This is a genomic window from Pseudomonas mosselii, assembly GCF_003205295.1.
Classification (GTDB): Bacteria; Pseudomonadota; Gammaproteobacteria; order Pseudomonadales; family Pseudomonadaceae; genus Aquipseudomonas; species Aquipseudomonas mosselii_B.
The window spans coordinates 113,638-280,234 of sequence record NZ_QJRP01000007.1 but is presented as its reverse complement, the minus strand read 5'-3'; the positions used below and the strand labels follow the sequence as shown (position 1 = coordinate 280,234).

Annotated in this window: 144 protein-coding genes, 6 tRNA genes and 4 pseudogenes (1 of these 154 cut by a window edge); 60 read left to right on the top strand and 94 right to left on the bottom strand. The window is 62.8% G+C overall.

Going from position 1 to position 166,597, the window contains the following annotated elements; all coding sequences use genetic code 11:
• A partial coding sequence (locus tag DMX06_RS10285) for an RHS repeat-associated core domain-containing protein (RefSeq protein ID WP_146232197.1) occupies nucleotides 1-3,236 on the top strand: 3,236 nt, incomplete at its 5' end.
• A 92-nt stretch (nucleotides 3,237-3,328) separates the two neighbouring features.
• Here the strand turns inward: DMX06_RS10285 and DMX06_RS10280 are convergent.
• From DMX06_RS10280 to DMX06_RS10260, 5 genes are all read right to left on the bottom strand, one after another.
• A tRNA-Gly gene (locus tag DMX06_RS10280) sits at nucleotides 3,329-3,404 on the bottom strand.
• A gap of 81 nt (nucleotides 3,405-3,485) precedes the next feature.
• Nucleotides 3,486-3,561: transfer RNA gene (locus DMX06_RS10275), tRNA-Gly, on the bottom strand.
• Nucleotides 3,562-3,566: 5 nt separating this feature from the next.
• Nucleotides 3,567-3,642: transfer RNA gene (locus DMX06_RS10270), tRNA-Glu, on the bottom strand.
• A gap of 92 nt (nucleotides 3,643-3,734) precedes the next feature.
• Nucleotides 3,735-3,810: transfer RNA gene (locus tag DMX06_RS10265), tRNA-Gly, on the bottom strand.
• A 4-nt stretch (nucleotides 3,811-3,814) separates the two neighbouring features.
• Nucleotides 3,815-3,890: transfer RNA gene (locus DMX06_RS10260), tRNA-Glu, on the bottom strand.
• A gap of 433 nt (nucleotides 3,891-4,323) precedes the next feature.
• Here DMX06_RS10260 and DMX06_RS10255 point away from each other — a divergent pair.
• Nucleotides 4,324-5,091 (top strand): hypothetical protein, encoded by a 768-nt coding sequence (locus DMX06_RS10255; protein ID WP_110736685.1) that lies wholly within the window; start codon nucleotides 4,324-4,326, stop codon nucleotides 5,089-5,091.
• Between the two features lie 171 nt (nucleotides 5,092-5,262).
• Here DMX06_RS10255 and DMX06_RS10250 read toward each other — a convergent pair whose 3' ends face one another.
• Nucleotides 5,263-5,745 carry a GAF domain-containing protein gene (locus DMX06_RS10250; protein WP_110736683.1) on the bottom strand — a complete coding sequence of 161 codons (483 nt, stop codon included), beginning with the start codon at nucleotides 5,743-5,745 and terminating at the stop codon, nucleotides 5,263-5,265.
• Nucleotides 5,746-6,633, bottom strand: a complete 888-nt coding sequence (locus tag DMX06_RS10245; RefSeq protein WP_110736681.1) for an ATP-binding protein — start codon at nucleotides 6,631-6,633, stop codon at nucleotides 5,746-5,748. It lies immediately after the preceding gene.
• A gap of 167 nt (nucleotides 6,634-6,800) precedes the next feature.
• Between DMX06_RS10245 and DMX06_RS10240 the strand changes: the two genes are divergently transcribed.
• Entirely contained in the window at nucleotides 6,801-9,155 is a 2,355-nt protein-coding gene (locus DMX06_RS10240) for a response regulator (RefSeq protein WP_110736679.1), read from the top strand.
• Here the strand turns inward: DMX06_RS10240 and DMX06_RS10235 are convergent.
• Both DMX06_RS10235 and msrB read right to left on the bottom strand, forming a co-directional pair.
• A complete protein-coding gene (locus tag DMX06_RS10235; RefSeq protein WP_069017516.1) occupies nucleotides 9,145-9,633 on the bottom strand; it encodes a glutathione peroxidase in 489 nt (162 codons plus the stop codon). The genes DMX06_RS10240 and DMX06_RS10235 overlap by 11 nt on opposite strands.
• 12 nt (nucleotides 9,634-9,645) lie before the next feature.
• Nucleotides 9,646-10,041, bottom strand: a complete 396-nt coding sequence (gene msrB, locus DMX06_RS10230; RefSeq protein WP_110736678.1) for a peptide-methionine (R)-S-oxide reductase MsrB — start codon at nucleotides 10,039-10,041, stop codon at nucleotides 9,646-9,648.
• 167 nt (nucleotides 10,042-10,208) lie between these two features.
• On the opposite strand from msrB, the gene DMX06_RS10225 reads away from it, so the two are divergent.
• Entirely contained in the window at nucleotides 10,209-11,420 is a 1,212-nt protein-coding gene (locus DMX06_RS10225; RefSeq protein ID WP_110736676.1) for a pyridoxal phosphate-dependent aminotransferase, read from the top strand.
• Nucleotides 11,421-11,674: 254 nt separating this feature from the next.
• A complete protein-coding gene (htpX, locus tag DMX06_RS10220) occupies nucleotides 11,675-12,562 on the top strand; it encodes a protease HtpX (RefSeq protein WP_038705666.1) in 888 nt (295 codons plus the stop codon).
• Between the two features lie 215 nt (nucleotides 12,563-12,777).
• Here the strand turns inward: htpX and DMX06_RS10215 are convergent, their stop codons facing one another.
• Entirely contained in the window at nucleotides 12,778-13,428 is a 651-nt protein-coding gene (locus tag DMX06_RS10215) for a thiopurine S-methyltransferase (RefSeq protein ID WP_110736675.1), read from the bottom strand.
• Nucleotides 13,429-13,529: 101 nt separating this feature from the next.
• Here DMX06_RS10215 and DMX06_RS10210 point away from each other — a divergent pair, with 101 nt between their 5' ends.
• Nucleotides 13,530-14,282, top strand: a complete 753-nt coding sequence (locus tag DMX06_RS10210; protein WP_110736673.1) for a DODA-type extradiol aromatic ring-opening family dioxygenase — start codon at nucleotides 13,530-13,532, stop codon at nucleotides 14,280-14,282.
• A gap of 121 nt (nucleotides 14,283-14,403) precedes the next feature.
• Here DMX06_RS10210 and DMX06_RS10205 read toward each other — a convergent pair.
• Nucleotides 14,404-16,114, bottom strand: a pseudogene (locus tag DMX06_RS10205) (DEAD/DEAH box helicase).
• A 402-nt stretch (nucleotides 16,115-16,516) separates the two neighbouring features.
• The gene (locus DMX06_RS10195; RefSeq protein WP_110736669.1) at nucleotides 16,517-17,272 is read right to left on the bottom strand and encodes a spermidine synthase; all 756 of its coding nucleotides are present in this window, start codon (nucleotides 17,270-17,272) and stop codon (nucleotides 16,517-16,519) included.
• A gap of 116 nt (nucleotides 17,273-17,388) precedes the next feature.
• Between DMX06_RS10195 and DMX06_RS10190 the strand changes: the two genes are divergently transcribed.
• Entirely contained in the window at nucleotides 17,389-18,735 is a 1,347-nt protein-coding gene (locus DMX06_RS10190; protein WP_110736667.1) for a class II 3-deoxy-7-phosphoheptulonate synthase, read from the top strand.
• Here DMX06_RS10190 and DMX06_RS10185 read toward each other — a convergent pair.
• Complete coding sequence (locus tag DMX06_RS10185; RefSeq protein ID WP_110736665.1) at nucleotides 18,716-19,984, bottom strand: winged helix-turn-helix domain-containing protein; 1,269 nt, start codon at nucleotides 19,982-19,984, stop codon at nucleotides 18,716-18,718. The two genes, DMX06_RS10190 and DMX06_RS10185, sit on opposite strands and share 20 nt — an antisense overlap.
• 108 nt (nucleotides 19,985-20,092) lie before the next feature.
• Complete coding sequence (locus DMX06_RS10180; RefSeq protein WP_028691731.1) at nucleotides 20,093-20,311, bottom strand: DUF1127 domain-containing protein; 219 nt, start codon at nucleotides 20,309-20,311, stop codon at nucleotides 20,093-20,095.
• Nucleotides 20,312-20,407: 96 nt separating this feature from the next.
• On the opposite strand from DMX06_RS10180, the gene DMX06_RS10175 reads away from it, so the two are divergent.
• Complete coding sequence (locus tag DMX06_RS10175) at nucleotides 20,408-21,259, top strand: LysR substrate-binding domain-containing protein (RefSeq protein WP_028691732.1); 852 nt, start codon at nucleotides 20,408-20,410, stop codon at nucleotides 21,257-21,259.
• A gap of 123 nt (nucleotides 21,260-21,382) precedes the next feature.
• Here DMX06_RS10175 and DMX06_RS10170 read toward each other — a convergent pair whose 3' ends face one another.
• Complete coding sequence (locus tag DMX06_RS10170; protein WP_110736664.1) at nucleotides 21,383-22,132, bottom strand: sulfite exporter TauE/SafE family protein; 750 nt, start codon at nucleotides 22,130-22,132, stop codon at nucleotides 21,383-21,385.
• A 117-nt stretch (nucleotides 22,133-22,249) separates the two neighbouring features.
• Between DMX06_RS10170 and DMX06_RS10165 the strand changes: the two genes are divergently transcribed.
• The 3 genes from DMX06_RS10165 to DMX06_RS10155 all read left to right on the top strand — a co-directional run bounded on the left by DMX06_RS10165 (nucleotide 22,250) and on the right by DMX06_RS10155 (nucleotide 24,276).
• Entirely contained in the window at nucleotides 22,250-23,206 is a 957-nt protein-coding gene (locus DMX06_RS10165) for a LysR family transcriptional regulator (protein WP_110736662.1), read from the top strand.
• 55 nt (nucleotides 23,207-23,261) lie between these two features.
• Nucleotides 23,262-23,717, top strand: a complete 456-nt coding sequence (locus tag DMX06_RS10160) for a MarR family winged helix-turn-helix transcriptional regulator (protein WP_110736660.1) — start codon at nucleotides 23,262-23,264, stop codon at nucleotides 23,715-23,717.
• A 130-nt stretch (nucleotides 23,718-23,847) separates the two neighbouring features.
• Complete coding sequence (locus DMX06_RS10155) at nucleotides 23,848-24,276, top strand: organic hydroperoxide resistance protein (RefSeq protein ID WP_023632623.1); 429 nt, start codon at nucleotides 23,848-23,850, stop codon at nucleotides 24,274-24,276.
• 428 nt (nucleotides 24,277-24,704) lie between these two features.
• Here DMX06_RS10155 and efp read toward each other — a convergent pair whose 3' ends face one another.
• Together efp and earP are read right to left on the bottom strand one after the other, a co-directional pair.
• Nucleotides 24,705-25,274, bottom strand: a complete 570-nt coding sequence (gene efp, locus DMX06_RS10150; protein WP_110736659.1) for an elongation factor P — start codon at nucleotides 25,272-25,274, stop codon at nucleotides 24,705-24,707.
• 48 nt (nucleotides 25,275-25,322) lie between these two features.
• Nucleotides 25,323-26,456: an elongation factor P maturation arginine rhamnosyltransferase EarP gene (gene earP, locus DMX06_RS10145; protein ID WP_110736657.1), complete on the bottom strand. Its 1,134-nt coding sequence runs from the start codon at nucleotides 26,454-26,456 to the stop codon at nucleotides 25,323-25,325.
• Nucleotides 26,457-26,589: 133 nt separating this feature from the next.
• Here earP and DMX06_RS10140 point away from each other — a divergent pair, with 133 nt between their 5' ends.
• Together DMX06_RS10140 and DMX06_RS10135 are read left to right on the top strand one after the other, a co-directional pair.
• Entirely contained in the window at nucleotides 26,590-26,988 is a 399-nt protein-coding gene (locus DMX06_RS10140) for a hypothetical protein (RefSeq protein ID WP_110736656.1), read from the top strand.
• A gap of 2 nt (nucleotides 26,989-26,990) precedes the next feature.
• Nucleotides 26,991-27,473, top strand: coding sequence for a GreA/GreB family elongation factor (locus tag DMX06_RS10135; protein ID WP_110736654.1), 483 nt, complete (start codon nucleotides 26,991-26,993; stop codon nucleotides 27,471-27,473).
• Between the two features lie 21 nt (nucleotides 27,474-27,494).
• Here DMX06_RS10135 and DMX06_RS10130 read toward each other — a convergent pair whose 3' ends face one another.
• Nucleotides 27,495-28,436, bottom strand: coding sequence for a LysR family transcriptional regulator (locus DMX06_RS10130; protein ID WP_110736653.1), 942 nt, complete (start codon nucleotides 28,434-28,436; stop codon nucleotides 27,495-27,497).
• A gap of 116 nt (nucleotides 28,437-28,552) precedes the next feature.
• Here DMX06_RS10130 and DMX06_RS10125 point away from each other — a divergent pair, with 116 nt between their 5' ends.
• A complete protein-coding gene (locus DMX06_RS10125) occupies nucleotides 28,553-29,302 on the top strand; it encodes a 3-oxoacyl-ACP reductase family protein (RefSeq protein WP_110736651.1) in 750 nt (249 codons plus the stop codon).
• Between the two features lie 220 nt (nucleotides 29,303-29,522).
• On the opposite strand, the gene DMX06_RS10120 is transcribed toward DMX06_RS10125, so the two are convergent.
• Nucleotides 29,523-30,401, bottom strand: coding sequence for a LysR family transcriptional regulator (locus DMX06_RS10120; protein ID WP_110736650.1), 879 nt, complete (start codon nucleotides 30,399-30,401; stop codon nucleotides 29,523-29,525).
• A 108-nt stretch (nucleotides 30,402-30,509) separates the two neighbouring features.
• On the opposite strand from DMX06_RS10120, the gene DMX06_RS10115 reads away from it, so the two are divergent.
• Complete coding sequence (locus DMX06_RS10115; RefSeq protein WP_110736648.1) at nucleotides 30,510-31,697, top strand: MFS transporter; 1,188 nt, start codon at nucleotides 30,510-30,512, stop codon at nucleotides 31,695-31,697.
• 179 nt (nucleotides 31,698-31,876) lie between these two features.
• On the opposite strand, the gene DMX06_RS10110 is transcribed toward DMX06_RS10115, so the two are convergent.
• From DMX06_RS10110 to DMX06_RS10090, 5 genes are read right to left on the bottom strand one after another with little or no spacing between them, the layout of a single operon-like run.
• On the bottom strand, nucleotides 31,877-33,229 hold the full coding sequence (locus tag DMX06_RS10110) for a TolC family outer membrane protein (RefSeq protein ID WP_110736646.1): 1,353 nt from the start codon (nucleotides 33,227-33,229) through the stop codon (nucleotides 31,877-31,879).
• Between the two features lie 10 nt (nucleotides 33,230-33,239).
• Nucleotides 33,240-34,532, bottom strand: coding sequence for an HlyD family type I secretion periplasmic adaptor subunit (locus tag DMX06_RS10105; RefSeq protein ID WP_110736644.1), 1,293 nt, complete (start codon nucleotides 34,530-34,532; stop codon nucleotides 33,240-33,242).
• Complete coding sequence (locus tag DMX06_RS10100) at nucleotides 34,529-36,250, bottom strand: type I secretion system permease/ATPase (RefSeq protein ID WP_110736642.1); 1,722 nt, start codon at nucleotides 36,248-36,250, stop codon at nucleotides 34,529-34,531. The genes DMX06_RS10105 and DMX06_RS10100 overlap by 4 nt, the downstream gene beginning before the upstream one ends.
• Nucleotides 36,251-36,294: 44 nt before the next feature.
• Nucleotides 36,295-36,672, bottom strand: a complete 378-nt coding sequence (locus DMX06_RS10095; RefSeq protein ID WP_110736641.1) for an AprI/Inh family metalloprotease inhibitor — start codon at nucleotides 36,670-36,672, stop codon at nucleotides 36,295-36,297.
• 53 nt (nucleotides 36,673-36,725) lie between these two features.
• Nucleotides 36,726-38,183 (bottom strand): serralysin family metalloprotease, encoded by a 1,458-nt coding sequence (locus DMX06_RS10090; RefSeq protein ID WP_110736639.1) that lies wholly within the window; start codon nucleotides 38,181-38,183, stop codon nucleotides 36,726-36,728.
• 441 nt (nucleotides 38,184-38,624) lie between these two features.
• Here DMX06_RS10090 and DMX06_RS10085 point away from each other — a divergent pair, with 441 nt between their 5' ends.
• Both DMX06_RS10085 and DMX06_RS10080 read left to right on the top strand, forming a co-directional pair.
• Nucleotides 38,625-39,002, top strand: a complete 378-nt coding sequence (locus tag DMX06_RS10085) for a hypothetical protein (protein WP_110736637.1) — start codon at nucleotides 38,625-38,627, stop codon at nucleotides 39,000-39,002.
• 276 nt (nucleotides 39,003-39,278) lie between these two features.
• Nucleotides 39,279-41,426 carry a TonB-dependent siderophore receptor gene (locus DMX06_RS10080; protein ID WP_110736635.1) on the top strand — a complete coding sequence of 716 codons (2,148 nt, stop codon included), beginning with the start codon at nucleotides 39,279-39,281 and terminating at the stop codon, nucleotides 41,424-41,426.
• A gap of 132 nt (nucleotides 41,427-41,558) precedes the next feature.
• On the opposite strand, the gene DMX06_RS10075 is transcribed toward DMX06_RS10080, so the two are convergent.
• Nucleotides 41,559-41,648: transfer RNA gene (locus tag DMX06_RS10075), tRNA-Ser, on the bottom strand.
• 290 nt (nucleotides 41,649-41,938) lie between these two features.
• Between DMX06_RS10075 and DMX06_RS10070 the strand changes: the two genes are divergently transcribed.
• The 3 genes from DMX06_RS10070 (at nucleotide 41,939) to DMX06_RS10060 (ending at nucleotide 44,737) form a co-directional block, all read left to right on the top strand.
• Nucleotides 41,939-42,628, top strand: coding sequence for a crotonase/enoyl-CoA hydratase family protein (locus DMX06_RS10070; RefSeq protein WP_110736633.1), 690 nt, complete (start codon nucleotides 41,939-41,941; stop codon nucleotides 42,626-42,628).
• 342 nt (nucleotides 42,629-42,970) lie between these two features.
• Nucleotides 42,971-43,690, top strand: coding sequence for a lysophospholipid acyltransferase family protein (locus DMX06_RS10065; protein WP_110736632.1), 720 nt, complete (start codon nucleotides 42,971-42,973; stop codon nucleotides 43,688-43,690).
• A gap of 75 nt (nucleotides 43,691-43,765) precedes the next feature.
• Nucleotides 43,766-44,737, top strand: coding sequence for a magnesium and cobalt transport protein CorA (locus tag DMX06_RS10060; protein ID WP_110736630.1), 972 nt, complete (start codon nucleotides 43,766-43,768; stop codon nucleotides 44,735-44,737).
• A 42-nt stretch (nucleotides 44,738-44,779) separates the two neighbouring features.
• Here DMX06_RS10060 and DMX06_RS10055 read toward each other — a convergent pair whose 3' ends face one another.
• Complete coding sequence (locus DMX06_RS10055; RefSeq protein ID WP_110736629.1) at nucleotides 44,780-45,505, bottom strand: amidotransferase; 726 nt, start codon at nucleotides 45,503-45,505, stop codon at nucleotides 44,780-44,782.
• Between the two features lie 528 nt (nucleotides 45,506-46,033).
• Here DMX06_RS10055 and DMX06_RS10050 point away from each other — a divergent pair.
• Entirely contained in the window at nucleotides 46,034-46,837 is an 804-nt protein-coding gene (locus DMX06_RS10050) for a c-type cytochrome (protein WP_110736627.1), read from the top strand.
• Between the two features lie 14 nt (nucleotides 46,838-46,851).
• Here the strand turns inward: DMX06_RS10050 and DMX06_RS10045 are convergent, their stop codons facing one another.
• From DMX06_RS10045 to DMX06_RS10030, 4 genes are all read right to left on the bottom strand, one after another.
• The gene (locus DMX06_RS10045; RefSeq protein ID WP_110736626.1) at nucleotides 46,852-47,184 is read right to left on the bottom strand and encodes a ribonuclease E inhibitor RraB; all 333 of its coding nucleotides are present in this window, start codon (nucleotides 47,182-47,184) and stop codon (nucleotides 46,852-46,854) included.
• 185 nt (nucleotides 47,185-47,369) lie between these two features.
• Nucleotides 47,370-47,606, bottom strand: a complete 237-nt coding sequence (locus DMX06_RS10040; RefSeq protein ID WP_110736624.1) for a hypothetical protein — start codon at nucleotides 47,604-47,606, stop codon at nucleotides 47,370-47,372.
• 144 nt (nucleotides 47,607-47,750) lie between these two features.
• Nucleotides 47,751-49,826: an LTA synthase family protein gene (locus DMX06_RS10035; RefSeq protein WP_110736623.1), complete on the bottom strand. Its 2,076-nt coding sequence runs from the start codon at nucleotides 49,824-49,826 to the stop codon at nucleotides 47,751-47,753.
• 186 nt (nucleotides 49,827-50,012) lie between these two features.
• The gene (locus DMX06_RS10030) at nucleotides 50,013-50,204 is read right to left on the bottom strand and encodes a PLDc N-terminal domain-containing protein (RefSeq protein WP_023629733.1); all 192 of its coding nucleotides are present in this window, start codon (nucleotides 50,202-50,204) and stop codon (nucleotides 50,013-50,015) included.
• A 126-nt stretch (nucleotides 50,205-50,330) separates the two neighbouring features.
• Here DMX06_RS10030 and DMX06_RS10025 point away from each other — a divergent pair, with 126 nt between their 5' ends.
• Nucleotides 50,331-51,269 (top strand): ZIP family metal transporter, encoded by a 939-nt coding sequence (locus DMX06_RS10025; RefSeq protein ID WP_181427805.1) that lies wholly within the window; start codon nucleotides 50,331-50,333, stop codon nucleotides 51,267-51,269.
• A 113-nt stretch (nucleotides 51,270-51,382) separates the two neighbouring features.
• Here DMX06_RS10025 and DMX06_RS10020 read toward each other — a convergent pair whose 3' ends face one another.
• Nucleotides 51,383-51,913: a hypothetical protein gene (locus DMX06_RS10020; RefSeq protein ID WP_110736620.1), complete on the bottom strand. Its 531-nt coding sequence runs from the start codon at nucleotides 51,911-51,913 to the stop codon at nucleotides 51,383-51,385.
• 60 nt (nucleotides 51,914-51,973) lie between these two features.
• Complete coding sequence (locus tag DMX06_RS10015) at nucleotides 51,974-52,495, bottom strand: ankyrin repeat domain-containing protein (RefSeq protein WP_110736618.1); 522 nt, start codon at nucleotides 52,493-52,495, stop codon at nucleotides 51,974-51,976.
• 268 nt (nucleotides 52,496-52,763) lie between these two features.
• Between DMX06_RS10015 and DMX06_RS10010 the strand changes: the two genes are divergently transcribed.
• Entirely contained in the window at nucleotides 52,764-53,036 is a 273-nt protein-coding gene (locus tag DMX06_RS10010) for a DUF3509 domain-containing protein (protein WP_028691763.1), read from the top strand.
• Nucleotides 53,037-53,054: 18 nt separating this feature from the next.
• Here the strand turns inward: DMX06_RS10010 and DMX06_RS10005 are convergent, their stop codons facing one another.
• The 3 genes from DMX06_RS10005 to aroC all read right to left on the bottom strand — a co-directional run bounded on the left by DMX06_RS10005 (nucleotide 53,055) and on the right by aroC (nucleotide 55,962).
• Entirely contained in the window at nucleotides 53,055-53,591 is a 537-nt protein-coding gene (locus tag DMX06_RS10005) for an oxidase (RefSeq protein WP_110736617.1), read from the bottom strand.
• Nucleotides 53,591-54,745, bottom strand: coding sequence for an MFS transporter (locus tag DMX06_RS10000; protein ID WP_110736615.1), 1,155 nt, complete (start codon nucleotides 54,743-54,745; stop codon nucleotides 53,591-53,593). The genes DMX06_RS10005 and DMX06_RS10000 overlap by 1 nt, the downstream gene beginning before the upstream one ends.
• A 125-nt stretch (nucleotides 54,746-54,870) precedes the next feature.
• Entirely contained in the window at nucleotides 54,871-55,962 is a 1,092-nt protein-coding gene (aroC, locus tag DMX06_RS09995; RefSeq protein ID WP_110736613.1) for a chorismate synthase, read from the bottom strand.
• 276 nt (nucleotides 55,963-56,238) lie between these two features.
• Here aroC and DMX06_RS09990 point away from each other — a divergent pair, with 276 nt between their 5' ends.
• Together DMX06_RS09990 and DMX06_RS09985 are read left to right on the top strand one after the other, a co-directional pair.
• A complete protein-coding gene (locus DMX06_RS09990; protein ID WP_110736611.1) occupies nucleotides 56,239-57,198 on the top strand; it encodes an alpha/beta hydrolase in 960 nt (319 codons plus the stop codon).
• A 130-nt stretch (nucleotides 57,199-57,328) separates the two neighbouring features.
• Nucleotides 57,329-58,111 (top strand): hypothetical protein, encoded by a 783-nt coding sequence (locus DMX06_RS09985; RefSeq protein WP_110736609.1) that lies wholly within the window; start codon nucleotides 57,329-57,331, stop codon nucleotides 58,109-58,111.
• A 166-nt stretch (nucleotides 58,112-58,277) separates the two neighbouring features.
• Here the strand turns inward: DMX06_RS09985 and prmB are convergent, their stop codons facing one another.
• Complete coding sequence (gene prmB / locus DMX06_RS09980; protein WP_110736607.1) at nucleotides 58,278-59,186, bottom strand: 50S ribosomal protein L3 N(5)-glutamine methyltransferase; 909 nt, start codon at nucleotides 59,184-59,186, stop codon at nucleotides 58,278-58,280.
• 179 nt (nucleotides 59,187-59,365) lie between these two features.
• Here prmB and DMX06_RS09975 point away from each other — a divergent pair, with 179 nt between their 5' ends.
• From DMX06_RS09975 to DMX06_RS09955, 5 genes are all read left to right on the top strand, one after another.
• Entirely contained in the window at nucleotides 59,366-59,956 is a 591-nt protein-coding gene (locus DMX06_RS09975) for a cysteine hydrolase family protein (RefSeq protein WP_028691770.1), read from the top strand.
• Between the two features lie 88 nt (nucleotides 59,957-60,044).
• The gene (locus DMX06_RS09970; RefSeq protein WP_050704636.1) at nucleotides 60,045-60,365 is read left to right on the top strand and encodes a hypothetical protein; all 321 of its coding nucleotides are present in this window, start codon (nucleotides 60,045-60,047) and stop codon (nucleotides 60,363-60,365) included.
• Nucleotides 60,366-60,571: 206 nt separating this feature from the next.
• The gene (locus tag DMX06_RS09965; protein ID WP_110736605.1) at nucleotides 60,572-61,132 is read left to right on the top strand and encodes a Smr/MutS family protein; all 561 of its coding nucleotides are present in this window, start codon (nucleotides 60,572-60,574) and stop codon (nucleotides 61,130-61,132) included.
• A 69-nt stretch (nucleotides 61,133-61,201) separates the two neighbouring features.
• A complete protein-coding gene (gene folE / locus DMX06_RS09960) occupies nucleotides 61,202-61,747 on the top strand; it encodes a GTP cyclohydrolase I FolE (RefSeq protein WP_110736603.1) in 546 nt (181 codons plus the stop codon).
• Nucleotides 61,748-61,805: 58 nt separating this feature from the next.
• Entirely contained in the window at nucleotides 61,806-62,177 is a 372-nt protein-coding gene (locus DMX06_RS09955; protein ID WP_110736602.1) for a glutathione S-transferase N-terminal domain-containing protein, read from the top strand.
• Between the two features lie 151 nt (nucleotides 62,178-62,328).
• Here the strand turns inward: DMX06_RS09955 and DMX06_RS09950 are convergent, their stop codons facing one another.
• Nucleotides 62,329-62,931, bottom strand: coding sequence for a glutathione S-transferase family protein (locus DMX06_RS09950; protein ID WP_110736600.1), 603 nt, complete (start codon nucleotides 62,929-62,931; stop codon nucleotides 62,329-62,331).
• Nucleotides 62,932-63,075: 144 nt separating this feature from the next.
• On the opposite strand from DMX06_RS09950, the gene DMX06_RS09945 reads away from it, so the two are divergent.
• Nucleotides 63,076-64,266, top strand: a complete 1,191-nt coding sequence (locus tag DMX06_RS09945) for a benzoate/H(+) symporter BenE family transporter (protein WP_110736599.1) — start codon at nucleotides 63,076-63,078, stop codon at nucleotides 64,264-64,266.
• A 141-nt stretch (nucleotides 64,267-64,407) separates the two neighbouring features.
• Here the strand turns inward: DMX06_RS09945 and DMX06_RS26785 are convergent, their stop codons facing one another.
• The 3 genes and pseudogenes from DMX06_RS26785 to DMX06_RS09935 form a co-directional block, all read right to left on the bottom strand.
• Nucleotides 64,408-65,112, bottom strand: a complete 705-nt coding sequence (locus tag DMX06_RS26785) for a methyl-accepting chemotaxis protein (protein ID WP_375538091.1) — start codon at nucleotides 65,110-65,112, stop codon at nucleotides 64,408-64,410.
• Nucleotides 65,113-65,313: 201 nt separating this feature from the next.
• A pseudogene (locus tag DMX06_RS26780) lies at nucleotides 65,314-65,493 on the bottom strand (hypothetical protein); the annotation flags it as partial.
• A gap of 968 nt (nucleotides 65,494-66,461) precedes the next feature.
• Nucleotides 66,462-67,859 carry an aminotransferase-like domain-containing protein gene (locus DMX06_RS09935; RefSeq protein ID WP_110736595.1) on the bottom strand — a complete coding sequence of 466 codons (1,398 nt, stop codon included), beginning with the start codon at nucleotides 67,857-67,859 and terminating at the stop codon, nucleotides 66,462-66,464.
• A gap of 122 nt (nucleotides 67,860-67,981) precedes the next feature.
• Between DMX06_RS09935 and DMX06_RS09930 the strand changes: the two genes are divergently transcribed.
• A complete protein-coding gene (locus tag DMX06_RS09930; protein WP_110736594.1) occupies nucleotides 67,982-69,163 on the top strand; it encodes an MFS transporter in 1,182 nt (393 codons plus the stop codon).
• On the opposite strand, the gene DMX06_RS09925 is transcribed toward DMX06_RS09930, so the two are convergent.
• Nucleotides 69,114-69,875: an SDR family oxidoreductase gene (locus tag DMX06_RS09925; protein WP_110736592.1), complete on the bottom strand. Its 762-nt coding sequence runs from the start codon at nucleotides 69,873-69,875 to the stop codon at nucleotides 69,114-69,116. The two genes, DMX06_RS09930 and DMX06_RS09925, sit on opposite strands and share 50 nt — an antisense overlap.
• A 176-nt stretch (nucleotides 69,876-70,051) precedes the next feature.
• Between DMX06_RS09925 and DMX06_RS09920 the strand changes: the two genes are divergently transcribed.
• The gene (locus tag DMX06_RS09920; protein WP_110736590.1) at nucleotides 70,052-71,053 is read left to right on the top strand and encodes an NADP-dependent oxidoreductase; all 1,002 of its coding nucleotides are present in this window, start codon (nucleotides 70,052-70,054) and stop codon (nucleotides 71,051-71,053) included.
• 72 nt (nucleotides 71,054-71,125) lie between these two features.
• On the opposite strand, the gene pyrF is transcribed toward DMX06_RS09920, so the two are convergent.
• A complete protein-coding gene (gene pyrF / locus DMX06_RS09915) occupies nucleotides 71,126-71,827 on the bottom strand; it encodes an orotidine-5'-phosphate decarboxylase (protein ID WP_069017485.1) in 702 nt (233 codons plus the stop codon).
• 182 nt (nucleotides 71,828-72,009) lie between these two features.
• Here pyrF and DMX06_RS09910 point away from each other — a divergent pair, with 182 nt between their 5' ends.
• Entirely contained in the window at nucleotides 72,010-72,177 is a 168-nt protein-coding gene (locus DMX06_RS09910) for a DUF2897 family protein (protein WP_065414470.1), read from the top strand.
• A gap of 52 nt (nucleotides 72,178-72,229) precedes the next feature.
• Here the strand turns inward: DMX06_RS09910 and DMX06_RS09905 are convergent, their stop codons facing one another.
• From DMX06_RS09905 to gmd, 6 genes are all read right to left on the bottom strand, one after another.
• Nucleotides 72,230-72,565, bottom strand: a complete 336-nt coding sequence (locus DMX06_RS09905) for a ComEA family DNA-binding protein (RefSeq protein WP_110736703.1) — start codon at nucleotides 72,563-72,565, stop codon at nucleotides 72,230-72,232.
• Between the two features lie 357 nt (nucleotides 72,566-72,922).
• A complete protein-coding gene (locus DMX06_RS09900) occupies nucleotides 72,923-73,705 on the bottom strand; it encodes a hypothetical protein (protein ID WP_110736588.1) in 783 nt (260 codons plus the stop codon).
• A 389-nt stretch (nucleotides 73,706-74,094) separates the two neighbouring features.
• Complete coding sequence (locus DMX06_RS09895; RefSeq protein ID WP_110736587.1) at nucleotides 74,095-75,210, bottom strand: glycosyltransferase family 4 protein; 1,116 nt, start codon at nucleotides 75,208-75,210, stop codon at nucleotides 74,095-74,097.
• A complete protein-coding gene (locus DMX06_RS09890; protein ID WP_110736585.1) occupies nucleotides 75,207-76,352 on the bottom strand; it encodes a glycosyltransferase family 4 protein in 1,146 nt (381 codons plus the stop codon). Before DMX06_RS09890 ends, DMX06_RS09895 begins: the two co-directional genes overlap by 4 nt.
• Nucleotides 76,349-77,245 carry a GDP-mannose 4,6-dehydratase gene (locus DMX06_RS09885; RefSeq protein WP_110736583.1) on the bottom strand — a complete coding sequence of 299 codons (897 nt, stop codon included), beginning with the start codon at nucleotides 77,243-77,245 and terminating at the stop codon, nucleotides 76,349-76,351. Before DMX06_RS09885 ends, DMX06_RS09890 begins: the two co-directional genes overlap by 4 nt.
• Nucleotides 77,245-78,276 (bottom strand): GDP-mannose 4,6-dehydratase, encoded by a 1,032-nt coding sequence (gene gmd, locus DMX06_RS09880; RefSeq protein WP_110736582.1) that lies wholly within the window; start codon nucleotides 78,274-78,276, stop codon nucleotides 77,245-77,247. Before gmd ends, DMX06_RS09885 begins: the two co-directional genes overlap by 1 nt.
• A 782-nt stretch (nucleotides 78,277-79,058) precedes the next feature.
• Here gmd and DMX06_RS09875 point away from each other — a divergent pair.
• The 13 genes from DMX06_RS09875 (at nucleotide 79,059) to DMX06_RS09815 (ending at nucleotide 97,003) form a co-directional block, all read left to right on the top strand.
• The gene (locus DMX06_RS09875; RefSeq protein WP_110736580.1) at nucleotides 79,059-80,048 is read left to right on the top strand and encodes an FAD-binding oxidoreductase; all 990 of its coding nucleotides are present in this window, start codon (nucleotides 79,059-79,061) and stop codon (nucleotides 80,046-80,048) included.
• A 12-nt stretch (nucleotides 80,049-80,060) separates the two neighbouring features.
• Nucleotides 80,061-80,834, top strand: coding sequence for a glucose-1-phosphate cytidylyltransferase (rfbF, locus tag DMX06_RS09870; protein ID WP_110736578.1), 774 nt, complete (start codon nucleotides 80,061-80,063; stop codon nucleotides 80,832-80,834).
• Between the two features lie 7 nt (nucleotides 80,835-80,841).
• Nucleotides 80,842-81,927, top strand: a complete 1,086-nt coding sequence (rfbG, locus tag DMX06_RS09865; protein ID WP_110736701.1) for a CDP-glucose 4,6-dehydratase — start codon at nucleotides 80,842-80,844, stop codon at nucleotides 81,925-81,927.
• Nucleotides 81,928-81,956: 29 nt separating this feature from the next.
• Complete coding sequence (rfbH, locus tag DMX06_RS09860; RefSeq protein ID WP_110736576.1) at nucleotides 81,957-83,270, top strand: lipopolysaccharide biosynthesis protein RfbH; 1,314 nt, start codon at nucleotides 81,957-81,959, stop codon at nucleotides 83,268-83,270.
• Nucleotides 83,271-83,273: 3 nt separating this feature from the next.
• On the top strand, nucleotides 83,274-84,983 hold the full coding sequence (locus DMX06_RS09855; protein ID WP_110736574.1) for a thiamine pyrophosphate-binding protein: 1,710 nt from the start codon (nucleotides 83,274-83,276) through the stop codon (nucleotides 84,981-84,983).
• Nucleotides 84,980-85,915, top strand: a complete 936-nt coding sequence (locus tag DMX06_RS09850) for an NAD-dependent epimerase/dehydratase family protein (protein WP_110736572.1) — start codon at nucleotides 84,980-84,982, stop codon at nucleotides 85,913-85,915. Before DMX06_RS09855 ends, DMX06_RS09850 begins: the two co-directional genes overlap by 4 nt.
• Complete coding sequence (locus DMX06_RS09845) at nucleotides 85,902-86,306, top strand: GtrA family protein (protein ID WP_110736569.1); 405 nt, start codon at nucleotides 85,902-85,904, stop codon at nucleotides 86,304-86,306. Before DMX06_RS09850 ends, DMX06_RS09845 begins: the two co-directional genes overlap by 14 nt.
• Nucleotides 86,299-87,231, top strand: a complete 933-nt coding sequence (locus DMX06_RS09840) for a glycosyltransferase family 2 protein (RefSeq protein ID WP_110736567.1) — start codon at nucleotides 86,299-86,301, stop codon at nucleotides 87,229-87,231. The genes DMX06_RS09845 and DMX06_RS09840 overlap by 8 nt, the downstream gene beginning before the upstream one ends.
• A 17-nt stretch (nucleotides 87,232-87,248) precedes the next feature.
• Nucleotides 87,249-89,549 (top strand): DUF7024 domain-containing protein, encoded by a 2,301-nt coding sequence (locus DMX06_RS09835; RefSeq protein WP_258378820.1) that lies wholly within the window; start codon nucleotides 87,249-87,251, stop codon nucleotides 89,547-89,549.
• A 311-nt stretch (nucleotides 89,550-89,860) separates the two neighbouring features.
• Nucleotides 89,861-90,655 carry an ABC transporter permease gene (locus tag DMX06_RS09830; RefSeq protein WP_110736561.1) on the top strand — a complete coding sequence of 265 codons (795 nt, stop codon included), beginning with the start codon at nucleotides 89,861-89,863 and terminating at the stop codon, nucleotides 90,653-90,655.
• Complete coding sequence (locus DMX06_RS09825; protein ID WP_110736559.1) at nucleotides 90,652-91,869, top strand: ABC transporter ATP-binding protein; 1,218 nt, start codon at nucleotides 90,652-90,654, stop codon at nucleotides 91,867-91,869. The genes DMX06_RS09830 and DMX06_RS09825 overlap by 4 nt, the downstream gene beginning before the upstream one ends.
• Nucleotides 91,866-93,281, top strand: a complete 1,416-nt coding sequence (locus tag DMX06_RS09820; protein ID WP_110736557.1) for a class I SAM-dependent methyltransferase — start codon at nucleotides 91,866-91,868, stop codon at nucleotides 93,279-93,281. The genes DMX06_RS09825 and DMX06_RS09820 overlap by 4 nt, the downstream gene beginning before the upstream one ends.
• On the top strand, nucleotides 93,281-97,003 hold the full coding sequence (locus tag DMX06_RS09815) for a glycosyltransferase (RefSeq protein WP_110736555.1): 3,723 nt from the start codon (nucleotides 93,281-93,283) through the stop codon (nucleotides 97,001-97,003). Before DMX06_RS09820 ends, DMX06_RS09815 begins: the two co-directional genes overlap by 1 nt.
• Nucleotides 97,004-97,078: 75 nt before the next feature.
• On the opposite strand, the gene DMX06_RS09810 is transcribed toward DMX06_RS09815, so the two are convergent.
• From DMX06_RS09810 to mtnA, 25 genes and pseudogenes are all read right to left on the bottom strand, one after another.
• Nucleotides 97,079-98,440 (bottom strand): phosphomannomutase, encoded by a 1,362-nt coding sequence (locus DMX06_RS09810; RefSeq protein ID WP_110736553.1) that lies wholly within the window; start codon nucleotides 98,438-98,440, stop codon nucleotides 97,079-97,081.
• Between the two features lie 121 nt (nucleotides 98,441-98,561).
• Nucleotides 98,562-100,004: a mannose-1-phosphate guanylyltransferase/mannose-6-phosphate isomerase gene (locus tag DMX06_RS09805; protein WP_110736551.1), complete on the bottom strand. Its 1,443-nt coding sequence runs from the start codon at nucleotides 100,002-100,004 to the stop codon at nucleotides 98,562-98,564.
• A gap of 1,081 nt (nucleotides 100,005-101,085) precedes the next feature.
• On the bottom strand, nucleotides 101,086-101,610 hold the full coding sequence (locus DMX06_RS09800) for a GNAT family N-acetyltransferase (RefSeq protein ID WP_110736697.1): 525 nt from the start codon (nucleotides 101,608-101,610) through the stop codon (nucleotides 101,086-101,088).
• Between the two features lie 16 nt (nucleotides 101,611-101,626).
• Nucleotides 101,627-102,017: pseudogene (locus DMX06_RS26295) on the bottom strand (sugar nucleotide-binding protein); the annotation flags it as partial.
• A gap of 54 nt (nucleotides 102,018-102,071) precedes the next feature.
• On the bottom strand, nucleotides 102,072-104,069 hold the full coding sequence (locus tag DMX06_RS09790; protein ID WP_110736547.1) for a polysaccharide biosynthesis protein: 1,998 nt from the start codon (nucleotides 104,067-104,069) through the stop codon (nucleotides 102,072-102,074).
• 47 nt (nucleotides 104,070-104,116) lie between these two features.
• Complete coding sequence (locus DMX06_RS09785; protein ID WP_110736545.1) at nucleotides 104,117-105,139, bottom strand: MraY family glycosyltransferase; 1,023 nt, start codon at nucleotides 105,137-105,139, stop codon at nucleotides 104,117-104,119.
• Nucleotides 105,136-106,104, bottom strand: a complete 969-nt coding sequence (locus DMX06_RS09780) for a UDP-glucose 4-epimerase family protein (RefSeq protein ID WP_110736542.1) — start codon at nucleotides 106,102-106,104, stop codon at nucleotides 105,136-105,138. The genes DMX06_RS09785 and DMX06_RS09780 overlap by 4 nt, the downstream gene beginning before the upstream one ends.
• Entirely contained in the window at nucleotides 106,101-107,057 is a 957-nt protein-coding gene (locus DMX06_RS09775) for a glycosyltransferase (RefSeq protein ID WP_258378819.1), read from the bottom strand. The genes DMX06_RS09780 and DMX06_RS09775 overlap by 4 nt, the downstream gene beginning before the upstream one ends.
• Nucleotides 107,058-107,136: 79 nt before the next feature.
• Nucleotides 107,137-108,087, bottom strand: coding sequence for a glycosyltransferase family 2 protein (locus DMX06_RS09770; RefSeq protein ID WP_110736537.1), 951 nt, complete (start codon nucleotides 108,085-108,087; stop codon nucleotides 107,137-107,139).
• Between the two features lies 1 nt (nucleotide 108,088).
• On the bottom strand, nucleotides 108,089-109,147 hold the full coding sequence (locus DMX06_RS09765; protein WP_110736535.1) for a glycosyltransferase family 4 protein: 1,059 nt from the start codon (nucleotides 109,145-109,147) through the stop codon (nucleotides 108,089-108,091).
• A gap of 15 nt (nucleotides 109,148-109,162) precedes the next feature.
• Nucleotides 109,163-110,443, bottom strand: a complete 1,281-nt coding sequence (locus DMX06_RS09760; RefSeq protein WP_110736533.1) for an O-antigen translocase — start codon at nucleotides 110,441-110,443, stop codon at nucleotides 109,163-109,165.
• The gene (locus DMX06_RS09755) at nucleotides 110,443-111,558 is read right to left on the bottom strand and encodes a DegT/DnrJ/EryC1/StrS family aminotransferase (protein ID WP_110736531.1); all 1,116 of its coding nucleotides are present in this window, start codon (nucleotides 111,556-111,558) and stop codon (nucleotides 110,443-110,445) included. The genes DMX06_RS09760 and DMX06_RS09755 overlap by 1 nt, the downstream gene beginning before the upstream one ends.
• On the bottom strand, nucleotides 111,555-112,019 hold the full coding sequence (locus DMX06_RS09750) for an acyltransferase (protein WP_110736530.1): 465 nt from the start codon (nucleotides 112,017-112,019) through the stop codon (nucleotides 111,555-111,557). Before DMX06_RS09750 ends, DMX06_RS09755 begins: the two co-directional genes overlap by 4 nt.
• Complete coding sequence (locus tag DMX06_RS26535; protein WP_258378826.1) at nucleotides 112,012-112,443, bottom strand: sugar 3,4-ketoisomerase; 432 nt, start codon at nucleotides 112,441-112,443, stop codon at nucleotides 112,012-112,014. The genes DMX06_RS09750 and DMX06_RS26535 overlap by 8 nt, the downstream gene beginning before the upstream one ends.
• A gap of 6 nt (nucleotides 112,444-112,449) precedes the next feature.
• A pseudogene (gene rfbC / locus DMX06_RS26530) lies at nucleotides 112,450-112,992 on the bottom strand (dTDP-4-dehydrorhamnose 3,5-epimerase); the annotation flags it as partial.
• A gap of 275 nt (nucleotides 112,993-113,267) precedes the next feature.
• The gene (locus tag DMX06_RS09740; RefSeq protein WP_110736526.1) at nucleotides 113,268-114,692 is read right to left on the bottom strand and encodes an MBL fold metallo-hydrolase RNA specificity domain-containing protein; all 1,425 of its coding nucleotides are present in this window, start codon (nucleotides 114,690-114,692) and stop codon (nucleotides 113,268-113,270) included.
• A gap of 100 nt (nucleotides 114,693-114,792) precedes the next feature.
• Nucleotides 114,793-115,056, bottom strand: a complete 264-nt coding sequence (locus tag DMX06_RS09735; protein ID WP_110736525.1) for a lipopolysaccharide assembly protein LapA domain-containing protein — start codon at nucleotides 115,054-115,056, stop codon at nucleotides 114,793-114,795.
• Nucleotides 115,057-115,072: 16 nt separating this feature from the next.
• Nucleotides 115,073-115,369 (bottom strand): integration host factor subunit beta, encoded by a 297-nt coding sequence (gene ihfB / locus DMX06_RS09730; protein WP_110736524.1) that lies wholly within the window; start codon nucleotides 115,367-115,369, stop codon nucleotides 115,073-115,075.
• 307 nt (nucleotides 115,370-115,676) lie between these two features.
• On the bottom strand, nucleotides 115,677-117,353 hold the full coding sequence (gene rpsA / locus DMX06_RS09725) for a 30S ribosomal protein S1 (RefSeq protein WP_046856619.1): 1,677 nt from the start codon (nucleotides 117,351-117,353) through the stop codon (nucleotides 115,677-115,679).
• 123 nt (nucleotides 117,354-117,476) lie between these two features.
• Nucleotides 117,477-118,163, bottom strand: a complete 687-nt coding sequence (gene cmk / locus DMX06_RS09720) for a (d)CMP kinase (RefSeq protein WP_028690823.1) — start codon at nucleotides 118,161-118,163, stop codon at nucleotides 117,477-117,479.
• Nucleotides 118,160-120,367: a bifunctional prephenate dehydrogenase/3-phosphoshikimate 1-carboxyvinyltransferase gene (locus DMX06_RS09715; RefSeq protein WP_258378825.1), complete on the bottom strand. Its 2,208-nt coding sequence runs from the start codon at nucleotides 120,365-120,367 to the stop codon at nucleotides 118,160-118,162. The genes cmk and DMX06_RS09715 overlap by 4 nt, the downstream gene beginning before the upstream one ends.
• A 211-nt stretch (nucleotides 120,368-120,578) precedes the next feature.
• Nucleotides 120,579-121,673 carry a prephenate dehydratase gene (pheA, locus tag DMX06_RS09710; RefSeq protein ID WP_110736520.1) on the bottom strand — a complete coding sequence of 365 codons (1,095 nt, stop codon included), beginning with the start codon at nucleotides 121,671-121,673 and terminating at the stop codon, nucleotides 120,579-120,581.
• A complete protein-coding gene (gene serC, locus DMX06_RS09705) occupies nucleotides 121,673-122,758 on the bottom strand; it encodes a 3-phosphoserine/phosphohydroxythreonine transaminase (RefSeq protein WP_110736519.1) in 1,086 nt (361 codons plus the stop codon). Before serC ends, pheA begins: the two co-directional genes overlap by 1 nt.
• A 231-nt stretch (nucleotides 122,759-122,989) precedes the next feature.
• On the bottom strand, nucleotides 122,990-125,752 hold the full coding sequence (gene gyrA / locus DMX06_RS09695; protein ID WP_110736518.1) for a DNA gyrase subunit A: 2,763 nt from the start codon (nucleotides 125,750-125,752) through the stop codon (nucleotides 122,990-122,992).
• Nucleotides 125,753-126,000: 248 nt separating this feature from the next.
• A complete protein-coding gene (gene mtnA / locus DMX06_RS09690; RefSeq protein ID WP_110736516.1) occupies nucleotides 126,001-127,077 on the bottom strand; it encodes an S-methyl-5-thioribose-1-phosphate isomerase in 1,077 nt (358 codons plus the stop codon).
• Nucleotides 127,078-127,188: 111 nt separating this feature from the next.
• Here mtnA and DMX06_RS09685 point away from each other — a divergent pair, with 111 nt between their 5' ends.
• The 4 genes from DMX06_RS09685 (at nucleotide 127,189) to DMX06_RS09670 (ending at nucleotide 130,838) form a co-directional block, all read left to right on the top strand.
• A complete protein-coding gene (locus DMX06_RS09685; RefSeq protein ID WP_110736514.1) occupies nucleotides 127,189-128,514 on the top strand; it encodes a TRZ/ATZ family hydrolase in 1,326 nt (441 codons plus the stop codon).
• A gap of 63 nt (nucleotides 128,515-128,577) precedes the next feature.
• Nucleotides 128,578-129,276 carry a bifunctional 2-polyprenyl-6-hydroxyphenol methylase/3-demethylubiquinol 3-O-methyltransferase UbiG gene (gene ubiG / locus DMX06_RS09680; RefSeq protein WP_050704607.1) on the top strand — a complete coding sequence of 233 codons (699 nt, stop codon included), beginning with the start codon at nucleotides 128,578-128,580 and terminating at the stop codon, nucleotides 129,274-129,276.
• 2 nt (nucleotides 129,277-129,278) lie between these two features.
• Nucleotides 129,279-129,950: an N-acetylmuramic acid 6-phosphate phosphatase MupP gene (mupP, locus tag DMX06_RS09675; RefSeq protein WP_102684341.1), complete on the top strand. Its 672-nt coding sequence runs from the start codon at nucleotides 129,279-129,281 to the stop codon at nucleotides 129,948-129,950.
• Nucleotides 129,951-130,097: 147 nt separating this feature from the next.
• On the top strand, nucleotides 130,098-130,838 hold the full coding sequence (locus DMX06_RS09670; protein WP_110736512.1) for a YciK family oxidoreductase: 741 nt from the start codon (nucleotides 130,098-130,100) through the stop codon (nucleotides 130,836-130,838).
• 57 nt (nucleotides 130,839-130,895) lie between these two features.
• On the opposite strand, the gene DMX06_RS09665 is transcribed toward DMX06_RS09670, so the two are convergent.
• From DMX06_RS09665 to DMX06_RS09635, 7 genes are all read right to left on the bottom strand, one after another.
• Nucleotides 130,896-131,681 carry a TenA family transcriptional regulator gene (locus DMX06_RS09665; protein ID WP_046856627.1) on the bottom strand — a complete coding sequence of 262 codons (786 nt, stop codon included), beginning with the start codon at nucleotides 131,679-131,681 and terminating at the stop codon, nucleotides 130,896-130,898.
• A gap of 38 nt (nucleotides 131,682-131,719) precedes the next feature.
• A complete protein-coding gene (locus tag DMX06_RS09660; RefSeq protein ID WP_110736510.1) occupies nucleotides 131,720-134,176 on the bottom strand; it encodes an EAL domain-containing protein in 2,457 nt (818 codons plus the stop codon).
• A 233-nt stretch (nucleotides 134,177-134,409) separates the two neighbouring features.
• Nucleotides 134,410-136,242, bottom strand: coding sequence for an ABC transporter ATP-binding protein (locus tag DMX06_RS09655; protein WP_110736508.1), 1,833 nt, complete (start codon nucleotides 136,240-136,242; stop codon nucleotides 134,410-134,412).
• Entirely contained in the window at nucleotides 136,235-136,867 is a 633-nt protein-coding gene (locus DMX06_RS09650; protein ID WP_110736506.1) for a DsbA family protein, read from the bottom strand. The genes DMX06_RS09655 and DMX06_RS09650 overlap by 8 nt, the downstream gene beginning before the upstream one ends.
• 3 nt (nucleotides 136,868-136,870) lie before the next feature.
• A complete protein-coding gene (gene trhO / locus DMX06_RS09645; protein WP_110736504.1) occupies nucleotides 136,871-137,803 on the bottom strand; it encodes an oxygen-dependent tRNA uridine(34) hydroxylase TrhO in 933 nt (310 codons plus the stop codon).
• A 204-nt stretch (nucleotides 137,804-138,007) separates the two neighbouring features.
• Complete coding sequence (locus DMX06_RS09640) at nucleotides 138,008-138,304, bottom strand: BolA family protein (RefSeq protein ID WP_110736502.1); 297 nt, start codon at nucleotides 138,302-138,304, stop codon at nucleotides 138,008-138,010.
• Between the two features lie 10 nt (nucleotides 138,305-138,314).
• Nucleotides 138,315-138,839 (bottom strand): DUF2059 domain-containing protein, encoded by a 525-nt coding sequence (locus tag DMX06_RS09635; RefSeq protein WP_050704598.1) that lies wholly within the window; start codon nucleotides 138,837-138,839, stop codon nucleotides 138,315-138,317.
• Between the two features lie 153 nt (nucleotides 138,840-138,992).
• Between DMX06_RS09635 and DMX06_RS09630 the strand changes: the two genes are divergently transcribed.
• Complete coding sequence (locus DMX06_RS09630) at nucleotides 138,993-140,387, top strand: class II fumarate hydratase (protein ID WP_110736500.1); 1,395 nt, start codon at nucleotides 138,993-138,995, stop codon at nucleotides 140,385-140,387.
• A gap of 139 nt (nucleotides 140,388-140,526) precedes the next feature.
• On the opposite strand, the gene DMX06_RS09625 is transcribed toward DMX06_RS09630, so the two are convergent.
• Both DMX06_RS09625 and pap read right to left on the bottom strand, forming a co-directional pair.
• A complete protein-coding gene (locus tag DMX06_RS09625; protein ID WP_110736498.1) occupies nucleotides 140,527-141,477 on the bottom strand; it encodes a DMT family transporter in 951 nt (316 codons plus the stop codon).
• Between the two features lie 245 nt (nucleotides 141,478-141,722).
• Complete coding sequence (gene pap / locus DMX06_RS09620) at nucleotides 141,723-143,210, bottom strand: polyphosphate:AMP phosphotransferase (protein WP_110736496.1); 1,488 nt, start codon at nucleotides 143,208-143,210, stop codon at nucleotides 141,723-141,725.
• Nucleotides 143,211-143,345: 135 nt separating this feature from the next.
• Between pap and mnmC the strand changes: the two genes are divergently transcribed.
• The 5 genes from mnmC (at nucleotide 143,346) to DMX06_RS09595 (ending at nucleotide 150,690) form a co-directional block, all read left to right on the top strand.
• The gene (gene mnmC, locus DMX06_RS09615) at nucleotides 143,346-145,316 is read left to right on the top strand and encodes a bifunctional tRNA (5-methylaminomethyl-2-thiouridine)(34)-methyltransferase MnmD/FAD-dependent 5-carboxymethylaminomethyl-2-thiouridine(34) oxidoreductase MnmC (protein WP_110736494.1); all 1,971 of its coding nucleotides are present in this window, start codon (nucleotides 143,346-143,348) and stop codon (nucleotides 145,314-145,316) included.
• Nucleotides 145,317-145,482: 166 nt separating this feature from the next.
• Nucleotides 145,483-147,270: an N-acetylglutaminylglutamine amidotransferase gene (locus DMX06_RS09610; protein ID WP_110736492.1), complete on the top strand. Its 1,788-nt coding sequence runs from the start codon at nucleotides 145,483-145,485 to the stop codon at nucleotides 147,268-147,270.
• Nucleotides 147,271-147,273: 3 nt separating this feature from the next.
• Nucleotides 147,274-149,019 (top strand): N-acetylglutaminylglutamine synthetase, encoded by a 1,746-nt coding sequence (gene ngg, locus DMX06_RS09605; RefSeq protein WP_110736491.1) that lies wholly within the window; start codon nucleotides 147,274-147,276, stop codon nucleotides 149,017-149,019.
• Between the two features lie 181 nt (nucleotides 149,020-149,200).
• Nucleotides 149,201-150,385 carry an osmoprotectant NAGGN system M42 family peptidase gene (locus tag DMX06_RS09600; protein WP_110736489.1) on the top strand — a complete coding sequence of 395 codons (1,185 nt, stop codon included), beginning with the start codon at nucleotides 149,201-149,203 and terminating at the stop codon, nucleotides 150,383-150,385.
• Between the two features lie 77 nt (nucleotides 150,386-150,462).
• Nucleotides 150,463-150,690, top strand: coding sequence for a YheU family protein (locus tag DMX06_RS09595; RefSeq protein WP_110736487.1), 228 nt, complete (start codon nucleotides 150,463-150,465; stop codon nucleotides 150,688-150,690).
• Nucleotides 150,691-150,697: 7 nt separating this feature from the next.
• Here the strand turns inward: DMX06_RS09595 and csrA are convergent, their stop codons facing one another.
• Nucleotides 150,698-150,883, bottom strand: coding sequence for a carbon storage regulator CsrA (gene csrA / locus DMX06_RS09590; RefSeq protein ID WP_110736485.1), 186 nt, complete (start codon nucleotides 150,881-150,883; stop codon nucleotides 150,698-150,700).
• Between the two features lie 124 nt (nucleotides 150,884-151,007).
• Complete coding sequence (locus tag DMX06_RS09585; protein ID WP_110736484.1) at nucleotides 151,008-151,823, bottom strand: SDR family oxidoreductase; 816 nt, start codon at nucleotides 151,821-151,823, stop codon at nucleotides 151,008-151,010.
• Nucleotides 151,824-152,026: 203 nt separating this feature from the next.
• Between DMX06_RS09585 and DMX06_RS09580 the strand changes: the two genes are divergently transcribed.
• Entirely contained in the window at nucleotides 152,027-152,179 is a 153-nt protein-coding gene (locus DMX06_RS09580; RefSeq protein ID WP_110736482.1) for a DUF3309 family protein, read from the top strand.
• 206 nt (nucleotides 152,180-152,385) lie between these two features.
• On the opposite strand, the gene DMX06_RS09575 is transcribed toward DMX06_RS09580, so the two are convergent.
• The 9 genes from DMX06_RS09575 to DMX06_RS09535 all read right to left on the bottom strand — a co-directional run bounded on the left by DMX06_RS09575 (nucleotide 152,386) and on the right by DMX06_RS09535 (nucleotide 163,616).
• On the bottom strand, nucleotides 152,386-154,476 hold the full coding sequence (locus tag DMX06_RS09575) for a response regulator (RefSeq protein WP_146232194.1): 2,091 nt from the start codon (nucleotides 154,474-154,476) through the stop codon (nucleotides 152,386-152,388).
• A gap of 4 nt (nucleotides 154,477-154,480) precedes the next feature.
• A complete protein-coding gene (locus DMX06_RS09570) occupies nucleotides 154,481-155,107 on the bottom strand; it encodes a response regulator transcription factor (RefSeq protein ID WP_110736695.1) in 627 nt (208 codons plus the stop codon).
• Between the two features lie 14 nt (nucleotides 155,108-155,121).
• A complete protein-coding gene (locus tag DMX06_RS09565) occupies nucleotides 155,122-155,856 on the bottom strand; it encodes a molecular chaperone (protein WP_110736479.1) in 735 nt (244 codons plus the stop codon).
• A gap of 121 nt (nucleotides 155,857-155,977) precedes the next feature.
• Nucleotides 155,978-157,183, bottom strand: coding sequence for a hypothetical protein (locus DMX06_RS26290; protein WP_181427804.1), 1,206 nt, complete (start codon nucleotides 157,181-157,183; stop codon nucleotides 155,978-155,980).
• An 80-nt stretch (nucleotides 157,184-157,263) separates the two neighbouring features.
• Nucleotides 157,264-159,669: a TcfC E-set like domain-containing protein gene (locus DMX06_RS09555; protein WP_258378824.1), complete on the bottom strand. Its 2,406-nt coding sequence runs from the start codon at nucleotides 159,667-159,669 to the stop codon at nucleotides 157,264-157,266.
• Between the two features lie 183 nt (nucleotides 159,670-159,852).
• The gene (locus tag DMX06_RS09550; RefSeq protein WP_110736476.1) at nucleotides 159,853-160,338 is read right to left on the bottom strand and encodes a CS1 type fimbrial major subunit; all 486 of its coding nucleotides are present in this window, start codon (nucleotides 160,336-160,338) and stop codon (nucleotides 159,853-159,855) included.
• 197 nt (nucleotides 160,339-160,535) lie between these two features.
• Entirely contained in the window at nucleotides 160,536-162,200 is a 1,665-nt protein-coding gene (locus DMX06_RS09545; RefSeq protein WP_050704587.1) for a cation acetate symporter, read from the bottom strand.
• Nucleotides 162,197-162,508, bottom strand: coding sequence for a DUF485 domain-containing protein (locus DMX06_RS09540; RefSeq protein ID WP_110736475.1), 312 nt, complete (start codon nucleotides 162,506-162,508; stop codon nucleotides 162,197-162,199). The genes DMX06_RS09545 and DMX06_RS09540 overlap by 4 nt, the downstream gene beginning before the upstream one ends.
• Before the next feature lie 247 nt (nucleotides 162,509-162,755).
• The gene (locus tag DMX06_RS09535; RefSeq protein ID WP_110736473.1) at nucleotides 162,756-163,616 is read right to left on the bottom strand and encodes a glycine betaine ABC transporter substrate-binding protein; all 861 of its coding nucleotides are present in this window, start codon (nucleotides 163,614-163,616) and stop codon (nucleotides 162,756-162,758) included.
• Between the two features lie 217 nt (nucleotides 163,617-163,833).
• Here DMX06_RS09535 and DMX06_RS09530 point away from each other — a divergent pair, with 217 nt between their 5' ends.
• On the top strand, nucleotides 163,834-165,387 hold the full coding sequence (locus tag DMX06_RS09530) for a glycoside hydrolase family 17 protein (protein ID WP_110736471.1): 1,554 nt from the start codon (nucleotides 163,834-163,836) through the stop codon (nucleotides 165,385-165,387).
• A 91-nt stretch (nucleotides 165,388-165,478) separates the two neighbouring features.
• Here the strand turns inward: DMX06_RS09530 and DMX06_RS09525 are convergent, their stop codons facing one another.
• A complete protein-coding gene (locus DMX06_RS09525; RefSeq protein WP_110736469.1) occupies nucleotides 165,479-165,847 on the bottom strand; it encodes a hypothetical protein in 369 nt (122 codons plus the stop codon).
• Between the two features lie 212 nt (nucleotides 165,848-166,059).
• Between DMX06_RS09525 and DMX06_RS09520 the strand changes: the two genes are divergently transcribed.
• Nucleotides 166,060-166,597: the start of a serine/threonine protein kinase gene (locus tag DMX06_RS09520; RefSeq protein WP_110736467.1), read on the top strand. Its footprint extends 761 nt past the window's final position; 538 of the gene's 1,299 nt are visible here — the first part of the coding sequence; it begins with the start codon at nucleotides 166,060-166,062; its stop codon lies beyond the right edge, outside the window.

The window sequence follows — 166,597 nt, the reverse complement described above, 5'->3', positions numbered from 1 at the left end:
CACCGGCGGAGCTCCCTGCGCATGTCAAGGCGCTTCAAGGCAGAGTCACGCCCCTGCGCCGCACGCTGCTCGCCAACGAGCCGGTCCTGACGACCTTCCAGACCGTGACCGGGTGGGACCACAAGGACGGCGGCAGCCCGGAAGAGTCGCGACAGAAGACCCTGACCCTGACCCATTCGCTGCTCACCGGCGAGCCGGTACTGTTCGAAGACAACAACGGCGTGCGCATTCTCACCCAGTACGATGAGCTACGCCGGGTAACAGACGAGATCGTCGCTCCGGATGACGAAGCCCTTAAAGCGACACGCCATTACGACTACACGCTCTGCAGTGCAAACAGCACTGAAACCAAGCAAATCATGACCAACGTGCGCGGTGTCATCACCACCACCTACGTGGATGGCCTGGGCAGGCCGGTACGCGAATGCCGCAGCCACATTGACGAGAACAAACTGAGCGAATCGATGGAAACCGTTTCCATCACCTACAACACCTTCGGCCAGAAGGTGAGCGAGACGTTGACCGACTACCTCCCGCAGATGCCAACAGTCGACAACCCCACCCCGCCGCCAATAGCCTTGCCCTTGACACGCACCTTCGCCTACAACAACTGGGGCGAAGAATGCTGCGTGACAGGCGCCGATGGTGTACAGCAACACAAGTTCATCGAGCCTACCGGCAGCCCCGACTACAGAGGCCGTGTTGAAAACGCCTGGCGCCAAGGCTCGGGTAGCGCGCCCCGGGTCAGCGGCAAGACGCAAACCTGGTTGAATGCCTTCGACAAACCCATAAAAACCCAGCGTCTGCTGGCGAACGGGAGGCCCTATGCCGAGCAGAACTACGAGTACGACGGGCTGGGCAACTGCAGGGTGCAAACCGACGAACGCACCCACGCCACACGTTTCGATTTCGACCCTTGGGATCGCGTGACCCAAACGACATTGGCCGACGGCACACAGGTGACACGTGACTACGCCGAACATACCCACAAAGAGCTTCCCATTGCGATACGCACCAGCAAATCCGGCGTTTTGAACCGTTCACTCGGCAGCCAGGCATTCGATGGCCTCGATCGCCTGGGAAGCAAAACGACAGGCAACCGAACGGAGAAGCTTTTCTATCCGGCTGGCGCGACACACCCCGCCAGGCACTTGTCGGCGAAAGGCGACGAAATCAGCTTTGACTATAACCCCCAGCTGACAGACTCCCCGACGCTCACCAAGGCTCCCGAAGGCGACGCCGAGTTCAGGTTCAACAAAGCCAGCGCACGCCTGGAGAAGGCCATCAACCAACACGGCGTGCGCACCTATGAGTACGACTGGAACAACCGCGCCACCCTGGAACGCTGGAGCGATGACCGGGACAATCCGCTCTACACGATCCGCCAGGGCATATCGCTACACGGCCGCCTGTGCTGGCAAAAAGCCGATAATGGCCCCGACAGCACGTTCAGCTATGACGAACATGGCCGTCCGAAAAAGACCACCCAGGGCAACCTGGAATCGAATTTTCACTATGACACGCTCGGGCAGGTGGAGCGCGTAGAGCTGGTGGACTTGCAAACCCAGGAAAAGCTCACCACCACCTTCACCTATGACGATCAAGGTCGAGAAAAGAAGCGCACCTTCATACGCGGCGCCCAACCGGAACGCTCAATCACGCAGGAATGGGCCCAGGGCAACCTGCTTGAGCTGCGCCATCTGGAGGAAGGCACAACCAGCCTTCTGAAAGAGGCGTTCACCTACGATGAGCGTGGCCGCCTCCTGACGCACCTGTGCTCGGGCCGTGACCTGCCGAGAAATGAGCAGGACCAGGAATACATCGCACAGGCATTCACTTACGACGAACTGGACAACATTCTTTCGCGCACGACCACGCTCAAGGATCAGGCAGAACACACCGCTACCTTCAAGTACGAGGAGGAGGACCCCTGCCAACTGAGCCGGATAGTCTACTCACCCGCCAGGCCCGACACGCCCGCCCGGTTCGACTATGACACCAATGGCTGCCAGCTCAACGACGAGAAAGGCCGGTCGATGAACTACGACAGCGAAAAGCGCCTGCTGCAAGTAAGCAAAACAGCGAAAAGCGCAGGCGGCACCTATCACTATGACGCCCACGGCCACCTGATACGCACGAAACAGGGCCAGGGCACCGACGACACCTTGCTGTACTTCGAGAAAAACCGCCTGCGCCTGGCCATCCATGGCGAGACCCAGACACACCTGCTGCATGCCGGGGACCTTCCACTGGGCCAACAGCAAGCAGGCGATGCCGCCGCGACTCGCATGTTCAGCTGCACTGCCAGTGGTAGCGTGATTGCCGACAGCCCGGAATCTACCACCCGCCACCCTGGCTACAGTGCCTACGGCCAACGCTTCGGCGCCTTGGCCAGCCTGCTGGGCTTCAACGGCGAGTACCTTGACCCCGACAGTGGCTGGTACCTGCTCGGCCGTGGTCACCGTGCCTACAATCCGGAACTGATGCGCTTCCATGCCCCGGATACGCTGAGCCCCTTTGGCAATGGCGGTATCAACTGCTACGCCTATTGCCAGGGCAACCCCATCACCTTCAGCGACCCGACGGGGAGAGCCTCCCGCGGCCTGGCGGAGCGCGGAGAACGGGGGCTCGCCGGCCGGGGAGAAAGGGGACTGGAACTTACACCTGAGCAAATATGGATCCGCCAACAACAAGACAGGGGCAATGGCGTATGGATAGCCCTGGGCATAGGAATTCTATTCACGGCACTGTCCATAGTTGCGACCATCTTGACGCTCGGCGCGACGGCAGGCGCGATAGCAGTATCTGTTACAGCAACAGCAGCCAGCGCCGGGGCGATAGCTGGCACCACAGCGGCGGCAGGGATCGCTGCGGGTGTATCTGCGGCGGTAGCTTCATCTGGGCTGGTCACAGCCGCAGTCATGGCAGCGGCGCCTCAAGTCGTGATGGCCGGCATGTCCGTGGCGGGGACGATTGCCCAGACTGTATCCTTCGGGATAGAAACGGCTGCCAACTTCAGCCAGGACCCCAGTTTGGCCAAGGCGGCGATGGTGGCCGGTTACGTATCCATGGGCCTGGCGCTCTCGGACAACGTCACTGGCATGGCTATCCAACGCATGGGGCGGGCCCCGAACACAACGGCTGCAGATCCGACATATTTCCAACCCAAGTTCTCGATCCCCAGGCCCTCGAGCCAGCGCTCGCCTAGCCAGAGTGCTTCCAACATCAGGATGTAGCTTTTAGTTGAATGTGTTTGACAACAACCAGGTAGGGTAAAAACTCACAGACGAAAAAAAACGCCACTTCAAACGAAGTGGCGTTTTCAATTTGGAGCGGGAAACGAGACTCGAACTCGCGACCCCGACCTTGGCAAGGTCGTGCTCTACCAACTGAGCTATTCCCGCAGGGTGAAGCTTTACCGCATGTGGCGTGAAGCGCCTCGACGACCTTCACCACCTGCACCGCCGAAAACGATGCGTTGAAACTGGAGCGGGAAACGAGACTCGAACTCGCGACCCCGACCTTGGCAAGGTCGTGCTCTACCAACTGAGCTATTCCCGCAAATATGGCGTCCCCTAGGGGACTCGAACCCCTGTTACCGCCGTGAAAGGGCGGTGTCCTAGGCCACTAGACGAAGGGGACTAAGCCGACGCTTTTCAGCGCACCAGAACATGAACCTCACGATTCAGCCTGGATTTTCTTTTCCTGCCCTGCCGAAGCAGTGCCGGAGAAACTGGAGCGGGAAACGAGACTCGAACTCGCGACCCCGACCTTGGCAAGGTCGTGCTCTACCAACTGAGCTATTCCCGCAATGTGGCGTCCCCTAGGGGACTCGAACCCCTGTTACCGCCGTGAAAGGGCGGTGTCCTAGGCCACTAGACGAAGGGGACACGCTGCTCGCATTACCTATTAAAGTACTGCTTGCTTTCACTCCCTGCCGCGTTTCGCTGTGTGCTTTACGCTGCAAGTGGCGCGCATTCTATGGATGCCTTGGAAGGTCGTCAACCCCTTTGTAGAAATTTATTTAAATCAATGACTTCCCGTCGTCATGGGCGGTGGTGCAGGATGCGTCCGGGGATTGGCGTTGCTTTTCTGACGTTGGCTCGGCAAGCTCGTAGCGATGTGCCACTATCTGTAGGTTTTGGATTACGGGCCGATAGATAGAGGCAAGGCTTGAGGGCCTGATCGCAGGGCAAACCCGCTCCCACGAATGCTTCACGGATTCAAGGACGCGCAGGACTGTCCGCCAGGCTGCACTGTTCGCTTTCGGGCGGACTTACTACACTCTCGATAGATGCAAAACTTCTTCATGAGGCGTTAACGGTGACACCACTTCTGATCACCCTGCTTATCGTTGCGGGTATCGCGCTGCTGATCGTGATCGGCTACCTCAACAATGTGGTCGAGAACGGCAAGCTCGAGCGTGCACGGCTCAAGGTCGAGCTGGCCGACCGCCTGCGCCGCTGCGGCGAAATCACCGAAACCTTCCCCGGGCAGTTCATGACGCCCGCGCTCAAGCTGCTGCTGACCCGCCTGGAACTGAACCTCAACCAGCGCCAGTTGGCCCTGGACAAGCACAGTGGCGACCTCAAGGCGCGCATCGCCGAGCTGGAAGGGCTGATCGCCCAGGGCGAGAGGATTCCGGTCAGCAACCCGCCCTCGCCGATCCACACCGAGGTCAAGGCCAAGGATGTGCGCTTTTTGCTGGAGCTGCTGCACAACCAGATCGTGCGCGCCACCCAGGAAGGCTTCCTGGCGACCAACGAAGGCAAGTACTGGGTCAAGGAGATCCGCCATATCCTGGTGTTGCTGCATATCGAGTTCTTCAACAACCTCGGCCAGCAGGCCCTGCAGCAGAACCAGCCAGGGCAGGCGCGCCTGGCGTTCGAGCGCGGCGTGCAGTACCTGCGCAAGCAACCTGAGCCCAAGCAGTATGAAGAGCAGCTGACTTACCTTGAGAAACTGCTGAACCGGGCCAATGCCCAGGTGCTGGACCAGATGGAGCCGGCGGAGAACGACCAGAACGCGCTGACCCAAGGGCTCAAGACCGACGAGGATGAGACCTGGAAGAAGAAGGTGATCTACGACTGATTGGTTGCCTGACGGATCCTGGGGGCGCTTTGCGCCCCTTTCGCGACACAAGGCCGCTCCTACAGGGGATCGCGGTCGCCTGTAGGAGCGGCCTTGTGTCGCGAAAGGGCTGCGAAGCAGCACCCAGCGATCTTGATGCAGAAAGGGGCCTTCGCAGGCCCCTTCTTCATTTCAGCAATCGGTCAACTCGAGGAACACCTCGACCAACCGCTCCAGCCCCGCCTGGTCGGCCTCGCCGAAGCGCGCCAGCTTCGGGCTGTCCAGGTCGAGCACACCGATCAGCCTGCCCGCCTTGACCAAGGGAATCACCAGCTCGCTGTTGGACGCGCTGTCACAGGCGATATGCCCGGGAAACGCATGCACATCCTCGACCCGCTGGGTCGTGCGGGTGGCCGCCGCGGCGCCACACACGCCCCGGCTGAACGGGATGCGCACGCAGGCCACCTGGCCCTGGAACGGGCCGAGCACCAGTTCTTCGTTGCGGTTGATGTAGAAGCCCGCCCAGTTCAGGTCGTCCACCTGGTTGTACAAAAAGGCCGAGAACTGCGCGGCGTTGGCGATGAAGTCGCGCTCGTCGGCGAACAGCGCCTGCACTTGCGCGGCCAGCAGGTCGTAGCCGTCGAGACCTTGGCCACTGGCGTTGAGGTCGATCATTTATTTCTGCTCCAGCAATTGCAGCCCGACCCAGTAGCGGGCGAACTGATAGGCACAACGGCCATTACGGTTGCCGCGGCCGGTGGCCCAGCGCACGGCGAGGATGTCGAGCGCTTCGCTGCGCTGCCACTGCAGCCCGGCCGGGCGCGCCAGCTGACCGATCCAGTGCTCGACCACATTGAGAAAATGCTCCTGGCTGAACGGGTAGAACGACAGCCACAGGCCGAAGCGGTCGGACAGGGCGATCTTGTCCTCCACCGCTTCGTTGGGGTGCAGCTCGCCGTCGACCATCTTCCAGTTCTCGTTGTCGCTCTGCTTCTCCGGCACCAGGTGGCGGCGGTTGGAGGTGGCGTACAGCAGCACGTTGTCCGGGGCCTGCTCCAGCGAGCCGTCGAGCACGCTCTTGAGCACCCGGTAGTCGCCCTCCCCGGCTTCGAACGACAGGTCGTCGCAGAACAGGATGAAGCGTTGTTCAAGTTTTTGCAGTTGCTCGACCACCCGCGGCAGGTCGGCCAGGTGGTCGCGCTCGATTTCGATCAGGCGCAGGCCCTGGCTCGCATGCTCGGCCAGCAGGGCGCGCACCAGCGACGACTTGCCGGTGCCGCGCGAGCCCCACAGCAGGGCGTGGTTGGCCGGCATGCCGTTGATGAACTGGTGGGTGTTGCGGCCCAGCTGCTCACGCTGCTGGTCAACGCCGATCAGGTCGGACAGGCGGATGTCGAGGCTGACTTCGAGGGGCATCAGGTAGCCGCTGCGGCCGTCGCGCTGCCAGCGGGCGGCCAGGGTGCGGGTCCAGTCGATGTCCGGGCGCGGGGCCGGCAGCAGGGGTTCGAGGCGGGCGAGGACGGATTCTGCGCGGTCAAGGAAAGCGGTAAGGCGGGGGTCCATGAGGGCTCCTGCAAATCAGGTTTCGGTACCGTGCCGGCCCCTTCGCGGGTAAACCCGCTCCCACAGCAGGCAGTGGACCCTGTGGGAGCGGGTTTACCCGCGAAGGGGCCGGCACGGACAAAAGCTGAATGTTCGACAGACCCGCCAGCAGCCAGGGCTGATCGGCTATGCTTGCGCAGCGCACGGAGCAAGTAACCGGCTTGGGACCCATGGATATCAAGTTCACCAATCGCCTGTCATACAAGCAAGCCCGGTTGACAGTCCTGGTCGGCTTCATCCTGGGAACATTGCTCAGTCTCATCCAGATCGGCATCGATTATGCCAGCGAAGACGCGTCCATCAACCGTGAAATTCAGGCGCTGCTGAAGATCAGCCACGACACGGCCTCGCGCATCGCCTACAACATCGACACGGAGCTGGCCCAGGAGCTGACCGGCGGCCTGTTGAAATCGCCGGCGCTGATCCGCGCGCGGCTGATCGACAACAACGACACGGTGCTGGCCGATGTGCAGCGTCCCAGCATGGAAAGCCGCTACCGAGCGCTGTCGGACTTCCTGTTCGGCGAGCAGCGCCAGTTCCAGGACCGGCTGTTCCTCGCCCACATGCCCGATGAATACCTCGGCACCCTTTATCTGGATGTCGACACCTACACCTTCGGCGGGCGCTTCCTCGATCGCGCCGGGGTCACCCTGGTCAATGGCTTCGCCCGCAGCCTGGTGCTCACCGGCATCCTCCTGGGGCTGTTCTACTTGATGCTGACCAAGCCGCTGGTGACGGTGATCGGCGCGCTCAGCGGCAACGATGCGCGCACGCCCAGGCAGAACCGCGTGGACTGCCCCAAGGGTCACGAGAACGACGAGATCGGCGTGCTGGTGCGGGTCGCCAACCAGCAGTTCGTCAGCATGGCCACCGAGATCCAGCAGCGGCGCACGGCCGAGAACCGCCTGACCCAGTACCTCAACGAGCTGGAAGATATCGTTTCGGCCCGCACTACCGAGCTCAAGGCCAGCAACAGCCGGCTGAGCCTGTCCAACCAGGAGCTGGACGAGGCGCGCCAGCGTGCCCTGGACATGGCCCAGGCCCGCGCCGCCTTCCTGGCCAACATGAGCCACGAGATCCGCACCCCGCTCAACGGCATGCTGGGCATGATCGCCCTGGCCCTGGACAGCGGCCTGGCGCCCGAACAGCGCCAGCAGTTGTCGATCGCCCACGACTCGGGCAAGGTGCTGGTGGAGCTGCTCAACGATATCCTCGACCTGTCCAAGTTCGACGCCGGCCAGCTGGAGCTCGAGCGCATTCCGTTCGACCTCGGCGCCATGGTCGAGGACACCGCCAACCTGCTGTCGCAGAACGCCGCGCCCAGCGTCGAGCTGACCTGCCTGGTCGCCCCGGACTTCCCCAGCACGGTGCTGGGCGACCCGACCCGGGTGCGGCAGATCGTCAGCAACCTGTTGTCCAACGCCCTCAAGTTCACCCGCTTCGGCCGCGTCGATGTGCGCCTTTGCAGCATCGTCGGCGGCATCCGCCTGGAGGTGAGCGACACCGGCATCGGCATCCCCGAGGAGGCCCAGGCGCGGATCTTCCAGCCGTTCACCCAGGCCGGCGCCGGCATCACCCGCCAGTACGGCGGCACCGGCCTGGGCCTGGCCCTGACCCGCAACCTGTGCAAGGCCATGCAGGGACATCTGCATATCCATTCCGAAACCGGTTTCGGCAGCCGCTTCAGCGCCGACCTGCCACTACCGGCGCACACCGAGGCGATCCCGCCGGCACCGTTGAGCGGGCGGGTGGTGGCCCTGGGCAACCCCGGCAGCGGCCTGGCCGAGCTGCTGGAGGGGCTGCTGCCACGCTGGGGGCTGGAATACGCGCGCCACGAGAGCGCCCGCGAACTGGCCGGCGCGGCGGTCGACCTGCTGATCACCGACGACCTGGACCATGTGCTCGACCTGCGCCCAGACATCGAGGCGCCGATCCTGCTGGTGACCGCCTACGGCAACTTCCTGCCCACCGAGCAGGCCGAGCAACTGGCGCCCCTGCAGCAACTGGCCCGGCCCCTGGCGCGCAATGCCCTGTACCAGACCCTGCGCCGCACCCTGCAGGGCGAGCCCAACACGCCGCTACCCCACGAAGTGCCGGCCTCCCGGGAGCTGCGGGCGCGCATCCTGCTGGTGGAGGACAACCCGGTGAACCAGCTGGTGGCCAAGGGCATGCTGGGCAAGCTCGGCTGCCAGGTGCAGGTGGCAGCCCACGGCCAGGAGGCCCTGGACTATCTGGAACGGGACAGCTACGACCTGGTGCTGATGGACTGCAACATGCCGGTGATGGATGGCTACGAGGCCAGCCGGCGCATCCGCCAGAGCAGCCGCTGGCCGGAGCTGCCGATCGTCGCGCTGACCGCCAACGCCATGCCCGAGGAGCGCGAGCGCTGCCGCGCCGCGGGCATGAACGACTACCTGGCCAAGCCGTTCCGCCGCGAGGAACTGCTGGCGCTGATCGAGCACTGGGTGCCGGTCAGCGGTTGAGCAGCGGCTCGATCGCCGACTTCAGCGCCTCGGGCTTGGTGGTCGGGGCAAAGCGGCTGACCTTGCCGGTGCGCGGATCGACCAGGAACTTGGTGAAGTTCCACTTGATCTTCTGTGTGCCCAGCACGCCCGGCGCGCGACGCTTGAGCTCGGCAAACAGCGGGTGGGCGCCGGGGCCGTTGACCTCGATCTTGCGAAACAGCGGGAAACTCACGCCGAAGTTGAGCTCGCAGAACTGCGCGATCTCGCGGGCGTCGCCCGGCTCCTGTTTACCGAACTGGTTGCAGGGAAAGCCCAGCACCACCAGGCCCTGGTCGCGGTAGTCCTGCCACAGGCGTTCGAGGCCCTTGTACTGCGGGGTGAAACCGCACTGGCTGGCGGTGTTGACCACCAGCAGCGCCTTGCCGGCGAAGTCGCCCAGCACTTTCTGTTCGCCACCGAGGGTGACGCAAGGGATGTCCAGCAGTGCATCGGCCATGTTCGCTCTCCGTCAATCGCGTGGCTTGAGGTCCAGGCACACCGAGTTGATGCAGTAGCGTAGCCCGGTCGGCGGCGGGCCGTCGGGAAATACATGGCCCAGGTGGGCGTCGCACTGGGCGCAGGTGACTTCGGTACGGATCATGCCGTGGGAGGTGTCGCGGATCTCGATCATCGCGGCCTCCTCGATCGGCTCATAGAAGCTCGGCCAGCCGCAGCCGGAATCGAACTTGGCCTTGGCGTCGAACAGCGGCAGGTCGCAGCAGATGCAGTGGTAGATACCGTCGCGGCGCTCGCTGTTGTACTTGCCGCTGAACGGCCGCTCGGTGCCCTTGAGCCGGCACACCTGGTACTGGGCCGGATCGAGCATGGCGCGCCATTCGTCCAGGGTTTTGTCGATCTTTTGCATGGTGGGACCTCGGCAGGCTGAATTTCACCTCGCACCGGCTTTTCCCTGGCGCGGGTGGCACGTATATTAGTTGGCTTCGTGTGCAAGACAGCAAGTCTGGCACCCGCTTCCCGCCCTTTCAAACCTTTCGCAAGAGGGCGGCGCGTATTCTCACTCGGGATCTCATCATGCAGTTCAGCAAATCGAACAAGCTCGCCAATGTCTGCTACGACATTCGCGGCCCAGTGCTCAAGCACGCCAAACGCCTGGAAGAGGAAGGCCACCGCATCCTCAAGCTGAACATCGGCAACCCGGCGCCGTTTGGTTTCGAGGCGCCGGACGAGATCCTCCAGGACGTGATCCGCAACCTGCCCACCGCCCAGGGCTACAGCGACTCCAAAGGCCTGTTCAGCGCGCGCAAGGCGGTGATGCAGTATTGCCAGCAGAAGGACATCGAAGGCGTCACCATCGAGGACATCTACCTGGGCAACGGCGTGTCCGAGCTAATCGTGATGTCGATGCAGGCGCTGCTCAACAACGGCGACGAGGTGCTGATTCCGGCCCCCGACTACCCGCTGTGGACCGCCGCGGTGAGCCTGGCCGGCGGCAAGCCGGTGCACTACCTGTGCGACGAGCAGGCCGACTGGTTCCCGGACCTGGACGACATCAAGGCCAAGATCACCCCGAACACCAAGGCCCTGGTGATCATCAACCCGAACAACCCGACCGGCGCTGTGTACTCCAAGGAGCTGCTGCTGGGCATGCTGGAGCTGGCGCGCCAGCACAACCTGGTGGTGTTCTCCGACGAGATCTACGACAAGATCCTCTACGACGAGGCCGTGCACATCAGCACCGCGTCGCTGGCCCCGGACCTGCTGTGCCTGACCTTCAACGGCCTGTCCAAGTCGTACCGGGTGGCGGGTTTCCGCTCCGGCTGGCTGATCATCTCCGGGCCCAAGCACCACGCCCAGAGCTACATCGAAGGCATCGACATGCTGGCCAACATGCGCCTGTGCGCCAACGTGCCGGCCCAGCACGCGATCCAGACCGCCCTGGGCGGCTACCAGAGCATCAACGACCTGGTACTGCCGCCGGGGCGCCTGCTGGAGCAGCGCAACCGCACCTACGAGCTGCTCAATGCCATCCCCGGAGTGAGCTGCGTCAAGCCGATGGGCGCGCTGTACGCGTTCCCGAAGATCGATCCGAAGGTCTGCCCGATCTTCAACGACGAGAAATTCGTGCTCGACCTGCTGCTGTCGGAAAAGCTGCTGATCGTCCAGGGCACGGCGTTCAACTGGCCATGGCCGGACCACTTCCGAGTGGTGACGCTGCCGCGGGTGGATGATCTGGAACAGGCCATTGGCCGGATCGGCAATTTCCTGCGCACTTATTCGCAATGATTGATGGCCTTTTCGCGGGTAAACCCGCTCCCACAGGTTCGGCGCCGAACCTGTGGGAGCGGGTTTACCCGCGAAGGGGTTGACCCGATCCCTCTTACATCCTGCAACGCTCTATCCCACGGTACGCCCGGCATCCTCTGCCATACTCCTCGCGTACACAGTTTGAAATAGTCGCCCGGTTGAATAGCCGCGCCCTCCCCCTTATATACCCCGCAGTACGCAACGAACTTATCCGTCAGGAGAACGTAACAACCATGATGCGCATTCTGTTGTTTGTAGCCACCAACCTCGCGGTGGTGCTGGTTGCAAGCATTACCCTGAGCCTGTTCGGCTTCAACGGGTTCATGGCGGCCAACGGGGTTGACCTCAACCTTGGGCAGCTGCTGGTCTTCTGCGCCGTGTTCGGTTTCGCTGGCTCGCTCGTCTCGCTGTTCATCTCCAAGTGGATGGCGAAGATGACCACCGGCACCCAGATCATCACCCAGCCCCGCACCCGTCACGAACAGTGGCTGCTGCAGACCGTCGAGGAACTGTCCCGCGAGGCCGGCATCAAGATGCCCGAGGTGGGTATCTTCCCGGCCTACGAGGCCAACGCCTTCGCCACCGGCTGGAACCGCAACGACGCGCTGGTCGCCGTTTCCCAGGGCCTGCTTGAGCGTTTCTCGCCCGACGAGGTGCGTGCGGTACTGGCCCACGAGATCGGCCACGTGGCCAATGGCGACATGGTCACCATGGCGCTGGTGCAGGGCGTGGTGAACACCTTCGTGATGTTCTTCGCCCGCATCATCGGCAATTTCGTCGACCGGGTTATCTTCAAGAACGAAGAAGGCCACGGCATCGCCTACTTCATCGCGACCATCGTCGCCGAGCTGGTCCTGGGCATCCTCGCCAGTATCATCGTCATGTGGTACTCACGTCGCCGCGAGTTCCGCGCCGACGAAGCCGGTGCCCACCTGGCCGGTACCGGTGCGATGATCGGCGCGCTGCAGCGCCTGCGCTCGGAACAGGGCCTGCCGGTGCACATGCCCGACACCATGAAGGCCTTCGGCATCAATGGCGGCCTCAAGCATGGCCTGGCCGGCCTGCTGATGAGCCACCCGCCGCTGGAAGACCGCATCGACGCCCTGCGCCGTCGCGGTTGATACAGGCAGCAACAAGAAAGGGCGACCTAGGTCGCCCTTTCTATTTGCTATTTGCCATGTCGCCTTCCCCTGTGGGAGCGGCCTTGTGTCGCGAAAGGGGCGCGCAGCGGCCCCAGATTCTGAGTCACCATCGAAATTGCCGGGGCTGCTGCGCAGCCCTTTCGCGACACAAGGCCGCTCCCACAGGGGACAGTTCCCAGCGCGACACTGCCAGCTCAGCGTCGTAGCCGATAGACTCGCTCAACCAGGCTTTCAACACCGGCCTTCAAAAACTTCGGACTCTCGTCCAGAATCTCCCGCGCCTCCACCTCATCGACCCGCCACCCGGCAAACCCAGCCCGCACTTCGGCGTCCGGCACCGAGAACGGTGGCCCGTCGATCAATCCCTGGTCGTAATCCAGGGTCACCAACAGCCCCCGACAGGCCGCCGACAACTGCTCACCCAACAACGCCATGTAGCGCTCGCGCATCACCACCGGCAAGGCGATCAACGCCGCCCGGTCATATACCCCCGCGCAATCCGCCAGATCCTCGGCGCGCAGGGCAAACACATCCCCGCACCACAACTCCACCTCGTCGCTGCGCCACACCTCGAAGGCACCGTGCCGAGAAATTTGCGCCACCAAGCCATGTTCGGTGAAGAAGTCCGCCACCGCCCTGCGCGACAGCTCCACCCCCAGCACCCGATAGCCCTGGGCGGCCAGCCAGAGCAGGTCCAGGCTCTTGCCACACAGCGGCACCAGCACCCGTGCGCCCTGGGCCAGCCCCAACGTCGGCCAGTGCGCCTGCAGGTACGGGTTCACCTGGGGTTGGTGAAAGCCGATCTGGTTGTCCGCCCACCGTTTGTGCCAGAACGCTGGCTCCATGATTCCTCCCGGTTTTTCGATAAAAGCCTGTGAAAACTTATATTGGATCTCGATCGAAGGCTGATCGAAGATGGCTGCATCTTACCTGCCAGGACTCCGCCATGCTGCCCAGCCTGTTCATCTCCCACGGATCGCCCATGCTCGCCCTGCAACCCGGCGCCAGCGGCCCGGCCCTGGCCACGCTGGCCCGTGCCCTGCCCCGGCCGAAGGCGATCGTGGTGGTGTCGGCGCACTGGGAGAGCCGCGAGCTGTTGGTGATGGGCAACGCCCAGCCGCCGACTTGGCATGACTTCCACGGCTTTCCACCGGCGCTGTACGCCGTGCAATACCCCGCGCCCGGCGCGCCGGAGTTGGCCCAGCAGGTCGCCGAGCGCCTGGGCGCGCGGCTGGACCCGCAACGGCCCTTCGACCATGGTGCCTGGGTGCCGCTGTCGCTGATGTATCCCGAGGCAGATATTCCGGTGGTTCAGGTGTCGCTGCCCAGCCAGGCCGGTCCTGATCTGCAACTGAAGGTTGGCCGGGCGCTGTCGGCACTGCGCGAAGAAGGCATCCTGCTGGTCGGCTCGGGCAGCATCACCCACAACCTGGGCGAACTGGACTGGCATGCCGGGCCGGATGCGGTCGAGCCCTGGGCGCTGGCGTTTCGTGACTGGGTGGTGGAGCGGTTGAACGCTGGGGATGAGGCGGCGCTGGTGGATTATCGGCGGCAGGCGCCGTTTGCGCTGCGTAACCATCCCAGTGATGAACATCTGTTGCCGTTGTTCTTTGCCATGGGGGCTGGTGGGCGGTGTGGGGTCGTGTACCAGGGGTTTACGCTGGGGGCGTTGGGGATGGATATCTATCGGTTCGACTGACGGGCCTCTTCGCGGGTAAACCCGCTCCCACAAGTACAGCGCGATACCCGCGAAGAGGCCGGGACAGGCAAAAAAAATCCCCGACCAAAAGGCCGGGGATTTTTTTATTGCAGCGTCAGGATCAGTCTTCGCGGTAGCGGCGCAGCTTCAACTGCTTGCCGGCAACACGGGTATCCTTGAGCTTGGTCAGCAGGCGCTCGAGGCCGTCTTCCGGCAGCTCGACCAGGCTGAAGCTGTCACGCACCTGGATACGACCGATGGCATCACGCGCCAGGCCACCCTCGTTGAGGATCGCGCCCAGCAGGTTCTTGGCGGCGATGCCATCACGGGCACCCAGGGCGGTACGGCAACGCACGCGGCCTTCGGCCAGCGGCATCGGCGCACGGCGCTCGCGCTCGCCACGGTCCGGACGCTCGCCACGCTCGGTGCGCTCACCACGCTCACGCGGGGCGTAGGTCGGTACCAGCGGTTGCTCGCGCTCCACCGAAGCCAGGTCCAGCGCCTGGCCGTTGGTGGCCTTGCGCAGCAGGGCCGAGGCCAGGGCACGGGCACTGCAGCCCAGGTCGGCGGTCAGGCGGTCGAACAGCTCGCCGTGGCTGGCCTCGGACTCGGCCACCAGCGGCGCCAGGCTCTTGGTCAGCTTCTTGATGCGCGCATCCAGCACGGCTTGCGGGTTAGGCAGGCGGGCTTCGGCGACTTTCTGACCGGTGACACGCTCGATCACCTGCAGCATGCGGCGCTCACGCGGAGTGACCAGCAGCAGCGCACGGCCATCGCGACCGGCACGGCCGGTACGGCCGATACGGTGCACGTAGGACTCCGGATCGTACGGCATGTCGACGTTGAACACGTGGGTGATGCGCGGTACGTCCAGGCCACGGGCAGCGACGTCGGTGGCGACGACGATGTCCAGGCGGCCATCCTTGAGCGAGTCGATCACGCGCTCACGCTGGTTCTGGGCGATGTCGCCGTTCAGCGCGGCAGCCTTGTAGCCTTTGGCTTCCAAGGCGGCGGCCAGGTCCAGGGTGGCTTGCTTGGTGCGCACGAAGGCGATCAGCGCATCGAACTCTTCCACTTCCAGCAGGCGCAGCACGGCCGGGATCTTCTGGTCGGCGTGGACCATCAGGTGGGCCTGCTCGATCGCGGTCACGGTCTGGGTCTTGCTCTGGATCTTGACGTGCTTCGGCTCGCGCAGGTGGCGCTCGGCGATGGCACGGATCGAGGCCGGCAGGGTGGCGGAGAACAGCACGGTCTGGCGGGTGGCAGGGATGGCGTCGAAGATCACTTCGAGGTCATCCATGAAGCCCAGCTTGAGCATCTCGTCGGCTTCGTCGAGTACCAGGTACTGGACGGTGGACAGGACTTTCTCGTCGCGGCGCAGGTGGTCGCACAGGCGGCCCGGGGTGGCGACGACGATCTGTGCGCCATTGCGAATGGCACGCAGCTGTGGGCCCATCGGGGCACCACCGTACACGGCCACCACGTTAACGCCCGGCATCTGCTTGGCGTAGGTTTCGAAAGCGGTGGCTACTTGCAGCGCCAACTCACGGGTTGGCGCCAGGATCAGGGCTTGCGGTTCGCGCTTGCTCACGTCGATCTTGTTGAGGATCGGCAGGGCGAAGGCAGCGGTCTTGCCGGTGCCAGTCTGCGCCTGGCCGATCATGTCGTGACCGGCGAGGATGATCGGGATCGACTGTTGCTGGATGGCCGACGGCTCTTCATAGCCGGTGGCCAGGACGGCAGCAACGATGTTCGGATTGAGTTCGAGAGCGGCGAATCCGCCGGTTTCCTGGGTCATGGGTCTGCCTCTAGGTGCATCCGCAAAGACCCATGCTCCAAAGCTGCACATGCCTTGAAAGACCAGTCGGTCACCCAGGCAGCTTTGGCGGCGGGGATTTGCGAAAACGATTGAAATAGGAACGTCTTGGGAAGGTCCGCCTAGCGGACGCGCAGCCGAAGCTGGATTCGGAGGATTTGCACCACCTGATTTTGAGGTCCGCTAAAAGACCGGCGCGTACTATACCCGAAATAGCCGTGAATTGTGAGAAATATTTCGACACTGATAGCCCACATTGGATCCAGGCTGAATCGTTTCCATGTAGGAGCGGCCTTGTGTCGCGAAAGGGCCGCAAAGCGGCCCCGGCGATCTTGTGTCGGGCACATATCCCGGGGCCGCGCTGCGGCCCTTTCGCGGCACAAGGCCGCTCCTACAGGGATCGCGCTAGGCGGCTACATTATGTCGCCGGGCGGATTTCCTTGATCAGGTACTCCAGCGAATACCCCAGCTGCGGCGCCAGCGCGGCAGCCCGTGCCCGCACGGCATCGATATCCAGCGTTTGCTCCAGGTCCGCCGGCACCAGCAGGATCACGTTACCCTCCTTCACCGGCAGCTCCCAGTAATGGCGATGGTACAAACCACGCAACAAGGCGGCGCCCAGCGGCTTGCCGTCGTCCCCTGCCCACTGGTTGATCACCAGCCAGCCATCGGGGTTCAACTGCTTCTGGCAGTTTTCCAGGAAGCCCCAGGCCAGGTGGCCGACGCCGGGGCCATAGTCGGTATAAAGGTCGACGAACAGCAGGTCGGCCTTTTCCGCGCTGGACAGCAGCTCGAGGGCGTCGCCCACCCGTACATACAGCCGCGGGTCGTCGTCCAGGCCCATGTACTCCATGGCCAGGCGCGGCACGTCGGGGCGCAGCTCGATGGCCTCGACATCCTCCAGCGGCAGGAACTTCAGGCACGCCTGGGTCAGGGTGCCGGCGCCGAGGCCGAGGAACAGCGCGCTCTCCGGCTGCCCGTGGCACAGCGCGCCGACCAGCATGGCGCGGGTGTAGTCGTACTCCAGCCAGCTCGGATCGGCGGTGAAGGTGCAGCTCTGCTCGATGGCGTCGCCGAACTCGAGGAAGCGATAATCATCCACCTCGTACACGCTGATGACGCCAAAGGCGTCCTCGACCCGTGCCAGCAGCCGCTCTTCCCGCTCCGTTGCCATCCTTACCACCTGCCCGCGCAAAACGTGCATTGTCCGCCAATGCCGGTGGTGCAACAAGCACACCGGGGCGTACCATGGCTGGCAGGCCTTAACGACACTTATGGATAGAGCTTGCGATGACCCGACAATGGACCCCTGACAGCTGGCGCACCCTGCCGATCCAGCAGCAACCGATCTACCCCGACGCCGCGCACCTGCTGAAGGTGGAGCAGACCCTGGCCAGCTACCCGCCACTGGTGTTCGCCGGCGAAGCCCGTGAGCTGCGCCGGCAGTTCGCCGAAGTGACCCAGGGCCGGGCGTTCCTGCTGCAGGGCGGCGACTGCGCCGAGAGCTTCGCCGAATTCTCCGCGGCGAAGATCCGTGACACCTTCAAGGTGCTGCTGCAGATGGCCATTGTCATGACCTTCGCCGCCGGCTGCCCGGTGGTCAAGGTCGGGCGCATGGCCGGCCAGTTCGCCAAGCCGCGCTCGGCCAACGACGAGACCATCGGCGACATTACCCTGCCCGCCTACCGTGGCGACATCGTCAACGGCATCGGCTTCGACGAAAAGAGCCGCGTCCCTGACCCCGAGCGCCTGCTGCAGGCCTACCACCAGGCCACCGCCAGCCTTAACCTGCTGCGCGCCTTCGCCCAGGGCGGCTTCGCCGACCTGCACCAGGTGCACAAGTGGAACCTGGACTTCATCGCCAACTCGGCGCTGGCCGACAAGTATCACCAGTTGGCCAACCGCATCGACGAGACCCTGGCCTTCATGCGCGCCTGCGGCCTGGATACCGCGCCGCAACTGCGCGAGACCAGCTTCTTCACCGCCCACGAGGCGTTGCTGCTCAACTACGAAGAAGCCTTCGTGCGCAGCGACAGCCTGACCGGCGACTATTACGACTGCTCCGCGCACATGCTGTGGATCGGCGACCGCACCCGCCAGCTCGACGGCGCCCATGTCGAGTTCCTGCGCGGCGTGCATAACCCGATCGGGGTCAAGGTCGGCCCGAGCATGAACCCCGAGGAGCTGATCCGCCTGATCGACGTGCTCAACCCGGACAACGACCCGGGCCGCCTGAACCTGATCGTGCGCATGGGCGCCGGCAAGGTCGGCGACCACCTGCCGGGGCTGATCCGCACCGTGCAGCGCGAGGGCCGCCAGGTGCTGTGGAGCTCCGACCCGATGCATGGCAACACCATCAAGGCCAGCAGCGGCTACAAGACCCGCGATTTCGCGCAGATCCTCGACGAGGTCAAGCAGTTCTTCCAGGTGCACCAGGCCGAGGGCAGCCACGCCGGCGGCATCCATATCGAGATGACCGGGCAGAACGTCACCGAGTGCATCGGCGGCGCCCGGCCGATCACCGAAGATGCCCTGTCAGACCGCTACCACACCCACTGCGACCCGCGGATGAACGCCGACCAGTCGCTGGAGCTGGCGTTCCTGATCGCCGAAACCCTCAAGCAGGTACGCCGCTGAGCAACGCCTGACGCAGCCGGCTGCCCTCGGCGCGGGGGCAGTTGAGCTGCACCCGCGCCAGGCCCAGCCAATTGGCCAGCTTCTGCAGGCTGAGCGCCAAGGCCTGGTAGCCCTCCTCGTTCAGCCCCAACGCCTCTTCGTGCACCGCATGCACCGCCAGGCGCCCGTGGGCGCGCTCGGCACGCAGGTCCAGGCGGGCGGCAATGCGCCCGTCGTGCAGGAACGGCAGCACGTAGTAGCCGTACACCCGCTTGTGCGCCGGGGTGTAGATCTCCAGGCGGTAGCGGAAATCGAACAGGCGCTCGGTACGCTCGCGCGCCCAGACCAGCGAATCGAACGGCGAGAGCAAGGCGCTGGCTTCGATGCGCCGGGGAATCCGTGGCATGCCCGCGACATAGGCCGATTGTTTCCAGCCCTGCACGGTGCAGGCCTGCAGGCGCCCGTCCTCGACCAATACGGCCAGGGCGGCCTTGCTCTGCTGCGGCGAGAGGCGAAAGTAATCGCGCAGGTCCTGTTCGGTGGCCACGCCCAGGGCACCGGCGGCGTGCAGCAGCAAGCCCTGGTGCGCTTCGGCCTCACTGGGCCGGGCCTGCTCGAGGATGGCCACCGGCAGCACCCGCTCGGGCAGGTCGTACAGACGCTCGAAACCTCGACGCCCGGCCACGGTGACCTCGCCGGCGGCGAACAGCCATTCCAGCGCGTGCTTTTCTTCGCTCCAGTCCCACCAGGGGCCGGCGCGCTCCTCGCGGGTGGACAGGCTGCCCGCGCACAGCGCGCCCTGGTCGCGCACCGCCGCCAGTACCCGCTCGATCACCTCGCGCCGCTCGCGGCCGAACGCGGCCAGTTGCCGGTAGATGCCCTTGCCGTCGGCGGCGTGAGCCATGCGCCAGCGCATCAGCGGGTACAGCGCCAGCGGCAGCAGCGACGCTTCATGGCCCCAGTATTCGAACAACCGGCGCTGGCGACGCTGACCCCAGGCGAGCTGGTCCAGCAGGTCGTGCGGGTAGTCGCCCAGGCGCGAGAACAGCGGCAGGTAGTGGGAGCGCACCAGGGCATTGACCGAGTCGATCTGTACCACGCCCAGGCGCTGGAACATGCGGTTGAGGCTGGCGAGGGTCGCCGGGCTGCCGGGGGACTTGCCGAAGCCCTGGGCGGACAGGGCCAGGCGGCGGGCCTGGTGGATAGACAGTTCGAGGGGCAATGGAGGTACCTCACAGTGGCTCTGCAACTCATTCTGTGTCTGCACCATAGCATTCGCGGGTAAACCCGCTCCCACAGGGTTAGCGTTGACCTGGGAACAACGGCGAACCTGTGGGAGCGGGTTTACCCGCGAAGAGGCCAGCAAAGCCTTCACGGCCTATTTACGCAACGGGTCCTCCCAGAAATGTCGGTCGGCCTCCTGCTGGATATCCGCCCGCGACAACCCCAGGTCGTGCAGCGTGGCATCGCTCAGGCGCGCCAGTTCGTCGCGCTGGCGGTGCAGCTCGTACCAGCGCAGCAGCCGCCCGCCGGCATCGTGCAACAGGTGGCCGAGGGTAGACCCAGGCTGGTGAGCAACGTTGAAATGACCTTTCATCTTGACGCCCTCCTTGTGGATGGCTCCAGTCTCGTCCCAGGCCTAAGATCAATCCAACGAATGTTTCTGATGCCATGCATCTCGGAGATTGATGCCATGTCCCAGTATCAGAGTCTCGACGCGGACGTGCTGCGCACCTTCGTCGCCATCGCCGAGCAAGGCGGCTTCACCCGCGCCGGCGAGGTGGTCAACCGCACCCAGTCGGCGGTGAGCATGCAAATGAAGCGCCTGGAAGAGGACATCCTGCAGCGCCAGCTGTTCGAGCGCGACGGCCGCCAGGTGCGCCTCACCGCCGAGGGCCAGGTCCTGCTGGGCTATGCCCGGCGCATCCTCAAGCTGCACGGCGAGGTGTTCAACACCCTGCGCATGCCGCACATGGTCGGCGTGGTGCGCATCGGCACCCCGGACGACTACGCCATGCGCTACCTGCCGGGCATCCTCACTCGCTTCGCCCAGGCGTATCCGCTGATTCATGTCGAGGTGCACTGCGACTCGTCCAAGCAACTGATGCTGCGCCAGGACCTGGACCTGACCATCGTCACCCGCGAGCCGGGCAACGAGGTCGGCCAACTGCTGCGCCAGGAGCGCCTGGTATGGGCCGCGGCCAAGGGTTTCTGCCCCCACGAGCAGCGGCCGATGCCACTGGCACTGTTCAACACCGACTGCTTCTGCCGCGCCTGGACCTGCAACGCCCTGGAGCGCCAGGGCATCGAGTACCGCATCGCCTACACCAGCCCAAGCTTGGCGGCGATCTTCGCCATCGTGCATGCCGGGCTGGCGGTGACCGCGCAGCTGCAGAGCCTTATCGGCGGCGACCTGCGCATCCTCGGCGCGGACGACGGCCTGCCGCAGCTGCACATGGCCAATGTGATGCTGCTGCGCAACGACCAGCAGCATTCGCCGATCACCGACTGCATGGCCGAGTACATCGTCGAAGGGTTCAAATGAAGGGTGGGATCCGGGGGCCGCTTTGCGGCCCTTTCGCGACACAAGGCCGCTCCCACAGAAGTACGCGATCTTCTGTGGGAGCGGCCTTGTGTCGCGAAAGGGCTGCGCAGCAGCCCCTACATACTAAAGCTCGAACCCAAGCATCACCGCACACACCACCAAAAACCCGCAGAACAGCGTGCGTAACACCTTCTCCGGCAACGCATGGGCCAGCTTCACCCCCCAGCTGATGCTCAGCAACCCACCCACGGCCAGCGGAACGCCGATGCTCCAGTCGACACTCTGGTGCACCCCGTAGGTCAACAGCGTCACCATGGTGCTCGGCGCCGCCAATGCCAGCGACAGCCCCTGGGCCACCACCTGGGTAGTGCCGAACACCGAGGTCAGGATCGGCGTGGCCACCACCGCCCCGCCCACGCCGAACAACCCGCCCATGGTCCCGGCGAAGCTGCCCAGCACGCCCAGCCAAGGCCACGGATAACGCAGCTGGTTGCTCGGCGGACGCACCGGCAGGAACATCCGCGCCACGTTCCAGACCGCCAGCGCCACCAGGAATCCGACGAAGTACAGGCGCATCGACTGGGCATCGATGCCCACCGCCCAGATCGACCCCAGCCAGGCGAACACGAAGCTGCACAGCGACAACGGCACGGCGTGGCGCAGCTCGATGCGGTTACGCTGGTGATAACGCCACAGCGCCAGCAGCACGTTGGGCACCACCATCACCAGGGCGGTGCCCTGGGCCAACTGCTGGTCAAGGCCGAACAGCACGCCCAGCGCCGGAATGGCGATCAACCCGCCGCCGATGCCGAACAGCCCACCCAAGGTGCCGAGCGCGGCCCCCAGCACGATATACATCACCCACTCGATCATCAGCGCCTCGTCCGCCTGCTTTCAGAGAATGAGGGCATGCTAGCCAGTCGCGGCTGGCGGGGAAACGCACAGCAGCGCACAATGGCTTTGCGCATTTCGCACAAGCACCGAGCCACCATGAGCCCCGACATCCTCACCGAACAACTCAGCCTGTTCCTCGACGTGCTGGAAACCGGCAGTTTCTCCGCCGCCGCCCGGCGCCACCCGTTGACGCCCTCGGCCGTGGCGCGGCGCATCGACAACCTGGAGAGCGCGGTGGGCAGCCGCCTGTTTTCGCGCAGTACCCACGCCGTGCGCCCGACGCCGGCCGGCAACGCCTTCGCCGAACGGGCCCGGCGCATCATCGAGGAACTGCGCCTGGCGCGCGCCGAGGCGGTGTCGTTGAGCAACGCCCCGGAAGGCTTGATCCGCATCGACGCCCCGGCCGCCTTCGGCCGCCGACACCTGGCCCCGGCCATCGCCGACTTCCTGGTGGCCTACCCCGGGCTCGACGTGCAGCTGCGCCTGATCGACAGCTTCGTCGACCTGCATGGCAGCCACCTGGGCGAAGTGGACCTGGTGCTGCGCGCCGGCCCCCTGGCCGACACCCGCCTGGTGGCCACGCCCCTGGCCTACATGGTGCGCATCGCCTGTGCCAGCCCCGCGTACCTGGCCAGCCGCGGGGTGCCGGCCTGCCCCAGCGAACTGCCCGGGCACGACGGCCTCGACTGGGACGGGCTGGCCCCGCCGTTCGCCTGGCGTTTCGCGGTCGACGGCCAGACCCGCCTGTACCGTCCGGCGCGCATGCGCATGGCCGCCAACAACGCCGAGACACTGCTGTTCGGCGCCTTGGCCGGCTTGGGCGTCGCCCACCTGCCGACCTGGCTGATCAGCGACTACCTGCTGCGCGGCGAACTGGTCCCGCTGTTCTGCGACAACGGCCTGCCGGAACCTGAGACCAGCGGCATCTATGCCCTGCGTCTGGAACATGAAACGAACTCTCGCAGCCGCTTGCTGCTCGAATTTCTCAAGAGCCGTTTCAGCCCGGTGCCGCCCTGGGACCTGGCGCTGAGAAGCGAGCTGCGCTGGCAATGAGCGCGCAAAGCTTTGGCGTGCTAGATTTTAACCCTTACCGATTCCAAGGACCTGCATGAACGCCGACACCCAAGCCCCCTGCGACGCGCTGCTGCTGGACAACCAGGTCTGCTTCGCCCTGCACTCGACCTCGTTGCTGATGACCAAGGTCTACAAGCCCCTGCTGCAGGCGCTGGGCCTGACCTACCCGCAGTACCTGGCCATGCTGGTCCTGTGGGAACAGGACGGCCTGACCGTGGGCGAGATCAGCCAGCGCCTGCTCACCGACCCCGGTTCGCTGACGCCGCTGCTCAAGCGCCTTGAGAGCGAAGGCCTGCTCAAGCGCAGCCGCAGCCGCGAGGACGAACGGGTGGTGCTGGTGCAACTGACCGACAAAGGGCGCACCTTGCAGGCCGAGGCCCGGCGCGTGCCGCAGTGCATCCTGCAGGCCAGCGGCCACAGCGCCGAGCAGCTGCGCAAGCTGCAGGCCGACCTGCTTGCCCTGCGTGCGCAGCTGCAAGAAAACCTCTGACGTCTAAGCTGTGAGATGGCCGTTCGGATGAATGGCCGAACATTTAACTTGCGCACTAAATAATTGCGCGCTAATTTAAGCTCATACCCACTCAGCGCCGACGGCGCACAGCACCCAAGCGAGGCTCAAGATGCAAAAGGTCACTCCGCTGTACATCGCAGAAGCCACTTCCACCGGTGGTCGTGATGGCAAATCCCGCTCCAGCGACGGCAAGCTGGAAGTCAAGCTGAGCACCCCCAAGGAGCTGGGCGGCGCAGGCGGTGACGGTACCAACCCCGAGCAGATGTTCGCCGCCGGCTACTCGGCCTGCTTCATCGGCGCGCTGAAATTCGTCGCCGGTCAGGAGAAAAAGGCCCTGCCGGCGGATGCGTCGATCACCGCCAAGGTCGGCATCGGCCAGATCCCGGGCGGTTTCGGCCTGGACATCGACCTGCACATCAACCTGCCGGGCCTGGCCCAGGCCGACGCCGAAGGGCTGGTGGAGAAGGCGCACAAGGTCTGCCCGTACTCCAACGCCACCCGCGGCAATGTGGATGTGCGGTTGCATGTGACGGTGTGATACGCGATCGATGTGTAGGAGATCACCCAGCCCGTCGGGCTGCGCTGTCGCGCAGGGAACTGTCCCCCTGTGGGAGCGGCCTTGCGTCGCGAAAGGGCTGCGTAGCAGCCCCAGGTTCTCAGTGTTGATGCAAAGATCGCCGGGGCCGCTCTGCGGCCCTTTCGCGACGCAAGGCCGCTCCCACAGGGCCTAGATAAATCAATAAGTTACGGTTTGTTCCATGAGAGCAGCCTCGTGCCGCGAAAGGACCGCAAAGCGGCCCCGGAATGCACGAGGGCAGCTTCTTAGGTTTGCCTGAATCATGGTCGGGGGCGCTTCGCGCCCCTTTCGCGACACAAGGCCGCTCCCACAGGGCACACCCTATGCCTGAAATCAGGCACAAAAAAACCCGGCCTCGGCCGGGTTTTTCGTGCTCATTGCAAGAAGGATTACTTCTTGGAACGGCCCTTGAAGCTGTTGTCGCGAGTGTCGATGTCGATCCACTCGTCGATCTGGATGAAGTCGGCAACCGAGATCTCGGTACCGTTCTTCAGCTTGGCAGGCTTCATGACCTTGCCCGAGGTGTCGCCACGTGCGGCGTTCTCGGTGTAGACAACCTGGCGGCTGATGGTGGTCGGCAGTTCTACCGATACCAGGCGGCCTTCGAAGAACACGGCTTCGCAGACGTCTTCCATGCCTTCTTCGATGTACGGCAGAACGGCGTCGATGTCTTCGGCGTTCAGTTCGTACATGGTGTAGTCGGAGGTGTCCATGAAGGTGTACGAGTCACCGCTGATGAACGACAGGGTCGCTTCTTTGCGATCCAGGATCACGTCGTCCAGCTTGTCGTCCGCACCGTATACGGTTTCGGTCTTGTAGCCGGTCAGCAGGTTCTTCAGCTTGGTCTTCATGATCGCGCTGTTACGGCCCGACTTGGTGAACTCAGCTTTCTGGACCAGCCACGGGTCGTTGTCGATACGCAGTACGGTACCGGGTTTCAGCTCTTTACCAGTTTTCATTACGAAGTATCCGAATCTGGATGGATTTATAAAAATCGAGGCCGCGTATCATAGCGAATTTCGGTAAAACTGTACCAGCCTCGTGGCAAGGTCCGGCCGAGCGGCCTGCGCGGCCTGCCACTGGCGGGCGTGTTCGCGCACCTCGTCCCAATGCGGCTGCAGTGCCAGCCAGGCCTGGCCCATCGGGCGATCCATGTTCCAGGCACGCCACAGTTCGCTCAGCGCCTGCCCGGCGGCGGCCGACAGGCCTTGGCGATAAAGGGCGAGGAAGGCCTCGAGCTTTTCCCAATGGGCGTTCTCTTCCTGGATGTAGATGTGCCAGAGCATCGGCATGCCGGCCCATTGCGCACGCACGAAGGAGTCCTCGCCGCGCACGGCGTTGAAATCGCAGCTCCACAGCAGCCGGTCATAGTCGTCCTGGCTGACGAAAGGCAGCACCTGCACGGTCAAGGCTCCGCGCCGATGCTGCGCGCCCACGGGCAGGCCCGCCTCGCCCAGCCAGTTGCCGAGGTCCCCCAGGATGCGCCCCTGCGGCACCAGCAGGTGGGTGGAATGCGTATCGGCGGCCAGCACATCGAGCCAGTCGCCCAGTTGCGGGTTCTCGTAGGCGAACAGCGAGATCAGCCGCGCCCCTTCCCGGGGCTGCACGCCCAGCCTTGCAAGGAAATCCGCCCGCTCGCCGGGCGTCTGCCGGAACGCCTGGCAACGCGGCAGCAAGGTGGCTTCACGCAGCAACCCACCGGTATTCTCGGTGAAACCCGGGAAGAAGAAGAACTTGCGCAGCCCATTGGCCTGGGGCGAAGGCAAGCCATGGCAACCCTCCACCCAGTCTTCGGCGCTGAGGTAGTCCAGGTTCAGCCACAAGGGCGGCGTGGGCTGTTGGCTCATGGCCTGGACATAGCCGTCCGGCAGTTGGCAGGCAAAAGCGCCCACCACCACCTCGGCTGGCTCCGCACCTTGCCACGCGACCGGCCAGTGGCGTACCTCGACCCCTTGCTGCCACTGCTGCCCAGCCTGGCCGTCGGCTTCCGGACACAGGCGCACGAAGGCCTGCAGGTCGTCCACCCACAGGCGCACCGCCAGGTCGTGCTCGGCCACCAGCTGGCGCGCCAGGCGCCAGGTGACGCCGATGTCGCCATAGTTGTCGACGACCGTGCAGAAGATGTCCCAGGTGGTTTTCATCGCCACGTTCCGTTACCTGCGAAAAAAGACCGCGGATTTTGCGGATATTTGCCCGTCAGCAAAAGCGCGGCGCTGAAAAAACCTGTCGCGCCATGCGAGAATGGTCCCTCGAACCGCCTGCCAGGAGGCCGCCATGCCCCGCCCCCGCGAATTGAAGATCACCCTCAGACCCGTGCAACTGGTGCTGTGCGTCGCCCTGGGTCTGTGGCTCGGCGCCGTGGCCATCGCCTTGAGCCTGTGGCTGGCCCTGCGCCTGTGGCCGGCACAGGTGCAGCCACTGGTCGAGGCCGCCGTCCCCGCCGTGGTCCAGCCTGCGCCTGCCGCCGCGCCAGCACAACCGGCCGACGCCCAGGCGCAGATGTTCGAGCACTACAAGGACATCCTGCACAAGCAGGAACTGCAACAGGCCGCCGAGGCCGCCCAGGGCAATCCGCGCAACCTCAACAGCCCCAAGTGCCAGTTCTGGCTGCAGCAGAACCGCACCGCGCCGACCGACAAGAGCCAGGCCAACGTGCTGGAGTTCTGCTACTGACCATGGACAAGGCCAGCCTGCTGCAATGCATCATCGCCACCCTCGAGCTCGACATGAAGGTGCTGCGCCGCGCCGCCCAGACCGCCTACGAGGCCGCCACCGCCGAAGAGAACATCGCCGAGAACAAGTACGACACCCTGGGGCTTGAGGCATCGTACCTGGCCACCGGGCAGGCGCGGCGCACGGCCGAGATCCGCCAGGCGTTGCTGACCTACCAGCAGTGGGTGCTGCGCGATTACGACCCGGCGCGGGGGATACAGATCGGTTGCCTGGTGACCCTGGAAGATGAGGCGGGCCAGCGGCGCCGGCTGTTCCTCGGGCCGGAAGGGGCCGGGCTGAAGGTTGGCGAGGGAGATGGGCTGGTGACGGTGATCACGCCACGCGCGCCGCTGGGGCAGCAACTGCTCGGCAAGCGGGTGGATGAGGAAGTAAGCCTGGTGGTGGCTGGGGTGGCGCAGGTGCAGTTCATCATCGATATCGCCTGAGCAAGCGCCATCGCGAGGCCATCAATGGCTCTGCAACGCATCGAACCGCCCCGCCAGCCCCTGCTCGGCGAACTGCTCCATCACGAAATCGATGAAGGCCCGGGTCTTGCCCGGCAACAGCTTGCGCTCGGCGTAGTACAGGCTGATATGCCCATCGTCGACGTACCAGTCCGGTAGCACCCGACTCAGGCGCCCGGCGGTCAGATAGGGCAAGGCGAACGGCAGGCTGACCAGGGCGATGCCCAGCCCTTGCTCGGCCACCGCGCAGGCGGCGTCCGAATCGCTCATGGTCAGGCGCTGGGGCAGTTGCAGCGGCTGCTGCTCCTGCCAGCGGCTGGTCAGCGGCCAGCTGCGCACCCGGCCGGTCTGCGGCGAGCGGATAAGGATGCCGGCGCACGCCTGCAACTGCTCCGGGCGGCTCAGTGGTCCGTGCTGTTGCAGGTAGCCCGGCGAAGCCACCAGCACCCGGTGCGCCGGGGTCAGCTTGCGCGCCACCACCCCTGGCGGCAGTTCGAAGCCGCCACCGATGGCGGCGTCGAAGCCCTGGCCGATCAGGTCGACCTGGCGGTTGTCGAAATGCCAGTCCGCCGTCACCGCCGGATAGCGGGCCAGGAACTCGCCCAGCAACGGCAACACATACAGGCGCCCGAACACCGTGCCCATGCTGACCCGCAGCACGCCCGACGGATGCCCTTCGCAATTGGCGAGGTTGGACACGGCGTACTGGATGGTGCGAAAGCTCTCGCTCACCTCGGCCAGAAAGCGCTGACCGGCCTCGGTCAGGGTCAACTTGCGCGTGCTGCGAAGGAACAGCCGCACGCCGAGCCGCGCCTCGAGCTGGGCGACGTTCTTGCCGACCGCCGCCGGGGTGAGCGACAGGCGCCTGGCCGCCTCGGCAAAGCTGCCGACTTCGGCGCTGCGGATAAAGCACTCCAGGCTGCTGAAGGATTCCACCACGGCCATTATCAACTCCTGGTTTATTCTGAGTAACTCGATTGCCATCTTATCAACAGGTAATCGAGCGCGGATACTGCGTCCATCCCAAGGCATCCGGCCTTGCTTCACTGCAGGAGATCAGCATGTCCCAAGCACTTCCCCTCACCGGCAAGGTGGCCCTGGTCCAGGGCGGTTCACGCGGTATCGGCGCAGCCATCGTCCGGCGCTTGGCCCGCGACGGCGCCAAGGTCGCCTTCACCTACGTCAGCTCCAGCGCCAGCGCCGAGGCCCTGGCCGGTGAAATCAACAACGCCGGCGGCCAGGCCCTGGCCCTGCGCGCCGACAGCGCCGATATCCAGGCCGTGCAACAGGCCGTCGCCGACACCGCCAAGGCCTTCGGCGGCCTCGATATCCTGGTCAACAACGCCGGCGTGCTGGCGGTGGCGCCGGTGGCCGAGTTCGACCTGGCCGACTTCGACCGCCTGCTGGCGATCAACGTGCGCAGCGTGTTCGTGGCCACCCAGGCGGCGGTGAAGCACATGGGCAAGGGTGGACGGATCATCAACATCGGCAGTACCAACGCCGAGCGCATGCCATTCGCCGGCGGCGCGCCCTATGCCATGAGCAAATCGGCGCTGGTCGGCCTGACCAAGGGCCTGGCCCGGGACCTGGGGCCGCAGGGGATCACCGTCAACAATGTGCAGCCGGGGCCGGTGGACACCGACATGAACCCGGCCAGCGGCGAGTTCGCCGAGAGCCTGATTCCGTTGATGGCCATCGGGCGCTACGGGCAGGCGGACGAGATCGCCAGTTTCGTGGCTTACCTGGCGGGACCTGAAGCGGGGTACATCACCGGGGCGAGCCTGCTTGCCGATGGTGGGTTTGCGGCCTGAGGTGGCATTCCCCTGTAGGAGATCGCCCAGCCATTCGGGCTGCGCTGTCACGCAGGGAACCGTCTCCTGTGGGAGCGGCCTTGCCGAGGCGTCGGACCGGTCGGAAAGGGCTGCAAAGCAGCCCCAGGACCTCAGCGTTGATGCATAGATTGCCGGGGCCGCTTTGCGGCCCTTTCCGACCGGTCCGACGCCTCGGCAAGGCCGCTCCTACAGGGGAGCATCAGGTCGGCGGGAGGCTCTGTTCCATGACGTCGAGGAACGCCCGCGCCGCAGGTGTGGGGCTCGGCGACCAGACCGCATACAAATGCCGCACCGGCGCATCCACCAGCGGCACCATGGCCACTCGCTGAAAGCCCCGGGCAATGCGCTCGGGCACCAACCCCAGCGCCATCCCGCGCTGGACGAACTTCTCCACCAGGCGAATATGGCCGATTTCGAATTGCACCCGATGCCGCACCCCCGCCGCCTGGAACGCCTCGTCGGTCTGCCGGCGCGCCCCGGTGCCCTCGGGAAAGTCCACCAGCACCTCGTCGGCCAGATCGGCCAGGGCCAGTTGCGCCCTGCCCTCCAGCCGATGGCCGGGCGGCAGCACCGCCACCAGCTCCTCCCGCGCCAGCAGGCGATGCTGCACGCCGTGCAGCGCCTCGCCCTGCCACAGGCCGATGAAGCCCACGTCCAGGCGCCGTTCGCAGACGTCCGCCATCAGCAATTCGCTCTTGGCCGTCAACCAGCGCACATCCACCTGCGGATAACGCTCATGGAACACCGCCAGCAGGTCGACCAGGTCCAGCGCTGTGAGCGAGCTGATCTCGCCGATCGACAGGCGCCCACGCACCTGCCCACAGGCGGCGGCGACATCCTCGGCCACCCGCCGCGCCGCCGCCACCGCCGGCCGGGCGCTGAGCACGAAGGCCTCGCCCGCCGGGGTCAGGCGCACCCGCCGCGAACTGCGCTCGAACAGGCTCACCCCCAGCTGTGCCTCCAGCCGCGCCACCTGGTGGCTGAGGGCCGACTGCACCACATGGCAGCGCTCGGCGGCACGGGTGAAACTGCCGGTGTCGGCCACGGCCAGGGCGTATTCGAGCTGCTTGAGGTTCATCGATCTATCTGCTTTCAAGATGGATAAGTTGAAAACTATACATTGGTGTCATGCCAGACACTTCCTGATACTTGTCGCCACACAACCTTGCCTGCAACGAGACTGCCCATGAACACCCCGACTCTCGGCCGCGCCCTGATCCTGCTGATGGCCACCGCCACCGGCCTGGCCGTGGCCAGCAACTACTACGCCCAACCGCTGCTGCACAGCATCGCCCATCAGTTCGGCCTGAGCACCGCCAGCGCCGGCACCATCGTCATCGCCGCCCAGCTCAGCTACGGTGCCGGCCTGCTGTTGCTGGCGCCGCTGGGCGACCTGTTCGAGCAGCGCCGACTGATCGTCACCATGGTGCTGATCGCCACCGCCGGGCTGCTGATCAGCGCCTGCGCGCCAAGCCTGCCGTGGCTGCTGTTCGGCACAGCGCTGACCGGGCTGTTCTCGGTGGTGGCCCAGGTACTGGTGCCCATGGCCGCCGCCCTCAGCGCCCCGGAGCAACGCGGCCGCGCCGTAGGCACGCTGATGAGCGGGTTGTTGCTGGGCATCCTGCTGGCGCGCACCGCCGCCGGTTTCATGGCCGAGCTGGGTGGCTGGCGCAGCATCTACGTGCTGGCGGCGGCGCTGATGGCGATCAGCGCCCTCGCTCTTTACCGCAGCCTGCCGCGGCACCACAGCCACGCAGGGCTCAAGTACCCGGCGCTGATCGGCTCGGTGTTTCGCCTGTTCGCCGAGGAGCCGGTACTGCGTCTGCGCTCGCTGCTGGGGTTGCTGGCCTTCAGCCTGTTCGCGCTGTTCTGGACGCCGCTGGCGTTCCTGCTGAGCAATGCGCCCTATCACTATTCCGACGCGGTGATCGGCCTGTTTGGCCTGGCCGGGGCGGTTGGCGCGCTGGCGGCAAACTGGGCCGGGCGCCTGGCTGATCGAGGCAAGGGGCCGCTGGGCACCACCGTGGGGCTGGTGGCGCTGCTGCTATCGTGGGTACCGCTGGGGTTCGCGCAGAGCTCGCTGGTGGCGTTGCTGGTGGGGGTGCTGCTGCTCGACCTGGCAGTGCAGCTGGTGCACGTGAGCAACCAGAACGCGGTGATCGTGCTGCGGCCGGAGGCGCGTACGCGGCTCAATGCCGGGTATATCACCTGTTACTTCATTGGCGGGGCGCTGGGGTCGTTGCTGGGGACGCAGCTGTTCGAGGTGCATGGGTGGAACGGGATCGTGGTGGCCGGGCTGGTGATCGGGGCGCTGGCGCTGGTGGTGTGGGGGTTGGCGGAGCGCAAGCGCGGGAAGCTGGTCGTGGCAGCCTGAATGCCCAGACATCCCCCTGTGGGAGCGGCCTTGTGTCGCGAAAGGGCCGCGTAGCGGCCCCGGCGATATCAGCTTGATGCACGAATCCTGGGGCCGCTTTGCGGCCCTTTCCGACCGGTCCGACGCCTCGGCAAGGCCGCTCCCACAGGGGGATTTGTGCATGGCCTGGAGCCTTGGGCTCAGCCTGACTTGCCCTCGATGAACGCTTCATCAACCCGCGCCAGTTGCGTCTCGCTCAACACCCCGGCCTGGTAATGCAGCTTGATCCACGCCAACAGGTAGTCGTAACGCGCCTGGGCCAGGTCGCGGCGGGTGGTGGCCAGTTGCTGCTCGGCGTTGAGCACGTCCAGATTGACCCGCTCGCCACCCTGCACGCTCTTGCGGGTGGACACCACCAGCGCCTCGGCTGCCACCAGCGCCCGCTCGTAGGCGCGCAGGCGGCTGGCGCCGGACTCGCAGGCGTTGTACTGCCTGCGCAGCTCGATCAACGCGCTGCGGGTGTTGCCGTCGAGCTCGTACTCGGCCTGCTCCAGATGCCGGCTGGCCTGGCGGGTCGAGGCCAGCACGCCGCCCCCGGCGAAGATCGGCACGCTGACTTCGATGCCCACGGTGTTGGTGTCGTAGCGCTGGTTGTAGGTGTTGCCGCTGTCCGACTCCTGGCGCCGCGAAGTGGCGAACGCGGTGACCTTGGGCAGGTGCCCGGCACGGTTGCGCTCGACTTCGTAACGCGCCACTTCCAGCGCCTGGCGTGATGAGGCCAGTTGCGGGTTGTTGGCCAGGGCCCGCTCTTGCCAGGCCTCGTAGCCGCTGGGGTCGACCACCGGCAGGGCGAAGCCCAGGCGCAGCGGCGCCAGGTCCTCGACCCGCACCGCCGGCTCGCCGATCAACGCGCCCAGCTCGCGCAGCGCGGCATCCTGCTCGTTGCGCGCCTTGATCTCCTCGGCATCGGCCAGCTCGTAACGGGCCTGGGCTTCGAGGATATCGGTGCGGGTGCCTTCGCCAGCGTCGAACAGGCGCTGGTTCTGCTGGAACTGCTGGCGGTAGGCCTGCTTGCTGGCCACGCTGATGGCGATCTGGTCCTGGGCGAACAGCGCCTGGGTGTAGCTGGTCATCACCCGCACCAGCAACTGCTGGCTCTGGTCGCGGAAGCTTTCGTCGGCGAACAACGCCTGGGCCACACCCTTGCGGTAGCTCGAATACGCCTCGTAGTCGAACAGCGGCTGCTGGAGGATGAAGGTCGAGCCCATGCTGTTGTAGTTGCGGTCTTCCTTTTGCCGCCGCGAATCCCCCAGGTAGCGCACCTCGGAGTCGTTGCGCCCCTTGTTGTAGCTGTACGAGATGTTCGGCAGCAGGCCGGCGCGGCCGATGGCCCGGTATTCCTGGCCAGCCTCGCGGGCCTTGAAGGCGGCGAGGTACGTCGGGTCGCGGCGCAGGGCCTGCTCGTACACCTGGAACGGCCCCATGCCGGCCAGGGCGATGGTCGGCAGCCAGGCGCAGGCCAGTAGCAGCCCGGTCAGTGGGAACTTCTTCACTGGGCGGTCCTTATTGTTCGGTCAAGGCGGTACCTGCACGGTCGAGCAGGGGTTTGAACAGGTAGTTGAGCAGCGAGCGCTCGCCGGTGCGCACGAACAGCTCGGCGGGCATGCCCGGGCGGATCGCCAGCCCCTCGAGACGCGCCAGCGCTTCTTCGCTGACGGTGCTGCGCAGCACGTAGTACGGCTGGCCGCTGCGCTCATCGATCAACTGGTCGGCCGAGACCAGCGCCACTTCTCCGGTCACCCGTGGCGTGCGGTTCTGGTTGAAGGCGGTGAACAGGATATCCACCGGCAGTTGCGGCGCCACCTTGTCCACCAGGTTCACCGGCAGGCGCCCTTCCACTTCCAGCGCGGTGCCCTGGGGCACGATTTCCAGCAGGGTGTCGCCTGCCCGCACCACGGCGCCCTCGGTATGTACGCCGAGGTTGACCGCCACGCCGTCGGCCGGCGCCAGGATCTCGCTGTGCTGCAACTCGAAGCGCGCGGAATTGAGCTGCTGCTCCAGGGTCGCTGCCTTGACCTGGGCGTCGGCCAGCTGGGTGCGCACCTCCTTCTGGTACTCCTCGCGGCGCTGTTGCAGGTTGAGCCGGGACTCGACGATCACCTGCTCCAGGCGCGCGCTCTCGCCGGCGTTCTGCGCCAGGTCGCGCTGCACCTGCGACAACTGGCGCTGGTACTCGAGCACGCGGTTACGCGGGATGTAGCCGTCGCCGGCCAGCGGGCGCAGGCTGTCGAGCTGCTCGCGCAGCGAATCGGCCTGGGCCTGCAGGTCGCTGCGCGCGCGGCGCATGCCGGTCAGCTGGGCCTGGGAGCCGTCGATGCTGGCGGCCAGGGCGCCCTGCTCGCGAGCCTGGGCCTGGCGGCGGCTGTCGAACAGCTGGCGCTGGCCTTCGACAATCAGTGCCAGGCGGGCGTCGGAATCTTCCAGCAACTCAGCGGGAAAGTGCACCTGCCCCAGGTTGTCGCGCTCGCTCTGCCAGCGCGCCAGGGCGGCGCGGGTCATGCGGTACTGCGCCTGCAGCGCATCGACATCGGCCTGCACCTGGGTGCGGTCGAGGCGGAACAGCGGCTCGCCCTGGCGTACCTGCTGGCCTTCGCTGACCAGAATGCGGCTGACCACGCCGGCGGCCATCGACTGCACCGCCTTGCGCTTGCCCGATACCACCACGGTGCCCTGCACCGGCACGCCCTGGTCGAGCGGGGCGAGGCTGGCCCAGGCCATGAAACCGCCGAAACCGACCAGGGTCAGCAACCACCCCAGGCGAACATGGAAACGTGCATCACGGGTGTGCTGGCTCATGCGCCACCTCCGGCTTGCAGCGGGCGTTGCGCCGGGGCCTGGCCCATGGCGTGGAGGATGTCGCGGGCCGGGCCGAAGCCCTGCATGCGCCCTTCGTTCATCACCAGCAGCTTGTCGGCCTGGGCCAGCGCCGCGCTGCGGTGGGTCACCAGCACCACGGTGCGGCCCTGGGCCTTGAGCTGGACGATGGCGTTGGCCAGCGCGGCCTCACCGTGGCTGTCGAGGTTGGAGTTGGGCTCGTCGAGCACGATCAGCCGGGCATCGCCGTACAGGGCGCGGGCCAGGGCGATGCGCTGCTTCTGGCCACCGGAGAGGTCGACGCCCTCCTCGCCCAGGCGCGTGTCGTAGCCTTGGGGCAGGCGCAGGATCAAATCATGCACGCCGGCCAGCCGGGCCGCCTCGACCACCTTGATGCCGTCCAGCTCGCCGAAGCGGGCGATGTTCTCGGCAATGCTGCCGCGCAGCAGTTCGATGTTCTGCGGCAGGTAGCCGATGTGCGGGCCCAGGGCATCGCGGTCCCATTGGCTGAGCTCGGCGCCGTCGAGGCGCACATGGCCACTGATGGTCGGCCACACGCCGACCAGCACCTTGGCCAGGGTCGACTTGCCCGAGCCCGAAGCGCCCAGCACGCCGAGCAATTCACCCGGCGCCAGGGCGAAGTTCACCTGCTGCAGGGTGGCCAGGTTGCGCCCGGGCGGGCCGGCGCTGACCTGCTCCACCGCCAGTTGCCCGGTAGGCACCGGCAGCGGCATCGGCGTCGGCGGCTCGGGGTGCTCGCGCAGCAGGACGTCCAGGCGCTGGTAGGCCAGCTGCGCGCCGCTCCACTGCTTCCATACCGCGATCAGCTGGTCGATCGGGGCGAGTACCCGGCCCATCAGGATGGAGCCGGCGATCATCATGCCCGGGGTCATCTGCCCCTCGATCACCAGCAGCGCGCCCAGCCCCAGCACCAGCGATTGCAGGCACAGGCGCAGGCCCTTGCTGGTGGCGGTGATCACCGCCGACGTATCGCTGGCCTTGTTCTGCAGGTCGAGGAAGCGTCCGTGCAAGGTGTACCAGCGCTGGCGCAGGGCGCCGAGCATGCCCATGGCCTGGATGCTTTCGGCGCTTTGCAGCTGGCTGCCGGCCAGTTGCGTGGATTGCTGCTGGAAGCCACTGGCCTCGGCCAGGGTGGCGTGGGTGAGGCGTTCGTTGAGGATCGCCAGGGCGATCAGCATTAGCGCGCCGACCGTGGCCATCACCCCCAGCCAGACGTTGAAGGCGAAGATCACCGCCAGGTAGATGGGAAACCAGGGCGCATCGAAGAAGGCGAACAGCGCGGGGCCGGTGATGAACTGGCGCAGCTGGGTCAGATCGCCCAGGGCCTGCCCGGCGGCGCCGTCGCGCTGGCGCAAGTTGCGCTCGAAGGCGGCGCGGTAGACCTTCAAGTTGAAACTTTTCTCCAACTGGTTGCCCACGCGGATGACAATGAAACTGCGGACTGCTTCAAGCCCGCCTATATAAACGAAGAAGCCGACCACCATCAGGGTAAGCACCCACAAAGTTGTGGTGCTCTGCGAACTCAGTACACGGTCGTACACTTGAAGCATATAAATTGACGGCACCAGCATGAGCAAGTTGATCAATGCCGTGAAACAGCCCACGCTGATCAAGGTTGACTTATGTTCGCCGAGTGCCGCCCACAAAGGCGCCCCGGGCTTTTGGCTCGGTAGTTTCATGTTTCGCCCTGGCTCGCCTGGAACTTTTTAGTTCCAGGTGGGAATTATTTGTCGAGGCGCTCGAGCACCAGTTGCTTGCCATCCGGAGTGGTCCAGGCGTAGCGCTGGGCGCCTTCGCGGCTGAAATGCACCACGCTGCTGCCATCACCGCCCACCAGGGCCAGGGTGTCGGGGGTCACCAGCCAGCTGCCGGGGCGCAGGCCTATCAGCTCTTTGGCACACTCCAGGTCACCTTCGATTTCGCCTTCCGCGGCACCAAGACGCAGGTCGCAGGCCTGCGCTTGCTGCTGTTCGGGGTAAAGCTGCCAACGGCCGGCCAGTTGCGCGGCGTTGGGGAGTAACAGGCTGCTCGCCATGACTACCTCGGTCATCGACATCATGGGGATCGCGGCCAGCGCGATCGTTCTCAGGTTTGCTTTCATTGGTTCGCCTCACCGGCAAAAGGGGCGACGCGCAAGCGCCGCCCCCTGTTGCATCAGACCACGATGTCGGTGACAGCGGCCTGGCCAACGGTGGTCACCAGGAAGTCAGCCGAGCTGTTTCCGGTGAAGTCGATGGACAGGCTGCCCAGGTTGGTGGCCTGGTCGTAGGTCAGCAGCGCCTCGCCGGCATGACCGGTAAAGGCGTTGACGAACTGCAGCGGCAGCTTGTTCACGGCGAACGCGGAGATCGCCGACAGGTCGATCTTGTCCACACCCGAGGTGAAGTCCATGATGCGATCCGGCGCCGCCTTGGTGGAGTCGCTGACGGCCGCGAACACGAAGGTGTCCGAACCGGTGCCGCCCCACAGCTGGTCGGCACCGCCACCGCCGTAGATGATGTCGTTGCCGGCACCACCCTTGAGCACGTTGGCCAGCGCATTGCCGATCAGCAGGTCGTTGCCCGAGCCGCCGAAGGCGTTTTCGATGGTCACGCCCTTGGCGATGGAGACGTTGCCGACCATGCCGCCGACGTCGGAGAACGACGCTTCGTTGAGGTTGATCTTCTGGTTCTGGGTGAACCCGGAGAAGTCGAAGGTGTCGTTGCCGCCACCGTCCCACACCGAGAACACCAGCTTCGACGAGGCCGAGGTGGCCGAGTAGAAGTCGCGATCAGCGGTGGAGTTGAAGCCGTAGGTGGTGTCGTTGGCACGGGTGGCGTAGTTGGCGCCGTAGAGCTTCTGGATCGCCAGGATGTCGTCCATCAGCGGGGCCGAGGCGTAGTACTGACCGCCGCCCTTGATGAAGTTCTGGCCGTTGTTGCTCTCGCTCCAGTAGCTCATGATGCTGTAGCCACGGGTGTCCTGGGCGTAGTCGGCATCACGGTAGGTCGGGTTGCCCTCGCCGGCGTTGTAGTCGCCAGGGTGGGACAGGCCCAGTACGTGACCGATCTCGTGGGTCAGGGTCTGACGACCGTAGTTGCCGGTGCCCGGGTTGATGTTGACCTGGTAGCCGCTGTTGATCAGGTACCAGGATTCACCCTTGTGCGAGCCCGGGCCGTCGAACGGCAGGTAGGCGAATGCCGCGCCGCCGTTGCTGGCGCTGAAGTTGCCGTAGGTCATGTGGCCATCGCCACCCGATGCCGCCTCGGTGAAGGTGACCTTGGCCACGTCAGCCCAGGACTGCATGGACAGCTTGGCCTGTTGCTTCTGCAGGTCGCTGAACTGGCTGAAGGTGCCCAGTCCGCGGCTGTAGAAGTCCGACGGTGCCTTGGTCAGGAAGGTGTAGGTGAGGCTGATCGTGCCGTCCTTGTTCAGGTCTTTCCAGGAAGCGCCGTCACGCAGGATGTGATCGGCGGCCTGGTCGGCCGTGAAGGACTTCTTGCCATTGATGTTCGCGCCGCCGCGGTCGTACTGGTGGGCAAAGCTGTCGATCAGGCCGAAGGACGAACTTGGCCCCTTCGGTTGCAGTGCGGAAACGGCGGAAACAATGGCGTTTTCTTTGACTTTCGACATGCAGATTACTTCCTTGTGTACAAAAAAGCAGTTGATGTCCGACAGGGTTCTCCCACCGGGCGAGAACTTCCTGTCACTCGCCTTTATGAGGCGCAAAAAAACTGACACACATTGAAACTTGATGTCCAGCGTTTTTTGGCGTCATTTTTTCGTTTTCGAAAATTAAACTGCGCCGCACTAATTTGCGCAAACTGCGATGGATCAACGGCGCCAGCGATAAGCATTAGTTCCAGTCATGCACCGTGACAGTTATAGACAACGGTTCGAAGTTTACTTTCGAAAATGCGACTTTCACTTGTTGAGCGCCACCGCTCGCTCGTCTATGCGCTTTACTGCGCGACAACCCGCCACACGACCCTCCGTCGCCTGCTCGTTGACTTGCCGGCGTGGCAAGCGCTCAGTAGGCGTTGGTCAACGACCCCTTCCTGACAGGACGACGCAATGACAAGACTCACGGTGCAATCCGGCGATTTCTTGCAAGGTGAAGGCGAGTATCGCAATGGAGCGCTCACACTCAAGACCCCGCGCAGCCCCTCGCCCGGCGAGCGCATTTCGCTGGCACGGGTCAAGGACCTGAAGCTGGCCAACCTCGAATCGACCCGCAGCCTCGGTGGCGCCCTGGGCTGGGGCGTGGCCGGAGCCCTGGTGGCCGGCCCGGTCGGCCTGCTGGCTGGCCTGCTGCTGGGCGGCAAGGAGGAGGAAGTCACCTTCCTCGCCACCTTCAAGGATGGCCGCAAGCTGCTGGCCATCACCGACGGCAAGACCTGGTCGAAGATCGACGACAACTGGCGCCGGCACCAGCGGCCGGCCGCGGCCTGAATCGCGCTGCGCCTCATTCGTCTTGACTGCACTGGCGTCATCGCCGGCAAGCCGACTCCCACAGGAAAAGCGCACGCCCGCAGGCTGATGCGCAACGCGTGGGAGCGGGCTTGACCCGCGATAGCGCCAGCATCGCAATCGCCGGGCAAGCACGCTCCCGCCTCCCCATGCTCCGCCCCCTGAAAGATTGCCCGGCAGCCTGCTACCATGGCGCCCTTTTGCCTGCCCGACAGCTGCCGAGCGATAACGGCGCGTCCACTTTTCAAGGAGCCTTGCATGACCCCGCTTCGCCCCCGCCTGCCCCTTGGCCTGCTCGGCCTGGGCCTGGCCCTGCACAGTGGCCAGGGCCTGGCCGAGGACAGCGTGACCCTCGCGCCGGTGCGCATCTCCGAGGTTCAGGACGACACCGGCTACCAGGTACGCGAAGCCCAGGTCGGCGGCCTGCACAGCGCGCCGCTGCTCGACACCCCGGCCTCGGTCAGCGTGTTCAGCCGCCAGCTGCTGGACGACCGCCAGGTGCGCAAGCTGAGCGAAGTGCTGCAAAGCGATGCCTCGGTCGGCGAAAGCTACGCGCCGATCGGCTACTACGAGAACTTCAACGTGCGCGGCTTTGAGCTCAACGCCGCCAGCAGCTACCGGATCAATGGCCAGACCATCGCCGGCGAACAGAACGTGGCGCTGGAGAACAAGCAGCAGGTGGAGCTGCTCAAGGGGCTGTCGGGATTGCAGAGCGGCGTGTCGGAACCCGGCGGCCTGGTCAACTACGTGACCAAGCGCGCCGAGGACGTGCGCTCGGTGACGGTCTCGACCAATGAGCAGGGCGAACGCTACCTGGCCACCGACCTGGGTGGCTGGTTCGGCGCCGAGCAACAGTTCGGCCTGCGGGTGAACCTGGCCCACGAGGACATCCGTTCCTATGTCGACCACGCTGACGGCAAGCGGGATTTCGCCTCCGTGGCGCTCGACTGGCAGATCAACCCGAATGCCGTGCTGGAGCTGGACGCCGAATACCAGCATCGCGAGCAGTATTCGGTACCGGGCTATCAACTGCTCGGCGGCAAGCAGCTGCCCCACAGCGTCGACCCCAAGGACCACTTGGCCTGGCAGTCCTGGGCCAAACCGGTACAGAACGACTCGCTGAACCTGGGCGGGCGCTTCAAGTACCAGTTCAACGACAACTGGAACGGCACCCTGAGCGCCTCGCGCAGCAAGGTGGTGATCGATGACTACAGTGCGTTTGCCTGGGGCAGCAACGGGGGCTGGTCCTCGCATTTCAGCCCTGAGGGCAACTACGACATCTACGATTTCCGCAGCCCCGACGACACCCGCCGCATCGACGAGGCCCAAGCCATGCTCGACGGGCGTTTCGACGCCCTTGGCGTGGGCCACGAACTGACCCTGGGCAGCAGCGCCCAGCGCCGTACGCTCGATCAGCGTCCCAGCTTCAACGAGCTGCTTGATCCGCTACGCCCCGGCAATATATACACCGGCATCCCCGCGCTGGATCCTTCCGACAAACCGCTTGGCCATAGCGAGCGCCGCCTCGACAGCCGCCAGTACGGCCTGTTCTTCAGCGACCGCATCACCTTCAATGAGCACTGGCAGACGGTGATCGGCGCCCGGGAAGTACGTCTGGATGAAAAAACCTGGGACCAGGACGGTGTCGCCAAGCGGCATACCCAGCAGTACCAGTTGCTGCCCAATGCGGCACTGATCTACAAGCCGCAGTCCGATACCACGCTCTACGCCAGTTATTCGAAAGGCCTTTCCGCAGGCGGCACTGCGCCCTGGTTCGCCAGCAACGCCGCCGAGATCCTCGCCCCCACCCTGTCGCGCCAGCTCGAAGTCGGCATCAAGCGCGACTGGCAGGGCATGAGCTTCAGCGCGGCGCTGTTCCAGATCCGCCAGGCCTACCAATATGCCCGCCCTGATGGAACCGCTGCGCCGGCCTACGTGCAGTCGGGCCAGCAGAAGAACACCGGCCTCGAACTCGGTGCCAGCGGCTGGGTGACCTCCAACCTGCAGATCCAGGCCAGCGCCGCGGCGATCCGCGCCCGCGTGCAGAACAGCGACACCGACGCCTACGAAGGCCACCAGGCGATCAACGTCCCGCGCCTGCGCGCGGCGCTGCAGGCCGACTACGCCCTGCCCGTGCCCGGCCTGGCCCTGCTCGGCGGCGCCCGCTACAGCGCCAGCAAGTACGCCAGCCACACCGGCGACGCCGAAGTCGGCGGCTATACCGTGTTCGATGTCGGCAGCCGCTACCGCACGACCATCGGCGGCTACGACACCGTGCTGCGCCTGACCGTGGACAACGTCTTCGACAAGCGCTACTGGCGCGACGTGGGCGACTATCTGGGCGACAACTACCTGTTCCAGGGGGCGCCACGCACGGCACGGCTGTCGGCTTCCGTCAGCTTCTGACAGCGCCATCGCGGGGCAAGCCCGCTCCCACGCCAAAGGGAGCGGGCTTGCCCCGCGATCAGGGCTTCAACAAAAACGCGAGACAAACAAAAAGCCCCCGAACCTTTCGATTCGGGGGCTTCTCGTAGAATGTGGCGGTGAAGAAGGGATTTGAACCCTTGATACGATTTCTCGTATACACACTTTCCAGGCGTGCTCCTTCGACCACTCGGACACTTCACCGTTTTCTCTTCAAGCTATTCAGCCTGTCGAGGCGCGCTAATTTAGTAGAAGCCTTTTCCTTTGGCAAGCATTTTTTTCAGAATTTTCATGCGCTTAAGCCAATCGACCGAAAAACCGGGGCAATCAGGGCAATGCTGCCATTGTGCCCAGCGCTTTTCCCGCCCCTGGCGCCGCTACCCCGATGCTACAGGGCACAAGGACGCAGCGCTGACTGACCAGTCAGTCTTGGCGCTTTACCTGGCCGGTGCCGCTGGGTAACGTCATCGCCACGCCATCCAAAGGACTCTGCCATGAGCGAGCTGATTACCTACCATGCCGAAGACGGCATCGCCACCCTGACCCTGAACAACGGCAAGGTCAACGCCATCTCCCCGGATGTCATCAAAGCCTTCAACGCCGCGCTCGATCGCGCCGTCGAGGACCGTGCGGTGGTGATCATCACCGGCCAGCCGGGCATCCTCTCCGGCGGCTACGACCTCAAGGTGATGACCGCCGGCCCCAAGGAGGCCGTCGGCCTGGTCACCGCCGGCTCCACCCTGGCCCGCCGCCTGCTGTCGCACCCCTTCCCGGTGATCGTCGCCTGCCCCGGCAATGCCGTGGCCAAGGGCGCCTTCCTGCTGCTGTCGGGTGACTACCGCATCGGGGTCGAAGGGCCCTTCAAGATTTGCCTGAACGAAGTGCAGATCGGCATGACCATGCACCACGCCGGTATCGAGTTGGCCCGCGACCGCCTGGGCCGCGCGGCCTTCCAGCGCTCGGTGAACAACGCCGAGGTGTTCGATCCGCAGGGCGCCCGTGAAGCCGGCTTCCTCGACAAGGTGGTGCCCGCCGAACAGTTGCAGGAAACCGCCCTGGCTGCAGCCCGCGAGCTGAAGAAGCTGAACATGCTGGCGCACAAGAACACCAAGCTGAAAGTGCGCAAGGCGCTGCTGGAAGCACTGGACGAGGCGATCCTGGCGGACCAGAACCACCTGGGCTGATCTGAACAGCTGATGCAAGACCTGTGGGAGCAACAGTCTTGCTGGGATTTATCAACTGGCGTGATCTCTGTAGGAGCGGCCTTGCGTCGCGAAAGGGCCGCAAAGCGGCCCCGGCGATCTTTGCAACAACGCTGAAATCCTGGGGCTGCTGTGCAGCCCTTTCGCGACACAAGGCCGCTCCTACAGGTTGGCGTAGTACCTGAAGGCTGCGGTGGATCCACCAACGTATTCGCGGGTAAACCCGCTCCCACAGATGCCCTGCCGACAAGCGGCACTGCAACGTTTGCCCCTGACAGTGCACATCCGTACACTGCGCCGCGACTGTCCGGTGTGAGTCGTACCATGCTTTATATGCTTCGCATGCTCCTGTTGGCGCTGCACTTCCTGCTCGTGGGTGTCGTCGGCCTGGTGATCGGCCTGCTGCGCCCGTTCAACCCCGACAACAGCCGCCTGTTCGCCCGCCTGTACAGCGTGCCGGCCGCCTGGCTCATGCGCATCAAGGTCAAGGCCGAGGTCGGCCCGCTCTGGGACCAGCCTCCCGGCTGCGTGATCATCGCCAACCACCAGTCCAACTATGACCTGTTCATCCTCGGCCAGGTCGTGCCGCGCCGCACCGTGGCCATCGGCAAGAAGAGCCTGGGCTGGATCCCGCTGTTCGGCCAGCTGTTCTGGCTGGGCGGCAATGTGCTGATCGACCGCAAGAATGCCTACCAGGCGCGCAAGGCCATGCAGACCACCACCCGGACCCTGCGCGACGACACCTCGATCTGGATTTTCCCCGAAGGCACGCGTAACCCCGGCGAGCAGTTGCTGGCGTTCAAGAAAGGCGCTTTCCACATGGCCATCGAGGCCGGCGTGCCGATCGTGCCGGTGTGCGTCAGCCGCTACACCCAGCGCCTGGGCCTGAACAGCTGGCGCCAACGCACCGTAGTGATTCGCTCGCTGGCCCCGATCGCCACCGCGGGCCTGACCCAGCAGGACCTGCCCGCACTGATCGAGCAATGCCGCAGCCAGATGCAGCATTGCATTGACCATATGGAAAGCGAAGTCACCGCCCCCTGACCTGCGTACGGACTTGCCCCGTGCCGCTACACAGCCCAAGCTGTGTAGCGTGTTCAATCGGATAAGCGGACAACCATGGGTCGAGTCGTCGCATCGGCGGTGTACAGCGCCGGCAGGAAGGTCACCAATATCAGCCTCGACGAGGGCGCGGAGTGGGCGCGCAAGCCCGGACACTTCGTCTGGATCGGCCTGGAAGAGCCCAACGCCGAGGAACTGGCCAACCTGCAGCGCCAGTTCGGCCTGCACGAGCTGGCCATCGAGGACGCCCTGGAGAAACACAGCCGGCCGAAGCTCGAGACCTTCGGCGACGCGCTGTTCATCGTCACCTACTCCCCGGTGCGCCATGAGGGAAAACTCGAATTCATCGAGACCCATATCTTCGCCGGCAACGGTTACATCATCACCTGCCGCAACGGCCACTCGAAGTCCTACGCCCTGGTACGCCAACGCTGCGAGGCGCGTCCGCTGCTGCTTGAGCATGGCGAGGACTTCGTGCTCTACGCCCTGCTGGATTTCGTCACCGAGAACTACCAGCCGGTGAGCGAGGCCATTCATGGCGAGATCGAGGAACTGGAACAGAGTGTGCTGAGCAACTCGCTCAAGGAAGAGGACATCCAGCGCCTGCACAGCCTGCGCCGCGACATCCTGCGCCTGCGCCGCTACGTGGCGCCGATGGTGGAGGTCAGCGAGGAGCTGCAGCGCCTGAGCTTCCCGTTCATCGACAAGAACATGCGCCCGTACTTTCGCGACGTGCAGATCCATGTCACACGGCAGATGGAAGACCTGTCCGGGATCCGCGACATTGCCAGCCAGACCATCGAGATCGGCATGCTGCTGGAGTCGTCACGGCAAAGCATCACCCAGCGCAAGTTCGCGGCCTGGGCGGCGATCCTGGCGTTTCCCACGGCGGTCGCCGGGATCTACGGGATGAACTTCGAGAACATGCCGGAGCTGGCATGGCGCTACGGTTACTTCGGGGTGCTGGGGGTCATCGCCCTGGGCTGTTCGGGGTTGTATTACAGCTTCAAGCGTTCGGGCTGGTTGTAACGCCAATCGCGGGCGAGCCCGCGATTGGGGTCGATGCGGATCTCAGTTCGCGCGGCTGCCGGGCTGCTGGACGAAACGCAGCATCCACTCTCCCACCAGATCCCCCTGGTGCTCGGTGGCCAGGCTGGCCACCGCTTTCTCATAGACTTCATTACCCAGCGACGCCTGCCGCGCATCTAGCAGTGCCCGGGAGTAGTCATGGACGAACTCCGGGTGCCCCTGGAAGCACAGCACCTGGTCACGGATGTGGTAGGCGGCGTTCGGGCAGAAGTCACTGGAGGCGATCACCGTGGCCCCTTCGGGCAGCTCGGTGACCTGGTCCTGGTGGCTGATCAACAAGGTCAGCTCGGACACCTGCGGGTCCATCCACGGCGCATGGGCCGCCAGGCTGTAGCGGTGAACACCCACGCCCCAGCCCTTGTCGGCGCGCTCGGCCTTGCCGCCGAGGGTCAGCGCCAGCAGCTGGTGACCGAAGCACACGCCCAACAGCTTCTCGCCACGTTCGTAGAGCTTGAGCAGGTAGGCCTTGAGCGTCTGGATCCACGGATCGTCGCCGAACGAGTCGGCCTTGCTGCCGGTCACCAGGTACGCATCGAAGCGTTCGCCGTCCGGGGGGTAGTCGCCGTTCATCACGTTGTACACATCGAATTCGGCCGCGATCGGCTGACGCGAGAACAGCTGCTCGAACATCCTGCCGTAGCCCTGATACTGCGCGATCAACTCCGCTCGCAGGACATCGGTCTCAAGGATGCAGATGCGTAACGACATAGGGGTAGTCCTGAACGACATGTGGGTGGGAATTGCTGTAGAGACTGACGCGAAAGGGCCGTACAAGCAAGTAGGATGTCCGGACGAACGGTAGGCCCTGTAACCCTTGGTAACCCCTGCCGCGCACTCGTCTAGCCTGAGCGTGCCAGCGGGGTGGCCAGTGGCCTTAAAGCCATGAGGAATCGACATGAAAAATCTTAGAACAAAGGGTTCTGAAACAGGGATGACGCGGGCCCTACTGTTGGTTGTATATCCAGATGTACGCGGCAAGCAGGAACGGCGTGCCATCACGCCGCTGCGATCGACCCGACGCTAGACAAGGAAGCCAAGGGCTATTCAGGAATAACAACAAGAAGGCGGTCCGCCATGTTCAGACAATCCAAGGTACGCCAAGCCGGCCTCATACTCTTCGCCACGACGCTGCTGCTGATCCTGCCGAACCTCACCCGGTTGTTCGGCTGAACGCGGCGGTGGCCTTTTCCGATCGCGCGTGGGTAATCTGCCGACCTTGATGGTTGGAGATCGCCCATGCGCCTGTGTCTTGCCCTGCTCTGCCTGCTGCTCGCCCCGACATTGTCGGCGGCGCAGCTGAACCTCGAACTGGGTGACGATAGCCGGCACTGGACAAGCGAACGACTGCTCGCCCATCCGCAGGCACGGGACATCACCATCGAACAGGACGTGGCCTACAAGCGCACCATGCATTACCGCGTCGTGCCCCTGGCCGCGCTACTGAAGGGCGTGGGTCCGACCGATCACCTGCAGGCCGTGGCCCTCGATGGCTTCGCCGCCGAGATGCCCGCCGGCCCGCTGTTGCAGGCGGGCCCGGCGCAGGCCTGGCTGGCCATCGAAGATCCCGCCCACCCTTGGCCCGCGCTGGGCCTGGGCAAGCCAGGCGCCGGGCCCTTCTACCTGGTGTGGACCCAACCGCAGGCCAGCGGCATCCGCCCGGAACAATGGCCGTTCCAGATCGCCAGCATCCGCTGCCTGCCACCGGTCGAAACGCGCTTCCCCGCCCTGCTGCCCGACCCGGACCTGGCCAAGGACGACCCGGTGCGCCAGGGTTTTGCCCTGTTCCAGCAGAACTGCCTGGCCTGTCATCGCCTCAATGGCGCCGGCGACGCGCACCTGGGCCCGGACCTGAACCTGCCGCACAACCCCACCGAGTACTTCCAGCCGGCATTCCTGCGCCAGTACATTCGCGACCCGCAGAGCCTGCGGCACTGGCCGCAGGCGAAGATGCCCGGGTTTTCCACCCAGGTGCTGGGTGAACCGGAGCTCGATGCCTTGCTGGCGTACCTGAACCATATGGCAGGGCGCAAGGTGCACTGACGCCGTCGCGAAGCCTAGGCGATCGGCCTTTCCTGCTTGACGCCCCAGCCTTCGACTTCGCCGCCATAGGGCGACACGACCTGCTCGAAAGCCTGTTCAAAGGCGCCGATCCCGCCGTGGGTGGCATACATCACCTTGCTCAACTCCAGGTGCCAGGCGCCGTCGTCGCGCTCGCTCACCTGGGCGTTGAGCGATTCGCCGCGAAACTGCCCCGCCGCCCGACGCGCACCGGACTCGCTGGGAAACACGGCATAGAACTCGATGGGGTGGATGCGGGTGAAATCGAAACCGCCAGCTTTCATCTGGCGCAGGACACTGCTGCTGATGTCGTCGTTCTGGCTGCTCATGAAACGTCCTCCTGCAAAGCAATGGATAGACTTTCCGTGCACAACGCACCTGCCTGGCACACAAGGAATGCCTGACAATACGAGCGGATTGCAAGACGCGATGAAAACGGCAACGGCCCGCAGAGAAGGCCGGCGCCTGACTTGAGCGTAGCGCCTGCGACAGCGCTACGCCAGATATCCCCGGTTCAGGGCGCTTCGCGAATGGTGGTGATGGTCACGCCGCTCTGTTCCTTGAGCCAGCGCGCCGTGGGGGAAAAGCTGCGGTCCTGGAAGTCGTTGAGGTCCAGTTCGTCCATGAGCGGGAACAGGCGCGAACGGATGGCGCGTGCGGCATCTTCCTCGCTGGGACGCTGCTCGGCATTGAGCAACAGCGTCTGCGGCTCGCCTTTCTGGTCTGCAAAGCTGACTTCCCATGCTTTCATCGATCAGCCCTCGCTGGCACAACGGTGAATGGAACGGCGTACTCACTTGACCATGGTGCAGGGATGAATGTTCAGCCGCATACATGAAACCGCATGAAAAAAGCCCGCCGGTTCAGGGCGGGCTTGATGAGGCAGGCGGCGGCCTTACTTCGGCGTGCCGTGGACGACACCGGCGGTGTTGTCCAGCAGGCTCTTGGTCGCAGTCTGGATGTAGGCCTCGAGCTTCTTGAGCATTTCCGGCTGGTCGGGGCTTTCGATCAGTTCGGCCTTGAACTCGCGGCCCAGCTGGTAGCGGTACATCCGCGGGGTCATGTCCTTGGACTCGATGAGGATGCGGTCGCCCTGCACCAGGCCGACGATCTGCTCGCTGCCCGACGGTTTGATCATGCCCACGCCCTGGTCGCCCTCAGGCAGGTTGAGCAGGTCGCGGCCCCAGCACTGGTGACGGGCATGACCACCGAGACGGCCCATGATGGTCGGCACGATGTCGACCTGGGTACCCACGGTGTGATTGACCGCGCCGAACTTCTCCTGGATACCCGGGGCGATCAGCAGCAACGGCACGTTGAAGCGGCCCAGGTCCAGCTCGGTGACCTGCTGGTGGTTGCCGAAGCCATGGTCGCCGACGATAACAAACAGGGTGTCCTTGAAGTACGGCTCCTTGCGGGCCTTCTCGAAGAACTGGCCCAGCGCCCAGTCGGAATAGCGCATGGCGGTCAGGTGTTCGTCCAGGCGCCCTTGCCCGGTGACCTTCTCCACCGGCAGGTCCTTGGGCAAGGCGTACGGCGTGTGGTTGGAGAGGGTCTGCAGCAGCGCGTAGATCGGCTTCTTGCCATCGTGCCTGGCCAGCTCTTCGTTGCCGCGATTGAACATGTCCTGGTCGGACACGCCCCAGGTCGGGTCGGAGAACACCGGATCGACGAAGTCGTTGCGGCCGATGAAGGTTGTCATGCCCTGGTTGCCGAAGAACCCGGACTGGTTGTCCCAGGCGAAGTCGCCGTTGTAGACGTAGACATCGTCATAGTCGCGGGCACTGAGCAGCGCCGGCAGGCCGGACAGCTTGTGGCCGCCTTCCGGGGTCTGCATCAGGTACTCGAAGCCCGGCAGGTTGGGGAAGCAGGCCATGGTGGCGAACATGCCCTGGTGGGTATGGGTGCCATTGGAGAAGAAGCGGTCGAACAGCAGGCCTTCCTTGGCCAGCTTGTCGAAGTACGGGGTGATGTTGTTCGGGCTGCCCAGGGCGCCCACCGAGTGACCGGCGAAGCTTTCCATGAGGATGACCACTACGTTCTTGACCGCCAGGGTGTTCTTCTCCGGCGGCAGGAAATCGCGGCGGACCGGCGCCTCGTCGGCATCGACCAGGGTATCGTTGGCGGTCAGCAGTTGCTCGCGCACGGTCTGGGTGGCCAGCGGCTGGTCGAGTACCGGCTTCCAGATATTGGCGCGGTCCTCGCCGAAGCGGCTCTTGGCGGCGTCGATCAGGGTCAGCGTGCCGTTCAGGCCCAGCTGGTTGACGAAGTTCGAGTCGGTGGTGAAGGCATCGCCCCAGCGCATCGGTGGGCCCTGGCGCAGGGTGCCGCGGGCGGCGACCACGGCCACCAGCAGGACCACCATGAACAGCGCCAGGCGGCCGTACCAGGGCGCCAGCGTACGGCTGCCCACGGCCCGGACGCTGCCATTGCCCCGGGTCAGTCGATCGATGCCCTTGAACAACAGGCTCAGCAGCCAGGTGCCGACCAGCCAGGCCAGCAGGTAGCGGACCACCGGGAAACCGTACCAGAGCATGCTCATGACGGTCTTGGGGTCTTCCTTGATGTACTGGAACACCAGGCCGTTCAGGCGCTGGTGGAACTCGCGGTAGAAGTCCATCTCCATCAGGCCGAGGAACATCACCAGGCTCGAGGCGATGGTCAGCCAGAAGCGGAAGAAGCCACGGCGAGCCATCAGCCACGGGCTGAGCAGCGCCAGCAGCAACGGGATGCTGATGTACACCACCACCCGCAGGTCGAAGCGCAGGCCGTTGAAGAAGCCTTCGGCGACGGTCGAGTACGGCGTGTCGCCGATCATGTCGCTGTTGTAGACCAGCAGCGCCAGGCGCACCAGGCTGAGCATCAGCATGATCACCAGGCCACTGAGCAATGTGTAGGCCAGGTGGGATTTCAGGGTCGGCGAGAACGAGCCTCGCACACCCTGTTGCTTCAAGGCGTCCGTGTTAGCCATGAATGGAGAGGTCCTAGGATTGCGGTTTGCGGGAAGGCGAGATCGCCGACAGCCTGGTGGTCGGCCCCTCGAACGCGAGGTGGGACCAAGGCCGCATTGTGCGGCGCGGATTTTCAAAAATCGAGTGTGAAAATTTTGTCGAGAGCAGCCTGCCCTTACAAAGTTATACAGTTGGGTTGAAAGGCCTCAGATCCGCACATTGCCCCGCGGCCCGGCGATTGCCCAGATGATCAGCCCCAGCACCGGCAGCAGCAGGATCAGCAGGATCCACAGCACCTTGATGCCGACCTCCGCGCCGCTCTTGAGCACATTGAGAATGGCCCAGATATCCAGGGCCAGGATGATCAGGCCGACCAGGCTGTTGAAGGTGGACCCCATGGCGCCGCTCCCGCACGGTGTGTGTGCCCCAGAGCATAGCTGGCTATGGCCCCGATAGAAGGGAATCCTTGGCCGAACGTACAGGTCAGTGGATAGACTGCTTTCATCCACTGCTCCGAGGTTCCCATGCCCCCCGCCCACATCGAAAGTGCCGCTCCCGACTCAATGCTCAGCGCCTGGCGACAACAGGCCCAGGAAACGCCCTGGCTCAGCGCCGGCCTGGCCCTGAGCCTGCTGGCCGTCGCGGCGCTGCTGCTGGCGAGCCTGTGGAACGCGGTCAACGGCGACCACGCCGACAACCTGCACCTGGCCCTGCTCGGCGGGCTGTCGGGCTTCGGCGCCACCGCCCTGGGCGCGGTGCTGGCGGTGGTCCTGCGTGACGTCAACGCCCGCACCCAGGACGTGATGCTCGGTTTTGCCGCCGGCATGATGCTTGCCGCCAGTTCGTTCTCGCTGATCCTGCCGGGCCTGGATGCCGCCCGCGAAATCACCGGCAACGGCCCGGCGGCGGCCTTCACCGTGGTCCTGGGCATGGGCCTCGGGGTACTGCTGATGCTGGGCCTTGACCGCTTCACCCCGCACGAGCATGAAAGCACCGGCCCTTGCGGCCCGCAGGCCGAGCGGGTCAACCGGGTGTGGCTGTTCGTGCTGGCCATTACCCTGCACAACCTGCCCGAGGGCATGGCCATCGGCGTGAGCTTCGCCAACGGCGACATGAACATCGGCCTGCCGCTGACCAGCGCCATCGCGATCCAGGATATCCCCGAAGGCCTGGCCGTGGCCCTGGCCCTGCGCGCCACGGGGCTTTCGAACTTCAAGGCGATGATGGTGGCGATCGGCTCGGGCCTGATGGAGCCGTTGGGCGCGGTGATCGGCCTGGGCATCTCCACCGGCTTTGCCCTGGCCTACCCGGTCAGCATGGGCCTGGCGGCGGGGGCGATGATCTTCGTGGTGTCCCACGAGGTGATCCCGGAAACCCACCGCAATGGGCACCAGACCGCGGCGACGCTGGGGCTGATGGGCGGGTTCGCGGTGATGATGTTTCTTGATACCGCGTTGGGTTGAGGCCGTCGACAATCTGCCCCGGCCTCTTCGCGGGTAAACCCGCTCCCACAGGATCTCCAATGTTGCGAGATCCTGTGGGAGCGGGTTTACCCGCGAAGAGGCCGGAACATTACTCAGACGTGCACGGCCACCTTCAAAGCCTCCAGCGCCGGCTCCACCTTGATGCCTACGGCCTCGCCCAACTCCAGCACACGGGCCAGGTCGTTCTGCCCCACCATCACCACCTGCAGCTCGTCATCGAGCAGTTGGCTGAAGTTCAGCAGCACGTAGCCACCGGCTTCCTTGTTCAGCGCGCCCATCTGCACCTGGATGCGGTTGAGCGCGGTCAGCGCTTCGGTACGCGCCAGTTGCTTGGGCTTGAGGGTGAACGGCACGCTCTTGTCGAACGAGTCGCTGATCTGCTGGAACAGGTCCTGGTAGCTGTCGGCCTGGAACAGCACGGTATCGGGCAGACTGCCGACCACCACCCACTCGCCCAGCGGGAACGGGAAGCTGTCGTCGTAGTTGATGTCCGGGTTGGCGGCGAGGAAGGCGGCGGGGTCGGCGTAGGCCTGCGCGGCCTCGGCGGCGATGCGCTCGATATCCTCATCGCGCATGCAGCCGGCGCCGATGAGGCTGATGAATTCGAGCAACTGGTCTTTCATGGGGGGCCCTGCGGGTTGGCGTGAAAGGCGCCAAGGATAGCCGCAAACGCCCCCGAAGGGTTAGCCGGCCTTCGCCTCCAGGCGTGCGGCGGCGTCCACCGCGCCCATGGTGCGCGCAGCCGTCAGCGCGGTGGCGCCGGCCGCGTCACGCCGTGTCGGATCGGCGCCCTGGGCCAGCAGGTAGTCGATGATCTCCAAACGGTTGAACATCGCCGCCAGCATCAGCGCGGTGCGGCCGTCCGCGGCGGCGGCATCCACCGGCACGCCGTGCTCGAGCAGCAGGCGGATCATGGCCAGGTCGCCCTTGAAGGCGGCGCCGGCCATGGGCAACTGGCCGTTGTCATTGGCAATCAGCGGATCGGCGCCATGGGCCAGCAGCACCCGCACGGCGTCGTGGTGGCCATGGTAGCTGGCCAGCATCAGCAAGGTGTCGCCCTTGTGGTTGCGCAGGTCGGCGGGCAGGCCACCGTCGAGCAGGCGACCGAGCATGGTCGCGTCGCCGCGGCGGGCGCGCTCGAAGACCTCCTCGGCGAAGGCCGCGGTTTCTTCGGCGGTCATGGTGGCGGGCTGGTGATCGGACATCGGGAACCTCCTGGCATCTGGCAATGGGCCCAGTGTCCATCAGGCAGCGGCGAGCGGTCCAAGGTTCAGATTCTATCGGCGGCAGAGAGCCAGGCTATGACCGTGCAAAATGCACTGTGCAAAATGCACGGGCGTGCAGATTGCAATGCGCGACCTTATAGGGTCGAGTTTAAAACATTGATTTTAAACGATTTTTTCTGAAACAAAGGCTGGCACGGTCGCTGCAATCATCAACTCAAGTCTGCCAGTACAACAGTCAGGAGTTGATATGGACCTCATCCAGGAAAAATTCGCCTCGGTCTTCGCCGCCTACCAGGTCACCACCCAGCCGCGTCCGGACGGCGGTGTCCTGCTGACCCTGCGCGCCAGCGACGGCGTGGTGACCCGGCGCGTGCTGACCTATGCGCAACTGCACAGCGCCGAGCAACTGTCCTGGGCGATCAGCGCAATCCGCCGCGACCTGGCCGGGCAGCCGAGCGAGCTGCCGGTGATCTCGATGCTGCAGAGCCAGCAACGCTTTGCCCTGCCGACCTACCGCTGATCGCGCGACCAAACCCTCTCAGAGTTCGTCGAGCCCGGCAAATTGTCGGGCTGTTTCATCACCGGTGAACCGCGGCTGCACCGCCTGCTCGCTGGCGAACAGGCGCAGGGCCAGGCAGAACGGGGTGTCGCCCAGATCCAGCCAGCGGCGTGTACCAGCGGGCACCAGCAACACATCGTCCTTCTCGCACAACACGGCGTACACCGCATCCCCCAGGCGCAGGCTGACCTGGCCACGCCCGCTGATCAACGCGAACACTTCCTCGCCGTCATGTACGTGCTCGTCGCGCAGGTCGGCCTGGCTCGGGTCGACGCCATCGCGGCTGAGCACGCCGAACACCACACTGCCATGGGCAGTCATCAACTGGTCGAGCGGCCCACGGCATGCGGCGACCACCTCATCCTGGCTGCTGCCCGGACGCAGGCGCGCGCCGGACTGCCAGCGGCCGAAGCGCACGCCCTGCTCGGCCAGGGTCGCGGCGATGTCGTCGTGGTGGGTCAGCACCTTGTGCGGCAGTTCCGGGCTGGACGGGTCGAATACGCTGAGGATGCTCATCAGGGGTGGTTCCTGCTGTCTTTGAGTCGGAAGGCAATGATAACGGCTGCCGCGAGCGCCGCGACGCTGGCCATACCAAAGGTGAAGTGCGGGCCCAGCAGTTTCCAGCTGTAGCCCGAGTACAGGGCGCCCAGCGCACCGCCGGTGCCCGACAGCGCCGCGTACAGCGCCTGGCCCTGGCCCTGCTGACGGGCGCCGAAACTGACCTGGACGAAGGCGATGGCCGCGGCGTGGAAACAGCCGAAGGTGGCCGCGTGCAGCACCTGGGCGAATACCAGCACCGCCGGGATATCGGCCAGGTTGCCCAGCAACAGCCAGCGCAAGGCGGCCAGCAGGAAGCTCGTCAGCAGCACCTTGCGCACGGAAAAACGGGCGAAGATCCGGCTCATGGCCATGAACACCAGTACCTCGGCCACCACCCCCAGCGCCCACAGCAGGCCGATGGCGCTGCGGCTGTAGCCCAGGTGCTCCAGGTGCAGGGTCAGGAAGGTGTAGTACGGCCCATGGCTGAGCTGCATGAGGGCCACGCACACATAGAAGGCCAATACGCCGGGCGCCCGCACTTGCGCGAGGAAGCCGCCCGCCCCGCGCCGTTCGGCCTGTTCCACCGGTTGCGCATTGGGGACCCAGAGGCTGGCGGCAACGATCCCGGCCATGATCGCCACCAGCGCCACCGGGTAGATGTCCAGGCTCAGCCATTCGAACAGGCGCCCAAGGCCGACCACAGCGAGGATGAAGCCGATCGAGCCCCATAGCCGCACCTGACTGTAGCGCGCGGTCTGACCATGCAGGTGGGCCAGGGTGATCACCTCGAACTGCGGAAGCACCGCGTGCCAGAAGAACGCGTGCAGGGCCATGACCATCGCCAGCCAGGCATAGCTCTTGCCGAAGAAGATCAGCGAGAAGGTCGCAAGGGTCGACAGCGCCCCGAAACGCACGATCAGCAGGCGCTGGCCGCTGCGGTCGCCCAGCCAGCCCCACAGGTTGGGGGCGATGCAGCGCATCAGCATGGGGATGGCCACCAGCTCGCCGATGCGTGCCGGGGAGAAGCCCAGGTGGTCGAAGTACAGGGCCAGGAACGGCGCGGTGGAGCCGAGCAGGGCGAAATAGAAGAGGTAGAAGCTGGAGAGGCGCCAGTAGGGGATCGGGGGCATGGGATGGGCCTTGTGTGAGCCTGCACCGGCCTCTTCGCGGGTAAACCCGCTCCCACAGGGATCTCGCAGCATTGGAGATCCCTGTGGGAGCGGGTTTACCCGCGAAGAGGCCGACCCTGGCTAAGTCAGAGCTGGCCCAGTACCGGGGTGCCCACTTTCACGTCGGCATTCTGCGCCCGGTGGCGCAGCAAGTGATCCATCAAGGCGATGGCCATCATCGCCTCGGCGATCGGCGTGGCACGAATGCCGACGCACGGGTCGTGACGGCCCTTGGTGATCACCTCGACCGGATTGCCGTCGACGTCGATCGAACGGCCCGGGGTGGTGATGCTCGAGGTCGGCTTGAGCGCCAGGTGGGCGACGATCGGCTGGCCCGAAGAGATACCGCCGAGGATGCCGCCGGCGTTGTTGCTGAGGAAGCCTTCAGGGGTCAGTTCGTCTCGGTGCTCGGTGCCACGCTGGGCGACGCTGGCGAAGCCGGCGCCGATTTCCACACCCTTGACTGCGTTGATGCTCATCAGCGCGTGGGCCAGCTCGGCGTCGAGGCGGTCGAAGATCGGCTCGCCCAGGCCCGGCATCACGCCTTCGGCGACCACGGTGATCTTCGCCCCCACCGAGTCCTGGTCACGGCGCAGCTGGTCCATGTAGGCCTCGAGCTCCGGTACCTTGTCCGGGTCGGGGCTGAAGAAGGCGTTCTGCTCGACCGACTCCCAGGTCTTGAACGGGATCTCGATCGGACCCAGCTGGCTCATGTAGCCGCGCACGCGGATGCCCTGGGTGGCCAGGTACTTCTTGGCAATGGCGCCGGCCGCTACGCGCATGGCGGTCTCGCGCGCCGAGCTGCGGCCACCGCCGCGGTAGTCGCGGATGCCGTACTTGTGGTGGTAGGTGTAGTCGGCGTGGGCCGGGCGGAACAGGTCCTTGATCGCCGAGTAGTCCTTGGACTTCTGGTCGGTGTTGCGGATCAACAGGCCGATCGAGCAGCCGGTGGTACGCCCTTCGAACACGCCGGAGAGGATCTCCACTTCATCCGGCTCCTGGCGCTGGGTGGTGTGCCGGCTGGTGCCGGGCTTGCGCCGATCGAGGTCGTGCTGCAGGTCGGCGAGGGAGATTTCCAGGCCTGGCGGGCAGCCGTCGACAATGGCGACCAACGCCGGGCCATGGCTCTCGCCAGCGGTGGTGACAGTGAACAGCTTGCCGTAGGTATTGCCGGACATGGACGCTCCGCGAATCTGCCTGAGGTGATCGAAAGCGGCAGTATACGGAAAACGCTACAGGATGGGTTGCCCATGCCGGCCTCTTCGCGGGTAAACCCGCTCCCACAGGGATCGCGCCAGATTCTAAAAATTGAGCAAGACAGTTGCTCCCACAGGCCGGCCCATCTCACTGTGGGAGCGGGTTTACCCGCGAAGAGGCCGGCACGGCAAGCGAGCCATGCGAACCTTCATCGCGCTGCAATGTCTCAATGACACCTAGCCATGTAGTACCCCTCCATGAAGTCGCGCCTCGCCGCCCTGCTCCTGATGTTCTGCGCCAGCCTCGCCCAGGCCGCCCCCACCGTACTGCAACGCCCCATCGACCTGGACACCGGCCAGGGCGTGCTGCACGGCAGCCTGCTGCTACCCCAGCAAACCACCCCGCCACCGGTGGTGCTGATCATCGCCGGCTCCGGCCCTACCGACCGCGATGGCAACAACCCCGCCTCCGGGCGCATCGACAACCTCAAGCGCCTGGCCCTGCTGCTGGCCGGCGAGCACATCGCCAGCGTGCGCTTCGACAAGCGAGGGGTGGCCGCCAGCCAGCCGGCCACCCCTGACGAGCGCGACCTCAGCGTCGAGCGCTATGTCGCCGACGTGGTGGCCTGGGGGCGCGCGCTGCGCCAGGACCCGCGCTTCGGCCCGCTGATCCTGGTCGGCCACAGTGAAGGTGCGCTGATTGCCAGCCTCGCCGCCGAACAGGCCGGTGCCAGCGCAGTGATCACCCTGGCCGGCAGTGGCCGACCGGTAGCCGACGTGCTGCGCGAGCAGCTGGCCCAACGCCTGCCGCCAGCGCAACTGGCCGGTGGCGTGGCGCTGATCGACCGGTTGCAGGCCGGGCAGACCAGCCTCGACGTGCCCGCCCCGCTGCGCCAGGTGTTCCGCCCCAGCGTGCAGCCGTACCTGATCACCCTGCTGCACCAGGACCCGGCGGCGGCGTTCGCCCGGCTCAAGGTGCCCGCGCTGATCGTCCAGGGGCGCAACGACATCCAGGTGGAGGTGGCTGACGCCGAACGCCTCAAGGCCGCCAAACCCGACGCCCAGCTGGCGCTGATCGACGGCATGAACCACATGCTGCGCATCAGCCCCCGGGAGATGGGCCAGCAGCGTGACAGCTACCGCAACCCCGAGTTGCCGCTGGCCCGTGAGCTGGGGGAACGCATCGTCCTGTTCATCCACGGGCTGCCGCAGGCCTGAAAGCGCCCTCAGGTATTGGCCCCGCCTGCCGATAACGCGGCTAAGAAGGCAGTGATCCGGGGGCAAGCCCACATCTGCGATGTCCTTGCAGGTACCGGCACCCGGCCGCCGTGCACCTGAGGATTCCCTGATGACCGATGCCCCCGCCGCCGAGGCGACCGAAGAACAAGCCCCGGAAAGCGCCCCGCTGCCCTGGGCGGACCTTGCCGCCGAGCACTTCCAGTTGCTGCGCCTGGCGCCGCTGCCGACCGACCGCAACAGCGGCGCCCGCCCGCTACGTTTCGTCCAGTTCGGCTACGCCGAGCGCCACGACAAGGCCCATAGCCTGCTGCGCATGGAAGTCCGCCTGCCGGGGCAGAAGGTGCGCAAGGAACAGAACCAGCTGGATATTCGCGTCGACCACGAAGCGCGCACGGTGCGCATCGGCGACCCGGCCGGTCTGCAGCTGGAGCCGCTGAACCGTGGCCTTGGCCGTTACCTGCTGGCGCAGGCGGTGCAGTGGCTGCAGCAGCGTTGCTCGCACTACCGGGTCGAGGGCATGAGCCTGCCGAACAAGGACGCCCTGAACGAAGACACCCGCCTGCGCCGCGACCATGTGCTGGGCAGCGTCGGCCTGGCGGTGGAGTACACCGACGGCCAGTTGCTCAAGGGGCGCGTGGTGGAAACGCCGGTGGGCCAGCTCAAGGGCGGCTGGAACACCGAGAAGGTGCAGCGCGTGGACAACCTCGAGGCCGCCGGCATGCTGCAGCAGGCCGAGCAGAACCTGATGGAGAAGGAAGCCCAGCTGCGTGAGCGTGACGAGCGCGTGGCCAAGTACCGCCGCGAGGACAGCGGCCTGCGCTTCACCATCACCTGCCTGGTGGCGTTCGCGGTGTTCCAGGCCGGGTTGCTGATCTGGATCGCCACCCGCTGACCTGCCCTACGCGATCCGTGTAGGAGCGGCCTTGCCGAGGCGTCGGACCGGTCGGAAAGGGCTGCGTAGCAGCCCCAGAATTTCAGCCTGCAGCACAGATCGCCGGGGCCGCGATGCGGCCCTTTCGCGACACAAGGCCGCTCCTACAGGGGACGGTGTTAATCCTTCAGACCCGCGCCTTGAACAGCTCCTGATGCTGCCGGCACTGCTCGGCGGTCAGCATGAACACCCCGTGGCCACCGCGCTCGAACTCCAGCCAGGCGAAGTCCACCTCGGGATAGAGCGACTCGACGTGCACCTGGCTGTTGCCCACCTCGACGATCATCAGGCCCTTGTCGGTCAAGTGGTCGGCCGCCTCGGCCAGCATGCGCCGCACCAGGTCCAGACCGTCGTTGCCGCAGGCCAGGCCCAGCTCGGGCTCGTGGTGGTACTCGGCCGGCATGTCGCCGAAGTCCTCGGCATCGACGTACGGCGGGTTGGACAGGATCAGGTCGAAGCGCTGCCCCGGCAGGCCAGCGAAACCATCGCCCTGCACGGTGTACACCCGCTCATCGAGGCCATGGCGCTCGATGTTCTGGTTGGCCACCTCCAGCGCGTCGAAGGACAGGTCGGCCAGCACCACCTCGGCGTCCTGGAATACCTCGGCGGCAACGATGCCGATGCAACCGGAGCCGGTGCACAGGTCGAGGATGCGCGCAGGCTCCGTGGCCAGCCACGGCTCGAAGCGTTTCTCGATCAGCTCGCCGATCGGCGAGCGCGGCACCAGCACCCGCTCGTCGACGATGAACGACATGCCGCAGAACCAGGCCTCGCCCAGCAGGTAGGCGGTGGGCACGCGTTCTTCGATACGGCGCTTGAGCAGGTGCTGCAGGCGTACCGTTTCGTCATCTTCCAGCGCGCAGTCCAGGTAGCTGTCGGCCACCTCCCAGGGCAGGTGCACCGCGCCGAGTACCAGCAGGCGGGCTTCGTCCCAGGCGTTGTCGGCACCGTGGCCGAAGAACAGCTCGTGTTCATGGAAGCGGCTGACCGCCCAGCGGATATGGTCGCGCAGGGTGCGCAGGCGGGATGTGATCACGGGGTACTCCTTTTCAGACAGGACAAAAGTCTAACAGCCCACACCGCACATTTGTTTCCTCCGATAGCCAAACAGATAGCCACAAGCCAGCAACCACGCTGTCTGCGCTGTCAACCATTCACATTGGCGTCAAGGCAAGGGAGAATAGGTACACAAAAGCCCTACCCAAGGAGCCCTTGATGTCCGTTCCAACCACGATGTTCCGCCTCACTGGCCGCGACTATCCGCCGGCCAAGCTGGGCCAAGCCAGCCTGATCGTCATCGACGCGCAGAAGGAATACCTGAGCGGTCCGCTGGCGCTGTCGGGCATGGACGAGGCCGTGGCGAACATTGCCAGGTTGCTCGATGCCGCCCGCAAGGCCGGCCGCCCGATCATCCATGTGCGCCACCTCGGCACCGTCGGCGGTCGCTTCGACCCCCAGGGGCCGGCGGGCGAGTTCATCCCGGGCCTGGAGCCGCGCGCCGGCGAGATCGTCATCGAAAAGCGCATGCCCAACGCCTTCAAGAACACCAAGCTACACGAGACGCTGCAGGAGCTCGGTCACCTCGACCTGATCGTCTGCGGTTTCATGAGCCACTCCAGCGTCAGCACTACGGTGCGCCGCGCCAAGGACTATGGTTATCGCTGCACCCTGGTGGAAGACGCCTCGGCGACCCGCGACCTGGCCCTGAAGGACACCGTGATCCCCGCCGCGCAGATCCACCAGTGCGAAATGGCCGTGATGGCCGACAACTTCGCCTGCGTCGCCCCCACCGCCAGCCTGGTCTGAGCCACGACCGCCCGGCGGACGGGCGGAACCCCAAGGTGACCGGCAGGTCGAAACCCGGATCAGCTCCACCAGATCCTGAGGAATTCGAATGAAGCTCAAAGGCAGTTTCGATGCCAAGCGCCTGCGCCAGCGCGAACCGAGCAACTGGGGCGCGCGGGTTGCCGCCGCTTTATCGGTGCTGCTGGCCACCCTGGGCATTTTGCTCGCCATGGCTGGTTTCGCCGGCCTGCTGGGCAATTACGCAGCGCTCGCCGAGCTCAATGCCAACCGCCCGCTGGCGGCGATTCTCGTCGTGGTCGGGCTGTTGCTGCTGTGGATCGGCGTGCGCGTCTGGCGACGCAGCCGCATCCGCCTGCGCCGTGGCCGCGAACTGAACCTGTCACCGCACCTGATGAAGAAGCACGACTGACAGATTTACACCTCCCCGTGTAGGAGCGGCCATGTGCCGCGAAAGGGCCGCAAAGCGGCCCCAGCAATCTTTGCATCAACACTGAATCCTGGGGCTGCTGCGCAGCCCTTTCGCGGCACAAGGCCGCTCCTACACAAACCGCGCGCAGCTCAGGGCTTCACTCCGACGCACAGTCGCGTAAACTACGCCGCCCACGTGGAGGCACCATGCAAGACGACGACTTTTCCCTCTTCCGCAGCCAAGTGCAGGGCGTCAAGCCGATCAAGCACGACCGCGCCGAAGTCGGCAAACCCAAGGCCGACCGCAAGCAGTTGGCCGGCCTGCGCCAGGCAGCGACCATCCGCAGCGACCAGCCACTGGTGATCGACGGCCTGTCCGACCAGTTCGTCATCGACGTCGGCGCCGAGGACGAACTGATGTGGCGCCGTGACGGCGTCCAGGAAACCCAGATCCGCAAGCTCAAGCTCGGCCAGATCGCCTTCGAAGGCAGCCTCGACCTGCACGGCATGAGCGTCGAGAAGGCCCGCGAGATGCTGTGGGACTTCATCGCCGAGGCGACCAAGCTCGAAGTGCGCTGCGTGCGCGTCACCCACGGCAAGGCCGCGCGCCTGGACGGCAAGCGCCCGATGATCAAGAGCCACGTCAACACCTGGCTGCGCCAACACCCGCAGGTGCTCGGTTTTGCCTCGTGCCAGGCCCGCCACGGCGGCACCGGCGCGGTGTACGTGATGCTCAAGCGAACCATGCTCGAAGGCCGCGACGAGTGACATCGCGCTTGCAGCGCCGCCGCCGCCACCGTACCCTTCGTCTTTGCGAAATTTTCCACAGGTAGATCCATGTCCCTGGAACAGAACTACACCGCGATCCTCAGCCAGATCGGCGAGGACGTCTCCCGCGAGGGCCTGCTCGACACGCCCAAGCGGGCCGCAAAGGCCATGAAGTACCTTTGCCGCGGTTATGAGCAAACCCTGGAAGAAGTGACCAACGGCGCGTTGTTCACCTCCGACAACAGCGAAATGGTGCTGGTCCGGGATATCGAGCTGTACTCGATGTGCGAACACCACATGCTGCCGTTCATCGGCAAGGCCCACGTGGCCTACCTGCCCAAAGGCAAGGTGCTGGGCCTGTCCAAGGTGGCGCGGATCGTCGACATGTACGCTCGCCGTCTGCAGATCCAGGAAAACCTCAGCCGCCAGATCGCCGAGGCCGTGCAGCAGGTGACCGGCGCCGCGGGTGTGGCGGTGGTGATCGAGGCCAAGCACATGTGCATGATGATGCGCGGTGTCGAAAAGCAGAACTCGACCATGCTCACCTCGGTGATGCTCGGCGAGTTCCGCGACAACGCCTCCACCCGCAGCGAGTTCCTCAGCCTGATCAAGTGATCGGCCTGTGTCCCGAGCCGACCCCATGGGGTCGGCTTTTTCATTTCAGGAGTTGCCCATGATCGTCAAAGCCCTGCGGGTTGGCCTCGGCCAGCTAATCGTGTTCGGCGACTGGATCAGCCGCCCGGCTAAAAAGAAGCGCGATGCCGCGGCCCAGGCCCAAGTCGAACAGCAGGCCAAGGGCCTGGCGCTGTATCAGTTCCACGCCTGCCCGTTCTGCGTGAAGACCCGCCGCACCCTGCACCGCCTGAACGTGCCGGTGGCGCTGCGCGATGCCAAGAACGACGCGCAGCATCGCCAGGCGCTGCTCGAAGGCGGCGGCCGGGTGAAGGTGCCGTGCCTGCGGATCGAGGAGGACGGCAAGGTGACCTGGATGTATGAGTCCAAGGACATCATTGCCTATCTGGACAAACGCTTCGCGGCGGTCTGACAGCACGTACACAACCCCTGTAGGAGCGGCCTCGTGTCGCGAAAGGGCCGCAAAGCGGCCCCGGCGATTTATACGTCGACGCTGAAATCCTGGGGCTGCTTTGCAGCCCTTTCGCGACACGAGGCCGCTCCTACACGGGGCGATAGCGGGTTCAATCCACCATCGGCACATGCCGTGGATGGCTGGCCACCCGCGCCAGCCAGGCCTGCACGGCCGGGTAACCCGCCAGGTCGAAACCGCCCTGGTGCGCCACATGGGTATAGGCATACAACGCCACATCGGCAATCGAATATTGCTCACCGACCAGGTAGGGCGTCATTTCCAGCTGCTTGTTCATCACCTTGAGCGCCTTGTAGCCGCCCTTGTGCAGCCCCTTGTATTCCTCCAGCCGGTCCTGTGGCAACCCCAGGTAGAACTGGATGAAGCGCGCCACGGCAATGTACGGCTCGTGGCTGTACTGCTCGAAGAACTGCCACTGCAGCACCTGGGTGCGCAGGCGTGGTTCACTGGGCAGGAACTCGCTGCCATCGGCCAGGTAGTTGAGAATCGCGTTGGACTCCCACAGGCAGGTGCCGTCCTCGAGCTTGAGCACCGGCACCTTGCCGTTGGGGTTCATGGCCAGGAACTCGGGCGTTTCAGTCTCGCCCTTGAGAATATCCACCGGGTGCCACTCATACGGACGGTCGAGCAGGCTCAGCATCAGCTTGACCTTGTAGCAGTTGCCCGACTGGTAATCCCCATACACCTTGTACATCGCCCCTCCCCTTTCACGCAGTTGCGCAGTAATACCCCATAGTTGGCGACTGTACGGCTAAATGCAATGCCTGCTGTATGGCAAGGATCACGCCATTGCACGGTAGCCTGAAAAAACTGCTTACACCTGTACAAGGAATTCCCCATGACCGATGCCACCTCCGCGCGCCTGCGGCCGCTGGCGGACAGCTCCCCGTCGGCGGTTGTCGCCGGCTTCATCGCCATGCTCACCGGCTATACCAGCTCGCTGGTGCTGATGTTCCAGGCTGGGCAGGCCGCCGGCCTGACCAGCGCGCAGATCTCGTCGTGGATCTGGGCCCTGTCGATCGGCATGGCGGTGTGCAGCATCGGCCTGTCGCTGCGCTACCGTACCCCGGTCACGGTGGCCTGGTCGACACCCGGCGCGGCGCTGCTGATTACCAGTCTCGGCGGCGTCAGTTACGGCGAGGCCATCGGGGCCTACATCACCTGCGCCGTGCTGGTACTGATATGCGGCCTGACCGGCAGTTTCGAGCGTCTGGTGCGGCGCATCCCCGCCTCGCTCGCCTCGGCCCTGCTGGCCGGCATCCTGTTCAAGATCGGCAGCGAGATTTTCGTCGCCGCCCAGCATCGCACGGTGCTGGTTCTGGGGATGTTCTTCAGCTACCTGCTGGTCAAGCGCCTGTCGCCGCGCTACTGCGTGCTGGCCGCGCTGCTGGTCGGCACGGCGCTGTCCGGCGCCTTGGGGCTGCTGGACTTCAGCGGCTTCCAGCTGGAGATCGCCACCCCGGTGTGGACCACGCCGAGTTTTTCGCTGGCGGCGACCATCAGCATCGGCATCCCGCTGTTCGTGGTGGCCATGACTTCGCAGAACATGCCCGGCGTCGCCGTGCTGCGCGCCGACGGCTACCAGGTGCCGGCCTCGCCGCTGATCTCGGCCACGGGGTTTGCCTCACTGCTGCTGGCACCGTTCGGCTCCCACGGGATCAACCTGGCGGCAATCAGCGCGGCGATCTGCACCGGGCCGCATGCCCATGAAGACCCGGCCAAGCGTTACACGGCTGCGGTATGGTGCGGGATCTTCTACGGCATCGCCGGCACCTTCGGCGCGACCCTGGCGGCGCTGTTCGGCGCCCTGCCCAAGGAACTGGTGCTGTCGATCGCCGCCCTGGCGCTGTTCGGCTCGATCATGAACGGCCTGAGCGTGGCCATGGGCGAAGCGCGCGAGCGCGAGGCGGCGCTGATCACCTTCATGGTCACGGCGTCGGGGTTCACCCTGTTCTCGATCGGCTCGGCGTTCTGGGGGATCGTGGCGGGGGTGCTGACCTTGCTGATCCTCAGTCCGCGCAGGGGCTGAAGCCCAACCCAGATCCACTGTAGGAGCGGCCTTGTGTCGCGAAAGGGCTGCGCAGCAGCCCCAGGATCTGAACGTCGAGCAGAGATTGTCGGGGCCGCTTTGCGGCCCTTTTGCGGCACAAGGCCGCTTCTACAGGGGCCATTACAGCCTGAAGTGACCAACCATCCCCTTCAGGTCACTGCCCAGCTGCGCCAGCTCGACGCTTGAGCGGGCATTGTCCTCCATCGCCAGCGCCGCCTGGTCGGCACTGCCACGGATCTGCGTAATGCTGCGGCTGATCTCCTCGGCCACCGAGCTCTGCTGCTCGGCCGCCGCGGCGATCTGCTGGTTCATCTGCTGGATCAACGACACCGCCGCGGCGATGCTGCCCAGGGCGCTCTCGGTCTGCAGCGTGTCGGCCACCGCCAGGCGCACCAGCTCGGTGCTGCCACGGATCTGCGTCACCGACTGCTGGGCGTTGCCACGCAGGCTGGCGACCAGCCGCTCGATCTCCTCGGTGGACTGCCGGGTGCGCCGGGCCAGGGCGCGCACCTCGTCGGCCACCACGGCGAAGCCACGGCCCTGCTCGCCGGCACGGGCCGCCTCGATCGCCGCGTTGAGCGCCAGCAGGTTGGTCTGTTCGGCCACGCTCTTGATCACCTCCAGCACATCACCGATGGTATGGATCTCGGCGCTGAGGCTGTCGATGCCGCTGCTGGCGGTCTCGGCCGCCAGCGCCAGCTGCTCGATGCGCTCCATGCTCTGGCGCACCACCTGCTGCCCCGACTCGACCTTGTCGTCGGCATCCTGGGCCGCCTGGGCCGCCTGCTCGGCGTTGCGCGCCACATCGTGAACAGTCGCGGTCATCTGCTGCATGGCAGTGGCCACCTGCTCGGTCTCATCCTTCTGGCTGCCCACTTCGCGGTTGGTCTGCTCGGTGACCGCCGACAAGGCCTGGGCGCTGCCGGCCAGCTGATCGATGCCCTGCTGCAGGCCACTGACGATGCCAGACAGCCCCTCGGCCATCTGCTGCATGGCCTGCAGCAGCTGACCGACTTCGTCGGCACGCGGCGACTCGGCCTCGATACCCAGCTCACCCGCGGCAATCCGCCGGGCACGGCTGATAACACGCTTGAGCGGCGCGACCACGGCACGAGTGATCAACCAGGCCGCCAGCACGCCCACCAGCAGCGCCAGGGCCGTGGCCGCGGCGATGGCCACGGTGTTGCGCGCAAGCTCCGCCTGCATGGCCTGCTCCTGGGCGAGGTAGGCCTGGTCGACCCGCGTGGTGACCTGCTCGGCCCGGGCCTGCAACTGATCCTTGATCCCCCGCTCCTGGCCCAGCAGGTCGGTGTACTCGTTGAGTTTCTCGGAGAAACTGGCGATATGCCCGGCCACTTCGCCCAGCACGCTCTGGTAGCCGGCGTCGGTGACTGCCGACCTGAGCTGCTCCACCAGGCTGCCCGCCTCCACCGTCTGGGCGATGCGCCCCTCGGCAACAGCCTCGCCGCCCTTGCGGCTCTGCTCCAGGCGCACCCGGGCCTCGTCCATGGCCTGCAACATCAACCGCGATACCTGCGCCACCTGCCCGGCCTGCTCGAGGAACTCGCTGCCTTGCTGGCCCTGGGACTGCTTGAGGGTGTAGGTGCCGTCATCGACCAGGCCGGCCTGCAGCACATCGAGGTTATTGGCCACGCTCGACACCGACCAGCTGGCCATGTCCAGTGCCAGCTCCTTGGCCTGCACAGCCTGGACGAACTGGTCGAAGGCCTGCCCGTAGGCGTTAAGGTCGGCCTCGGCCCAAGACAGCGCTGGCACCGCGCGGGCCCGCTCCACTAGCCCCTGCAAGCCAGTACGCAGGGCATCGGCCTCCTTGACGTCCGAGCGCAGGGCGAAGGCCTGTTCGTGCTGGCGCAGCTTCAACAGGTCGGTATTGAACTGGGCCATCTGCCGCAGCCCGTCGAAGCGCTGGCCGACGTTGGCCAGGGCGTACACACCGATGGCGGCCACCACCAGGGTGAGCAGCAACACCAGGGCGAAACCCAGGCCCAGCTTGCGCGCCATGCCCAGGTTGGCCAATACACCGTGCTTGGTCGCTGTCATCACCACCCTCCTCGCCTTTGGCCCTCTGCCAACAGCAAGAGTGGCAATGGCGCCGACCTCGTCACAAGGGCCGCGTGCGCGAATGGTGTCATTTAGCTATGAGCATGTCGCTTTCAGACCGCCGGAGGTCGCCCCGCATGCCGGAAGAACGCCTGGGCCCGTGAATCCTGCCCATAGGCGACATTGATGCGCAGCCAGTCACTGGCCCGCCCCTGCGGATCGAAGGCGCTGCCCGGGGTGAGCAGCACCGCATGCTCCAGCGCCAGCCGCTCCAGCTCGGCAAAGTCGCGCCCGGGCACCCGGGCCCAGACGAACATGCCACCAACCGGCTCGCAGAACACCTCCCAGCCGCAGGCCTCCAGCTGCCCCAGGGTCCTCGCCCGGTGCTGACCCAAGCGCAACCGCAGGCGCTGCACACTCTTGCGGTAGCCACCATTGGCGAGCATCTGTCCGACCACCTGCTCGGCGAAGCGTGAGGTGCCAATGCCGGCAACCATCTTCAGTTCGGCCAGGCGCGCGATCAAAGGTGGGTCGGCCACCAGGTAGCCAACCCGCAACGAACTGCTGAGGGTCTTGGAGAAGCTGCCCAGGTAGATCACCCGCTGTTCGCTGTCGAGGGTCGCCAGGCGCGTGGCCGGGCCGTCCTGGAAGTCCGCGTACAGATCGTCCTCGACGATCCGCAGGTCATGCTCACGAGCCAGCTCCAGCAGGCGGTAGGCGACCTTGGGTGTCAGGCTGGTGCCGGTCGGGTTCTGGTACAGGCTGTTGATGAACAGGCAACGGGGCTGGTGCTCGGCCAGCAACTGCTCGAGCACCACCAGGTCCGGGCCAGTGGCGGTGCGCGGCACCTCGAGCATGTGCACACCGTGCAGGCGCAGCAAGTTGTACAGGTTGTAGTAGCCGGGGCGCTCCACCAGCACCGTGTCCCCCGGCTTCAACAAGGTTCGCACCAGCAGGTCGAGGGCATGGCTGGCGCCCTGGGTGGTGACGATCCGCTCCGGCTCGGCGACGATATCCAGGCGCGCCAGCCCCTTGTGCAGTTGCAGGCGCAGGCTGGCCAGGCCCTGGGGCGGGCAGTAGTCGAACAGCGCCTCGGGCGCGCCGCGGCTGACCTGGCGGATGGCCTGGGCCAGTTCGGCTTCGGCGCGCCAAGCCACCGGCAGCCAGCCGCAGCCGAGCTTGAGCAATTGTTCATGCCCTTCGCGAAACTGCCGCCAACTGCCGTCGATTGCCTCGCCCCAGGGCTCACCGGGGTCGGGCCGCAGGCCCGGCTTGCGCTCGGCGACGAAGAAGCCCGCACCATGTCGCGCCTCCAGCCAGCCGTTGGCCGCCAGGCGGTCGTAGGCCTCGATCACGCACGAGGCGCTTACCGACTGCGCCTTGGCCAGCGCGCGGATCGACGGCAGGCGTGCACCGGGACGCAGGCGCTGCTGTTCGATCCAGGCCTGCAGGTGCTCGGTCAGTTGCTGGACCAAAGGGATGGAAAGGTCACGATCAAGATGAAAATGCATGGCAAGTGTTCGCTGTTTTCAGGCAAACAGTTAAGCATAAATGCCCCGCGGGTGTGCCTTGGCGAGCACAGCTTCGAAGGCCGATGCTGCCACCACTGTCACTGTCTTGCGGATCCGTCCCGATGCCCACTCGTCAAGCCCCAGCCCTGCTGGCTTTCGCCCTGTGCCTGATCACCCTGGCGGTGAACCTGCAGGCCCCGCTGTATATCACCTACGCCGATCTGTCCGGGCAAGGCGCGGCGGCGACCGCCGTGGCCTTCTCCGGCTATGTGCTCGGCGTGCTGCCGGTGCTGTTGGCCCTCGGCGGCCTGGCCGACCGGTTGGGCCGACGCCCGCTGATCCTGGTCGCGCTGGCCCTGTCGATGGTCGCCACGCTGCTCATGCTGCTGGCGCCGAGCCTGCAGATGCTGGGCCTGGCGCGCCTGTTCCTGGGGCTGGGCACAGGCCTTGCCTCGGCCACCGCCACCGCCTACATGAGCGAACTGATGGCGCCGGATGCCAGTGGCCGCGCCGCCACCTGGGTCACCGCCAGCACGTCGCTCGGTTTCGGCCTGGGCGCGGCACTGACCAGCCTGTTCCTGCTGAGCGGGCCGACCCTCACCCCCGGCAGTTTCCACCTGCAGCTGGCGCTGGCCGCCGTCGCGCTACTGCTGGTATGGCGCCTGCCCGACCCTCGCCCGGCGCAGCACAGCGCCATGCTGCGCCTGCCCTGCTACCCCGCCGGCAGCCTGGCCTATGGCCTGGCGATCCTGCTGGCCTGGGCTTGTGTCGGGCTGGTGATCGCCCTGCTGCCAGGGATCCTGCGCCAGCACGGGCTGAGCGCCTGGTCGGGGTTCTCGACCTTCTGCGTGATCAGCTGCGGCTTGCTGTTCCAGCCGCTGGCCCGGCGCCTGGCCAGTGCACAGGCGACCTTGCTGGGGCTGCTGATCCTGCCGTGCAGCTACGCGCTACTGGCCTGGGGGGCCGACAGGGGCAATCTGCTGGGTGTGCTGTTGGGCGCCGTGGCCGCAAGCAGCGCCTGCTATGGCTTCATCTACCTGGGCGGGCTGGCGGCGGTGAACGCGCTGGCCGGCAGCGAGAAGACCCGGGCCAGTGCCGGGTTCTTCCTGCTCGCCTACCTGGGATTCAGCCTGCCGGTGATCGTTACCGGATTGCTCAGTGACCGGCTCGGCTCGCGACTGGCGCTGATCGCCTTCGGCGGCGTATTGCTGCTCGGCTGCGCAGCCGTGGCACTGACCCTGTGGATAACCTCGGTCAAATCGCCAACGCGCCGCCATCGACAGTCAGGCTGTGCCCCGTCGTGAACGCCGCGCCATCGCTGCACAGGTACAGCACCGCGCTGGCGATCTCCTCGACCTTGCCGATGCGCCCGACCGGATGCATCGCCGCGGCGAACTCGGCCTTGCGCGGATCGGCCTCGTAGGCGCGGCGGAACATGTCGGTGTCGATCACCGCCGGGCACACCGCGTTGACCCGGATGCCCTTCTTCGCATACTCGATGGCCGCCGACTTGGTCAGGCCGATCACCGCATGCTTGGATGCCGCATAGATGCTCATCTTCGGTGCCGCCGACAGGCCGGCCACCGAGGCCGTGTTGACGATGGCGCCGCCGCCCTGGGCCAGCAGCAGGGGCAGTTGGTACTTCATGCACAGCCACACACCCTTGACGTTGACCCCCATGATCGCATCGAACTCCGCCTCGCTGCCCTCCGCCAGCCGCCCCTTCTCGATCTCGATACCGGCGTTGTTGAAGGCGTAGTCGAGGCGGCCATAGGCCTTGATGACCTGCTCGTGCAGCTGGCGCACGTCACTGTCACGGGTGACGTCGCAGGCGACGAACAGCGCCTCGCCGCCAGCCTGGCGGATCAGCGCCACGGTGGCTTCGCCCCCGCTCGCGTCACGGTCGGCCACCACCACCTTGAGCCCTTCGGCGGCGAATGCCTGTGCCGTCGCCCGGCCGATACCCGCCGCGCCACCGGTGACCAGGGCAACCTGGCCGGAGAAAGTCATGCTCATCACTGGCTCCTGCAAAAGGATGGGAAGTCGTGGCTGAGTCTAGTCAGGGCACCGCCGGGCTGGGCAGCATCATCAAGGACACGGTTGGACTACTATCGTTCGCGGTGATCTTGCGTGACGCGGCCCATTCAACCCGCCGATCATCAGCCCCTCACACTCGTTCAGGAGAACCCGCCATGCCCCACACCAACCGCCGTTTCCTGCTGACCAAGCGCCCGGTCGGCGCCGTGCGTCGTGACGACTTCACCTACGAGCAGGTGCCCGCCAGCGAGCCGGGGGAAGGCCAGGTACTGGTGAAGAACCTCTACCTGTCGCTGGATCCGGCCATGCGCGGCTGGATGAACGAAGGCAAGTCGTACATCCCGCCCGTGGGGCTGGGCCAGGTCATGCGCGCCCTCGGCGTCGGCGAGGTGGTCAGCTCCAAGCACCCGGACTACAAGCCCGGTGACCATGTCAGCGGTGCCCTTGGCGTGCAGGATTACTTCACCGGCGAACCCCAGGGCCTGCACCGGATCGATCCACGCCTGGCGCCCCTGCCCCGCTACCTGTCCGCCCTGGGCATGACCGGCATGACCGCCTACTTCGCCCTGCTCGATGTCGGCCAACCCAAGGCCGGCGAAACCGTGGTGATCTCGGGTGCCGCCGGCGCGGTCGGCAGCATTGCCGGGCAGATCGCCAAGCTCAAGGGCTGCCGCGTGGTGGGCATCGCCGGTGGCGCGCAGAAGTGCAAGTACCTGCTGGACGAACTGGGCTTCGACGGGGTCATCGACTACAAGGCCGAGGATGTGCTGGCCGGTCTCAAGCGTGAATGCCCCAATGGCGTGGATGTGTACTTCGACAACGTCGGCGGCGATATCCTCGATGCCGTGCTGTCGCGCCTGAACTTCAAGGCCCGTGTGGTGATCTGCGGCGCCATCAGCCAGTACAACAACAAGGAAGCGGTCAAGGGCCCGGCCAACTACCTGTCGCTGCTGGTCAACCGTGCGCGCATGGAAGGTTTCGTGGTGATGGACTACGTCAAGGAGTACGGCAAGGCCGCGCAGGAAATGGCCGGCTGGCTGGCCAGCGGCAAGGTGAAGAGCAAGGAGGATGTGGTGGAGGGCCTGGAGACCTTCCCCGAGACGCTGCTCAAGCTGTTCAGCGGGGAGAATTTCGGCAAGCTGGTGCTGAAGGTCTGATCATTGCGGTCTGCGCTCGCGCGCAGACAGATTGTGTGGGAGCGGGCTTGCCCGCTCCCACAGTCTCTCGGATCAGCCGCGAATTTCAGCCACCACAGCAGCCAGCGCCTTGGCCGGATCCGCCGCCTGGCTGATCGGACGCCCGATCACCAGGTAATCAGAACCGGCGTCCAGCGCCTGACGCGGGGTCAGGATCCGGCGCTGATCATCCTGGGCACTGCCCGCCGGGCGAATACCCGGGGTCACCAGCTGCAACGACGGATGCGCCGCCTTCAGTGCCGGCGCTTCCAGTGCCGAGCACACCAGGCCGTCCATGCCGGCCTTCTGCGCCAGCGCCGCCAGGCGCAGCACCTGCTCCTGCGGGTCGACATCCAGGCCGATGCCGGCCAGGTCCTCGCGCTCCATGCTGGTCAGCACGGTCACGCCGATCAGCAGCGGCTGCGGGCCACTGCGCTTGGCCAGCTCTTCACGGCAGGCCGACATCATGCGCAGGCCACCGGAGCAGTGCACGTTGACCATCCATACGCCCATCTCGGCCGCGGCCTTGACCGCCATGGCAGTGGTGTTGGGGATATCGTGGAACTTGAGGTCGAGGAACACTTCGAAACCCTTGCTGCACAGGGTCTCGACGATGCCTGAGGCGCTGCTGGTGAACAGTTCCTTGCCCACCTTGACCCGGCACAGGGCGGGATCGAGCTGGTCGGCCAGCTTCAGGGCGGCGTCACGGGTGGGGAAATCCAGGGCGACGATCAGGGGCGTCTGGCAGGCGGACATGGGCAGGGTCTCTTGGCAAGTCGTAAACGGCGCGCATTGTAAACGAAGTGGCGCGGGGTTTGGGGGCCGTGGGTCATGAGAATTGGCCCGGCCGCGGGCGACTCCTATAATTGAACCAACGGCTGCGGCAATGGCTCGAATGCCATGTAAGCGGTGCCCTACACGCTTTCAGGAGAATCTCGATGCCTTGGTATGCCTGGTTGATACTGCTTGTTGCTCTCGGGTCGATTGTCGGCGGGTTGATGATGCTGCGGGACACGGCGAAGAAGTTGCCGTTGACCGAGGAGCAGTTGAAGAAAGTGCATGAGCGCAATGCCGAGGCTGATGCCAAGGATGCGCAGGATCGCTGAAATCCCCTGGAGGTCGGCCGATGCAAGATCGGCCGGCTTGATCTGCTTGAAGCTACTCGACCGTCAATCTTTCACGATTGCGTTCCAGCAATGCGTTGCCAATACCGGGAATCTCCAGTAATTCATCCACGCTGGCAAATGGTCCGTGCGTCTCGCGATACTGCACGATGGCCTCGGCCTTGGTTTTGCCGATGCCGTTGAGCGCTTTTTGCAGGGTAGCGGCGTCTGCGTTGTTGAGGTTCAGCTTTGCGGATTGGGTGGGGGTGGCCAGACCAGTCGCCACCACCGGCGTGGGGTCGACAGGCGTTACCGCAGGCGCAGCGGTGGCGGAAAAAGCCAGGCTTGCAAATAGCGGAAGCAGTAGGTGGGAAAGGACAATATTGCGCATCATGTTCACTCCTTTGGCTCAATGGGTAGGCAGCGTTTCCGTAGCTGCGTGATTAAGCTAGCAAGGGGTGATTACGCGTGCGATGCGACAAGTATTGCAAAATCCGACGTTGTTGAAGGTTTGGTTCACCAGGCAAACCCATGCTGGTTGGGCATCAAAGCAAAGAACCGACTGCCGAAGCTGCCACTTCCTACACAGTTGAGTTTTTCTTTCCTCCCCATTACAGGGAAACAACTGACTACCAGCACACCAACTTTCAACGCCCCTTTTCCCACGACCACAGGGCTCTGCAAAGGCTATAAGCGCTTGCAGGACCGCTGGCGAGCACGGTGAAACCTCAGCGACTTGTAACCAGGTTTATCGCACAGCCGCACCGGTCAAGGCCGGGTCCCGAAGCTCAAGAGTATCGAGCCTTGCGTGAGTTCGAGTGATGTCGAGCCCAACCAGTACCGCAGCCAGCGCGATGAACATCTCGTAGATAAAGCCCACGTTGAACAGGGCCACATCGACAACGATGAAGAGTACCGAATGAATGAGGAAGAACGAGAGGAAACCAACGCTGGCGACAGGCATCTCGCGCAGGAGACTCATGGACTTGAACGCGCCCGACATTTTCACCAGCGGCAGCCCCAACCAAAGACCAGACAGGAACAGATAAAACAGCGGGTTGAGCAGGTGCGAAACATTTTCCAGATAGTAGTAGTAGGTCGCCTCACTACTGACTCCCAGGATTTCCGCCACGTTGATGTTATGTAGGTTCGTCTCGCCCTGGGCATTGTGCGAGGTCAGGAGCGGCACTGCATCGGCATAGTTGAACCAGTGGTAGCCCCAGCTGGTTTCCTCACCGAACGCGAACAGACTCACTGCGGCATAGAGTGCCAGCCAGCAGCGCTCCACGACAGAGCGGGATCGCATGAACAGGCTGCAGAAAACACCGAATGCCATGGCCCAAAGGAGCGCGGACAGTACCTCGAGGAAGGAGTCTTCGTTGGTGCTCAGAATTTGCTCGGTGACGCACCATTTCAAGGCCGAGGACTCGACCCAGGTGTAGTTATCAACAGCGCATAGCACGTACAACGCCACTACGAATACAACGGAGACCCTCAGGTAGGGGGCCTTCAACAGCCACTTCGACATCATTGAATCACTCGTCCATTTTTGCGCTACTGGTTTGCGCGGTGTCCATTTGAATGAAACGTTTCGTCCCTACAGGCGTTAGCACTGCTCTGACAATACAGATACTAATGAGAATCAGCAGCAACAAGTAGCACCATAGTGATGGCGAAATGCCTGCACTCGAAACTGCGACGCATCATACACGGTAATGGTAGTGAAAGGAAAAAAAACAACTGCATGGAAGGGGCAGATGTCGGGATAACGTTCGGCTTTTGGCCGCCTGCCCGCTAGCGTTCGCTTATGCGAACGCGATGAGTTGCAAGAGAAGTGGCTGTTAATTCAATGCAAAGCACAGAAAGCTCCCCGATATTTTTATTACCGAAAGCGCTAAATACGGAGCCACGAAAACACAACTAGCTTTGCATCAACTCACGGTACAAGGCAGCATACGACGCGACCATGGCATCGGCGGTAAATACCTGTTCATAGCGTAGTGCGGCCTGGGCGCCCATGACCGCAGCGCGTGCAGGATCATTCCATAGCTCGCTCATGGCACGACCCAGCGCCGCAGCGTCAGCCGGCTCCACCACAAGCCCGGTCTTGTCTGCAATATTGATGAACGTTGTGCCACAGCCCATTTCACAGGAAATCATGGGTTTACCAAACATGGCAGCCTCAAGCAGAGAAATACCAAAAGACTCGGAACGCAGGTGAGAGGGAAAAACGAAGGCATAGCAAAGCTGCAGCAAAGCCACCTTATCTTCATCAGGTAGACCTCCAAGGAAATGGACGTTCTGCAAGCCCAGCGCTTGAGCCTTCGCCTTGAGCTCCAGCTCTTGATATCCACCGCCAAGAATTACGACCGGCAGCCCCGTAGCCGCAGCGGCCTCCAGCAAGTAATCCAAGCCTTTGTAGTAACGAAGCGCACCAACAAACAAGAACCAGCGCTCACCAAAAGTGTGACGCCAACGCCGTATTGTTGACTCAGCAGGCTGTGGATAAGTGGCACGGTCTAGGCCATAAGGAATGACACTGAGTTTACTCTTGTAACGGCAAAGAACAGTGCTGCTTTCAGCATAATTAGGTGACGAGGCTACAACCCGATCGACACTATTCAGAAATCTTTGCATGAGTGGCTGGTAAAGCTTGAACAACCATTTCTGCTTAACGATGTCGGCGTGATAGCTGACCACCGTTGGCTTCTGAATACGGCTGGCAAAATGCACGAGATCCATGTAGGGCCAGGGAAAATGGTAGTGCACAATATCGGCCTGTTCAGCCAGTTGGACAAAATCGGCGAACGCAGACAATGAGAACCCGGTAGAAGCCAAGTGCAGGTCCAGCTTCGAACGATGCGTAAGATGATGCCCAATCGTTTCGTTGCGAGCGGCCCCTCGCTCGCTCAGATACAAGACTTCTGACTGAAGGCCGTACCGTGCCCCGCCTTCAGCAATTTGATAGATGACCTGCTCGATCCCCCCCATGGTTTCAGGGTAATAGGTCTTGAAAAAATGCAGAACCTTGATCATCGCCCCTCGCTGATTTTTTTATAGACCTGGACGGTAGCTTGAGCACAGCGCTCCCACGAAAAACCACTTGCATGCTGCAACCCATCGGCCTTAGCCCCCCTCCGCCAGGCTTCATCTTCCAGCCCCTGGCGCAGTATGGCACTTAGACCATCCACATCATCCGGCACACACATCAGCGCTGCCTTTCCTGCCACCTCCGGCAACGAGGAACTATTGGAGCACACCACGGGAACCCCAGAACTCATGGCCTCGAGCACTGGTAAACCAAATCCTTCGTAATGTGAAGGAAAGGCAAATAGCCTGGCTCCCGCATACAGCAGCGGCAGATCTTCGCTGGCAACAAAGCCTAAGTAACGCGCCCACCCTTGCTGCTGAGCCTTGCCAATGCGCTCGTGAATAGCTTCACTGCGCCAACCGTGATAACCACTAAGCACGAGGGGCCAGCGTTGGCGCAGCGCCAATGGCAGCTTGCCATACGCATCCAGTAAGGTCTCGATGTTTTTACGTGGTTCGATAGTACCCACGAATAAACTGTAGGCTCCCGGTTCCAGTCCATACCGTAGGAGTGTGTCGTGCAGCACGTGCGGACTTCGAGGATAAAACTCTGGCGAACTGGCCAGTGGTACCGCATGGATACGCTCAATGGGCCATGCGAAGTAATCGGCCAACTCCTGACGGGTGTACTCCGAGTCGGTGATTAAAGCATCTGCTCGCTTGAGCGTAAGCGAGAGTTCTTTCTGCAGGAAGCGCACGATCTGAGGGGCGTGGCAATGTGCCCACGTAAACGGCGACAGATCGTGAAAGGTCGCCACGCTTCGACCCTCGAACGGTGGCAGATAGTAATTGGGACTGTGGTAGATATAGTCCCCATGACCTCGTAATGCATGTTTGCGCAGATATGGCATAAGCCTACGGTAGGCTTCGACAGCCAAGCCATTCTTCTGAACAAATCGTTTCAGGCCATGAACAGCGTCGGATTGGTCAGACGCTGCTGGAATGCCAGCCAAGAATCGCCTTCCGGCGAAAAACTGAATATCGGTGATTTCCCTGTTTTGTTGCAACCTGGTAGCCAGCTCATAGGTATAGCGACCTATACCGGTAAGCGGAAAGCGAACCGGTTCGACGGAGAGTATTAGCTTCATTTACTCGCAAGCATCCAACCTAAGGTATTGTCCAGCGATGGAGTTTGCCAACCCGGCACAAGTCCACGAAGGCGCGCGTTGTCGCCACACAAGGTCTTTACCTCATTAGCACGAACAAACGCTTGATTGACCTGCACTCCAATCCGATGCCCCGTAATAGCCTCACATTTGGCAATCACTTCACGCAGGGAGTGTGTTTGGCCGGAGCTAACGTTCACCGTTTGCCCCACCGGCCTGGCCTCAATGAGCCCGCGGTAAGCCTGAACAACTGCACGGACATCGCTGAAGTCGCGCCATACGTCGAGATTACCGAGCTCGATGGTCGCTGCTTTATGTTGGAAGTGCGCAACAATCTTGGGCAGGAGAAAATTCTCAGCCTGACCAACACCTGTATAGTTGAAGGGACGCGTGATAACGATCGGCAGGCGGTCAAACCACAAGCGAGTCATGTACTCCATTGCCAGCTTGCTGACTGCGTAATCGTTGGCCGGCGCAGGCAGCGCCTGCTCATCCAGCATGCCTTCGGAGGTGTTGCCGTAAACATTTGCACTGCTGGCTATCAATACGCACTCTGGCACCTTGCCGCAAGCCGCGACGGCTTCGAGCAAGTTACGGGTGCCAATCAGGTTAACCTGATAGAACGCGTCGGCAGCGCCATGCCCCACGAATGCAAGAGCAGCCAGATGCACAACGACATCCGGCTGCAGTTCGGCCAGCAACGCACGCAATCCCATTCCATCGAGAAGATCGACCTGGTGGTAATCAGGCACGGACAGTGGCTGACTACCCGTACCGATTACCTCATAGCCACTGGCTTTCAGTTCGGCCGCCATGTAGCGTCCGGTAAAACCGTGAATACCCGTGATCAACGCGCGCTTGCAGGCCTTTGGCATCAGAACGAGATCCCTTTTTCGTTACGACGCAGGTCGGCTTCGACCATCATGCGGCATAGTTCCTCCAGAGTGGTCTTGGGTTCCCAGCCCAGTATTTGCTTGGCCTTGGCTGGGTTACCGATCAGCAACTCCACTTCTGCGGGACGGTAGAACTTCGGATTGATGACGACCAACACTTTGCCACTCGCAGCACATGCGCCCTGCTCTGCCTCCTCCTTGCCACTCCAGTTGATCTGGATACCCACCGCCTTGAAGGCCATGGAGACGAAATCACGTACGGTCTCGGTGCGATTGGTGGCAAGCACGAAAGTATCTGGCTCATCAGCCTGCAGCATGCGCCACATACCCTCGACGTATTCTTTGGCGAAACCCCAGTCACGCTTGGCGTCGAGGTTACCCAGTTCAAGCTTGTCGAGCAGGCCGAGCTTGATCTTGGCAACCGCGTCGGTGATCTTTCGCGTAACAAACTCACGACCACGCAGCGGCGATTCATGATTGAAAAGGATACCGCTGGTAGCAAAGATACCGTAGGACTCTCGGTAGTTGATGGTCATCCAGTGAGCATACAGCTTGGCCACACCATAAGGGCTGCGTGGGTAGAATGGCGTGGTTTCGACCTGGGGTATCTCTTGTACCTTGCCGAACATCTCCGAGGTGGAAGCTTGGTAGAAGCGGACCTTTGGATTGACGATACGAATGGCTTCGAGCAGGTTCACAGCGCCCAGACCGGTTATTTCAGCGGTCGTCAAAGGTTGCTCGAACGAAACGCCAACGAAGCTTTGTGCTGCAAGGTTATAGACCTCGGTAGCCTCGGTAGTCTGGAGCAGGCGAATGCTAGCAGAGAGGTCGGTGAGGTCGTACTCGACCAAATGCAGGTTCGGATTGGTGTGAATCCCCAATTCCTCGATGCGCCAGAAATTAACCGAGCTGGTGCGACGGTAGGTCCCATAGACCGTATAGCCTTTTTCCAGCAGCAGTTCCGCCAGATAGGCGCCGTCTTGACCAGTGATCCCTGTAACGATTGCTTTCATGCGACTTAACCAACTCCAATAGTGCCGTGCGGGCATGTGTGATTGTTACGATCCAGCGCGCGATTCCAGCCACACGCATGCAGATTCAGTGGGAGAGTATACATCCGTTACCTTGCAGGCTCGACCCAGAAAACCGACAGGTGCTGGTGAGTAAACAGCCAAACAGCAACCTCACAGAGCCATCATTTTGCCTCCAGTGACTCCACACCAATCACCCGTCCGGAAAATCGCGCGACGCATTGGTAGCGACCGAGCAAAGCTGCCGACCACAACATCGCTGAAGCGCCTGCTTGATCCGAAGGGCACATCCTGCGCTTCTGGATTACCGCCGTCGCCCTAAAATCTACTAATGCACACTGCCCATACCTTCGTTATCATGCACCCATTGACGACGCCCCACAGCGCGGCTCCACATATTGCATGGAAAGCATTAATAACGTGTTTAATGGATCTCCCGAGCGCGCTCGGAACCGCACCGAGCAGCTGACGAGCGCATCTTTTCCCACGCGCCTACATCCCCGTGCTTCCCAGGATCTGCCGCTGGGCGTCGGAAAATTCTCTATCCCTCGCCGCCTGGAAATTCCAGCACGGAAGTTGCCGCCCCGGTGGTAGACTCCCTTCCAGGCCGCTCGATCTGCACCAGCGGCAAGTAGTCAATTCAACGCCGCCACTTGAAATCACTTCAAAGTCGGGCCTCATTCACTTGCCAGGGCATGGGATCTCTCACCAGGGACAGATTGAGCCCCCTCCTGCAGCGTCCATCCTCCGCAACCGGTAATATCATGGCTTCAGTGAAACTACAAAACGGGAAGGTTTTCAGTTCCGAATCCGGCACCTCGCTACTCGACAGCGCCAGAGCCGCAGGCATCACCCTGGAATACAGCTGTCGTACGGGCCGCTGTGGCGTCTGCAAAACAAGGGTGGTGCGTGGCGAAACTGAAGCCTTGCGTGAAGAGACATCGCTGAACACAGAAGAACGCGCCGCCGGGATGATCCTCACCTGCTGCCGCCATGCCGTAAGCGACGTCGAAATCGATGCCGAAGACCTCGGCGCCCTAGGCGACATCGTGGTCAAGACCGTACCATGCCGCATCGACCGCCTTACTCGCCTGACCGACAATGTGATCGAGGTCGTACTGCGGGTCCCGCCCACTGGCAAGCTCACCTACCTGCCGGGTCAATACCTGGACGTGATCGGTGAAGGTGGCCTGCGCCGCAGTTACTCCATAGCCAACGCCCAGCGCGAGGACGGCAAGCTCGAGCTGCAAATACGCGAAGTCGCACAAGGCCTCATGTCGCAATACTGGTTCGGCAGTGCCAAGCACAACGACCTGCTGCGATTGGAAGGACCGCTGGGCACCTTTTGCCTACGCGACAAAGAAGCCTCCACCATCGTGTTTCTCGCCACTGGCACAGGCATCGCGCCAGTGAAAGCCATGCTCGAACAATTGCTGGACAACCCCGAGTTGGCAGCGAGCAAGAAAATCTACATCTACTGGGGCGGACGCACCCCCGGCGATATCTACTGGACGCCCCAACTCGAAGGCCTCAACGCCGAATTCATTCCGGTACTATCCCGAGCCAACGGTGACTGGCACGGGCGCACCGGCTACGTGCAAAAGGCACTGCTCGATGATGGCATCGAGCTTACTGATGCGGTCATCTATGCCTGCGGTTCGGAAGACATGATCCACTCCGCCCGTGAGGCGCTGACCGCGGCCGGACTACCGGCCAAACACTTTTACTCCGATGCATTTGTAAGCTCAAACTAACAAGGAGCAGTCATGAAAGCAGTCATTTTGGCAGGTGGGCTGGGGACACGCTTGAGCGAGGAGACCGGTACTCGTCCCAAGCCCATGGTCGAGATCGGCGGCAAGCCGATCCTTTGGCATATCATGAAAATGTACTCCTCGCACGGCATCAATGACTTCATCATCTGCTGCGGCTACAAGGGCTACATGATCAAGGAGTACTTCGCCAACTACTTCCTGCACACTTCTGATGTCACCTTCAACATGCGCGACAACAGCATGGAAGTGCATGACAAGCGTGCCGAAGATTGGAACGTGACGTTGGTCGACACTGGCGAAACCTCGATGACCGGCGGCCGCCTGCGTCGTGTGGCTGATTACGTACGCCACGAGGAAGCCTTCTGCTTCACCTACGGTGATGGCGTCGGCGACATGGACATCAGTGCCACCATTGCCTTCCACAAACGCCACGGCAAGGACGCAACGCTGACCGCCACCTATCCGCCAGGCCGTTTCGGTGCACTGGACATCAGCAATGGCCAGGTCCTGAACTTCAAGGAGAAGCCCAAGGGCGACGGTGCCATGATCAACGGCGGTTTCTTCGTACTTTCGCCGAAGGTGCTCGATCGTTTAAGCGACGACAGCACCGTCTGGGAACAAGCGCCGCTGATGGGCTTGGCCGACGACGGCCAACTGATGGCCTACGAGCATGCCGGCTTCTGGCAACCGATGGACACCCTGCACGACAAGAACCTGCTGGAAAGGCTGTGGCAAACTGGCACCGCGCCGTGGAAATCCTGGGAATAATGTGAACATGAAAGCTTCCGTCTCGGCCGCCTTCTGGCAAGGCAAGAAGGTTTTCCTCACTGGCCATACCGGTTTCAAGGGCAGTTGGCTGGCCCTTTGGCTGCAGGGCATGGGCGCACAGGTTAAAGGCTTTGCCCTGGCGCCGCCGACTACACCGTCACTGTTCGAACAAGCGCAAGTCGAGCGAGGCATGCACTCTTCGCAGATTGGCGACATTCGCGACCTCGCAGCCATCACCGAAAGCATGACGGCATTTGACCCGGACATCCTGATCCACATGGCGGCTCAGCCGCTGGTGCGCCTTTCGTACCGCGAACCGGTGGAAACCTACGCCACCAACGTGATGGGCACAGTACACGTGCTGGAGGCCGCGCGCCGGTGTGCGAATCTACGCGCCATCGTCAATGTCACCACCGACAAATGCTACGAAAACCAGGAGTGGGAATGGGGCTACCGTGAAAACGAGCCCATGGGCGGCCACGATCCCTACAGCAACAGCAAGGGCTGCGTCGAGCTGATAACCAGCGCCTACCGAAACTCGTTCTTCAACACCGAACATGCTGCGGCCCTGGCCTCGGCACGTGCCGGCAATGTCATCGGCGGCGGTGACTGGGCCGACGACCGGCTAATCCCCGATATCCTTCGCGCCGTTGCGCAGGGCCAGCCGGTGGTGGTACGCAACCCCAAGGCCACCCGTCCCTGGCAGCACGTTTTGGAGCCGCTCAGCGGTTACCTTGTACTGGCCCAGCAGCTATGGGAGCATGGCCAATCCGTTGCGCAAGGGTGGAACTTCGGGCCACGGGACGAAGATGCACGCCCCGTCGAATGGATCCTCGACCACATGACCCAGGCGTGGGGCGATGGCGCCGGCTGGCAACTGGACAACGACCCACAGCCGCATGAGGCCCGCTACCTGAAACTGGATATTTCCAAGGCTCGCACCCACCTGAAGTGGGAGCCGACCTGGAACCTCGAGACCACCTTGACCCGCATTGTCAACTGGCACCGCGCCTGGCTGCAGGGCGATGACATGCATACCCAATGTGCAAACGAAATCGACAGCTACATGGCAGCCATGGCCTCTGGCGCCTAAATCACTATTAGCTTGAGCAGGAACTACTTATGACCCCCGATATGCTCCGTCAGGAAATCAGCCAGCTCGTCGAGCGCTACGCTCAGACCGCCATGGCTGCCAAACCTTTTGTTGGGGGCGAAACAGTCATCCCTCCTTCGGGCAAGGTAATCGGAGCCCGTGAGTTGCAACTGATGGTCGAAGCCTCGCTGGACGGCTGGCTGACCACTGGCCGTTTCAACGCCGAGTTCGAGAAGAAGCTGGCCGAGTTCCTCGGCGTCAAGTACCTGATCACCGTAAACTCTGGTTCGTCGGCCAACCTGGTGGCCTTCAGCACCCTGACCTCGCCCAAGCTGGGCGAGCGCGCCATCAAGAAAGGCGACGAAGTGATCGGCGTGGCCGCCGGCTTCCCGACCACCGTCAATCCGATCGTGCAGTTCGGCGCCATCCCGGTGTTCGTCGACGTCGACATGGCTACCCACAACATCGATGCCGACCTGATCGAGGCTGCCATCACCCCGAAGACCAAGGCCATCATGCTTGCCCACACCCTGGGCAACCCGTTCAACCTGGCCAAGGTCAAGGCGATCTGCGAGAAGTACAACCTGTGGCTGGTCGAAGACTGCTGCGACGCCCTGGGCGCCAAATTTGACGGCAAGCTGGTCGGGACCTTCGGCGACATCGCCACCCTGAGCTTCTACCCGGCCCACCACATCACCATGGGTGAAGGCGGCGCTGTGTTCACCAACAACGCCCAGCTCAAGCTGATCGCCGAATCGTTCCGTGACTGGGGCCGCGACTGCTACTGCGCGCCAGGCTGCGATGACACCTGCGGAAACCGCTTCGGCCAGCAGTTCGGCAGCCTGCCGCAAGGCTACGACCACAAGTACGTGTACGCCCACCTGGGCTACAACCTGAAAATCACCGACATGCAGGCGGCCTGCGGCCTGGCCCAACTGGACCGAGCACCGGAGTTCATCGAAACCCGCAAGCGCAACTTCACGCTGCTAAAGGAGCGCCTGTCGAGCCTGAGCGACTTCCTGGAAATCGCCGAGCCGACCCCGAACAGCGAGCCGTCCTGGTTCGGCTTCCCGGTCACCCTGAAGGAAAGCGCCGGGGTCAAACGTGTCGACCTGCTGAAGTTCCTCGATCAGCACAAGATCGGTACCCGCCTACTGTTCGCTGGCAACCTGATCCGCCAGCCGTACTTCCACAACGTGGAATACCGCGTGGTCGGCGAACTGACCAACACCGACCGGACCATGAACCAGACCTTCTGGCTGGGTGTGCAGCCTTCGCTGGGCCAGGAGCACTTCGACTTCGTCGGTGAAAAACTGGAAGAATTCTTCGGGATCGGTTTCTAACTTATGAAAGCTTCAGATGCAGTGGCAAAAGTTCTGGCGGACCATAACGTCCTCTATGGTTTTGAGCTCATCGGTGGAATGATCGCCCATCTGGTGGACAGTATTAACTTGCTCGGCAAGACCAAGTTGGTATCCATGCACCATGAGCAGGGCGCGGCCTTCGCTGCATCTGCGGTCGCACGTGCGACCCATCACTCAATCATGGGCGTGGCACTGGGCACCAGCGGCCCAGGCGCCACCAACCTGATTACTGGGATTGCCGACTGCTGGCTGGACAGCCATCCGTGCGTGTTTCTCACCGGGCAGGTGAATACCCACGAGCTCAAGGGCGACCGCCCCATCCGCCAGCAGGGCTTCCAGGAACTCGACAGTGTGGCCCTGGTGAGCAGCATCACCAAGTATGCGCACCAGGTCACCCACGTCGACGAACTCATTCCAAGCCTTCTCAAAGCGCTGCGTATCGCCCGCGAAGGCCGTCCAGGGCCGGTCCTGCTGGACATCCCCATGGACATCCAGCGCGCCGAAATCGACGAGGCGGTGCTGAACCAATTGCTCAAGGCCAGCCTGGCGGCCCCAGTGGCCGAACCTCAGGGCTCGCATGCCGAGGTCTGGGCCACGCTGGCCAAGGCGCAGAAGCCGCTGTTCCTGATCGGTGGCGGCGCCGTCAACTGCCCCAACTTCAACCGCTGGCTGAGCCAGGTGGGCAAGCTGGGCATTCCCCACGTCGCCAGCCTCAAGGGCGCCGAAAAGCTCACCGCCAGCGAGCACTACCTGGGCATGCTCGGGGCCTATGGCACCCGCGCCGCCAACCATGCCGTGCAGAACTGCGACCTGCTGGTCGTCTTCGGCAGCCGCATGGACGTGCGCCAGACCGGCGCCAAGACCGAAACCTTCGCCGCCAATGCACAGGTCATCCAGTTCGACCTCGATGCGGCGCAGCTGGACAACCGGGTCAAGGCCCAGCAATCGATCCACGCCGAACTCGATGGCGTGTTCGCCGACTTCATCGCCCACGCCGCCACCCTGCAACCGGCACCGGCTGCCTGGCGCACGCACCTGGCCAAGATATTCGAGCAGTCGTTCGTCGATGAGTACGCGGCCTGGAGCATCAGCCCGTTCGAGCTGCTGAGCAGCCTCAACACGCTGACCGCCGACCGTGCGCTGGATTACGTGGCCGACGTCGGCAACAACCAGATGTGGGCCGCGCACACCCTGCGCCTGGGCGCCAACCAGGCCATGCACCACTCCGGTGGCCTGGGCACCATGGGCTTCGCCATCCCAGCCGCGGTAGGCGCGAGCATCGCCGGTGACAAACCGGTCATCGTCATCACCGGCGACGGCGGCGCGCAGCTCAACATCCAGGAACTGGACATCATCGCCCGCGACCAGCTGCCGATCCTGACCATCGTCATGAACAACCACTCGCTGGGCATGGTGCGTGGCTTCCAGGAGATGTACTTCGAAGGGCGCAACTCCTCGACCTACTGGAACGGCTACACCTCGCAGTTCAAGGCCTTGGGCGAAGCGTACGGCATACCGTCGCACAGCGTGGTCGACATGCAGGCCTTCAATGCAGCAGTGGCCGAGTTCCTGACCAATGGCAAGCCGATGCTGATCGAAGTGCTGATGCCCGATGCCCGAGAATGCCGCCCACGCCTTGAGTTCGGCCGGCCGATCGACGAGCAGTCGCCACTGATGGAACTGGGCCGATGAGGCTGGCGATCCTCGGGGCCAGCAGCCACATTGCCAAGGACCTGGTCGCCAGCATCGCCGCACATACCGCCTACGCCTGCACTCTGTTCGTCCGCGCGCCCGCCGCGCTGGACGCCGAACTGCAGGCCATCGCCGCGCGCAAGGGCTATGCGGTCAGCGACTATGCCGGTTTCGACGCCAGCTGCACGTTCGACGCGATCATCAACTTCGTCGGCGTCGGCGACCCGGCGCGCGCCGTGCAGATGGGCAAGGAAATCTTCACGGTCACCGAGCAGTACGACAACCTGGCGCTGGAGTACCTGCGCAGCCACCCGGCGTGCCGCTATATCTACCTCAGCAGCGGCGCGGCCTACGGCAGCAACTTCGCAGCGCCGGTGACCGAGGCCTCGCACGCGGTGTTCCCGATCAATGGTCTGCGCCCGCAGGACTGGTATGGCGCGGCCAAGTTCCAGGCCGAATGCCGCCACCGTTCGCTGCCCGAGGCGGCGATCGTCGATGTACGGGTGTTCAGCTACTTCAGCCATCGCCAGGCCCCGCAGGCACGCTTCTTCCTCAGCGATATCCTGCGTGCACTGCACAACGGCAGCGTGCTGGAAGTGGCAGCAGACGACATGCTCAGGGATTACCTGACGCCTGCCGATTTCCTCCAACTGATCGAACGCATCCTGCAGGCGCCGCCCTGCAATGCCGCCATCGACTGCTACAGCCAGGCGCCGGTCGGCAAATTCGAACTGCTGGCGGCACTTGGCGAAGCCTTCGGCCTGCAGCACAGCATTGCCGGCGACCAGGCGCGGGTCAATGCCACCGGTCCCAAGGCCCATTACTATTCGCACAACCGCCGAGCCGAACAGCTGTTCGGCTACGTGCCCGGCGACTCGTCGCTCAGCGGCGTGATGCGCGAGATCAGGCAGCAGCTCGATGCAAGAGACTAAACCGGCGTCCTCCTGGCTGCACAAGCTGCTGCAGGTCAAGCTGTTCCGCTTCCTGCTGGTGGGCGTGCTCAACGCGGCGTTCGGCTACGGCTGCTTTGCCGGGTTCCTGTACCTGGGCCTGCACTACAGCGCGGCCTTGCTACTGGCCACCATCCTGGGCGTTGCCTTCAACTTCAAAAGCACCGGGGCCCTGGTGTTCGGCTCGAAGAACAACAAGCTGATCTTCAGATTCGTGGCCGGGTATGGCGTGGTCTATGGCACCAACGTGGCCGGCATCGCAGCACTCAAGCTGCTGGGTGTCGACCCTTACCTGGCCGGCATGGCACTGATCGTGCCCATGGCCCTGCTCTCCTTTGTCATCAACAACAGGTTCGTTTTCAATTATGCGTAAGCTGATCAGCATAGTGACTCCCTGCTACAACGAAGAAGCCAACATCGATGAGCTGTACCAGCGCATCGTCGAGGTTATGTCACGCCTTGATTACGATTACGAACATGTGTTCATCGACAACTGCTCTACCGATGGCAGCCACGCCAAGCTGCGCGCCCTGGCCGAGCAGGACAAGCGCGTCAAGCTGATCTTCAACGCCCGCAACTTCGGCCATATCCGCTCGCCTTACCATGCCCTGCTGCAGGTCAATGGTGACGCCGCCGTGCTGATCGCCTCGGACCTGCAAGACCCGCCCGAGATGATCGAAGAGTTCGTCAAGAAGTGGGAAGAAGGCTTCAAGACCGTAATGGCGGTGAAGCCGGAGAGCGAAGAGTCGCGCATGATGTTCCTGATACGCCGCGCTTACTACCGCTTCGTCACGCGCATCTCGGAAGTGCCGCTGGTGCAGAACGCCACCGGTGCCGGCCTGTTCGACCGTGCGGTGCTGGACATACTGAAGAAGATCGACGACCCGTACCCGTACTTCCGCGGCCTGCTGTGCGAAATCGGCTTCCCGATCGCCACCGTGCCGTTCAAGCAGCCACGCCGCCAGCGCGGCATCACCAAGAACAACTTCTACACCCTGTACGACATCGCCATGCTGGGCATCACCAATCACTCGAAGGTGCCATTGCGCCTGATGGTGATGGGCGGCGGCCTGCTCGCGGGCTTGAGCCTGCTGGCCGCTTTTGCATTCCTGATCGCGAAGCTTATTTTCTGGAATTCGTTCCAGATGGGTATCGCACCCCTGCTGATTTCACTGTTTTTCTTCAGCTCGGTGCAAATCCTGTTCCTCGGCATGCTCGGCGAGTACCTGGGGTCGGTGCACACGCAGATGCGCAACATGCCGCTGGTGGTTGAAGCAGAACGTGTGAATTTTGACTGAGCTTAGGGAAAAGTATTTTGAACTCACATAACCTTCATGCCAGAGCAGGAAACCAGCAGCCCTCCACTCACCTCGGCTGGCGGAGAATTGTCAGTGAAGACTGGCGGCTAATGCTTATCGGCGCAATTGCGTCTTTCTTCCTTGCAAGTTTAATAACTACTGGCGTACCCGCCGGTTTTATTCCAGACTTATCAGTGCCATACGGCTATAACGGCGACTCCATCTTTCACGCCTGGATGGCCAACCGTGTCGATGAGGGCTGGATTTTCAACAACGACAGAAGCGGGTATCCTTTCGGCTCAAATTTTCTGGATTACCCGGGTGCCGATGCCGGCAACCACTTTGTCATCAAACTGCTCTCTAGTTTGACCGGGGGTTGGGTCGGGGGACTCAACCTGTATTTCTTGATCGGATTTCCGATTTGCTTTGTAGCCAGCTATATTACAGCTCGCGCATTCGGACTGAATCGCAGCTTCTCCGTAGCAGTCGCCTTGCTCTATAGCTTTACACCTTTCCATTTCCTGCGTTTGGTATACCAACATCTTTTTTATACATGGTATTTTGTAGCACCTGTATTTTTCTACTTGGCACTCAGTGTCTATCGCACCGGTCAAGAACCAACCGCTAGCAGCCTGCGTCGCCGAATTGCCATGGGCATTCCGGCAACACTGGGACTATTCATACTTGCCTCATTTGGTGTTTATTACGCTGTATTCGGGGTCATCGTCATTGGCTTTGCCGGCCTGTTGAGCTGGGCAAGTTCGAAACATCTTCAAGGCCTGAAAAAGTCCATTCTATTGAGCTGCGCCATTGGAACAGGGGTTGCCCTTAATATCGCGCCCAATGTGCTAAACACCTTCACTAATGGTGTAAACGAAGAAGCGGCTCACCGCTCGCCAGGCCAGTCGGAACATCTCGGCTTCAAGTTGATGCAGTTGTTCCTACCACGTCTGGATCACAGGTCTTCAGCACTGGCTAACCTGACGCAGGCATACAATAACGGTTCGCCGTTGATCAACGAGAATGCCACGGCAACACTCGGCATGATCGGTTCCGCAGGGCTGGGCCTCGTGTTTCTATTCTTGGTATTCAGGCCCTCGGGCGCTGCCAATGATGAACGTCTACGCCTGCTGGCTGCAATTACCTTCGTGCTTTTCATGTTTGGCACTATAGGTGGGCTTGGTACGGTATTTGCCTGGTTCATATCTCCCTCTATTAGGGGTTGGAACAGAATCAGCGTATTCATTGCGTTCAGCACCGTATTGTTCACTTTTATTGCTTTGCAGATCCTGTTGAAGGAAAAGGCTCCACGCTTCGCTCGCCACGCCACAGCTATTGCCGCAGTCGCGCTGCTGTTCGGTCTGCTTGACCAGACCACTTCTGCCTGCAAAAGCTGCTACGTTCAACGCAAGGCCGAGTTCGAAAACGACAAGCATTTTGTCCAGGCCATCGAAAGCGCCTTGCCTCCTGGAGCCGCTGTTTATCAACTACCATACTTCGCTTTTCCCGAAGAGCCGCCCATGAATCGTATGATGAGCTATCAGTCGATGGCTGGCGTTATCCACTCAAAGGGACTGCATTGGAGCTTCGGCGGAATGAGGGGGCGGGATGGTGATGCGTTCTATCGCGCCCTCGTCAAGGAACCAACGAACAAACAGCTGAATGTGATCCGCCGACTCGGCTTCGACGGCATATATATCGATCGCCGAGGCTATGCCGACAATGGTGATGCCCTGATCAATGAGCTGAGCGAGCTTCTCCAAAGCCCCCCATTGCTGGTCAGCAGCAGCGGTGATCAGGTTTTCTTCAAGGTCTCCGGGAGCAAGCATCCGGCACTGGAACACCTTAGTACACCCCAGATCATGAAGCTGGCAGGATACTATGCCGACCATATCGGCATTCGCTATCCGTCCACCCTGGAAAACGGCATTGACTTTACCAAGGCGGGCTGGCCAGAGTTCATTGCCAATGCGAAAGGCCTCTGGCCCCTTGAACCCTGGGGCAGATGGTCAGACAAGCCGGAAGTTACCTTCGACTTTGCCGAACCATTGCCGCAGAAATTCACCTTGGTGTTAAAAGCTCATGCATTCGCATCCAACGCACAACACCCCACTCGCATCCAGATCGCCGATAAAGAATACACAGTTCAATTGACGGGTGACGTTTCAGAGGTGCGACTAGAGGTCGATCTCCAGGGCTCAAGCGCCAATCGCATTACGTTCATCCCTCCCACTCCAATCTCCCCCCGTCAAGTCATGGGCGGTACGGATGATCGGATGCTTGGTATCGGCTTCGTATCGATGCGTTTCGAGCAATAGCCTACCAACAAGGCGTGGTGCGGGCGCAAGCTGAGCAATGCCCGCACCAACGCTACCAGCGTGCTCGCCGTGCATGGCTGTTCACTGATATCCTCAAGGCTCGTCATCTCTAGCTAAACAGCCTACCGTTCACCCAACGCTTGAAATGCGCTCAGCGAAACGGGAGGCCGTAAATGACTCCAAAATGCCACTATGGTTTTTAGATTATTATGCGAACCCTTTACTGGAGCAACACCGACAGCTGCAGCCTGTCTGACAAGTAACTCCCAGTACGCCCGCTCTATTAGAAATCACAGAATCAAGGAGACTACATGTTTGGACTATTGAGAGGGCTATACAGCTATAGAAGCTTCATCGCCACCTCGATCCGCAATGAGTTTGTATCACGATTCTCGCGGAGTAGCCTAGGCGGGCTGTGGATGATCATAAATCCACTCGCGAACGTGCTCATCTACGCCCTCATTCTTTCCAATGTATTGGCAGCAAAGCTGCCCGGCATTGACAATAAATATGCCTACGCCTTGTACCTGATGGCAGGCACACTGGCATGGAGCCTCTTTGCAGAAATCATCAACCGCTGCCTTACACTTTTCATAGAGAATGGCAACCTCATGAAAAAAATGAGGTTCCCGCGGATAACCTTACCTTTTATCGTGCTCGGCTCTGCCCTGCTTAACAATATCTTGCTATTACTTTCAGTACTGGGTGTTTTCATCTGCCTGGGGCATTGGCCTACCTGGCAAATGTTGTGGGCCATCCCCTTGATTCTTAGCGTTGCCGCATTAGCTGTTGGCCTTGGGCTGATATTGGGCGTGTTAAACGTGTTTGTCCGGGACATCGGTCAAGTGGTACCCATTATCCTCCAGATACTGTTTTGGTTCACCCCCATCGTCTACCCGATCACCATAATCCCTGATGAACTTAAATCCCTCATCGCCTTCAACCCCATGTACCCTATTGTCAGCGCTTACCACGATGTTTTTGTCTATAATGTCGTACCCGATATTTCGCAACTTGCAATAACCTTAGGCGCTACACTTCTGCTGCTCGCGTTCAGCCTCTTTCTGTTCCGTCGTGCAGCCCCAGAAATGGTGGATGCACTATGACTCTTCTCAGCGCCAAGAATTTGGGCAAGGCTTACCGCAGTTACAAGAGCGAATGGCAACGCATTGGTCGTTGGCTGGGCTTGCCAAGCAAGCCCCGTGAAGAGCACTGGGTGCTCAAACATATCAACTTTGAAATCAATGCAGGCGAAGCCATCGGCATTGTTGGCCAAAATGGTGCCGGCAAGTCCACGCTGCTGAAGATGTTGACCGGTACGCTGCAACCGTCCACGGGAGAAGTGCGTGTCAACGGCCGGATCGCGGCAATCCTTGAGCTAGGCATGGGCTTCAATCCGGAGCTGACAGGCCGCCAGAATGTTCACCATGCCGCTGGCTTGATGGGGTTCAGCGCTGACGAGATAGAGCAGTTTATGCCTGATATCGAAAAATTCGCTGAAGTCGGCGAATACTTCGACCAAGCCGTGCGCACCTACTCCAGCGGCATGCAGATGAGGGTGGCATTTGCGGTAGCAACAGCCAAACGCCCCGAGATTCTCATTGTCGATGAGGCGCTTTCCGTGGGGGATAGCTACTTCCAACACAAGAGCTTCGACCGGATTCGCGAGTTTCAGGCGCAGGGCACTACCTTGCTGATTGTTTCTCACGATCGCAGCTCGATTCAGGCGCTTTGCGACCGTGTTCTTCTGATCGAGGGCGGTACGGTGATAAAGGACGGTGCACCTGAAGAGGTGATGGATTTTTACAACGCGATCATCTCGGAAAAAGAAAACGCTACCGTTGTTGTACACAAGCTGGCGGATGGGAGCACGCAAACGAAGTCTGGTTCTGGCGAGGCTACTGTACACAGCCTTGCACTTTATAATGAGGCAGACGAACCCATCGAGTTCGTTACCGTTGGCCAAACGGTACGTCTGAAGATCAACATCGATGTCAACCAGACGATACCCGAGCTGGTGGTGGGCTACATGATCAAGGATCGGTTGGGCCAAGCCATCTACGGAACCAATACCCATCATCTGGATAGAATACTAACGGACTTGCACGCGGGCACACAGCTTGAGTACGCGTTTACTTTTGATACCAATATCGGCGTAGGATCATATTCGATTGCCGTTGCACTCCATACTGCCGACACTCACCTGAACGCGAATTATGAGTGGCGAGACCTGGCATTGGTGTTCAATGTCATCAACACGGAAAAAGTTCCATTTGTCGGGTCAGCCTGGATTCAGCCCACTGTAGAGTGCAAACAATGACTCAGTTCTATCGTGCATTTGAAGATGAGCACCGCGGCTCTCGCGAGGCGATAAAGCAGCGTTTGCAAATCTACCTCCCCTTCATCCGGCCGCTGCTCGACCTTTATCCTGATGCTCGCGCGCTTGATGTAGGGTGTGGCCGTGGAGAATGGCTGGAAACGCTGGTAGAAAACGGTTTCAAAGCGACTGGCGTCGACATGGACGATGGCATGTTGGAAGCCTGCAGGGCTCGCAACCTGCCCGCCGAAAAAGCCGACGCCCTCTCCTTTCTCCAGACGATACCAAGTGACTCTTATTGCGTTTTGACAGGCTTTCATATCGCCGAACATCTTCGTTTTGACGACCTGAAAGCGTTGGTTGCGCAGGCGCACCGCGTACTAAAACCGGGCGGGCTGTTGATTCTAGAAACGCCCAATTCGGAAAACCTTATCGTCGCGACGCAAAATTTCTACCTTGATCCGACACATGAGCGTCCAATTCCACATTTGCTCCTTGACTTTCTAGTGAGGTTCAGCGGGTTTCAGCGCTCAAAGATTCTCCGGCTTCAAGAAAACCCAGCCCTGTCCACTACCGAGTCTATCTCGCTAATGGATGTGATCGGCGGAACGAGCCCGGATTATGCCATCATCGCGCAGGTGGACCTGGGAGATTTTGATAGCACACCTTTTGAGGGACCCTTTTCAGAGGTTTATGGTTTAAGCATGGAAGAGCTTGCACGGCGTTATGACTTGAGTAATGGTACTAGAGCAGTGAAGGCGTTATATGTAGCACTGGCAGACCGCGTCAATGCATTGGAAATGCATCAACTCGAGCTCACCAATCAGATATTGAACGCGGACAGCAGTGCCACCACATCGTCGCTTGCGAAGTTAGAGCAAGAAAACACCGAATTACAGCGTTCGCTAGAAGAGGCGCTCACAAATATTCAGCACTGGCAAAATGAAGCCAATCTGCAAAAGCAGAACTTCCTGCAACTCAAAGCGTCTGCCAGTTACCATGAGCAGGCTCATGGCATTTTGGCCAAACATGTACAGGAATTTAAATCCAGCACATCCTGGAGAATCACGGCCCCTATGCGCCTGGCGAGATCAATACTCTCCTCTCCCACACGCACACTCAAGCACATAGTAAAAGCCAGCCTCAAGATATTGCTCAAGCAGCCCTCACTGGTCAAACTTGCAAAAAAAATACTGAATCAGGCCCCGGCACTGAATGCCTTTGCAAGAAAAGTTGCGGCTCGTTTGAACGCAGAAGCGGCTTATACCTCGCACGCTGTTCAATTTAGCCATACGAATCCGGATTCAGCCCCGCAGCCGGCGGGCGTCCCTGCTGCACCAGATCATCTTACCGAAAATGCAAAGGCCATTTACTACCGCCTAAACATAAATACTTCTCGAAAGGATCAGAACTGATGCGCGTCGTCATTGACCTTCAAGGTGCTCAGGCGGAAAACAGAACACGGGGCATTGGGCGCTACGCGTTATCGTTCACCAAAGCTTTTATCAAACACCGTCGCGAGATCGAAGTTTTTGTTGTACTCAATGGAGCATTTGGTGATTCCATTGATGAAGTTCGTGAAGCCCTCTTTGGTTTGCTTCCAGACAGCCATATCCACATATGGACGCCCAATGCGAACGTAGCCGCACTGAAGCACGAACATCTTTGGGCCCGCCAAGCATCTGAACTTGTCAGGGAAGCATTCATTGCTAGCCTGGATCCAGATCTGGTCCTGATTACAAGTGTGTTCGAAGGATTGGTGGACGATGCTGTAACAAGCATCAAGCGCTTGACCTCCACAATCCCTACCGCTGCGATCGTTTATGACCTGATTCCTCTCATCAACCCAGAGGCCTACCTCGCTGCTCCGCCGGTGCGCCAATGGTATGAAAGCAAACTCAAGCATCTACGCCGCGCGGATCTGGTGCTGGCCATCTCGAATTCGTCTCGGTCAGAGGTCATTCGCCATCTGGGGTTCAGTGCCGACGAAGTCATCAACGTCTCCACGGCAATCGATACTGAGCATTACCGGCCGGTATTCAATGAGCAGCAGGCTACAGACCTTCTGTGCCGGCTAGGGATCAATCGCGAATTTGTAATGTACACTGGCGGAATCGACCCTCGAAAAAATATTGATGGGTTGATCATTGCTTACTCAAATCTGCCAGCGCCTGTTCGCGAGCAGCACCAACTTGTGATTGTCTGCAAGGTCCAGCCAGAGGAACGCGTCCGCCTCGAGAGCCTGGCGAAAGCCAACAGCCTCAAAAAATCCGATGTATGCTTCACTGGCTATGTCAGCGATGCAGACCTCCTCACGCTCTACAACGCGTGCAAACTCTTCATTTTCCCGTCCCTGCACGAAGGGTTTGGCCTCCCCGCGCTGGAGGCGATGTCCTGTGGCAAACCGGTTATCGCATCGAACACCTCGAGCTTGCCTGAAGTACTAGGCAACCCAGAAGCGCTGTTCGATCCTTTTGATACCCACTCAATCACAACGAAGCTTGAAGCCGTACTGACCAATAAGGACTTACGAACCCGCCTGGCCGAATCGGCGATTGCTCAAGCAGCCACATTCAGCTGGGATCAGACTGCAATCATCGCAGTAGCCGCAGTGCACAAGGTAATTTTGCAGCAGCGGGCGACCACCTTCGTCGCCCCACCGCCCCGGCAACTACGACTCGCCTATGTTTCACCGCTCCCACCCGCTCGAAGCGGCATCAGCGATTACAGCGCCGAGCTACTCCCGGAGCTTGCTGCTCATTATCAAATTGATGTAATTGTTGCACAAGACTCGGTGTCACCGCTCGATGCCGGCATCAATTACACGTTGCGCTCGGTCGCTTGGTTCGAAGCCAATGCGCATCTGTTCGATCGCGTGATCTATCACTTTGGTAACTCGACCTTCCACGATCACATGTTCCACTTGATCGAGAAGATTCCTGGCACCGTGGTCCTGCATGACTTCTTCCTGTCGGGAGTAGTGGCCAATATGGAAGTCCATCAAGGACGAGCAGGTTTCTGGACCCAAGCGCTCTACCACGGGCATGGCTATCAGGCTGTTGCTGAACGTATCAATGGCAACGACACCGCCGACGCAGTCTGGAAGTACTCTTGCAATCTGAGAGTCCTTCAGCAGGCGGAGGGGATAATTGTACATTCGCACTACTCAATACGGCTGGCTCAACAATGGTATGGCGAGAACTCCGGACTGAAGTGGGCAGAAATCCCGCTCCTCCGCACCCCACGCTATCCAGACGCTCGTAAACGTGCGGAAGCCAGAAGCAAACTCGGCTTTTCGGAAAAAGATTTTGTCGTGTGCAGTTATGGCTTGTTAGGCCCATCCAAGCTGAACGACCGACTTTTGGAAGCATGGTTCGACTCCGAGCTTTCGGATGATAGTAATTGCCATCTGATATATGTCGGGCAAAATAGCGAAGGCGCTTTTGGTGAAAGTTTACTGAAACGCATCAACACAAGTGCCTGTCGCGAGCGCATCAAAATTACTGGTTGGGCAGATACGGATACGTTTAAATCCTATCTTGAAGCTGCCGATGCCGCAGTGCAGCTACGTACATTGTCCCGAGGGGAGACTTCTGCTGCCGTTCTGGACTGCCTCAATTATGGCATCGCCACTATCGTCAATGCCAACGGCAGTATGTCGGACATCCCCGATTCCAGCCTGATAAAACTACCAGATACATTCACCAACGCAGAGCTGAGCCAGGCATTGACGTTACTGCGTAACGACCCAGTCGCTCGTCAGCGTATTGGTGGAGTCGGGCAAGAGCTGATACACACGCTGCACTCACCCCGCGCCTGTGCTGCACGCTATCAACAAGCGATCGAGAATTTTCACAAAGACTCATTCCACTCCATGGGCGAAGTCGTCTCCTCAATCGCATCCCTGGAAAAAACAACCTTTACGCTTGAAGACTCCATATCGGTTGCCACATCGATCGATCAGAATCTGAAGCCAAGCCTCTCAAAACCCCAGTTACTGGTGGATATTTCCGAGTTGGTCAATCGCGATGCAAAAAGTGGCATTCAGCGCGTCGTCCGGAATATTTTGCAGATTTGGTTGAAAAACCCACCTGGCAACTACCGTGTTGAGCCTGTCTACGCAACTGAAAACGAGGAGGGCTACCGTTACGCCCGCCACTTCACGCTGGGGTTCATCGGCTGCCCTCGCGACATTCTTCTCGACGAGCCTGTGGTTTACCACAACGGCGACCATTTTATCGGGCTCGACTTACAGCCCGTCATAGTTCCCCGACAACAGTCAGCACTCGCACACATGCGCCGCCGTGGTGTAAAAGTGCAGTTCGTAGTCTATGATCTTCTGCTAAAGAAACTTTCTCATTGCTTCCCTGATGGCGCATCCGATGTCGTCGATCGATGGTTGGAGACTGTTTCCCAGGCAGACGGCGCGATCTGTATATCCAAGGCAGTTGCAGACGAGATGGCGGAATGGCTCTCCACGCACCGCAAGCCGTCAAAACGACCGTACACGCTGTCATGGTTCCATCTCGGTGCCGACATTAATGAAGCAAGAGATGCCAACGCGAGAATCTCTGCCTCGAAGCCCGCGCTGTCGCACTTAGGCAGCCGCACCTCGTTCCTAATGGTAGGCACGATTGAGCCCCGGAAAGCGCACGCTCAAGTGCTGGATGCCTTCGAAGTACTCTGGGCAAATCGACAAAACGTGAATCTTTTGATTGTTGGCAAGCAAGGCTGGATGGTCGAAGCCCTTGTAGAACGCCTCAACAATCACCCGGAAAAAGGCAAACGACTATTCTGGTTCGAGGGCATCGATGATGAGTACCTATGCGCCCTCTACGAGCATTCTGATGCGCTGATTGCGGCATCACTTGGAGAAGGTTTTGGCTTACCTCTTATCGAAGCAGCTCAATACAGATTGCCGCTGATCGTGCGTGACATTCCTGTCTTCCGCGAAGTAGCAGGTGCCCACGCATATTACTTCAATGCCGACCACGCTACAGATCTTTCCTCTCACCTTGTGGCTTGGCTTGATCTTCATGCGAAAGAAGCCCACCCCAAATCAGCTGGAATGCCTTGGTTGACTTGGGATGAAAGCGCACAGCAGCTGTTCAACGCGTCGCAGGGGCTGACGGGTTAAACGGCTAAAGCTTAGCCCCCGCCCGCAATGGGCGGGGGCATTGATTCAGTTGCCACCTCTCACAGACTGAACGATTCAGCCTTGAATCAAACGGCCAATTTCAGCAACACGCAGCGCCACCAGCCTTTCATCAGCGCGACTTTCGACGTTCAACCGCAGCAGCGGTTCGGTGTTCGACCCACGCAGGCTGAAACGCCAGTCGGCGAACTCGACACTAATCCCATCGGTGCAATCAATGCCCAACGCCTGCGGCCGGTAGTAGGCCAGGATCTTTTCGATAGTGCCTTTCACATCGGCCACTTCATAATTGATCTCGCCACTACACGGGAACGCCATAATGCGTTCGTCCACCAACTGAGCCAGGCTCTTGCCGGTCAGGCTCATCAGCGCAGCAACCAGTAGCCATGGAATGTTGCCGCTGTCGCAGTAGGCGAAGTCGCGGAAATAGTGGTGGGCACTCATTTCACCGCCATAAATGGCGTCTTCGGCCCGCATGCGCTCTTTGATGAAAGCGTGGCCGGTCTTGCTCTGGATAGCCTGACCGCCAGCCGCACTGACCTGCTCGATGGTATTCCAAGTAAGGCGCGGATCATGGATGATTTTACCGCCTGGATGCTTGGCCAAAAGCATCTCTGCGAGCAGGCCAACCACGTAATAACCCTCAATGAAGCGTCCCTGGTTGTCAAAGAAGAAACAACGGTCAAAGTCGCCATCGAAGGCGATGCCCATGTCAGCGCCGATATCGAGCACGGCTTGGCGGGTAAGGGCACGGTTTTCCGGCAACAGCGGGTTGGGAATCCCATTGGGGAAGTTACCATCCGGTTCGCCGTTAATAATCGTGATGTCAAGCGGCAGGCGTGTCTTGAGCAGCTCCAACACTGGGCCGGCAGCACCGTTCCCCGGATCGGCTAGTATTTTAAGAGGCTTGAGCGTGGTCAGGTCGACGTAGGTCAGCAGATGATCAATATAGAAGGTCTTATCGAAAACCTCACGGACACTGCCTGGCGTGGTAGCACGGGAACCAAGCGCACCGGTCTCAACGCGCTTGCGGATATCATTAAGACCAGTATCACCACTGATCGGGCGCGACTGCTCGCGGACCAGCTTCATCCCGTTATAGCCTTTGGGATTATGACTAGCCGTAACCATGATACCGCCTGCAGCCTGGAAGTGGCTGGTGGCGAAATAAACCTCTTCAGTGCCGCACAGTCCGATGTTAATCACATCAGCGCCGCCGTCTGTCAAACCTTGAATCAACGAGAGGGATAAGCCTGGACTTTCAAGGCGCATATCCCGGCCAACCACATAAGCCCCTCCACCCAGCTGAGCGACTAATGCACGACCAACACGGTATGCAATATCATCGTTCAGGTCGCCCGGTACTTCACCTCGGATATCATAAGCTTTGAAACAACGGATCTCAATAGGTGCGAACATATGTCTCTCTTGATACAGGATTGCCTAAAGCGAGCACTGCATATTGAGCAAGGTGCTCGCCACGACACCGAACAGAACCCGTTTTCAGGAACTAACAAAGCATCGGAAAAAAGACCTTCCGTCAGCTCTCACAACGACCGTAGTTATCCTCAAAACGAACGATATCGTCTTCGCCGAGGTAATCACCGCTCTGCACTTCTATTAGGACCAAGTCGATGACGCCTGGATTCTGCAAACGATGCTTATGCCCCGCCCGAATGAAGGTGGACTCGTTAGTATTGAGCATCAGTTCCTGATTATCATTGATAACCACAGCCATGCCACTGACTACAATCCAGTGCTCACTCCGGTGATGGTGCATCTGTAACGAAAGCGATGCCTTGGGTTTGACCACGATGCGTTTGATCTTGAAACGCTCACCATTCTCCAGCGTGGTGTAGGTACCCCAAGGCCTGTGTACAGTCTGATGGAGCAAATGCGCAGCATGCCCGTCACTTTTCAGGCGTTTGACAATATGTTTGACATCTTGGGCATGATCTTTATGGGCGATCAGCGTCGCGTCGGGCGTATCCACCACCAAAAGATCGTTAACGCCGACCAAGGCAGTCAAACGTGCTTCACTATTGACATAGTTATTAGACGACTCATACGCCAGGACTTCACCTTCAAAGCGGTTGCCCTGCTCATCGGCCGCGGTCAGCTCACTGACCGCGTTCCACGAACCGATGTCGCTCCAGCCAATGTCACAGGGAACCGTTACAACCTTACGGGAACGTTCCATCAGTGCATAGTCAATGGAGATATCGGGCACCTTGGCAAAAGACTCAGGGTCCAGCGCTAGACAACTATAGCCTGAGGACGACGACGCGCGCGAAGCTACTAGCGTTTGAGCGACAGCACTCAGGACATCCGGGGCATGCGCTTCAAACTCTTCAAGCACGGTGCCGACGCGGAAACAGAACATACCGGCATTCCAGAAGTAATTGCCGGCAGATACATACCCTTCTGCCGTTTTCTGGTCGGGCTTCTCGACGAAACGCTCTACCTTCAGCCCCCCTTCTAGCTCACCCACTTGGGAGGCCTCAATATAGCCAAACCCAGTTTCTGGGTATTGGGGTTTGATGCCAAATGTGACCAACCAACCTTGGCCAGCCAGCTTAACAGCTTTGTTCACTGCGGCACCGAAGGCTATCTCATCCTGAATAAGGTGATCCGCTGCCAGCACCAGCATGCGCGCATCCGGCCCGTGGGCGTCGACCAAACGCAGTGCGGCAGCGGCAACCGCGGCTGCGGTATTGCGCCCAAACGGTTCAAGGATGTAGCCCTGCGCATGGTCATGGACATTGATCGCGCGATACTCGTCTTCGGTCTTGAAAAGTAACTCACGATTGGTCACTGTCAGAATCTCAACCACCCCCTCCAGCTTCGCGGCTCGGAGGAAGGTTTTCTGTATAAGATTCTGCCCATCCGGCAATGCCATGAACGGCTTTGGATGGGCCTCACGCGAAACTGGCCACAAGCGGCTTCCCACGCCACCGGAGAGTATTACCGGGATCAATTCCATAGTTGGATCCTTAACGACCACCCGATGCTCATCACATTCAGGTCGTGGCTACTACAATTCAGCCCGCCATGCGTGACGGGAAACCTAATTCAATGCCATGTAGCTGATATCTCTTTGCCATCCCTGAGCAGGTAGCAATAGCATTGACGTCACAGAATATCAGAGATTCGCCAGGGAGGTTCATAGTCTGTGACCAGGGTCGAGCAACCACTCCCTATCCCCATCTGGATTTTCTGCACACAGCCTCGGGAGTGCGCGGGGCGCCAGCCAAACGATCGTACTAGACGTCGCGCTCGGGCTCTGTATGAAAATCCTTAGGCTCTGTACGAAAAGTCTTGAGACGCAGGTCAGGCAAGGCGAAAACAGCCGAGGAAGCGCAGTGTACTGGAGTACATGAGCATTCCGAGGCTGTTTTCAACGCAGCATGAACAAGTATCAAGGCTTTCCGTACAGAGCCTAGGACCAAGATGGGGCTATTTTCGACTCAGCCTCACCAATGCATTAAGGCTTTTCATACAAAGACTAACCTGCGCCTGCCAAAAGCCACGCTTTCTCAGCGTTTCCCTGACGTGATGCCTTTGAGATACCAACCCCAGCACCTTGGCCCCAGAGGCATATGCTCCGCCCAAGCAGGCCGGTCGAGTCGCGTCCAGCTAAGCAGACTTCAGAAAGAAATCGAGAGGCCCAGGTAAGCTTTGAATGCCGGTTCCTTGCAGCTGATACCGCACACTTATATAGCCTCACGTTTAGTACGAAAAGTAGCCGAGCAGCGATCAGGCGAGGAATAACAGGAGTCGCGCTCGGCTTTATAGGCGGTGAATGAGCATCCCGATACCTGTTTTCAACGCGACATGATCGTCACGCAGGCGCTTTTCATACAAAGCCTATATACCAGTGACCGGCGATGAGGTTGGCTAAGGTCTTTACGAATAGTCGTCGAGCCGCAACTAGAACCGGAAGGTTTAATTCAGGGTGAGGTGATGCCCAACATCCCAATCGAATCAGCATCCCACAAACGAGGAGCGAAGTGCTTGAGTTAAAAGCGGTGCGCGCTTACCGCTGCAGAACTTCATGCGCCAGCTCAACCTCGCAAAAATCTCGAAAATCGGTCCTTCGCAATCTCAACGGCTTCCTTTCGAATCTCAAAGTAAAGAAATTCCTCATCTTCACCCACTCGGACTGCACCCATTTTCTCGTGAAAAGAAGTGACCTTATCATTCCCCTTCATCACCTCGAAATGAGAAGCAGAGAACTGAAGATGCCGAAAACCAAATTCATAGACTAAAAATGCGCTCTCAACGGCCGCATACTTAGTTTTATTGTCATTAAGAATCCAGCTACCCCATGAAAATGAATGCACTTGAAAATCATAAAGCCGTACAGTCCCACACGGAGAACCATCCAAAAGTTCAATAATAAAATAATATTGCCTACCGGATTTCTCGTCCGATTTGTAATTTCGTATCCATTGACGCTGAGCTTCAACATCACTGCCTACCGCAGACAAGTACCTGTTATACTTCTCATCCGTGCGAAGCCCTACGACAAATGGAGCATCGCTCTCTTCTATGAGCCGCAATCGTATAGTTTTAGCTGTTACTTCCACCACCAGCCCCTCAGTATTAATCGGCTAACATCGTATCATGCGTCTCGGGCACTGCCATCAATGACAAGGTCGCCGCCAGTCTTTCCAACTGCTCTGACCCAATCCATTGCAATCTATAAGCCACCTCTTCAGGACAAGCTACCTTGAGTCCTTGGCGATGCTCGAGGGTGGCAATGAGCTGACTGACCTGCACACCAACCTGATCGTCAATCAACCGCGAGGGTGCCACGCTCGGCAACCAGACGGAGCATGGTCTGGGCAAAGTTACTACCGCGAGCGGCATAGACCCAGCTGATGCGCAAGATCAGGTGCGCACAGCCGCTGGCCTGAATTGCCTGCTCACCTGCCAACTTGCTTTGCCCATAGACATTCAATGGTGCAACCGGCACGTCTTGTGCCTCCGCTGCCAGGAAAGACATAGTCGGTGGGAGCAGCGCACCAAAAGCACCCAGTGCCAAGCGCTACAACTCTTGGCGTCGACGCTGATACAACCAGTCAACAATCTCTTCACTTGGGGTATAACCGCTGACGGTATCCCTGAGTAGCTGCCGGACTGTGGGATACTCATCGATGGCGATAGCAGCAAGCAATGCTTCGAGGCGGCGTTTGAGCACCTCCCAGGGCAGGCAATCCTCATTGGCACTCATGATCATCGGATGCCGAGTGCCCAATACATTGTCCCCGATCAGCAGCTCTTCATATAGCTTTTCGCCAGGTCGCAAACCGCTGAACTCGATGGCGATGTCACCATGCGGGTTACGCTCGGAACGTACGCTCAAGCCGGAAAGATGAATCATTTTTTCCGCCAACTCCACAATCTTCACCGGCTCGCCCATGTCCAGCACGAACACATCCCCCCCCTGCCCCATGGAGCCTGCCTGGATCACCAGTTGAGCCGCCTCGGGAATGGTCATGAAGTAACGCGTGATCTTTGGATGGGTCACGGTCAACGGACCACCGGCCTTGATCTGCGCATGGAACAACGGAATAACCGAACCGGAAGAGCCGAGTACATTGCCGAATCGCACCATGGTGAAACGGGTCTTGTTGACTTGGGCCACATTGCCGACATCGCCCATGAGTCTCGGCGCACGCTCATTGCTCAAGGCCTGCAGCACCATCTCGGCCAGACGCTTGGTGCTACCCATGACGTTGGTCGGACGCACGGCCTTGTCGGTCGAAATCAACACGAAATTGGCGACCTGGGCCTGCAGTGCTGCCTGAGCGGTGTAGAGCGTACCGATGACGTTGTTCTGCACACCTTCGGCAATGTTGTGCTCGACCATCGGCACATGCTTGTAGGCGGCGGCATGATAGACAGTGTCCACCTTCCACGCCTGCATGATGTCCAGCAGCTTTCGCTGATCTCGCACCGACCCCAGGATCGGTATCAGTTGCACGCCAAGCTGATCCTGACCGATGCGTTCCTCCAGCTCCTTGGCGATGCTGTACAGGTTGAACTCGCTGTGTTCGTACAACAGCAGCGTGCGGGGGCGCTGGCCGACGATCTGCCGGCACAGCTCCGAGCCGATAGAACCACCGGCCCCCGTGACCATCACGGTTTGCCCGGTAATACAGCGCGCGAGTAGATCCTGCTGAGCCGGTACGGCATCGCGCCCCAGCAAATCGGCAATATCCACTTCCTGGATATCGTCGACCTTGACCCGGCCACTGGCCAGGTCCATGAATCCGGGCACGCTACGCACATGCAGCGGGTAACCTTCGAGCAGGTTGAGAATTTCACGGCGCCGACTGCGGCTCACAGACGGCAGTGCCAGCAGGATTTCCTCGGCGCCAGTGGCATCGATCATGCGCTGCAGGTTCTTGGGCGCGTAGACCTGCAAGCCGGCAATCATCCGGTTGGTAAGGCTGGCATCGTCATCGATGAATGCCACGGGACGCATGGCCTTGCCCATCCGCAGGGCTGCCATCAGCTGGTTACCCGCAGCGCCGGCGCCATAGATGGCCACCCGCGTGGACGCCTCGTTCTGACTGGTACCTGAGCCCTGCGTACCTGCAGTGTTGAACCAGTCACCGAGGAAGTACTGACGCATCAACAAGCGCAGACCGCCAAGCATGATCATGCTCAGCCACCAATAATTGAAGGTGATCGAACGCGGCACCACATTCCCGCTGTTACCCACCCAATAGATGATCAACCCGAGTACGAGGGCGGACAATGTGACCGCCTTGATGATTGTGATCAACGCGTCATTGCCAAAGTAGCGCAGCACAGCCCGATACATGCCGACCCGGATGAACACTGGGATAGCCACCAAAGGCGCGCAGATGAATAGCCAGGCGTGATCGCGCAGCGGGTCGATCACATCATCGATACCCAACCGCACCAGGAAGGCCAGCCACAATGCGACCCACACGAGCACGACATCCGCCGCAACCTGCAGCAGGCGCTTGTGTCGGCGGGACAATCCCAACAGTCGAGCGCGCAGCCTATCCATAAAACCCCTGCAAGCGTTGTCTGACACTAAAACCTTCCCTATTCATCTCACTTCACCGGATGCTCAAGCGCACCGGCACGCCAGCGCACCGCCAGGAACACCAGCGGCAGGTAGGCAATCACCACACCCAGCACGCCATCGAGGCTCAGCAGTGCCACGCACAATGCCACTGGCAGCAGCCAGCCCACATTGATCGCCGTCACCGCCAGCGTCACGGGCAAGTGCCGACCATAGTGGCGTGAAGCGAACTGGTAGGCGTGGCTACGGTGCGCTTCATAGACCTTGTCACCGCGCAACAGGCGACGGAACAATGTGAACGTGGCGTCGACAACGAACACGCCCAGTAGAATCAGCCAGCACCAGAACAACTGTGGCGAGTGCCAGGCAGCCTGTAGCGACAGCCCCGCCAGCACGATACCGAGAAAGCCGCTACCGGCATCACCCATGAAAATCTTCGCCGGCGGAAAATTCCAGAACAGGAAGCCTGCCGTGGCAGCAGCCAGCAATAAGGGCAAGGTCATCAATTCGGGCGCCCCGAGCACGGCGGCGATCAACGCCATGCCAATACCGACGCCGATGGCCTCCAGGCTGGCGATACCGTCGATGCCATCCATGAAATTGTAGAGGTTGAGCATCCACACGCTGTAAAGCGCCGCCAGGAGGTAGCCGAACCACTGCAGGTCAAGGTGCAGGCCGGCAAACTCCAGGGGAGCCAGGCCGTCGACCCAGAACAGCATCCAGGCTGAGGCCGCAAAATGGCCAAGCAGGCGCCAACGCGCAGCGATATGTCCATGATCGTCCATGAAACCGATCACCGCCACCAGCGCGCCAGCACCGCCAATACCGATCAGTGCCTCAGTGTCTGCCCAGCCGAAGTAGCCTAGCACCGGCAGGGAGGCCAGGAAAGTTACCACTATGGCCACGCCGCCACCGCGGGGCGTGGGGACGCTGTGTGAACTGCGGGCGTTGGGTACGTCGATGATCTGCCGGCTCAAGGCATAGCGACGCAGGGCCGCTGTCAGCAGCAGGGACACCCCGAGTGCCAGGGGAATCAACCACCATCCTGTCATTGTTCACGCTCTTTCAAGAAATTGTCGGCAGTCGCTTTGAATGCCTGGTCGATGCTGACCGGTGGCGCCCAACCCAGCAATTCCCGGGTCTTGCCGATGTCCACCTGCAGTGAGCCACACAGGCGCTGGGCCAACGCTCCCTTACCGACCAAGGTACCGGCACCACGTAGCCAGCCTGCGGGAATCGGCAGCAGCCGCGCGGGCCTGCCCAGCGCCACACCAAGGCCCGCCAGCAACTGGGTTGTGGAAAGGTCTTGCCCATCACTGACCAGGAAGGTCTGGTTGGCGGCAGCGGGATGATGAATACAGGTCACCAGCAGGTCGACAAGATTATCCAGGGCTACCAGGCTGCGTGCATTCTCGATCGCGCCAAAAGGCAAGGGTATACCTTTGCCGAGCCAACCGAGCATGCTGCGGAAATTGGCTTTCACGCCAGGTCCATACACCAGCGGCGGGCGCACGATTACCACTTCCAGTGAGGTGTCGATGGCCAACTGGCGCAGGGCATCTTCGGCTTCACGCTTGGAGATACCGTAAGGGTCCTGCGGAGCGGGTTGTTCGTCAGCGGTGAACGGCCGACGGCCATCGGTGGTCTCGCCATTGACCTTGATGGAACTGACGAAGATGAACCGCCTTACTCCGTTCCGCGCCGCCGCCCGAGCAAGGTTGAGGGTGCCGTCGACGTTGACCTTGCGGAACGCCGCCAGTGGATCCTGAGAGGTTTCATTCATCACATGCACACGCGAAGCAAGATGGATGACCGTATCGACACCCGCGAACAACGCCTGCTCCGGCGCCAGTGCGCCCAAGTCATCTATCAGGCAATACTCGGTGCGTAGATGATCACCTGCAGGCACGCGTCGCACCAGCGCCCGTAAGGGGGTCTTGCCTTCGAGCTCCAGTCGGCGCGTGAGTGCGCTACCGACAAAGCCGGTGGCCCCAGTGACCAGGACACCCCCGCTCACCTACCGCCCCCTACAATGGCCAGCGCCAAGCAAAAAATAGAGAAAGACAGCTGATCCCTGAGTCGTCGCCTGCACTGACGCCCCTTGCAGGCCAAGTTAAGCAGCGCGGCACGATTCAAACTCTGCCATTGCTTGACAAAAGGATCGTCGACCAAGCCAATCAGGCGGGCAATCAGCGTTGACTGCCCGAGCCACCAGCCATCGAGGACCTTGCCCAGGCGCGCCTTATAGGCATCGAGCCCCCTGTTGACACCGACCTGGTTGCTATCGTGCTGACGGTAGCGCATGAGTGCTTGGTCATCGATATGCCAACTGAAGCCATTGGCACGGGCGAAAGCGTAAATATACCAGTCGTGCAGGGTGATACTACGGAGTTCTTCTCCGTGCCCTTGCACGCTTGCCTGCAAGGCCGTCATCAGCGTGTGATCGAGGATGTAGGTACAACCGGGCCCCGCTGCCTCAAATAGATGATCGTGGGCGACTTGTGGCTGTGACTTCCTGACAAGCCGCTCGCTGCCATCCGGCCAGAAGGCCAAAACATCCGATGAAAACCCTTGGACAGCTTTCTGCTGCAAAACTTCACAACCACGCGCCAGCTTGCCCTCGAGCCAAATATCATCCTGATCGGCCAACGCGAAGAAATCATAGTCATTGACCGATACGGCCTCGATCAACCTGAAGAAATTCGGGGCCGCCCCTCCGAAACGCAGGCCATGAGGCAGCGCCTGCACACGTGGTTCGACCCGGGCGAGTTCATCGACCCAGGCTTCGGTACCGTCGTTGGAGCGATCAACACTAATCAGCAGGCTCACTGACACATCACGCTGATCGAGGATGGAGCGAACCTGCTCTTCGATGAAAGCGCGACCGTTATAGGCGGCGAGCAGGACGAGACATCTCGGCGTCATTAATTCACGCCCCCGTAAAGGAGCCCCCTCTGGCAGTCGGTTCAAAATAACGTATCCGCAACAAATAGATTTTCTTGATTCAATAGGTATGCCAGGCATTAACAGCCAGCGACAGCACTGGGTGTCACTGGAAGCGCCCTTTACCCATGCGCTTGCGCACCCCATCTCCCACCGCACCAAGCAATAGACGCACTGCCGATGCGCGCTTGGCGGAATACCACGAGTAGCAGCACAGGTAGTAAGGTACCTTGAACAACAACTGCAATCGCGTCCTCACCGAGAGCGAGCTCCACAATGCCAGGAAGACTGCGTTGCGCACGATGAAGTAGTTCCTGAAGTCCGAGTGCAGCAACACACGTCGCCCCATCAGGATGACGAATTCATCACCGATACTGTGCTTCATCGTCACCGACGGGACAAGGTAGCACCCATACCCCGTCAGCGCGGCCCGCTCGCCCCATTCGATATCGACAAAGTCGATGAACAGGTTGTCCTGCATACCGCCAATGCGTTCAAGCACGGACAAGCGGATCAGCGAACCCGACGCAATGATATAGGTCGAGCGTACCGGCTCCTCCCCCGCAAGGTCGATTGGCGCCTTCCGAGGGCCAAACAACCCAGGTACGATTGCCGGGGCCGGCTCACCCGTCTTGCCATCGACAAACACCGGCCCGACTGCGGCAACCGCGCTACCAGCCTCAAGCAGGAGCGCCTCATGCTGCAAAAGCCGCGACACGGTTTCAGGCTCGAGTTCGCTGTCCTGATCCATCAGCAACACGTGACTCAATCCGTCGTGCCTGGCAAGCTCGATGCCCCGGTTATGCGCAGTGGCGATCCCGAGGTTGTCGTTCAACGGGTGGTAGATAACGTTCGGGGCGCCCAGGAGCGTTCCGTAATCGTCGCGCCGCCCACCTGGGGTGTTGTCGATGACATACACCACTTCGACTTGCCCCACCACACTCGTGACAAGCCGTTCCAACAGGCCATGATCAGGTCGATAAAGCACCACGATAGCGCCAACACCTCGGACGGCGGCTTGGTCACGCGGCTCACTGAGTAGTTGCACCATGCTCATGTCAGGCCGCCTCAGCAAAATAAGCGAGCATTTTTCGCGAGATCCGGGCCCAGTCGTACTCGACCACTACCTCTGCGGCCCGCGCCCTCATCGCCTGGCACTGGGATGGCAGCATATCGAGATATTGCTCGAGGGCCGCGGCGATGACATCGGCACTCACCTGCTGTACGCAGATCGCGGCACCTTCACGCGCCGGGCCGTAATTGGAAATCACCACACAACCGCTGGCCATGGCCTCGAGGCATGGGTAGTGAAAGCCACCATCCTGCAACAGCCCTGTGGCCACAAAGACATCGGCCTGCCGATAGAACGACGCCAATGCCCGGTCGCCATGAGGCTGGGAAAGCCGCACGAACCCATACTGCGCAAGATCGACTCCTTCGGGCAGTTCGAACGCGATATTCAGTACCAGATTGCGACCCGTCGCCTGCCGTACGCGCTGCACCGCGTCGATGATTTCCCGGGTGCCCTTCCAGGCGAGCGTGCGGCCAATGCAGCCAACCACGATCTCATCCTCGGCAGCTTGATGTGGCTGATGCACATACACCCCCAGATCGATACCAGGCTCAACGACGCGCTCGGCCTTGAGCAACTTGTAGTTGCGGTAGATCGCACCGTTGACCACCTTGTGCACAGGCAGGAAATAACTGAACCCGGCAAGCGCCCGCGAAATCAACGCCCCAGGCGTGCGCCCTGGGAAAAACTCCGGCTCGTAGGCTTGGATGTAATACCAGGCTTTGCCGGTGCCCAGGGCTCCCAACCAGACGGGAAAGGCTGTCAGGCAGAAGTTGGCAAGGAACACGTCGAAGCGTCGACGGTTGCGCAGCACGAAATACAACATGCCCAGCAGATTGAACAGCCCGCGGATCACCGGCACGTTGGGGCAAGGACTGCGGTACGTCTCGATCTTCGCCCGGGTCGGGTAATAAGGCTCGTTGATGGCCTGCGAGGCGAAAAACACCACCTCATGCCCTTGCGCAAGAAAATCATCGGCCAAGCGGGACAATACCCGCATACCACCAGCGGCCGAAAATCCCAATACAGGTATCGCTACTTTCATGATGCGTTCCAATACTCAGGCCTGACCGTTGACAGGTTTCGTTCGGTGCGATGTCCTGAGCACGAATGCAACGCTCACCACCATGAAGACCCAGTAGACCAGGTAGTTCAATGCATAAGCCTTGACTACCCCCTGCAAGCCATCACTTCCCGTAAACCAGACGGTCAGTCCGTAAAAAAGCGCAGCGAAAACAATTTCGCTGACGATATAAAGCTTGAACATCGCCTTGCCCAGCATGACGAAAGCGAAAAGCCAGCTGCCGATTTTCAGTACATCGCCCAGCAACTGCCAGGCGAACAACTCACGCATCGGCAGGAAGTCCGGCGTGAACAGCAGGTGGATAATGAAATCGCGCAGCAAATAGACAACCAGGGAGCACACTGCCGCCACTGGCAGGATCAGCGCATAACCGCTGCGGATCTCACCGAAGATCGCCCGCGCGCCCTTCAACTCCGACAAGCGCGGCAAGTAATAGACGCTCAGGGTCATGGTGACGATCATCAGGTAGGCACTGCTCAAGCGCCACATGGCCTCCCAGTAACCGGCCGCATCGATGCCAAAACGGTGGGTCAGGTGGTTTCGAATCAACACCTGGGCAACTGGAAGGCAGATTGCCGTGGTCACGGCCATGGCCGCGAACTTGGACAAGTCGAGCAGGATTGCCGGCTGCCACCGACCGAACAGCAGGTGCATCTTGAACCAGGACGCTCGTCTGCAGACAACGACAGTGGCGAAGAAGATCACCGCCTGACCGATACCGATGGACAACAGCGCACCATACAGGCCGAACTGAAAGGCCAGCCAACTGGTCAACAGCAGCGAAACCAGACTGCCGGCGATATTGGCAATGACATAACGCCCCACATCCTTGCGGCCATTGAGAATAGCCAGCAAAAGCGCGTTGAGGGTGAAGAACAGCAGCGAACAGGCCACGGCGATGAACACGCCGTAGAAGCCCTCATCGTGCAGGAAATACGCCGCCAATTGCCGACTGAATACACCAACCAGCAACGCGGTAAGCAAAGAGCCTGCCGCAGCCAATGCCGTGGCCGACTGCCAGACTTTCGACTGCCGTTGCAGGTCGTCGGCGTACTCCGCCGTGTATTTGGTGACACCGGTGTTGACCGCCCCGCTCGACAGCGTGGTGATCATCGTCAGCGCATTCTGCAACTGGCCGATCGCGGCGTAGCCGGACGGCCCCACGTAAACAGCCAGTACTTTGTTCAAGACGAACATGCTGAGCGTCTTCACCAACACGGCGATGCCGTTCAGCAGACTGGTCCTGACCAGCGACATCAGCCAGCTACCACCGGCTCAAACGCATTGCAGACCGCAATGACACGGTCAACCTCCTGTTCGGTAAGCGTCGGCCCCATTGGGAGACTCAACACCTCATCATGCAATCGCTCGGTGAGCTCGAACGACAGGGCGTTGAATTGCGGATAGGCCGCTTGCCGATGCGGCGGAATCGGGTAGTGGATCAGGGTCTGGATCCCCTGGCTCGCCAGGTACTCTTGCAGCGCTGCGCGCTGCGAAGTGCGTACCACAAAAAGATGCCAGACGTGCTGTCCGGGCTGACCAGCGTCCGGCAGCACGATGTGTGGGTTTTCAATACCCGACAGATAGCGCTGGGCAACCGCTTGCCGTTGCTCGGTCTCCTTGTCCAGGTAAGGCAGTTTGACCCGCAACATCGCAGCCTGCATTTCATCCAGGCGACTGTTCACGCCTTGATGGATATTCTGATACTTGGCGTGCGAACCATAGTTGCGCAACGCCCGCAAGGTAGTGGCGAGCGCGTCGTCGTTGGTGGTCACCGCGCCAGCATCACCCAAGGCGCCGAAATTCTTGCCCGGATAGAAGCTGAACCCGGAAGCATCACCCCAGGACCCCGAACGCCGACCCTGCAACTGGGCACCATGGGATTGGGCGGAGTCCTCCAGTACCAGCAGGTTATGCTCCTGGGCGAACTGCATGATAGGCGCCATATCAACCAGGCGACCATAGAGGTGAACCGGCAGGATCACACGGGTTCGCGGCGTGACAGCCTTGCGCAACCCATCGACGTCAATGTTGAAACTGTGCTCATCAGGCTCAACCAGCACCGGAACCAGATCATTCTCGGTAATTGCCAGAATACTGGCGATATAGGTGTTGGCCGGTACCAGCACTTCATCGCCCGCCGACAGCTTGCCCAGCAACTTCCAGGCTCGCAGGGTGAGGGTCAGGGCATCCAGGCCGTTGGCCACGCCGATGCAGTGAGCGGTGCCACAGTGCTGGGCGAATGCCGACTCGAATTGCGCCAGCTGTTCACCCATGATGTACCAACCGGAGTCGATGACATCGGTACAGGCCTTGATCAAAGCCTCTCGGTACTGAGCGTTGACCGCTTGGAGATCGAGAAATTTGATCACTGTTCAATTGTCCTGATAACGCGCGCGGGATTGCCTACGACTACGGCATAAGCCGGAACATCCCGGGTGACTACTGCACCGGCACCTACCATTGCATGCTCACCAACCACGACACCTGGTAGCAAAGTCGCATTGGCACCAATACTCGCTCCCCGCTTCAAGGTCACCCCTTTAAATGCTTCAGGGTAAACTTTGGAACGTGGCATAGGATCATTCGTAAACGTCGCGTTCGGACCAATGAATACATCATCTTCAATTCGCGTGCCATCCCAGATATACACACCCGATTTGACGGTCACACGATCACCAATAACAACATCCCCCTCGATCAGTGAATGCGCGCAAATATTACAATCACGAGCGATACGCGCACCTGTCAAAATAACGACATACTGCCAAACGCGAGTACCTGCACCAATCTCTTTACTTTGAACATCCGACAGATCGTGAAAATTAGGCATGTCGCACCATTTCTATAAATTGCTTATAATCACGGATATAATCCGACTCATCGTAGTGAGCATCTGCAAGCACCAGCAGAACACAGTCATCGCTAAAATCATGCATCTCATGCCAGACCATGGGTGGAATAAGTATCCCCTTGTCAGATGCATCGAGCCAGTGCTCGATACGCGTCGTACCATCGTCCATTAGCATCCTGCAACGCCCTGAAACGCACACTGCCAGCTGTATCAACTGTCGATGAGCATGAAAACCACGAGACACGCCCGACTTTGTGCCAGTCAGGTAATAAGCGCGCTGGATGGCAAACGGTACATTGTCGTTGGCCTGCAGGGCCACAAGCGCACCTCGATCATCTCCCTTGACCTCGAGCTGTATCAGCGCTGAAGGCGCCGGCAGCTGACGTGCGAGCCCCTCCACCATTAACTGCGCATAGCTTTGCGCCTCGCGGTCTTTTTCACTGATGATCACGCCATCCTGCATCGGCCATTCAATGGCAAGATCCGCATCATCCCAGCGAATACTGCCCTCGCACTCCTTGTGATAGACATCGGTGGTCTGGTAGAGGAAATGCGTGTTGTCCTCCAGCGCCACGAAACCGTGTGCAAACCCTTCCGGAATCCACAACATGTGGTTGTTTCGGGCACTCAGTTCCACACCGACCCACTGCCCCGCGGTTGCCGAACCGGGACGGATATCAACGGCGACGTCGAACGCCGCCCCTTGGGTGACCCTCACCAGCTTGCCCTGTGCATGGGGGGCATGCTGAAAGTGCAACCCTCGAAGAACGCCCTTTTTCGAGACCGAATGGTTGCCCTGGACAAACGCTCGCGGCGCAGGTAACCCTAACTTGCCAAGCTCGGCATGAAAGCGCGGCTCATTGAACGACTCCATGAACCATCCTCGATCATCGGCAAACACCGTAGGCTCGATCAGTACGACATCGGGAATGGACAACTGGGTTAATTTCATGGGCAGCCTATTACTGTGAAGTTTCTCCGCAGCACACCCAAGGCGAAACGGTGGGCTCATCCAAGTGACCACCGACCAAGCTTGATCCGTACCGAGGCGATTCAATCATAAGGAGCCAGCCTTCCACTCTGCGCCTGGCCTCAAGGTTCTGCCAGAGGCGTGGAATGCCTCATCCGAAAAGGCGCTATTTAAGCACAACTAGGCCTTGCTGTGCTTGCTCATGCACATGAAACGGCGCGCCAGAGCAGCATCTCAAACCTTATAGATTCGATCAGCTAAGCAATCGACACCACCATCCCAGAACCTTGCGCATGCTGCTCCAACGCTTTTGCCAAGGCCTGCTTGGCCCCTTGCTCGCCATGCACCAGCACCACCTGCCTGGCCGGCCGCTCGCGACACAGGGCAAAGCGAACCAGTTCATCCTGGTCCGCATGCCCCGAGTACCCCGCAAGCGTGGTCACCTTCGCCCTGATCTCATACATCCGCCCATCCAGATCGATCTGCACGAACCCCTCTGCGCCTTCGCTGGCCTGGATCACCGCACCGGGCGTCCCTTTGGCCTGATAGCCCACGAACAGCACCTCATGCCGGGTATCGCCGAGCATTGCCTTGAGGTAGTTGACAATTCGCCCACCCGAACACATGCCATTGCCGGCAATCACGATAGCCGGACGACCGGTGCTCTTCAGGTAATTCACTACCTGCTGATGGCGCGCGTGGGTATCGACGACGATCAGCTGGCGAAACCCCAACGGATCGCGCCCCTGAACCAGCCGATCCCTGACCTCGTGACGCCAGAACTGATGCAGATCCCGGTAGACATCGGTAATACGCCGGGCCAACGGGGAGTCGAGGATGACCGGTAACTGCGACCACTCGGGGAAATCACCCCGCCCTCCCACCGAAGGCTTGTTCAGCAAGGCCTTGCGATGCAGGACCTCCTCTATTTCGCACAGTATTTCCTGTGTTCGCCCCAGGCTGAACGCCGGAATGAGGATCGTGCCATCATCGACCAAAGCTCGATCAATGGCCCGCTCAAGCCGCTGGCGACGCTCGCCCCGGCCATGATGCAGACGATCACCATAGGTACTTTCAAGCACCATCAGGTCGGCCCGCTCCGGCACCACCACCGGCCGCAGCAACGGATTATCAGGCGCCCCAAGATCGCCGGAAAACACCACGCGCACACTGCTGCCAGGGCAGGTCACCTCGCATTCGACATACGCAGAACCCAGCAAGTGCCCAGCTCGCTGCAAACGAATCGCACAATGCAGCGCCGGACTCTCGAGGGCGACATGCCAGCGCTCGAATGGCAAGGGAGCGATATGCTGCCGCACGAACGCCAGATAGCGAGCGACCTGGGCGGGCTCGCTACTGACCGTCAGCCGGTAAGCATCCTCGAGCACCAGCGGCAACAATTGCGCAGAGGGCTCGCTGCAATAGATCAACCCACGAAAGCCCGCCGCGAACAGGGCTGGGATTCGCCCGACATGATCGATGTGGACATGCGTGATGACCAACGCCTGAACCCCGGCGACGTCAAAATCGATCGAACCGAATGCCGACCCAGCCCCAGCATCCACACCCTGCTCCAGACCGCAATCGATCAAGAGACTGGTGGCAGGACCAAGATGGAGTTGATGGCAAGAACCGGTGACACCGCGCGTACCACCGTGATGGGAAAGGAATGGATAGGTCATTGCGCCAGGGCCTCGAATCAGAGGAAGAGACGCACCATTAGGTCACGCCCTTCATCACCGACACAGCACCCGAACGCGCCGCTTCCTGTAAGAAGCGTCCTTAACGCCCGACCAAGGCATCCTGGCGGGCACTCGCCCGAATCTTGCGCTTGGCGCGCATCAGACCGTAAACCCCCAGCAGCGGACCAACTGCCAGGCCAAGCACCAGCGCCGCGACAACCAAAACAGCCACCGGCACTGCCGGAGCCGTCCAGCCAAACATCACGAGGGAAACGGTCTGCTGGTTCTCCAGCACGAAGAACAACACCAAAGCCGCCAGCAGCAGCACGAACAGCGCCACCAGGGCGCGCTTGAGGTTACGCATCAGACTGCTCCTTCACTCAATGGGGCACGTGCTCGTCTTCATTGACCCGATCACGCAGCTCCTTGCCGGGTTTGAAGTGCGGCACGTACTTGCCTTCGAGGCTGACCGACTGGCCGGTCTTGGGATTGCGCCCTACCCTTGGTGCGCGGTAGTGCAGGGAAAAGCTGCCAAAGCCACGGATCTCGATGCGATCCCCGGTCGCCAGGCACTGCGACATCTGCTCAAGCATGGTCTTGATGGCCAACTCGACGTCCTTGGACGAGAGCAGCCCCTGATGGGTGACAATACGTTCGATCAGCTCCGACTTCGTCATATTTTTCCCTTCGTTATCAAGCAGCTAGATCATTGCTTAATCAGTTTGTAGCACGCCCCGGTGGATTTGAACAGGGTGGTTCTTGACTAAACTAAAAAATTCAAGATAGACGCCGGCGAAGGCAAAGCCCATCGACACCAACGCAGCCGCACTGCGGCATAACATGCATGCCAATCGGGATAGCCTATCGCCCGCACACCGCGCACGACCCCAGAAACATCTACAAACCTTGTGGGAATCAACCCGTAAATCGCAGACACAAAAAAGGGCGACCCGAGGGTCGCCCTTTTTACCGATCAAACAGAACTCAGTTCTGCTTAGCCATTGCTTCGCGCAGCAGCGCAGCCATGGTGGTGTCGGCAGCCGCTTCCGGAGCGTTTTTCAGGCTCTGGATGGCTTCGCGCTCTTCAGCATCGTCCTTCGACTTGATGGACAGGCTGATAACGCGGGACTTGCGGTCGACGCTGATGATCTTGGCTTCGATCTCTTCGCCTTCCTTCAGCACGTTACGGGCGTCTTCAACGCGGTCACGGCTGATTTCGGAAGCCTTCAGAGTAGCTTCGATGTCGTCGGCCAGGGTCACGATAGCGCCCTTGGCGTCAACTTCCTTGACGATACCCTTGACGATAGCGCCCTTGTCGTTGACAGCAACGAAGTTGGAGAACGGATCGTCTTCCAGCTGCTTGATACCCAGGGAGATGCGCTCGCGCTCTGGGTCAACCGACAGGATGACGGTTTCCAGCTCGTCGCCCTTCTTGAAGCGACGCACGGCTTCTTCGCCGGCTTCGTTCCAGGAAATGTCGGACAGGTGAACCAGACCGTCGATGCCGCCGTCCAGGCCGATGAAGATACCGAAGTCGGTGATCGACTTGATGGTACCGGTGATCTTGTCACCCTTGTTGAACTGGCCGGAGAAGTCTTCCCATGGGTTCGATTTGCACTGCTTGATACCCAGGGAGATACGACGACGCTCTTCGTCGATGTCCAGAACCATGACTTCCACTTCGTCGCCAACCTGAACGACTTTCGACGGGTGGATGTTCTTGTTAGTCCAGTCCATTTCGGAAACGTGCACCAGACCTTCAACGCCTTCTTCCAGCTCAGCGAAGCAGCCGTAGTCGGTCAGGTTGGTGACGCGAGCAGTCACGCGAGTGCTCTCTGGGTAACGGGCTTTGATAGCAACCCATGGGTCTTCGCCCAGTTGCTTCAGACCCAGCGAAACGCGGTTGCGCTCGCGATCGTACTTCAGGACCTTGACGTCGATCTCGTCACCAACGTTGACGATTTCCGACGGGTGCTTGATACGCTTCCAGGCCATGTCGGTGATGTGCAGCAGACCATCGACGCCGCCCAGGTCAACGAACGCACCGTAGTCGGTGAGGTTCTTGACGATACCCTTGACCTGCTGGCCTTCCTGCAGCGATTCCAGCAGAGCTTCGCGCTCGGCGCTGTTTTCGGCTTCCAGGACGCTGCGACGGGAAACGACAACGTTGTTGCGCTTCTGGTCCAGCTTGATGACCTTGAATTCCAGCTCTTTGCCTTCGAGGTGGGTGGTGTCGCGCACTGGGCGGACATCAACCAGGGAGCCCGGCAGGAACGCACGGATGCCGTTAACGTCGACAGTGAAGCCGCCTTTAACCTTACCGTTGATAACGCCCTTGACCACTTCTTCAGCAGCGAAAGCAGCTTCCAGAACAATCCAGCACTCGGCGCGCTTGGCTTTCTCACGGGACAGCTTGGTTTCGCCGAAGCCGTCTTCGACCGCGTCCAGCGCAACGTGAACTTCGTCACCGACCTTGATGGTCAGTTCGCCAGTTTCGTTGTAGAACTGCTCGAGCGGGATGACACCCTCGGACTTCAGGCCAGCGTGTACGGTAACCCAGTCGCCGTCGATGTCGACAACGATACCGGTGATGATTGCGCCCGGCTGAAGATTGAGGGTTTTCAGGCTTTCTTCAAAGAGTTCTGCAAAGCTTTCGCTCATTTTAATTCCTGTAGATTCGGGCGAAAAAAACGCCCATAGCCACATTCCAGACAATGTGGGTTTCGTTAAGTTAAGAAGCGCTGACAGGACGTTGACTGGTGCCCCTGCCCGCTCTCCTCTCCATCAGGCCAGGTCGCGCAGGGCGAGCTCGCTTCTGATGCGTTGCAGCACCTGCTCGATGGACAACTCCGTGGAATCCAGCTGAATGGCATCGGCCGCCGGCTTGAGCGGGGCCACTGCGCGCTGGGTGTCACGCTCGTCGCGCGCACGGATCTCATCTAGCAGACTTGACAGACTAACATCTTCACCCTTGCCCTTCAACTGCAGGTAACGGCGACGGGCACGTTCCTCGGCACTGGCGGTGAGGAACACCTTGAGCGGCGCGTCAGGGAACACCACGGTGCCCATGTCGCGACCGTCGGCGATCAACCCCGGAGCCTCGCGGAAGGCACGCTGGCGCTGCAGCAGCGCTTCGCGCACGGCCGGCAGCGAGGCGACCATCGAGGCGCCGGCACCTACGGTTTCGGTACGGATGACGTGGCTGACATCCTCGCCCTCGAGAATGATCTGCTGCAGCTTGCCCGGCTCGGCGGCGATGAACTGCACATCCAGATGGGCGGCCAGGGCCTTGAGCAGCTCTTCGTTGGTCAGGTCGACGCCATGGTTGCTGGCGTTGAACGCCAGCAGGCGGTACAGGGCGCCGGAATCGAGCAGGCGCCAGCCCAGCTCGCGGGCCAGCAGGCCCGCCACGGTACCCTTGCCCGAGCCGCTCGGCCCGTCGATGGTGATGACCGGCGCTTGCGAATTCACGACTTGCCCTCTTCGGCGACGCGAATGCCGACTTCCTTGCACAGCGCCAGGAAGTTGGGGAACGACGTGGCGACGTTGGCGCAGTCATGGATCACGATCGGCGCGCTGGCGCGCAACGAGGCGATGCTGAAGGCCATGGCGATGCGGTGGTCGCCGTGGCCGTGCACTTCGCCGCCGCCGATCTGGCCGCCGTCGATGATGATGCCGTCCGGGGTCGGCTCGCACTTCACGCCCAGGGCGATCAGGCCGTCGGCCATCACCTGGATGCGGTCCGACTCCTTGACCCGCAGCTCTTCGGCGCCACGCAGCACGGTACGCCCCTCGGCGCAGGCGGCGGCGACGAACAGCACCGGGAACTCGTCGATGGCCAGGGGCACCAGGTGCTCGGGGATGTCGATACCCTTGAGCTTGGCGCCGCGCACGCGCAGGTCGGCTACCGGCTCGCCGCCGACTTCACGCTGGTTCTCCAGGGTGATGTCGCCGCCCATCAGGCGCAGGATGTCGATCACGCCGGTGCGGGTCGGGTTGATGCCGACATGCTCCAGGACCAGCTCGGAACCCTCGGCGATGGACGCCGCCACCAGGAAGAACGCCGAGGAGGAAATATCCGCCGGCACTTCGATGCGGGTGGCCGTGAGCTTGCCACCGGACTGCAGGGAGGCCACCGGACCGTTCGACTCGACCGCGTAGCCGAAGCCGCGCAGCATGCGCTCGGTGTGGTCACGAGTAGGCGCAGGCTCGGTGACAGTGGTGGTGCCTTCGGCGTACAGGCCGGCCAGCAGCAGGCAGGATTTGACCTGGGCACTGGCCATTGGCAGCGTGTAGTTCAGCGCCTTGAGCTTGTGCCCGCCACGAATGGTCAGCGGCGGACGGCCTTCAGGGCCGGTCTCGACCACCGCTCCCATTTCGCGCAGCGGATTGGCCACGCGGTTCATCGGCCGCTTGGACAACGAGGCGTCGCCGGTCATGGTGGTGTCGAACGACTGTGCCGCCAGCAGGCCGGACAGCAGGCGCATCGAGGTACCGGAGTTGCCGACGTACAGCGGCCCGGGCGGCGGCTTGAGGCCATGCAGGCCCACGCCATGAATGGTCACACGGCCATGGTGCGGGCCTTCGATGACCACGCCCATGTCACGGAAGGCCTGCAAGGTGGCCAGGGCGTCCTCGCCCTCGAGGAAACCTTCCACCTCGGTGGTGCCCTCGGCCAGCGAGCCGAGCATGATCGAGCGGTGGGAAATCGACTTGTCGCCAGGTACGCGGATCCGTCCGGACACGCGGCCACCCGGTTGGGCCAGGAAAATCAGATCGTTGGCGTTCATAGCGTCCACATAGGCCCGGCGGGCCAGGATTTTACTGAAATGCTCGCGGGCAACCCGGGCGCGGGTGAACACACCCAGCAGTTGGTGCCCGTCCCCAGCATCGACCGCGTCGCGCAAGGCGTCGAGGTCGCTGCGAAATGTATCGAGAGTGCGCAGGACCGCCTCGCGGTTGGCGAGGAAGATGTCATGCCACATGATCGGGTCGCTGCCGGCGATTCTCGTGAAATCGCGAAAGCCCCCCGCAGCGTACCGGAAGATCTCCAGGTTTTCATTGCGCTTGGCCAGCGAATCGACCAGGCCGAAGGCCAGCAGGTGCGGCAGGTGGCTGGTGGCGGCCAGGACTTCGTCATGGCGCTCCACCGACATGTGCTCGACATCGGCGTCCAGCGCGCGCCAGAGGCGATCGACCAGGAGCAGCGCTTGCGGGTCGGTTTCCGGCAGCGGCGTGAGGATCACCTTGTGCCGACGGAACAACGCGGCATTGGAGGCTTCCACGCCGCTTTGCTCGGAACCGGCGATCGGATGCCCCGGCACGAAGCGCGGTAGGCGCTCGGCGAACGCCTCGCGGGCGGCACGCACCACGTTGCCCTTGGCACTGCCCACGTCGGTGATCACCGCATCGCCCAGGTCGAGCTGGGCCAAGCGGGCCAGGACTTTCTCCATGGCCAGGATCGGCACCGCCAGCTGGATGACGTCGGCGCCGACACAGGCGGCAGCCAGGTCGGCCTCGCAACGGTCGACCACGCCCAGCGCCACGGCCTGCTTGCGCGACTCGGCATCCAGGTCGACGCCGACCACTTCGCGGCACAGGCCGCTTTCACGCAGGCCCTTGGCGAAGGAGCCGCCGATCAGGCCGAGGCCGACCACGACCAGGCGGCTGACAATCGGTGCGGATTTGTTTGTTACAGCATCAACCACGAGTGCGAACCCTGTTCAGAAATCTAGGCAATCTGCGAGACCCGTTGGGACTGCTTTGCAGCCCATCGCGACACAAGGCCGCTCCCACAGGACCCAGTACAGCTTCAAGGCCTGCACAATAACTGTGGGAGCGGCCTTGTGTCGCGATGGGGCGCGAAGCGGCCCCGGCAATCTCAAATCAAAGTACCGCCTTCGGATACGAACCCAGCACCTTCAGCGCCACAGCCTCCTGGCTGATCTGCTCCAGCACCGCCTTGATCAGCGGATCGCGGTGATGGCCGACGAAGTCGATGAAGAACACGTAGGTCCACTTGCCGCTTCGCGAAGGACGGGTCTCGATGCGCGTCAGGTCGATGCCGTTCTCGTGGAACGGCACCAGCAGCTCGTGCAGCGCGCCCGGCTTGTTGCTCATGGAGACGATGATCGAGGTCTTGTCGTCGCCGGTCGGCGGTACTTCCTGGCTGCCGATCATCAGGAAGCGCGTGGAGTTGTCCGGGCGGTCCTCGATCTTCTCGGCCAGGCGGGTCAGGCCATACAGGTTGGCCGCCATGTCGCCGGCGATCGCCGCAGAGTTCCACTCGCCCTTGACCCGCTTTGCCGCCTCGGCGTTGCTGGAAACAGCCACGCGCTCGACGTTCGGGTAGTGGGCGTCCAGCCACTTGCGGCACTGGGCCAGCGACTGGGCATGGGAGTAGATGCGGGAGATGCTGTCGGTCTTGGTGTTCTCGCCTACCAGCAGGTGGTGGTGGATACGCAGCTCGACCTCGCCGCAGATGACCATGTCGTGCTCGAGGAAGCTGTCCAGCGTATGGCTGACCGCGCCTTCGGTGGAGTTTTCCACCGGCACCACGCCGAAGTTGACGGCACCGGCCGCCACTTCGCGGAACACCTCGTCGATGGCCGCCATCGGGCGGCTGACCACGGCGTGACCGAAGTGTTTCATGGCCGCCGCCTGGGTGAAGGTGCCTTCCGGGCCGAGGTAGGCAACCTTGAGCGGCTCTTCGAGGGCCAGGCAGGACGACATGATCTCGCGGAACAGCCGCGCCATCTCTTCGTTGTCCAGCGGCCCCTTGTTGCGCTCCATGACGCGCTTGAGCACCGCGGCTTCACGCTCGGGACGATAGAACACCGGCGCCTCGCCTTCGGCCAGCGACGCGGTCTTGACCTTGGCCACTTCCTGGGCGCAACGGGCGCGCTCGCTGATCAGCTCGAGGATCTTCTCGTCGAGGCTGTCGATGCGCACACGCAGGGCCTTGAGTTCCTGGTCGGACATCAGCCGTGCTCCTTCTCGAATTCAGCCATGTACTGCACCAGCGCCTCGACGGCCTCCAGGCCCAGGGCGTTGTAGATCGACGCGCGCATGCCGCCGACCGAACGGTGCCCCTTGAGGTTCAGCAAGCCACGGGCGTCGGCGCCGGCCAGGAAGGCCTTGTCCAGACGCTCGTCAGCCAGGCGGAACGGAACGTTCATCCACGAACGGGCGTTGTGGCTGATAGGGTTGGTGTAGAACTCGCTGCTGTCGATGAAGCCGTACAGGCGATCCTTCTTGGCGCGGTTGCGCTGCTCCATGGCCTCGACGCCACCCTGCTCCTTGAGCCATTCGAACACCAGGCCCGAAAGGTACCAGGAATAAGTGGCCGGAGTGTTGTACATCGAGCCGTTGTCAGCCGCGATCTTGTAGTCGAGCATGGTCGGGCAACTGCTGCGGGCATGCCCCAGCAGGTCTTCACGGACGATCACCACCACCAGGCCGCTGGGGCCGATGTTCTTCTGCGCGCCGGCGTAGATCATGCCGAACTGCGACACATCGGTCGGGCGCGAGAGGATGTCGGACGACATGTCGACCACCAGCGGAACGTCACCGGTCTCGGGCACCCAGTCGAACTGCAGGCCGCCGATGGTCTCGTTGGACGCATAGTGAACGTAGGCCGCATTCGTGGTCAGCTTCCACTCGTTCTGGCCCGGAATGGCCAGGTAGTCGTAGGGCTTGGCGCTGGCGGCGACATTGACGTTACCGAAGCGACGCGCTTCCTCGATGGCCTTCTTCGACCAGATGCCAGTCTCGACGTAGTCGGCGGTGCCGTTCTCCGGCAGCAGGTTCAGCGGGATCTCGGCGAACTGCTGGCTGGCGCCGCCCTGCAGGAACAGTACCTTGTAGTTGGAGGGGACGGACAGCAGGTCTCGCAGGTCCTGCTCGGCCTTTTCGGCGATGGCCACGTAGTCGTCGCTGCGATGGCTCATTTCCATCACCGACAGGCCCTTGCCGCGCCAGTCCAGCATCTCGGCCTGGGCACGCTGCAGGACAGCATCGGGAAGCGCGGCGGGGCCGGCGCAGAAGTTAAAGGCTCGTTTGCTCACATCCACTCTCGCTCTGCCAAATAGAACAAATCGTAAATCTTCGATGCCAGCGGAAACCCTGTGGGAGCGGGTTTACCCGCGAACAAGGGCGAAGCCCTTGCCATGCACCGCGGTGTCTTCTTCGCGGGTAAACCCGCTCCCACAGGTTATGCGACCAACCTGCGGATCGGGCCAGGCCCTTATCAGTCAAACGGGGCGACCTTGGTCGCCCCGTTCGGGTTGTTGCTTCGGTTATTCCTGAGGCGCCTCTTCGGCGCCTGCGTTGTCCTCGCCCACCGCATCGAGCGAGGCGCCCTCCTCGTCCGTCTCGACCAGATCGTCAAGTTCGTCCTCGGATGGCTCCTGGACACGCTCCAGGCCTACCAGCGTTTCGTCGGTGGCCAGCTTGATCAGCGTAACACCCTGGGTGTTACGGCTCAGGCTGGACACTTCGCCGACCCGCGTGCGCACCAGTGTGCCTTGGTCGGAAATCAGCATGATTTCCTCGCCTTCCTGCACCTGGATGGCGCCGATCAGCAAGCCGTTGCGCCCCTTGGTGCCCATGGCGATCACACCCTGGCCGCCACGGCCGCGACGCGGGAACTTGGACAGCGGGGTGCGCTTGCCGAAGCCGCGCTCGGAAGCGGTGAGAATCTGCGCGCCGGACTCGGGGATCAGCATGGAGATGATCTGCTGGCCCTTGCCCAGCTTCATGCCGCGCACGCCACGGGCGTTACGGCCCATTTCGCGGACCACGCTCTCGGCGAAGCGGATCACCTTGCCGGCGTCGGAGAACATCATGACTTCCTTGGCACCGTCGGTAATGGCCGCGGCGATCAGGGTGTCGCCTTCCTTGAGCTTCAAGGCGATCAGGCCGTTGGAGCGTGGACGGGCGAACTGCACCAGCGGGGTCTTCTTCACAGTGCCGGAGGCGGTGGCCATGAAGATGTAGGCGCCGGTCGGTTCGGCGACCCACTCTGGGGTGTCGCCGTCTTCCTCATCGATCTCTTCGGCTTCCACCAGCTCGCCTTCGATCACGCTGTCATCGCTGTCTTCCAGCTCTTCCTCAGGATCTGCGTGCTGCTGCAGCGCCTCCAGGTCGATCTGCAGCATGGCGGTGATGCGCTCACCTTCCTCCAGCGGCAGCAGGTTGACCAGCGGACGACCGCGGGCGGCTCGGGAGGCCTCGGGGATTTCGTAGGTCTTCTTCCAGTACACCTTGCCCTTGCTGGAGAACAGCAGCAGGGTGGCGTGACTGTTGGCGACCAGCAAGTGCTCGATGTAGTCCTCGTCCTTGACGCCGGTGGCCGACTTGCCCTTGCCGCCGCGGCGCTGGGCCTGGTAGGCGGACAATGGCTGGGTCTTGGCGTAACCACCGTGGGAGATGGTCACCACGCGCTCCTCTTCCGGGATCATGTCGCCGTAGTTGAGGTCGTGGCTGGCGTTGAGGATCTCGGTGCGGCGGGCATCGCCGTACTCGGCGCGAATCGCTTCGAGCTCCTCGCGGATCACTTCCATCAGGCGCTCGGCGCTGCTGAGGATGCGGATCAGTTCGCCGATCTGTTCGAGGATCTCCTGGTACTCGGCCAGCAGTTTCTCGTGCTCCAGGCCGGTCAGGCGGTGCAGGCGCAACTCCAGGATGGCCTGGGCCTGCTCCGGCGACAGGTAGTACTTGCCCTCGCGCAGGCCGTACTGCTCCGGCAGGTCCTCCGGACGGCAGGACTCGGCACCGGCGCGCTCGACCATGACTTGCACGGCGCTGGATTCCCAAGCGGTGCTGATCAGCGCTTCCTTGGCTTCGGACGGCGTCGGCGAAGCCTTGATCAAGGCGATGACCGGATCGATGTTGGACAGCGCGACCGCCTGGCCTTCAAGGATGTGCCCACGCTCGCGGGCCTTGCGCAGCTCGAACACGGTGCGGCGGGTGACCACTTCGCGACGGTGGCGAACGAACGCCTCGAGCAGGTCCTTGAGGTTCAGCAGGCGCGGACGACCGTCGATCAGGGCGACGATGTTGATGCCGAACACGCTCTGCAGCTGGGTCTGCTGGTAGAGGTTGTTGAGCACCACCTCCGGCACCTCGCCGCGACGCAGCTCGATGACGATGCGCATGCCGTCCTTGTCGGACTCGTCGCGCAGCTCGGTGATGCCTTCGATCTTCTTCTCTTTGACCAGCTCGGCGATCTTCTCGATCAGACGCGCCTTGTTCAGCTGGTACGGCAGCTCGGTGACGACGATCTGCTGGCGGCCACCGACCTTGTCGATATCCTCGATCTCGGAACGGGCGCGCATATAGATGCGGCCACGGCCGGTGCGGTAGGCCTCGATGATGCCCTGGCGACCGTTGATCTGGCCGGCGGTCGGGAAGTCCGGACCCGGGATGAACTGCATCAGCTCATCGACCGTGATGTCGGAGTTGTCGATCAGCGCCAGGCAGCCATCGATCACTTCGCCAAGGTTGTGCGGCGGGATGTTGGTGGCCATGCCCACGGCGATACCGCTGGAACCGTTGACCAGCAGGTTGGGGATCTTGGTCGGCATGACCGCAGGGATCTGCTCGGTGCCGTCGTAGTTGGGCACCCAGTCGACGGTTTCCTTGTGCAGGTCGGCCAGCAGCTCGTGGGCCAGCTTGGCCATGCGCACTTCGGTGTATCGCATGGCCGCGGCGTTGTCGCCGTCCACAGAACCGAAGTTGCCCTGACCATCGACCAGCAGGTAGCGCAGCGAGAAGGGCTGGGCCATGCGCACGATGGTGTCGTACACGGCGGTGTCGCCGTGCGGGTGGTACTTACCGATCACGTCACCGACCACACGGGCGGATTTCTTGTACGGCTTGTTCCAGTCGTTGCCCAGTTCGCTCATCGCATACAGAACGCGGCGATGCACGGGCTTCAAGCCGTCACGCGCATCGGGCAGCGCTCGCCCGACAATAACGCTCATCGCGTAGTCGAGGTAAGACTGTCTCAGTTCGTCTTCGATATTGACCGGGAGGATTTCTTTGGCCAGTTCGCCCATGAGAAGCCTGATTCCTTTTTCTGGTGAAACTTCGCCTGATCCCTCGAAGGACGAACGAAGCTCGCCGCCGCAGCGCATATAGGGTGCGACGACTTACGACAAATCAATGAGTTGTGACATGGATCTGCGCAATGAAGGCCGCCGTAAAGAGCGGCCTTGGAAACTGCCGGATGGTATCACAAACACGGGACGCATGGGAGATATGGCAGGTTGCCTTGCAGCGCCATCCAAACGGGTGAAAAAACGCCTCAATGGAGGCGTTTTCGGCACATCAACTGGGCGATTTTCGCCGTGTCCGGACGCTCGACCACACCCTTCTCGGTAACGATTACATCGATCAGGTCCGCCGGGGTGACATCCACCACCGGGTTGTAGGCCTCGACGTCGGCCGTCACCTGGATGCCCGCCACTTCCAGCAACTCTTCCTCACCACGGGTCTCCAGCGGGATGTCCTCGCCAGTGGCCAGGTTCAGGTCGATGCTGGTGCTCGGCGCCACCACCATGAAGCGCAGGCCGTGATGCATGGCGGTCACCGCCATCTGATAGGTGCCGATCTTCGCCGCCACGTCGCCATTGGCGGCGATGCAGTCGGCACCGACTACCACCCAGGTGATGCCCTTGGTTTTCATCAGGTGACCCATGGCCGCGTCGGCGACCACGGTCACCGGCACGCCGTCGGCGGCCAGCTCCCAGGCAGTCAGGCGTGACCCCTGCAGCCAGGGCCGCGACTCACAGGCATAGACCTGCTCGACCATGCCTTCCAGGGTGGCGGCGCGGATCACCCCCAGGGCGGTGCCGAAGCCGCCGGTAGCCAGGGCGCCGGCGTTGCCATGAGTGAGCAGGGCTTGCTCGCTGCCCTGGTGGCGGCGGATCTGCTCGACGCCGAACTGGGCCATGGTCAGGTTGGCCTCGCGATCGCTTTCGTGAATGGCTACCGCCTCGGCCTCCATCACCGCCAGCACATCCTCGCCGGGGCGCAGCCGCTGCAGGCGCTCACGCATGCGGTTGAGCGCCCAGAACAGATTGGCCGGGGTCGGACGCGCCTCGCCCAGCAGCATGAAGTCTTCCTCGAGGGATTCCTCCCAGCCGTCGCCCTCGGCCAGGCGCCGACGCAACGCCAGCACCAGGCCATAGGCGGCGCAGATACCGATCGCCGGGGCGCCGCGCACGGCCATGTCGCTGATCGCCTCGGCCACCTCGGCCGCCTCGGTGCACGCCAGCCAGCACTGTTCCAGCGGCAGCAGGCGCTGGTCGAGCAGGTACAGCACGCCGTCGCGCCACTCGATGCCCGTCACCGTCTCCGCCGCCATCAGTTGCTCGCGCATCGCCTCTCCCCGTCGCCCTGGCATCAAAAGCCGGCGATTATAGCGACCCTCAGCCGCGGACGCTCGGGTATACTGCGCGTTTAGCCGAACCGACCCAGGTATATGCCGCGCATGCCCACCGCCACTCCCCTCCTCGACCTGCTGCTTGTGCCGGACTGGCTGGTCCCCGTGGAGCCGGCCGGCGTGGTGCTCGAAGGCCATGCGCTGGGCGTGCTGGACGGCCGGATCGCCTGGCTCGGCCCCCGCGAGCGCGCCCCCCGGGCCCGGGAGGTGCGCGAACTGCCCGACTGCGTGCTGACGCCCGGGCTGGTCAACGCCCATGGCCATGCTGCCATGGCCTTGTTCCGCGGCCTGGCCGACGACCTGCCGCTGATGACCTGGCTGCAGGAGCACATCTGGCCGGCCGAGGGCCGCTGGGTCGACGAGGCCTTCGTGCGTGACGGCACGGACCTTGCCATCGCCGAGCAGCTCAAGGGCGGCATCACCTGCTTCGCCGACATGTACTTCTTTCCCCGCGAGGCCTGCGACCGCGTGCACCAGAGCGGCATCCGCGCACAGATCGCCGTGCCCTTGCTGGACTTCCCGATCCCCGGCGCGCGCACCCCGGACGAAGGCCTGCACCTGGCCATCGAGCTGTTCGGCGAGCTGCGCCACCACCCACGCATTACCGTCGCCCTCGGCCCGCACGCGCCGTACACGGTCAGCGATGCGAACCTGGAGAAGATCCGGGTGATCGCCGACCAGCTCGACGCGCCGCTGCACATGCACATCCACGAGACCGTCGGCGAAGTCGAGCAGGCGCTCAAGGACAACGGCGAGCGCCCGCTGGCCCGCCTCGCCCGCCTGGGCCTGCTGGGGCCGAACCTGCAGGCGGTGCACATGACCCAGGTCAGCGACGAGGATCTGGCGCTGCTGGTAGAAAGCAACACCAGCGTGGTCCACTGCCCCGAGTCCAACCTCAAGCTGGCCAGCGGCTTCTGCCCGGTGGAGCGCCTGTGGCAGGCGGGGGTGAACGTGGCGGTGGGCACCGACGGCGCCGCCAGCAACAACGACCTCGACCTGCTCGGCGAAACCCGTACCGCCGCGCTGCTGGCCAAGGCCGTCGCCGGCTCGGCCACCGCCCTGGACGCCCACCGGGCGCTGCGCATGGCCACACTCAACGGCGCCCGGGCGCTCGGCCTGGAGGCGACGACCGGCTCGCTCGAGACGGGCAAGGCCGCCGACCTGGTCGCCTTCGACCTGTCGGGGCTGGCGCAGCAGCCGGTGCACGACCCGGTCTCGCAACTGATCTACGCCACCGGCCGCGATTGCGTGAAGGACGTCTGGGTCGCCGGCCACGCACTGGTGCTGGACCGCCGCCTGACGCGGATGGACGAGCAGGCCCTGGCCGCCAATGCCCGCGCCTGGGGAGCCCGCATCGGCGGGCGCAACGAATAACCGGGCGCCAGCCACGGCTGGCGCCCCGTGACACTTTCATAGAAGCTTCAGAGGACTGTTCAGATGAGCAACGTCGACCACGCCGAAATCGCCAAGTTCGAAGCCCTGGCCCACCGCTGGTGGGACCGCGAGAGCGAATTCAAGCCACTGCACGACATCAACCCGCTGCGGGTTAACTGGATCGACGAACGCGTCGCCCTTGCCGGCAAGAAAGTGCTGGACGTCGGCTGCGGCGGCGGCATCCTCAGCGAGGCAATGGCCCAGCGCGGCGCCACCGTGACCGGCATCGACATGGGCGAGGCGCCACTGGCGGTGGCCCAGCTGCACCAGCTGGAGTCCGGCGTGGCGGTGGAATACCGGCAGATCACCGCCGAGGCCCTGGCCGAGGAGATGCCCGAACAGTTCGACGTGGTCACTTGCCTGGAGATGCTCGAGCACGTGCCCGACCCTTCGTCGGTGATCCGCGCCTGCTACCGCATGGTCAAGCCGGGCGGCCAGGTGTTCTTCTCGACCATCAACCGCAACCCCAAGGCCTACCTGCTGGCGATCATCGGCGCCGAGTACATTCTCAAGATGCTGCCGCGCGGCACCCATGACTTCAAGAAGTTCATCCGCCCCTCCGAGCTGGGTGCCTGGAGCCGCGCCGCGGGCCTGGAGGTCAAGGACATCATCGGCCTGACCTACAACCCGCTGACCAAGCACTACAAGCTGAACAACGACGTCGACGTCAACTACATGATCCAGACCCTGCGCGAGGAATGAGCATGCGCCTGCGAGCAGTACTCTTCGACATGGACGGCACCCTGCTGGACACAGCGCCGGACTTCATCGCCATCTGCCAGGCGATGCTTGCCGACCGCGGCCTGCCGGCCATCGACGACGCACGCATCCGCGAGGTGATCTCCGGCGGCGCCCGCGCCATGGTCGCCGCCACCTTCGCCATGGACCCCGAGGCCGACGGTTTCGAGGCCCTGCGCCTGGAATTCCTCGAGCGCTACCAGCGCGATTGCGCGGTGCACAGCAAGCTGTTCGACGGCATGCCGGAGCTGCTGGCCGACATCGAGAAAGGCAACCTGCTGTGGGGCGTGGTCACCAACAAGCCGGTGCGCTTCGCCGAGCCGATCATGCAGCGCCTGGGCCTGGCCGAGCGCTCGGCCCTGCTGATCTGCCCGGACCACGTGAAGAACAGCAAGCCCGACCCCGAGCCGCTGATACTGGCGTGCAAGACCCTGGACCTGGACCCGGCCAGCGTGCTGTTCGTCGGCGACGACCTGCGCGACATCGAGTCCGGCCGCGACGCCGGCACCCGAACCGCGGCGGTGCGCTATGGCTATATTCATCCAGAGGACAACCCCAACAACTGGGGCGCCGACGTGGTGGTGGACCACCCGCTGGAACTGCGCAAGGTGATCGACAGCGCACTGTGCGGCTGCTGAAACTTCGCGCACCAGGGAGGGCTGCGCCCTCCATCGCGACACAAGGCCGCTCCCACAAGGAGCACCCGTCGCCTGTGGGAGCGGCCTTGTGTCGCGATGGGCTGCGTAGCAGCCCCCATTGATCGCAACCGATTTAAGGACAGACCGATGTTCGACTACACCGCCCGCCCCGACCTGCTCAAGGGCCGGATCATCCTGGTCACCGGCGCCGGCCGCGGCATCGGCGCCGCCGCCGCCAAGGCCTACGCCGCCCTGGGCGCCACCGTGCTGCTGCTGGGCAAGACCGAGGCCAACCTCAACGAGATCTACGACCAGATCGAGGCCGCCGGCCACCCGCAGCCGGCGGTGATCCCGTTCAACCTGGAAACCGCCCTGCCCCACCAGTACGACGAACTGGCGGTGATGATCGAGGAGCAGTTCGGGCGCCTCGACGGCCTCCTCAACAACGCCTCGATCATCGGCCCGCGCACGCCGCTGGAGCAGCTGTCGGGCGACAACTTCATGCGCGTGATGCACATCAACGTCAACGCCACCTTCATGCTGACCAGCACCCTGCTGCCGCTGCTCAAACTGTCGGAGGACGCCTCGGTGGTGTTCACCTCCAGCAGCGTCGGGCGCAAAGGCCGGGCCTACTGGGGCGCCTATGGCGTGTCGAAGTTTGCCACCGAGGGGCTGATGCAGACCCTGGCCGACGAGCTGGAAGGCGTGGCGCCGGTGCGTTCGAACAGCATCAACCCGGGCGCCACGCGCACGGCGATGCGCGCCCAGGCCTACCCGAGCGAGAACCCACAGAACAACCCGCTGCCCGAGGACATCATGCCGGTGTACCTGTACCTGATGGGGCCGGACAGCAAGGATGTGAACGGGCAGGCACTGAACGCCCAGTAAGGCTTATCGCGGGGCAAGCCGCATCGGTGCGCCGATGCGACTTGCCCCGCGATCGCTTCAGCCCGCCGCCAACGCCGGGCGCAGACGCCCCTGCTGGCGCCCTTCGAGCTGCATGCAACGTTCCAGGAACAGGAACATGCAGTCGTAGCTCTTGCAGATCGCCCGGCGCAGCTCGGTGCGCAGCCCCAGCGTCGGGCTCTCGCCCGCCAGGGTGCAGATGATCTCCAGCGCCTCCCACGGGTGTGCGTCATCGTACTGCGCATGCATCTTCAGCCACTTCATCGCACGCTTGCGGGTGTCCTCGGGGAAGCCCTGGGCGTAGGTGTCCTCGGCGCAGACCACTGCCGACCACTCGCCGGTGGCACCTTCGATGGCGTAATTGGTGGCCGCCATGGCGATGGCCAGCGACTCGGTGGCGCACACTCGCCAGCACCAGTCGTTGAGGCCGTTGAGCTCCGGCGGCACCTCCTGGGACTGCAGCTCATGCAGGTGGATGCCATGGGCTTGGCACCAGTGCACCCAGTAGTCGGCATGGTTGAGCTCGACCCGGATGTTGCGCATCAGCCAGCGACGCGCCATGTCTTCGCCAGGATGTCGGGCGTAGCGGGTCTTGGTGAGGTTGTGGGCCATGTAGAGAGAAAACTGCTCGACCACCGGCCAGCCGCCGATCAGGTACTGGCGGATGGTCGACTGCTTGAGCTGGCCATCGCGCAGTCGCTGGTAGAACTCATGCTCCACCACACGGCGCTTGCTTTCGCGGCAATCCTCTATCAGTTGTTGGGCCCACTGCGGATAACTGGCCGGATCCATCAATGGTCCGATCCTTACGAACGCGTCGATCACTGTCAGCTCCTTGATTCCCTGTGATTTCCGGGCGTTGTTCAGCGAAAGGTCCCCGGCGCCCGGTGCAGAAGGGGCCTCGCGGCAATCCGTTGGCGCTGCAGGCTGTCGCAGGTGAAGACCTGCGGGCGTTCGATGAGGTATCCCTGGGCGTAGTCCACGCCGATCTCCTGCAAAGCCTGCTCGATCAGCGGCGTCTCGACGAACTCGGCAATGGTCCGCTTGCCCATGACGTGACCGATGTGATTGATCACTTCGACCATCGCCCGGTTGATCGGGTCATCGAGCATGTCCTTGACGAAACTTCCGTCGATCTTCAGGAAGTCTACAGGCAAATGCTTCAAATAGGCGAATGACGACATTCCGGCGCAGAAGTCGTCGAGGGAGAATTTGCAGCCCAGTCCTTTCAATTCATTGATGAATCGGATCGCGCTGCCCAGGTTGGCAATGGCGCTGGTTTCGGTGATTTCAAAACAAATCAGCCGTGGCGGGATGTCGAACTCGCCGAACAGGCGCTGCAGGTACTCGAGGAACTTGTCGTCGCCGATGCTCGAACCCGATAAATTGATGGCACACATCGCCAGGGGGCCCTCCCGACCTTCATCCAGGCACTGGCGGATCACCTGGAACACGCTGCGCACCACCCAGCGGTCGAGCGCGGTCATCAGGCCATAGCGCTCCGCTGCGGGGATGAAACTGTCGGGCAGGATGGTGCGCCCGCTTTCGTCGTGCAGGCGCAGGAGGATCTCGATATGCCCGGGCCCCTCGTGGGGGTGAAGGGGCGCGATCTCCTGGGCGTAGAGGCAGAAGCGGTTTTCCTCCAGCGCCACATGCAGCCGCTGGATCCAGGCCATCTCGCCAAAGCGCATGGACAGCTCGCTGTCGTCGGCGTGATACACCTGGACCCGGTTGCGGCCCTTTTCCTTGGCCATGTAGCAGGCCATGTCCGCCGCGCGCAACGATGCCTCCAGGGTGCTTGGCGCCTGGGCGATGTGCACCAGGCCGATGCTGACCGTGGTCACGAAGGGGCGCCCTTTCCACACGAAATGCAGGCTCTGCACGGCCTGGCGCAACTGCTCGGCAATGCGCTCGGCCTGCTCTGGCGGGCAGTTTTCCAGAAGCACGCCGAACTCGTCGCCACCCAGGCGCGCCAGGGTGTCGCCCTCGCGCAGGCCCGACTGCAGCACCGCGCAGATATGCCGCAGCAGTTCGTCGCCGGCGGCATGGCCGCAGGTGTCGTTGACCAGCTTGAACTGGTCGAGGTCGAGGAACATCAGCGAATGGCGCCCGGCCTGGCGGGCCAGGCCGTTGAGCGCCTGCTCCAGGCGATATTCGAACTCGCGGCGGTTGGCCAGCCCGGTCAGGGCGTCGTGGGTCGCCTGCCAGGACAGGTTGGCGATGTACTGGCGCTCCTGGGTCATGTCGTGCAACACCACGACGATGCCACTGACCTGTCCTTCGGTGAGGATGGGCGAGCCCACCAGGTTGACCGACACCGTGCTGCCGTCCAGGCGCTGGATCAGCCGGGCATGCTCGGCGCCGCCCTTGAGGCTGCCACTGAGCACCTGCTCGACCAGCGTCAGGCTGTCGCCCTCGGCATTCTCGTCGAGCAGGCTGAACAACGCCGCCAGCGGCAGGCCCTGGGCCTGCACCGCTTGCCAGTGGGTCAACTGCTCGGCGGCCGGGTTCATATAGCTGATGCAACCGTCGACATCGGCGGTGATCACCGCATCGCCGATGGATTCCAGGGTGATCTGCGCCCGCTCCTTCTCCTCCTGCAGCGCGCTGGCGAACGCCTGGCGCTGGGCCAGCAGCTTGCTCGAACGCCGCCAGGCCATGGCGATCAGGAACAGCGCGGTGGCCAGGTTGGTGAGCATCAGCACCTTGAGCAGCATCCGCGAGCCTTCGCCCAGGGCATCGCTGAACGCCTTGGCGGCGGGGGTCACACCGTCATTGATGGCGACGATGCGCGCCTTCCAGTTGGCCACCTGGTGCGGGTCGATCGCGCCCCCGGCGAAGCCTTCGCGCATCTGCTGGGCCAGCACGTCGAGCTGGCGCAGGTAATCGTCACCGATGTCCCAGTAATCGATGGCGGTTTGCATATAGCTGACATGACGGAAGTTGCGGTAGAACCAGATGATCCGGGCCACATCCTCGGGGTGGTTGCCGCCCTGCAGCACACCCTGGCGCGCTGCGTCCAGGTCCGGTTCGGGACGATCCAGGGCCAGGCGCAGGTTGTGGTCGCCCTGGGGCACCAGGATGGCCCGGCGGTAGCGGGCATAGGTCAGCGGATCGCGGTCGTCGGCGTAGAGATTGAGGTAGTAGATGGCGTCCTTCTGCGCCTTGGACCACAGGCTTTCGCCCGCCACATAGGCGCGCACGGCGGACAATGCATAAAGGCTCAGACTGCCCAGCAGTACCTGGAAAACCACAACGGCGACGAAGGGCCAGATAATACCCAGCAGCCTTGGCGCTTCGAGAGTCCGATTTCCCTTCATGTAGTCCCTGTCATGGCGGCAGATAAGGCACGAATCAACCTAGACAAGCACAGCGTAGGCCATTTGCCATGCCTGTGGCGTGGTTTTTGATGACGGGGAAAGGGTCGCAGCGCCTGTAGGAGCGGCCTTGTGTCGCGAAAGGGCCGCAGAGCGGCCCCCGGCAATCCTGAGCCAGACTCGAGATCCAGAGCCCGTACGCGACACAAGGCCGCTCCTACACGGACGTAAGTGGCTCAGGTCTGCTGCAGGTGACCGTAAAGCTTGGCGTACAGGCCGCCCTCGGCGATCAATTGCTGGTGGCCGCCGTCCTCGGCGACATGACCGCCGTCGAACACCAGCACCCGATCGGCCTGCTTCACCGCCGACAGGCGGTGGGCGATGATCAGTGTGGTGCGGCCACTGAGGAAGCGCGCCAAGGCCTGGTGCAGGTTGTACTCGGTGGCGGCGTCCAGCGCCGAGGTGGCCTCGTCGAGGATGACCACCTTGGGCTCGGCCAGCACCATGCGGGCGATCGCCAGGCGCTGGCGCTGGCCGCCGGACAGGCGCACGCCGGAACGCCCGACGATGCTGTCCAGGCCCTGGGGCAGCGCGGCGATGGTGGCGTCCAGCTGGGCGATGCGCAACGCGTGCCAGCAGGCATCGTCGCTGCAATCGCGCCCCATGGTCAGGTTGGCGCGCACGCTGTCGTTGAACAGCGACGGGTGCTGCAGCACCACCGCGACGTTCTCGCGCAGGGTTTCCAGGCCGATCTCCTGCAGGCTCGCGCCGCCGAAGCGGATGGTCCCGGCCTGGGCGCTGTACAACCCCAGCAGCAACTGCACCAGGGTACTCTTGCCACCGCCGCTGGCGCCGACGATGGCAACCTTCTCGCCCGGGGCGATGGCCAGGTTCAGCTGATCCAGCACCGGCTCGTCGGCGTAGGCGAAGCACAGGTCGCGCACCTCGATACCGACCGTGTCGCGCCCGGCGAACGGGTCGCTGCCCGCGGGGTACTGCGCCTCGTCGGCCCGCGCCAGCAGCTCGTTCAAGCGGCTTAGCGCGCCGCCGGCGGCGTAGTAGGCATATTGCAGGTTCAGCAACTGCTCCACCGGGCCGATCATGAACCACAGGTAGCTGAATACCGCCAGCATCTGGCCGATCGACAGGTCGGAGAACAGTACGGTGAGCATCGCCGCGGCGCGGAAGATATCGATGCCGAACTGGAACAACAGGCCACTGGCCCGACCACTGGCATCGCTCTTCCACTGCGAGGCCACCGCGTAGTCGCGCACCTCGCGGGCACGCAGGCCAAGGCGACCGAGGAAATAGCCCTGGCGGTTGCCGGCACGGATTTCCTGGATCGCATCGAGGGTCTCGGTCAGCGCCTGGGTGAAGCGCGCGGTGCTGTCGTTCTCGAGTTTCTTCAGGTGCTTGACGCGCTTGCCCAACTGCACGGTGAAGAAGATCACCAGCGGGTTGAACAGCAGGATCAGCAGCGCCAGCTGCCAGTGCATCCAGATCAGGATGGCGGCGGTGCCGGTCAGCGTCAGCACCGCCACCAGGAAGCGGCTGAGGGTTTCGCCGACGAACTTGTCGAGGGTGTCCAGGTCGGTGACCAGGTGGGTGGTCACCGTACCGCTGCCCAGGCTTTCATATTCCTTGAGCGAAATGCGCTTGAGCCGCTCGATCAGGCGGATACGCAGGCGGTAGACGATGTCCTTGGCCAGGCCGGCGAACAGCTTGGCCTGGACCACGTTGAACGCCAGCGCCGCCAGGCGCAGGCCCAAGGTGGCGCAGAGCATCAGGCCGATATAGCCCGCGGCCACCTGCCAGCCAGCGGGCAGGAAGTTGTTCATCCACTTAAGCGCGGCGTCACCATGGCCCAGCAGCACTTCGTCCACCAGCAGCGGCAGCAGCAACGGGATCGGCACACTGCACAGGGCGGCGAGCACGGCTACCAGGTTGGCAGTCCACAAAGCCTTCTTGTGGTGCAGGGCCAGGCGGCGGATTTCCGCCCAGCTCAGGCGATCAGGCACAGCGGGGGACTTCCCTGGCACAGGGTCTGGCGACCCTGGCAGGTCAAGCACAGGCGGCCTGCTGCAGCCAGCGGCCGAGCAGCGGCTGCAGGCTGTCCAGCGACTGGTAGCCGTTGGTCAGCAGGGCCAGCTGACCATTGCGCTCGGCCAGCAGCGTGGGGAAACCGGCAATGCCCAGGTCCTGTACCCAGCCGAAGTCGGCGCTGGTGGCGGCGCGGGTATCGGCATTGGTGAAGCACTGCGAGAACGACTCGCGGTCGAAACCGGCCTGTTCGGCCAGCTCCACCAGCTGCGGGGCGCGGGTGACATCCAGCCCCTGCTCGTAGAACGAGCGCTGGATCAGCTTGAGCAGCGTCCAGGCCCGCTTGTCGTCCAGCTCACGCGCCGCGACCAATGCGCGGCACGCAGGCTCGGTGTCGTAGACAAAGCCGTCGGGCATCGCGCCGTCAAAACGAAACGGCTGCCCGGTGGCGTCATGCACCGCCTGCCAGTGCTCGAGGATGTACTTGCGGGTCGAGGCATCCAGGGCGCTGCCACCGCTGCGCAGACCGCCAGGCACCAGGCGGGTGACGACACCCGCCTCACGGGCCTGGGCAATCAGCGCCTCGGCCACCGGAGCGAAGCCCCAGCACCAGGAGCACATCGGATCCATCACATAGAGCAGGCGTGCGGACATGCATCAGGCCTCGGCTTTGTAGTTGTAGCCGATCGGGTGTGGCTGGTTGCGCGCCTTGGCCAGTTCAATCTGCTTCTGGCGGTCGATGGCGCTGCGCCGGGTCTTCTCGCTCAGGCTGTCCCAGCAATGCGGGCAGCTCACGCCTGGCGAATAGTGCTCCGACTCCCGGTCCTTCACGTCGATCGGGTGGCGGCAGGCGTGGCACTGGTCGTACTCGCCCTCGCTCAGGTCGTGACGCACGGTGACCCGGTTGTCGAAGACGAAACAGTCGCCGTCCCAGAGGCTTTCTTCCTGGGCTACTTCCTCGAAGTATTTCAGGATGCCGCCCTTAAGATGATAGACGGCTTCATAGCCCTCACCGAGCATGTAGCTGGAGGCCTTCTCGCAGCGGATGCCACCGGTGCAGAACATGGCGACCTTCTTGTGCTTGCTCGGGTCGAAGTTGGCCTTGATGTAGTCGGGAAACTCGCGGAAGGTCTCGGTCTTCGGGTCGATGGCGCCCTTGAAGGTGCCGATGGCCACTTCGTAGTCGTTGCGGGTGTCGATCAGCAGCACTTCCGGGTCGCTGATCAAGGCGTTCCAGTCTTTCGGATCGACGTAGGTACCGACCGCCTTGTTCGGGTCCACGCCCGGCACGCCGAGGGTGACGATCTCTTTCTTGAGCTTGACCTTGGTGCGGTAGAACGGCTGCTCGTCGCAGTACGATTCTTTATGGTCGACATCCACCAGGCGTGGGTCGCTACGCAGCCAGGCCAGCAGCGCGTCGATGCCTTCACGGGTGGCCGAGACCGTGCCGTTGATGCCTTCGTTAGCCAGCAGCAGGGTGCCTTTGACGCCGTTGTCGGCCATGGCCTTGAGCAGCGGCTCGCGCAGTTCGACGTAGTCTTCCAGGGTGACGAACTTGTACAGCGCCGCCACGACGATCGGTTGGGTCATGAATCTGAAACTCCTGGTGGTTGCCCTCGTAAGGGGCGGACCGGGTTTGACATAAAAAGCATGGGGGCGCTTTGCGCCCCTTTCGCGGCACAAGGCCGCTCCTACAGGGAACTGCATACTCCTGTAGGAGCGGCCTTGTGCCGCGAAAGGGCTGCAAAGCAGCCCCCGGATTTTGCGAGATTGTACCAGAACGACGGAAAGGATTCAGTGCCCGCCGCCGGCGCATACCGGCGAGGCTGGCGCCGCGCCGACTGCCGCCCATTCCTCGGGCGTGTAGGTGTGGATCGCCAGGGCGTGGATCTCGCCCATCAGCTCACCCATGGTGGCGTAGACCTTCTGGTGGCGCTTGACGCTGTTCAGCCCGGCGAACTGCTCGCTGACCAGCACCGCCTTGTAGTGCGTTTCCTGGCCACGGCTGTGCATGTGGCTTTCGTTGTACACTTCGAGGTGGTCGGTGCCCAGCGGCGCCAGCTGCTGTTCGATGCGTTGCTGCATGTTCATCGCGTCAGGCTCACTTCTTCGCCGGAGCGGCTGCCTTGCCGGCGCTCGGGTCGAGTTCCTTGGTCATGTCGTCGAGCAGCTTGTTGACCACCGGCACCGCCGGTTCCAGGCTCTGCTGGGTCAGCTGGGCCGACTGCTGGGTGACCTTGGGCATCTCGCGCAGGACTTTCTTGCCCAGCGGCGACTCGTAGAACTTGACCAGGTCGTTCAGCTCGGCCTCTGTGAAGGTCGCGGTGTACAGGTCGACCATCTTCGGCTTGAGCTTCTTCCAGCCGATGGCGTTGTCCAGGGCGGCGTTGGCCTTGGCCTGGTAGCTGTCGAGCACGGTTTTCTTGGCAGCCGGCGCCTTGGTCTGTTCGAAACGCTGGGCGAACATCTGCTGGACCTGCATGTACACCGGGGTGCCCAGCTTGTCGGCATTGGCCAGGGTCAGGAATTTCTCGGCGGCGGCATTGTGGCTCGCGGTGGCGGCGAGTACCTGGCCGCTGGCGCAGGCCAGGGCAACGGCGGCAAAGAGGACACGAAGACGGGTCATTGCATTTCCTTCAAGAAAGGGAGGCGAGTACCTCAGGGTAGAGCATTCTGCGCCGTGATGGCGAAGTGCTCAAGTGGCACGACGAGCGACTGAACCGCTGTGTCGAATCAGGGCCTAAACTGCGATTTCTGACTACAAAGGAGTGAGCGCAGCATGAGCCGTATCGAGACAGACAGCCTGGGCCCGGTCGAAGTTCCAGAGGACGCCTACTGGGGTGCGCAGACCCAGCGTTCGCTGATCAACTTCGCCATTGGCAAGGAGCGCATGCCGCTCGCGGTGCTGCACGCCCTGGCACTGGTCAAGAAAGCCGCTGCCCGGGTCAATGATCGCAACGGCGATTTGCCCGCCGACATCGCCCGGCTGATCGAGCAGGCTGCCGACGAAGTGCTCGCCGGCGACCACGACGAGCAGTTCCCGCTGGTGGTGTGGCAGACCGGCAGCGGCACCCAGAGCAACATGAACGTCAACGAGGTGATCGCCGGGCGCGCCAACGAACTGGCCGGCAAGGGCCGCGGCGGCAAGCTGCCGGTGCACCCCAACGATCACGTCAACCGCTCGCAGAGTTCCAACGACTGCTTCCCCACCGCCATGCACATCGCCGCCGTCCAGGCCGTGCATGAACGACTGCTGCCGGCGATCACCGAGCTGTCGGGGGGGCTGGCCGAACTGTCGGCGCGCCACACGCACTTGGTCAAGACCGGACGCACACACATGATGGACGCCACGCCGATCACTTTCGGCCAGGAGGTCTCGGCCTTCGTCGCCCAGCTCGACTATGCCCAGCGCGCCATCCGCGCAACGCTGCCGGCGGTCTGCGAGCTGGCCCAGGGCGGCACCGCCGTGGGCACCGGCCTCAACGCCCCGCACGGTTTCGCCGAAGCCATCGCCGCGGAGCTGGCGGCGCTGTCCGGCCTGCCGTTCGTCACCGCGCCGAACAAGTTCGCCGCCCTCGCCGGCCACGAACCGCTGACCAGCCTGGCCGGCGCGCTGAAGACCCTGGCCGTGGCCCTGATGAAGATCGCCAACGACCTGCGCCTGCTGGGCTCCGGCCCGCGCGCGGGGCTTGCCGAGGTGCGCCTGCCGGCCAACGAGCCGGGCAGCTCGATCATGCCCGGCAAGGTCAACCCGACCCAGTGCGAGGCGCTGTCGATGCTGGCCTGCCAGGTACTGGGCAACGACACGGCGATCGGCTTTGCCGCCAGCCAAGGCCACCTGCAGTTGAACGTGTTCAAGCCGGTGATCATCCACAACCTGCTGCAGTCGATCGAGCTGCTGGCCGATGGCTGTCGCAACTTCCAGCAGCACTGCGTGGCCGGTATCGAACCGGACGCCGGGCAGATGGCCGCGCACCTGGAGCGTGGGCTGATGCTGGTGACGGCGCTGAACCCGCATATCGGCTACGACAAGGCGGCGGAAATCGCCAAGAAGGCCTACGCCGAGGGCAAGACCCTGCGTGAAGCGGCGCTGGAGCTGAAGTACCTGACCAACGAACAGTTCGACCAGTGGGTAAGGCCGGAGAACATGCTGGCGCCCGGCGGGAAAGGTTAGGCCTCGCTCTTGTAGGAGCGGCCTTGTGCCGCGAAAGGGCTGCGCAGCAGCCCCGGCGATCTCTGTATAAATGCCGAATCCTGGGGCTGCTGCGCAGCCCTATCGCGACACAAGGCCGCTCCCACAGGTACCGCGCGGGCTATTGAGCCTGGCTTTTCGCTCTCCACCCAGCGATCAGCGATGGCCCCAAGGCCACCAACGCCGACCCCAGCACCACCGTCACCGCCCCGACATACCCCAGGCCGTTGATCTGCTCGGCATGCACATAGTCCGGCCACAGCCAGGCCGCCAGCGCCACCGCAACAAAGGTCACCAGCGGCGTCAACGCCAGGGTCGCGCTGACCCGCGAGGCCTCCCAATGCGCCAGCGCCTCGGCGAAGGCGCCATAGGCCACCAGTGTGTTCAGGCAGCAGGCCAGCAGCAACCAGCCCTGCAACGGGCTGAGCTGCAACGCCTCCAGCGGATGCACCCAGGGCGTGAGCAGCAGCGCACAGCACAGGTAGATCACCATCATCACCTGCTGCGAGTTCCACACCGTCAACAGTTGCTTCTGGCTCAGGGCGTAGAACACCCAGATGCTGGTCGCCAGGATGATGGTCAGCACGCCGGTGGTGTAGGTGCCAAGTGATGTGAGTAGCTCTTCCAGGCGCTGGTTGAAGAACAGCCCGAATCCCGCCAGCAGCACCAGCAGGCCCAGACCCTGCCCCAGGCTGAAACGCTCCTTGAACACGAACACGCTGGCCACCAGCAGCAGCACCGGCCCCAGCTGCACCACCAGCTGCGCGGTGCCGGGGCTGAGCAGGTTCAGGCCGACCAGGTACAGCACATAGTTGCCGACCAGGCCGGCCACCGCGACGGCCACCAGGCCCTTGCCCTTCATTCCGAGGCGGCTGAACGACGGCAGCCGCCGATTGGCCGCCAGCCAGGCGAACAACAGGCCACCGGACACGCTCAGGCGGTACCAGGTGACGGTCACCGGGTCCATCACCTGCAGCACCTGCTTGAGCTTGATCGGCAGGATGCCCCAGAGAAAGGCAGTCAACAGCGCCAGCAGAAGGCCCTGGACCCAGCGTCCGGAAGAAATGTGCATGGTGTCCTCGAGTCGGGCCTTGGTGGGGGAAGGTGCAGTCTACGGGCTTGGCGGGGGACGTGTGGCGGGAAAAGATTTCATCAGGTCATTCCCTGGATGCATGTCTGATTACCCCTGCCGGGCTGACACCGTCACTGTAGGAGCGGCCTTGTGCCGCGAATGGGGCGCGTAGCGGCCCCGGCAATCCATGGGTAAACGCCGATCCTGGGGCCGCCTTGCGGCCCTTTCGCGGCACAAGGCCGCTCCTACCTCTTGGCGAACGCCGCCTCCAACGCCTGGTTGATGGTGCGCAACACCTTCACCCGCGCCCAGCGCTTGTCGTTGGCCTCCACCAGGGTCCACGGCGCGATCTCGGTGCTGGTGCGGTCGACCATGTCGCCCACCGCCTCGGAATAGACATCCCACTTGTCGCGGTTGCGCCAGTCCTCCTCGGTGATCTTGTAGCGCTTGAACGGGATCTGTTCGCGCTCCTCAAAACGCTCCAGCTGGGTCTGCTGATCGATAGCCAGCCAGAACTTGACCACCACCACCCCGGCGTTGCTCAGTTGCTCCTCGAAGTCGTTGATCTCGCCATAGGCACGCATCCAGTCCGCCGGGCTGCAGAAGCCCTCGACCCGCTCCACCAGCACCCGGCCGTACCAGGAGCGATCGAAGATGGTGAACTTGCCCCGCGCCGGAATGTGTCGCCAGAACCGCCACAGGTAAGGCTGGGCACGCTCTTCCTCGGTGGGTGCGGCAATCGGCACGATCCGGTACTGGCGCGGATCCAGCGCCGCCGCCACGCGGCGGATCGCCCCGCCCTTGCCGGCCGCGTCGTTGCCTTCGAACACCGCCACCAGGGCGTGGCGGCGCATGCGCTTGTCGCGCAGCAGGCCGGCCAGGCGCGCCTGTTCGGTAACCAGTTGCTCCTGATAGTCGTGCTTGTCCAGGCGCAGGGTCATGTCCAGGGCACCGAGCAGGCTCTTCTGGTCGATGCTGCGCCCCAGCGGCGTGACGTTGCCCTGATGCTTGCCCTTGGGATTGTTGGCCAGGGCGGCCTGCAGGCCCTCCAGCAGGATCCGCCCGACCGCCAGACTGCGGTAGTGCGGGTCGACGCCCTCGATCACATGCCAGGGCGCGTAGTCGCGGCTGGTGCGGCGCAGCACACGCTCGCCGAAACGCACGAAACGATCGTAGGTTTCCGACTGCTGCCAGTCCAGCGGGCTGATGCGCCAGTTGTGCAGCGGATCTTGCTTGAGCGCCTTGAGCCGCGCCTTCATCTGCTTCTTGGACAGGTGGAACCAGAACTTGATGATCAGCGCGCCTTCGTCACAGAGCATCTGCTCCAGGCGTTCGGCGCCGGCGATGGCCTGGTCGAGCACGGCGTCCTTGAACTGGCCGTGCACACGGCCTTCGAGCATCTGGCTGTACCAGTTGCCGAAGAACACGCCCATGCGCCCCTTCGGTGGCAGCGCCCGCCAGTAACGCCAGGCCGGTGGTCGGGCCAGTTCCTCGTCGGTCTGCTGGTCGAAGGTGCGCACTTCGATCAGCCGCGGGTCCATCCACTCGTTGAGCAGCTTGACCGTCTCGCCCTTGCCGGCGCCCTCGATGCCGTTGATCAGCACGATCACCGGGAAACGCGCCTGCTGCTTGAGTTCGTACTGGGCTTCGAGCAGCGCTTCGCGCAGGGCGGGGACTTCTGCTTCGTAGGTGTCCTTGTCGATGCTGTGACCGATTTCGGCGGATTCGAACATGGAGGGCTCCTTCAATGGATAAGCAAGATTAGCGGATTTGCGCCATCCGTATCGATACTGTCGCGCCCCGCGATAAGGCCGACACTTGCCGCGCGGATCGCTTAAAATCCGCCATCCGCTGCAACCGAGCCGACCATGTCCGACACCACCCTCCCCCTGCACGCCCAGATCGACTGGGACGACCAGGGCCGCCCCCACTCCCGGCAATACGACGATGTCTATTTCGCCGTCAACGAAGGCATCGACGAGACACTGCATGTGTTCATCGAGCAGAACCACCTGCGCCAGCGCTTCGCCGAACTGGCGCCGCAGGACTGCCTGGTGATCGGGGAAACGGGCTTTGGCACCGGCATGAACTTCTTCTGCGCCTGGCAGCTGTTCGACGAGCTGGCCCACGCCGAAGCGCGCCTGCACTTCGTCAGCGTGGAAAAGTACCCCCTGAGCCGCGACGACCTGGAGCGCGCCATGCAACTATGGCCGACGCTGGCAGCCTTCACCCGGCCCTTGCTCGATCAGTACGTGGCGATCCATCCGGGTTTCCAGCAACTGAGCCTCGATGGCGGCCGTGTCACCCTCACGCTGATGATCGGCGATGCGCTGGCGCAACTGCCGCAACTGGACGCGCGCATCGACGCCTGGTTCCTCGACGGCTTCGCCCCGGCGAAGAACCCCGACATGTGGACGCCGGAACTGTTCGCCCAGCTGGCGCGCCTGTCGTACCCCGGCACCACCCTCGGCACCTTCACCACCACCGGCTGGGTGCGCCGCTCGCTGATCGAGGCCGGGTTCACCATGAAGAAGGTGCCCGGTATCGGCAAGAAGTGGGAGGTGATGCATGGCGTCTACAGCGGCGCGCCAGCCGCCCCCGCGGCGCCCTGGTACGCCCGCCCGGCGCCTTTGCCGGGGCCACGCGAGGCGCTGGTGATCGGTGCCGGCCTGGCAGGCAGCGCCACGGCGCGCAGCCTGGCGACCCGGGGTTGGCAGGTCAGCGTGCTGGAGCGCCACGACGGGCCGGCCCAGGAGGCCTCGGGCAACCCGCAGGGTGTGCTGTACCTCAAGCTGTCCGCTCATGGTACCGCCCTGTCGCAGATGATTCTTTCCGGCTTCGGCTACACCCGTCGCTGGCTCGAACACCTGCAACGCGGCCAGGACTGGGACGCCTGCGGCGTGCTGCAACTGGCCTTCGACGACAAGGAAGGCGAACGCCAGGCCAAGCTGGCAACCGCCTTCGACAACAGCCTGCTGCGCCAGCTCGACCGCGAACAAGCCGAAGTCGCGGCGGGCGTGGCGCTGGCCAGCGGCGGCCTGTTCTACCCCGAGGGGGGCTGGGTGCACCCACCAGCGCTGTGCCAGGCGCAGCTGGAGCATCCGCGCATCCGCCTGCTCGGCCATGCCAACGTCATCGAGCTGCGCAAGGCCGACGGCCTGTGGCAGGCCTGGGACGGCGAGCGGCTACTGGCCAGCGCGCCGCTGGTGGTGTTGGCCGGGGCGGCCGATGTCCGCCACTTCCCGGCCTGCGCCGGGCTGCCGCTCAAGCGCATTCGCGGGCAGATCACCCGCCTGCCGGCGACCGCCAGCAGCCGCGTGCTGCGCACCGTGGTCTGTGCCGACGGCTATGTGGCGCCACCGCGCGGGGACGAACACACCCTGGGCGCCAGCTTCGACTTCCGCAGCGAGGACCTGGCGCCGACCGTGGCCGAGCACCAGGGCAACCTGGCGCTGCTGGATGATATTTCCACGGACCTGGCCGCCCGCCTGCGCACCGCCGAGCTGGACCCTACGCAACTGCAGGGCCGGGCCGCGTTCCGCTGCACCAGCCCGGACTACCTGCCCAACGTCGGGCCGCTGGCGGACACCGAGGCGTTCAATGATGCCTATGCCGCGCTGGCCAGGGACGCGCGGCAGGTGCCGGATATCGCCTGCCCGTGGCTTGAGGGCCTGTATGTGAACAGCGGGCATGGCTCGCGTGGGTTGATCACTGCACCGCTGTCAGGGGAGCTGATTGCGGCGTGGGTCAGTGGTGAACCATTGCCGGTGCCCCGAGCCGTGGCCGAGGCCTGCCACCCGAACAGGTTCGCGTTGCGCCGGTTGATTCGCGGTAAGTAGCGGGATTACTGGGGGCGCTGTGCCGCGAAAGGACCGCACAGCGGTCCCAGTCCCCCCGGTAACCGCATATAACAGATTGATCTAAAACTCTCACAACCCACCCTGGTCCCTACCTAAGTGCCCGCATTTTGGGCACCCTCCCCAACGGCAAAACCGGTAAGGACTTATGTGCGGATTAGCAGGAGAGTTACGTTTCACCCCCATCGACCAAGCCCCACGCCCGGCGGACCTCGCCGCGGTGGAGCGCATCACCCACCACCTGGCGCCCCGCGGCCCCGACGCCTGGGGCTTCCATAGCCAGGGCCCGATCGCCCTCGGCCACCGACGCCTGAAGATCATGGACCTGTCCGACGGCTCGGCCCAGCCCATGGTCGACAGCACCCTGGGCCTGGCCCTGGCCTTCAACGGCGCCATCTACAACTTCCCCGAACTGCGCGAGGAACTGCAGGCCCTGGGCTACAGCTTCTGGTCCGACGGCGATACCGAAGTGCTGCTCAAGGGCTACCACGCCTGGGGCGCGGCGCTGCTACCCAAGCTCAACGGCATGTTCGCCCTGGCCATCTGGGAGCGCGACAACCAGCGCCTGTTCCTGGCCCGCGACCGCCTGGGGGTCAAGCCCCTGTACCTGTCGCGCAACGGTGAGCGCCTGCGCTTCGCATCGACCTTGCCGGCGCTGCTCAAGGGCGGCGATATCGACCCGCTGATCGACCCGGTGGCACTGAACCACTACCTGAACTTCCACGCCGTGGTACCGGCGCCACGCACCCTGCTGGCCAATGTGCAGAAGCTCGAGCCCGGCACCTGGATGCGCATCGACCACCATGGCGAAGTCGAACGCCAGACCTGGTGGCATCTGCACTACGGCCCGAACCCGGACGAGCGCGAGCTCGACCTGGAGGGCTGGACCAGCCGCGTGCTCGACGCCACCCGCGACGCCGTGGCAATCCGCCAGCGCGCCGCGGTGGACGTCGGCGTGCTGCTGTCCGGCGGCGTCGACTCCAGCCTGTTGGTTGGCCTGCTGCGCGAGGCCGGCGTGGACGACCTGTCGACCTTCTCCATCGGCTTCGAGGACGCCGGCGGCGAGCGCGGCGACGAGTTCCAGTATTCCGACCTGATCGCCAGGCACTACGGCACCCGCCACCACAAGCTGCGCATTGCCGAGCACGAGATCATCGAGCAACTGCCGGCAGCCTTCCGCGCCATGAGCGAACCGATGGTCAGCCATGACTGCATTGCCTTCTACCTGCTATCACGCGAAGTGGCCAGGCACTGCAAGGGCGTGCAGAGCGGCCAGGGCGCCGACGAGCTGTTCGCCGGCTACCACTGGTACCCGCAGGTGGACGGTGCCGAGGATGCGTTCGGCGCCTATCGCGAGGCGTTCTTCGACCGCAGCCACGCCGAATACCGCGATACCGTGCAGGCGCCATGGCGCCTGGACAACGACGCGGCCGGCGACTTCGTCCGCGAGCACTTCGCCCGCCCCGGCGCGCCGGACGCGGTGGACAAGGCCCTGCGCCTGGACAGCACGGTGATGCTGGTGGACGACCCGGTCAAGCGGGTAGACAACATGACCATGGCCTGGGGCCTGGAAGCGCGCACACCGTTCCTCGACTACCGCCTGGTGGAGCTGTCGGCGCGCATCCCGGCACGCTTCAAGCTGCCCGACGGCGGCAAGCAGGTGCTCAAGCAAGCGGCACGCCGAGTGATCCCCCACGAGGTGATCGACCGCAAGAAGGGCTACTTCCCGGTGCCCGGCCTCAAGCACCTGCAAGGCGCCACCCTGGACTGGGTGCGCGAGCTGTTGACCGACCCCAGCCAGGACCGCGGGCTGTTCGACCCGGCCATGCTCGACCGCCTGCTGAGCAACCCCCACGGCCAACTCACCCCGCTGCGCGGCTCCAAGCTGTGGCAACTGGCGGCCTTGAACCTGTGGCTCAGCGAACAAGGAATCTGACCGATGAAAGCCCACGAGATCGCCTACGGCCAGCGCCTGTTGCGCGGCCAGGCGCCGTCCTATGAGCGTCTGCAGGCACGCCTGGCCGGCGACGGCAGCGAGCCCCACGACCAGCCGCGAGCCGTGCATTGCGGCTGGGGGCGGCTGCTGATCGGGCATACCTACCCCGACCCGCTCAGCCTGGCCCAAGCGCTGCTGCAAGAACAGGCCGGCGAGCGCGACATCGCCCTGTACGTCGCCGCACCACAGCAGGTGCTGGCCCAGGCGCCGCAACAGCTGTTCCTTGACCCGTCGGATACCCTGCGCCTGTGGTTCACCGACTACCGGCCAGCTCAGCGCGTGTTTCGCGGCTTTCGCATTCGGCGGGCGCAAGGTCCGGCGGACTGGCAGGCGATCAATGCCCTGTACCAGGCTCGCGGCATGCTGCCGATCGATCCCGAGCTGCTCACCCCACGCCACCTCGGCGGGCCGGTATACTGGCTGGCCGAGGACGAAGACAGCCACGCGGTGATCGGCAGCGTAATGGGCCTGGACCACAGCAAGGCCTTCGACGACCCCGAGCACGGCTGCAGCCTGTGGTGCCTGGCGGTGGACACGCACTGTACCCGCCCGGGCGTCGGCGAAGTGCTGGTGCGCCACCTGATCGAACACTTCATGAGCCGTGGCCTGGCCTGCCTCGACCTGTCGGTGCTGCACGACAACCGCCAGGCCAAGCGGCTGTACAAGAAGCTTGGGTTCCGCACCCTGCCGACCTTCGCCATCAAGCGCAAGAACGGCATCAACCAGCCGTTGTTTCTCGGCCCTGGCCCCGAGGCAGGGCTCAACCCCTATGCGCGGATCATCGTCGACGAGGCATTGCGCCGAGGCATCGAGGTGCAGGTGGATGACGCCGATGCCGGGCTGTTCACCCTGAGCCTGGGCGGACGGCGCATCCGCTGTCGCGAATCGTTGAGCGACCTGACCAGCGCCGTGACCATGACCCTATGCCAGGACAAGCGCCTGACTCGTCAGGCCTTGCATAACGCAGGCCTGCAGGTACCGGCGCAGCAACTGGCGGGCAGCGTCGATGACAACCAGGCGTTCCTCGACGAACACGCAACGGTGGTGGTCAAGCCGGTGGATGGCGAGCAGGGCCAGGGGGTGGCAGTCAATATCACTACTCTCGAGGCACTCGCTCATGCCGTGGAGCAGGCCCGCGCCTTCGACAGCCGTGTGCTGCTGGAGAGTTTCCATGCCGGCGCCGACCTGCGCATCGTGGTGATCGGCTACGAGGTGGTGGCAGCAGCAATCCGCCATCCGGCCCAGGTGATCGGCGACGGCAAGCACAGCCTGAGCGCGCTGATCGAAGCCCAGAGTCGGCGTCGTCAGGTGGCCACCGGTGGCGAGAGCCGCATTCCACTGGACGAAGAGACCGAGCGCACGCTCAAGGACGCGGGGCTGGATTACGACGACATCTTGCCCGCCGGGCAACGCCTGGCCGTGCGCCGCACCGCCAACCTGCACACCGGCGGCACCCTGGAGGATGTCACCGCGCGCCTGCACCCGGTACTGGCCGATGCCGCCGTACGCGCCGCCCGCGCCCTGGAGATCCCGGTGGTGGGCCTGGACTTCATGGTCCGTGATGCCGAACACCCGGACTACGTGATCATCGAGGCCAACGAGCGCGCGGGGCTGGCCAATCATGAACCGCAGCCCACGGCAGAGCGTTTTGTCGACTTGCTGTTTCCCCACAGCCGCCCCTTGGCCTGACGACCCCTCGGATCTTTGTGGGAGCGGCCTTGTGTCGCGAAAGGCCCGCAAAGCGGGCCCGGCAATAGATGCAGCGAAGCTGAGATCCCGGGGGCGCTTCGCACCCCTTTCGCGACACAAGGCCGCTCCCACAAGACCTTGCCCGCAGTTTGGAAATTTCACCCCGACCGGAGACCTGGACATGTCCGAACGACTCCCCGAACCCGATCTCGACTACCTCAAACGTGTGCTGCTGGAGATGCTCGCCATCCCCAGCCCCACCGGCTTCACCGACACCATCGTGCGCTATGTCGCCGAGCGCCTGGACGAACTGGGCATCCCCTTTGAGCTGACCCGTCGCGGCACCATCCGCGCCACGCTGAAAGGCCGCCAGAACTCGCCCGACCGCGCCGTCTCGGCGCACCTGGACACCATCGGCGCCAGCGTGCGCCAGTTGCAGGACAACGGTCGCCTGGCCCTGGCGCCGGTGGGTTGCTGGTCGAGCCGCTTCGCCGAGGGCAGCCGGGTCAGTGTGTTCACCGATACCGGCGTCTACCGCGGCAGCGTGCTGCCGCTGATGGCCAGCGGACACGCCTTCAACACCGCCATCGACCAGATGCCGATCAGCTGGGAACATGTGGAAGTGCGCCTGGACGCCTACTGCGCCACTCGCGCCGACTGTGAGGCGCTGGGGATCGCCATCGGTGACTGCGTTGCCTTCGACCCGCTGCCGGAGTTCACCGAAAGCGGCCATATCAGCGCCCGCCACCTGGACGACAAGGCCGGCGTTGCGGCCTTGCTGGCGGCGCTCAAGGCCGTAGTGGAAAGCGGCCGTCAGCCGCTGATCGACTGCCACCCGCTGTTCACCATCACCGAGGAGACCGGCTCGGGCGCCGCGGCTGCCCTGCCCTGGGATGTCAGCGAGTTCGTCGGCATCGACATTGCCCCGGTGGCACCGGGGCAGGCCTCCAGCGAGCATGCGGTGAGCGTGGCCATGCAGGATTCGTCCGGTCCCTACGACTATCACTTGTCGCGCCACCTGCTGAAGCTGGCCGGCGATGCTGATTTGCCGGTACGCCGCGACCTGTTCCGCTACTACTTCAGCGACGCCCACTCGGCGGTGACCGCCGGGCACGATATCCGCACTGCCCTGGTGGCCTTCGGCTGCGATGCCACCCATGGCTATGAGCGCACCCATATCGACAGCCTGGCGGCGCTAAGCCGGCTGCTCGGCGCCTACCTGCTCAGCCCGCCGGTATTCGCCAGCGACTCGCAGCCGGCCAATGCCTCACTGGAGCGCTTCAGCCACCAACTGGAACACGACGCGCAGATGGAAAGCGACACCCGGGTGCCGGCGGTGGACAGCCTGGTGGGCAACAAAGGGTGATCGACCCGGGGAATGGGGCGCACTGCGCCTGCAAATTCACGTAGCATGCCCCCATTCCCACAATCACCGCCCAGACCATGCTGATCCCCTACGACCAACTCGAAGCCGAAACCCTGACCCGCCTGATCGAGGACTTCGTCACCCGCGACGGCACCGACAACGGCGACGACACGCCGCTGGAAACCCGCGTGTTGCGGGTACGCCAGGCCTTGGCCAAAGGTCAGGCCTTCATCCTGTTCGATATGGACAGCCAGCAGTGCCAGTTGCTGGCCAGGCACGAAGTACCGCGGGAGCTGTTCGAGTAGCGGGCCCTCAGGCCTGCTGCTTCTCGAGCTCAAGTGCCTTGATGCGCTTGTACACCTCGACCCGGTGCACCTCCACGTCCCGCGGCGCGCGAATACCGAAGCGGACCTGGCCGTTCTCCACGGACATCACCTGGATCCTGATGTTTTCGGAAATGACGATGGCCTCTCCCACTTCTCGTCCAATTACCAGCATGTTCCGATCCTCCAGCTCAAGGGAAAATCGGAGACTGCCCCGCCAGCTTTGGCCTACTCAATCCTTCTAAGAATAAATAGACGCGACCTACTGGCAAGGGTAAAAAAACCTACAGAAAAATCCCTCAATGTGCGGTTTTGCGTGCCTTGGCCCGCATTTTCACCGCCATGTCCGCCATCTCGTCGTACAGCCGCTGAGGCGCCTGACACTTGAGCTGCCAGGCCTGGCGCCCGGCTTCATGGGGCAGGATCAGGAACTCGCCAGCGGCGACCCGCTGGTGAATATGCTCGGCGATATCGGCGGCATTGATCGGCGAGCCTTCCAGCAGTTTGCCCACCTGTGCCTTCATCGCCGGATCCGGCCCGCGGAACGAGTCGAGCAGGTTGGTCTGGAAGAATGACGGGCACACAACGTGCACCGCCACCTCGACCTGGCGTAGCTCCACCAGCAGGCTCTCGGACAATGCCAGCACTCCGGCCTTGGCCACGTTGTAGTTGCTCATGCCCGGCCCCTGCATCAACGCGGCCATGGAAGCGATGTTGATGATTCGCCCACGGCTGCGCTCGAGCAGCGGCAGAAAGGCCTTGCAGCCCTTGACCACGCCCATCAGGTTGACGGCGATCTGCCAGTCCCAGTCCTCCAGCGACAAGTCGGCGAAGAAGCCGCCCGAAGCGACACCGGCGTTGTTGACGATCACGTCCACACCGCCGAACCTTTCCTCGCAGGCCTGCGCCAACGCCGTCAGCTGACTGTAGTCGCGGACATCGCAACGTTGGGTGAATCCGTCGCCGCCGACCTCGCGCACCTGCTCCAGGGTCTCGCGCAACCCGGACTCGTTGACGTCGGACAGCGCCAGGCGCCAGCCATCCTGGGCCCAGCGCAGGGCAATCTCGCGCCCCAGTCCGGAGCCAGCTCCGGTGATCATCATTCGGTTATGCATGTTGCTACGCCTTGACCAGTGGGAATGGGCAGGAGTCTAGCCAGAACACTGGCCTGAGCGGTGCGGCATCAGGATGCTGAATAAGGGGTTATCGGAGCCTGCGCACGGCAAGCCGATTGAATCTTTGCACGAAGACCACAGTCGGAGAAGTAGGCGGCCAGCATTCAGAGCCCCTCGCCCTTCAATCACGCAAGGACTCCGCCATGACCACGATCCTCATCATCATCCTTATCCTGCTGCTGATCGGTGGCCTGCCGGTCTTCCCACATTCGCGCAGCTGGGGCTACGGCCCATCCGGCATCGTCGGTGTGGTGCTGGTGGTTCTGTTGATTCTACTGCTGCTCGGGCGGATCTAAGATCAGGCTGGCGCGCTCTGCTAGTGGCGCAAGGCCGCAGCAGCACCGCGCCTGCCAGCGGGCTGGAGAAGTAGCCGCCCTGGGCCAGGCGCACGCTCGATTGCAGACGGGTGATCTGCAACTCGCACCGCAGCGAGCTGCCGACCTGGTCGCTACTGAACTGCGGTTCGAAACGCAGCGATTGACGTCGCGCCGGCAAGTCCTGTTCAGACAGAATTTCCCAGTAGGCGATGGGCTTGGTAACGCCGCAAGCGAACCTCCAGCCACAGCACTTCGCGGATCAGTATCCGTAGGCGTGCGCCCACTTCTCGCCTGTCCGTGGAGGCCTGTGCGCAGCAGTGTTCCAGGCGCTCGCAGGCTTCGACCAAGTCCCAAGCCTTGATGATCCGTACCCCACCCTTGATCCGGTGCGCGAGGTTGGCCAACGAGCCAGCGTCATGACGCCTGGCGTATTCACCCAAGCGCCGCAGGTCATCGCGATTGGCTTGCAGCAAGTCCTGCAGCAAACCGGCCAGGGCCTGCACATTGCCTGCGGTAAGCCGCTCCAGCTCGGCCAGATCGAAAGCGCCGCCATGGCGCGTATCCGGACCGTGCTCGTGCCACAGCAATGTTTCACGCAGCTGCGCCAGGCTCATGGGCTTGAGCAGGCATTGGTCCATGCCTGCCGCCAGACAGCGCTCCAGATCGAATGCCGCAGAGCGCCCGGTCACACCGATCAGCAGGCAGGGGCGCAGCTGCCGGCGCGACTCGTAGAGACGAATCGCCCTGGCCAGTGCATGACCGTCCATCACCGGCATGCCGCAATCGCTGATCACCACATCGAACGCGCTGCCTATCCGAGCACGTATCGCTTGACCGCCATCCTCCACCGCATCAACCACATGCCCCAGGCGCCGAAGCTGCAGGCACAGCAAAAGGCGATTGGCCGGATGGTCATCCACCACCAGCACGCGTAGCCTAGGGGTCGTGACCCGTTCGGGAGAGTGCGCCACAGCGGACTGCACTACCGACAGGCACAGGCGGATATTGATACGCCGCCGACCGGCACGCAGTTGCCCGCCCATCGAGCGACACAGGGCACGGCCGATGGACAAGGCCAAGTCATCCTCGCCCATGCCCGCGGCAGGCGACTCGATGCGCAGCCTCACTCGCATCGCGGCCCCGGTCGCGACCACATTCAACGTCAACCGCACACGTCCCTGATGGGTGCATCTGAAGACATGCGCCAGCACGCAGGACAGCAGTTGCTGCACACGCATCGGATCGAGCTGCGCAATCGCTCGTGAAGGCCCTTGGTAATCCAGCGAAAGCTGCCGGCCCTTGCTGCGCCAGCGTTGCTCACAGGCCTCGACCACCGTGCAGAAGTGCTCATGCAGCGCGATCGGCTGCAAGGACAGTGAACGCTCGCCGGTTTGCAGCAGCAGGGCATCGTGAACGCAGGCCAGCTGAGTCGAAAGCTCGCGCGCCGCGCGCAACGCCTGATCGACCGACTGCTGTTCGAAAGTGCCTGGGGCCAGCCGTGGCATGGCTCGCTCGAGCATGCCCAGCACGCTATCCAGCGAACCGCGCGCCTCTTGGCAAAGATTGTCGAGCAGGCGCTCGCCAGCCTGCGCGCCGCGCAGGCCACGCCGATACGGCTCGGTAACATCGATCCAGCCCGCGGCGATCCACCTACTGCAAGGCGCCAGCCGCATCCAATGCGACAACCTGCAGGCACGACCATCGGCGAGTACAGTATCGTACTCCTGCGCCCAGCCCTGCCCAGTGACCAGCAACTGCTCCCGCGCCTGACGCCAGGCCGCGGCCGCGACCAAGCCCAAGGGACGACCCGAGACCGGCCCCCGGCTGATGGCCTCGGTTTGCAGAAAACTGCGGTTGCAGTCGATCAAACGGCCCTGGCGGTCACACAAATACACCGGATGGGGCAAGCCATCGACCAACGCCCGCAACGCTTCGAGCTGCTCGACCAACGCTTGCTCCCTGGCACTGGCCCGGGATTGCTGACGATGCCAACCTGCCGCGCCCAACAGCGCCAAGGCCAACGCGCCACCCGACACCAGCAACCAGTACTTCGAACCCCAGGGCGTGGCCAGCAGCGGCGGGCCAAGCCAAGAATCGGTCTCGGTGCTGCGGGCCGTGCTACCTGATCGAAGGAACCCAGGCGGCACGGCGGTGGGCTTTCCCACGGCTTCAGGCCCTCCCCTGTCGAATTCCACCAGGCACTGCTCCACGGCCATCACCGCAGGCGGCAACAGCAGGCAACAGAACACGGCCCACAACAGAACAATGCCGCGCAAGGTGCTATATCAGCCCATTGCGGCGCGCCATGTCCGCCATGTCGATCACCGAACTGACCTTGAGTTTCTCGATCAACCGGACCTTGTAGGTGCTGATGGTCTTGTTGCTCAGCAGCATGGCCTCGCCGATCGCCTTGTTGCTCAAACCCCGAGCCAACTGTTGCAGTATGACCAGTTCGCGATCACTGAGGCTGGCGAGGCATTGCGCCTCACTGCCCTCCAGCTCCCGTCGATTCACCGAACTGAGGGCCACATCGGGGAAGTAGGTATAGCCGGACAGCACGGCCAGTACCGCCTTGCTCAGGGCTTGCAGATCGTCGGTCTTGGAGACAAAGCCCGCCGCGCCCGCCTTCATGCAACGCAGCGAAAAGCTCTCCGCCAGTTGCGAGGTGAGCACGACGATCTTGGCCGGACGCTCCATGGACTTGATCCGGCTGATCACCTCCAGCCCATCGAGCCCGGGAATCAGCAGATCGAGAATCACCACATCAGGGCTGCGCTCACGCACCAGCCGGATAGCCTCGATGCCATTGTCGGCCTGGCCGATCACCTCGACACGATCCATGCGCAATTGCATGCTGACACTGGCACGAATGAAGGGGTGGTCGTCGACGACCAGCGCCTTGTGCATGGGAGCGGCCATGATCAACCACCTATCGTCAGCTCGCGCCGACTGTCGCCTTCAAGCAGGTCGAACTGGTAGGACCAGCCCTCCTGCCGGGGGAAACGCCTGGCGTGGCCGGGCAACAGGTGATGCTTGGTCATGGTTTCGCACTGCCGGCCATCCTTGCTGCAGTGACGGAAGCGATCGAGAATGACTGTCGTATTGCCGCCATTACTGACCTTGAGCTCGCCGGGCTGCTCGTCGATCGCGGTGCCGTAGCGCGGCTTGAGTGGACGGATGAACAGCAGCGAGCCGTAGCCGGCCAGCAGGTTGACGCCTGCCGTGAGCCCTTCGCGGTACTCCTCGGCTTCGGCAGCGCTGACGCCGAACCCATCCTGGGTTTCCGGCAGCACCGGCACGAAACGCACCCGGAAGTAGCGCTCGTGCTCGCGCTCCCCGCGATACAGCAAGCGCACCGCCTGCATGCCCTTGGCCGGCACGATCAGACGTGCCGGGCTGGCCACCACGCCACGCTCGGCCAGCACCAGGCTGTCTTGGTCGACTTCCCGCGGCGCGCCGTCACCGTCATAGACAAGCTCGGCCAGGCTGATCTTGACGAAGGCCGTCGTGTCGCCGCCGTTGCGCACCCGTTTGAGCAAGGTGCTCTTGCCGCCCTCCAGGTAGTCGTACAGGGCACCCACGTTGATTTCGGGAGCCGCCAGCAACGGCAGGGGTGTCAACAGCAGCGTCAGGGTGATTAGCCATCGGACGTTCATTTCAAGCCTCCTGCGAGAAGTGAGGGTTGCCGTCAAAATGATATTGTCCGCCAACGCCACCCGAGGAAGCAGCTGAATAGCTTGTGGGATTTTTCCGAAACACCATTTTTTTATTCCCTTGTCACATATCTGCATCGAACACCACCGTCACATCGCCCCGGTAGGTACTGCCAGGGTGCTCGAGCATTTCCTTGGCATGCTCACGCTGCACTTCGAAATGCAGCTGTCCGCTGTGGTTGAAGACCGTGTTCATCGCCTCGAACTGCAATGCCGCCTCCTTCCCGCTAGGCAGTTCCAACTGGTTCACTTCTTTGTTTCCTTGTGCGCGAATTCCACCCGGCAGGCTGACGCCGACCTTCACCGGCACTTCATGATTGGCGGCATTGCGAATGCCACAACGGTTGCCTACGGGGTACTGGCACAGCTTGTAGGCCGTGAATGGCCCGCTGGACCAGATGCGGAACAACAGATCGCGATACAAGCGCTGCGGCGGTTGCCCGCGGGACAGCCAGCCCATCCAGCCTCCTGGTGGCTCGAGCACGGCACGCTCGGAACCCGGTGGGAAGTCGATGACGAAGGCATGCTGGACATCCAGCTCGAAGTTCAGGGTCAAGCTGCTGGTGTTGAGCGAGGTCACGCCATTGCCGAAGTCGAAGTCCATGCCGGCCCCCACCGAGTAGGTTTCGCTGCCGGTGTAGATACCCGGCTTCATGGCCAATGGCGAAGGCATGCTCAGTCGATAGGACACGGCCGTATTTTCCACATAGGTATTGAACACATCCCCAGGCATGGCTTCCTCGCCACGGGAATAACACGGCTGAGGCTGCTGTGGGTTCGTCACATTCCACAGGTACATGGTCCACTGATCCAGGACCGAATAAGTGATCGCGTACGTACACCCTCCCCTGGGGTAACGCGTGAACACAGGGTTGCTGAAGCTTCGCTCATGCACGCGCTGGCTTATACCGGTAAACTCGAAGATCATCGGATAACTTTCACCCGAGGTCGGTCCACTCACGTAAATCGTGCGACGCCCCGGCAGTTTGACGAAGTGCTCGTCACGCGGGTCGCTGGCATAGGCCTCGGAGCGCTTCATGTAATGCAACACAAGCCCCACCGTCTGCACCCCGCCAGCGCAATGACTCGGCCAACGCCCGCAGAATCCAGCCTGAGACGTGGTGTTCTCGAAACGGCCATTGGCCTCGCCGCGATACTGCGCGGTGAACTTGACGTCGGCCGCCTGAACGCTCGATAGCGCCACCAGCCCCAGCAATGCTCCTGCGAACAAGCATGGTCGCTTTGCGATTCGCGCACCTACAGCCAACATGGGTGTATCCCTCTCCTGTTCAACTGACAGGCGCCGCGGCGCCGACACTGGTAGTGGTTGTGTCACGGGCAGATGCGACATCAGCTTTCCCTCCCCTGACTCGTACCATCCGCCCCTGCCAGCCCCTGAGGCAGACAACGCATGTCACCGGCCAGCAGCACATCAGCCTCTCTGGGCAGCCGCGCAGGGTCGAGCGTCAACAGACAGGCGACCGCTCCGGCACTGCGGATTTCCAGCGTCGGCGTCGACTCGCTCATCTCCACCGCGAAATGCCCATCGGCTTCGCTGACCCCACGGCTGGCGTGATTGATCACCATCGCCCCGCGCATCGGCTGCCCCTGGGCATCGAGCAGACGCCCCAGCACCGTAACCGTGCGCAGCACATGCAGCTGCCGGTACTCGACGCCACCGCGATTGAGGTGATAGTCGACGCTCGACGGCTGGATCACCGCGGCGGCGCTGCCACCATCCTCGAAGTCGAACTGCACATGACCGGACTTGAACGCGCTGACCGGCACGATGTTGCGCCCGGGACGCAGCAGCGCGCTGCCGCCATGATGGTCGTCGGCGCGCAGACGCAGCCCGTCGAGATCGGTGTCGACATCGATGATCAGGCCCGCCTGGTGCGGCAGGTACTGACCGCTCATGGCCATTTTCCCCCCGCCTATGGCCACCATGCTTTCCAGGTTCAGGCCACCACTGACCTCACCGTTGTAGGAAGACTGCTGGACATAACCATCGCCATGCAGCCAGCGATTCTCGAAGTTGCCATGCCCGGTGAAGCCCGCTCCATAGCGGTCCACGGTGGCGGTGCCGGTGAGAGTGCGCACGGCGCCCAGGTCGACGTCCTGCTGGTAGGAAACCGAGGCGTTGCGGTCACGTCCGCCGTCGCGCGAGGTTCGGCTGCCGAGGCTGGCCGAAAGGCGCTTGCCAGGCGCGCCCAGGCTCATGCTCAAGCTCAGGTTGACGCCGCGGCTGCGCGCATCGTCGGTGGCGCGGGTGCCCGGGCGGTCGAACAGCGACAGGCGCCAGGTGGCGTCGGAGCCGCCCAGCTTGCCGAAGTAGGACCATCCCAGGTCGTAGGCCATGCCACTGGCCTCGCCGCTACTGCGAGTGACCCGCACCGTCGCCGTGTTGCGCTGGTCGAGGCGATGATTGAGCGACAGGGAGGTCTGGCTGTTTTGCTGGCGTACCGGGCCATCATCGAATCCACGAGCGGACTCGATCCAGGAGCGGTTGTGGCTGAAGACCAGCGAGCCGAGGTCATAGCTGTACACGCCCTGCACGTCATAGCCAGTACCGTAGCCCTGGGTCTGGAACAGATTCAGGTAAAGGTTGGCGCGCTCGCGCACGGTCCAGTCCAGCGAGGTGCTGTACTGCATGCGCTCGTCAATGCGCTGGCTCGACAGGCCAAGCACGGCGCGTGGGTGCAGCAGGTAGTTGGCCATGACCCCGGCGCTGAGGCTGTCCTCATGCTCTTCCTGCCAGTTGTTCAGCAGGCTGTCCTGACGGCCCACATAAAGGTTGTAGCGCCAGCGTGAATCGTAAGAGCCCCAGTTGCTGGGCTTGTAGATGAATTCCTGGGTGCGCGAAGTGACCTGGCCGTCTTCCACCAGGCGCACTTCGACTTCATAGATACCGCCTGGCAGCACCCGGGTATCGAGGGTCTGCAGGCCGGGTTGCACGGGCTGGCTGTTGATCAGCACACCGTTGCGATAGATCTCCACCACGCCGGGGCGATCGGGGGTCACATAGATCGGGGTGGCGCTGGGCGCCGCGCTGTCTATCGCCAGGCTGTCACTGCTGCCGAGCATCAAGCCCAGGGTCGTGTCCGGGCTGCTGCCGAACAGCCGCGGCTGGCGCACCAGCCCTTGCGCGCCCGGCGTGAAATAGCCCAGGCGAAAAAAGAGGTCCTCGTGCAAGCGCTCGCCATAGAGCTGGTCAAGGCGATAACGGGTACCCTGCTGGCTGTCGCTGCCACGATCCATCTGGGCATCGGCAAAGCCGGTCCAGCTGCCCAGGCTGGTCTGTCCCTGCAGGGCATAGCGACCGCTGGTCTGGCGCCCGTCACCCACCAGGTTGAGCTGGTTGCGCAGCAACAGCCCATGGCTGCCCTGCTCGGGCAGGCGGTGGTAGCGATGTTCGCCCTCGCTGGCCTCGGCCTGACTGGTCAGCAGCGAAAGCTGCGAGTTGACCAGGCTGTAATGCACAGCGAGCAAACCATCGGGACACTGGCTGCGGCAGTCACCCAATGCCCGACCATCGGCCAGACGCTCCTGCCAGCGCCGACGTACGCTCTCCGGCTCCTGGCTTTCGAGGGTTTCGGTGAATTCGAGCAGCTGCACACGCTGGTCACGCGACAGCACCACCATCGCATCGCCCAGGTAGCGGCCATCAAGGTCGACACGCACAGCCAAGGGCACGTCGAAGAAATGCGCTTCGAATTCCCGTGGCAACCCCTGAGCGTGCCCCAGTCCCGGCAGCATGCCCCGGTCGGTATCCGCCCAGGCCGGCAAAGGCACGAACAAGACGCCCACACCGAGCAGGCCGCGTAGCGTAGCGATGAAAGTATGCTTGATCATTTTCTTACGCAGGTAGGTTTCCTTCACCCCAGGGCTAACCCCGGGGTGAAGGACAGGCGACAACGGATGACTAGGAGGGAGCGAGCCTTACGGCGTTGGCGCGGCGGTCTCGAACATCATGCTGACCAGGCCCTGGTAGTTACCCGGCACATAACCGGACGAAGGGGCGGCCTGAGCGGCGATCTCGAAGCCGACAACGGCACCCGGCGCGGCCTGGGCCTGGGAGATCACCTCGGCCGAGGTGGTGGTCAGCACCGTATCGGCCACCTTGACATCGAGGCCGATACTGTTGGTGCCGCTGGTGATGGCGGCAGGCGACAGCAGGTACGCCGAGATCGGGCCGACGGTGGACTTGACCTGCAGCTGGCGGGCGACCGCCTGCAATTCGCCGCGGAACGAGTTCCAGCTCAGCTCCTGCGGATCATTCATCCAGTTGCCGCCCACCGGTTCCACGTAGAAGGCATCGGTCGGCACCGTGGCGGTCACCTGAACCTGCTTTTCGATGGGATCAGCGGCATGGGCCACGGCGGCGGTCATCAATGCCAGGGGAAGGGCCATGAAAAGACGTTTCACAAGTAAATCTCCTTGAAGGTTTCGTGCCTTACGGCGTTAGTGCAGTTGGCAAGGAGAATTATTAGTGAGCATGGCCGTTGGGCTGAGTAAGACCGTTCCCAGAGGACGTGAGAAATTTCCCAGGGACTTGCAGTAATGAACTGTCAGAAGCACCAACGCCCCGGCAAGCCGGGGCGTTGGTACTTTCCTTCAAGCGCTTAGTGAGAGACCGCGCCGCTGGCGCCGAGGCCGGTCTGCGAACGCACGAACTGCGGGAAGAACAGCGCGCGCTCGTTCTCGGCAGCCTTGGACTTGTCGGTGACCGAGAAGAACCAGATGCCGGCGAAGGCGATGATCATCGAGAACAGCGCCGGGTACTCGTACGGGTAGATGGCTTTCTCGTGACCGAGGATCTGCACCCAGATGGTCGGGCCGAGGATCATCAGGCCCACCGCGCTGACCAGGCCCATCCAGCCGCCGATCATGGCGCCGCGGGTGGTCAGTTTCTTCCAGTACATCGAGAGCAGCAGCACCGGGAAGTTGCAGCTGGCGGCGATGGAGAAGGCCAGGCCGACCATGAAGGCGATGTTCTGCTTCTCGAACAGGATGCCCAGGCCGATCGCCAGCACGCCCAGGGCGATGGTGGTGATCTTCGACACACGGATCTCGTCCTTGTCGTTGGCCTTGCCCTTGCGCCAGACGCTGGCATACAGGTCGTGGGACACCGCCGAGGCACCGGCCAGGGTCAGCCCGGCGACCACCGCCAGGATGGTGGCGAAAGCCACCGCCGAGATGAAGCCGAGGAACACGCTGCCGCCCACGGCATCGGCCAGATGCACCGCCGCCATGTTGTTGCCGCCGATCAGGGCGCCGGCGGCGTCCTTGAAGTCGGGGTTGGTGCTGACCAGCAGGATCGCGCCAAAGCCGATGATGAAGGTCAGGATGTAGAAGTAACCGATGAAACCGGTGGCGTACAGCACGCTCTTGCGCGCTTCCTTGGCGTCACTGACGGTGAAGAAGCGCATCAGGATGTGCGGCAGGCCCGCGGTACCGAACATCAGCGCCAGCCCCAGGGAGAACGCCGAGATCGGGTCCTTGACCAGGCCGCCCGGGCTCATGATCGCCTCGCCCTTGGCGTGCACCTTGATCGCCTCGGAGAACAGGGTGTTGAAATCGAAGCCCACGTGCTTCATGACCATCAATGCCATGAAGCTGGCACCGGACAACAGCAGCACCGCCTTGATGATCTGCACCCAGGTGGTGGCCAGCATGCCGCCGAACAGCACGTACAGGCACATCAGGATACCCACCAGGATCACCGCCACATGGTAGTCCAGGCCGAACAGCAGCTCGATGAGCTTGCCGGCACCGACCATCTGCGCGATCAGGTAGAACGCCACCACCACCAGCGAGCCCGAAGCCGACAGAGTGCGGATTTCCTTCTGCCCGAGGCGATACGAGGCCACGTCGGCAAAGGTGTACTTGCCCAGGTTGCGCAGACGCTCGGCGATCAGGAACAGGATGATCGGCCAGCCGACCAGGAAGCCGATGGAGTAGATCAGGCCGTCGTAGCCCGAGGTGAACACCAGCGCGGAAATGCCCAGGAACGAGGCCGCCGACATGTAGTCACCGGCGATCGCCAGGCCGTTCTGGAAGCCGGTGATCTTGCCACCAGCGGCGTAGTAGTCGGCCGCCGACTTGTTGCGTTTGGAGGCCCAGTAGGTAATGCCCAGGGTGAAGGCGACGAAGGCCACGAACATGGCGATCGCCGAAACGTTCAGCGGCTGCTTCTGCACCTCGCCGGTCAGGGCATCGGCGGCCCACACGGCGGGTGCGAAGGCACCGCAGGCCAGGACGGCCAGGGTTTTGGCGTGACGGATCATTGCTTGGCCTCCTCGAGAATGGCCTTGTTCAGTTCATCGAACTCGCCGTTGGCGCGACGCACGTAGAGGGCGGTGAGCACGAAGGCCGAGAGGATCAGGCCGACGCCCAGGGGAATGCCCCAGGTGATTGACGACTCGGGGCTGAGCTTGGCCCCCAGCACGTGCGGGCCATAGGCGATGAGGAGGATGAAGGCGCAGTAGAGGCCGAGCATGATCGCCGAGAGAATCCAGGCGAAGCGCTCGCGCTTGGTGACCAGTTCCTTGAAGCGCGGACTGTTCTGTATCGATTGGTAAATGCTGTCGTTCATTGTTTTTGTCCTAGCAGCACAGAGTAGGGATAACCCGACTCCAACTTTATGCTGCCGCTGGACGCCAACCAGACGACCTTAGTCTTAGATGCAACGGTGTTTTACAGATTTCGCAACAACCAAAACCCGAGTAGGGGCATTCGCGGGTAAACCCGCTCCCACAGGTAAGCCACAATGTTCAAGTTTGTGGTGATCCTGTGGGAGCGGGTTTACCCGCGAAATGGTCGCACTGGCCTCTACGGCGAGGTTACTTGCCGGTCCACTCCTTGACCCGCTCCGGATGCTTGGCCACCCAGTCCTTGGCAGCGGCCTCGGGCTTGGCGCCTTCCTGGATCGCCAGCATCACCTCGCCGATCTCATCCTTGGACTGCCACTGGAACTTCTTGAGGAATTCGGCCACTTCCGGGGCCTTGGTCGCCAGTTCCTTGCTGCCGATGCTGTTGACGGTCTCGGCGGCGCCGTACACGCCTTTCGGATCCTCGAGGAACTTGAGCTTCCATTTGGCGAACATCCAGTGCGGTACCCAGCCGGTCACGGCAATGGACTCGTTCTTCTTGTAGGAGCGGCCCAGCTCGGCGGTCATCGCCGCGCCGGAGCTGGCAGTCAGCTTGTAGCCGGTCAGGTCGTAGTCCTTGATGGCCTGCTCGGTCTTGAGCATGACCCCGGAGCCGGCATCGATGCCGACGATCTTGTTCTTGAAGCTGGCATCCGTCTTGAGGTCGGCGATGCTGTTGGCCTTGACGTACTCGGGGACGATCAGGCCAATCTTGGCATCCTTGAAGTTGGGGCCGTAGTCGACCACGTTGTCCTTGTTCTTGGCCCAGTACTCACCGTGGGTAACCGGCAGCCAGGCCGAGAGCATGGCGTCGAGCTTGCCGGTGGCCACGCCCTGCCACATGATCCCGGTGGCCACCGCCTGCAGCTTCACGTCGTAGCCGAGTTTCTGCTTGATCACCTCGGCGGCCACGTTGGTGGTGGCCACGCTGTCAGACCAGCCGTCCACGTAACCGATGCTCACTTCCTTGGCCATGGCCTGCGCAGTGCTCATGGTCAATACCAGGGCGGCGCCCACACTCAGGAAACGTCGTACTCTTGTAAAAGTCGCCATCAAAGCATCCCCTCGTCAGGTCTTGGAGATAGCATCATCGACCTGCCCTCCTGTGTGACCTGCTCTGTCAGCGACCTCCAGCGAACGATCAGCGACAGCACTGTGCCATTAGCGCCATCGGGCCGCGACGGTCTGCGCGATCCTTGCATGCCAAAGGCTTGGCGCCGGTCATTTGCGGCTATCATCTAGCCCTTTGTGCTTGACGACGGACCGCCCGATGCCCAGTAACACCCGATTGCTCCTGCCTGCGTATCTGCTCGCCTGCCTGCTCGCCCTGACCGGACTGTGGGCGCTCTGGTACGGCCTCGGCAAGCCGGTGCACCTGCCCGATGCGGCGAGCCCGACGCACAAGTTGCAGTGCGCGTCCTACACTCCGTTCGACAAGGATCAGTCGCCGTTCGACCAGCCGTTTCGCCTGCGTCCGGCGCGCATGGACGCCGACCTGGCGTTGCTGAGCGAGCGATTCCAGTGCATCCGCACCTATTCGATGACGGGCCTTGAGGCGATCCCGGCGCTGGCCCGCAAGCATGGCTTGAAGGTGATGCTCGGCGCCTGGGTCAACGCAAGCGCGGTGGACACCGACAAGGAAGTCGAACTGCTGATCGCCGCGGCCAACGCCAACCCCGATGTGGTCATCGCGGTGATCGTCGGCAACGAGGCGCTGCTGCGCAAAGAAGTCACCGGCGAGCGCCTGGCCGGGCTGATCGGAAAAGTGAAAAGCCAGGTGAAGGTACCGGTGACCTACGCCGATGTCTGGGAGTTCTGGCTGCAACATCCGCAGATCGCACCGGCGGTGGACTTCCTCACCATCCACCTGTTGCCGTACTGGGAAGACGACCCGCGTGGCATCGATGCGGCGCTGGCCCATGTGGCCGAGGTGCGCCAGGTATTCGGCAACCGCTTCGCGCCCAAGGACATCCTGATCGGCGAAACCGGCTGGCCCAGTGAAGGACGCCAGCGCGAAACCGCAGAGCCGAGCCGGGTCAACGAGGCGCGTTTCATCCGCGGCTTCGTCGCCCTGGCCGAGGCCAACGGCTGGCGCTACAACCTGATCGAGGCATTCGACCAGCCCTGGAAACGTGCCAGCGAAGGCGCCGTGGGCGGCTACTGGGGGCTGTACGATGCCGACCGCCAGGACAAGGGCGTGCTTGAAGGGCCGGTGAGCAACCTGGCGTGGTGGCCACAGTGGTTATTGGCCAGTGTGTTGCTGATGCTGGCGACACTGGCCCTGGCCGGACGCCCGGCAAGCCGCCGTGCCGCCCTGCTGCTGCCGTTGCTGGCGGCCCTGGGCGCCGGCAGCCTCGGACTGTGGGGAGAACTGATGCGCACCAATGCCCGCTTTGCCGGGGAATGGCTGTGGGCGGTGGCCCTGGCTGGCTTGAACCTGTTGGTACTGGCCCATGGCGCGCTGGGCCTGGCTCGCAGAGATGGCTGGCGCCAGCGGCTGTTCGCCTGGCTCGAGGCGCACGCGGGTACATGGTTGCTGGCGGCCGGATTCGCCGCGGCGGTGAGCATGCTGGCGATGGTCTTCGACCCGCGTTACCGCAGCTTCCCCAGCGCGGCGCTGCTGCTGCCGGCAGTGGTCTATCTGCTGCGGCCGGTGCCGGCGCGGCGGGCGGAGGTGGCGTTGCTGGCCTTTATCGTGGGCGCTGGAGTGGCGCCGCAGTTGTTCCAGGAAGGGTTGGCGAATCGACAGGCCTGGGGTTGGGCGGTGGTCAGCGTGTTGATGACCACCGCCTTGTGGCGCAGCCTGCGTTTGCGCAAGGCCTGAATAATGCGTTGCTTTCTTCGCGGGTAAACCCGCTCCCACAGAGGGTACTCCGCTACCCTGTGGGAGCGGGTTTACCCGCGAATAGGCCCTGTCAGGCAACCAGTGATCGGCGCACCAGCCGCAACCCCGCCAGCACCACCGCAAACACCGCGATGCTGGCGGTATACAGCACCAATGCCGGAATCCCGAACACCAGCCCCAGTGCCGCCAGCCACCAGCCGCCTCGGCCAGGCACCAGTTGGCAGAGCAACGCCAACCCCAATGCCCCCCAGGCTATGACCTGGAAATGTATCCCCAGGCCCAGCAGCGAACGTGCCTGGCATTGCCAGATTTCCCCCGGCACGCTGCACAGCCCGACCCACCGGGCATCCTCCATCAGCCCATAACGCACGCCATAGCTGGCCGCCAGCCACAGGGGCAGGAACAGCAACAGGGCAACGACCGGCCACCAACGCGTCATGCGGATCTCCAATAGCGGTAATCGAAACGCCGCATGATCGCCCAGGAGCCGCGACAAGGCAAAATCATGGCCCTGCAGCTATGTTGCACAAGACAAACGTTGTCCGGCGCGGCAACATCTGGTGCGACGAACGACAGGGCGACGGGCAACTTTGTCCGACTTGCCGTGGTCCTAGTGTCCTGCACGACCTTGCGCTTTCCCTGGGGGACTACATGCTTCGATCTTTGCGCCTCGCCGCCCTGTTGGGTGGCCTGCTCATGGCTGCGGCCGCTTCGGCGCGGGATATTGACGCGGCGAGCTACGGCTATCCGTTGACCAACCCGTTCGAGGCGACCATCGCCACCACGCCGCCGGAACAGCGCCCGACGCTGCCCAGCGACGACGACATCGACCAGGCCGACTACAGCCTCACCCTGCGCCCCGAGCGCGAGTTCACCCTGCCCGACAACTTCTGGTCGGTGAAGAAGCTGCGCTACCGCCTGGCCAAACAGGACCACGAAGCGCCGTTGATCTTCCTGATCGCCGGCACTGGCGCGCCCTACTCCAGCAGCATCAACGAGTACCTGAAGAAGCTGTTCTACCAGGCCGGCTACCACGTGGTGCAGCTGTCGTCGCCGACCAGCTGGGATTTCATGAGCGCCGCCTCGCGCTTCGCCACCCCCGGCGTGTCAAGCGAGGACGCCAAGGACCTGTACCGGGTCATGCAGGCGGTGCGCGCCCAGCAGGCACGCCTGCCGGTCAGCGAGTACT

Coding starts and splice junctions, on each gene's coding strand:
- mtnA (WP_110736516.1), bottom strand. CDS start 127,077: ATGCGCGAGCAACTGATGGCGGCGGAGACGGTGACGGGCATCGAGTGG.
- rpsA (WP_046856619.1), bottom strand. CDS start 117,353: ATGAGCGAAAGCTTTGCAGAACTCTTTGAAGAAAGCCTGAAAACCCTC.
- DMX06_RS09805 (WP_110736551.1), bottom strand. CDS start 100,004: ATGGAATTGATCCCGGTAATACTCTCCGGTGGCGTGGGAAGCCGCTTG.
- DMX06_RS10050 (WP_110736627.1), top strand. CDS start 46,034: ATGCGCCTGTGTCTTGCCCTGCTCTGCCTGCTGCTCGCCCCGACATTG.
- mupP (WP_102684341.1), top strand. CDS start 129,279: ATGCGCCTGCGAGCAGTACTCTTCGACATGGACGGCACCCTGCTGGAC.
- DMX06_RS09670 (WP_110736512.1), top strand. CDS start 130,098: ATGTTCGACTACACCGCCCGCCCCGACCTGCTCAAGGGCCGGATCATC.
- mnmC (WP_110736494.1), top strand. CDS start 143,346: ATGTCCGACACCACCCTCCCCCTGCACGCCCAGATCGACTGGGACGAC.
- DMX06_RS10065 (WP_110736632.1), top strand. CDS start 42,971: ATGCTTTATATGCTTCGCATGCTCCTGTTGGCGCTGCACTTCCTGCTC.
- DMX06_RS09945 (WP_110736599.1), top strand. CDS start 63,076: ATGACCGATGCCACCTCCGCGCGCCTGCGGCCGCTGGCGGACAGCTCC.
- DMX06_RS10225 (WP_110736676.1), top strand. CDS start 10,209: ATGCAGTTCAGCAAATCGAACAAGCTCGCCAATGTCTGCTACGACATT.
- DMX06_RS09535 (WP_110736473.1), bottom strand. CDS start 163,616: ATGGCGACTTTTACAAGAGTACGACGTTTCCTGAGTGTGGGCGCCGCC.
- rfbF (WP_110736578.1), top strand. CDS start 80,061: ATGAAAGCAGTCATTTTGGCAGGTGGGCTGGGGACACGCTTGAGCGAG.
- DMX06_RS09555 (WP_258378824.1), bottom strand. CDS start 159,669: ATGCTGCCGGGACTGGGGCACGCTCAGGGGTTGCCACGGGAATTCGAA.
- DMX06_RS10140 (WP_110736656.1), top strand. CDS start 26,590: ATGCCCCGCCCCCGCGAATTGAAGATCACCCTCAGACCCGTGCAACTG.
- DMX06_RS10045 (WP_110736626.1), bottom strand. CDS start 47,184: ATGAGCAGCCAGAACGACGACATCAGCAGCAGTGTCCTGCGCCAGATG.
- DMX06_RS09990 (WP_110736611.1), top strand. CDS start 56,239: ATGAAGTCGCGCCTCGCCGCCCTGCTCCTGATGTTCTGCGCCAGCCTC.
- DMX06_RS09935 (WP_110736595.1), bottom strand. CDS start 67,859: ATGCATTTTCATCTTGATCGTGACCTTTCCATCCCTTTGGTCCAGCAA.
- DMX06_RS10250 (WP_110736683.1), bottom strand. CDS start 5,745: ATGATCGACCTCAACGCCAGTGGCCAAGGTCTCGACGGCTACGACCTG.
- DMX06_RS09895 (WP_110736587.1), bottom strand. CDS start 75,210: ATGATCAAGGTTCTGCATTTTTTCAAGACCTATTACCCTGAAACCATG.
- pyrF (WP_069017485.1), bottom strand. CDS start 71,827: ATGTCCGCCTGCCAGACGCCCCTGATCGTCGCCCTGGATTTCCCCACC.
- DMX06_RS10215 (WP_110736675.1), bottom strand. CDS start 13,428: ATGGAGCCAGCGTTCTGGCACAAACGGTGGGCGGACAACCAGATCGGC.
- DMX06_RS09850 (WP_110736572.1), top strand. CDS start 84,980: ATGAGGCTGGCGATCCTCGGGGCCAGCAGCCACATTGCCAAGGACCTG.
- DMX06_RS26785 (WP_375538091.1), bottom strand. CDS start 65,112: ATGACCGCGACTGTTCACGATGTGGCGCGCAACGCCGAGCAGGCGGCC.
- DMX06_RS09750 (WP_110736530.1), bottom strand. CDS start 112,019: ATGCCTAATTTTCACGATCTGTCGGATGTTCAAAGTAAAGAGATTGGT.
- DMX06_RS09910 (WP_065414470.1), top strand. CDS start 72,010: ATGCCTTGGTATGCCTGGTTGATACTGCTTGTTGCTCTCGGGTCGATT.
- DMX06_RS09610 (WP_110736492.1), top strand. CDS start 145,483: ATGTGCGGATTAGCAGGAGAGTTACGTTTCACCCCCATCGACCAAGCC.
- DMX06_RS10115 (WP_110736648.1), top strand. CDS start 30,510: ATGAACACCCCGACTCTCGGCCGCGCCCTGATCCTGCTGATGGCCACC.
- DMX06_RS10055 (WP_110736629.1), bottom strand. CDS start 45,505: ATGTCGTTACGCATCTGCATCCTTGAGACCGATGTCCTGCGAGCGGAG.
- DMX06_RS10005 (WP_110736617.1), bottom strand. CDS start 53,591: ATGAGCATCCTCAGCGTATTCGACCCGTCCAGCCCGGAACTGCCGCAC.
- DMX06_RS09950 (WP_110736600.1), bottom strand. CDS start 62,931: ATGTACAAGGTGTATGGGGATTACCAGTCGGGCAACTGCTACAAGGTC.
- DMX06_RS10245 (WP_110736681.1), bottom strand. CDS start 6,633: ATGGACCCCCGCCTTACCGCTTTCCTTGACCGCGCAGAATCCGTCCTC.
- DMX06_RS09600 (WP_110736489.1), top strand. CDS start 149,201: ATGTCCGAACGACTCCCCGAACCCGATCTCGACTACCTCAAACGTGTG.
- DMX06_RS09965 (WP_110736605.1), top strand. CDS start 60,572: ATGCAAGACGACGACTTTTCCCTCTTCCGCAGCCAAGTGCAGGGCGTC.
- efp (WP_110736659.1), bottom strand. CDS start 25,274: ATGAAAACTGGTAAAGAGCTGAAACCCGGTACCGTACTGCGTATCGAC.
- csrA (WP_110736485.1), bottom strand. CDS start 150,883: ATGCTGGTAATTGGACGAGAAGTGGGAGAGGCCATCGTCATTTCCGAA.
- DMX06_RS09785 (WP_110736545.1), bottom strand. CDS start 105,139: ATGACAGGATGGTGGTTGATTCCCCTGGCACTCGGGGTGTCCCTGCTG.
- DMX06_RS09840 (WP_110736567.1), top strand. CDS start 86,299: ATGCGTAAGCTGATCAGCATAGTGACTCCCTGCTACAACGAAGAAGCC.
- DMX06_RS09900 (WP_110736588.1), bottom strand. CDS start 73,705: ATGATGTCGAAGTGGCTGTTGAAGGCCCCCTACCTGAGGGTCTCCGTT.
- DMX06_RS09810 (WP_110736553.1), bottom strand. CDS start 98,440: ATGTTCGCACCTATTGAGATCCGTTGTTTCAAAGCTTATGATATCCGA.
- DMX06_RS09765 (WP_110736535.1), bottom strand. CDS start 109,147: ATGAAAGTAGCGATACCTGTATTGGGATTTTCGGCCGCTGGTGGTATG.
- DMX06_RS09855 (WP_110736574.1), top strand. CDS start 83,274: ATGAAAGCTTCAGATGCAGTGGCAAAAGTTCTGGCGGACCATAACGTC.
- DMX06_RS09565 (WP_110736479.1), bottom strand. CDS start 155,856: ATGAACGTCCGATGGCTAATCACCCTGACGCTGCTGTTGACACCCCTG.
- DMX06_RS09905 (WP_110736703.1), bottom strand. CDS start 72,565: ATGCGCAATATTGTCCTTTCCCACCTACTGCTTCCGCTATTTGCAAGC.
- DMX06_RS10210 (WP_110736673.1), top strand. CDS start 13,530: ATGCTGCCCAGCCTGTTCATCTCCCACGGATCGCCCATGCTCGCCCTG.
- DMX06_RS10010 (WP_028691763.1), top strand. CDS start 52,764: ATGGACCTCATCCAGGAAAAATTCGCCTCGGTCTTCGCCGCCTACCAG.
- DMX06_RS10000 (WP_110736615.1), bottom strand. CDS start 54,745: ATGCCCCCGATCCCCTACTGGCGCCTCTCCAGCTTCTACCTCTTCTAT.
- ngg (WP_110736491.1), top strand. CDS start 147,274: ATGAAAGCCCACGAGATCGCCTACGGCCAGCGCCTGTTGCGCGGCCAG.
- ubiG (WP_050704607.1), top strand. CDS start 128,578: ATGAGCAACGTCGACCACGCCGAAATCGCCAAGTTCGAAGCCCTGGCC.
- DMX06_RS09790 (WP_110736547.1), bottom strand. CDS start 104,069: ATGGATAGGCTGCGCGCTCGACTGTTGGGATTGTCCCGCCGACACAAG.
- DMX06_RS10105 (WP_110736644.1), bottom strand. CDS start 34,532: ATGAGCCAGCACACCCGTGATGCACGTTTCCATGTTCGCCTGGGGTGG.
- DMX06_RS09580 (WP_110736482.1), top strand. CDS start 152,027: ATGACCACGATCCTCATCATCATCCTTATCCTGCTGCTGATCGGTGGC.
- DMX06_RS10235 (WP_069017516.1), bottom strand. CDS start 9,633: ATGGCCGATGCACTGCTGGACATCCCTTGCGTCACCCTCGGTGGCGAA.
- htpX (WP_038705666.1), top strand. CDS start 11,675: ATGATGCGCATTCTGTTGTTTGTAGCCACCAACCTCGCGGTGGTGCTG.
- trhO (WP_110736504.1), bottom strand. CDS start 137,803: ATGACCCAACCGATCGTCGTGGCGGCGCTGTACAAGTTCGTCACCCTG.
- DMX06_RS10020 (WP_110736620.1), bottom strand. CDS start 51,913: ATGAAAGACCAGTTGCTCGAATTCATCAGCCTCATCGGCGCCGGCTGC.
- DMX06_RS09885 (WP_110736583.1), bottom strand. CDS start 77,245: ATGCCAAAGGCCTGCAAGCGCGCGTTGATCACGGGTATTCACGGTTTT.
- DMX06_RS09760 (WP_110736533.1), bottom strand. CDS start 110,443: ATGTCGCTGGTCAGGACCAGTCTGCTGAACGGCATCGCCGTGTTGGTG.
- DMX06_RS10185 (WP_110736665.1), bottom strand. CDS start 19,984: ATGGTGCAGACACAGAATGAGTTGCAGAGCCACTGTGAGGTACCTCCA.
- DMX06_RS09545 (WP_050704587.1), bottom strand. CDS start 162,200: ATGATCCGTCACGCCAAAACCCTGGCCGTCCTGGCCTGCGGTGCCTTC.
- DMX06_RS10170 (WP_110736664.1), bottom strand. CDS start 22,132: ATGATCGAGTGGGTGATGTATATCGTGCTGGGGGCCGCGCTCGGCACC.
- earP (WP_110736657.1), bottom strand. CDS start 26,456: ATGAAAACCACCTGGGACATCTTCTGCACGGTCGTCGACAACTATGGC.
- DMX06_RS10165 (WP_110736662.1), top strand. CDS start 22,250: ATGAGCCCCGACATCCTCACCGAACAACTCAGCCTGTTCCTCGACGTG.
- rfbH (WP_110736576.1), top strand. CDS start 81,957: ATGACCCCCGATATGCTCCGTCAGGAAATCAGCCAGCTCGTCGAGCGC.
- DMX06_RS09825 (WP_110736559.1), top strand. CDS start 90,652: ATGACTCTTCTCAGCGCCAAGAATTTGGGCAAGGCTTACCGCAGTTAC.
- DMX06_RS10070 (WP_110736633.1), top strand. CDS start 41,939: ATGAGCGAGCTGATTACCTACCATGCCGAAGACGGCATCGCCACCCTG.
- DMX06_RS09890 (WP_110736585.1), bottom strand. CDS start 76,352: ATGAAGCTAATACTCTCCGTCGAACCGGTTCGCTTTCCGCTTACCGGT.
- DMX06_RS09585 (WP_110736484.1), bottom strand. CDS start 151,823: ATGCATAACCGAATGATGATCACCGGAGCTGGCTCCGGACTGGGGCGC.
- DMX06_RS10240 (WP_110736679.1), top strand. CDS start 6,801: ATGCTTGCGCAGCGCACGGAGCAAGTAACCGGCTTGGGACCCATGGAT.
- DMX06_RS09640 (WP_110736502.1), bottom strand. CDS start 138,304: ATGAACATGCAGCAACGCATCGAACAGCAGCTGGCGCCGCTGGGCACC.
- DMX06_RS10095 (WP_110736641.1), bottom strand. CDS start 36,672: ATGAAAGCAAACCTGAGAACGATCGCGCTGGCCGCGATCCCCATGATG.
- DMX06_RS26290 (WP_181427804.1), bottom strand. CDS start 157,183: ATGTTGGCTGTAGGTGCGCGAATCGCAAAGCGACCATGCTTGTTCGCA.
- DMX06_RS09875 (WP_110736580.1), top strand. CDS start 79,059: ATGGCTTCAGTGAAACTACAAAACGGGAAGGTTTTCAGTTCCGAATCC.
- DMX06_RS09920 (WP_110736590.1), top strand. CDS start 70,052: ATGCCCCACACCAACCGCCGTTTCCTGCTGACCAAGCGCCCGGTCGGC.
- DMX06_RS10125 (WP_110736651.1), top strand. CDS start 28,553: ATGTCCCAAGCACTTCCCCTCACCGGCAAGGTGGCCCTGGTCCAGGGC.
- aroC (WP_110736613.1), bottom strand. CDS start 55,962: ATGTCCGGCAATACCTACGGCAAGCTGTTCACTGTCACCACCGCTGGC.
- DMX06_RS10030 (WP_023629733.1), bottom strand. CDS start 50,204: ATGGGGTCCACCTTCAACAGCCTGGTCGGCCTGATCATCCTGGCCCTG.
- DMX06_RS10035 (WP_110736623.1), bottom strand. CDS start 49,826: ATGGCTAACACGGACGCCTTGAAGCAACAGGGTGTGCGAGGCTCGTTC.
- DMX06_RS26535 (WP_258378826.1), bottom strand. CDS start 112,443: ATGGTGGAGGGGCTCGCACGTCAGCTGCCGGCGCCTTCAGCGCTGATA.
- DMX06_RS10090 (WP_110736639.1), bottom strand. CDS start 38,183: ATGTCGAAAGTCAAAGAAAACGCCATTGTTTCCGCCGTTTCCGCACTG.
- gyrA (WP_110736518.1), bottom strand. CDS start 125,752: ATGGGCGAACTGGCCAAAGAAATCCTCCCGGTCAATATCGAAGACGAA.
- DMX06_RS09660 (WP_110736510.1), bottom strand. CDS start 134,176: ATGAAGGGAAATCGGACTCTCGAAGCGCCAAGGCTGCTGGGTATTATC.
- DMX06_RS10175 (WP_028691732.1), top strand. CDS start 20,408: ATGTCCCAGTATCAGAGTCTCGACGCGGACGTGCTGCGCACCTTCGTC.
- DMX06_RS10080 (WP_110736635.1), top strand. CDS start 39,279: ATGACCCCGCTTCGCCCCCGCCTGCCCCTTGGCCTGCTCGGCCTGGGC.
- DMX06_RS09975 (WP_028691770.1), top strand. CDS start 59,366: ATGTCCGTTCCAACCACGATGTTCCGCCTCACTGGCCGCGACTATCCG.
- DMX06_RS09625 (WP_110736498.1), bottom strand. CDS start 141,477: ATGCACATTTCTTCCGGACGCTGGGTCCAGGGCCTTCTGCTGGCGCTG.
- DMX06_RS10100 (WP_110736642.1), bottom strand. CDS start 36,250: ATGAAACTACCGAGCCAAAAGCCCGGGGCGCCTTTGTGGGCGGCACTC.
- DMX06_RS10160 (WP_110736660.1), top strand. CDS start 23,262: ATGAACGCCGACACCCAAGCCCCCTGCGACGCGCTGCTGCTGGACAAC.
- DMX06_RS10155 (WP_023632623.1), top strand. CDS start 23,848: ATGCAAAAGGTCACTCCGCTGTACATCGCAGAAGCCACTTCCACCGGT.
- ihfB (WP_110736524.1), bottom strand. CDS start 115,369: ATGACGAAGTCGGAGCTGATCGAACGTATTGTCACCCATCAGGGGCTG.
- DMX06_RS09820 (WP_110736557.1), top strand. CDS start 91,866: ATGACTCAGTTCTATCGTGCATTTGAAGATGAGCACCGCGGCTCTCGC.
- msrB (WP_110736678.1), bottom strand. CDS start 10,041: ATGCAAAAGATCGACAAAACCCTGGACGAATGGCGCGCCATGCTCGAT.
- DMX06_RS09685 (WP_110736514.1), top strand. CDS start 127,189: ATGCCCACCGCCACTCCCCTCCTCGACCTGCTGCTTGTGCCGGACTGG.
- DMX06_RS10190 (WP_110736667.1), top strand. CDS start 17,389: ATGACCCGACAATGGACCCCTGACAGCTGGCGCACCCTGCCGATCCAG.
- folE (WP_110736603.1), top strand. CDS start 61,202: ATGTCCCTGGAACAGAACTACACCGCGATCCTCAGCCAGATCGGCGAG.
- DMX06_RS10015 (WP_110736618.1), bottom strand. CDS start 52,495: ATGTCCGATCACCAGCCCGCCACCATGACCGCCGAAGAAACCGCGGCC.
- DMX06_RS09635 (WP_050704598.1), bottom strand. CDS start 138,839: ATGACCCGTCTTCGTGTCCTCTTTGCCGCCGTTGCCCTGGCCTGCGCC.
- DMX06_RS10085 (WP_110736637.1), top strand. CDS start 38,625: ATGACAAGACTCACGGTGCAATCCGGCGATTTCTTGCAAGGTGAAGGC.
- pap (WP_110736496.1), bottom strand. CDS start 143,210: ATGTTCGAATCCGCCGAAATCGGTCACAGCATCGACAAGGACACCTAC.
- DMX06_RS09815 (WP_110736555.1), top strand. CDS start 93,281: ATGCGCGTCGTCATTGACCTTCAAGGTGCTCAGGCGGAAAACAGAACA.
- DMX06_RS10130 (WP_110736653.1), bottom strand. CDS start 28,436: ATGGCCGTGGTGGAATCCTTCAGCAGCCTGGAGTGCTTTATCCGCAGC.
- DMX06_RS10180 (WP_028691731.1), bottom strand. CDS start 20,311: ATGAAAGGTCATTTCAACGTTGCTCACCAGCCTGGGTCTACCCTCGGC.
- DMX06_RS09985 (WP_110736609.1), top strand. CDS start 57,329: ATGACCGATGCCCCCGCCGCCGAGGCGACCGAAGAACAAGCCCCGGAA.
- DMX06_RS10195 (WP_110736669.1), bottom strand. CDS start 17,272: ATGGCAACGGAGCGGGAAGAGCGGCTGCTGGCACGGGTCGAGGACGCC.
- DMX06_RS09650 (WP_110736506.1), bottom strand. CDS start 136,867: ATGTCCGCACGCCTGCTCTATGTGATGGATCCGATGTGCTCCTGGTGC.
- DMX06_RS09845 (WP_110736569.1), top strand. CDS start 85,902: ATGCAAGAGACTAAACCGGCGTCCTCCTGGCTGCACAAGCTGCTGCAG.
- DMX06_RS09530 (WP_110736471.1), top strand. CDS start 163,834: ATGCCCAGTAACACCCGATTGCTCCTGCCTGCGTATCTGCTCGCCTGC.
- DMX06_RS10025 (WP_181427805.1), top strand. CDS start 50,331: ATGCCCCCCGCCCACATCGAAAGTGCCGCTCCCGACTCAATGCTCAGC.
- pheA (WP_110736520.1), bottom strand. CDS start 121,673: ATGTCCGACCAGGAACTCAAGGCCCTGCGTGTGCGCATCGACAGCCTC.
- DMX06_RS09925 (WP_110736592.1), bottom strand. CDS start 69,875: ATGAGCATGACTTTCTCCGGCCAGGTTGCCCTGGTCACCGGTGGCGCG.
- DMX06_RS09630 (WP_110736500.1), top strand. CDS start 138,993: ATGAGCCGTATCGAGACAGACAGCCTGGGCCCGGTCGAAGTTCCAGAG.
- DMX06_RS09830 (WP_110736561.1), top strand. CDS start 89,861: ATGTTTGGACTATTGAGAGGGCTATACAGCTATAGAAGCTTCATCGCC.
- DMX06_RS09955 (WP_110736602.1), top strand. CDS start 61,806: ATGATCGTCAAAGCCCTGCGGGTTGGCCTCGGCCAGCTAATCGTGTTC.
- DMX06_RS09770 (WP_110736537.1), bottom strand. CDS start 108,087: ATGAGCATGGTGCAACTACTCAGTGAGCCGCGTGACCAAGCCGCCGTC.
- gmd (WP_110736582.1), bottom strand. CDS start 78,276: ATGAAAGCAATCGTTACAGGGATCACTGGTCAAGACGGCGCCTATCTG.
- DMX06_RS10120 (WP_110736650.1), bottom strand. CDS start 30,401: ATGAACCTCAAGCAGCTCGAATACGCCCTGGCCGTGGCCGACACCGGC.
- DMX06_RS09970 (WP_050704636.1), top strand. CDS start 60,045: ATGAAGCTCAAAGGCAGTTTCGATGCCAAGCGCCTGCGCCAGCGCGAA.
- DMX06_RS10040 (WP_110736624.1), bottom strand. CDS start 47,606: ATGAAAGCATGGGAAGTCAGCTTTGCAGACCAGAAAGGCGAGCCGCAG.
- rfbG (WP_110736701.1), top strand. CDS start 80,842: ATGAAAGCTTCCGTCTCGGCCGCCTTCTGGCAAGGCAAGAAGGTTTTC.
- DMX06_RS10060 (WP_110736630.1), top strand. CDS start 43,766: ATGGGTCGAGTCGTCGCATCGGCGGTGTACAGCGCCGGCAGGAAGGTC.
- DMX06_RS09525 (WP_110736469.1), bottom strand. CDS start 165,847: ATGACGCGTTGGTGGCCGGTCGTTGCCCTGTTGCTGTTCCTGCCCCTG.
- DMX06_RS09930 (WP_110736594.1), top strand. CDS start 67,982: ATGCCCACTCGTCAAGCCCCAGCCCTGCTGGCTTTCGCCCTGTGCCTG.
- DMX06_RS10135 (WP_110736654.1), top strand. CDS start 26,991: ATGGACAAGGCCAGCCTGCTGCAATGCATCATCGCCACCCTCGAGCTC.
- DMX06_RS09740 (WP_110736526.1), bottom strand. CDS start 114,692: ATGACCTATCCATTCCTTTCCCATCACGGTGGTACGCGCGGTGTCACC.
- DMX06_RS09595 (WP_110736487.1), top strand. CDS start 150,463: ATGCTGATCCCCTACGACCAACTCGAAGCCGAAACCCTGACCCGCCTG.
- DMX06_RS09735 (WP_110736525.1), bottom strand. CDS start 115,056: ATGCGTAACCTCAAGCGCGCCCTGGTGGCGCTGTTCGTGCTGCTGCTG.
- DMX06_RS09540 (WP_110736475.1), bottom strand. CDS start 162,508: ATGAACGACAGCATTTACCAATCGATACAGAACAGTCCGCGCTTCAAG.
- DMX06_RS09570 (WP_110736695.1), bottom strand. CDS start 155,107: ATGCACAAGGCGCTGGTCGTCGACGACCACCCCTTCATTCGTGCCAGT.